The organism is Zhaonella formicivorans (assembly GCF_004353525.1).
In the GTDB taxonomy this organism is placed as follows: Bacteria; Bacillota; DUOV01; order DUOV01; family Zhaonellaceae; genus Zhaonella; species Zhaonella formicivorans.
The window spans coordinates 115,343-346,028 of the sequence record NZ_CP085524.1 but is presented as its reverse complement, the minus strand read 5'-3'; the positions used below and the strand labels follow the sequence as shown (position 1 = coordinate 346,028).

227 protein-coding genes, 2 tRNA genes, 18 pseudogenes and 1 riboswitch (2 of these 248 cut by a window edge) are annotated in these 230,686 nt (G+C 45.1%); of the genes and pseudogenes, 42 read left to right on the top strand and 205 right to left on the bottom strand.

Translation table 11 applies throughout. The features are described from left to right. The 5 genes from ytaF to EYS13_RS01700 all read right to left on the bottom strand — a co-directional run. Positions 1-45, bottom strand: the beginning of a protein-coding gene (ytaF, locus tag EYS13_RS01720) for a sporulation membrane protein YtaF (protein WP_227765341.1). Its footprint begins 615 nt before the window's first position; 45 of the gene's 660 nt are visible here — the first part of the coding sequence; it begins with the start codon at positions 43-45; the stop codon falls past the left edge of the window. Between the two features lie 84 nt (positions 46-129). Continuing rightward, the gene (mutM, locus tag EYS13_RS01715; RefSeq protein ID WP_227765339.1) at positions 130-954 is read right to left on the bottom strand and encodes a DNA-formamidopyrimidine glycosylase; all 825 of its coding nucleotides are present in this window, start codon (positions 952-954) and stop codon (positions 130-132) included. Positions 955-965: 11 nt separating this feature from the next. Continuing rightward, the gene (gene polA, locus EYS13_RS01710) at positions 966-3,602 is read right to left on the bottom strand and encodes a DNA polymerase I (RefSeq protein ID WP_227765337.1); all 2,637 of its coding nucleotides are present in this window, start codon (positions 3,600-3,602) and stop codon (positions 966-968) included. Between the two features lie 119 nt (positions 3,603-3,721). After that, a complete protein-coding gene (locus EYS13_RS01705; RefSeq protein ID WP_227765335.1) occupies positions 3,722-4,972 on the bottom strand; it encodes a zf-HC2 domain-containing protein in 1,251 nt (416 codons plus the stop codon). 16 nt (positions 4,973-4,988) lie between these two features. Then, entirely contained in the window at positions 4,989-5,591 is a 603-nt protein-coding gene (locus tag EYS13_RS01700) for an RNA polymerase sigma factor (protein WP_227765333.1), read from the bottom strand. Positions 5,592-5,882: 291 nt separating this feature from the next. Between EYS13_RS01700 and EYS13_RS01695 the strand changes: the two genes are divergently transcribed. Beyond that, positions 5,883-6,329, top strand: a complete 447-nt coding sequence (locus EYS13_RS01695; RefSeq protein ID WP_227765331.1) for an MgtC/SapB family protein — start codon at positions 5,883-5,885, stop codon at positions 6,327-6,329. A gap of 39 nt (positions 6,330-6,368) precedes the next feature. On the opposite strand, the gene EYS13_RS01690 is transcribed toward EYS13_RS01695, so the two are convergent. The 11 genes from EYS13_RS01690 to EYS13_RS01640 form a co-directional block, all read right to left on the bottom strand. Further along, on the bottom strand, positions 6,369-7,772 hold the full coding sequence (locus tag EYS13_RS01690; protein WP_227765329.1) for an amidohydrolase family protein: 1,404 nt from the start codon (positions 7,770-7,772) through the stop codon (positions 6,369-6,371). Between the two features lie 94 nt (positions 7,773-7,866). Next, the gene (locus EYS13_RS01685; RefSeq protein WP_227765326.1) at positions 7,867-9,324 is read right to left on the bottom strand and encodes an FGGY-family carbohydrate kinase; all 1,458 of its coding nucleotides are present in this window, start codon (positions 9,322-9,324) and stop codon (positions 7,867-7,869) included. 30 nt (positions 9,325-9,354) lie between these two features. Further along, positions 9,355-10,380, bottom strand: coding sequence for a zinc-dependent alcohol dehydrogenase (locus EYS13_RS01680; protein WP_227765325.1), 1,026 nt, complete (start codon positions 10,378-10,380; stop codon positions 9,355-9,357). Between the two features lie 17 nt (positions 10,381-10,397). Next, positions 10,398-11,177 carry a class I fructose-bisphosphate aldolase gene (locus EYS13_RS01675; RefSeq protein WP_227765323.1) on the bottom strand — a complete coding sequence of 260 codons (780 nt, stop codon included), beginning with the start codon at positions 11,175-11,177 and terminating at the stop codon, positions 10,398-10,400. A gap of 23 nt (positions 11,178-11,200) precedes the next feature. Next, positions 11,201-12,145: an ABC transporter permease gene (locus EYS13_RS01670; protein ID WP_227765321.1), complete on the bottom strand. Its 945-nt coding sequence runs from the start codon at positions 12,143-12,145 to the stop codon at positions 11,201-11,203. Beyond that, positions 12,108-13,217, bottom strand: coding sequence for an ABC transporter permease (locus EYS13_RS01665; protein ID WP_227765319.1), 1,110 nt, complete (start codon positions 13,215-13,217; stop codon positions 12,108-12,110). The genes EYS13_RS01670 and EYS13_RS01665 overlap by 38 nt, the downstream gene beginning before the upstream one ends. Before the next feature lie 2 nt (positions 13,218-13,219). Further along, positions 13,220-14,749 carry an ABC transporter ATP-binding protein gene (locus EYS13_RS01660; RefSeq protein WP_227765317.1) on the bottom strand — a complete coding sequence of 510 codons (1,530 nt, stop codon included), beginning with the start codon at positions 14,747-14,749 and terminating at the stop codon, positions 13,220-13,222. Between the two features lie 59 nt (positions 14,750-14,808). Further along, positions 14,809-15,837, bottom strand: coding sequence for a BMP family protein (locus tag EYS13_RS01655; RefSeq protein ID WP_227765315.1), 1,029 nt, complete (start codon positions 15,835-15,837; stop codon positions 14,809-14,811). A gap of 112 nt (positions 15,838-15,949) precedes the next feature. Further along, entirely contained in the window at positions 15,950-16,573 is a 624-nt protein-coding gene (locus tag EYS13_RS01650) for a flavodoxin family protein (RefSeq protein ID WP_227765312.1), read from the bottom strand. Between the two features lie 13 nt (positions 16,574-16,586). Then, positions 16,587-17,168, bottom strand: a complete 582-nt coding sequence (locus tag EYS13_RS01645; RefSeq protein ID WP_227765310.1) for a flavodoxin family protein — start codon at positions 17,166-17,168, stop codon at positions 16,587-16,589. A 14-nt stretch (positions 17,169-17,182) separates the two neighbouring features. Beyond that, positions 17,183-17,929 (bottom strand): GntR family transcriptional regulator, encoded by a 747-nt coding sequence (locus EYS13_RS01640; protein ID WP_227765308.1) that lies wholly within the window; start codon positions 17,927-17,929, stop codon positions 17,183-17,185. Positions 17,930-18,267: 338 nt separating this feature from the next. On the opposite strand from EYS13_RS01640, the gene EYS13_RS01635 reads away from it, so the two are divergent. The 3 genes from EYS13_RS01635 (at position 18,268) to EYS13_RS01625 (ending at position 20,230) form a co-directional block, all read left to right on the top strand. Beyond that, positions 18,268-18,356 (top strand) — tRNA-Leu (locus EYS13_RS01635). A gap of 236 nt (positions 18,357-18,592) precedes the next feature. Beyond that, a complete protein-coding gene (locus tag EYS13_RS01630) occupies positions 18,593-19,153 on the top strand; it encodes a nitroreductase family protein (protein ID WP_227765306.1) in 561 nt (186 codons plus the stop codon). 363 nt (positions 19,154-19,516) lie between these two features. Beyond that, the gene (locus tag EYS13_RS01625) at positions 19,517-20,230 is read left to right on the top strand and encodes a GGDEF domain-containing protein (protein ID WP_227765304.1); all 714 of its coding nucleotides are present in this window, start codon (positions 19,517-19,519) and stop codon (positions 20,228-20,230) included. A gap of 89 nt (positions 20,231-20,319) precedes the next feature. On the opposite strand, the gene ade is transcribed toward EYS13_RS01625, so the two are convergent. The 7 genes from ade to EYS13_RS01595 form a co-directional block, all read right to left on the bottom strand. Then, entirely contained in the window at positions 20,320-22,032 is a 1,713-nt protein-coding gene (ade, locus tag EYS13_RS01620; protein WP_227765302.1) for an adenine deaminase, read from the bottom strand. Positions 22,033-22,046: 14 nt separating this feature from the next. Then, a complete protein-coding gene (locus tag EYS13_RS01615; protein WP_227765301.1) occupies positions 22,047-23,378 on the bottom strand; it encodes a 5'-deoxyadenosine deaminase in 1,332 nt (443 codons plus the stop codon). 75 nt (positions 23,379-23,453) lie between these two features. After that, the gene (locus EYS13_RS01610; RefSeq protein ID WP_227765299.1) at positions 23,454-24,818 is read right to left on the bottom strand and encodes an NCS2 family permease; all 1,365 of its coding nucleotides are present in this window, start codon (positions 24,816-24,818) and stop codon (positions 23,454-23,456) included. An 82-nt stretch (positions 24,819-24,900) separates the two neighbouring features. After that, entirely contained in the window at positions 24,901-25,893 is a 993-nt protein-coding gene (locus EYS13_RS16175) for a xanthine dehydrogenase family protein molybdopterin-binding subunit (protein ID WP_265332404.1), read from the bottom strand. Positions 25,894-25,906: 13 nt separating this feature from the next. After that, positions 25,907-27,169 (bottom strand): xanthine dehydrogenase family protein molybdopterin-binding subunit, encoded by a 1,263-nt coding sequence (locus EYS13_RS16170; protein ID WP_265332403.1) that lies wholly within the window; start codon positions 27,167-27,169, stop codon positions 25,907-25,909. Then, on the bottom strand, positions 27,166-27,645 hold the full coding sequence (locus EYS13_RS01600; protein WP_227765296.1) for a (2Fe-2S)-binding protein: 480 nt from the start codon (positions 27,643-27,645) through the stop codon (positions 27,166-27,168). Before EYS13_RS01600 ends, EYS13_RS16170 begins: the two co-directional genes overlap by 4 nt. Positions 27,646-27,661: 16 nt before the next feature. After that, positions 27,662-28,513: an FAD binding domain-containing protein gene (locus tag EYS13_RS01595; protein ID WP_227765292.1), complete on the bottom strand. Its 852-nt coding sequence runs from the start codon at positions 28,511-28,513 to the stop codon at positions 27,662-27,664. A gap of 228 nt (positions 28,514-28,741) precedes the next feature. Next, positions 28,742-28,843, bottom strand: a riboswitch (purine riboswitch). Between the two features lie 381 nt (positions 28,844-29,224). Here EYS13_RS01595 and EYS13_RS01590 point away from each other — a divergent pair. After that, positions 29,225-29,380, top strand: coding sequence for a hypothetical protein (locus tag EYS13_RS01590; RefSeq protein WP_227765291.1), 156 nt, complete (start codon positions 29,225-29,227; stop codon positions 29,378-29,380). 207 nt (positions 29,381-29,587) lie between these two features. Next, positions 29,588-30,007 carry an EamA family transporter gene (locus EYS13_RS01585; protein ID WP_227765289.1) on the top strand — a complete coding sequence of 140 codons (420 nt, stop codon included), beginning with the start codon at positions 29,588-29,590 and terminating at the stop codon, positions 30,005-30,007. A 43-nt stretch (positions 30,008-30,050) separates the two neighbouring features. Here EYS13_RS01585 and EYS13_RS01580 read toward each other — a convergent pair whose 3' ends face one another. Beyond that, a complete protein-coding gene (locus tag EYS13_RS01580) occupies positions 30,051-30,671 on the bottom strand; it encodes a flavin reductase family protein (RefSeq protein WP_227765287.1) in 621 nt (206 codons plus the stop codon). Positions 30,672-30,931: 260 nt separating this feature from the next. Here EYS13_RS01580 and minC point away from each other — a divergent pair, with 260 nt between their 5' ends. Beyond that, positions 30,932-31,636: a septum site-determining protein MinC gene (gene minC, locus EYS13_RS01575; RefSeq protein ID WP_227765283.1), complete on the top strand. Its 705-nt coding sequence runs from the start codon at positions 30,932-30,934 to the stop codon at positions 31,634-31,636. A gap of 373 nt (positions 31,637-32,009) precedes the next feature. On the opposite strand, the gene pyk is transcribed toward minC, so the two are convergent. From pyk to EYS13_RS01540, 7 genes are all read right to left on the bottom strand, one after another. Further along, positions 32,010-33,761 (bottom strand): pyruvate kinase, encoded by a 1,752-nt coding sequence (gene pyk, locus EYS13_RS01570; protein ID WP_227765281.1) that lies wholly within the window; start codon positions 33,759-33,761, stop codon positions 32,010-32,012. A 10-nt stretch (positions 33,762-33,771) separates the two neighbouring features. After that, a complete protein-coding gene (pfkA, locus tag EYS13_RS01565; protein ID WP_227765280.1) occupies positions 33,772-34,731 on the bottom strand; it encodes a 6-phosphofructokinase in 960 nt (319 codons plus the stop codon). Between the two features lie 11 nt (positions 34,732-34,742). Further along, entirely contained in the window at positions 34,743-34,943 is a 201-nt protein-coding gene (locus EYS13_RS01560; RefSeq protein WP_227765278.1) for a glutamate decarboxylase, read from the bottom strand. 63 nt (positions 34,944-35,006) lie between these two features. Next, entirely contained in the window at positions 35,007-35,234 is a 228-nt protein-coding gene (gene mtrB, locus EYS13_RS01555; RefSeq protein WP_227765276.1) for a trp RNA-binding attenuation protein MtrB, read from the bottom strand. Positions 35,235-35,290: 56 nt separating this feature from the next. Beyond that, positions 35,291-35,773 carry a pantetheine-phosphate adenylyltransferase gene (gene coaD, locus EYS13_RS01550; RefSeq protein ID WP_227765275.1) on the bottom strand — a complete coding sequence of 161 codons (483 nt, stop codon included), beginning with the start codon at positions 35,771-35,773 and terminating at the stop codon, positions 35,291-35,293. Positions 35,774-36,019: 246 nt separating this feature from the next. Further along, positions 36,020-36,550, bottom strand: coding sequence for a phosphatidylglycerophosphatase A family protein (locus EYS13_RS01545; protein ID WP_277998237.1), 531 nt, complete (start codon positions 36,548-36,550; stop codon positions 36,020-36,022). 15 nt (positions 36,551-36,565) lie between these two features. Further along, a complete protein-coding gene (locus EYS13_RS01540; RefSeq protein WP_227765274.1) occupies positions 36,566-40,009 on the bottom strand; it encodes a DNA polymerase III subunit alpha in 3,444 nt (1,147 codons plus the stop codon). A gap of 209 nt (positions 40,010-40,218) precedes the next feature. Between EYS13_RS01540 and dmpI the strand changes: the two genes are divergently transcribed. Continuing rightward, entirely contained in the window at positions 40,219-40,407 is a 189-nt protein-coding gene (gene dmpI, locus EYS13_RS01535) for a 4-oxalocrotonate tautomerase DmpI (protein ID WP_227765273.1), read from the top strand. 55 nt (positions 40,408-40,462) lie between these two features. Here the strand turns inward: dmpI and EYS13_RS01530 are convergent, their stop codons facing one another. The 5 genes from EYS13_RS01530 to EYS13_RS01510 form a co-directional block, all read right to left on the bottom strand. Then, positions 40,463-40,681, bottom strand: a complete 219-nt coding sequence (locus EYS13_RS01530) for a hypothetical protein (protein WP_227765272.1) — start codon at positions 40,679-40,681, stop codon at positions 40,463-40,465. 115 nt (positions 40,682-40,796) lie between these two features. Continuing rightward, positions 40,797-41,003 carry an alpha/beta-type small acid-soluble spore protein gene (locus EYS13_RS01525; RefSeq protein ID WP_227765270.1) on the bottom strand — a complete coding sequence of 69 codons (207 nt, stop codon included), beginning with the start codon at positions 41,001-41,003 and terminating at the stop codon, positions 40,797-40,799. A gap of 66 nt (positions 41,004-41,069) precedes the next feature. Beyond that, positions 41,070-41,753: a pyrroline-5-carboxylate reductase family protein gene (locus tag EYS13_RS01520; RefSeq protein ID WP_227765266.1), complete on the bottom strand. Its 684-nt coding sequence runs from the start codon at positions 41,751-41,753 to the stop codon at positions 41,070-41,072. Between the two features lie 53 nt (positions 41,754-41,806). After that, positions 41,807-42,070: a GNAT family N-acetyltransferase gene (locus EYS13_RS01515; protein WP_227765264.1), complete on the bottom strand. Its 264-nt coding sequence runs from the start codon at positions 42,068-42,070 to the stop codon at positions 41,807-41,809. A gap of 181 nt (positions 42,071-42,251) precedes the next feature. Beyond that, positions 42,252-42,884, bottom strand: coding sequence for a coiled-coil domain-containing protein (locus EYS13_RS01510; RefSeq protein WP_227765262.1), 633 nt, complete (start codon positions 42,882-42,884; stop codon positions 42,252-42,254). 204 nt (positions 42,885-43,088) lie between these two features. Here EYS13_RS01510 and EYS13_RS01505 point away from each other — a divergent pair, with 204 nt between their 5' ends. After that, entirely contained in the window at positions 43,089-44,522 is a 1,434-nt protein-coding gene (locus EYS13_RS01505) for a DDE-type integrase/transposase/recombinase (protein ID WP_227762485.1), read from the top strand. A 357-nt stretch (positions 44,523-44,879) separates the two neighbouring features. Here EYS13_RS01505 and EYS13_RS01500 read toward each other — a convergent pair whose 3' ends face one another. Together EYS13_RS01500 and EYS13_RS01495 are read right to left on the bottom strand one after the other, a co-directional pair. Next, on the bottom strand, positions 44,880-45,077 hold the full coding sequence (locus EYS13_RS01500; RefSeq protein ID WP_227765260.1) for a hypothetical protein: 198 nt from the start codon (positions 45,075-45,077) through the stop codon (positions 44,880-44,882). Positions 45,078-45,672: 595 nt separating this feature from the next. After that, positions 45,673-45,749, bottom strand: a tRNA-Pro gene (locus tag EYS13_RS01495). A 462-nt stretch (positions 45,750-46,211) separates the two neighbouring features. On the opposite strand from EYS13_RS01495, the gene EYS13_RS01490 reads away from it, so the two are divergent. Genes EYS13_RS01490 through EYS13_RS01460 form a run of 7 tightly spaced genes read left to right on the top strand, consistent with a single transcriptional unit; the run spans position 46,212 to position 50,936 of the window. After that, on the top strand, positions 46,212-47,549 hold the full coding sequence (locus EYS13_RS01490; RefSeq protein WP_227765259.1) for a nickel pincer cofactor-dependent isomerase, group 22: 1,338 nt from the start codon (positions 46,212-46,214) through the stop codon (positions 47,547-47,549). Then, entirely contained in the window at positions 47,546-47,926 is a 381-nt protein-coding gene (locus EYS13_RS01485) for a hypothetical protein (protein WP_227765257.1), read from the top strand. Before EYS13_RS01490 ends, EYS13_RS01485 begins: the two co-directional genes overlap by 4 nt. Positions 47,927-47,940: 14 nt before the next feature. Continuing rightward, the gene (locus EYS13_RS01480; protein ID WP_227765255.1) at positions 47,941-48,963 is read left to right on the top strand and encodes a hypothetical protein; all 1,023 of its coding nucleotides are present in this window, start codon (positions 47,941-47,943) and stop codon (positions 48,961-48,963) included. 16 nt (positions 48,964-48,979) lie between these two features. Further along, on the top strand, positions 48,980-49,372 hold the full coding sequence (locus EYS13_RS01475) for a hypothetical protein (RefSeq protein WP_227765254.1): 393 nt from the start codon (positions 48,980-48,982) through the stop codon (positions 49,370-49,372). After that, the gene (locus EYS13_RS01470; RefSeq protein WP_227765252.1) at positions 49,338-49,865 is read left to right on the top strand and encodes a molybdopterin-binding protein; all 528 of its coding nucleotides are present in this window, start codon (positions 49,338-49,340) and stop codon (positions 49,863-49,865) included. The genes EYS13_RS01475 and EYS13_RS01470 overlap by 35 nt, the downstream gene beginning before the upstream one ends. Next, a complete protein-coding gene (locus EYS13_RS01465) occupies positions 49,862-50,368 on the top strand; it encodes a MogA/MoaB family molybdenum cofactor biosynthesis protein (RefSeq protein ID WP_227765250.1) in 507 nt (168 codons plus the stop codon). Before EYS13_RS01470 ends, EYS13_RS01465 begins: the two co-directional genes overlap by 4 nt. After that, positions 50,361-50,936 (top strand): hypothetical protein, encoded by a 576-nt coding sequence (locus tag EYS13_RS01460; protein WP_227765249.1) that lies wholly within the window; start codon positions 50,361-50,363, stop codon positions 50,934-50,936. The genes EYS13_RS01465 and EYS13_RS01460 overlap by 8 nt, the downstream gene beginning before the upstream one ends. Before the next feature lie 87 nt (positions 50,937-51,023). Here EYS13_RS01460 and EYS13_RS01455 read toward each other — a convergent pair whose 3' ends face one another. From EYS13_RS01455 to EYS13_RS01370, 18 genes are all read right to left on the bottom strand, one after another. Then, entirely contained in the window at positions 51,024-52,265 is a 1,242-nt protein-coding gene (locus tag EYS13_RS01455; protein ID WP_227765247.1) for a vWA domain-containing protein, read from the bottom strand. Positions 52,266-52,493: 228 nt separating this feature from the next. Further along, positions 52,494-53,012, bottom strand: coding sequence for a ferredoxin domain-containing protein (locus tag EYS13_RS01450; protein WP_227765245.1), 519 nt, complete (start codon positions 53,010-53,012; stop codon positions 52,494-52,496). Positions 53,013-53,024: 12 nt separating this feature from the next. Continuing rightward, a complete protein-coding gene (gene panB, locus EYS13_RS01445; protein WP_227765242.1) occupies positions 53,025-53,894 on the bottom strand; it encodes a 3-methyl-2-oxobutanoate hydroxymethyltransferase in 870 nt (289 codons plus the stop codon). Positions 53,895-53,998: 104 nt separating this feature from the next. Beyond that, positions 53,999-55,402: a trimethylamine methyltransferase family protein gene (locus EYS13_RS01440; protein ID WP_227765240.1), complete on the bottom strand. Its 1,404-nt coding sequence runs from the start codon at positions 55,400-55,402 to the stop codon at positions 53,999-54,001. After that, positions 55,392-56,909: a glycerol kinase GlpK gene (glpK, locus tag EYS13_RS01435; protein WP_227765239.1), complete on the bottom strand. Its 1,518-nt coding sequence runs from the start codon at positions 56,907-56,909 to the stop codon at positions 55,392-55,394. Before glpK ends, EYS13_RS01440 begins: the two co-directional genes overlap by 11 nt. Before the next feature lie 20 nt (positions 56,910-56,929). Further along, a complete protein-coding gene (locus EYS13_RS01430) occupies positions 56,930-58,123 on the bottom strand; it encodes a trans-sulfuration enzyme family protein (protein ID WP_227765237.1) in 1,194 nt (397 codons plus the stop codon). Between the two features lie 134 nt (positions 58,124-58,257). Further along, on the bottom strand, positions 58,258-59,718 hold the full coding sequence (locus EYS13_RS01425) for a trimethylamine methyltransferase family protein (protein ID WP_227765236.1): 1,461 nt from the start codon (positions 59,716-59,718) through the stop codon (positions 58,258-58,260). Positions 59,719-59,985: 267 nt separating this feature from the next. After that, the gene (locus EYS13_RS01420; RefSeq protein ID WP_227765234.1) at positions 59,986-60,774 is read right to left on the bottom strand and encodes an aspartate/glutamate racemase family protein; all 789 of its coding nucleotides are present in this window, start codon (positions 60,772-60,774) and stop codon (positions 59,986-59,988) included. A 62-nt stretch (positions 60,775-60,836) separates the two neighbouring features. Continuing rightward, positions 60,837-62,273: a trimethylamine methyltransferase family protein gene (locus EYS13_RS01415; RefSeq protein WP_227765232.1), complete on the bottom strand. Its 1,437-nt coding sequence runs from the start codon at positions 62,271-62,273 to the stop codon at positions 60,837-60,839. 186 nt (positions 62,274-62,459) lie between these two features. Then, entirely contained in the window at positions 62,460-64,046 is a 1,587-nt protein-coding gene (locus tag EYS13_RS01410; RefSeq protein WP_227765231.1) for a BCCT family transporter, read from the bottom strand. Positions 64,047-64,448: 402 nt separating this feature from the next. Beyond that, positions 64,449-65,897, bottom strand: a complete 1,449-nt coding sequence (locus EYS13_RS01405) for a sigma-54 interaction domain-containing protein (protein WP_227765228.1) — start codon at positions 65,895-65,897, stop codon at positions 64,449-64,451. A gap of 92 nt (positions 65,898-65,989) precedes the next feature. Next, positions 65,990-67,186: an anaerobic glycerol-3-phosphate dehydrogenase subunit C gene (locus EYS13_RS01400; protein WP_227765226.1), complete on the bottom strand. Its 1,197-nt coding sequence runs from the start codon at positions 67,184-67,186 to the stop codon at positions 65,990-65,992. Continuing rightward, positions 67,131-68,459, bottom strand: coding sequence for an anaerobic glycerol-3-phosphate dehydrogenase subunit GlpB (glpB, locus tag EYS13_RS01395; protein ID WP_227765224.1), 1,329 nt, complete (start codon positions 68,457-68,459; stop codon positions 67,131-67,133). The genes EYS13_RS01400 and glpB overlap by 56 nt, the downstream gene beginning before the upstream one ends. Further along, a complete protein-coding gene (glpA, locus tag EYS13_RS01390) occupies positions 68,446-69,981 on the bottom strand; it encodes an anaerobic glycerol-3-phosphate dehydrogenase subunit GlpA (protein ID WP_227765222.1) in 1,536 nt (511 codons plus the stop codon). Before glpA ends, glpB begins: the two co-directional genes overlap by 14 nt. A 286-nt stretch (positions 69,982-70,267) precedes the next feature. Next, entirely contained in the window at positions 70,268-70,831 is a 564-nt protein-coding gene (locus tag EYS13_RS01385; RefSeq protein ID WP_227765220.1) for a glycerol-3-phosphate responsive antiterminator, read from the bottom strand. A 119-nt stretch (positions 70,832-70,950) separates the two neighbouring features. Then, entirely contained in the window at positions 70,951-71,436 is a 486-nt protein-coding gene (locus tag EYS13_RS01380; protein WP_227765218.1) for a metallophosphoesterase family protein, read from the bottom strand. A 10-nt stretch (positions 71,437-71,446) separates the two neighbouring features. Further along, positions 71,447-71,911, bottom strand: a complete 465-nt coding sequence (gene trmL / locus EYS13_RS01375) for a tRNA (uridine(34)/cytosine(34)/5-carboxymethylaminomethyluridine(34)-2'-O)-methyltransferase TrmL (RefSeq protein WP_227765215.1) — start codon at positions 71,909-71,911, stop codon at positions 71,447-71,449. 10 nt (positions 71,912-71,921) lie between these two features. Further along, positions 71,922-72,302, bottom strand: a complete 381-nt coding sequence (locus EYS13_RS01370) for a DUF503 domain-containing protein (RefSeq protein WP_227765213.1) — start codon at positions 72,300-72,302, stop codon at positions 71,922-71,924. A gap of 92 nt (positions 72,303-72,394) precedes the next feature. Here EYS13_RS01370 and EYS13_RS01365 point away from each other — a divergent pair, with 92 nt between their 5' ends. Beyond that, positions 72,395-74,323, top strand: coding sequence for an aconitate hydratase (locus EYS13_RS01365; protein WP_227765211.1), 1,929 nt, complete (start codon positions 72,395-72,397; stop codon positions 74,321-74,323). A gap of 306 nt (positions 74,324-74,629) precedes the next feature. Next, positions 74,630-76,234 (top strand): glycosyl hydrolase family 18 protein, encoded by a 1,605-nt coding sequence (locus EYS13_RS01360; RefSeq protein ID WP_227765210.1) that lies wholly within the window; start codon positions 74,630-74,632, stop codon positions 76,232-76,234. A gap of 1 nt (position 76,235) precedes the next feature. Here the strand turns inward: EYS13_RS01360 and nth are convergent, their stop codons facing one another. Continuing rightward, complete coding sequence (nth, locus tag EYS13_RS01355) at positions 76,236-76,877, bottom strand: endonuclease III (protein WP_227765208.1); 642 nt, start codon at positions 76,875-76,877, stop codon at positions 76,236-76,238. A gap of 12 nt (positions 76,878-76,889) precedes the next feature. Further along, positions 76,890-77,909: an aldo/keto reductase gene (locus EYS13_RS01350; RefSeq protein ID WP_227765205.1), complete on the bottom strand. Its 1,020-nt coding sequence runs from the start codon at positions 77,907-77,909 to the stop codon at positions 76,890-76,892. 242 nt (positions 77,910-78,151) lie between these two features. On the opposite strand from EYS13_RS01350, the gene EYS13_RS01345 reads away from it, so the two are divergent. Then, the gene (locus EYS13_RS01345) at positions 78,152-78,454 is read left to right on the top strand and encodes a zinc-ribbon domain containing protein (protein ID WP_227765203.1); all 303 of its coding nucleotides are present in this window, start codon (positions 78,152-78,154) and stop codon (positions 78,452-78,454) included. Between the two features lie 129 nt (positions 78,455-78,583). Here the strand turns inward: EYS13_RS01345 and EYS13_RS01340 are convergent, their stop codons facing one another. Next, positions 78,584-79,408, bottom strand: a complete 825-nt coding sequence (locus tag EYS13_RS01340) for a deoxyribonuclease IV (protein WP_227765201.1) — start codon at positions 79,406-79,408, stop codon at positions 78,584-78,586. 435 nt (positions 79,409-79,843) lie between these two features. Between EYS13_RS01340 and EYS13_RS01335 the strand changes: the two genes are divergently transcribed. Continuing rightward, positions 79,844-80,260, top strand: a complete 417-nt coding sequence (locus EYS13_RS01335; protein WP_227765200.1) for an OsmC family protein — start codon at positions 79,844-79,846, stop codon at positions 80,258-80,260. 133 nt (positions 80,261-80,393) lie between these two features. Here the strand turns inward: EYS13_RS01335 and EYS13_RS01330 are convergent, their stop codons facing one another. From EYS13_RS01330 to EYS13_RS01320, 3 genes are all read right to left on the bottom strand, one after another. Continuing rightward, entirely contained in the window at positions 80,394-82,064 is a 1,671-nt protein-coding gene (locus tag EYS13_RS01330) for a nucleoside kinase (RefSeq protein ID WP_423055293.1), read from the bottom strand. Positions 82,065-82,121: 57 nt separating this feature from the next. Beyond that, complete coding sequence (locus tag EYS13_RS01325) at positions 82,122-82,766, bottom strand: nitroreductase family protein (protein ID WP_227765197.1); 645 nt, start codon at positions 82,764-82,766, stop codon at positions 82,122-82,124. 79 nt (positions 82,767-82,845) lie between these two features. Beyond that, positions 82,846-83,415, bottom strand: coding sequence for a class I SAM-dependent methyltransferase (locus EYS13_RS01320; RefSeq protein WP_227765195.1), 570 nt, complete (start codon positions 83,413-83,415; stop codon positions 82,846-82,848). 109 nt (positions 83,416-83,524) lie between these two features. Between EYS13_RS01320 and EYS13_RS01315 the strand changes: the two genes are divergently transcribed. After that, positions 83,525-84,433: a radical SAM protein gene (locus tag EYS13_RS01315; protein ID WP_227765193.1), complete on the top strand. Its 909-nt coding sequence runs from the start codon at positions 83,525-83,527 to the stop codon at positions 84,431-84,433. A gap of 17 nt (positions 84,434-84,450) precedes the next feature. On the opposite strand, the gene EYS13_RS01310 is transcribed toward EYS13_RS01315, so the two are convergent. Beyond that, a complete protein-coding gene (locus tag EYS13_RS01310) occupies positions 84,451-84,765 on the bottom strand; it encodes a DUF6951 family protein (RefSeq protein WP_227765191.1) in 315 nt (104 codons plus the stop codon). Between the two features lie 132 nt (positions 84,766-84,897). Here EYS13_RS01310 and EYS13_RS01305 point away from each other — a divergent pair, with 132 nt between their 5' ends. From EYS13_RS01305 to EYS13_RS01295, 3 genes are all read left to right on the top strand, one after another. Next, positions 84,898-85,842 (top strand): RluA family pseudouridine synthase, encoded by a 945-nt coding sequence (locus EYS13_RS01305; protein WP_227765189.1) that lies wholly within the window; start codon positions 84,898-84,900, stop codon positions 85,840-85,842. Between the two features lie 345 nt (positions 85,843-86,187). Further along, positions 86,188-86,562, top strand: coding sequence for a CidA/LrgA family protein (locus EYS13_RS01300; RefSeq protein WP_227765187.1), 375 nt, complete (start codon positions 86,188-86,190; stop codon positions 86,560-86,562). Then, positions 86,555-87,262 (top strand): LrgB family protein, encoded by a 708-nt coding sequence (locus EYS13_RS01295; protein ID WP_227765185.1) that lies wholly within the window; start codon positions 86,555-86,557, stop codon positions 87,260-87,262. The genes EYS13_RS01300 and EYS13_RS01295 overlap by 8 nt, the downstream gene beginning before the upstream one ends. Before the next feature lie 67 nt (positions 87,263-87,329). Here EYS13_RS01295 and EYS13_RS01290 read toward each other — a convergent pair whose 3' ends face one another. After that, a complete protein-coding gene (locus EYS13_RS01290; RefSeq protein WP_227765184.1) occupies positions 87,330-88,490 on the bottom strand; it encodes a DEAD/DEAH box helicase in 1,161 nt (386 codons plus the stop codon). A gap of 84 nt (positions 88,491-88,574) precedes the next feature. Further along, complete coding sequence (locus EYS13_RS01285; protein WP_227765182.1) at positions 88,575-88,916, bottom strand: hypothetical protein; 342 nt, start codon at positions 88,914-88,916, stop codon at positions 88,575-88,577. Between the two features lie 174 nt (positions 88,917-89,090). Between EYS13_RS01285 and EYS13_RS01280 the strand changes: the two genes are divergently transcribed. Further along, complete coding sequence (locus EYS13_RS01280; RefSeq protein ID WP_423055292.1) at positions 89,091-90,263, top strand: cation diffusion facilitator family transporter; 1,173 nt, start codon at positions 89,091-89,093, stop codon at positions 90,261-90,263. Between the two features lie 412 nt (positions 90,264-90,675). Beyond that, complete coding sequence (locus EYS13_RS01275; protein WP_227765178.1) at positions 90,676-91,884, top strand: DUF763 domain-containing protein; 1,209 nt, start codon at positions 90,676-90,678, stop codon at positions 91,882-91,884. Here EYS13_RS01275 and EYS13_RS01270 read toward each other — a convergent pair. The 7 genes and pseudogenes from EYS13_RS01270 to EYS13_RS01240 form a co-directional block, all read right to left on the bottom strand. Then, positions 91,872-92,132, bottom strand: a pseudogene (locus EYS13_RS01270) (SDR family oxidoreductase); the annotation flags it as partial. The gene EYS13_RS01275 and the pseudogene EYS13_RS01270 sit on opposite strands and share 13 nt — an antisense overlap. Positions 92,133-92,134: 2 nt before the next feature. Continuing rightward, positions 92,135-92,533 (bottom strand): DUF3147 family protein, encoded by a 399-nt coding sequence (locus tag EYS13_RS01265; protein ID WP_227765176.1) that lies wholly within the window; start codon positions 92,531-92,533, stop codon positions 92,135-92,137. Between the two features lies 1 nt (position 92,534). Then, complete coding sequence (locus EYS13_RS01260) at positions 92,535-92,909, bottom strand: DUF3147 family protein (protein WP_227765175.1); 375 nt, start codon at positions 92,907-92,909, stop codon at positions 92,535-92,537. A gap of 390 nt (positions 92,910-93,299) precedes the next feature. Continuing rightward, entirely contained in the window at positions 93,300-93,443 is a 144-nt protein-coding gene (locus tag EYS13_RS01255) for a hypothetical protein (RefSeq protein WP_227765172.1), read from the bottom strand. Between the two features lie 216 nt (positions 93,444-93,659). After that, the gene (locus EYS13_RS01250; protein ID WP_227765170.1) at positions 93,660-95,027 is read right to left on the bottom strand and encodes a SpoVR family protein; all 1,368 of its coding nucleotides are present in this window, start codon (positions 95,025-95,027) and stop codon (positions 93,660-93,662) included. A gap of 4 nt (positions 95,028-95,031) precedes the next feature. Beyond that, entirely contained in the window at positions 95,032-96,198 is a 1,167-nt protein-coding gene (gene yhbH / locus EYS13_RS01245) for a sporulation protein YhbH (protein WP_227765168.1), read from the bottom strand. 5 nt (positions 96,199-96,203) lie between these two features. Further along, positions 96,204-98,126: a PrkA family serine protein kinase gene (locus EYS13_RS01240; RefSeq protein WP_227765166.1), complete on the bottom strand. Its 1,923-nt coding sequence runs from the start codon at positions 98,124-98,126 to the stop codon at positions 96,204-96,206. A gap of 281 nt (positions 98,127-98,407) precedes the next feature. Between EYS13_RS01240 and EYS13_RS01235 the strand changes: the two genes are divergently transcribed. Further along, on the top strand, positions 98,408-99,016 hold the full coding sequence (locus tag EYS13_RS01235; RefSeq protein ID WP_227765164.1) for a DUF3793 family protein: 609 nt from the start codon (positions 98,408-98,410) through the stop codon (positions 99,014-99,016). Positions 99,017-99,184: 168 nt separating this feature from the next. Here EYS13_RS01235 and deoC read toward each other — a convergent pair whose 3' ends face one another. The 9 genes from deoC to EYS13_RS01190 all read right to left on the bottom strand — a co-directional run bounded on the left by deoC (position 99,185) and on the right by EYS13_RS01190 (position 109,006). Continuing rightward, a complete protein-coding gene (deoC, locus tag EYS13_RS01230) occupies positions 99,185-99,868 on the bottom strand; it encodes a deoxyribose-phosphate aldolase (protein ID WP_227767761.1) in 684 nt (227 codons plus the stop codon). A gap of 37 nt (positions 99,869-99,905) precedes the next feature. Next, a complete protein-coding gene (locus EYS13_RS01225) occupies positions 99,906-100,682 on the bottom strand; it encodes a nucleoside phosphorylase (protein WP_227765162.1) in 777 nt (258 codons plus the stop codon). A 60-nt stretch (positions 100,683-100,742) separates the two neighbouring features. Continuing rightward, positions 100,743-102,074 (bottom strand): amidohydrolase family protein, encoded by a 1,332-nt coding sequence (locus EYS13_RS01220; protein ID WP_227765160.1) that lies wholly within the window; start codon positions 102,072-102,074, stop codon positions 100,743-100,745. Then, positions 102,075-102,986: an ABC transporter permease gene (locus EYS13_RS01215; protein WP_227767759.1), complete on the bottom strand. Its 912-nt coding sequence runs from the start codon at positions 102,984-102,986 to the stop codon at positions 102,075-102,077. It abuts the gene before it with no gap. Continuing rightward, positions 102,986-104,050 carry an ABC transporter permease gene (locus EYS13_RS01210; protein ID WP_227765158.1) on the bottom strand — a complete coding sequence of 355 codons (1,065 nt, stop codon included), beginning with the start codon at positions 104,048-104,050 and terminating at the stop codon, positions 102,986-102,988. Before EYS13_RS01210 ends, EYS13_RS01215 begins: the two co-directional genes overlap by 1 nt. Next, positions 104,043-105,551 carry an ABC transporter ATP-binding protein gene (locus EYS13_RS01205; protein ID WP_227765155.1) on the bottom strand — a complete coding sequence of 503 codons (1,509 nt, stop codon included), beginning with the start codon at positions 105,549-105,551 and terminating at the stop codon, positions 104,043-104,045. The genes EYS13_RS01210 and EYS13_RS01205 overlap by 8 nt, the downstream gene beginning before the upstream one ends. A 97-nt stretch (positions 105,552-105,648) precedes the next feature. Further along, positions 105,649-106,728, bottom strand: coding sequence for a BMP family lipoprotein (locus EYS13_RS01200; protein WP_227765153.1), 1,080 nt, complete (start codon positions 106,726-106,728; stop codon positions 105,649-105,651). 74 nt (positions 106,729-106,802) lie between these two features. After that, positions 106,803-107,561 carry a GntR family transcriptional regulator gene (locus tag EYS13_RS01195; RefSeq protein ID WP_227765152.1) on the bottom strand — a complete coding sequence of 253 codons (759 nt, stop codon included), beginning with the start codon at positions 107,559-107,561 and terminating at the stop codon, positions 106,803-106,805. Between the two features lie 233 nt (positions 107,562-107,794). Then, positions 107,795-109,006, bottom strand: coding sequence for an NADP-dependent isocitrate dehydrogenase (locus EYS13_RS01190; RefSeq protein WP_227765149.1), 1,212 nt, complete (start codon positions 109,004-109,006; stop codon positions 107,795-107,797). Positions 109,007-109,193: 187 nt separating this feature from the next. Between EYS13_RS01190 and EYS13_RS01185 the strand changes: the two genes are divergently transcribed. After that, positions 109,194-109,376, top strand: a complete 183-nt coding sequence (locus tag EYS13_RS01185) for a hypothetical protein (RefSeq protein ID WP_227765147.1) — start codon at positions 109,194-109,196, stop codon at positions 109,374-109,376. A gap of 66 nt (positions 109,377-109,442) precedes the next feature. On the opposite strand, the gene EYS13_RS01180 is transcribed toward EYS13_RS01185, so the two are convergent. The 7 genes and pseudogenes from EYS13_RS01180 to EYS13_RS16405 form a co-directional block, all read right to left on the bottom strand. Further along, a complete protein-coding gene (locus tag EYS13_RS01180; protein ID WP_265332402.1) occupies positions 109,443-111,536 on the bottom strand; it encodes a glutamine synthetase III family protein in 2,094 nt (697 codons plus the stop codon). Between the two features lie 278 nt (positions 111,537-111,814). Next, positions 111,815-112,183, bottom strand: a complete 369-nt coding sequence (locus EYS13_RS01175; protein ID WP_227765144.1) for a hypothetical protein — start codon at positions 112,181-112,183, stop codon at positions 111,815-111,817. A gap of 228 nt (positions 112,184-112,411) precedes the next feature. Then, complete coding sequence (locus EYS13_RS01170; RefSeq protein WP_227765141.1) at positions 112,412-112,948, bottom strand: hypothetical protein; 537 nt, start codon at positions 112,946-112,948, stop codon at positions 112,412-112,414. Between the two features lie 2 nt (positions 112,949-112,950). Continuing rightward, positions 112,951-113,133, bottom strand: a complete 183-nt coding sequence (locus EYS13_RS01165) for a hypothetical protein (RefSeq protein ID WP_227765139.1) — start codon at positions 113,131-113,133, stop codon at positions 112,951-112,953. Positions 113,134-113,362: 229 nt separating this feature from the next. After that, positions 113,363-113,545, bottom strand: a pseudogene (locus EYS13_RS01160) (aldo/keto reductase); the annotation flags it as partial. 51 nt (positions 113,546-113,596) lie between these two features. Beyond that, positions 113,597-113,983 (bottom strand): MerR family transcriptional regulator, encoded by a 387-nt coding sequence (locus tag EYS13_RS01155; protein ID WP_227765136.1) that lies wholly within the window; start codon positions 113,981-113,983, stop codon positions 113,597-113,599. A gap of 173 nt (positions 113,984-114,156) precedes the next feature. Further along, a pseudogene (locus EYS13_RS16405) lies at positions 114,157-114,420 on the bottom strand (cupin domain-containing protein); the annotation flags it as partial. A 137-nt stretch (positions 114,421-114,557) separates the two neighbouring features. On the opposite strand from EYS13_RS16405, the gene EYS13_RS01145 reads away from it, so the two are divergent. After that, complete coding sequence (locus EYS13_RS01145) at positions 114,558-116,330, top strand: IS1634 family transposase (RefSeq protein ID WP_227765135.1); 1,773 nt, start codon at positions 114,558-114,560, stop codon at positions 116,328-116,330. A gap of 292 nt (positions 116,331-116,622) precedes the next feature. Here EYS13_RS01145 and EYS13_RS16695 read toward each other — a convergent pair. From EYS13_RS16695 to EYS13_RS01105, 8 genes and pseudogenes are all read right to left on the bottom strand, one after another. Continuing rightward, positions 116,623-116,805 (bottom strand): annotated as a pseudogene (locus EYS13_RS16695) (aldo/keto reductase); the annotation flags it as partial. A 51-nt stretch (positions 116,806-116,856) separates the two neighbouring features. Beyond that, positions 116,857-117,247 (bottom strand): annotated as a pseudogene (locus EYS13_RS01135) (MerR family transcriptional regulator). Positions 117,248-117,420: 173 nt separating this feature from the next. Continuing rightward, positions 117,421-117,837: a cupin domain-containing protein gene (locus tag EYS13_RS01130; RefSeq protein WP_227765129.1), complete on the bottom strand. Its 417-nt coding sequence runs from the start codon at positions 117,835-117,837 to the stop codon at positions 117,421-117,423. Between the two features lie 101 nt (positions 117,838-117,938). Beyond that, a complete protein-coding gene (locus EYS13_RS01125) occupies positions 117,939-119,105 on the bottom strand; it encodes an iron-containing alcohol dehydrogenase (protein ID WP_227765127.1) in 1,167 nt (388 codons plus the stop codon). A gap of 504 nt (positions 119,106-119,609) precedes the next feature. Next, positions 119,610-120,891 (bottom strand): annotated as a pseudogene (locus EYS13_RS01120) (IS110 family RNA-guided transposase). A gap of 241 nt (positions 120,892-121,132) precedes the next feature. Further along, a complete protein-coding gene (locus EYS13_RS01115; RefSeq protein WP_227765124.1) occupies positions 121,133-121,615 on the bottom strand; it encodes a Csac_0668 family 2Fe-2S cluster-binding (seleno)protein in 483 nt (160 codons plus the stop codon). A gap of 14 nt (positions 121,616-121,629) precedes the next feature. Next, positions 121,630-121,884, bottom strand: coding sequence for a plasmid pRiA4b ORF-3 family protein (locus EYS13_RS16450; RefSeq protein ID WP_423055310.1), 255 nt, complete (start codon positions 121,882-121,884; stop codon positions 121,630-121,632). 60 nt (positions 121,885-121,944) lie between these two features. Beyond that, positions 121,945-122,169, bottom strand: coding sequence for a plasmid pRiA4b ORF-3 family protein (locus EYS13_RS01105; protein WP_227767751.1), 225 nt, complete (start codon positions 122,167-122,169; stop codon positions 121,945-121,947). A gap of 94 nt (positions 122,170-122,263) precedes the next feature. Between EYS13_RS01105 and EYS13_RS16345 the strand changes: the two genes are divergently transcribed. Beyond that, on the top strand, positions 122,264-122,527 hold the full coding sequence (locus EYS13_RS16345) for an IS1096 element passenger TnpR family protein (RefSeq protein WP_227765122.1): 264 nt from the start codon (positions 122,264-122,266) through the stop codon (positions 122,525-122,527). Positions 122,528-122,564: 37 nt separating this feature from the next. Here EYS13_RS16345 and EYS13_RS01095 read toward each other — a convergent pair whose 3' ends face one another. From EYS13_RS01095 to EYS13_RS01010, 18 genes and pseudogenes are all read right to left on the bottom strand, one after another. Beyond that, the gene (locus tag EYS13_RS01095; RefSeq protein WP_227765121.1) at positions 122,565-122,921 is read right to left on the bottom strand and encodes a hypothetical protein; all 357 of its coding nucleotides are present in this window, start codon (positions 122,919-122,921) and stop codon (positions 122,565-122,567) included. Next, entirely contained in the window at positions 122,908-123,690 is a 783-nt protein-coding gene (locus EYS13_RS01090; protein WP_227765118.1) for a hypothetical protein, read from the bottom strand. The genes EYS13_RS01095 and EYS13_RS01090 overlap by 14 nt, the downstream gene beginning before the upstream one ends. Positions 123,691-123,697: 7 nt before the next feature. Further along, positions 123,698-123,832 carry a hypothetical protein gene (locus EYS13_RS16165; protein ID WP_265332401.1) on the bottom strand — a complete coding sequence of 45 codons (135 nt, stop codon included), beginning with the start codon at positions 123,830-123,832 and terminating at the stop codon, positions 123,698-123,700. Next, a complete protein-coding gene (locus tag EYS13_RS01085; protein WP_227765116.1) occupies positions 123,829-124,053 on the bottom strand; it encodes a helix-turn-helix domain-containing protein in 225 nt (74 codons plus the stop codon). Before EYS13_RS01085 ends, EYS13_RS16165 begins: the two co-directional genes overlap by 4 nt. 46 nt (positions 124,054-124,099) lie before the next feature. Continuing rightward, a complete protein-coding gene (locus tag EYS13_RS01080) occupies positions 124,100-124,585 on the bottom strand; it encodes a hypothetical protein (RefSeq protein ID WP_227767748.1) in 486 nt (161 codons plus the stop codon). Between the two features lie 49 nt (positions 124,586-124,634). Next, positions 124,635-125,675, bottom strand: a complete 1,041-nt coding sequence (locus tag EYS13_RS01075; RefSeq protein ID WP_227765114.1) for an SH3 domain-containing protein — start codon at positions 125,673-125,675, stop codon at positions 124,635-124,637. Between the two features lie 326 nt (positions 125,676-126,001). Continuing rightward, on the bottom strand, positions 126,002-126,628 hold the full coding sequence (locus EYS13_RS01070) for a JAB domain-containing protein (RefSeq protein WP_227765112.1): 627 nt from the start codon (positions 126,626-126,628) through the stop codon (positions 126,002-126,004). Positions 126,629-126,834: 206 nt separating this feature from the next. Next, positions 126,835-127,101 carry a helix-turn-helix domain-containing protein gene (locus EYS13_RS01065; RefSeq protein WP_227765110.1) on the bottom strand — a complete coding sequence of 89 codons (267 nt, stop codon included), beginning with the start codon at positions 127,099-127,101 and terminating at the stop codon, positions 126,835-126,837. A 10-nt stretch (positions 127,102-127,111) separates the two neighbouring features. Further along, positions 127,112-128,101: pseudogene (locus EYS13_RS01060) on the bottom strand (type IV secretory system conjugative DNA transfer family protein); the annotation flags it as partial. Between the two features lie 349 nt (positions 128,102-128,450). Continuing rightward, positions 128,451-128,708, bottom strand: a complete 258-nt coding sequence (locus tag EYS13_RS01055; RefSeq protein WP_227765106.1) for a DUF6103 family protein — start codon at positions 128,706-128,708, stop codon at positions 128,451-128,453. A gap of 105 nt (positions 128,709-128,813) precedes the next feature. Continuing rightward, positions 128,814-129,104 carry a DUF6103 family protein gene (locus EYS13_RS01050; RefSeq protein ID WP_227765104.1) on the bottom strand — a complete coding sequence of 97 codons (291 nt, stop codon included), beginning with the start codon at positions 129,102-129,104 and terminating at the stop codon, positions 128,814-128,816. A gap of 103 nt (positions 129,105-129,207) precedes the next feature. Then, a complete protein-coding gene (locus EYS13_RS01045) occupies positions 129,208-130,005 on the bottom strand; it encodes a Fic family protein (protein ID WP_227765102.1) in 798 nt (265 codons plus the stop codon). A 153-nt stretch (positions 130,006-130,158) separates the two neighbouring features. Continuing rightward, a pseudogene (locus tag EYS13_RS01040) lies at positions 130,159-130,377 on the bottom strand (M23 family metallopeptidase); the annotation flags it as partial. A gap of 7 nt (positions 130,378-130,384) precedes the next feature. Continuing rightward, positions 130,385-130,696: pseudogene (locus EYS13_RS01035) on the bottom strand (amidoligase family protein); the annotation flags it as partial. Positions 130,697-130,708: 12 nt separating this feature from the next. Then, a pseudogene (locus EYS13_RS01030) lies at positions 130,709-132,155 on the bottom strand (VirB4 family type IV secretion system protein). Between the two features lie 93 nt (positions 132,156-132,248). Then, entirely contained in the window at positions 132,249-133,019 is a 771-nt protein-coding gene (locus tag EYS13_RS01020; RefSeq protein ID WP_227765093.1) for a Fic family protein, read from the bottom strand. A 215-nt stretch (positions 133,020-133,234) separates the two neighbouring features. Further along, positions 133,235-133,372, bottom strand: a pseudogene (locus tag EYS13_RS16445) (conjugal transfer protein TrbL family protein); the annotation flags it as partial. 1 nt (position 133,373) lies between these two features. Further along, a pseudogene (locus EYS13_RS01010) lies at positions 133,374-133,514 on the bottom strand (DUF3852 family protein); the annotation flags it as partial. Here EYS13_RS01010 and EYS13_RS01005 point away from each other — a divergent pair. Beyond that, positions 133,470-133,787: a DUF4320 family protein gene (locus EYS13_RS01005; RefSeq protein WP_227767743.1), complete on the top strand. Its 318-nt coding sequence runs from the start codon at positions 133,470-133,472 to the stop codon at positions 133,785-133,787. The pseudogene EYS13_RS01010 and the gene EYS13_RS01005 sit on opposite strands and share 45 nt — an antisense overlap. Before the next feature lie 96 nt (positions 133,788-133,883). Here EYS13_RS01005 and EYS13_RS16160 read toward each other — a convergent pair whose 3' ends face one another. From EYS13_RS16160 to EYS13_RS00945, 13 genes and pseudogenes are all read right to left on the bottom strand, one after another. Beyond that, complete coding sequence (locus EYS13_RS16160) at positions 133,884-134,006, bottom strand: hypothetical protein (RefSeq protein WP_265332400.1); 123 nt, start codon at positions 134,004-134,006, stop codon at positions 133,884-133,886. Positions 134,007-134,174: 168 nt separating this feature from the next. Further along, positions 134,175-134,450, bottom strand: a complete 276-nt coding sequence (locus EYS13_RS01000) for a type II toxin-antitoxin system death-on-curing family toxin (protein WP_227765091.1) — start codon at positions 134,448-134,450, stop codon at positions 134,175-134,177. Further along, a complete protein-coding gene (locus EYS13_RS00995; protein ID WP_227765089.1) occupies positions 134,447-134,689 on the bottom strand; it encodes a type II toxin-antitoxin system Phd/YefM family antitoxin in 243 nt (80 codons plus the stop codon). The genes EYS13_RS01000 and EYS13_RS00995 overlap by 4 nt, the downstream gene beginning before the upstream one ends. A 59-nt stretch (positions 134,690-134,748) precedes the next feature. Continuing rightward, a pseudogene (locus EYS13_RS00990) lies at positions 134,749-135,620 on the bottom strand (secretion protein F). Positions 135,621-135,714: 94 nt separating this feature from the next. Then, positions 135,715-136,032, bottom strand: a complete 318-nt coding sequence (locus EYS13_RS00985; protein WP_227765085.1) for a type II toxin-antitoxin system RelE/ParE family toxin — start codon at positions 136,030-136,032, stop codon at positions 135,715-135,717. Next, positions 136,016-136,300, bottom strand: coding sequence for a type II toxin-antitoxin system prevent-host-death family antitoxin (locus tag EYS13_RS00980; RefSeq protein WP_227765083.1), 285 nt, complete (start codon positions 136,298-136,300; stop codon positions 136,016-136,018). The genes EYS13_RS00985 and EYS13_RS00980 overlap by 17 nt, the downstream gene beginning before the upstream one ends. A 270-nt stretch (positions 136,301-136,570) precedes the next feature. Then, positions 136,571-137,431 (bottom strand): UPF0236 family transposase-like protein, encoded by an 861-nt coding sequence (locus EYS13_RS00975; protein WP_227765081.1) that lies wholly within the window; start codon positions 137,429-137,431, stop codon positions 136,571-136,573. Between the two features lie 501 nt (positions 137,432-137,932). Next, a complete protein-coding gene (locus EYS13_RS00970; protein ID WP_227765080.1) occupies positions 137,933-138,265 on the bottom strand; it encodes a CGGC domain-containing protein in 333 nt (110 codons plus the stop codon). A 33-nt stretch (positions 138,266-138,298) separates the two neighbouring features. After that, the gene (locus tag EYS13_RS00965) at positions 138,299-139,075 is read right to left on the bottom strand and encodes an ABC transporter permease (protein WP_227765078.1); all 777 of its coding nucleotides are present in this window, start codon (positions 139,073-139,075) and stop codon (positions 138,299-138,301) included. Continuing rightward, positions 139,059-139,712 carry an ABC transporter ATP-binding protein gene (locus tag EYS13_RS00960; RefSeq protein ID WP_077714706.1) on the bottom strand — a complete coding sequence of 218 codons (654 nt, stop codon included), beginning with the start codon at positions 139,710-139,712 and terminating at the stop codon, positions 139,059-139,061. Before EYS13_RS00960 ends, EYS13_RS00965 begins: the two co-directional genes overlap by 17 nt. Beyond that, positions 139,705-140,034: a PadR family transcriptional regulator gene (locus EYS13_RS00955; RefSeq protein WP_227765076.1), complete on the bottom strand. Its 330-nt coding sequence runs from the start codon at positions 140,032-140,034 to the stop codon at positions 139,705-139,707. The genes EYS13_RS00960 and EYS13_RS00955 overlap by 8 nt, the downstream gene beginning before the upstream one ends. 279 nt (positions 140,035-140,313) lie before the next feature. Then, a complete protein-coding gene (locus EYS13_RS00950) occupies positions 140,314-141,816 on the bottom strand; it encodes a recombinase family protein (RefSeq protein ID WP_227765074.1) in 1,503 nt (500 codons plus the stop codon). A 13-nt stretch (positions 141,817-141,829) separates the two neighbouring features. Beyond that, a complete protein-coding gene (locus EYS13_RS00945) occupies positions 141,830-143,182 on the bottom strand; it encodes a recombinase family protein (protein WP_265332435.1) in 1,353 nt (450 codons plus the stop codon). A 141-nt stretch (positions 143,183-143,323) separates the two neighbouring features. Between EYS13_RS00945 and EYS13_RS00940 the strand changes: the two genes are divergently transcribed. From EYS13_RS00940 to EYS13_RS16440, 4 genes and pseudogenes are all read left to right on the top strand, one after another. Beyond that, complete coding sequence (locus EYS13_RS00940) at positions 143,324-143,869, top strand: DUF6431 domain-containing protein (RefSeq protein WP_227761719.1); 546 nt, start codon at positions 143,324-143,326, stop codon at positions 143,867-143,869. Positions 143,870-144,013: 144 nt separating this feature from the next. Beyond that, a pseudogene (locus EYS13_RS00935) lies at positions 144,014-145,300 on the top strand (transposase). Next, positions 145,293-146,093 (top strand): ExeA family protein, encoded by an 801-nt coding sequence (locus EYS13_RS00930; RefSeq protein ID WP_227764570.1) that lies wholly within the window; start codon positions 145,293-145,295, stop codon positions 146,091-146,093. The pseudogene EYS13_RS00935 and the gene EYS13_RS00930 overlap by 8 nt, the downstream one beginning before the upstream one ends. A gap of 153 nt (positions 146,094-146,246) precedes the next feature. Next, entirely contained in the window at positions 146,247-146,474 is a 228-nt protein-coding gene (locus EYS13_RS16440; protein ID WP_227761721.1) for a DUF5348 domain-containing protein, read from the top strand. Between the two features lie 218 nt (positions 146,475-146,692). Here the strand turns inward: EYS13_RS16440 and EYS13_RS00920 are convergent, their stop codons facing one another. The 24 genes and pseudogenes from EYS13_RS00920 to EYS13_RS00810 form a co-directional block, all read right to left on the bottom strand. Then, positions 146,693-146,959 carry a recombinase family protein gene (locus tag EYS13_RS00920; RefSeq protein ID WP_227765072.1) on the bottom strand — a complete coding sequence of 89 codons (267 nt, stop codon included), beginning with the start codon at positions 146,957-146,959 and terminating at the stop codon, positions 146,693-146,695. A gap of 128 nt (positions 146,960-147,087) precedes the next feature. After that, entirely contained in the window at positions 147,088-147,312 is a 225-nt protein-coding gene (locus tag EYS13_RS00915; protein ID WP_227765070.1) for a SymE family type I addiction module toxin, read from the bottom strand. Between the two features lie 66 nt (positions 147,313-147,378). After that, the gene (locus EYS13_RS16155) at positions 147,379-147,510 is read right to left on the bottom strand and encodes an SHOCT domain-containing protein (RefSeq protein ID WP_265332399.1); all 132 of its coding nucleotides are present in this window, start codon (positions 147,508-147,510) and stop codon (positions 147,379-147,381) included. 17 nt (positions 147,511-147,527) lie between these two features. Further along, entirely contained in the window at positions 147,528-147,725 is a 198-nt protein-coding gene (locus EYS13_RS00910) for a hypothetical protein (RefSeq protein WP_227765067.1), read from the bottom strand. A 2-nt stretch (positions 147,726-147,727) separates the two neighbouring features. Continuing rightward, complete coding sequence (locus EYS13_RS00905) at positions 147,728-148,438, bottom strand: N-acetylmuramoyl-L-alanine amidase family protein (protein ID WP_227765065.1); 711 nt, start codon at positions 148,436-148,438, stop codon at positions 147,728-147,730. Positions 148,439-148,456: 18 nt separating this feature from the next. After that, positions 148,457-148,723, bottom strand: a complete 267-nt coding sequence (locus EYS13_RS00900) for a hypothetical protein (protein WP_227765064.1) — start codon at positions 148,721-148,723, stop codon at positions 148,457-148,459. Between the two features lie 35 nt (positions 148,724-148,758). Continuing rightward, positions 148,759-150,900 (bottom strand): hypothetical protein, encoded by a 2,142-nt coding sequence (locus tag EYS13_RS00895; RefSeq protein ID WP_227765062.1) that lies wholly within the window; start codon positions 150,898-150,900, stop codon positions 148,759-148,761. Continuing rightward, positions 150,897-152,387 carry a hypothetical protein gene (locus tag EYS13_RS00890; RefSeq protein WP_227765059.1) on the bottom strand — a complete coding sequence of 497 codons (1,491 nt, stop codon included), beginning with the start codon at positions 152,385-152,387 and terminating at the stop codon, positions 150,897-150,899. Before EYS13_RS00890 ends, EYS13_RS00895 begins: the two co-directional genes overlap by 4 nt. After that, positions 152,384-152,950, bottom strand: coding sequence for a phage tail tape measure protein (locus tag EYS13_RS00885; protein WP_227767739.1), 567 nt, complete (start codon positions 152,948-152,950; stop codon positions 152,384-152,386). The genes EYS13_RS00890 and EYS13_RS00885 overlap by 4 nt, the downstream gene beginning before the upstream one ends. 47 nt (positions 152,951-152,997) lie before the next feature. Continuing rightward, on the bottom strand, positions 152,998-153,336 hold the full coding sequence (locus EYS13_RS00880) for a tail assembly chaperone (RefSeq protein WP_227765057.1): 339 nt from the start codon (positions 153,334-153,336) through the stop codon (positions 152,998-153,000). Positions 153,337-153,401: 65 nt separating this feature from the next. Continuing rightward, the gene (locus tag EYS13_RS00875; RefSeq protein ID WP_227765055.1) at positions 153,402-153,716 is read right to left on the bottom strand and encodes a type II toxin-antitoxin system RelE family toxin; all 315 of its coding nucleotides are present in this window, start codon (positions 153,714-153,716) and stop codon (positions 153,402-153,404) included. 3 nt (positions 153,717-153,719) lie between these two features. Further along, the gene (locus EYS13_RS00870; protein ID WP_227765052.1) at positions 153,720-154,049 is read right to left on the bottom strand and encodes a type II toxin-antitoxin system Phd/YefM family antitoxin; all 330 of its coding nucleotides are present in this window, start codon (positions 154,047-154,049) and stop codon (positions 153,720-153,722) included. Between the two features lie 85 nt (positions 154,050-154,134). Next, positions 154,135-154,749 (bottom strand): phage tail protein, encoded by a 615-nt coding sequence (locus EYS13_RS00865; protein ID WP_227765050.1) that lies wholly within the window; start codon positions 154,747-154,749, stop codon positions 154,135-154,137. Positions 154,750-154,764: 15 nt separating this feature from the next. After that, on the bottom strand, positions 154,765-155,148 hold the full coding sequence (locus EYS13_RS00860) for a phage tail tube protein (RefSeq protein ID WP_227765049.1): 384 nt from the start codon (positions 155,146-155,148) through the stop codon (positions 154,765-154,767). A 15-nt stretch (positions 155,149-155,163) separates the two neighbouring features. Then, a complete protein-coding gene (locus EYS13_RS00855; protein ID WP_227765046.1) occupies positions 155,164-155,568 on the bottom strand; it encodes a DUF3168 domain-containing protein in 405 nt (134 codons plus the stop codon). Beyond that, positions 155,569-155,976 (bottom strand): HK97-gp10 family putative phage morphogenesis protein, encoded by a 408-nt coding sequence (locus tag EYS13_RS00850; RefSeq protein ID WP_227765044.1) that lies wholly within the window; start codon positions 155,974-155,976, stop codon positions 155,569-155,571. Next, positions 155,976-156,293, bottom strand: a complete 318-nt coding sequence (locus EYS13_RS00845) for a phage head closure protein (protein WP_227765041.1) — start codon at positions 156,291-156,293, stop codon at positions 155,976-155,978. Before EYS13_RS00845 ends, EYS13_RS00850 begins: the two co-directional genes overlap by 1 nt. A 5-nt stretch (positions 156,294-156,298) precedes the next feature. After that, complete coding sequence (locus tag EYS13_RS00840; protein ID WP_227765040.1) at positions 156,299-156,892, bottom strand: head-tail connector protein; 594 nt, start codon at positions 156,890-156,892, stop codon at positions 156,299-156,301. A gap of 18 nt (positions 156,893-156,910) precedes the next feature. Further along, on the bottom strand, positions 156,911-157,372 hold the full coding sequence (locus tag EYS13_RS00835; protein WP_227765038.1) for a hypothetical protein: 462 nt from the start codon (positions 157,370-157,372) through the stop codon (positions 156,911-156,913). Positions 157,373-157,443: 71 nt separating this feature from the next. Further along, entirely contained in the window at positions 157,444-158,592 is a 1,149-nt protein-coding gene (locus EYS13_RS00830) for a phage major capsid protein (protein ID WP_423055291.1), read from the bottom strand. A gap of 155 nt (positions 158,593-158,747) precedes the next feature. Beyond that, positions 158,748-159,392 (bottom strand): HK97 family phage prohead protease, encoded by a 645-nt coding sequence (locus EYS13_RS00825; protein ID WP_227765036.1) that lies wholly within the window; start codon positions 159,390-159,392, stop codon positions 158,748-158,750. Between the two features lie 17 nt (positions 159,393-159,409). Further along, positions 159,410-160,575, bottom strand: a pseudogene (locus EYS13_RS00820) (phage portal protein). 81 nt (positions 160,576-160,656) lie between these two features. Beyond that, positions 160,657-160,989, bottom strand: a complete 333-nt coding sequence (locus tag EYS13_RS00815) for a type II toxin-antitoxin system RelE/ParE family toxin (protein WP_227765034.1) — start codon at positions 160,987-160,989, stop codon at positions 160,657-160,659. Next, on the bottom strand, positions 160,982-161,236 hold the full coding sequence (locus EYS13_RS00810; RefSeq protein WP_227765032.1) for a type II toxin-antitoxin system prevent-host-death family antitoxin: 255 nt from the start codon (positions 161,234-161,236) through the stop codon (positions 160,982-160,984). Before EYS13_RS00810 ends, EYS13_RS00815 begins: the two co-directional genes overlap by 8 nt. 329 nt (positions 161,237-161,565) lie before the next feature. Here EYS13_RS00810 and EYS13_RS00805 point away from each other — a divergent pair, with 329 nt between their 5' ends. Further along, complete coding sequence (locus tag EYS13_RS00805; RefSeq protein ID WP_227765030.1) at positions 161,566-161,859, top strand: hypothetical protein; 294 nt, start codon at positions 161,566-161,568, stop codon at positions 161,857-161,859. Between the two features lie 5 nt (positions 161,860-161,864). On the opposite strand, the pseudogene EYS13_RS00800 reads toward EYS13_RS00805, so the two are convergent. The 19 genes and pseudogenes from EYS13_RS00800 to EYS13_RS00710 form a co-directional block, all read right to left on the bottom strand. Continuing rightward, positions 161,865-163,409 (bottom strand): annotated as a pseudogene (locus tag EYS13_RS00800) (terminase large subunit). Next, positions 163,409-163,888, bottom strand: a complete 480-nt coding sequence (locus EYS13_RS00795) for a phage terminase small subunit P27 family (RefSeq protein WP_227765028.1) — start codon at positions 163,886-163,888, stop codon at positions 163,409-163,411. The pseudogene EYS13_RS00800 and the gene EYS13_RS00795 overlap by 1 nt, the downstream one beginning before the upstream one ends. 140 nt (positions 163,889-164,028) lie before the next feature. Next, entirely contained in the window at positions 164,029-164,199 is a 171-nt protein-coding gene (locus EYS13_RS00790) for a hypothetical protein (protein WP_227765026.1), read from the bottom strand. Positions 164,200-164,448: 249 nt separating this feature from the next. Further along, positions 164,449-165,177, bottom strand: a pseudogene (locus EYS13_RS00785) (ParB N-terminal domain-containing protein); the annotation flags it as partial. Then, the gene (locus EYS13_RS00780; RefSeq protein WP_227765022.1) at positions 165,174-166,508 is read right to left on the bottom strand and encodes a site-specific DNA-methyltransferase; all 1,335 of its coding nucleotides are present in this window, start codon (positions 166,506-166,508) and stop codon (positions 165,174-165,176) included. The pseudogene EYS13_RS00785 and the gene EYS13_RS00780, both read right to left, overlap by 4 nt. A 223-nt stretch (positions 166,509-166,731) precedes the next feature. Then, positions 166,732-167,097 carry an HNH endonuclease gene (locus EYS13_RS00775; protein WP_227765020.1) on the bottom strand — a complete coding sequence of 122 codons (366 nt, stop codon included), beginning with the start codon at positions 167,095-167,097 and terminating at the stop codon, positions 166,732-166,734. A 244-nt stretch (positions 167,098-167,341) separates the two neighbouring features. Continuing rightward, a complete protein-coding gene (locus tag EYS13_RS00770; RefSeq protein WP_227765018.1) occupies positions 167,342-168,226 on the bottom strand; it encodes an Abi family protein in 885 nt (294 codons plus the stop codon). Positions 168,227-168,340: 114 nt separating this feature from the next. Continuing rightward, the gene (locus tag EYS13_RS00765; RefSeq protein WP_227765016.1) at positions 168,341-168,823 is read right to left on the bottom strand and encodes a hypothetical protein; all 483 of its coding nucleotides are present in this window, start codon (positions 168,821-168,823) and stop codon (positions 168,341-168,343) included. Continuing rightward, on the bottom strand, positions 168,823-169,116 hold the full coding sequence (locus EYS13_RS00760; RefSeq protein ID WP_227765014.1) for a VRR-NUC domain-containing protein: 294 nt from the start codon (positions 169,114-169,116) through the stop codon (positions 168,823-168,825). The genes EYS13_RS00765 and EYS13_RS00760 overlap by 1 nt, the downstream gene beginning before the upstream one ends. Before the next feature lie 294 nt (positions 169,117-169,410). Beyond that, positions 169,411-171,993: a phage NrS-1 polymerase family protein gene (locus EYS13_RS00755; protein ID WP_227765012.1), complete on the bottom strand. Its 2,583-nt coding sequence runs from the start codon at positions 171,991-171,993 to the stop codon at positions 169,411-169,413. Next, positions 171,990-172,331 carry a DUF7768 domain-containing protein gene (locus EYS13_RS00750; protein WP_227765010.1) on the bottom strand — a complete coding sequence of 114 codons (342 nt, stop codon included), beginning with the start codon at positions 172,329-172,331 and terminating at the stop codon, positions 171,990-171,992. The genes EYS13_RS00755 and EYS13_RS00750 overlap by 4 nt, the downstream gene beginning before the upstream one ends. A gap of 13 nt (positions 172,332-172,344) precedes the next feature. Then, on the bottom strand, positions 172,345-173,142 hold the full coding sequence (locus tag EYS13_RS00745) for a phage antirepressor (RefSeq protein WP_227765008.1): 798 nt from the start codon (positions 173,140-173,142) through the stop codon (positions 172,345-172,347). Positions 173,143-173,145: 3 nt separating this feature from the next. Continuing rightward, positions 173,146-175,089 carry a bifunctional 3'-5' exonuclease/DNA polymerase gene (locus tag EYS13_RS00740; protein WP_227765006.1) on the bottom strand — a complete coding sequence of 648 codons (1,944 nt, stop codon included), beginning with the start codon at positions 175,087-175,089 and terminating at the stop codon, positions 173,146-173,148. 63 nt (positions 175,090-175,152) lie between these two features. Next, entirely contained in the window at positions 175,153-175,905 is a 753-nt protein-coding gene (locus tag EYS13_RS00735) for a hypothetical protein (protein ID WP_227765005.1), read from the bottom strand. Between the two features lie 20 nt (positions 175,906-175,925). Further along, positions 175,926-176,336: a gp33 family protein gene (locus EYS13_RS00730; protein WP_227765003.1), complete on the bottom strand. Its 411-nt coding sequence runs from the start codon at positions 176,334-176,336 to the stop codon at positions 175,926-175,928. Between the two features lie 5 nt (positions 176,337-176,341). Then, positions 176,342-177,682, bottom strand: a complete 1,341-nt coding sequence (locus EYS13_RS00725; RefSeq protein ID WP_227765001.1) for a DEAD/DEAH box helicase — start codon at positions 177,680-177,682, stop codon at positions 176,342-176,344. Further along, positions 177,672-178,016, bottom strand: coding sequence for a hypothetical protein (locus EYS13_RS00720; protein ID WP_227764999.1), 345 nt, complete (start codon positions 178,014-178,016; stop codon positions 177,672-177,674). Before EYS13_RS00720 ends, EYS13_RS00725 begins: the two co-directional genes overlap by 11 nt. Next, a complete protein-coding gene (locus EYS13_RS00715) occupies positions 178,000-178,233 on the bottom strand; it encodes a helix-turn-helix domain-containing protein (RefSeq protein WP_227764997.1) in 234 nt (77 codons plus the stop codon). The genes EYS13_RS00720 and EYS13_RS00715 overlap by 17 nt, the downstream gene beginning before the upstream one ends. 2 nt (positions 178,234-178,235) lie before the next feature. Beyond that, positions 178,236-178,472 carry a hypothetical protein gene (locus EYS13_RS00710; protein ID WP_227764995.1) on the bottom strand — a complete coding sequence of 79 codons (237 nt, stop codon included), beginning with the start codon at positions 178,470-178,472 and terminating at the stop codon, positions 178,236-178,238. A 140-nt stretch (positions 178,473-178,612) separates the two neighbouring features. Here EYS13_RS00710 and EYS13_RS00705 point away from each other — a divergent pair, with 140 nt between their 5' ends. Further along, positions 178,613-179,011: a helix-turn-helix domain-containing protein gene (locus EYS13_RS00705; protein ID WP_227764994.1), complete on the top strand. Its 399-nt coding sequence runs from the start codon at positions 178,613-178,615 to the stop codon at positions 179,009-179,011. A gap of 46 nt (positions 179,012-179,057) precedes the next feature. Here the strand turns inward: EYS13_RS00705 and EYS13_RS00700 are convergent, their stop codons facing one another. From EYS13_RS00700 to rlmD, 7 genes are all read right to left on the bottom strand, one after another. After that, positions 179,058-181,271: a S8 family peptidase gene (locus tag EYS13_RS00700; RefSeq protein ID WP_227764991.1), complete on the bottom strand. Its 2,214-nt coding sequence runs from the start codon at positions 181,269-181,271 to the stop codon at positions 179,058-179,060. Continuing rightward, a complete protein-coding gene (locus EYS13_RS00695; protein WP_227764989.1) occupies positions 181,261-182,436 on the bottom strand; it encodes an AAA family ATPase in 1,176 nt (391 codons plus the stop codon). Before EYS13_RS00695 ends, EYS13_RS00700 begins: the two co-directional genes overlap by 11 nt. A gap of 164 nt (positions 182,437-182,600) precedes the next feature. Then, positions 182,601-185,645 (bottom strand): type I restriction endonuclease subunit R, encoded by a 3,045-nt coding sequence (locus tag EYS13_RS00690; protein WP_227764987.1) that lies wholly within the window; start codon positions 185,643-185,645, stop codon positions 182,601-182,603. Next, on the bottom strand, positions 185,645-187,027 hold the full coding sequence (locus EYS13_RS00685) for a restriction endonuclease subunit S (RefSeq protein WP_227764985.1): 1,383 nt from the start codon (positions 187,025-187,027) through the stop codon (positions 185,645-185,647). The genes EYS13_RS00690 and EYS13_RS00685 overlap by 1 nt, the downstream gene beginning before the upstream one ends. 4 nt (positions 187,028-187,031) lie before the next feature. Then, a complete protein-coding gene (locus tag EYS13_RS00680) occupies positions 187,032-188,858 on the bottom strand; it encodes a type I restriction-modification system subunit M (protein ID WP_227764983.1) in 1,827 nt (608 codons plus the stop codon). A gap of 51 nt (positions 188,859-188,909) precedes the next feature. Then, positions 188,910-189,101 carry a MerR family transcriptional regulator gene (locus EYS13_RS00675; RefSeq protein WP_227764981.1) on the bottom strand — a complete coding sequence of 64 codons (192 nt, stop codon included), beginning with the start codon at positions 189,099-189,101 and terminating at the stop codon, positions 188,910-188,912. A gap of 186 nt (positions 189,102-189,287) precedes the next feature. Next, on the bottom strand, positions 189,288-190,652 hold the full coding sequence (gene rlmD, locus EYS13_RS00670; RefSeq protein ID WP_227764980.1) for a 23S rRNA (uracil(1939)-C(5))-methyltransferase RlmD: 1,365 nt from the start codon (positions 190,650-190,652) through the stop codon (positions 189,288-189,290). Between the two features lie 89 nt (positions 190,653-190,741). Between rlmD and EYS13_RS00665 the strand changes: the two genes are divergently transcribed. After that, on the top strand, positions 190,742-191,350 hold the full coding sequence (locus tag EYS13_RS00665) for a hypothetical protein (protein WP_227764978.1): 609 nt from the start codon (positions 190,742-190,744) through the stop codon (positions 191,348-191,350). A gap of 11 nt (positions 191,351-191,361) precedes the next feature. After that, positions 191,362-192,480, top strand: a complete 1,119-nt coding sequence (locus EYS13_RS00660) for a hypothetical protein (RefSeq protein WP_227764976.1) — start codon at positions 191,362-191,364, stop codon at positions 192,478-192,480. Between the two features lie 59 nt (positions 192,481-192,539). Here EYS13_RS00660 and EYS13_RS00655 read toward each other — a convergent pair whose 3' ends face one another. The 3 genes from EYS13_RS00655 to EYS13_RS00645 all read right to left on the bottom strand — a co-directional run bounded on the left by EYS13_RS00655 (position 192,540) and on the right by EYS13_RS00645 (position 195,909). Further along, complete coding sequence (locus EYS13_RS00655; protein WP_227764974.1) at positions 192,540-192,830, bottom strand: TIGR04076 family protein; 291 nt, start codon at positions 192,828-192,830, stop codon at positions 192,540-192,542. Positions 192,831-193,164: 334 nt separating this feature from the next. Further along, a complete protein-coding gene (locus EYS13_RS00650) occupies positions 193,165-193,875 on the bottom strand; it encodes a CPBP family intramembrane glutamic endopeptidase (RefSeq protein ID WP_227764972.1) in 711 nt (236 codons plus the stop codon). 27 nt (positions 193,876-193,902) lie between these two features. Continuing rightward, the gene (locus tag EYS13_RS00645; protein ID WP_227764970.1) at positions 193,903-195,909 is read right to left on the bottom strand and encodes a glycoside hydrolase family 15 protein; all 2,007 of its coding nucleotides are present in this window, start codon (positions 195,907-195,909) and stop codon (positions 193,903-193,905) included. A gap of 193 nt (positions 195,910-196,102) precedes the next feature. Between EYS13_RS00645 and EYS13_RS00640 the strand changes: the two genes are divergently transcribed. Then, positions 196,103-196,789 (top strand): DUF4912 domain-containing protein, encoded by a 687-nt coding sequence (locus EYS13_RS00640; protein WP_227764967.1) that lies wholly within the window; start codon positions 196,103-196,105, stop codon positions 196,787-196,789. 5 nt (positions 196,790-196,794) lie between these two features. Continuing rightward, a complete protein-coding gene (locus EYS13_RS00635) occupies positions 196,795-198,426 on the top strand; it encodes a glycoside hydrolase family 57 protein (protein ID WP_423055290.1) in 1,632 nt (543 codons plus the stop codon). Positions 198,427-198,497: 71 nt separating this feature from the next. On the opposite strand, the gene trxA is transcribed toward EYS13_RS00635, so the two are convergent. The 18 genes from trxA to EYS13_RS00550 all read right to left on the bottom strand — a co-directional run bounded on the left by trxA (position 198,498) and on the right by EYS13_RS00550 (position 218,367). Further along, positions 198,498-198,818 carry a thioredoxin gene (gene trxA, locus EYS13_RS00630; RefSeq protein ID WP_227764964.1) on the bottom strand — a complete coding sequence of 107 codons (321 nt, stop codon included), beginning with the start codon at positions 198,816-198,818 and terminating at the stop codon, positions 198,498-198,500. A gap of 20 nt (positions 198,819-198,838) precedes the next feature. Then, positions 198,839-200,113 (bottom strand): thioredoxin-disulfide reductase, encoded by a 1,275-nt coding sequence (trxB, locus tag EYS13_RS00625; RefSeq protein WP_227764962.1) that lies wholly within the window; start codon positions 200,111-200,113, stop codon positions 198,839-198,841. Positions 200,114-200,123: 10 nt separating this feature from the next. After that, positions 200,124-201,479, bottom strand: a complete 1,356-nt coding sequence (locus tag EYS13_RS00620) for a radical SAM/SPASM domain-containing protein (RefSeq protein WP_227764960.1) — start codon at positions 201,477-201,479, stop codon at positions 200,124-200,126. A 164-nt stretch (positions 201,480-201,643) separates the two neighbouring features. Next, the gene (locus EYS13_RS16145; protein WP_265332396.1) at positions 201,644-201,769 is read right to left on the bottom strand and encodes a hypothetical protein; all 126 of its coding nucleotides are present in this window, start codon (positions 201,767-201,769) and stop codon (positions 201,644-201,646) included. Positions 201,770-201,814: 45 nt separating this feature from the next. Then, a complete protein-coding gene (locus EYS13_RS00615; protein ID WP_227764959.1) occupies positions 201,815-202,459 on the bottom strand; it encodes a methyltransferase domain-containing protein in 645 nt (214 codons plus the stop codon). Positions 202,460-202,607: 148 nt separating this feature from the next. After that, the gene (locus tag EYS13_RS00610; RefSeq protein WP_227764956.1) at positions 202,608-203,885 is read right to left on the bottom strand and encodes a vWA domain-containing protein; all 1,278 of its coding nucleotides are present in this window, start codon (positions 203,883-203,885) and stop codon (positions 202,608-202,610) included. Between the two features lies 1 nt (position 203,886). Further along, positions 203,887-204,777, bottom strand: coding sequence for an AAA family ATPase (locus EYS13_RS00605; protein WP_227764954.1), 891 nt, complete (start codon positions 204,775-204,777; stop codon positions 203,887-203,889). A 114-nt stretch (positions 204,778-204,891) separates the two neighbouring features. Next, positions 204,892-207,375 (bottom strand): mannose-1-phosphate guanyltransferase, encoded by a 2,484-nt coding sequence (locus EYS13_RS00600; RefSeq protein WP_227764952.1) that lies wholly within the window; start codon positions 207,373-207,375, stop codon positions 204,892-204,894. After that, a complete protein-coding gene (locus EYS13_RS00595; protein WP_227764950.1) occupies positions 207,372-208,685 on the bottom strand; it encodes a glycosyltransferase family 4 protein in 1,314 nt (437 codons plus the stop codon). Before EYS13_RS00595 ends, EYS13_RS00600 begins: the two co-directional genes overlap by 4 nt. 209 nt (positions 208,686-208,894) lie before the next feature. After that, entirely contained in the window at positions 208,895-209,053 is a 159-nt protein-coding gene (locus tag EYS13_RS00590; RefSeq protein ID WP_227764948.1) for a DUF1540 domain-containing protein, read from the bottom strand. An 89-nt stretch (positions 209,054-209,142) separates the two neighbouring features. Continuing rightward, positions 209,143-209,520, bottom strand: a complete 378-nt coding sequence (locus EYS13_RS00585; RefSeq protein WP_227764946.1) for a carbohydrate-binding protein — start codon at positions 209,518-209,520, stop codon at positions 209,143-209,145. Positions 209,521-209,679: 159 nt separating this feature from the next. Further along, a complete protein-coding gene (locus EYS13_RS00580; protein ID WP_227764944.1) occupies positions 209,680-211,104 on the bottom strand; it encodes a glycosyltransferase family 2 protein in 1,425 nt (474 codons plus the stop codon). A 234-nt stretch (positions 211,105-211,338) separates the two neighbouring features. Next, positions 211,339-211,569 carry a hypothetical protein gene (locus EYS13_RS00575; RefSeq protein ID WP_227764942.1) on the bottom strand — a complete coding sequence of 77 codons (231 nt, stop codon included), beginning with the start codon at positions 211,567-211,569 and terminating at the stop codon, positions 211,339-211,341. Between the two features lie 175 nt (positions 211,570-211,744). Then, positions 211,745-212,530 carry a hypothetical protein gene (locus EYS13_RS00570; protein ID WP_227764941.1) on the bottom strand — a complete coding sequence of 262 codons (786 nt, stop codon included), beginning with the start codon at positions 212,528-212,530 and terminating at the stop codon, positions 211,745-211,747. A 139-nt stretch (positions 212,531-212,669) separates the two neighbouring features. Next, positions 212,670-213,707 (bottom strand): low-specificity L-threonine aldolase, encoded by a 1,038-nt coding sequence (gene ltaE / locus EYS13_RS00565; protein ID WP_227764939.1) that lies wholly within the window; start codon positions 213,705-213,707, stop codon positions 212,670-212,672. A 246-nt stretch (positions 213,708-213,953) separates the two neighbouring features. Next, the gene (gene nifV, locus EYS13_RS00560) at positions 213,954-215,084 is read right to left on the bottom strand and encodes a homocitrate synthase (RefSeq protein ID WP_227764937.1); all 1,131 of its coding nucleotides are present in this window, start codon (positions 215,082-215,084) and stop codon (positions 213,954-213,956) included. Positions 215,085-215,343: 259 nt separating this feature from the next. Beyond that, entirely contained in the window at positions 215,344-217,860 is a 2,517-nt protein-coding gene (locus tag EYS13_RS00555) for an FAD-dependent oxidoreductase (protein ID WP_227764936.1), read from the bottom strand. Between the two features lie 15 nt (positions 217,861-217,875). Then, positions 217,876-218,367, bottom strand: coding sequence for a (2Fe-2S)-binding protein (locus EYS13_RS00550; protein WP_227764934.1), 492 nt, complete (start codon positions 218,365-218,367; stop codon positions 217,876-217,878). A gap of 175 nt (positions 218,368-218,542) precedes the next feature. On the opposite strand from EYS13_RS00550, the pseudogene EYS13_RS16435 reads away from it, so the two are divergent. Continuing rightward, positions 218,543-219,975, top strand: a pseudogene (locus tag EYS13_RS16435) (IS6 family transposase). A gap of 236 nt (positions 219,976-220,211) precedes the next feature. On the opposite strand, the gene EYS13_RS00535 reads toward EYS13_RS16435, so the two are convergent. The 7 genes from EYS13_RS00535 to EYS13_RS00505 all read right to left on the bottom strand — a co-directional run. Further along, positions 220,212-221,087: an FAD binding domain-containing protein gene (locus tag EYS13_RS00535; RefSeq protein WP_227764932.1), complete on the bottom strand. Its 876-nt coding sequence runs from the start codon at positions 221,085-221,087 to the stop codon at positions 220,212-220,214. After that, on the bottom strand, positions 221,087-223,441 hold the full coding sequence (locus tag EYS13_RS00530; RefSeq protein ID WP_227764931.1) for a xanthine dehydrogenase family protein molybdopterin-binding subunit: 2,355 nt from the start codon (positions 223,439-223,441) through the stop codon (positions 221,087-221,089). Before EYS13_RS00530 ends, EYS13_RS00535 begins: the two co-directional genes overlap by 1 nt. Positions 223,442-223,569: 128 nt before the next feature. Further along, positions 223,570-224,883 carry an amidohydrolase family protein gene (locus EYS13_RS00525; RefSeq protein WP_227764928.1) on the bottom strand — a complete coding sequence of 438 codons (1,314 nt, stop codon included), beginning with the start codon at positions 224,881-224,883 and terminating at the stop codon, positions 223,570-223,572. 35 nt (positions 224,884-224,918) lie between these two features. Then, on the bottom strand, positions 224,919-226,256 hold the full coding sequence (locus EYS13_RS00520) for a UbiD family decarboxylase (RefSeq protein WP_227764926.1): 1,338 nt from the start codon (positions 226,254-226,256) through the stop codon (positions 224,919-224,921). 257 nt (positions 226,257-226,513) lie between these two features. Beyond that, complete coding sequence (gene arcC / locus EYS13_RS00515) at positions 226,514-227,449, bottom strand: carbamate kinase (protein WP_227764924.1); 936 nt, start codon at positions 227,447-227,449, stop codon at positions 226,514-226,516. 341 nt (positions 227,450-227,790) lie between these two features. Beyond that, the gene (hydA, locus tag EYS13_RS00510; protein WP_227764920.1) at positions 227,791-229,152 is read right to left on the bottom strand and encodes a dihydropyrimidinase; all 1,362 of its coding nucleotides are present in this window, start codon (positions 229,150-229,152) and stop codon (positions 227,791-227,793) included. A gap of 484 nt (positions 229,153-229,636) precedes the next feature. Beyond that, positions 229,637-230,686, bottom strand: partial view of a threonine synthase gene (locus EYS13_RS00505; protein WP_227764919.1) — the 3' portion only. Its footprint extends 204 nt past the window's final position; 1,050 of the gene's 1,254 nt are visible here — the last part of the coding sequence; its start codon lies off the right edge, out of view — the gene reads right to left on this strand; its stop codon occupies positions 229,637-229,639.

The window sequence follows — 230,686 nt, the reverse complement described above, 5'->3', positions numbered from 1 at the left end:
CAAACTGACTGCTAAGGCAAAAATTAGAGCATGCAAAAGTTCCACGGCAGATAAGCCCCCTATCCATATTGTCTTGCGCTAATAACTACAATATGGATAGGATGCTTTTGTGTTACAAATTCTCTGCACCTATTTTTGACAATTAGGACAGTAACAGGAGCTTCTTCCTGCCACCTGCTGTTTAATTAAAGGGCGTCCACATCTATAACAAGGTTCTCCTGCCCTGCCGTAGACTTTGAGCAACTCCTGAAAATTCCCGGAGCGACCGTCGCCATCAACATAATTGCGGACTGTGGTCCCCCTGTTAGCAATCCCTAACTCCAGCATTTTGCGGATACTATAGTAAAGCTGCTCAATTTCTTCCGGAGATAAAGTGTCGGCACCCCTTTCCGGATGCAACCCCGCATCAAAAAGTATTTCATCGGCATAAATATTGCCGATACCCGCCACAAAAGCCTGATTAAGCAAAAGCTGCTTCACTTTTCCCTTTTTACCGGCCAGTTTCTTGTAGAGCTCTTCCAGGGTAAACTCTTCCCCAAGGGGTTCCGGGCCTAATTCCCGCAAACCCCTGACCTTTTTAAACTCATCCGGACGAAGTAAATACATGGTTCCAAACTGCCTAATGTCGACGTAGCGCAGCTGGTGCCCATTATCTAACGTAAATGTCAGATGGGTATGTTTAAGCAGTGGTTCCTCCTGTTTGCTATAAATAAATTGCCCTGTCATCCGCAAATGGGTTACCCAAACATAGCCGGAGGCCAGACAAAAGAGCAGGTACTTTCCACGGCGCTGCAAGTCAACTATAGTCTGTCCCTCCAGGAACCTTGCGAAAAGCTTTGGCTCTGGAATTTTTATTATTTTGGGCATGTAAATATTAACTTGACGGATAGTCCTGCCCACAAGCCTCTTTTCCAAGCTCCTGCGTACTGTTTCCACTTCCGGCAGTTCAGGCATTGGGGTTCACCTCATGCAAGCACTTCCATATCATACCAGTTTGCACCAACTTTCATGTCTACTTTTAAAGGCACTTGGAGCTCATAAGCGTTTTCCATGGCCTGTTGAATAATTGCCTGTGCCTTTTCCAACTCGTTTTTAGGAACTTCAAAAATCAACTCATCGTGTACCTGCAAAAGCATAACCGTTTTTAATCCTGCCTCTGCCAACTGCTGATGTACTTTGAGCATTGCTAATTTAATTATGTCGGCGGCGCTGCCCTGAATAGGAGTATTCATGGCGGCCCGCTCCCCAAAACCGCGGATGTTCCGGTTGGAACTGAAAATGTCTGGCAAATACCTGCGGCGATTTAAAACAGTAGTAACGTAACCCTGTTCCCTGGCATGGAAAATTACTTCTTCAATGTATTTTTTTACCCCTGGATAGCGGCTAAAATAGAGAGCGATGTATTCCTGGGCCTCTTTTCTGGAAATCCCCAAGTCGCGGCTCAAGCCAAAATCACTGATGCCGTACACAATGCCGAAATTTACCGCTTTGGCCCGGCGACGCATATCCTTTGTTACCTCATCCATAGGCACTCCGAAAACTTCGCTAGCCGTCCTGGTGTGGATATCCTGGTCCTTGATAAATGCATCTTTTAAACCCGGATCCCCGGCAATATGAGCCAAGACCCGCAGCTCAATTTGCGAATAATCGGCAGCAAGTAAAAGATGGTCCGGGGTGGAAGGAATAAAAGCTTTACGCAGGCGCCTTCCTGCCTCCAACCGGATGGGAATATTCTGCAAGTTGGGTTCCGTGCTGCTGAGCCTGCCGGTGGCTGTGATTGTTTGGTTAAAAGTTGTATGCACCTTGCCTGTCTCAGGGTTAATTAAAGCAAGCAGCCCATCAATATATGTGCTTTTTAACTTGACTAATTGCCTGTACTCCAAAATTTTAGCTACAACTTCATGCCTTTCCGCCAGTTCCTCCAATACTTCGGCGTTTGTGGAATAACCTGTTTTTGTTTTCTTCAGGGGGGGAAGGCCCAACTTTTCAAAGAGAATAACGCCGAGCTGTTTAGGTGAATTGATGTTAAACTCTTCTCCCGCCAATTCATAAATTTCCGCTGTTAAGGATTCTATCCCTTGAGCCAGTTCCTGACCCATGCTTAAGAGCTGCTCTTTGTCAAGCTTAACCCCCTGAAGCTCCATGAGTGCCAGCACTTCCTCCAAAGGCAGTTCAACATCGGTATAGAGCTTATCCATACCTGTCTCATTCAGCTTTTTATCCAGTATTGTATCTAGCTTAAAAATTACCTGGGCTGCTCTCGCCACTTCTTCTTCCGGCTGCTCAACCGGAACCAAAGGCTTATTAAGATATTCCAAACTTAAGGTCGGCAGTTCATAATTAGGCGCAGAAGGATTGAGGAGATAAGCTGCCAGCATCGTGTCACGTCCTCTTGCTTTAATTTCTACGCCACGCTTTTTGGCCAGCACCAAACAGCTCTTCAAATCATGGGTGACAAGCTGTTGCTGGTGCTTGCCAAATAAGGCAGTTAAAATTTCTCGTATTTCGCTTGCGTGCAGGGAACCACAGTTTAAACCAACGTTTCCGCCAGCCCAAGCTACGCCAATTGCTAAAATTTCAGCTTTTAGATAATCCCTTTGGTCTAAAGCGAGGTAGCAGGAAATTTTTTCGTCCTTAATGTTTTCCAGCAGTCTCAACATCTCCCGGCATTCGGACAAATATGTTACTTTTAGTTCCGCTGCTTTTGCCTCTGGTTCTGCTGCACCTACCTTCATTTCAGCCAGGACATCTTTCAACAGGCTGTTGAATTCCAATTCTTTAAAGATTTCGAGTAATGCGGAATAATCCGGCCCTTGCCAACGGAATAAATCGAATTCGATTTCCAAGGGGACAGCGCAATTAATTGTCCCCAATTCCTTGCTTAAGAGCGCCTGTTCCCGGTAAGGCTGAATTTTTTCAGCCATTTTCCGGTTGGAAAGCCCGTCCAAATTCTTTAGCAAGTTTTCTATACTGCCGAATTCCTGCACCAATTTCACTGCAGTTTTTTCTCCTATTCCCGGAATTCCGGGAATATTGTCGGACGCATCTCCCATCAGCCCTTTCACATCTCTTAGTTGCAGTGGCTCCAATCCATATTTCTCCTGGATTATAGTCCTGTCAAAAACGTCCAGGTTGCTGATGCCTTTGCGGGTGATCAGCGCCTTCGTCCGGGCAGTAACCAACTGTAAAGCATCCCGATCACCGGTCACAATCATGGTCATGAGACCTGCCTGCTCTGCCTTCCTGGCAATAGTGCCAATCAGGTCATCGGCTTCGTAACCTTCGAGTTGCACAGCGGCAATTCGGAGAGCATCAAGGATCTGCCAGATTAAAGGAAACTGAGGTTTTAATTCTTGGGGAGTTGCTTTCCGGTGCCCTTTATAAGCCTCAAACTGCTCATGCCGAAAGGTTTTGCCCTTGTCAAAGGCAACCACCACATACTCCGGTCTTTCAGCTTTTAGTATTTTTAAAAGCATGGTAGTAAAACCATAAGCAGCGTTGGTAAAAACCCCCTTACGGTTAGTTAAAAGGGGCAAGGCATAAAAGGCACGGTGAGCCAAACTATTTCCGTCTAATATGATCAGTTTGTTGTTAGATTTCATAGGCGTACTCCTTAAACCCTTTCGTTCGCAGATATTATGGCCAAAAAAAATTATCCCAACTCTTAAAAAATTCGGTGTGCAGGAAATATTTCCTGCACACCGACCGTTGCCTTAGAAAACTAGTTTTGCAGATAGATTTTTAAAACAACATTACCGCCCAGCAGTTCTTTTAAAGTTGACTGGATGTAATTTAGCTCCTGGCGGAGATTTTTTAATTCCTCTTCAGATTTAGTTTCCGTTTGCTGGTCAGGCATTCTCTGCTCGTTTTCCAGCAGCTTGATTTTTTGGGAGAGGTCCTCTTCCTTGCTCCGAAAATCAGCCACCAGCTCAGAAATATTTCGGCTGTTATTCTCTATCGAAAGCGGATAACCGTATTTTTTTAATAATTCTAGAGTTTCCGCGAGCCTTGCTTGAGGTAAACTAAGGGAAATAGAGTTGGGACCCGTATTCAGCAAGAAACCGCCCTGTGAGTACACCAGTTTTTTCAGCTCGCTCTTAACCCAGGCTGTATCCTGAACTTGTAGCTGCACATTCCAGGTAACTACCAGGCTGTCAGCTGCGCCTACCTCGGCAGTTTTAAATTCGGGAGCAGGAGCTTGTTTTGCTGTTTCCTGTCTTTCCCTGAAACTACCATTTCGGTTATTGAGGTTCTTATTTTCGGCAGGAGCATGAACAGCATTATTTTGTTGTTGAATAGTTGTACCTGGAACAAAGTCTTTGGCCATAATCTTGGCCGACTCCTCTCTGGCAGGGGCAACGGAGGCTGTAACCAGACTAGTTTGTTCCCGTTCGTCACCCGGTTCCCGGAGCTTAGTTTTTTTCACAGCGACCTTCACTTCTTCTTGTTCTTCAACTTTGGGCTCCTCTTTAGAAGTATTTTCAGCGCTGGGAGAACCGTCGGGTACAGCACTATCAAAAACTTCTCTCTCTTGCCCGCCTGGGGGGTGCAGTTCACTTTTGTTTTGTTTATCTGCCTCATCGGCAGCCTGAGTGCCTGCTGCCGATTGGAGCACCATACCGCTGTTGGGCATACTGGTAAACGGTGATAAAACATTTAAAGAAACCACAAACAATAGAATAGCTGCCGCTACGGCTCCCAAAGGAAACCACTGCCTGCTACCCATTTGTTTATACCAAGGGCGCCTGCCCTTGAAACTGCTTAGCCTGGCACAAAGCTTGGCATGAAAGTCGGCTGGAGGGTCGAGCTCCGGCAAATTGCGTATTGAGTTAATTACTTCCTGTAATTCGACCAATTCTTGACGGCATATATTGCACATGCTTAAATGCTTAGTTACGGCTAAAGCTTCAGCAGCAGCCAATTCACCGTCAATATAGGCCGAAAGCATATCTTCAATTTCCCGGCAGTTCATAATTCCACCCCCCCTTTCACCTGATTAGACGAGAGCCTTCTACAAAATGTTCCCGTTTGGCTAACAGTGTTTCTTTCATAGCTTTACGCGCCCGGTTCAGCCTGGACTTAACCGTACCTAGGGAACACTCCAATGTTTCGGCTATTTCTTCATAACTGAAACCTTGAATTTCCCGCATAACTAAAACTTCCTTATATTCCGGCGTCAAGCTGTTTAAAACTTTTTGGATCAGTTCCTGCTTCTCTTTATTTTCATAGACTATTTCCGGAGCATACGTCCAATCTTCTGCCTGCCGGTTTATTTCCCCTTCTTCGGTAAAAATGGGCGCATCCAGGGATACCAGTTGTCCTTTTTTTCTTCTGCGCAACTCATCCCGGCAAACATTAGCTACAATATGATAAATCCAGGTTTTAAATGAAGCTTCGCCCCGAAAACGTTCAATAGATTTATAAGCTTTAATCAAAGCCTCCTGGGCCAAATCACAAGCATCTTCATGACTGCCCATGAAACGGTAGGCAATTGTATATACCTGCTTTTCATATTTTAACGCTAACTTTTCAAAGGCCTCGACACTACCTGCCTGACATTTGGCAATCAACTCCACATCATCTATTTCCAAAGTCAAGGCCTCCCTTCTACGCACAGTTTATCATTAATTATGACGAATATTTTTCCCGTGAAGTTCCATCAAACCGTTTTTTTTAAATTTCGTAACTAGCTGTCGGTTTTCCTGGCAAAAGCAAACATTTTTTGCTGGAATAATCTGTAGCAATTGCTTAGTACGGATTTACAGACTTAACGAATGTCACCGGGTCTTTAAAGCCTTTAAGAAAACTCACAAAAGTGTTACAGCCGGAAAATCTTATGCATACAATAGTTATTAACTCTCACAAAGGAGGGAGCCAAAATAATGATCTCCAATGCCGAAATGACCTTGAGGTTGGTTTTGGCGCTTGTCGTAGGTATTCTGGTCGGTTTTGAAAGAACAAAAAAAAATAAGCCCGCGGGGATTAGAACACACGCCTTAGTATGCATTGGCTCGGCGGTTTTTACTTTAGTTTCGGCTTACGGCTTCCACGATTTTGCTACAATCAGATCAATGGATCCTGCCAGGATTGCAGCCCAGGTAGTAAGTGGTATAGGCTTTTTAGGTGCAGGCATAATTTGGAAAGAAGGATATAACATCCGTGGGCTTACCACTGCAGCAAATATCTGGATTACTGCAGGCTTAGGAATGGCGCTTGGTTCGGGATTGTACTACCCGGTTTTTGTCAGCGTAATCTTGATTTATGTAGCCTTAAAAATTAATGATGTACTGAAGAAATTCGGCATCATTGACTATGATTGCAAGGAATAATTGGCTTAAACACTGCCAAGTTTTTATTTTGGCCAAAGTTTAGTAGGCCAGAGAACGCCATGGCCGGGATTTGTAAACATAAGTTCCGGCTTTTATACTTAATTCATCAGCTACTTTTTGGGCCTTAACCAAGATTTCTTCTTCATTTACATTCAATATCCGGCCCTGTTCCAGCAGAATTTCTCCATTCACTATGACCGTTTCCACATTGTTCTGATTAGAGGAGTAAACCAGAGTGGACACTGGATGGTGCATAGGTACAGCTTTAACGCCGGATAAAGGATTAAAAATGAACATGTCTGCTTTTTTGCCAATTTCCAACGAACCGATTTCCTCTTCCAGTCCCAATGCCCGGGCCCCATCAATCGTAGCCATTTCCAAAACTTTCTCAGCCGTGACGATGGTAGGATCCAGATGATGCACTTTGTGCAGTAAGGCAGCCAGCTTCAATACTTCCAACATATCATTGGAGTTGTTGCTTGCAGCGCCGTCGGTAGCCAGACCTACGGTTACCCCGCTTTCCAGCAGCCGTGGAACCGGAGCCACTCCCGAAGATAAATACATGTTGCTGACAGGGTTATGGGAAACTTTAGCGTCAAAATATTTGGCCATGCGAATGTCATGGGGAGTCAAATGGACGCAATGCACCATCAGTACATTCGGACCTAATACGCCTAATCTTTCCATAACCTCCATATCCCACCTGCCATGAAGCTTCCGGGAAGCGTCCCTGTCAAAAGGCGTTTCTGAAATATGTACCGTGATCCCCACTTTATAGGTTTCAGCTAATCGCTTGCTCATTAAAAGGGATTCTTCAGTGCTCAACCAAACGGCTGCCGGAGCTATCCAAATTTGTATTTTCCCATCGTTGGTATTATGATACTTTTCAATTAAACGGCAGCAGTCTTTTTCAATGAAGGAGGTTTCTTCCATCAAGGCTTCAGGAGTACCGAACTCCAGCCCGTTATCCATATATCCTCTGCCTAATATTCCTCTGATACCGGTAGTTTTAAAGGCTTCAATTACTGCGTCTGATAATTCGGGCATAGGATGGGCATGCATATAATCTAGGACTGTGGTGGTTCCACTGTGGAGGCCTTCCAGGCACCCTAACAGAGCACCATAATAAGCCTCTTCAGGAGTGAGTTTAGCAGCGCTGGGAAACATAACTTGGACCAGCCAATCGGATAAAACCCGGTCATCTCCAAGTCCTTTGAGCAGACTCTGAAACAAGTGGTTATGAGTGTTGATTAGGCCGGGAAAAACTGCTTTCCCTGCTGCGTTAATCGTTTTTTTAACCTGAGGATATTTCTCTTTAATGATGCTGCTTTCCCCGAGATCAATAATTCTTCCATTGTTTATAGCTACAGCGCCTTCTTTAATGATTTCTCTCTTTTTGTTAACAGTTACAATAGTACCACCACAGATTAGCAGCTCAATCATCTAATCACCTCATCAGTATGAAATACAGCCTCTCCCAAACAATAAGTCAGGATTAGGAGAGGCTTTTGTTTCAATTCATACAGCTCCGCTATTCTTAAAGAGACTGCAACTGGCCGTAAAAAGTTTCTAAACTGCGCTCCAGTTCTAAATAAGCTTGGTAATATCGTTGGTAAAGGGCCGCGTTGTCAGGATTAGGCCGGATAATTTCTTGGACCGGTAGCCACTCCTCCTGAATGGTCTGAAAACTGGGAAGCAAACCTAAGGAAAAACCGGCAAAGTAAGCTATACCAAGTGCCGCTCCCCCTTTCGCCTGATACTCCACCGGAAAATCCAAAACATCGCTGATAATTTGCCGCCAGAGGGCGCTCTTAGCACCTCCCCCTGCAATCACGATGCGTTTTGCCTTAGCTCTAACCGGTTCAAAACCTTGCTTTAAACCAAAGGCAATACTCTCCAACAAGGAGCGGTAAAAATGATGGCGGCTGTGGTTGGGGGTGACTCCGCAAATAACACCTTTAGCCAGAGGGTTTGGCGCTGGAGCCCTTCTCCCCATAAAATGGGGAAGAGTGATTAGCTTCCCCGATCCTGGGGGTATAGCCGCCGCTTTCTCGTCTAGAGAAGCATAATCAAACCCCGGGGGAGCCATTTCATTCTTAAACCACTGCAATGCTTGACCGCAAGAAAGTACGTTGGCCCCAAATTCTACGGCTCCACCTTTGTCGCTGATATGAACAGTGGCAGCCAGTTGTTCCAATTCCCGGTTACACATGATCTGCGTACCTGCCGTACCTAAGTAAATCATCATCTCTCCCGGATGAATTACACCATTGCCTAGAAGCGACGTATAAGAATCGCCCGTTCCGGCTATTACTGGGATACCTGCAACCAATCCTGTTTGTTTTGCAGCCTCCGGTGTTACCTCACCGATAATAGCGGTGGCCGGGTAAGCAGGGGGCAATAATTCTTCATTTACACCTAATGAGCGGCATTTTTCTGTCTCCCAGCTGCCTGTTTCGCTTGCAAAAATTCCTCCAAAAATATTAGCCGTATCTACATCACAGCTAAACCGACCGGTTAATTTAAATACTAAATAGCTATGGGGGTTTAAAATGGAAATAGTATCGCGGTAGTTTGCCGGTTCATTTCTTTTATACCAAAGCAGCTTAGGAAGAACTTGTTCCAAAGTAATCGGTTCTTTTAAAAGTTTATTGACTTCCTGCAGCTCGTTAATCGCCCGGTTATCAGAATAAAGAATAGCATTTCTAACCGCTTTTCCATCCTGGCCCACCGGACAGAGGGTAGGCACTAGGCCGGTTATTCCTATCCCCGCTATTTGTTGGGGCGCTATACCGGAAAAGCTGAGCATTTCTTTAACTATCGCCTTAAAATCACCCCACCAGTTATTTTCCGCATCATGTTCTGCGCCGCCGGGGACAGGACACAAGATAATATGCTCACGCTGAGCTTTCGCCGCAATTTTACCATCACAATCCACCAGAATACCTTTGGAACTGAGGGAACCAACATCAAATCCAAGCAAATATTTTTTCATCAACATCACCTGCCTGGGGAACCCAGTTATTTAAAACAGCAAAACAACACGGTAAGTATCAGGTGATAAGGCCCTTTCAAAAGCATATTCCACTTTCTCAAAGGGAATCCGTTCAGAAATCAAATCCTTCACATTTACTAACCCCTGGGATAAAAGGGCAGCTGCTTCCCTAAAGCTTTCTTTAGTATGTTTAATGGCTCCGGTAATCACAATTTCATCGTAATGAACATCGTTAGGGTTAATACTGATAGGAGCGGCAGGGTGGATAGAGCCGTACAGCACGATGGTCCCACCTTTCGCCAACAGCCTGATCCCCTGCTCTACAGCAGAAGTACCTCCGGCAGTAAAAAATACAGCTTCAGCCCCTCTGCCCTGAGTAAGGCTTTTTACTTCTTTTTCCAGCCCTTCATCAAACGGGTTAAATACGTAGTCAGCTCCGCTCTCCAAAGCTTTCTTTCTTCTGGCCGCATCGGGTTCACTTACTATAACCCTGGTTCCCTGTAATTTCGCCAGTTTCACGTGCAATAAACCCATAATACCAGCGCCCAGGACCACAGCTGTATCCCCAAATTTGAGATTGGCCTTTTGAATGCTGCGTATGACACAGGCCAGCGGCTCCGCTACCGTGCCTAAAGCATAATCTAAGTCGGAGGCAACTTTATAAACTTCATAACCCTTAGCTACCATGTATTCGCTAAAACCTCCGGGACCCCAGAAATCCCCTGGTTCTGATTTTTCGCCGGCATTGATGCACAGATGGTCCATGCCCTTACGACAAAAATGGCATTCGCCGCAACGAGTAAGGCTGGCTACAACTACTACATCGCCCGGTTTTACATCATTTGCTACTCGGGCACCAACTTTTTCGATGACGCCGCAGATCTCATGCCCTCCAAGAAAAGGGTATGCCTGCTGAACACCTTTATAAAACCTTTGTTCAAAGGTGCAAATACCGCAAGCTTTTACTTTAACTAAGACCTCATTGGGTTTGATTTCTGGAACTGCTGTTTCCCTAATTTCTATGCTTTTTGGTGCAGTTATTACCGCTTGTTTCATTTACTTTGCCCCCTAGCTTAACCACGTAAAATAGCCATAGCATCATCAACTGTTTTATTTTCGTGAACTATAATAGCCAAAGCTTTAGTCATCTTGGTAGGATCTTCATAGCCCCAGATATTTCTCCCGATAGCTACACCTGCGGCACCTGCGTCTATAGCTTCTTTAATTGAAGCTAAAAATGCTTGATAATCGTTGGTCTTGGAGCCGCCTAAAACCACCACAGGTACGAAGCAGTCTTGAACTACTCTTTCAAAACCCGGCTTGTAAATGGTTTTAATCATGTCAGCACCTAATTCGCAAGCAATCCGGGAGGCTAGGCTGATATTTTCCAAGGTCCTAATTTCCGGGTCACTGTCAAATCCACCGGGGGAAGGTTCGGCAATAACCGGAATGCCCCAACGGCTGCATTCAGCAGCAATTTTAGCTAGGTTAGGGTGAGTGATTTCCTCTACACCTGTTCCAGGACCGGCATTAATAATAACTGCATCAGCAGCGACTTCCAAGGCCTGTTCCACGCCGTAAATAAGAGTGCTGGCGTGGCCTTGCCCCAATAAAGAGGGGGATAAGTCCATTCTTAAAATCAGTCCTAATCCTGCCAATTCCTTAGCAAATTTTTTAGCAACTCCATAGTTGACGATTACCGCATCGGCTCCGCCGGCTTTTACTTTGCTGATTGTTTCGCCGGGATCCACCAGTCCGTGGGGTGCGCCAGCGTTGCTGCCGTGGTCCATGGCTACAATTAGAGTGCGTCCGTCTGCTTTTAATAAGTTATTCATTCTGCGAATCTTAGTCATTTTTACTCCTCCTTATTGTGTCGTTATCTTTCATCTCTTACATAAGGGACGCCTTGGGATCTAGGAGCAATAGAAGGTCCTACGAAGAAAATTAAAGTCAGTAAAGTCACCAGATAAGGCAACATTAAAAACAAATGGTGAGGCAGGGGTGAACCCATTGCCTGCAGCCGAAGTTGAAATGCATCGGCTGTGCCGAAAAGCAAACACGCTAGAAAAGTTCCAATTGGGTTGAATTTGCCGAAAATAATAGCCGCAAAGGCAATAAAACCTCGACCGGCCGTCATATTATCCAGAAAAGAGTTCAACCCGCCGATAGACAAACTGGCCCCGCCCAAAGCTGCCATAATGCCGCTAAAGGTTACGCAGATGTAGCGCACTGCATAAACGTTTACCCCTAAGGTATCAGCAGCCCGTGGATGCTCACCTACTGAACGAATGTTCAGACCCCAATTGGTATAAAACATTATATAATGAGTTACAGGCACCATTAAAAATGCAAGATAGACCAACCAAATGTGCTCAAAGAACACAGAACCTATAACAGGTATTTTGCTTAGTATAGGTATGGCAATTGGCTCCAAGCCCGGGGACTCCAGCTGGCTGGTGGTAACCCCAAATAGGGTCCTGAACAAACTGCTGGTTACCCCTAAGGCGAAGACGTTAATGCCTACAGCCATGACCACTTGGTCACAACGCAGCGTAACGGTCATCAAAGCATGAAACAGCCCCATCAAAGCTCCAATGATGATAGCAGCTATAATACCTGCTGCTGCACTGCCCGAAGAATAACTAATGTAATAACCCGTAAAGGCTCCGACCAGCATCATCCCTTCCAGGCTGATGTTTAAAACGCCGGTTTTTTCGGAGTAAATACCTCCCATGGCGGCCAGTAACAAAGGTGTGGTCATTCTTATACTGGCAATTAGAAAATCAGCCGACCCTACTACTGCTAACAGATCCGAGAGCACGGGAGACCGACCTCCTCTTTCTATTATTTGCCAATGTCTTGATCGCTGCAGTTCCTGCCACGCCCAGAACAGCTAAGGCCTGAATCATATATACAATGGATACCGGAACTCCCAAAGCAATCTGCATAGAATTAGCTCCATTGCGCAAGGCTCCAAAGAAGAAAGCAGCCAACAGAGTGCCAACCGGGTGTAATCCGCCCAGTAATGCAATCGCAATAGCATCAAAGCCATAACCGACCATAAAGTTTTCCAACAGGCGGTGCTGGACTCCCAGTATTTCCGTAGTCCCCGCCAGGCTGGCCAGTGCACCGCTGACTATCATAGTTAAGACCATAGTTTTTTCTACGTTTACTCCACCATTTCTAGCTCCATCGGGATTGGCTCCCACAGCCCTGATTTCGTAACCCCAGGTAGTTCTCCAAAGAACAAAGTATACAAATACAGCAGCAAAGAAGACCAGGATAAAACCGGCGTGAATTCTTGTACCGGGTATGATAAAGGGCAGTTGGGCTGACTCAACTATTTTAGCGCTGCGGGGAAAGGTCTGCCCCGGCTCTTTTAAAAAATTATGCACCGCCAACCCTACAAAAATGGTGGCAATGTAGTTCATTAAAATGGTGTTAATAATCTCGTTAAATTTTCTGGTGGCCTTTAAATAACCCGGAATAGCCGCCCATAAAGCGCCCGCCGCCATCCCAAGGATGATACACAATGGCATTAGAATAAAGCCCGGCATGCCGGAAAAAGTCACGGCAAACCATGTACAGACTAAAGCCCCCATGTACAGTTGTCCTTCGGCCCCAATGTTAAACATGCCACCACGATAAGCAAAAGTAACGGCCAAACCGGCAAAAGCCAAGGGTATAAATTTAATAATAGTAAAGCTCAAACTATATCTATCGCCCAGAGCCCCTAAAAACAGTTCTTTATAGGCAGCCAGGGGATTTACATCCTGCGTCATAATCACTAGCGCGCTGACAATAAAACCGAAGAGCAGGCCAATGACAGGAGCAAAGATTGCATTGACACCCTCTTTGACAAAAGTTTGCATTGTGATTTTATTTTTTTGCATGCTTATACCAGCCCTCCTTTGCCAGACACCAGCTTGTTAGAGCCGGCCATCATCATGCCAATGATCTCTAGATCCACTTCTTCCCGGGATAAAATCCCCATAATTTCACCTTCATAAATAACTGCGATACGATCACTTAAAGAGAGTATCTCTTCCAACTCAGTGGAAATATATAATATTGCCGTTCCTTTTTCCCTTTGCTCCAGCATTTTTTTGTGGACATATTCAGTAGCTCCAATATCCAATCCTCGGGTAGGCTGGACTGCTACAAGCAGTTCCGGCTTGCGCTCCAGCTCTCTTGCCAGGATTATTTTTTGTTGGTTTCCACCAGAAAGAACTCTTGCCTCCACATTGAGGTTTGGGGTCCTAACATCATATTCTCCGGATACTTTAGTGGCGTACTGGGATATATAATTGCGGTCCAGGATATGCCCTTTAGCAAAGGGAGGAGCATAAAATTTACCTAAGATAAGATTTTCGGCTACGGAAAAATTAAGGATAAGTCCAACTTTCTGGCGATCTTCCGGGATATGAGCCACATTAAGCATTTGAATATTCCTGGGTTTGTTATTGGTAATTTCCTTGCCATTAACTAAAATCTTTCCTGCTGTTGCAGGCCGCAGCCCAGTTATAACTTCTGCCAGCTCCGTTTGCCCGTTGCCGTTGACGCCCGCTATACCCAGAATTTCTCCTGCACGCACTGTCAGGCATACATCTTTTAATGCCTTAAGCCCCTTATTATTCAGCGCCTCTACATGAGCTAATTCCAAAACAACTTTTCCTGGCTGCTGTTTTTTCTTATCAAGTTTTAAAAACACTTCCCTCCCTACCATCATGCTGGCGAGAGAGCGTTTGTCACACTTACATGTTTCCTTGGTCGCTACCACTTTACCATCGCGCAGGACCGTAGCCCTGTCGCTGATTTCCATGACCTCATCCAATTTATGAGTGATCAGAATAACCGAGTGTCCTTCAGCTTTCAATTGTTTCAATACTTTAAACAATTCCCTTACTTCATCCGGGGTTAAAACTGCAGTAGGTTCGTCTAAAATGAGCAGTTCAGCCCGACGGTACAACGCCTTAATGATTTCGACCTTTTGCTGCACACCTACTGGCAACTGCCAGATCTGGGCATTTAAATCTATTTTAAATCCATATCCGTTTGCCAATTGAGTTATATCCTGGAACACTTTTTCTTTCTCCAGAAAAATTCCTTTGCGCAAGCCCAACATGACATTTTCCAATACCGTCAAGTTATGGACCAGCATAAAATGTTGGTGGACCATGCCAATGCCTAAATTGATAGCATCCTTGATGGAATTGATCTTTACAGGTTTTCCTTTCCAGAGGATCTCTCCTGCTTCGGGCTGGTACAAACCGTATACACAGTTCATCAGAGTTGTTTTCCCAGCGCCGTTTTCTCCCAGAAGGGCATGGATTTCCCCGGAACTAATTTCTAGATTAACGCGGTCATTAGCCACTACGCCTGGAAAATGCTTGCAAATATTTTTCAACTCTAACAGGGCAGGCATATCATTCCCTCCCGGTGTTTATTAACGAGGGTGGGAGATGGTCCCCCACCCATGAATAATTAGAAACCAGTTTTGATTTGTACTGTTCCGTCGATAATGCCCTGAGCTTCTTTTTCCACTTGTTGCCTTAGCTCTTCCGGTACCTTATCATTGTATGTACCCATGTATTGAACGCCGTCCTTCAGTCCCAAATTGTATATTTTGCCTTCAAAGGTGCCGTTTTTAAGCTCCTGAGCAGCAATCAGCATCATTTTGTCCACCCGCTGCACTGCGCTGGTTAAAACGTTATCGGGAGCTAAATCATGCTGGTCGCCAGTCCAGCCTACTACTTGAATTCCTTTTTCTTTTGCAGCTTGAATGACACCCAGGTTACAAGCGTCACCGTTGGCTACAATGACATCCACACCGCTGGCGATTTGCGCTAAAGCAGCTTCTTTAGCTTTTGGTACATCCTCCCAGCTGTTGGTATAAGCCGTCACTACTTCTGCCTTAGGGTTGATTTTCTTGGTTACCTCGATAATATTATCGAATTCCGCTTTACCGGTAGGAGTATCCATGCCGGCCACGATGCCAATCTTGTTGCTTTTGGTAACCTGGGAAACGACTATGCCTACTAAATGTCCCAATTCGCCCACGTTAAATTGTAATGCAGCTAAGTTCGGAGCTGTAACTTTAGTACCTACACCCACAAATTTCGTGTCAGGAAATTCTTCAGCAATCTGGAGAAGAGTGTCACTGTATTCAAAACCGTGTCCGATAATCAAATCGTAACCTTTTCTGGCATAGTCCCGCATGATATTAGCCTGGTCAGCTTGCTGGACTTTTTCAGTAAATGCAATTTCTGCGCCTAATTCTCTTTCAATTAACTTTAAACCCTCGTAAGCAGATTGGTTCCAACCACCATCATTAACGGGTCCTGAAACTAACATAGCTACGCGCAAAGTTTTTTCCCCTGAAGTTTCGCCGGAACTACTTTGGGAACCTTCACTGCTGCTTGGTTGTTGGGATTGTCCCCCACCGCAGGCGGCCAAACTGAATACAAACACCGCAAGCATCGCTAAAACAAGAATCTTTTTAATTTTGTGCATTTTCTTTTTCTCCTCCCCAATTTAAATTTAGTGGCCAAATGTTAAAACAGACTCCTCTCCACGTTCACCTCCCCAAAAGCTCACAGCTCCACCTAATTCACAAAACGGAAGCCTAGTTCCCGTTCTGTATCCCTTTTTTAATCAGCGATGCGATTTGAGCCACCCTTCTCCCTACCCCTCTGGCAGCTTCCAAACCTATTTCATCAGGGTTAACGTGGCTAATTTTTTTATCATTTGACCAAATACAGGCTCCGGTATTCTGAAACTTCTCCCCACCGACGATAATCATGCCCTCTGTCATGCAAAAGTTGAGAATAGCTCCAATAGTCATTTCCTGCCCGCCGTTACGGGAACCGCCAACAGCCAAAGCTCCCGCTACTTTATACTCCAAAGCCCTTGGTGTTTGGTTGCAGAGTTCGTTAAAACGCATGCGAAAACGGTTAAACAATGCTGCCAGCTGAGAAGAAATATTCATATCGTACACGGGAGAACCGATAATGACCCCGTCCGCTTGAAAAAATTCATCAATTATTTGAGCCGCGTCGTCATCATAGATACACCTACCTTTGGAAAAACATGAATCGCAGTGCAAACAGGGCTTTATTTCTTTTCCCCTCAGACTGATAAATTTAGTTTCTACACCACCAATGCTTTCCGCAGCTTGCAGGGCTTTCTGAACGCAAAATTCTGTACTTCCCCTACGGGGGCTGGCACTTATCCCTAAAATTCTTATCACGTATCCTCCACCCCTATCCCTTGTGTGCTAATCTAATCCCTATTTGAAAAGCCCTCTCTAAAATTTCCCGGTTATCTTTGACAGGGTACCAATCAGTTTTAGGTACCAGAAGTTGATCTAGGTATTCAGCATTAAGATCGTTACAGAGCAGTTTAATAACTTCCACCTGTTTTTCAAAAGTTTCGGGCCCAAAACTGCCGCAAACGCTTACCATAACCAACTTCTTTCTTTCCTTGAACCGGCTGGGAAAAGACATCGTACCGTCGCCATTGTCAATTACTTCTACATAGCGATAGCAGCGATCAATAAATGTCTTGGTTTGAGCCGAAATGTCACCGTAGAAGGTAGGGGTGCCGATAACAACGCCCGCAGCTTCTTCCAATTTTTGATATACAGCTTGCATGTCATCCTCCAAGCGGCAAATTCCTTTTTTCCGGCAGTAATTGCAGTATTGACAAGGCCTGATGTTTAAATCATTTAAATATATCTTTTCTGTTTCTGCTCCTCCTGCAGAAGCACCCTGTAAAATTTGTTCTACCAATAAATCAGTATTGTGCCTTTTCCTTGGACTGCCCACTATGCCGAGAATTTTCATCTCTTTTACGCTCCTTATTTATTCCAATCCCTGAATAAGTCCACCTCAAAAGTATAGCGATCGCCGCGATACCAGATTTCCACAAACTCTACCGGAGTATCGTTCTCTAAAAAAGTAACCCTGGTAACTGATAAAAGGGGGCTATTTTTTTTGATCCCTAAAAGCTCCGCTTGTTCTTTAGAAGCTGACACTGCTTCCATTTTCTGCTTCGCCCGGTAAAGCTTTAAGTGGAACTTTTTATCAAGTATTTCGTAGAGAGAATTGTTTTCCAGATCTTCTTCCAGCAGACCCGGACAGAGCTTGACAGGAAGAAATGCTTGCTGCAATACGATAGGTTCCGCATTAGCGTAGCGGAGTCTCTTTACCCTGTAAACTTCTTCTCCGTTATTTAACTCCAGTATTTCCTGGACTCTACGGGATGGGATCTCCTTCGCATTCAACAAGACCTTAGAGGTGGGCATATAACCGCGAGCCCGCATATCTTCGGCAAAACCTGTGAGGGGAGCAAAGCTTTTTTCTACCCTTGGTTTACTTACAAAAGTACCTCGTCCATGCACACGGTACAAATAGCCTTCATTAACTAACTGGGTGACAGCATGTCTAGCTGTCATGCGGCTGATGCCATATTCTTCTGCCAGTGTGGCTTCGGAAGGAATTCGGTCATTTGGCTTTAAAGCGCCGGAAAAAATTTTATTAAGCAGGTCTTGCTTGACCTGAAAGTAGATTGGTATAGGGATTTCTTCGTTAATAACCTTTTTCATGAGTTCACTCCCCGCGGCAAATGCTTTGTATAATATAGACGTATATACGTCTATACTTAGATTGTACCACTTTTTTACCTACCGTCAATAATTTTTTGAAACTTTTATTTTTTCCTAACCCCATGGAAATCAAACTTCATTTATCTACTTTTACAAAGAAAAGTTGGTTTTATTAATAAAAGGCTACTTGTTTATTATTGAAAACTATCACTGTCAAATGTTTCTTGAAGCCAAAACTTAAAAATTTAATCAGATAGTTGCAATTGCTATATAAATATGCTATTATACTTTATGTCACTGTTTCGAGCTAAAAGAACACGAAATTATTATATTGACATGCCGAAGTGGCGGAATTGGCAGACGCACCAGACTCAAAATCTGGCGGGGCTCACCCCCCGTGTCGGTTCGACCCCGACCTTCGGCACCATAGTGAGATTAAAACTTTGAGCTTACCATGAGTTCAAAGTTTTTTTATTAAGTAGATGAAGCTGTGAATATTAGAGGAATATGTGGGGAAAACTTCCGGATGAATTTTATTTACTTTTTTATGAGTTGTACTAAAAAAATGCGTCTTGTTAAAAATATTTCTTTTATAATACAATATTGGTAGTAACATTATCAGAAATTACCAGTGTATCAAATCAAGGAAAGGATGATGATTTCATGAATGAAACAATAAATACCATTAAAAACAGAAGAAGTATTAGACAATATAAAGCAGAACAATTAACTGATTCTGAATTACAGCATATATTAGACTCCGCTCTTTATGCACCAAATGCTATGAATCAGCAAAAATGGCATTTCACTGTGATCCAAAACAAGGATATGCTTGACAGAATGGTAAAGATCATCAAAGAAAATATAATGAATTCAGGCAATGAATTTTTAATGCAAAGAGCCAGCGCCCCTGATTATCACACGTTTTACAATGCGCCTACCGTTATTTTAATTTCGGGTGACGAAAAGGCTCAATGGATTCAAATAGATTGCGGACTCGCGGCCCAAAATATTACATTAGCTGCAGAGTCATTAAACATAGGCTCATGCGTTATTACTTCCTCAGGTTTCCTATTTGCATCAGAAAAAGGTAACCAGTTTAAAAAGGAATTAGGAATTCCGGAGGGATACAGCCATATTTGCACCGTAGCACTTGGATACAAAACATCTGAAAACCCTGCTGTACCACCTAGAAATAAAGACGTAATAAATTACGTCAGGTAGAGAACAAAAGCATCTTATGCCTCTTGGCATTTAATAGGTAATACTTTTGTTCTTTCCCAGGGAACCCAATGGTTACCTGGGACGCTCCGCTGTGACCCTCCCTAATAACATAAGGGGAAACCCCCCTTAACAACCCCCACGTCCAGGAAATTTATGACAACATTAATGCTGGTATAATTTCCTGAACGAAAAGCGAAAGGTGTTTGAGGGAATTTGCCTCTAACACCTTTTTATATTGCCAAATCAAAGCATTTCCAAAGGTAACACGTTCCGTTTTAAGCCCCTATCAACTGTTACTAGGATGCAGGAAATCAAAGTTCCTGATAGAATATTTAAATAAGAGCGGCAAGGCAGGTGACACAGATGAACTTAACCCAAAGTCGATGGCTATTTTTCATAATGATTGGTACCGGACTAATCACAGGGGCTGTTTTCCCCTTTTTTGTGAGCCTTTTTGCAGTCGTTGAAGGAAATGTCACCCTATTTAAAATTTCCTGCCTTTTTGCCTGCGTAGCGGTTAGCTTGCTGCATTTTCTGCTGATTAGGATGCTAGTTAACCAGTTTAAGGAAATTGAGAAGAAGAACCTCAGTTTGTATAAAGAAATGAGTACAGATGCTTTAACAGGGGTCTTAAACCGCCGTGCCCTGGAGCAACAGTTGCTAAATATTAAAAACAGCTCACGTAAGGAGAACACAGCTATTTTATTTGTCGACATTGACAACTTCAGCGATTTCAACAATCAGTACGGCCATACTCAGGGAGATCTAGTCTTGGCTGAAATCAGCCACCTCATGTCCAGCCACCTCAGAGCAACGGATCTGATCTTCAGATATGGCGGTGAAGAATTTCTCATTCTCCTGCCTTTCACCACAAAAACCGAAGCTTACCATGTGGCAGAAAAGCTGAGAAAGTTAGTGGAAGATTCTTCCCGGGCAACTATTTCAATTGGAGTTGCCAGCTTTCCAGAGGATAGCGCAAATATTTACGAGGCCATTGATTTTGCCGACAAAGCAATGCTGGCAGCAAAAAGGTCTGGCAAAAACAGAACCAGCATTTACCAGTCCACCGGCAGGTAAAGGGATGAAATTTCTTATCTGGCAGCAAACCAGTAACTGAGGTCTGGGTGTCCCCCAGACCTCAGTTTTATTCTGTAAAAAACTTAAATTCATCTATAAGCTACTGGTACAACTTTAAACTGCGCTACATCAACTAAACCCAAATCCGTAAGCTTCAGCTCAGGAATCACAGGCAAACTCATAAATGCCAGAGTCATGAAAGGGTCATGCCCATCTTTCACTCCAAGCTCAGCAGCCAGGTGGTGGAGCTCACCTAACTTATCTCTTACTTCCGCTAAGGTCCGGTCGGACATCAGGCCACCGATGGGTAAGGGGAGAGAGCCTAGAATCATACCTTCGCAGGCTATGGCAATACCACCCTGCATTTTCACAATTTCCTCTGCCGCCAAGATAATATCGGCATCATCTTTGCCAATGGCCACGATATTGTGGGAATCATGAGCTACCGAAGAAGCTATGGCCCCTTTCTTCAGGCCGAAATTTTTAACCAGCGCCACACCCACGTTGCCCTTGCACTTATGTCGCTCCATCACCGCCATCTTCAGAATATCTTTTTCACTGCTGGTCTGATAGTACCCTTCCTGGACCGGCACTTCCTGAAGCGCTGCTCTTGTCACTATTTTGTGGGGGACTAATTCAATTACCCGGGCAGTAGGTGAATCTGCCGGGATTTGCAGTTTATCGGGTGTTAAAGGAGCCAGGTGCACAGTATTCATTACTTCCGGATATTGTTCCCCTCTTACTGCAAACAAGGCATTACCATTTTTAGCAACCAGTTTTCCCTGCTTGTAAACTGCTTCAACCTCCAACGTATCAGTGTCGAGCACCAACAGATCTGCCCGGTAGCCAGGTGCAATAGCCCCCCGACCTTTTAGACCGAAGTACTCGGCAGCATTGAGGGAAGCCATCTGTACGGCAGTTACCAGGTCGATTCCTGCCTGAACACTAAGCCTGACCAGATGGTCGATGTGCCCTTCGGTCAGGAGGTCCTGGGGATGGCGGTCATCGGTAACAAAGAGGAAACGGCGGGAGTTGTTTTTATTTACCAAGGGCAAAAGGTCCAGCAAATTCTTGGTAGCTGAACCTTCCCGCAACATGATGTACATTCCAAGGCGAAGCCTTTCGAGAGCTTCCTCCACGGTAGTACATTCGTGATCTGAAGTGATACCTGCCGCTATATAAGCCGCCAACTCCTTCCCGCTTAAACCAGGGGCATGGCCATCGATGATTTTACCCGCGCATAATCTTAACTTTTCCTGCAGCTCAGGGTCCCCACCCAGAACGCCGGGGTAGTTCATCACTTCTCCCAAACCTAACACCCTAGGATTGTCTAGGAATGGTGCTAGATCCGCAGCCAGAAGCTTGGCGCCCGAGTTTTCCAGAGCAGTGGCAGGAACACAGGAAGGCAGCATCAGGTAGACATCCAGCGGCAATCCTTCACTGGCTTGAAGCATATAGGAAATGCCGGCCGTTCCCGCCACATTGGCAATTTCATGAGGATCAACTATCACAGTGGTAGTGCCATGGGGGACCACCGCCCTGGCAAATTCCCCCGGAGAAACCATGGAGCTTTCGATGTGCACATGGCCGTCAATAAATCCAGGGCTTAAAAGTTTCCCGGCCACGTCGACTTCCTGTTCTCCTTGATAATCGCCAATGCCTACAATATAGTTTCCGGTGATTGCTACGTCAGCTTCATAAATTTCTGCAGAAAATACGTTGATTACCCGGGCATTCTTTAAAACAAGTTCCGGCTTCTTTTTTCCCCGACTGAAAGGCACCAGGTCAATCCTGTCTACCACTAGCAATCCCCCCTTTAGCTTATTACCCCAGCCCTCCTGGCGACTCGCACAATTGCTTCATTGCATTTTTCTTTTACTTCTTCCTCGTCGATCGTGGTCAAAACACGGTTGTCCAGTACGATTTGTCCATCAACAATTGTATAGAGTACATCGCTGCTTTTTGCCTGATAAACCAGCTGGGAGTATATGCTGACCTTACCCATCAGCGGGTTGGTATGGAGTCCGCTTAGATCTACAATAGCTAAGTCAGCTTTCTTGCCCACTTCCAAAGAGCCGATTTCATTTTCAAGACCCATAGCTTTAGCACCGCCGATTGTAGCCAGTTCAAAGACCTGTTCCGCCGGCATAACAGTAGGACCGTAGATAGGCTTCTGAATCAAAGCTGCCAGGCGCATTTCAACGAACTGGTCCAGATTGTTGTTGCACGGCGCACCGTCGGCTCCTATGGAGACATGAGCGCCTTTGGAAATAAGTTCGGGAATCTTAGCAATGCCCGAAGCCAGCTTCAAGTTGCTGGAAGGACAGTGAGCAATCTTAGTTCCGGATTGGACAAGAATCTCCATTTCCTGTTCATCCAACCAAATACAATGCGCCAAAACTAAGTTTGGCCCGGCTAAGCCGATTTTTTCCAGGTAAACCACATTACGCATGCCACGGTCTTGCTGAACCAGCTCAATTTCACCACGGTTTTCCGAAGCATGGGTATGCACCCTCACATTGTACTTCTGAGCCAGATCCCTAACTTCAACTAACAAGCGTTCGGTACAGGAGACTACAAAGCGAGGTGTAAAAGCGTACTGAATCCGTCCGTTACCTTTCCCATGCCATTTTTCCAACAGGTCCACACTCTCTTGAATTGAGCGGTCAGTGTCCTCCATTAAACTCTCAGGAACATCATCCCCGTAATCCATCATGCATTTTCCGGTTACAGCCCGCATGCCATTTTTAAAGATTGCCTCTAAAGCTACCTCGGTATGGTTAACGGTTTCCATATCGATAATTGCCGTTGTACCGCCTTTAAAAAGCTCCCCACACCCCAGCATTGCCGAGTAGTAAAGGGATTCGGGATCATGGCAGCCTTCCAGCGGCCAAATGCGCAGCTTCAACCAATCCAGGAGCTCCAAATCATCGGCCTGGCCTCTGAACAGAGTCTGGCAGAGGTGAACGTGGCTCTGGATTAAACCGGGAATAACCACCTTGCCTGTGGCATCAATAACCCGGTCAGCCTCTTCTCTGGTTTGACCAATCGCAACAATACGGTCACCTTCCAGCAAAATATTGCCTTGAACAATCTCGCGCTCTTGATTCATGGTAACTATAGTGGCGTTTTTGATTAATATGCTCATAATTAGCCTCCTACACGTTCAGATTGCTCCCGGAAATACTTCCCCGGGAGCAATTTTGTTTGGAAACGAATCCTTTTATTCTGCTATGCCAAATACAAAATGCAAGATAAACAATACTGTTAACACATACATTACAGGGTGAATTTCTTTAAACTTTCCGGTCATGGCCTTAATTATGGTATAGGACATGAAGCCGAAAGACAAGCCCTGAGCAATACTGAAAGTCAAAGGCATTAAAACGATAGTCAGAAAAGCGGGTAGAGCTTCAGTAAAATCATCAAATTTAATATGCACTACCTCCGCCATCATCAATACACCGACAATAATCAGAATGGGTGCGGTCGCCTGAGACGGCACCAGGAGCGCCAGGGGTGCAAAGAACAAGGATACCAGGAAGAGCAAACCTACCACTACTGCGGTCAATCCGGTTTTACCACCGGCAGCAACACCGGCAGCGCTCTCTACATACGAGGTAACTGTACTTGTACCTACCAAGGAACCTACGGTGGCACCTACGGAATCGGCTACCAGAGCCCTTTCAATCCCCGGTAAACGACCGTCTTTGTCCAGCAGTCCTGCCTTCCGGGAAACACCGATTAAGGTCCCGATATTATCGAAAAGGTCAACAATAGTTATGGAGAAAATAATGGATACTAAACCATACTTAACGGCTCCCATGATGTCAAGCTTGAGGAAAGTAGCCGCCGGGCTAGGTGGCACTAAAGTCACAATATCGCTTAATCCTGTTGGTACTTTGGTTACTCCCATGAACATGCCGATAATAGTCGTAGAAAGCATTCCGATTAACAAGGCACCTTTAACCTGTCTGGCCATTAAGAAGGCAGTTATAACCAGGCCGATAATTGCCAAGATAACACCCGGGTCCTTCATGTTGCCCAACGTAACATAGGTAGCGGGGCTTGCTACAACTATTGCTGCGTTTTTAAGTCCGATAAAAGCGATGAATAAACCGATACCAACCCCAATGGAATATTTTAAAACAGGGGGAACAGCCTCAATAATCAACTGGCGTGCTTTAGTGACCGTAAGGATAATGAAAACCATACCGGAAACAAAAACTGCTCCTAAAGCGGTCTGCCAGGAAAGGCCCATGGTCAGGACCACGGTGTACGTGAAGAAAGCATTTAAACCCATACCTGGAGCAACGGCAATAGGATAGTTTGCATACAAACCCATGAGCAAGGTGGCAAAAGCAGACACGATAGCGGTGGCCGCTAAGGCTGCGTTAAAGGGTATGCCCGTTTCACTTAAAATCTGGGGGTTTACAAAAAGAATATAGGCCATGGTAATAAAAGTAGTAAATCCGGCTAAAATTTCAGTCTTTGCTGTAGTACCCTTTTCCCTGAGCCTGAATAACCGTTCCAACAAACCTTTCTCAGCATCAGCTGCGACGTTATATGCCAATTGTGGTTTAGCCAATGTAGTCACTCCTTGTAAATTTTATAATAAGATCCTGCTTAATATAGTTGCGGTCACCTTGATACTATTAGAATACCCTTGCTTACAGTCCAGCTTCTTTAATTGCGGCTAAAACTTTCTCCGGAGTGGCAGGCAAATCGTTGATCCTGACACCTATTGCATTGTAAATAGCATTTAACACAGCAGGAGCCGTGGGCAGCATGGCCGGTTCACCAACACCTTTGGCCCCGTAGGGCCCGCTAGGTTCATGGGCTTCTACAATAACCGGCTCAATTTCCGGCATATCCAGGACTGTGGGAATTAAATAGGAACTCATGGATGGGTTGAGAATTTGCCCCTCTTTCAGTTGTACCTCTTCATATAAACTCCAACCAACTCCTTGCCCTACTCCGCCCTGTATTTGGCCCTTGACGTTTTCCGGGTTAATTGCCTTGCCGACATCATGGGCTGCTATCACCTTCAAAATCTCTACTTTTCCTGTTTCCGTATCCACTTCCACTTCTACAATCTGAGTTCCGAATGCATAAGGCCAGTAAGGTGCCCCTTGACCGTTTTCCATGCTGACTTGGGTAGCATGGGTCGTGAAGCTGGCCTCTCCAATCAGCCTTTTGCCGGCAAACCTGGCCTTAGCGCAAATTTCTTCCAAAGGAACGGTTTTTGCCGGATCTCCTTTGACCTCCAACATGCCGTTATTAACCCTTAAGCCTTCGGTTGTATTAACTCCCAGCTCTCTGGCCGCCCATTCAAGGAGCACTTGTTTGGCTTTTTGAGCAGCCAGCCTTACGGCATTGCCGGAGGTATAAGTCTGCCTGGTAGCCGCAGTAGTGCCGGAATCGGGGGTACAATCGGTATCGGCAGTGGTAACTGTAACTTTTTCTACAGGGATACTCAGTTCTTCGGCAGCAATTTGCGCCAGGATGGTGGTGGAACCTTGACCGCAGTCCACTGCTCCGGTAATAACCAAAGCGCTGCCGTCATCGTGTATTTCCACGTAGGCGGTAGATACATCAGGAAAACCGTTGCCATAACCTGTGCCATAAAAGATGCAGCCCATGCCTATTCCTCTTTTTTTCATTCCACTCACCTCCTTACACTAATTGTTCTACGTCCCAGCCAAAAGCTTTGGCTGCGGCCAGTAAGCTTTCCTTTAAACCTACGCTTGTTTCCAGCACCTGACCGGTTGCTGTAACGGAACCTTCCTCAAAAGCGTTGCGCCACCTGATTGTAAAGGGATGCAAGCCAAGTTTTTCAGCCAGCAGATCCATTTGGGCTTCATAGGCTATAGGCGGCTGAGCTGCCCCAAAGCCACGCATGGCCCCAGTAAAGGGGTTATTGGTAAAGACTGCATAGGAATCCACTTTCACGTTGGGCACTTGGTAAGGCCCGGTGGCATGGACTGCCGCTTTGCGTAAGATGTTGGGGGCCCAAGAGGCGTATGCTCCACTGTCGCCTATGATGCGTGCTTCTACGGCTGTGAGCCGGCCGTCTTTTTTCGCCCCTGTTTTATACTCCATATACATGGGGTGCCGTTTGGAGTGGGCGTGAAAGGATTCGTGCCGGTCATAAATCATCTTCACCGGTTTTTTGGTTAACCAGGTTAGCAGGGCGCAGTGGATTTGCACGGTCATATCCTCCCTGCCGCCAAAGGCTCCTCCTACGGCAGTACAAATTATTCTGACCTGGTTGACGCTTAAACCTAAAGCTCTGGCAACTTCCACCCTGTCCCAGTGGACGTACTGGGTGGCAACTCTTAGCACCAAATGGCCTCTCTCATCGATCGTACAAAGAGCCGCTTCCGGCTGGAGAAATGCATGGTCCACCATCTGGGTGGAATAGGTATTTTCTACAATAACATCGGCTTCGGCAAATCCTTTTTCCACATCGCCTTTTCTGATCGGCAGGTGGTAGAGGATGTTGCCCTTCTCCCACACTTTAGGGGCATCTTCTTGCATTGCCTCCCTAGGATCGAAAACCCCTGGCAGTTCTTCGTACTCTACTTTAATCAGTTCCAAAGCTTCGGCAGCAATTTCTTCGGTATCAGCTGCCACCAAGGCAATGGCGTCATTTACGGAACGAATACGGGAGTCTGCTAACACAGGGGCATCAGGGAAAAGCACACCATGTCCGTTATGCCCCGGCACATCTTTGGCGGTTACTACTTTACGCACCCCCGGCAGCGCCTCTGCCTTGGAAGTATCTATGCTGATAATTCGACCGCTTGCTATTTTGGTCCGCAGGGTTTTGCCGTAAAGCATGCCTGGTTCATAATAATCAGCGGGAAACTTTATCATTCCTGTTACTTTTCCCAGTCCTTCCACCCGGCGGGCTGACACACCTACTGCTTTTTTCATTTGGAATTCACCTCTTTTCCGGTAAGGCTCTCAATGGCGTCTACAATCTTGCTGTAACCGGTACAGCGGCATAGGTTTCCTGAGATAGCTGTTTTTATTTCTTCCCGGCTAGGGTTAGGATTCTTATCGAGCAGTGCTTTGGCAGCTAAAAGCATTCCGGGTGTACAAAAACCGCACTGTACAGCTCCGTAATCGAGAAATGCTGTTTGCAGCGGGTGAAGTTGCTCTAAGCTGCCCATACCTTCAATTGTCAAGATTTTTTTGTCCCTGGCCTGCAGAGCGAAAATGAGGCAGGAGTTCACGGGCTCACCGTCAATTATGACTGTGCAAGCGCCGCATTCCCCTTCGCCACAGCCCTCTTTGGTCCCTGTTAAGTGGAGGTAATCCCTGAGCAAATCAATTAGCCTGAGGTTTTGGGGAATAAGAAGGTCAACCTGCTCACCGTTTATTTCTGCGCTGAATCTGACTTTATCCATCTCCTAACCTCCTTCCCTAAACAAGTTTCAGTTTTTGCAAAGCCTGCCGCATCAGGCCTTTGATGGCTTCATTTTTCCATTTGGCAGACGGACGGTTGCCTAGTTTTTCGCTGACAACCTGGCTGGAGGCAGCTATTACTTGCTCCAGCACTTCCTTACTTGGGGACTTGCCGGCAAGCATTTCTTCCAGTCCCGTTGCCCGGAAAGGATTGGGAGCCACTGCACCTAGGGCAATCCTCGCTTCTTTGATTAAATTCTCTTCAAGGGTAATTACTGTTGCTACGCTCATCCTGGCAATAGCCAAGGCGTTTCTGCGGCCAAATTTCACAAAAGAACTTCTTGACTGTTCATCTGGCAGCAGAAACTTGATTTCGGTAATGATCTCGTCAGGAGCCAAGTTATTTTTGCCTGCTCCAGCCAAAATTTCCGGCACCGGCACCTCCCTCTTTACTTGTGCGCTTTCAACTTGTACCACGGCGCCTAAAGCCACCAGCGGCGGTACGATGTCGGCAGCCGGTGAAGCATTGGCAATATTTCCGCCGATTGTCCCCTGATTGCGAATTTGGGGTGATCCGACTACAGAAGCTGCTTCAGCTAGTACGGTAACCCGTTCTTTTAGAAGGGAGGAATTTGCCAGCCGGGTAAAAGTAACCATGCTGCCAATGCGCACCACACCGTCGTCAAAGGTGATCTGCTTTAATTCCTCCAGGCCCGAAAGGTCAACAATCCCTTTGGGTTGATACTTTTTGTTCCTGATGTCAAGCATCAGGTCAGTACCGCCGGCCAGAACTTTTAGCGGTCCTTCTGCTTGGACCAAAATTTCCAATGCTTCCCGAACGGTCTTAGGCATGTAAAAAGTGTACTGCAATGTTAATCCCCCTTTCCCTATGATCCTTTATTTAGTTGAAATAAAAACCCCACAACTAGTTTTTTATACTACTGTGGGGTTCAGGGATGTCGAATGCTGAAATGACCCTTGCTTTTAATTGTTCAAAAATGATTTAATTAAAATTTCAGATTTTCACAACAAAATAAAATAGGTAACCATAAAAATACCGACTAAAAGAATATGTTGCTTCACGAAATTTTCAAGCTACGCGAGGCAAAATATTCTTGTAGTCGGGCAATTTACGGTTACCCGGTAGAAACTCCCGGACCTTATTACCGGGAATATACAAGATGCTTTCGTATTTATTTATCAGCATACTAATAGATTAATTTAATAGTATAATAACCCGATAATTATTGCAAGATGTTAGATCTGGAAACAACTATTAACGTTTACTTGTTATTCAATGTTATTTAACATTTTTGGTTATTCGACATTTGGTTATTCGACATTTTTGTCGAAATTCCTCCATCGGCTACCTAGTTTTTTAAAATAACCTTACCAGAATAAAAAAACTGACTCAATATTTCCCAAAAAATTGCCAGCATTTATACAACTTTCCCACTGGTATATTTTTTTAGGGAGTGCTATAATTTTTATAAACATAAATTTATTATAATGCACATCGAGAACTAATCCATTCATGTGCATAGGCTGATCAATTTGCATAAATAAAAAGGAGGAACGCAAATGGATGTATTAAGGGCAGGCGAGACCGTCCATGCACCGGCAGGCAAGGGTGTTATCAACAGGATTTTACCAGTTGGTAAAGCCCTGGTTTACGAAGTGTTATGCGAAGGTCAGCTGTATTACTACAATGAAACAGAACTGACTTCAATCCAGTAGTAGACGTTCCAAAGCCGTGCAAATGCACGGCTATTTTTATTACGAGCAGCATTGTTAAATGCTTTTTTTATTGCGTAAAGCATATCCATCTAAGAGCATAATAAAACAGACCCCATGCTTTTTTACCAGCGGTACTAGGAAAATTATTATTTACGGTATTTTGGGAATACAGTATAATTTAGAAATAGAATTTCCAAGGAGGTCTCCATGAAATCATTTTTCTTTGCTCTTGTGGGAGCAGCCCTTTGGGGACTGGCCCCTATTTTAGGGAAGCTTGGTCTGGTAGCGGTGGAACCAACCCTGGCTTTATCTTTACGCACTTTCTTGATCAGTATCATCTTATTAATCTGGTTTATTTTTACGGAGCAGTGGACAAATTTAACCAACCTACCGACAAAGTCCCTGCTTTTTCTGGCAGGGGAAGGCATACTTGCGTCCTTACTAGGACATCTGGCTTATTATTACGCCTTAAAATACGGCGAAGCTTCCAGGGTATCGCCTGTCATGGCCAGCTACCCTCTGCTAACGGTTTTTCTGGCAGTATTGCTTTTGGGGGAGAAATTCAGCTGGTACAAAATTGCCGGGGCATTGCTCGTGCTAGGAGGAGTAATTTTATTGAAAAAATAATAACTAAAAAACGTCCTGAGCAAAAGGACGTTTTTTAATCACCCTATTTTGTTTTACGGTAATAATCGTAAGTCATCGGATCCGCATTCTCCAAAAGCTTACCCCCGACCACATCAGCCACAAACAACCAATGGGTCCCGCAGTCCACCACCTTATCTTTCAGCACCTGGCACTCAAGATAACCTAAGCAATCCTGCAGGAGCGGGGCTCCGGTTTTTCCGGCAGTATATTTAATACCTTTAAACTTATCAAATTCCCGTCCCGAGCGGTATCCAAAACGGCGTACCAAAGAATGGGCCTCCATACCCAAAATATTAACCGAAAAAACGCCGCTAGCCTGGATATGCTCCGCTGTGAGATTGCCTTTATTAATACCTATAGCTACCCGCATAGGTTCACTTGTAATTTGGAAAACAGTATTGCAGACTTGAGCATTGATTTTTTCCCCTTTGGGTGAGCCGACAATGTAAAGGCCGTAGGATATTTTATAGATAGCCTGCTTAGCCGCCTCCCTTTCTTCCGGAGCCAATTTATTTTCAGGCTCCGCCTCCCCGCCCGCTATTTCCTCAAAAAATTCAGGGCCTACACCACATTCCGGACATACATCCGGTGGATTATCTCCAACATGAATATAGCTGCAAATTGTACATTTCCATTTTTTCATGGACTATTCCTCCTGTAACTTTTATAGATGTATTTCGTGACAGAGGTAACTTACAACAAAATTCAAGCTCATTTCACTTTATCCTGCTATTTTACTATTTTTTTACCCTGAGCGACATAAAATCCAAGGCAATTATTTTTTTCTTGAATATAATTCTAAAACAGCAAATTCCAGAGGAAAATTTTGTAATAACAGCAGGAAATGGTCGTAACATATCGAATAATGTAGTAAAAGCTAAGACAAGAAGGAAGGGTTTATAGATGAATCAAGATATCATAAATATAAAAGGTACGCGCAACGGGTTGATCATCCTTATTAACCCTGCCTATGATTTTGAGGTGATAAAAGCTAAATTACAGGATAAAATTAGTTCGGCCAAAGGGTTTTTTGCCGGCGCAAAATTCGCCTTGCAGAGCCCTCAACAATACTCTTCTGAAGAAAGAAAACAATTAACAGAAATTTGCTGCCAAAACGGTTTGATACTCGACAAAGTAATTGAATGTAAAACGGACGGAGCAATTTGGACTGGGACAAAACTACCAAAACAAGAACATAATACGACCGACAAAGAGATTTTTTCTTCCCAAGGACTGCTTCCGGGGGAAAAAGAGCAGAACTGCCTGTTAGTTAAGCAAAACCTGCGCAACGGCCAAGTCCTCCATTACTCCGGTCACATTACTGTGTTGGGGGATGTCCATCCCGGTGCTCAAATTACCGCAGTGGGCAATATTCTGGTTATGGGCACTCTAAAAGGTATTGCGCATGCCGGCGCTAGCGGAAATCGCAAGGCAGTCATTATGGCATACAACCTGCTTCCCACCCAGTTGAGAATTGCAGACGTAATCGCCAGAGCACCGGAACAACAAAAGTATGTTGGGACTTACCCGGAAATAGCTTATCTTTCAGGCGGTCAGATAATTATAGAGGAATACAACACCAGCCGGAGCCTTTCACTTACAGGCTAGCTTTTTGCTTATTCTGTAGTCAAGAAAGCTAGTTTTGAGTTTTGAGTTTTGAGTTTTGAGTTTTGAGTGTTGAGGTTGAGTGTTTGAATTTTGCTTTTGATTTTGAAGTGAATGCTGAACCGAAATATGGGAACAGCTGGTCTTTTTGGTGTCCAATTTCGAGCACTGAGGGAGTACTAATCCCGGATTTGCTGGAAATTGCGCCGATGTGCCTATGTGAATAAAGTGAAAAAGTTACCTTTATGGTAACTTTTTGCTTGCTATCAATAAATGCAATTCTTAATTCTTAACTCAAAAATAAGCGTTCTAAACTCTTCATTCTTAACTCTTAACTCTTAACTTTTAACTCTTCACTCTTCACTCTTAACTGTCTTTACATCACTTTAGTGATGCCCTTATACACAAGACCGCGGGAAGCATCTACGGTAACGATCAGCCCCTCTTCCAACAAACGCAAGGCTCCTTCCGCACCCACAATTACCGGTATCCCTAAATTTAATCCGACGATAGCAGCGTGAGAAGTCAGCCCTCCTACCTCCGTTATTACTGCCGCAGCCTTTTCCATGGCGGGCACATAATCCCGGTCAGTGGCTCTGGCTACCATTACGTCCCCTGCATTGATTTTGGCCAGCGCCTCTTTTGCGCTCAGGCAGATCTGCACCTTGCCACTGGCTGAATTACGTCCAATGCCCTGACCTTTTACTACTGCTTCACCAACGATATGTACTTTAAGCAGGTTAGTAGTCCCGGGAATACCCGCGGGAACTCCTGCAGTGACTACAACTAAATCCCCTAATTTAATTTCTCCCTTGTCTATTGCCATCTCAACAGAGGTGTTGATCATTTCGTCGGTACCTACCGTTTGGGGAATCTCCAGCGCAACAACCCCCCAAACAAGGCTTAGCTTGCGCATAACCGCCCTGTTGGAAGCAGTGGCTATAATGGGAGCTTTGGGACGATATTTGGCAACCATTCTAGCTGTTGAACCGGAAGCTGTAGGAGTAATAATGGCTGCTGCTCCCAATTCCATAGCAATGTTTACTGTAGCATGACCTATAGAATCGGTAACTGTTTTCGGGGCTTTAATGTCTTTTCCCCTGGCAAAGCGGCTATAATCCAATGCCTCTTCTGCTCTCTCCGCTATCCGGGCCATGGTTTGAACCGCTTCTACCGGGTATTTCCCCGCCGCAGATTCGCCTGACAGCATCACCGCATCGGAGCCGTCAAAAATGGCGTTAGCTACATCATTAGCCTCCGCCCTGGTAGGCCTTGGATTACGTACCATGGAGTCAAGCATCTGCGTAGCGGTAATCACAGGTTTTCCTGCCTGGTTGCATTTTGCAATAATGCTCTTTTGGACTATAGGTACTTCCTCGGCAGGAATTTCAACCCCTAAGTCCCCCCGGGCAACCATAATACCATCAGAGACCTGCAAAATTTCGTCAATATTATTGACTGCGGCCCTGTTTTCGATTTTGGAGATAATCTGCATGTCCGAACCGTGTTCTTCCAAAATCTTACGGATTTCCAGTACATCGCCGGCAGAACGGATAAACGAAGGCGCAATAAAATCCAAGCCATGTTTGATGCCGAATTTGATGTCTTCCAGATCCTTTTCTGTTAAAACAGCTAAACTTATATTAACTCCCGGTACATTTACTCCTTTCCGGGAAGAGATCTCACCGCTGTTTAAAATTCTGCAGCGAATTGAATCCTCAGTAGATTGTAAAACCTCAAGGGCAATTAGTCCATCATCAATTAGTATGCGGTCGCCTGTTTGCACATCCTTAGGCAAACCGGGATAATTAATGCTAATTATATCCTCATTTCCTAACACCGGACGAATTGTCAGTGTCAATTCCCGGCCTTCCTGTAAATTTAGTTTGGGCTCAGCCAAATCCCCGATTCTTATTTCAGGCCCTTTGGTATCAAGCATTATACCAATATTGTAATTCAGCTCAACAGCAGCTTGCCTGATTGCCTTGATTCTGGCTTCATGTTCCTGATGGTTTCCATGGGAAAAATTAAGACGCGCCACGTTCATTCCTGCTTGCATCATCTTTTTCAGCGTCTCAATACTTTCGCTAGCTGGTCCAATAGTACAAACTATTTTTGTATGTCGCATCTTTTCCCTCCTAAATCGAGAGCATGCCGGCTAATTGGTAAACATCAGCATCAATTGCTTTCTTTAGAGACAAAGCCCATTCAATTTCATGGCTGACTATGGTGTTATTTACAATTCCGACCATATGATTGCTTACACCTTCCAGCAGCAATTCCACTGCTTTGGCTCCCATTCTGCTGGCCAACATCCGGTCAAAAGCAGTAGGTGTTCCGCCTCTCTGGATATGGCCTAAAATGGTTACTCGAGTATCCAGGCCTGTCCGCTCCTCAATTTCTTTACTTACCTCCAGCGCACTGCCTACACCCTCAGCAACCAGGATAATACTGTGTAGTTTACCACGATCTCTACCACGAAGGATCTTTTCGCTAACTTCAGCAAAATTGGGTGCATATTCGGGGATCAAGATTGACTCAGCCCCGCCGGCTATTCCTGCTGCCAGAGCAATTTGCCCTGAATTTCTACCCATAACTTCTACTAAAAATACCCGTTCGTGGGAAGTGGCGGTATCACGCAGCTTATTAATAGCATCTACTACAGTATTTACAGCAGTATCAAAGCCAATGGTAAAATCAGTACAAGGAATGTCATTGTCTATAGTTCCAGGAACTCCCACCACTTTAATTCCGTGCTCATGTAAAGTGACAGCTCCCCGGAATGAACCATCGCCTCCGATTACTACCAAACCGTCAATGCCCCTGTGTTGGAGCATTTTAACCGCTTGGGTGCGCCCTTCAGGCGTCATAAATTCCTGGGATCGGGCTGTAAGCAAAATCGTGCCGCCGCGATGGATAATATCGCCTACTGAACTAATAGATAACTCTTTAAATTCTCCGTAAATAAGGCCTGCATAGCCACGTAATATTCCAACTACCTCCAACCCATGAAAAATGGCGGTTCGAACAACAGCCCGGATAGCTGCATTCATGCCAGGAGCATCCCCGCCGCTGGTGAGAACCCCTATACGTTTCATTATTTTGCCTCCTAACCAGAAAGAGCTTCGCTAATTATTTCGTGGGCTTCCTCCGCCTCTGACTCGGGGACTAAAATCTCAAAAGCACCAGCATCTCCCACCTGCGGTGAACCCGCCGCCCGAATCTGAACAAGTAATCCTTCGGAAGTTAAGGTAGCTTTGAGGTTTTCCGCTATATTACGATTAGAGGCTATGTAAACTACAGTCCACATGTTTCACATGTCCCCCTTTTCACCATATTAGATCTTTCTTTTGAGATCTTTTGACTTCGCTATTTATTCTCCTGCACTAATAACCCCGAGTTTTGTAAAAATTTGCGCCTTGCCACGAATTTTTATGGCTGATGTGTGTTCAGTAAATTGGGCGAGCATAACCTCACCTTTGTCAAGTTTCTCAGAATGATGAAATTTAGTATCCTTTCCGCGGGTCAAACCAATCAAAGTAACTCCGTTTTCCAAAGCCTTTACTACTATGTAATCACCGGATAAAAAAACATTTTCCATATCATTCACTCCCTTAAAATATGCTTCCTATAAAAAATCATGTATTACGCGCTATTTCAACTCTTTTGGAATTTTTGTTTCAAAGCTTTTTCAACTTCAGAAGGAACAAGGCCGGTAACACATCCCCCAAGCGCAGCTACTTGTTTAATTATGCTGGAACTAATGAAAGAATATTCACTGGCAGTTGTCAAAAAAATTGTTTCAGCCTGCGCGTGCAATTTTTTATTCATCATGGAAATTTGAAACTCATATTCAAAATCGGAAACTGCCCTAAGTCCCCTTACTACAGCGCAAGCTCCTTTAGCTTTTACGTAATCCATTAAAAGTCCCGAAAAAGTTTCCACGCGGGCATTAGGTATATTAATAATAACCTGCCGCAGCATGTCCGCCCGTTCCTGCAAAGAAAACAGGTTGGTTTTGTATGTTTCTTCGGCTACTGCCACTATTACCTCATCAAATAAAGTAGCCGCCCTTTCTAAAATATCTAAATGTCCATTTGTGACCGGGTCAAAAGTCCCCGGATAAATTGCAATACGCAAGATAACCATCCCTTTATATACTTATCTGTAAAGCTAATTCAACCTTGGGGAAAATATTCCTGCTGCTTGGTTTAATTTTTTATTGCGCAGAATAAAACATGGCACCTGCAAAGGTACCCCATTTTTTCTTATTCCGCCTTATAGCCTTTTACTGAAATTTCACCCCATTTCACCTACTTTCCTCACGCATATTTTTACCAGTAATTAGCTACTTATCCCGGAAAATATAAAAAAACCGGCCTTGCATCAAGCCGGTCCTGTTGATTTGCGGGAAAGCAGTGAATCAGTAGTGGCGTGGGCCAATTTCGCACATGCGGCAGCTGTGATCCCTGCAACTATATCGTCTAAAAAAGTATTTACCTTATTTACTTTGTTATCATTTAGAATTCCTATCACACCTGGTTTGATTTTATCCAAATAACCAAAGCTGGTAATGCCGATACTGCCGTAAATGTTGGTGATTCCGTAAGCGAGTACTTCATCCAAACCATACAGCGGCTCGTCGGTAGCAATTATAGTCTGCAACGGTTCCGGCAGCAGTCCTTCTTCCGCCATTTTGTCGAGCGCTATGCCGGTTAAAACCGCATATTGTACATCCCGCTTTTTAAATACCTGCTGCACAGCTTCCAAGCAATCGTGTAACTCAAGTTTAGGGTTATATGGTTTTTGCAATTCCAAAACAATTCTAGCTATATCTTGCAGTTCAACACCTCTCAGGCGTAACTCTTCAGCTATTAACTCCATTTCTACCACTCCTTTCAAACGGCGTGTTATCATAGTATGCACCGCCTGCTAGAGTGTTAATCTAACAGCCCCTGTACCGCAAATCTTTTCTATTTTTTGCTTGAGGGTAGGAGTGGGTTCCACCCAGTAACCCTCTTCCAGCTTTAGCATTCTTTTGCTGGCGGGGAAATAAAGGTTGACCGGGGTTTTTCCCGGATTCGCCAGGAGCACCTCTTTCAATTTATTTAAAATCTCTGTCCCTGTTTCCCGGAGAATTATATTTACCGCTTTATAAATCGGCACCCCGGGCTGCAATAAAGTTACGGTTTCAGCAAAAACCTTCCGCTCATCTTCGTTAACACTAAGCCTACCTGAGAGAAAGATAACCTTATCAGCCTCCAGAAAAGACATTACGCGCAAGTAGTTCTTAGGGAAGACCAGTACTTCGATAGAGCCGCTGGTATCCTCCAGGGTAAAATAGGCCATGGCTTCACCTTTTTTGGTTACTGTCCTTTTAAAGGCGGTAATTATTCCCCCTAGCTTAACACTGGCACCGTCTGGAACTTCTGCCAAATCTCCTATCTGGTGGCTGACCAGCCCGGATAACATGGACTGGTATTCCTCTAAAGGGTGACCGCTGACATAAAAGCCCAGAATCTCCTTTTCCATGGCCAGAATATCCTGCTTGGAATATTCTTTTAAATCCGGTTCAACCGCAATTTGCGGTAGTTCAATGCTGCCACAGTCAAAAAGGGAAATTTGTCCAAGCCTCTTGTCTTCCTGCACCCGCTGTCCGTTTTCGATGGCACTGTCCAGCATATACAACAGCCTGGAGCGGTATTTACCCAGCGAACTGAATGCCCCGCAGCGGATCAGGCTTTCTAACACTCTCCTGTTAACATGACGGAGATCAACCCGCTGGCAGAAATCCTCCAGGGAAGTAAATGGTCCGTTCTTTCTGGCCTCTAAAATAGCCTGAATGGCACCGGTCCCTACGTTTTTAACCGCCGCCAAACCAAAGCGTATCTTTCCTTGGGAAGCGGTGAAGTCGATTAAACTTTCGTTGACATCGGGAGGCAATACTTCTATGTTGATTCTCCGGCATTCTTCAATATAGGCCGTGACCTTGTCAGTATTACCCATAACACTTGTAAGCAGAGCTGCCATAAACTCCACTGGATAATGGGCTTTTAAATAGGCAGTCTGGTAAGCCAGTAAGGCATAAGCAGCGCTGTGGGATTTGTTAAAACCATACCCGGCAAAATAAGCCATCAAATCAAAAATCTCCCCGGCCACTTCTGCCTCTACGCCTCTTTGCACCGCACCCCGCAAGAAATTCTCCCTTTGCGCGGCAATAATCTCCGGTTTTTTCTTACCCATTGCCCTGCGCAAAAGATCAGCCTGCCCCAAAGTAAATCCTGCCAGTTCACTGGCAATCCGCATCACCTGCTCCTGGTAGAGAATCACTCCATAAGTATCTTGCAATATTGGTTCTAATTTCGGGTGCAGGTACGTAACCGGAACTTCCCCGTGTTTCCTGGCGATAAAATCCTCTACCATGCCGCTGCCCAAAGGGCCCGGGCGGTATAAAGCCACCAGGGCGATAATATCTTCAAACCTTTCAGGCCTTAAATTCTTTAAAATCGCCTTCATCCCGGAGCTTTCCAACTGGAAAACACCGGTGGAATCCCCCCGACTGAGCATCTCGTAAGTGGCAGGATCATCCAGCGGTAAGTCTTGCATGTTTATCTTCAGCCCATGGTTTTCCTCAATGATTTCCATTGCTTTCCCGATGACTGTAAGTGTTCTTAGTCCCAATACGTCCATTTTCAAAAGGCCGATCTCTTCTACAGTCTGCATTGGAAACTGAGTAACAATGCCATCCTCACCGGCCTTTTGTACCGGCAGGTAATTGACTAATTCCTCTTTGGCAATCACCACGCCGGCGGCATGGGTTGAAGCATGCCTGGGCATTCCCTCAATTGCCTGAGCTATCTGTACAAGGCGGTTATACCTTTCATCGTTGGCACAAATTGCCTTTAAGTCGGGACTAATTTCCAGGGCCCTCTCCAAGGTTATTCCCAATTCACCCGGAACCAGTTTGGCTATTTTATCAACTTCGGCCAAGGGCACATTCATTGCCCTGCCTGCATCGCGCACTGCCGCTTTGGCAGCCATGGTTCCAAAGGTGATGATCTGGGCCACGTGGTCGCTGCCGTATTTGTTGATGAGGTACTCGATCACCTCACCCCTGCGTTCAAAGCAAAAGTCCGTATCTATATCGGGCATGGTAACCCGTTCAGGGTTTAAAAATCTTTCAAAAAGCAGGTCATACTTTAAAGGATCGATATCGGTAATCCCCAAGGTATAAGCTACCAGGCTGCCTGCTGCTGAGCCCCGGCCAGGCCCGACATAAATCCCCTTGCTCCTGGCATAATGGATCATATCCCAGACAATTAAAAAGTAACCGGAGTAACCCATCTGTTTAATAATACCCAGCTCATACTGCAAGCGTTGTATAATCTCCTCAGTGGGTTCCCGATACCTGCGCTTGAGACCTGCCTGGCACAATTCTTCCAAATAACTATCAACCGTATGGCCTTCAGGTACAGTATAATTGGGCAAAATAAGCTCTCCGAAAGAAAACTCCACCTGGCAGCGCCTGGCTATTTGCACCGTGTTCCATAAAGCCTCCGGGACATGTCCAAAAAGCAGGTGCATCTCCGCTGCACTTTTCAGATAAAATTCATTAGTAGGAAAACGCATCCGGTCAGGGTCAGCCAGGGTTTTCCCCGTTTGGATGCACAGCAGGATATCGTGAATTTCAGCTTCGCTCTTTTCTATGTAATGCACATCGTTAGTTGCTACTACCGGTATAGCCAACCGCTTGCTTAACGCCAGCAAATGCTGGTTGACCTCCCTTTGCTCAGGAATTCCGTGGTCCTGCAGCTCCAGATAAAAGTTATCAGGTCCGAAAATATCACGGTAGTCTTGCGCTACCCGGGCAGCTTCTTCAAACTGCCTGTTTAAAACCAGCTCAGGTATCTCCCCGGCCAGGCAGGCGCTTAAAGCGATTATGCCTTGACTATGCATTGCCAAGAGTTCCTTGTCCACCCGAGGTTTATAATAAAAGCCTTCAGTAAAAGCCCGGGAAACCAGTTTTAAAATATTTCGGTAGCCTGTCAAATTTTCGGCCAGCAAAACCAAATGATGCTGGTTATCGTCAACTTGGGGCCTTTTATCAAAACGGCTATGCGGGGCCACGTAGACCTCACAACCGATCAGAGGTTTAATGCCGTTCTTCTGACACGCTTTATAAAAGTCGATGGCGCCGTACATCACGCCATGGTCAGTTATAGCCAGGGCTTCCATACCAAGTCCCTTGGCTTTGGCAGCAATCTTATCTATCCGTCCAGCTCCGTCTAAAAGGCTGTATTCGGTGTGGACATGCAAGTGCACAAAACCGCTGTCATTGCCATGACTGCTTGCTGAATCGACTTGATTTATAGCCATGCGCTATTCTAGAACCCCCTTTCGTTAGCTTCTAAGCTTTGTTAAGGTATTCTTAGCAATTCCTGCTTGATTACTATTGTTCCATTGTTAAAGTATACTTTCATTATACACCAATGTAAAATAACAAGTGTACAGGCAGGATTCCAAAAGAAAACCTTTGCCATCTTGAACTTTTCCATATACTATATTCTTGAAAGGAGGTGGAAATTTTGCCAATCATTACCTTTGACGGTCCAAAACTCACCCGTGAGCAAAAGGCGAATTTAGTAAAAGAATTTACAAAAATAGCAAGTCAAGTTACCCAAATTCCCGAGCAAGCTTTTGTAACCTTAATCAGGGAGATGGAACCGGATAACGTTGGTTCCGGGGGACAGTTGTTATCGGATAAACAAAAATAACAGAAAAGCCGCTCTTATCTTGAGTGTAAAAGATAAAAGCGGCTTTTCAAAAGTTCTAGACCTGGTTGGAATTACGGCTTCTGGAAGCAGGTTCGTCCTGAATTTCTTTTGACCCGTCTTGTGATACAATATCGGCATACTGTTCCAAATGAGGCTGTCCTTCAATCGTGGACATATAACCGGAACCGATTTTTCCTTCTATAAACTGATCCCTTTCCGGGTGGCCCGAATTCCCTGAGGCATCAATTTTTTCATTTTTTTGCCTGGGGGACATATTAACCCTCCTTTCCCTTGAAATTATTTTCCACTGGTTATTACCTATTTTTAGAGAACTTTTTTAAGTTGGCTTTTTTACGTAACTTCTACGCACAAATAGTTGCCAGACAACTTTATTGACCGTAACGCAGCCGTCTGTTCATCAGGCCGCCAATCCTTCCACTTTCAGCAGCGCTAAGTCCCGCCCAGCCAACTGCTTTTACCTTATCCAAAAGACCGATTTCCTCGGCAATTTCTAATTTCAGTTCCTCCAACGGATCGTACTTTTTTTCCTTCTTTTTCGATGGTTTGACGTCTTCTATTTTTTTCACAGCAGACACAAATAACACCTCCCTTGGGTAGTATTACCGAAAAGAGGTGCAGTTATTTAACGACTAAATTTAAAACTAGCTCATTTCAGCAGAGATTTGCTTAACCAGCTCCTGTACAAAAGGGCCCATATCACCGCTGGCATACGCTTTCATGGTACCGGCAGCCACTCCCCGGACAGCGGCGGGATATAATTCTTGAGGCAGGCCTAGTTTTTCCATCTCATTCTTAATCCGTAAGGCTGCCCTGATACCTTCTGTGGCACCAAGCACATTCAATTTAGCCACAATTTCTTCGGAGCCAAAAACCACTTTACCCATAGAACCAAATAATTCTGCAACTTCGGAAGCCAGAGCTTCATTTGGAGCATCAATAACTATGGTAGGATTCTCTCCAGCCAAAATTTCCTTAGCATGACCAACAAATTTAACAGAAACAACCTGCTCCTTGGTCCCCAAAACATCTATTATCACTTCTTTCGGGCAGCTGGTGGCAATATTTATAAGCAGTGTACCCGGTCGAATAAAAGCTTTTAGGTTTGCAGTAGCTTTCGCCATAATTGAAGTAGGTAAAGCCAAAATAACCATTCTAGCTGCACTTAATTCTTCTAATTCAGCCGCACGACCCCCAACCTCTTTAGCCAGTTCTCGGGCCTTTTCCTGTTCCACATCGTTCACTAATATTTCAGCTTTACCGGATAACCGCACCGCCAAAGCCTGTCCCATACGCCCTGCTCCCATGATCCCGATTATTTTTGACATTTTCTCACCCCGTAATGTGTGTGTTTATGACTTTTACTATTATAACCTATCTCCTAGAAAAGCGTATCTATAAAAGCGGGGCTGGATATAGTGTAATAATCCGGGTGGCCCAGTACAATTACTGTTATACACCCTTTGTTCTTACACGCTTTTAATCCTTCTTGAATTAACTGTGACCCAATACATCTCCCTTGATATTCAGGTTTTACAGCTACTGGAGCTAAAGCAATTAATATGTGTTTTTGTTTTTCATTCTCTATAGTGATCTTGCTAAGCATGATCTGACCTGGAATTTGATTGCTCTCGCCTGCTTCCAATTACGGCCCGGTATTTAGTCGTGATTCCCTTATAACTAGTTTACTTTCGTTATTCCTTCCAAAAGCAATTTCATTTGCTTCGTCAATTTCTTTGAAACCTTCTGTTCTTTCTCTTCGTATGAAAGCCATACTAATTAATGTTCCTCAAATAATATAGGTCTGGCTTTAGCTTAGCAAACAGTCAATTGCTGAAATAAAACGGCAATTTTTCAGTGATAAATTCGTGTCCTTCTTTGTCTGTAACAGACGCATATAATAAATATCCTTGATTAAATTTAAAAGTTTCTTGTTCTTTACTTTTAAACAAATTGCCTTCATATTGCCATCCATCTTTTGGATTTTTATCTATGTAGAATACATACGGCTCGCCCTCCGAATAAAGATACATGATCATAAATTTAACTGTTTGCGCATTTGTATAGCCGTTCAACCTTATGCGCAGATTTCCTCTGGCTAAGTAACACCAGTCGTTTTCTATTTCAGGTTCTGGAATTATAGAAAATGTACTTAAAACATCTTTAACATCTCTAAAGAGTAACCTACTTTGAGCCGATGTCATGCGTTTCTCTATGTCCTCTTTTTCTTTATTTATTTTGTTTAGTTGGTTCTGTAGTTCATTATTTCTACTTTCAAGCTCAATAATCTTGCTCTTTAATTTATTAAGCTCGCTATTCAATCTGTCATTTTCGGATAATAGATTATCATTTCTTAATTGAGTGTTTTCATTTTCTCCTTTGTCAAAAGCATATGTGCTACATCCACTAAGTACAAACATAATTATTACTAAAAATATTGCAGTCATCTTTACCTTCATGATAATCTCACTTTCCTTCTAGAATTCATTTTAATGCCCCCCTATTTCATATACGTAGTGTTAATTAATTTACACCAAAATAGATTCTAAAGTCTTATATATCGGGGGTTTCAAGTTTTTTTACAATAAAAAACAATAACACCCCCGTTTTTGGTATAATTGAGTCGTTCAAAACAACAATCCACCAAAAGGAGAGTGTTATTGTTGAACTCAATTATACCATTTTTGATACTATACAATCAATTTTTACTTAAACAAATTCGCCAGTTACTTTTGTTTATCGTTAAAAATATTCCCTTAAAAACTCCTAAACAGGATATCACCAGCCCGAAGTATCGTAAGCTTACTGTGGACAGGCTCCCCATTATTAAACAGCCTGAAAAACTTGACTACAAGCAGCTGCTTAACGATTACAAGTCTAAGCATGGTAAAGAGCTTAAACCTGTTAAGTCCCGTGGGAAAAACCCTGTTTCTCCCGATGTTGTTTGCCACCGTTGCGGCGCCCCTCATACATACCTCTACGACAATACAGGAGGCCGTGGTCAGCTTTTATGCAAAGTCTGCGGGCTAAGGTTCAACAAAGATAAGAAGGACTTTAAAATCGGTGCACTTACTTGCCCTTATTGTGGCAGAATCCTTGAGAAAAAGAAGGAGCGCAAGCAATTTAATATCCACAAGTGTACGAACAAGAAATGTCCTTTTTATCTTCAGTCCCTTAAAAACCTTTCTCCGGAAGACCTGGAAGAATACAAGAAAGATAAGCATAAATTTAAGCTACACTACATCTACCGCGAGTTCACTGTCGACTTTTTTAAGGTCGATTTAAACAGTATGCCTAAAGGATCAGTCAATTTTACTTTTCGTCACTTTTCTCCTCACATTCTTGGTCTTTGCCTGACCTATCTTGTAAACCTTGGGCTGTCCACACGGGCTACTTCCAGGGCCCTTTGGGAGATCCACGGCGTTAAAATCTCTCATGTTATGGTCAGTAAATATGCCAAAACTGCTGCCGCTTTGGTTAAACCTTACGTTGATAATTTTGATTACAAACCCACAAACTACCTGGCTGCTGATGAAACCTACGTTAAGGTCAGAGGCATCAAGCATTATGTCTGGTTTATTATGGATGCACTCAAAAAATCTATCTTGGGCTATTGTGTATCTGATACAAGGGATGTAGGTCCTTGTATCCTGGCTATGCGTATGGCTTTTGCTAAGTTTAAAGATTTCCCCGCTCAAGCCCTAAAGTTTGTTGCTGATGGCTACTCTGCCTACAAGCTTGCACAGCAGCAGTTCATGCTTAAAGACATGGATTTTAACCTTACGCAGGTATTCGGACTCACCAATGATGATCCTGTTTCGGAAGAATATCGCTGGCTTAAGCAAATTATTGAACGCCTTAACAGGACCTTTAAATTCTCCTATCAGGTGACAAACGGCTATGGTAGTGGGGAAGGCTCAAATACCCATGTGTCACTTTTTGTAGCCTATTACAACTTCCTGCGCCCACACTCCTATACTTACTGGCAGCCACTAAACTCTATTCCGGAACTTGAGTCTATCCCAAACATGCCTGCTAAATGGCAGAAGCTTATTGAATTATCACAGCAGCTTATCCTGTCACAGCAAACACCATAGAACAGGCGGTAGCACCCTTAATCCTTCAACCTCTTATCTGCCCTTAAACATGCGGTTCAAAGACTGTCAAATGCCTTTCTTCGAAGGCAATGACCTCTTGACAGGCTTTGAATCCGCATTGTTATGCTCTTCATAGAGGTTGGAGGTGTTTTGTTTTACTGTTCTTCTGGGCTATCTCGTTTTTCAGGTGACATTTTGGGTTTAGTCTGTCCCATATACTCCTTAAACTGCATTTTTCATAAGTTAGTTAACACTATCTTCATATAACGTTTTGGATTGCCGACACCGCTAAGCCTTAAGATGAAACTCGGGCTCTTGATGTATCTTAGCAGGAGCGAAACTGGCGCGCGGCGTTATCTATTTTATACTATCAATAATTATTTTTTCTAAATCGTTAGCTCCCTTTTTAACGAATTTGAGCCAAAATTTCTTTTCATCATTCGGAAAAGTTTTGGCGGAATAAATAATTGAGCGTTTTAACCAAGGGTCTAGAGCCGCATAATTATCTTTGAATGTTCGCAACCAAGCTGATGCTTTGGCTTCAATTGCGGCCATTACTATCTTACGTTTTGCAATAGATTCAACTTTATCAAAACATTGAATGAGAATATCAATATTATTTAAATCCTTAATCCTCGAAAACAAGCTTAGTATAATAACTTGTAAATACTCATTCTTTCAGTAGTTCCTGAATATATCGTAGCATCCTATCGTCGGTCGGAATCTGTTTCATTTTTGCTACTCGTTCCGGTGATGTGAAATCCCTCTAGAACATATGATATATATTTCCTCTTTCTGCATTTTTCGGAAATTTCCTTCCTTATTATGTCGGTTATGGAAATTATGCCCGCTAAGTATTGCCAGCAACAAACATAAACAAACCCCAATAGCAACACTACCGGGGTTAAAAAACATTTTTTTCGTGATGGTAATAAACGCCTAGGGATCCAAACGCCCCATGGTTGCCTCTATAATCATACCATACTATACTCAAAGGAACTGATAATTATTCCTCCACTAAATGTCTTAGGCTTTTGACATTGCCGGAGGAGTAAAAACGGTATTCTGACTAGGCACCTGTTACTCAGTTCAGGTAAATAGCCATTTTTGAGCAAAAAAAAATCAAGGATAATAATCCTTGAAATGTAAATGGTCGGGATGACAGGATTTGAACCTGCGACCTCACGGTCCCGAACCGTGCGCTCTACCAAGCTGAGCCACATCCCGGAAAAATAACTGCATAGTCCATTATAACGACCTACAGTTAAAAAGTCAACAACATCAACCTATTGTGTGAAGGTGTAGGCAGCACCCAACCTACTAAAAAAGGAGCGTTGTTATGTAAAAATCGCTATGCGCAAATCGAAGAAGCGTAACTTACTTTAAGTTTCGTTACGCCCTCTTTACTATTATAATTCTTTATTCTGTATTCTGTGTTTAAATTTTTGCTGCAATCCTTAAAAGAACATCCCCCGGACAAAGCGGAATAGCCACGAACAAACATTTGTAGGGAGTATCGTATCATGTCGATTTTCAGAAAACAACAACCATTAAAGTTATATTTTTCTCCCAGACAGCCGTTCGCAGGGTCGGAGGCAGCAGGGATATTCCAGTCAACCCGCGAATTATAAGTGCCATAAATATAGATCCAAGCGAAGCCATCGCCAAAAAAATCAATTGAGAAACGATTTGTATTATAGATTAACAGTTGTTTCCCTGGAAGTGCCTCCCCTGCGTGAAAGATTAAAAGATTTTCATCAAGAAGAAGGTGTCAACGTGGAATTTCCAAAAATAGTTAAAATAAGACAAAAATTTTCCGGACCGGTAATCGGCGATGTGGCCACTGAACTGGCAAAAATCTCAAGGCCGCTTATCGAGCAGCGGGTCACTCCCGGCATGAAAATTGCAATAGCTGTAGGCAGCAGAGGCATCGCCAATATTGCCCTCATGGTTAAAGCCCTCTGTGCAACACTTTCAGCTGCCCAGGCCTATCCCTTTATTATACCCGCAATGGGAAGTCATGGAGGCGCAACTGCCGACGGCCAAAAAAAAGTTTTGGCAACCCTGGGAATTACTGAAGAATCAATAGGTCATCCCATAGTATCGTCTATGGAAACAGTCATAGCGGGACATACTCCTCAAGGAGTACCTGTCCACTTGGACCGGGAAGCTTCTCAGGCCGATGGCATAGTGTTAATCAACCGCATCAAAGCCCATACCGATTTCAAAGGCGACTGGGAAAGCGGCTTGCTGAAACAGATGACTGTGGGATTGGGAAAACACAAAGGCTGTACCTTAATGCATACCCACGGCCTGCGGGAAACGATTCCTGAGGCTGCCCAAGTCATCTTGCAATCAGGAAAAATACTCTTCGGCATTGCTATCTTAGAAAACGCCAGGGAAGAAACAGCAGAATTAGTTGCTGTGTTGCCGGATGAAATGCTGGAAAAAGAAAAAACGCTGCTGCTTAGAGCCAAACAACTCATGGCCAAACTGCCTTTTAATGAGCTTGATGTATTAGTTGTTGACCAGATTGGCAAATTCTTCAGTGGCACAGGTATGGATACCAACGTGATTGGACGGATAATGGTACCCGGTGAACCCGAACCAGCCTCCCCAAAAATAAAAAGAATAGTAGCTTTGGACTTAGCTCACGATTCCTACGGCAATGCCCTGGGGATTGGTTTAGCAGACCTTACCACAAAAAAATTGGTAGAGAAAATAGATTTTCAGGCCATGTTTGCCAATTTAATCCCCACCGGCTACCTGGAACGGGGAAAAATACCGGTTACTTTGGAAAATGACCGCGAAGCAGTAGCCACAGCCCTTAAAACTATTGGCCCCACTCCCCCAGGCCAGGCCAGGTTGGTGAGAATTAAGAACACCTTGCACTTGGAGGAGATGTATATTTCTGAAGCTTTACTACCGGCAGCAACCCAAAATCCCTCTTTGGAGATTGTGGGGCAACTAGTGCCTATGACTTTTAATGCGTCCGGCGATTGGATTTACGAGGAGGAAAGATCATGAGATTAATGCACACCAGTCTGCCTGAATTTAAATTAAAAATGCAAGGAGCAGTAGTCAAGGAGTCACCCAATAAAAAGCTGGAAATCAAGGGTCTGGAAAACTTAAATGCTGCCAAGATGCAGTCTCTCCGCACCGGGCGCATCGAACATGCTGTTGAAGAATTAGCCGCCCTGAAAGAGGTGGACAAAGTCGAAGTGGTAGTTATGCCCAGGGTGCCCGAAACCATGCATACCGTTATCGTCAAGGGCTATACCAAAGACAAAACACCTGTAAAAGCTATCTTGGAAGTCATAAATATCATTCACCCTACTGAAGAAGTTGAGTTGGAAGGTTTTTCGCAAGTAGATGACCGCCGCCCCAGAATCGGGGGGCATTAAAAGGAGGCTGCGTTGTGGCTAAACTGTTGTTTAGATTTATTAAACAAGGCACCGGAGCCAAGCACGGAGCCCCTATCCATATAGCTCTTGTGAATAAAGATGATGTTGTTAGTTCCGGCCTTAACACGCTGGAAGCAATAGAAGTTATAGCAAGACACATTAACGGACCCGTAGCAATAAATATTTTTGACATGAATGCTGTCACCACTACTTCCGACGGCATTGCCGTTGAAGGTGCTATAATAACCATGGCTGCAGGGGATATAGGCAAAGTCCATCTTGAGTTTGGCGTTTTACACATGGCAGAAATAGAGGTTACACCTGAACTGGTGGAGACAGAGCCTCACCTAAAGCAAATAATTAAATATTATCCCCACAGGAAACTGTTCCGGGGCCCTGACCCGGCAAAAAAACTCATTCCGGTACATAACGCGGTAATGACGGGCAAGGCAATAAACAATAATTCTGCCACTGAAATCATGAACGCGGTTACTATGGAAGAAATGCTATTACCTATTCTTGGTCAATTACAAATAATGAATGACGGAGATGTCTTATTAGGTATTACTGGGGAAGTTGTGTCGGTAGGGATTGGCATGACTGTGGCCGAGAAATTCGGCAGGGTATTTCCCTTCCCTACCTTCTATCCTGGAGAAACTGCCCATAAATCAGGGGAGTACGCTAAGACTTTAAAAGCCCATATTCCCTGCATTGTAGCTCCGAAAGAAGTACTGGCCAAGTACATCATTATGGCCTTGGAGGCCGGTATGGTCCCCGGTTTGCATTTGGGCTGTTCCCCCGCTGTTTTAGCTGTAGCCAGCGCCTTAGGAACTGAAATTGCTTTTGACAACATCACTCCTGAGGCCCGGATAGAGTTAGAAAGTGTCGGGATTGACTTGACAGCACTAACCGCGAAAAATACCCTCCTTACCAGAGAGGAGGTAATAGCAAAAGCTGACCAGATCATACCCGGAGTGGTTAACCCTCAAAGGGTAGCCGCCAGTGAAATTGTTGAAAAAATATCTATAAAACTGTAATTAAATGGTGGTATATATGGCAAATAACCGGATTGTTGCCTTTGTAGACAAAACAATTGTTAAAATAACCGGTATCGAGGTCAAGGGCCTTAAACCACAGGACGTGGAAGCAGCTCTTACCCAATTCTTGGGCAGCCCCGTTCGGCTTATCGGCGTAACCGGTGACTCTTTGCAGATGGATGTTTACGGAATAGATCCGGAAAGAATTCTGCGGGATGAAACCGGAATCATTAAAACTATATCCGCCGTGCCTGGTTTAACTGCTGCTGACGTGGCAGCCATTGTCAGGAATGAAAAAGCCCGTGAAGTATCGCTGGAGGATTTACAGCACGGGTCAGGACTTAGTTGCCCTAAAGAGAGGTGGTTAGCACGGGATGCTAAAGAAAGCAGTAATAATTCCCACCGGTGATGAGATTTTTGAGGGAATAGTAATAGATACAAATTCTCCTGCTTTAATGGGGCTGTTGCTGGAATATTTTCCAGCGATAGAGGTGAAAAGGAAACGGCCTACGCCAGATAGAGCCGGTGCGATCCAAGATGCTGTATCCGAGGCCGTAAAAAGCGATGCAGACCTGGTTTTAATCACCGGGGGTTCTGGCGGCGGTCAAAAATATGACCCTTCCCTGGCCAGGGACTGTACCCACAGCGCCATTTTAAAGATGGTGCCGCAGGCTGCCAGCAAAGAAATATACGGCTTGAATGGCCATTTATGGTCTAAACTGGTTGTAGGGAGAATAAATAACACCCTGATCATCACTTTGCCTGGCCCTACTGTTGAAGCCTTGGCAGGAGGCAGGGCTGCCGTGGAGGCTATTAGACAAAACATGTCAGAAGAACAAATTGTCGCAGCCGTGGCAGAAGCTGTATTAATGCAATTCCCAAAGGGCGGTGAAATCCGATGATGCTGGGCGTATTAACTATCTCCGACAGTGTTCCGCTAAAACAAAGGGAAGATAAATCGGGACAATACATTATTGAAAAGTTGGGGCATTTTTTTCACGGCTACAAATATCTGGTAGCTACAGACGATGTAGAAGATATCCAAGGAAAAGTTGAATTGCTTTTAAAGGAATCTGATTTCATTGTAACCAACGGCGGCACTGGGATTATGCCCAGGGATAATACACCGGAAACATTAGCAGGATATTTAGATAAACGGATAGGCCCCTTGGAAGAGGCAATTAAATTGGCAATGGTTTTAAAAAATGGCCCCCTTTCTGCCCTCTCCCGACCGGTGGCAGGAATAAAAAATGGCAAGTATGTAATTGCCTTGCCGGGAAGAACTGCTGACGTAGCAGCAGCTCTGGAAGAAGTTGTAAAGCCTTTTTTCGTAAATCACCTTTTTATTGATAAAATTAATGTTAAGGGTGCAGTTCAGGAGGTCTTGGGTCAGACTCATGAATAAGTTGCAAGGCGTTATGGTTTCCGGTATCACCGCTCAGGGTTTTAAATGGCTGGCACCAGTAATTTTTTGTGGCAATAGAGATAAGGTAATTTCGGTTGTTCAACATAAAGTCAATCACCTGTTTCTAACAACAAAGGCACAAAAGGATCCTTATGCCATTGACTATAGTCTCGCCCAAACTGTCCAGGGACTGCCCGTAAACATTAGAGCCCTTGGAATTTCTATATCCATACCTGAGGCAGCAGGCCCCTCCGGAGGAATTATTGGCAACCCGCACCTCGCACCCCGGTCAGCAGAAGGTATAAGTGAAAATATTGGCTCTGGCCTCTCCCTGGCAGCCCTTCCAGGCGGTCCGGGTTTAATTATTACAGGTACTGCCAGGCAAGCTGCAAAAGCCTTGTCCGGAATTAAGCCTGGTTCGGGAGGAAAACAGATAATTAAAGAAATTCATAATAGGATAACCGGACTGGATATACCATTAGCAATTGCCGTTACAGATGGCATAGCCACTGCCGGTGGAGCCGGCCTTTTAATAATGGAAAACAATTATTGGATAGAATCCTTATAAATAAAACCCCTTGTTGAAAATTAATGCATTAATTAGCTTCTGGAATTCGTTCAACAGCATTATGGATTATCTTACGGATTTTCAGCATTAATATTCAGCATTTAAAAGGTCTGTCTTAATTGTGCTGTAATAAAGAGCTTTTTGTTGCTCGGCAGATAACCCTCTTGAATTTTTCACACTTTCCAAAATCTCGCCAAAGAGGCTTTCCAGTTCCGTTTTTTCTAGTCCTTTTGCCAACTGTGCAGCATTACCAAGCAGCTTAATTCCTAGGGATATGTTTCCTGCTTTTGTCCTATTTAGTGCCTTTTCCACCAGAGCATGGATGCTTTGCTGTTTAACATAAGCAAGCATTTCGGGATTTATATTTCTTATCAAAGCTTCATTTCTCGAATAGGAAACACGAATACTGCGTAAGGGTGTTTCATTCTTGGAGCCGGTTAGTGGATCCCTGTAGATTAGCTTGTACTTACCCAGCGTGTAAATTACTTCGTAAGTGCGCGGCGGTAAGAGAATTTGAAATAAAAAGCATTCCTTGGAATTGGCTACTAATGAACCTAACTTAAAATTATATGTACCGGATTCATGCTCAACCCTGCAAATATGCGGATAGAACCTGGTAAATTTTTTAATCTCCATCCCTTCTACCAGATTAAATTGCAAAATAACATCCGTAGCGTATGTATTGGACATATCCTCATACTCTTGAACAATTCTTTCAGGTATTAGGTCAATTTCATCGTATGGAATGTAGACAGGGTCATGTTTCCAGTCCAGTTCATCCAGCAAGTGCATATTCCATTTACCGCCCACACCAATGCACCTCATCTGAATTCCGTGCTTGTTAAAAAATTTTCCTAAATCCTTGCATTTATATTCCGGTTCGGTGGATTCGCCCCCGGTAAGTAAAATAATTCGTTTAAGATTTGACCCAAAACTTTGAACTAAAGTATTGTAGGCGGCTTGCATACCTGAAAAGATCACAGTTGTAGGTCCCACATCTATGTAGGAAATTTGTTTAATCTTGTCTTTGATCTGTTTTTTACTTTTAATTTTGGATAGCGCAAAAACTTCTACTGCCTTTGAGCCAAACGCAACTAAGCAAATGCGGTCCTCCGGCTTCAACGCATTGACTGTTTGCTCTACTGCTTTGCGCAATATTTTAACCATATTTTTAGCTATGCCTGTCAAAGAAAGATCGATAACCAGGACAAGATCTATATTTGGTTGCATCCAATTGCTTAAAGGAGGCGTTACAGTTTCCAGCAGGCAATAATTGCTTATCGGTTTAGTCCCTATTGTTACGGTTTCCTTGAGAAACGACAGTTTCACTTTGTTCCCTCATTTCGTTTTTTATAAGACAAAGAAAATGTTTCGTACAAAGTGAATTTTTTCCCTGCTAGAGCACAAAAAATTTAGCATGCTATGAGTATTGAATAAAGAAGTTGCAAAATATTAAAAAGAGGCTTTAACACTTTTATTTTCATGATTAAGCCTCTTTTCACCAACTACATTTTACATGAGCCAATTTAAAATTTAATCTAATCAAAAACTTAAAACTTAGCGGTCAAAATAGATACTTTTGCCAGCTGCCACAATGGGTATACCGGCCACCACATAGCCGTCAATCCAGCCAAGCTGCCTTGCAACCACTCCTACCCTGTACATGATGCGGTTATCGGCGTTTAGTAGGCTGGCCGTTTTAGCTGCAGAACCCAGGGCTATGCCTAAATCCATCAAGCGCCAGGCACAGATTGGCCCCATAAATTCCGGTCCTTCATGGGCCGATAAGTCTGCACAGCGTTCATAACCGCAAGCGCCGCAGTTTAGACCTACATTTTTAGGATTGTTGAGACCGATTAGGAGAACAGCATCTGAGTGGCGAACATTTTCACCATCCCGGTCAAAATTTTTCTTGCCGGATTGTTCCCCATACTTCAGCATAGCATCCGCCAAAGTATTTAAGTCTTCACCCGTAACAATTTTCTGCACTATAAAGTCCTGTCCGGCGGCCTTCGGAGCTGTTCTGGCAGCCAGCGCCATCAATTCCGCCACCGTTTGCATAACATCTTTTTCCATGTTACCCTCCATTTAACCTTCGAGGACGTCACTCTTTTCTAACAACTTGAAGAACTCTTCAACCTCTTCTTCTTTCATTTTATAAGTATGTTCACCGTCTACAGGGAATATGCCCTCCCTTACATCTTTGGCATATTCTTTAAATGCGTTGGTAATTATTTCATTTACATCCGCATATTTCTTGACAAACTTCGGTGTAAAATTATCGTATAGGCCAATCATGTCCGCATAAATTACCAACTGCCCGTGAGTATATGGACCTGCTCCTATACCTAGAATAGGTATATTAGCCCTTTCTGTAATTGCCTTGCCAACTGCGGAAGGTACTGCTTCCACCAAAATACTGAATGCTCCCGCTTCTTCCAGTCTTTTCGCTTCTTTTACTATGTTAACAGCAGCTTGAGAATTTCTGCCCTGCGCTTTGTATCCCCCTTGTTGGGCCATGGACTGCGGTGTTAACCCAATGTGTCCCATCACCAGGATGCCTGACTCATTGATAGCTTTAATTCTACTGGCCGCACGAGGGCCACCGCCTTCAAGCTTAACTGCGTCGGCCCCGCCTTCTCTGATGAATCGTCCCGCATTATAAACAGCTTCTTCATCGGAAACCTGGTAGGACATATAGGGCATATCTCCTACGATAAAAGTGTTAGGGGCTCCTCTTCGCACCGCTTGACAATGACGGATCATATCATCCATAGATACAGGTAACGTGGTTTCATAGCCAAGGGTTACCATGCCCAGTGAGTCTCCTACCAAGATCATGTCTATTCCAGCTTTTTCCACCATTTTAGCAGTTAAGTAGTCATAAGCTGTAAGGTAAACTATCTTTTCACCTTTAACCATCATTTCGTTAAAATCGAGCCTAGTCTTTTTAGCCATGAGATCACCGACCCTCTTATCTTAAGTATATTTCTAAAATTACTTATCATTTTACAACAAAAAACCTCAATGAGGAACTGTCATTACAAAATTTCCGGCAGTTTTTATCCTAATTTAGATTCAATGTACTTTTTCAATTCTGATTCCACCTTTGCAGGTAACTCAGGTTGAATATAGTTTTTTAACCGCTGTCGCCAGATCTCCCGGGCTGTTTGTTGGAAATTTTTCTTCTTTGCTACCCATCCGTCCCAGTTGGAACGGTCTGAGACAGAAGGCCGGAAGAAGTGGCCCTTAAAATTTAAAAGAGTATCAGGTTGATCAAGGAAATGGCCCGATGGCCCGACTCGGCCTATCATATCTACTGCTTGTGCCGGCAGTCCCCCCAACCCTTTGCGCATGCGGAGAATCCGCCCGCAGATCTCCTCATCCATAATCCACTTTTCATAACTGATGCTGAGGAATGATTCCATGACCCCCATGGTATGCAGCACAAAATCTGCATTGTTGGCAAGCGTGAAGAACAGGTTGGTAGCTGCTTCAATGCCCGCCTGCGCATCCAGCTCTTTAGCATCGGTTAAACCTCCGCCGCTGCGGAAGGGAAGGCCATAGTACCTTGCCAGTTGGGCAAAAGCAGTGGAGAGCAAAGCATATTCGGGGGCACCGATACATAAATTCATAGAAAGCATATCTGTTATGGTCGAGGTGTTGCCATATACTACAGGAGTTCCCGGGCTAATTAGCTGGGCCAGAACAATTCCGGCAAGAACCTCAGCATTATTTTGCACCAATGTGGCAGTTAATGTAGTGGGCGAAGTAAACCCTGCCATGGAGCAGCACGTGATAACCAAAGGCTGCTGCTTGAGGGCATACGCCCAGATGGCTTCCAGCATCCTTTCATCCCAGGCCATGGGGGATAGGGTGTTAACAATTCCCAGGATGTAGTGTTCTGCCGCTCCTTGGGTAGCGATGTGCGCCATGGTGATACTATCCTCAGAAACATTTTTCCCCATGGCCAGACCTATAATAGGCTTGTCGCTGAATGTAATTGTTTCTTGCATTTGTACAAGGTGTTTTCCTTGCGGGGGAAGATCGCTGGGCTCCAACATGCCTGCACAGGCAACACCTACATATTCGCTGGACTGGGATAAGGATAAAAAGTTTCTTAAGTCTTCCAAACGGGCAGCCCTTCTGCCTCTTTCCAAATCCATCACGTACACCGTACCTGCGGCAGGTCCTAAAACAGGTTCATTTTCCGCTCCAATGCGAATTGTCCGTTCCGGATTACGTCCTATCACCGCAAAGGAAGCCGGTGCCTTTGCACGGGCCATTTCCACCAGTTCTGCCGGTATTTTTACTATCTCGCCGTTAATGACAGCCCCATGCTGTTCCAGAAGCTTTCGGGAAGGGACATGATGGATGGCAATTCCATATTCCGCCAAGAGTTCCAGCGTGGCTACATGGACCTCTTGCAGTTGTTGTTCTGTTAAAGCTTCTAATTTAAACCGCACTCTCCCCACTCCTTGCATTAACCCATCCTTTGGCTTTTTCTACTGCCTTTTTCCAGTTTCCATACAGCTGTTCCATCGTCTCCCTGTCACCTTGGGGATTATAGCGTCGATCCAATAGCCATCTCTGCGCCATTTCCTCCTTATTTTTCCAAAAACCAACCGCCAAACCGGCCAAAAATGCGGCACCCAATGCAGTTGTCTCCGCTACAACAGGCTTTTCCACTGAAACCCCTAGCAGGTCCGCCTGAAACTGCATTAGGAAATTATTTTGCACCGCGCCGCCGTCCACTTTTAATTTTTCCAGCCTGATACCCGATTCCTTGACCATTAACTCTAATACATCCCTGGTCTGATAAGCAATGGACTCAAGGGTGGCCCGCACGATGTGTTCTTTTGAGGTGCCACGGGTCATCCCTACGATGGTACCCCGGGCGTACATGTCCCAATAAGGTGCGCCGAGACCTGCAAAGGCAGGAACCAGGTAAACACCCCCGGTATCCTCCACTGCAGTAGCCAGTTGTTCACTCTGGGCAGCATTTTCGATAATACCTAGCTGGTCCCTCAGCCACTGTACAGCAGCTCCTGCCATAAAAATGCTTCCTTCCAGGGCATATTCCACTTTCCCGTCAATACCCCACGCTATGGTTGTTAATAAACCATTCTCGGAATTCACTGCATTCTCCCCTGTATTCATCAGCATAAAACACCCAGTGCCATAGGTATTCTTGGCCATTCCTGGATTAAAACAGGTTTGACCAAATAAGGCAGCCTGTTGATCACCTGCATCGCCGGCAATAGGTATTTCCTCCGCAAAAGGCTGCTTCACCGTATAGCCATAGAGTTGGCTTGAGGGCTTGACTACCGGCAATATATTTTCTGGGATATTGAATTTTTCTAAAATCTCTTTATCCCATTTCAGCTCATGAATGTTAAAGAGCATGGTACGAGAAGCATTGGAGTAGTCCGTTACATGCACTTTTCCTCCGGTCAAATTCCAGATCAGCCAGGAGTCCACCGTACCAAACAGTATCCTTCCCCCTTCAGCCTTTTCCCGTACCCCGGGAACATTATCTAAAATCCATTTGATTTTTGTTCCAGAAAAGTAGGCATCTAGCACCAAACCAGTTTTGGCTTTGATTACCTGGAACCACCCCTCCCGGCGCAGGGATTCGCAAAAAGGTGCCGTCCTCCTGCACTGCCAGACAATGGCATTATACACCGGCTGGCCTGTTTCCTTGTCCCAGAGAATAGTAGTTTCCCTTTGATTTGTCACTCCTATAGCCGCCACTTCAGCAGCATGGACGCCGTTCTCGGCCAGAACTTGTTGGGCAACTTGCAACTGACTTTGCCATATTTCCAAAGGATCATGTTCTACCCAACCCGGCTGAGGAAAAATCTGGCGAAATTCCCTGCTGGATACACCTTTTACCTGACCGTCTCGGTCAAAAAGAATGGCCCGTGAACTGGTAGTGCCCTGATCCAGGGCTAACACATACTTCTTTTCCAAGCCATCACCCCCATTGGAAGTTACTCGACTTTACCCAAAGCCTGCTCCAAATCAGCAATTATGTCCTCCACATCTTCAATACCGACCGACATCCTAACCAGTCCGTCGGTTATACCGCTTCTCTCTCTTTCTTCTTTAGCTACATACCAATGGGTCATGGAAGCAGGGTGCTGAATCAGTGTATCCACATCTCCCAGGCTAACAGCCAAACGGCAGAACTTTAAGCTGTTCATAAAAGTTACTCCTGCCTCTAAGCCACCCTTTAATTCAAAGCAGACCATGCCCCCAAAATCATCCATCTGGCGCTTAGCCAATTCATGCTGGGGATGGGAAGGCAGCCCCGGATAATATACCCGGTCTACCTTAGAATGATTTTCTAAATATTTCGCAACAGCCATGGCATTTGCGCAGTGTTTTTTCATCCGTACTTCCAGAGTTTTTAAGCCCCTGAGCAAAAAGTAGGCATCAATAGGCATAATAACTCCGCCCATGTTTTTATACGTATCATCCCTGATAGTATGCATTAATTTACTATTCCCTACCAGAATTCCTCCCATGACATCTCCATGACCGCCGATATACTTGGTAGCACTATGCACAACCACGTCAACCCCGTGTTCCAATGGCCTTTGCAGAATTGGAGAAGCGAAGGTGCTGTCAACAATGGACATAAGGTCATGCTCTTTTGCAATCCGGGCAATTGCCTTCATATCAACAAGTTTCACCGTTGGGTTTGCTGGAGTTTCAAAGTAGATAATCCTCGTGTTAGGGCGTAGGGCTTGCTCCACCTTCCGCACCTCTGAAGCATCAACAAAAGTAACTTCAACACCAAATTTAGGTAAAATCGTATCAAACAAGTAGTGGGTCGCGCTGTAGCATGTGTCAGTAACTATTGCATGGTCACCTTGTTTCAACACTGAAAACAACAGGGCACTGATTGCAGCGACTCCAGTTGTAAAAGCAAGAGCTTCCTCTCCGCCCTCTAGAGCAGCCATTTTTGCTTCCAATACAGACAAAGTTGGGTTGCCAAGCCTGGTATAGCAGTACCCATTGTCGATGCTTTCACACTTTTTAGCACCGTCTTCAACATCGACAAATTGAAAATTACTGGTTTGATAAATCGGAGTAGCAATGGCTCCCGTTATTGGGCATGGTTCCTGCCCTGCCCTGACCGATAAAGTTCCAAGTCGTTTACTTTTCCATTTTTCTGACATAGATATTGGCCTCCTGTAAAAGAAAGTTGCAGCAACAGATTTCGGCTGAGTCACAATTCATCATAGTTCCTAGTCCCCGGTAAGCAGAACCTGCCGGTGACCGGGGACTAGTTGAGATTTTAATTTATAATAGTCTACACTGCTTTTTTGTTGCCAACCCTGCCCTCGGCCCGTTCAAGGATTCTGTCTATAGCTGCATCAACTTCAGAAGTAACTGGCTCAGGTTTATGGTTCTCTAAGATATATTGAATCTTGGCTTTAGCCCGCTGACCCATGGTTGTGCCGCCGTTGGCCAACCATACTTCATATGTGTTTCTGTCAGTAATATCCGGTTTCCAGTTCTCACGGAAGTGGTTGAAAGTATGCTCGTCACCCAAGAAATGTCCACCCGGGCCTACCCTGCGAATGGCATCTACCGCAAGATACTCTTTATCCACACAAATGCCCTGCATCATTCTTTTTACCTGACCGATAACTTCATTGCACATTACCAGCAGGTCAAAGGAGTAGGTTAAGCCAAATTCCAGGTAACCAACATCGTGGGTCAAGTTGGTGCCGCAAAGGGCCGCCATTAAAATGTATTGAGAAGCTTCAAGAATTGCCTGCTCATCAGCAACTTTGGAAGCGCTGCAGCCGGCAAATCCCCAGGACGGCAGTTGATAATAACGGGCCATATCGCAAATGCCGGCTTGTTCCATCATGGCTTCCGGAGAAGAATATGTCGGCTGCATGCTGACCATATCCATCGGAGACATTCCTGCGCCAAAGACGAAGGGTGCACCCGGATTCTTTAATTGATGAATTACTAAACCGGTTAAAATTTCCGCATTAGCCTGGGCAATAGCTCCAGCCATGGTGATGGGGCCGGTTGCTCCTGCCATCATGCCCGGTGCATAGTTAGTTGGCAGCCTGTGTTCAGCCATGTAAAGCAGTTTATCCAAAGCTGTGGTAGAATGCTGCAGCGGTGAACTGGGCTCATCATACAGGACAAAAATGGGCTTCCTGCTTAATACTTCCCGTCCACCTACAGCGGCAGCGGCCATCTCCACGATGTCGTCCAGGGACTGCTTGTCAGCGGCGGTAATGGTCTGAGGCTTGGTGCTGTTGCGCAGCATGACAGCGTACTCATGCTGGTAAGTGACTTCTTTTCTCACATCAGAAATTAAACCCATTGACATTACAAAGTCGATATGGGGTAAATAATCACACAGTTTAACGGCATCCTCTACATCCTTATATAAAAATTTTCGCTTTTCACCGGTAAAGCTATCCAAAATATTAGGGCAGTCGGAACCAGTTCCGTAATAAACCTTATATCCTTCCAAAAACATAGCAGGCTTACCGTTTCTGTCGTAAATTACGACACGGGACGGAGCGGTACGGATAGCCCATTCAACCAGCGAACTGGGAATGTAGACACGGCTACCGTTCTCCACATATGCACCCGCTTTTTTAAGTAAAGCAATTGCTTCATCGTGATGTACTACAGTGCCGATATCTTCCAAGATGGACAGACTGGCAGAATGAATTTCCTGCATCTGTTCCTGGGTCAGGGTTTGAAACTTAGAGGTGTTGAATGTTCTGACATCTAGCATCGTGCTGATTCCTCCTTGGGATAATAGTTGTGGTTCTTTGAGAATCTGCCTTACTTTATAAGCAAATTTCGTGCCAATGTGTCCGGGTTCCGACATTTATTCTTTATTTTAGAATAATCTAGTATTGCCAAGTGTTCACCGCTTGTAACAAATAATAAAGGATTTTTAAAGGCGCGCGTAAATGCAATATTGTATTGCATCCTCTGTTTGTGCTCAGTTTTTAATTTGCGCAATCATTCATTGCACGCAATATTTTCGGACAGTTTACTATACGTGTCCGTAATAATCTCTATGTACTGCAACTGAATATGCATAGTCCAAAAGTGTCCCCCAGCTAAAGATGGGCAGATCCACTTCCCGCTGCACCGCTCGTGCAAATGGCTGCATTCCGGTGCACTCCAGCATAAGTGCACCAATATTAGGATATTTCCGGCAAAAGTCCTTGCACATCCTGATCATGTCTTGTTCAGCTTTATCATAGTAAGCTTCCGGGATTGCAGGACGTTTTGCATGGTCCCACAATGTATCAAATTGAGTACAGCCATACTCATCCTCTGCCCCGGCAATCACAAAGTTGCTATTTAAATCAATACCTGCATTTTCCAAGTGTTTTTCAGTTAAATATTTTTTTTGCGCGCATACAATCCCCACAGATTTTTTTGGTCCTATTACTTGCTGGATCAGGGGCACTTGCAGCAAACTGGACATGAATACCGGCACATCTACGAAACCAGCAACGTCTTTTTGGAAATATGCAAAATAGCCACATTCGGCCGCAATTGCCCTGCAACCCATGCGTTCTAACTTTTTGGCTGCGCGCAGTATAGGTTCAAGACAAGGGCTTTTATCTTCTGCACAGACTAGAGTATAGGTATCTACACCCTCTGCTATCTCGTACTGAATTGGGTATGGAAAGGCACTGGCATTTCTGACATCCCCGGGAAATCCCGGGTAAACATCATCGAGGATCATAATTCCCAGGCCCATCCCATAGCAGGTATGGTTTTTGCGCGCTTTGATGTAATTAATCCCTAAATCCCGTTGGCCGTAAAACATTTTTGTCCCCTACCTTTTTGTAAATTTCACAATAGTCCAATTGGCCCGGCTTCGGACATTCCTTAAACCAGACCCGCATTGCTTTTCCACTTCAGTTCAAGTTGTTCCAACTCCCCAGCTGTATCTTCCGGCACTTTGTTTAAAATATGATTTTCTATGATCTGTATGGTCTTTTCCCGTGCTTTTTCGTTAACTGTCGGTACAGATTCCGCCCTGGATCTGTCCAGCAATTCCGGATACCAGCATTCTTTAAAATGTTCAAATGTATGCTGCTCATTTAAATAGTGGCCTCCAGGTGGTATGCGTCTCATCACATCCAGGGCCAATGTTTCAGTATTCACTTCCACTCCCCGGCGAAAAGGCTTAATCATATTAATGATTTCATTGGTGATTACCATTAACTCGGGGGATATTACCCTGGAATGGTACATAAAACCAACGTCATGAGCCATGGTGGTTTTGCCAAGAGCAGACAGCATACACGACATTGTTGCCTCCATAATAGCCTGGGCATCAATAGATTTGGCATCGGTGGTACCCGCAGTACCATAAAAAGGTAACCCATAGTAACTCGCAATTTCCGCCGAAGCAGCTACCAACATGGCCAACTCCGGAGACCCGTATGTTCCGACAGTAGTTCTCATATCCATAACCGTAGGCATTGCTCCAAAAATAAATGGGGCCCCGGGGCTCTTCAACTGGTGGATGACAAGACAGCTGAGCACCTCAGCAGTGCACTGGGCCAGGGCACCGGCAAACGTTACCGGAGCCGTTCCACCCAGTGTACAATATGGCAAACAGACTACCGGAATTCTTTTTTCTGCACAGGTCAACAGGTGTCCAACGGAAGGTTCAACGTTCATTCTGGGAGAAACAGGATCGCATAAATAGAAAATAAAAGGTTTCGCAGCTAACTCCTCATACCCTCCTGCTACCACGGCTGCAGCTTCAATAATATCTGCAGAAGTCCGGTCATCGCCGCCGATGCAAAAACAAATGGGTTTTTCTGTATGCATTAATGTATTTTTAAAACATATTCTATCGGAGATTTTCGGATCTACGTCGGCGTCTTCGCCTCCGGTTTGAATGAATTCCAAGTTTGACAAATAGTCGAATACCTTAATGATCTTTATTTGGTGTTCAAAGCGGTATCGTTCAGTCTTGCCGGTATAAGGGTCAAGATATTCAAGGCTCTCAAGACAAGTTCCGAAATAAAGCTCTCCCTCTCCCATTTGCATTCGGGGCTTCCCTGACCTGTCGTAAATGATAAAAGATTTGGGTGCTGTGCCAAGAGCCTTCATCACAAGCTGCGGAGGAATCTTCACTATATTACCTTTTCCAACCACCGCTCCGGCGCCATCCAACAGTTCCCGGCCTTCTTGGTGCAAAACTGCTACCCCAATCTCATCTAATATGGTTAAGGCAGCCTCATGTATCTTTGCTATTTTTTGCTCATTAAGCACCCTTACACTGAGGCCGTTACCAAAGTTACCCAACATCAGCCATCACTTCCAATGTTTATTAGAAAATATTACAAAAGCCAATCCATACTCTTTAGTCGGGCCACTAGCGCTGCCATAAACATGTTGTTATAGCAACGAGCTCTCAATCCCTCAATACAGTGCAAAAACCAGAACCTGTTGGTACTGGTTTTTACAATAACTTTCAGACTATGAATTATTTAACTACATATTAAGGTTATTGCCTTGACTAATTACTGCCGGTGCTTCCTTCGTGTTGCTATTGTTGGTACGGTTACTATATACGTTAAGTTTTTCATGCTTGCTGATCAAAATAAACAAGCTTATTACTGCACCGAATACTAAAAATGTTCCAATAAAACCACCTAAATTAGAGAGCATTTTAATGCCATTAATACCAAGAATACTAATCATAATCCAGGCCAATGCACCGACACTGATTCCCCAAATTGCTTTAAGCACAGTAGATGCTTCCGGATTTTCCGGTGTAATCCCTGTTGAACTTAATGCTGCCATTGCGTTTGTAGTTGAGTCAGCGGCAGTAACAAACGTAATGAACACGATAAACAGGAAGAAAGGAATGATCAGACCTGCCAGAGGGAACTGCCGTAAAATTGCATATGCTATACCCTCGGGCCCAACAGTATTTAAGACTTGGACCAGATCAACAACTCCATGTGTATGCATATAGATTGAGGTCCCGCTGAAAATAGTCATCCAAACAGCACTGAAAATTCCAGGCAAGATCAGGTTCATCTGGATTAAATCTCTCACTGTATAACCGTATGAAATCCTGGCCAAGAAAACTGCCGAAACAGGCGCCCAGGCAATCCAGTTCGCCCAGTAGAAGGTTGTCCACCACTGGGGCCATTGATCCCCTGCCGCCGCGCCGGTAAATAAACTCTTTTCAAAAAGATGAGTTAAAAAGCCGCCAAAAGCTTCCGTCCCTAAATTAAGCATGTATGCAGTAGGTCCGAAAATGAACACGATAGCTATAATGACGTAATAAACCTTCATGTTAATGTCGGAGAGCAGTTTAATTCCTTTCATTAAACCGGAGCTAGCGGAAATAACAAACACAGTAACACCCAAAGCAGCCAGAACTAGCCATGTGGTCGGGCCGCTGGGAATACCTGTAATCGAGTTGATGGCTCCGCCCATATTCATGATAGATGTTCCGAAGGAAGCAGCCATGCCTGCACCGATACCCCAAAGACAAATAGCATCGATAACAGTATTTAGCCCATTATTTTCCTTGTTTCCAAGCAGAGGCGCAATTTGTGAGCCTATACTGAAAGACTTTTTCATATTGAAATAAGCGAAAGCAAATGTAAGGGTAAGTATGGTATAAAGAGCATACGGCACAAATGTCCAATGCAAATACATGGTTTCCATTGCAAACTTGATAGCTTCAGGAGAAAAAGGTTCATACCCTAATGACTGCGGAGGGGAAGAAATATGATAGATGGGTTCTGCTGTCCCCCAGAACAGGATACCTGCAGCAAGCGTTGTACAAAGAGTAATCGCAAACCAGTTCTTTTTGTCGAGCATTGGTTTGGCATCGGGACCACCTAATTTTACATTACCAAGCGGTGAAACATAAGCTATGATAACCGTTATTAGAGCCAAAAAAGCTGCCCAGCTAAAACCCCAGCCGAAATTAGCAATTAACCAGTTGTTTGCACCGGTTACTAATTGTACAAACATATCCTTATTGGCAAAATTCAATAATAAAGAAGATAATAATAATAAGAACGCCGGCCAAAACACAAATGTTCTGATATTTTTCACTGAAATTCCCCTTTCATGTAAAGAATCTTTTAAAGCTTTTGTTTCATTATAAGCTCAAAGGGCAGTGAGACCGGTTTACTACAGGTTATTATCCACTTTGATCACCTCTTTCTATGGGAATACTTTCAATCAATTCCTGCTTCTTATAAAAACTGGAACAAACTACCCTGCTTAAATTAATATGCAAAAAACATGCCAGGTTGAGGGCTTTGCTTAAAATTCTGAAATCCTTGAAATTTTAAGGCTATTGTATACTATTCAAAAAATTCACGTCGGAAAAATTTGTAAAAACACATATGGTAACGCAATCTAATATTGCATCAATTATTGCGCCAATAAATAACAGCAATTTATCCAGCAAAATATTATTGCTCCGCAACGGGTAATTGCATTGCGCCTGGGCTACAAAGAAGTACGTTTTAGTGCATCTATCTTAATGTTGTATCTTTTTATCCTATACTGTAATGCTTGTCTAAAAATGCCCAGGTCCTGGGCGGTTTGCGATATATTTCCTCCATTTTTACGCAATGTATCTTCGATGATTTTCTTTTCAACTTCTTGCAGTATTTCGTTGAGTTTGCCGCCCGGTTTTACCTGGGCTTGGTAATTATGAATCTGGCCCGTAAACCTTTTCCTTAAATATAGAGGCAAATGAGAAAGCGTTAGAGTTTTTTCCTCTGAATCAACCATATTCATTGCGCTTTCGATCACATGCTCCAATTCCCTGACGTTTCCAGGCCAAGGGTGCTTCATGAATAGATCCAGCAGTTGCTCTGATATGCTTACAATGGATGTGCCGAATTGTTTATTGTATTTTTGCAAAAAATAGCTGCTCAAAACTGCCACATCTTCAATTCTTTCTCTAAGAGGGGGGAGGTGTAAAGTAACCGCTGATAACCGGTAATAAAGATCCTGCCTGATCTGCCCATCCCTGACAGCCTCCAAGGGATCCTTGTTGGTTGAGCTGATTATCCGGCAATTCACTGTTCTTTGGGTGTTATCGCCAATCCTTCTGATGGATTTGTCCTGAATAACCCTGAGCAGCTTGGCCTGCAGGTGTAACCCCATTGAATTGAGTTCATCTAAAAATAGAGTGCCGTTTTCCGCCTGTTCGAAGAGTCCGGGAGCTTCCACCGCCCCTGTAAAAGCGCCTTTTACTGTTCCAAACAGCAGACTTTCCAGCAAAGTCTCCGGAATAGCAGCACAGTTGATGGCGATAAAAGGACCGTCAGCATATAGACTGGCATTATGAATGCTTTGGGCAAAAAGTTCTTTGCCGGTACCGGTTTCACCATAAATTAAAACAGAAGAATTGTTTCTGGCAATCTTCTGGGCCGCAGCAATGACCTGCTTGATTACATCGCTGTTCCCGATAATATCTGCAAAACTAAACCTGGTGCCGTTGCTTCTACTGTCATTCTTTTTTCCCGCACTTAGATGCCTTTGCAGTTCAATGGTTCTGGCCATGAACTCCTTCATTTTGGTAACATCGCGGTTAATAGAGTAAACCCCTACTATCTCATTTCCTTCGTAATAGGGATATGTGCTGGCAATTACATCAACCCTTTTGCCATCCACGGTATAATACTGGTGATACTGTTCTACTACAGGCACTCCCGTGCGCAACACATTGAGCTGGGTACTGGTTTCTTCTGTCACGTCATATACTTCTGTAATTTTTTTCCCTACCACATCTTCCCTGCGCAAACCTTCAAAACGTTCACAGGCGCGGTTATAAAAAACCGTAACACCCTCCTTGTTGCTAAGCTGTACTCCTTCATGGATAGCATCCAGAACAGTTTTTAGCCACCTATTTTCCTGTTCCAAGGCACGCAACTTTTCCAGTTCCACAATATTACCCCCTAAGCTTTAACGGCGCTGATATCGTTCCAGATGAAAGTTGCTAATATTTTTTCGACGTTGTAAGTCCTATACCTGCTTGTTTATTTCTTGTGAGGTACCATTAGCGCACTATTAAATATTTCCAAAGGATGATATGTTTTTTTGCCAGTACCGTGGTCCAATTGCATTGCGCACATCCCGCATTCCGTAATAATACCGTCAACATTGCTTTCTTTTACCTCCATAAAAAGGCTACGACCGATTGCCTGAGAAATTGGATACTTTTCTTTTTTAAACCCATACGTACCGGCCTGTCCGCAACATTTTTGTTCCCTGATTTCCAGCTTAAGACCGGGAAGCAATCCCAGCAATTCAACTGCAGGCAACCCTATTCCCAAAGCCTTGGCATGGCAGGGTTGGTGGTAAAAATAACGCTTACCGCCACTTTCAAACTCAACTCCTAAACCTGTTTCGCTATCTACTTTGAGCAGATATTCGGCGGCATCGTAGACCTTATTTGCCACGTTGGAAGCTTCAGGCAGGTTGAGATGATGCATGTATTCGTCCCTTAAACTCAAAGCACAGCTGGGACAGGAAGTTACTACTTCATACCCCCGTGCTATAAGCTCCGATAGTACTTTAATATTATAGAAAGCATTTTTCCTGGCTTCTTCCACAAGACCATTTGCTAATAAAGGAACTCCACAGCATTTTTGAGGCGGTACAACTACCTTAATGCCACAGGTTTCGAACACCCGGACAACTGACAGAGCAACGGCTGTACCAATATACCGGCCATAACAGCCGATAAAATAGGCGACTTTACCTTTTGGCTCTTTAATTTCCATCGGCCTATACCTAAAGGGGAAATGATAAACAGGAAACGGTCTGTTTTTTATGCCGGCAACTTTTTCCGCAATACAGCGCAGCACATTGGAGCGTAACGCCAGGTTGGTTAAAGGTGCCACCCGGGAAGCCATCCCGCTCACCCACTGGTTATGGCCTAAAATTCTATCGCGCAAAGGAATGCCTTTTGCTTTTACTGATAATACTTTTGCATCTTGTGCAAGACTCGTAATTTTTACACCGGCCGGACAAGCCAGCTCGCACTGGCGGCACCCGGAGCAATATTCCACTGTAGTACTTTGGACGCTTTTACTTTTGGAAAGCCGTGCCAATTCAGGCCCAACGAATTTAGGTCCCAAGAAACTATTCTCCACTGCATATACCGGGCAGACCGCATTACAAATGCTGCACTTTAAGCACAGGTCCGCCGGAAAATTCTCTCTGCAGTTCATGGTTCATTCCCTCCCCCCTGCACTGCATCCCCGCAGCAAAGCCTGTTGCTATGTCAATACCTCCGCTGCTCTTTTCCGCCAGCGGATCGCTATGGGCCAGAATGTTTCCCGCAGCGTAGAGGTTGGTAAAGCAAACAGTCCCCTGATGATCGACAGGTTGCATTTGCGTATTGACCATTACTCCGAAATGGGCATAAGGCTGTCCTTTGGGGTGAAATAACTTATCCCTGCTCCAGCTTTCTACTCCCGGGATATACGCCACAGGCAACTTGAATATGGTTTCTTGCACCCAGCCGGAGCCGGCAACGAGTCCTCCGCCAACCAGGCCCCCTGTGGCCAGAATATATTTACTCCCTTGATATTCCATATGTCTTCCTGGGCTATGAACGGTAATCTGTTTGATAACCCTATCCCGCGAAACAAAGTCTGCTACCGGATAGCCAGTTACTATTGCTATTCCTTTTTTCTGTAATAAGGTGATAAGGGACCTGTGGAGCCTTATTCCGGGAACACAAGGCGGAAGGGTTGGTATCTCAAACACTTCCCTGCCCAATTCCTGTTCTAGTTGCTTTAAAATAGCGGAATGCTTGGTAAGGCCCAAAACTGCCGGAAAACCTACCCTTTCTGCCGTGCCTAACCTTGGCCGCAGCTGTTCTGCAAGGAAACCTATGTCCCCATGTTGGTCGAACCATAGGGCCAAGTCATAGGCAGAAAGAGGTCGTTTCCTATTGAAAGTCAATTCCAGAGTACAACACTCTACTTTTTGCTCCTTACCCAGCCTTTTTAAATTTTGCTTAAGGTTCTCAGTTGCCAATAACGCATTAAAGTAATGGAAACCTTCTATCCCCGCTATTAATATATCTCCCCCATGGTTTAAATCGCCATTGGCCAAGGCGGTCGGAGCAAGACAAGTTGGCCTGATGCTGCCCAGAGCCGTTGGAAGCAGCATATTAGTTTTACCGCCTTCCAAAGGATAATTAACAAATTTAAGCTGTTCGCTTAAATTTGTTAAAGCTTCTTTAACAGTTTCCAAGCCTAACTTGGAGTAAGGATGCACCTGGTGCAGTTTGTTTATTTCCTGAAACGGCTTAACTATCTTCTTTCCCGGCTTTGCCGCGCTGCTACCCAGCAGGTCTATGACCCCTGGGCCGTGATAAAAACTCCCATATCCTTTGGCTACCAGCAGTACCCTATTACGCTCTGTCTTAGCTGACAGGGCAGCCATTATCCCCGCCAGTCCCCCGCCAATAACGACGGTGTCAAATCTCCTCATAGCTCTCGTCCAACCCCTCTACACATAGTATGTTTGAATAAACATGGCGCATCAGTTCCGCTTCTTGCAGTGTTTGCCCCCATAAAACAGGGATCATACCCTTCCATCTTTCTCCAATAAATTCGTAAAGCAAGTTCTTGACTTCCTCTGCAGGCAGCCTGTGCATTTTGGCAATGATTCCGAGAGCACGGTAAGCGCAGAAAGTACCCTGGCAGGTCCCCATTCCTAACCTGGTCTTTCGCCTTAAATCGTTGAGGTTTATTTGCCTGTTACCGGCAATTACTACTTGCAGCTGGCTTTCCGTAATTTGCTCGCATTCGCACACCACTTGCCCTTCTTGACGCTCAGTAGGTTCGTCAGGGTTTAGCCCGCTGTACCCGGGCAGTGGTTCCAGTGCAGTGCGGCAAGGCACAGAATTGCCTAGTTTGGCGGCTGCCAAGTCTACAGTTTTTTCTGCCATTAAACGGTAAGTAGTAAATTTGCCCCCTACAATGGAAATCAGGCCTTTTAACTCATCCCGGTCCTCATGATCAATCACAAAAAAATTCCTGGTTACCTCTCGCCCCTGATTTTCATACTCTGTATATCCCGGATGGTATAATGGCCTTATTCCGGCAAAAGCTCTGAGAATCCTGGCCTGTTCCATTGCAGGAAGCATTTGCCGACCAATGGTTAAAAGCCTCTCTACCTCCTTGAAGGTAGCCTTATCATCTTCAGGCCCGCTTACATTTTTGGAAGTAGTTCCATAGATGGAAACCGTATGATGGGGTACAAAAATATCGCCATCGCCCGGAGGTTGGCAGCGGTTGATAATGCAGTTGGTCAAACGGTGGTTAAAAACCAATAGAGTCCCCTTGTTGGCAATTATGTCGAGTTTCACTCCTGCAAGAGCAGCCACTTTCCCTGCCCAGGGACCCGCAGCATTGATAACTACCTGGCAGTTTATGATTTTTTCCTGTCCGGACCGCTCCCGTACTTTAACCCCTGTAATCCTGCCACCCGCAGTTACTATCCCCACAGCTTCCGTATAGGTCAAAGCTTTTGCGCCATAGCTTTTAGCGGCTAAGACATTTTCCTCAACCAAACGGAAGCCATCCACCGCCCCATCGGGTACCCGGAAAGCCCTTTTTATCAAGGGACTAAGGCCAGGCTCCGCCCGAAGCAGTTCTGTAGGATCAATTTCTGAAGTTGCAATGCCGCACTGCTTACATGCTTTAAGCCACTGGGCTACAAAGCCAGGGTCATCATCGGCAAGCTGAATGAATACCCCGCCGGTCTCTTCGATACAATGGCCTGCCGTTCTCTTTAAAATAGTGTTTTCCTGAATACACTCCACGGCAGAAGCAGGGTCAGTGACAGCGTACCGAGCACCGCTGTGCAGCAAACCATGAAAACGGGCTGAGGTGCCGTTACATAAATCACCTTTTTCAATCAACACCGCCTCAATCCCCCGCATAGCCAAGTCCCGCAGAATACCTGCTCCGGTAATTCCTCCACCAATCACTACTGCTTGAGTTTCCATCCCAATAACCTCCCGGGTGCAAATTTTGCATTAAGTCACCAGTCCTCAGTCACCAGCAAGCTATCGCCGTCGTTAGCCGTTAGTTTTCAGCTTTCAGCTATCAGCCATCATCTCTCAACAATTACCCATTGGCTATCATAATGACTAATAACTCGGCGTAAGCCGCTGCCAAGGACTAAGGACACGGCTTATGGTCAGCTGGTGACTGGAAAATAAAAACCGCAAGCAGAGGTTATTAAGTAACCTCTTAGCTTGCGGTTCTCCGTTTCTCCACCACATTGTTTATTCAATTAGCCCATAGTTTGGGATTGCCTACAGATACTGCCTGCGCTCCCGCAGCAAGTACCTGCTCTATCTCTTCTTTGTCTTCAATCAGGCCCCCGGCGATCACCGGCTGCGTAATCCTATCTTTGATTTTGGCCACCACTTTGGGCAAAATACCCGGCATGACTTCCACGGCATCAGGCTGGTTTTCCAGCACTGCATGTATACCAGTCTCCACAGCTGTAGAATCAACCAGGAAAAGTCGCTGAATGGTCAGCAGCCCTTGTTTTCTTGCAGCTTTAATCAAATTGCTGCGGGTAGTAATAATGCCATCAGGAGCAACCTCCCTTGCCACATACTCCACTCCTGCTTTATCCCCTGCTATACCAGCCATTAAATCCATATGGGGAAAAACAGCTTTATTATGGCCTTTGGCATAGTCTACATAATCTAACAAAACATTAATGTCCCCGTGCAAGAGAAAAATTGCCGCCACAGGCGAATTCACCGCTTGGCGCAATTGTTCCTCACTGCGTACTGCAGCAATGACTTGGCTTTCCCCAAAGAGTTCAGCAATCCTCTTCATCCATTACACCTTGACGGGATAGATGATACTGACAGTATAAAATATTCTGCAACGGCAACAACGGTGCCTGTTCTAGTATGGACTATTCCACAAGAAATTTAAAAGTCCTGCCGGAAAATTTAAAAACAGATCAACTCAGCCTTGATCTCCTCCTCCAGCCTAATCAGCCCGTAAGAATAATAAGGCATAATTCTTTTATCCGTGGGAGAACCAGGGTTGAAAAAGAGGGTCTTGCCGTGAAAAGCGCAGTAAGGCTGGTGGCTGTGCCCAAAAATAACAATATCCAGATCCGGCCTTTGGAACGCCTGGGCAGCCCGGTCCACCGTCCTTCCGCCAATCCCGTCACCGTGAACCAGACCTACTTTAAACCTTCCCAATTGCAGTACCTTGGTTAAAGGAAGTTTAATTTGCAGTTCGTAAGGGTCAGTGTTGCCTAAGACCGCATGTACAGGTGCTATTAAGCCCAGCTCGTCCAACAAGTCAGGCTGGTTAATGTCGCCGGCATGCAAAATTAAATCCACTCCCTCTAAACCCTTCCAAAGTATAGGGGGCAAACTTTTCGACCGCCGAGGAATATGGGTATCCGACAAAACGCCTATTAGCATATGCTCCTCCTTACTTTAAATTGGGAAAACCTAACTGCCGCAGCGCTTCATATACCACTATAGCCACTGAATTAGAGAGGTTGAGGGACCTGGCTTCATCCCTCATAGGTATTTTTATGCAATAAGGGGCATTGGCTGCTAATAGTTCTTTCGGCAGCCCCCGTGTTTCGGGGCCAAACACCAGAAAATCATCGTTTGTATATTTAACTTCGGAATAAAAACGGCTGCCTTTTGTGGTAGCGTAATAGAAGTTTTTCCCAGGATATTTGGCTCTCAGCTCGGAGAAATTTTCATGGTATTCTATATGGACAAGATGCCAGTAGTCAAGTCCCGCCCGCTTCAAGTAGCGATCATCGGTTGAAAAACCCAGCGGTTTTACTAAATGCAGGTTTACTCCTGTTGCTGCACAGGTGCGGGCGATATTCCCCGTATTTTGCGTAATCTCAGGTTCAACCAAAACAATATGCACAAGCAAGCTCACCTTCCTATAAAATTTCTTTCTCAAAATGGATTAGTTCCACTTGACCAAATGCCTCAACAAAATCAAGCAAACTGTCCAGGGTTTGATGCACATGTACCGTGCTGTTGCTGACAAAAGCCACACCAATAGTAGCAAGCTGCCAGGAGTCCATGTCCTCCACTTCACTGATTGAAACATTATACCTGCTTTTGATTCTGCCAATCAGGCTTTTGATAACCCTTCTCTTGTCTTTCAGGGACTCTGCGCCAGCAATTCTTAACTTTATAGTACAAATTCCGGTAATCACGTTCCAACCCCTTTCAGCAAAACGCTCCTCGTTTAGTCCCCAGTCACCAGTCATCAGTCGCCAGCAGGCTAACGTCGTCCTTACAAATTCTCTGCTCATAGTCTAATTCCTTTCACATCCTTTTAAACCCTTTGACACTCCCGGACCCCTTTGGTATATTTAAAAAATAGAATGTAAAGGAGGAAAAAGCAGTGGGTGACAATCTGGTAAAAAAAATTTTAAAAGAGCATTTGGTGGCCGGCGAACTGATTCCGGGGCAAGAAATTGCCATCAAAATAGATCAAACTCTGACGCAAGACGCCACGGGGACCATGGCTTACCTGCAGTTTGAAGCAATGGGAGTCCCACGGGTAAAGACGAAACTGTCAGTCAGTTACGTCGACCACAATACGCTGCAGTCAGGTTTTGAAAATGCCGATGACCACCGGTTCCTACAAAGCATTGCCTCCAAATACGGCATCTATTTTTCCCGTCCTGGCAACGGTATTTGCCATCAAGTACATTTGGAGCGGTTTGGAGTACCGGGCCAAACTCTTTTAGGTTCAGACAGCCACACCCCTACCGGTGGGGGCATTGGCATGCTGGCTATCGGTGCCGGAGGCCTTGATGTGGCCGTGGCCATGGCCGGAGGACCTTTCTATTTAACCATGCCTAAAGTTGTCAAGGTTCATTTAACCGGTGAACTTAACCCCTGGGTATCAGCCAAAGATGTCATTTTAGAAGTGTTACGCCGTTTAAGTGTTAAAGGCGGAGTAGGCAAAGTAATTGAGTACGGTGGACCGGGTGTGGCGACTTTAAGTGTGCCCGAACGGGCAACCATTACCAATATGGGCGCTGAATTAGGCGCTACTACCTCTGTTTTCCCCAGCGATGAAGTGACAAAGTCATTCCTTAAAGCCCAGGGCAGGGTGGAAAGCTGGGTTGAGCTTCTACCCGATGCAGATGCCGAGTACGATGAAATCATAGAAATCAATTTGTCTGAGCTTGAACCAATGGTGGCCCAGCCCCACAGCCCCGATGCCGTGAAAAAGGTCAGTGAAGTCGGGCCGATTAAAGTGGACCAGGTTGCCATCGGCAGCTGCACCAACTCCTCTTACACTGACCTGATGCGGGTTGCAGGCATCCTGAAAGGAAAGATGGTACACCCCGATGTCAGCCTGTGTATTGCCCCGGGTTCGAGGCAGGTCTACCGCATGCTGGCTGAAAACGGCGCACTGGCAGATTTAATTGCCGCCGGTGCCAGGATTTTGGAATCGGCATGCGGCCCGTGCATTGGTATGGGACAGGCGCCTCCTTCAGGCGGCGTCTCTGTGCGCACTTTTAACCGGAACTTCCAGGGGCGCAGCGGCACAGCCGATGCCCAAGTCTACCTGGCCAGCCCCGAAGTGGCCGCCGCTACCGCTTTAACCGGCGTTTTAACCGATCCGAGAACCCTGGGCCCTGGTATTATTGTAAATCAGCCTGAGCAATTTATCCTGGATGACCGGATGATTTTGCCTCCATCTCCCGAACCGGAAAAAGTGGAAATTATTCGAGGGCCAAATATCAAACCGCTGCCGGTAAATAAACCGTTACCCCGGGAGTTGTCGGGCGAAGTGCTACTGAAAGTAGCCGACAATATAACGACCGACCACATTATGCCGGCGGGAGCAAAAGTATTGCCCCTCCGTTCCAATATTCCCGCCATTGCCCAGCACGTTTTTGCGCCTGTAGACAGTGAGTTTGCCCAAAGGGCCCAGGCCAAAGGCGGAGGCTTTGTTGTAGGGGGCCATAATTACGGACAGGGTTCCAGCCGGGAACATGCGGCCTTGGCTCCAATGTACCTTGGCGTCAAAGCAGTAATCGCCAAGTCCTTTGCCCGTATCCACCGGGCTAACTTGGTGAACTTCGGCATCCTGCCGTTAACTTTCGTGCGGGAAACAGATTATGAGACCATCGAACAAGGTGATGTGTTAAAGTTTACTGACCTGCACAACCAATTGCTGAACGGCAATGTGCTGACCGTACAAAATGAAACCAAGGGTATAACCTTTGAAACAGAGCATAACCTCTCTCCCCGCTTTATTGAAATTATCCTGGCAGGAGGACTCCTCAATTATACAAAGGCAAAAGCTGAATAGCTATCAGCTATCAGCTTTCAGCCGTCAGCTTTTTATCTGGTTTAAAGCTGCTGATTCACGTCAGCAGCTTTTTTGTAAAGATAGCAGTCACCAGTCCGGAGCTTCTCCAAAAAAAGGCAGGCTATTAGGGCAGGAATCCGGGCCCCCGCCGCGAAAAAACTAAATATTGATTATCTGCGCTTTAAGTGCAGAAAGAAAATTGCTGGTTATGAAAGGAAGAATGACTTGGCTGAGCCTCAACTAAACAAAACGTTTAATTATAAAACCTCGATAATAATTGTATTATTGGCGTTAGCAGTTTTAGCTTTGAGCCTGTTACTTTGGTATATGCCCGGCTTTTTTACCTATCAAGATGAAAATGCGGTTTTAATTTGGAACGACAAAGCTTTTGCCAATGGTGAACTCCTGTTTAAACAAAACGAACCTTATCTATCCGTTAATACAATTAAGAGTACATTTGACCCCAATATTCACTGGGACCCGGAAGAGAAGCAGCTTATCATCACAACAGCAGACAAAGTAGTTAGAATGCATACCGAAAAACTGACAGTAAGCGTAAATAATAAACCCTTGCAGCTGGAGTTTCCAGTGCTGCTTGTCCAAGGGGAACCCTATGTCCAGCTAAAACCCCTAAAAAAAATTTATAATTTAAACCTGGCCGTTTGCCCAAAAGAAAACAGGGCAGTACTTTTGACTTCCGGTAAGCCACTGCAGAAAGCTGTGATAACAAAAGAAACAATACTGAGAACAGGACCAGGCCTCCGACATCAGCGTCTGACCAAACTGCCTATCGGTACTGAAGTCACGATTTTTAGTGAAGTTAACGGCTGGTACCATGTACTGTCCAACGGGCAATTGGGTTACGTGCAGGAGGACCCAGTTAATTTACGAAATATTGAGCTGGTTCCGCAGGGCATTGACAACTCATCGTACATTAAACCAAAAATACAAGGAAAAATTAATTTTACCTGGGAGCAAGTTAGCAAAGTCACGCCAGATACGTCCCGCATCACACCGCCGCCCGGCGTAAACGTTGTATCTCCCACCTGGTTTTATTTGAAAGATTCTGAAGGCACGGTGGGCAACAGGGCTGACGGCGCTTACGTCCGCTGGGCCCATTCCAAAGGCTACCAAGTTTGGGCCCTATTTAGCAATGATTTTAACCCGGAAAAAACCCACAATATTTTGAGGAGCGCGGCACTGCGGCAAAAGGTGATTAACCAACTCCTGATGTTTGCAGAGCTCTATGAATTAAATGGCATTAATTTAGATTTTGAAAATGTGTACTTGGAAGATAAAGATCTGCTGGTGCAATTCGTCAGAGAGTTGACGCCCCTGTTTCACGAGCAGGGCCTTACTGTATCCATGGACGTCACTGTTAAATCAAACAGTGCCAACTGGTCCCTTTTTTATAACCGTAAAGCGCTGGGAGAAGCAGTGGATTACATTATGCTGATGGCCTACGATGAGCACTGGTCCACCAGCCCAAAAGCAGGCTCCGTGGCTTCACTGCCCTGGGTGGAAAAAGGAATCCGCGGTCTTCTGGAGGAAGTCCCCAGGGAAAAACTGGTCTTGGGTATTCCTTTTTACACCCGCCTTTGGGAAGAAAAGCGGGACGATACAGGAAAAATAACAGTAAGCTCCCGCATTTTCAATATGGATACAGCTAAAGGTTGGGTAAAACAAAACGGGTTGACACCAAAGATAGATGCTTCCTCGGGACAAAACTTTGCTCAGCTGCAGCAAAATGGCTCCACTTTTAAAATCTGGCTGGAGGATGAACATTCTGTACGGCAACGCCTGGCCTTAGTTGATAAATATGGCTTGGCCGGTGTTGCCTCCTGGCGTCGGGGCTATGAAGAACCTCGCATCTGGGAAATAATCGCAGAGAATTTAAAAAAAACCCGCTAACTTAAAAGCTAGCGGGTTTACTTGTTCCCGTGGGACAATGCTTTTCCAAGGGACAAACGCCACAATCAGGGTTGCGGGCTTTGCATATTTTTCGCCCATGATAAATCAGCCAATGATGGGCCTGGGACCAATACTTTTGAGGAATGGATTGTTGCAACTGTAATTCCGTATTTAGCGGATCCTTAGCATAAGCTAAACCTAGGCGGTTGGCAACCCGGAAAACATGAGTATCTACCGCAATCGCATCTTGGCCGAAGGCGTTGCTCAACACTACATTGGCAGTTTTTCTACCTACCCCGGGTAATTCGGTTAGCTGCTCCAAACTCTCCGGAACTTGGCCGTTATACTTTTCCACAAGTATTTTACAAGTGGCAATGATATTTTTGCTCTTATTCTTATAGAGCCCACAGCCTTTAATGTGCTCCTCCAACTCTTCAGGCTTTAATTGAGCTAGCTCAGCAGGAGTTTTGTACTTTGCAAACAATTTAGCTGTGACTTTGTTAACCTGATTATCGGTGCTTTGAGCTGAAAGCATCGTAGCTATCAGCAGTTCAAAAGGATTGGAATAAATTAAAGCAGGTTTAGCATCCGGATACAATGATCGCAATGTTTCTAAAATCTTTCTATTCCTTTCTGCATGCATGCTGCTCACCATTTATTCCCTGTCAAACCTGCTGCTTGCTTCCTTGAGCATGGATCTAATCGGCAGGTTATAAGGGCAGCGTTCTTCACACAACCCGCATTCGGCACAGTCCTTGGCCTTTCGTTCCATTGCCCGGTACCTTTCCTCAGCCCAGCTTTGCAAACCATAGCGGGTATAGTAGCCATCCAGTAAAAATACCATCGGAATATTAACATTTTGCGGGCAAGGCAAGCAGTATTCACACCTGCGGCAGAAGGTTTTTCCCAAGGATTGAACTTGTTGCTCCAGTACTTCCCTTTCTTTTGGCGTCAGTGGTAATGCCCTTTCTCCCAAACTGCTGTTTTGCGCAACTTCTTCGACTGAAGCCATGCCGGGAATCACGGTAGTCACCGGATGCTCAAAAAGAAAGCGCAGCGCTAAATCCGAGTTAGACAGAGCCCCTCCCGCCAGTGGTTTCATCACAATTACCCCGAGCCCCAGCTCGGCTGCCAGTGGCAAAAGCATTTTAGCAGCTTCTTGCTCTACAGCGCTAAAGGGGAATTGCACCGTAGCAAAAGCGCCGGTTTTTACAGCCTTAACTAAGATTTCGGGCACATGCCCGGTAATGCCAATGTGCCTGATCCATCCTTTTGTCTGTGCTTCCCTTAAACCCTCTACTGCGCCGCCGGGAGCCATGACCGCATCTAAAGTAGCCTCATCCTTTACATTATGCAGCTGGTAGAGATCAATGGTCTTAACTCTTAAATTTTTTAAACTGACCTCCACATCTTTTAATATCTCGCTCTTAGTTTTAGCAGCGCTTTTGGTGGCAATGACCAGCTTACCGGGTGCATGATAGGAGCCAAAAACCCTGCCTAACTTTGCCTCGCTATCAGTATACCCCCTGGCGCTATCAAAGAAATTTATTCCCGCCTGAATGGCGGCAGAAACAACTTGCTCTGCACGAGCCTCATCAATTTTTTGAATGGGAATGCCACCCATGCCGACCAAGGACACGGAAAGCCCTGTCTTACCTAATGTACGGTACTGCATTGAAAGCCTCCTTGATTCATTTGAACGTATTTCTCCTACCATTCTAACTATTTACATTTAGCTTAGTCAAATAGTATAATATGATACTAGGATACCTATAGTAGTGGTAAGGTCTAGATCTAAGTTAGTTAACACGCTCCATTTCATGTCGGAATCAAGACAAGAAACGAAGCCCTAAAAACTTACCTGACCAATACCAAACTTAGGGTCAAATTTTCCGACAGGAAACGGAGGTTTTTTCTATGGTCTATCAAGACAAAGAACTGCAATGTAAGGAATGTGGAAGTACATTTGTATTCTCTGCAGGAGAACAGGAATTTTTTGCGGAAAAGGGTTTTCAAAATGATCCCAGCCGCTGCCCCAGCTGCCGTGCTAACCGTAAAAAGCAAAATTCAGGCGGAAGCGCCGGCAGGCCTCGTCAGAGCAGGGAACTTTTTACAACCACCTGTTCCAGCTGCGGAGCCCAAACCGAGGTTCCATTCAAACCTACCGGCGACCGACCGGTCTACTGCAGAGATTGTTTCCAAGCTAAAAAAAGATTTTAAAGTTGAGTAAGATCAAAGTTAGACCGGAGTTTAGCGCCCGGTCTTTTTACATGCCTTGCATTAACCCGCAGGCATGGCTCATTATAGATAGGTGATGCAACAATTTAAAACAACTCTCTATTTAAATTATTATAACAGCGATTGAAAGAACTGAATTTCCCGCCGGTAATTTTCCAAACCACCTGGAGTCTCAAGCAAAAAAGGCAGATGCTTTAATTTAGGATGCAGCACAACACGGCCTAGGGCCTCGGCCCCAATTAACCCTTCGCCAATATTAGCATGCCTGTCTTTTTTGCTGCCTAATGGCTGTAAGCTGTCGTTGAGATGTACCGCCTTCAGCCTGTCCAACCCTATAACGGCATCAAACTCAGTCAAAACTTGATCTAAATTATCCTTGACATCATACCCCGCACCAAACAAATGACAGGTATCCAAGCAAACTCCTACTTTTTCCTGATGCTCTACACCGGAAATAATTTGAGCTATTTCGGAAAAAGACCGGCCCACTTCTGTCCCCGAACCGGCCATAGTCTCCAAGAGCAGCATTGTAACGTTTTCTCCCTGCAGGATAAGATTTAAGGCATCTGCAATGCGCTTAGTGGCATAGTCCAGTCCTTTTCCTACATGACTGCCCGGATGTACTGCCAAAAAAGGTACCCCGATTGTATCCATCCGTGCCAGGTCCTCTGTCATTACTTTTATGGCCAGTTGCCAAAGATCATCTTTAGGAGAAGCCAGGTTAATAATATACGGGGCATGAGCCACAATAGGTCCGAACTCATAGGCCTGGATCTTATCTTTTGTCATTACCACATCCTTTGGATCCAATGCTTTAACTGCTGCACCCCTGGGATTGCGGCTAAAAAACTGCATGGTATTGCCCCCTATTTCCCGAGCCTGTTCCACTGCAGCGGCAAATCCTTTGCCAATTGAAATGTGAGCTCCGATATACAATGTAAAATCCCCTTCCCTTGCAACTTTAACTCTATAAGTATAGCAAATTAAATGTTGTCAAGAAAATAATTCTGCATAATTATTGTCCGATTGTAAATCTTATTAATGAATTACTAGATCATTAGTTTAATGCAGGGAGGTTAAATAATGAGTACAAAATGCCGCTTTACAGATTGCAAATGGTTTTTAGGCGGAGGGGAAGACGATGACCGTTGGGGCGGCTGAGGCAAATTACCGGTAGCTGAGTTCAGCTCCAACAGCATAAGCGACGGAAACTGCCCTTCCTGTTTTGAAGCAAAGTAGACCTGTGAGGATAACAGTCTGATAAAGCCACTGCAAACCGGTGGCTTTTTACTTAATATTTGCAAGTAGCAGCTGTTTCAGGTATAGTAATAATGATTTTAGCTGCCAAATTTTACAGATGGAGGGATTATAATGCACGTTACTGTCTCCTGGAAGGGTAAAATGGCGTTCGAAGGACTGTCCGGTTCCGGCCACCGGGTCATGGCTGACGCCCGGCCTGAAGTTGGAGGTGAGAATCGAGGACCGTCACCCATGGAACTTGTCCTCATCGGCTTAGGCGGGTGTACTGGTATGGACGTAGTATCAATCTTGGAAAAAATGCGCGTCAGCTATGATGATTTTAAAATCTCCATTTCCGCCGAAAGGAAGGAGGAACACCCCAAGACGTTCTCCCGGGTTTCTCTACTATATGAAATCTGGGGTAAAGATGTGCCTGAAGATAAGTTAAAGAGGGCTGTTGACTTAACCCAGGAAAAATACTGCAGTGTGCTGCACATGGTTAATAAAACTGCAGCCATCGAATATAGCTATAAAATACATCAAAGCTGACAAGAAATGAGTCCCCAGTCACCAGTTATATCTTTAATTACTGATGACTGGCGTACTGGGGATTATTATTACTAACGACTAATGACTAACTACGGCGTAACCTGCTGGTGACCAGGGACTGAACAACCCAGTTTTATTCACGGCAGAAACTGCTATTACCGATAAACTCCCTGATAATTGAATTGTTTGGCACCTCAAAATCTTCCATTGGTAAAAAGAAGGACAAAAACTTGAGCAGTCTTTTAGCCTCCGAGTATTCAGGCTGCTGGGCATCGATAGCCTGGAGCAGGGGCTCGGCATATCTTTTGAGTACCGCCAGTTCATAGACCAAGTGAGAGTTAAACATCACATCGGCATCCTCTTGGAAAGGAAAAATATTCCTTTCCTCACCCCTTCTCACCTTAGGCCAGATTTTAATCGTCTTTAAGGCATCATGGGACCGAAACTGGCTATCCCGTACAATTCTTCTAATAATCCTGGCATCAGTAGTGGGAATCCGGTTATGGCTATCAATGTTCAACTGAGTTAATGCGCTGACGTATATTTTGAATTTGCTGCCTCTGGGAATTGCAGCCGTTAGCTTCTCATTTAAGCCATGGATCCCCTCGATGATAATGGGCTGATCTCTTTTAATTCTGATTTTCCTGCCCCTGTATTCCCGCTGCCCCGTTACAAAATTAAAAGTAGGCAGTTCCACTTCAGCGCCCTGAATGAGTTTTGTCAGGTGCTCGTTAAACAAGTCCAATTCAATTGCCTCCAGCGCCTCGAAATCCGGTTCGCCTTTTTCATCCAGAGGGGTCTTATCCCGAGATACAAAATAGTCATCCAAAGAAATGGAAATGGGCTTTACCCCGTTTACCCTGAGCTGCACGGATAACCGCTGGGCAAAAGTGGTTTTACCCGAAGAAGACGGACCGGCAATCAAAATTATGCGGATTTGGTCCCGCTCTTTAGTGATTAAATCGGCGAAATGGGCAATCTTTTTTTCGTGGAAAGCCTCTGAAACCCTGATCAAATCATCCGCATGCCCTGCCGCAATCTGATCATTCAACGCACCTACATCGGTAACTTCCAGAATACGTGCCCATTTTTCCGCTTCCCGGAAGACGCTGAACAGCTTGGGCTGCTCCTTATACTCCGGGATTGCCTCAGGATTAAATTTGTCGGGGTAACGCAGTATAAAGCCGGGCATGTAATACTTCAATTCAAATTTTTTTAGAAAACCGGTGCTTGGCACCATATAACCATAAAAATAGTCCCTGAGCCAGCCGCAGCTGTAGATGGTAATGGTTGGTTTTTCCCGGTATTTCAAAAGCCTGACCTTATCCATTTGCCCTTCTTTTTCAAATAGTTTAATCGCTTCGTTCAAGGGGACCGTATCTTTGTGGAACGTTATATCCTGTTCCACCAATTCCCGCATGTGGTTTTCAATTTTTCGTACATCTTTTTCGGTAATCGGGTCTTTATTATGCAGCTCACAATATAAACCCTTGCTGATGGAATGTTCTATCGTTACTCTCGCTTCAGGAAAGATCTCACCCACGGCTTTAATGAGCAAAAACGAGAGGCTGCGCTGGTAAATCCGGAAACCGTCATCAGTAGTAAGATCTAAAAATTCCACCAGAGCATCTTCTTTTAGCTCAAAATTCAGATCTTTAACCGCGTTATTAACTTTTGCAGCTACTATGGTTGATTTATAGTTTTGTTGCGCTTCCTTACTTAATTCCAGCAGCGTAGTACCTTCCCCTACTTCCTGAACAGTTCCGTCGCTATAAGTTATCTTGATTTTTCCCAAGCTATTCACCGCCTTCCAGGTACAAATACTAGTTTAAGAGCTATTCAAAGATTAAATACAGTAATCTTACTTTAACAGCTGATAGACCTCATTTAGTCCTTTTTTCGGTCTCGGTCCAGGACGGTTGGCAGGTTTGCCGATAGGAATAAAGGCCATCAAGCGGTGTCCGTCGTCCAACCCCAAAATTTCTCTGATGGGCTCGGCAGCAATTAAAGGGTCACACATCCAGCATGCCCCGTATCCTTTCGCCTCAGCAGCCAAGAGCAGGTTTTGAATGGCTGCTCCGATGGACTGAATATCGGCATGGGCTAAATGATATTTTATCTTTTCTTTGTCGTAACCGTGTCTGCTTAGCATATCAATATAGTCGGGATCATAATATTTGTATTCGGTCATAAACACCGCAATGGTTACCGGCGCCTTGGTATAAAAGTTTATGGCCTTCTTTCTGGCTTCCAACTTGTTTTCAAACCCCTTGGCCTCCGGCCATTCTTTCATCTTATCCAATTCCGCGTTTACCGCCTGTTCGCACTTGCTCAGAATTTCCTTGTTTTTGATGGCTATAAACTTCCACATTTGGTTGTTACATGCACTCGGGGCCTGATTGGCCGCTGCCACGATCTCCTCCAGTACAGAATCGGGCACATCTTCCGATGTGTATTTTCTAATGCTCCTGCGCTGAGCAATTATTTCCCATAAATCGTTAGTCATGTTGCTTACCTCCTAAAAAATGCTGCTAATATTACTTTATTACTTTGCTTTCGGAAACGATTTTCCTGCTAGAAATATATTACTCTTTTTTTGCAAATAAGAGGTAAAAGAAATCCTTAAACCTTTCATATCCTTCTACGCTAAAACCCGATGCTGCAAGAAAGGATTCAGTCTCTTTTTCACTCAAACGCTCCCCTTTAGGTGGTCCTGCTTCCATCTCTTCTTTAACCCATTCTAAAATGGTCAGCCGGCCACCAGGTACCAAGGTCCGCCGCACTTCAGACAAAAACTCCAACGGCTGTTTAACCTCGTGCAGCACCATAGCCATAAAAGCTAAGTCTACCCGACCATTTTCTAGGGGCAGCTTATTTTCTGCCGATTGTAAAAAAGTGATGTTATGCAGCGCCTGTTCCTCTGCTCTCCGCCGGGCTTCAGCCAACATTATCTCACTGATGTCCAGGGCATAAACGTGCCCTTTTTTAGCTGCAACAGCTAAAGGAATGGTGAAATTGCCTATGCCGCAGCCAATATCAGCTATAATTGCGGTTTCATCAATTTTTAACAAAGGGACAAGCTCATGGGGCGGTAGCATTTTTCGCCGCTGTGGGCTGTCTAATTTTTTTAGTTTCTCAGAGCTGAATTTATGCATAATACACTCCTTGCAGTTTCCAGTGAAATTCCTGGACAACTTCAATTTTTGTTGTTATCTTGTTATAAAGCAGAGACTTGCTCATCCATGGATAATAAGGAGTTAAAACATGCTGCATTTGTTAGAAAATTGTACCCTTTGTCCACGCCAATGCGGTGTCAACCGCTTAGCGGGGGAACTGGGCTACTGCCGGTGTGGGGCAAATATTAAAGTAGCCAAAGCATTTCTGCACCAGTGGGAAGAACCATGTATAAGTGGCGTAACTGGTTCAGGCACCGTGTTTTTCTCCCACTGCAACTTGAATTGTGTTTTTTGCCAGAACTACCGGATCAGTCAGGAGCATCTCGGTCGGGAAATTACAATCGAGCAACTGGCGCAAATTTTTCTGAAGTTACAAGCTCAGGGAGCCCATAACATCAATTTGGTTTCCCCTACCCTCTATGTACCGCACATAGCGGAGGCCTTGCTGCTTGCCAAAAAAGCAGGCCTGTCGGTCCCGGTAATTTATAACTCCAATGGTTACGACTCAATGCCCGCTTTACAGGCAATTTCAGGCCTGGTAGATATTTATCTGCCAGACCTAAAATATTATGACGATTTTTTGGCGCAAAAATACTCTAAAGCCCCGCGTTACTTTCATTTTGCCAGCCAAGCGGTGTTGGAAATGCACCGCCAAGTGGGCAACCCTGTTTTTTCTAGCGACGGTTTACTGACGCAGGGCTTGATTATCCGCCACCTGCTTTTGCCGGGTTTCTTGGAACAATCCAAGCAAATTTTATCATGGATTAAACAAAATCTGCCCAGTGATGTATATCTCAGTCTTATGGCCCAGTATACTCCCCTTTATCAAGCGGCCTGTTATCCGGAACTTAATACTAAAGTCACTGCTTCCGAATACGAAACCTTAATCGACTTCTTTTTTGCAATTGGATTGGAAAACGGTTTTGTGCAGGAGCTGGAAGCAGCAAGCGATGAATTTGTTCCCGATTTTGACTTGTCGGGTGTAGATCCGCTTTAACGAATTAGCTTTTCTGTTTATTCTTTCGATATTTTAATTTCCGCATTCTTAGGCAAGGCAAAACCGGCGCTTACTTCCACCGCTTTAATAATACCTGCAGGTACGGGACAACCCGGGTGGGGGCAGTATTTGGAAGCCAATTCATAAACTTTAGTAGAACCTATCTTAGCAAATACTTCTTTCATGGCTTCCAACTCTTTTAGTTCTTCCGCCAACTTTTGAATATTGGGGCACCCGCTGTTAATCTCCAGATTTACCTTCATCATGTCCCCGGAAGCATTGACCTCCGTTTTAAAACCGCAAACCCCGGCATCGATTTCCGCTTTTACCATAATAAAATTCCTCCTCCACTATAATTTTAGTAATAGAAGTTCAACTTTAGATTTGAAATACCTCCTTACTTAAGGGATAATAATTAATTAAGGCATAAAATATTTGCAAAAATAAAAGCGAGGTAAAAAATAGTGGAAGGACCTCATTTATCTTATTTGGTACAAAGTCCGGAGCAAAATGTTACGGTAGCATATATCCTTCGGACCAGGCTGCAGCTTTCCCGTTCACTGGTAACCAAATTAAAACAGCATTCCAAAATCAAAGTAAACGGAATTGCTGTGCTAGCTAATTACCGGGTTCAACCAGGTGACACGGTTACAGTAGATTTGAATCTGCCAGAAAAGAACTGTATCGCCCCGGAGAACCTGCCCCTGGAAATAATTTACGAGGACGCCGATTTCCTGGTAATTAATAAGCCTCCGGGCATGCCCGTTCACCCTTCGCGGCTTCACCAGTCAGGCACTCTGGCTAACGCGGTGGCCTACTACTGGCAACAACAGGATAAACATACCCTTTTCCGGCCTATAAACCGTCTGGACAAGGACACTTCCGGCTTAATCCTGATTGGTCAGAATCATTTTGCACATCAAGGGATAGCCAAACAGCTGGCGCAAAAAACAGTGTTACGGGAATACACTGCTTTAGTAGAAGGGGTAATTACCCAGGATCGGGGTATTATTGATGAACCTATTGCCCGCAAAGAAAACTCCCTAGTCAGGGTTGTTGTTCCCCGTAGCCGGGATGGTGTGTCTGCCAAAGGACAGCGGGCAATCACCCATTTCCGGGTTTTGCAGCGTTTTCAAACTGCCACTTTAGTTGCTTTAAAACTTGAGACCGGGCGCACCCACCAAATCAGGGTACACTTAAGCTTTATCGGCCACCCTGTATGCGGCGATACTCTGTATGGGGGCTCTACCGCTCTGCTGGGCCGACAGGCTTTACATGCAGGGCTCCTTTCCTTTTGGCATCCCCGTACAGGAAAAACATTAACTTTTACTTGCCCCCTGCCAGCTGACGTGCAAAAAGCTATCGCTCTGTTGGAAATAAAGAAAGCTTGGCTTGCGCCCAGCTTATAAGCGCGCCAGAATTTCTAGCGTTGTGTTTACACAATGCGTAGAAATTCCAGTCCTTTAGGGCGCCAGAATTTCTAGCGTTGTGTTTACACAATGCGTAGAAATTCCAGTCCTTTAGGACCGGCGGAAGCCCTAGTTGCACTTACGCAAATCAGAAAAGTCGATCAACTTTCTGATTTGCCAAAGTAAAAGGACTTGAAGAAAAGGCTTCACTTACAGACATACTTTAAAAAACATTGGAATGGAAAACCCGGCCCGCCGGGTTTTTATTTTTGCAGTTTCTTCCGCCTTGACAAGCTGAAGCGTTTTAGTAGACTTATATGTAGTTTAAAGAAAGAAGGACTTAATGTGAACTACTCTAATTTAATAAAGGAATTTGCCATTATCACCGGTACTTATTTCATTGGCGAAGCACTGTCCGGAATCTTGCAGTTGCCTATACCCGGCAATGTCTTAGGCATGATCTTGCTGGCGATCCTGATTTTAAGCGGTTTAATTAAAATGGAGCAAGTGGAAACTGCTTCAGCCATGCTCTTAGATAACCTAGCCTTGTTTTTCATACCGCCCGGAGTTGGGTTAATGCTCTATTTTGAACTTATTTCCAGTGAATTTGTTGCCATCGTGGCCACTGCGACTATTAGCACCTTGTTGGTATTAGGCATAACCGGTAAGATCATGGACTTGGCTTTAAACCATAAACGGAAAGGAACTTTTTATGACTGATCTCTTTGTAGAATTGACCAGACAACCGGTTTTTGGGGTAAGTCTAACTTTGACTGCTTATCAAATAGGGTTACTTATTCAAAAAAAGACTCGCTCTGCTGTCGCTAACCCTATGCTGCTGGCCACCAGCCTGATCATCTTATTCCTGACAACTGCAAAAATTCCCTATGAAACTTATAACGCCGGGGCAAAAATAGTGAGCTTTTTTTTAGGTCCCGCTACCGTAGCTTTAGCTGTTCCTCTCTGCAAACAGATTAAAATCCTGGCGCGCAACTGGCAGGCAGTTCTAATCGGGGTAATAACAGGTTCTTTAACGGGAGTGGCCACCTCCCTGCTTATTGCTCTGCTGTTCAAAGCTTCACCCCAAGTGGCTTTATCTTTGGTACCCAAATCGGTAACAACCCCCATCGCCATGGAAGTCGCCCGCACCCTCGGAGGAATCCCCCCTTTAACCGCAGGGGTGGTTCTTATTGCCGGTTTGATTGGTGCTTTAATCGGGCCAGAAATCCTGTCTCTGTTCGGGGTAAAAAATGAAGTAGCGCGGGGAATCGCCATGGGAGCAGCTTCCCACGCCCTGGGTACTACCCGAGCCATGCAGGAGAGTGAACTGCAGGGAGCCATGAGCGGCGTTGCCATCGCATTGGTAGGAATTACGACCGCCCTCCTGGCACCTTATGCAGCGAAACTTGCAGGATTTTAGCAGCGAAATTATTTCTGGCGCCGCAGAAAACAAAAACTCCTCCATCATGGAGGAGAAATATTGACTGCTATGGTTTTTTACGAGTCCTGTACTGCACGGGAAATACTTCGGAATTAGCAATCCCATACTGTTTGATTTTAATGCCAAGCTTCTTTTCATACTTGGCGATGATGAACTTCTGCTTCTCGGTCACCAAGCTGACGGCTGTTCCCGGCTCACCGGCACGACCGGTCCGACCCACGCGGTGAATGTAGTATTCTTCATTGGGCGGCAGGTCAAAATTGAAAATATAATCTACCCCTGAAACATCCATTCCCCTTGAGAATAAATCGGTGGTAACCAGCACCTTGCTTTGTCCCTGCCGGAAATTTTCCAAAACATTTTTTCTCTCAGCCTGAGGCAGATCGCTGTGCAATCCCTCGGCTGCCAGTCCCAGCTCCCTTAGCCGCCGGGCCAACGGTGCCACGCCTTCGTTCCTAGTAATAAAAACTATGACCTTATTGGGCCGGTAAATGGCCATCAGCTTTTGTAATGTGAGAGCTTTTTTTCTTTCTTCAGCCATGAAGTAAACATGCTCAATACCGGGAGCCGTTCTACCTGCCTGCGTTATCCTAATCTCTACCGGATCTTGCATCACTTCAGCGGCTGCCGCAGCAACTCCCTCCGGAACGGTAGCTGAAAAAAACAGCAGCTGCCGATTTTTTAAAGTAGACTTGATGATTGAAGTAATGTGCAGTTTAAATTCCCTGTCAAACATCTTGTCTACCTCGTCAACCACTACCGTCTTGACAGTATGCGCGCTGAGTTTGCCCATCTTGATCAATTCCAAAATACGGCCCGGAGTGCCAACCACAATCTGCGGCTTTCTTTTTAGGTTTTCAATTTGGCGCTTAAGATTTGCACCCCCTAAAAGTGCAACACAGTATAAATCCTCTCCCCCTAATTCCGCTGCTACTTTGAAAACCTGCATGGCCAGCTCCCTGGTGGGGACTAAAATAATGGCCTGTAACTCCTTGCTGGGGAATTGGACTTTGCTCAAAAGGGGCAAAAGGTAAGCCAGTGTCTTACCGGTTCCCGTAGGAGACTCAGCAATAACATCTCTGCCTTCGAGGATGGGCGGTATAGCCTGAATCTGCACTTCCGTCGGTCTTGTAATCCCGTGTTGGGCCAGTTTGGCAGCTAAAAGTGCCGGAATCTCCAGTTCTTGGAATTCAGGATTTTTTCCCATAAACAAATCTCCCCGGTAGAAAATAGCCTTACCTATAGCATGGCAAATGCTTTTGCAACTATACTTCGCAGCTAAATACAGCGTTTAAATGGAATCGCTGATTTCCTTATCCATTCTATCAATTTCTTCTTGAGTCATGCCGCTCTGCAACAGCTTGTAATTGGCGGCGCCGGCCCAGAGGTTGCATTTTTCCGCCATTTTTTTATATTTTTTGGCATGGACTCCTTTTCTTCTGGCCCTGTCTAAAGCGTTGGACTGAATAATGGAAGTAATATACCTGGCTTTCAAGAGCCCATCCTGGTCTAACCGGTCGTAATTTTCTTTCAGGAAATCAATAACTTGCTGGTAATAGGAAGCAAATTCTTCAAAGGATATTTCCGTATCCATTTTTAAGTAAACCTTAAGTTGTTCAAATAATTTCTCCATCTAAGCCACTCCATTCCGTAACTGATATATCGAATAAATTTTATTAAAATCGCGAGTAAAAGACAAGTTTTTTAGTTTAATTTAAATCTACCTTTATAATTTTGGAAAAATAATCTATAATTTTAGATTGGTAAAACTTTAGTTGAATTAAGTTACATCGCAAAGAAGGTGAATTTGATGACCGGTTTATTAATTAAAACTTTTATCAAGCATTATGACAATACAAGAGACGTTGACGTTAGAAAACAATATGGCACGTTAGCAGGTGCAGTGGGAGTTGCCGTTAATCTACTGCTTTTCGTCATTAAATTATCTATTGGACTGATTGTAAACAGCATAGCGGTAATTGCCGATTCTTTTAACAATTTATCCGATATGGCTTCTTCAGTAGTGACCATAATCGGCTTTCGCTTGGCCAATAAACCCGCAGACCCGGAACATCCCTTTGGGCACAAGCGTATTGAATATATCGCCGGTTTAATCGTGGCCTTTTTAGTGATCCTAATTGGTTTTGAATTTTTTCAAACCTCTTTTCAACGCATCCTTAATCCAGTTGAAATAAATTTTAACCTTACAGCTTTTTTAGTTCTTTTAGTTTCAATATCTTTCAAAGTATGGCTGGCTGTTTTTAATAAAAAACTTGCCCGCATGATAGACTCAAAAACTTTGGAGGCAGCATCAGCAGACAGCATTGGCGATGTTCTATCCTCAAGCTGCATTGCGTTATCCCTGTTAATCTCGCTTTGGACCCCATTTCCCATCGATGGCTATGTAGGGCTAATCGTCGCCGGAATAATATTTTTTGCCGGAATTAATTTGACCAAGGACACAATCAGCCCACTCCTGGGGGAAGCGCCACCGGAAGAACTGGTCAAAAAAATAACCGGCAAAGTGTTGAGTTACGAAGGAATTATCGGAACCCACGACTTAATCGTGCACAGCTACGGCCCGGGAAATTACATGGCCTCCATCCATGCCGAAGTGCCAAGTGATATGGAACTAATGGAAATACATGAAATTATTGATACCGCCGAAAAGGAAATTTCCAAGGAACTGAATATCTTGCTAACCATTCATATGGACCCAGTAAACATGGATTGTGAACTCACTTCTAAAGTACAAAATGATCTCCAGCAAACTTTAGGCGATTTTCCGGAAGTACTCTCCTTCCATGATCTGCGCATCGTGGGAGAAGGCAAAAAACAAAACCTCATTTTCGATGTAGTTGTGGATGCAGGGTTTAGCAAAAAACAGGAAAACGAACTTAAGCAAAAAATTGCCGGGAAGATAAAAAGACAGCACCCCCTCTATGAGTGCATCATCACGGTAGACCGAAAATATGCTTAATATAAGGAAAATCAAGGGAACTATATAAAAGACCTCCGAGCCGCCGGAGGTCTTTGCTGTAGAAAAAATTCAGGCTACTCCTGCCCGTTCAGCAATTTGCCGAGCTTTTTTAAGTGCCTTGCACAAAATTTCCTTCTCATTAATAGCACATATAAATTGTTCTATTTATCCTAATTTCCTATGGTAAGCGTAATTCTTACGCCCGAATATTTAAATAACAAAATAGATCCTAAAAAACGGGGAATTGCAATGAAAGCCTTTATTCTTTGTCTACGGCTTTCTTACACTACCACCTGGCTGTAAAGAGACGTACGGTACTGATGATATTTTCTCGGGGATTGGCGGCTGGTAGCACAGCGACTGATTAATATGTTAGAATTGAATTAGCAGGAAATTGGGAGGAGTTAGGAGAGTGAAAACAGGCATAGCAAATGTACCGCTGCACGGCGGCCACTGTCCACCCTGGCTTTTTGAAAAAATGAAGCAGTTAGGTGCCCTAATAGTAGAAGTTATAGTCATGGAGTACGGCCCGGCGGAAGTGCTTAAAAGGCTGTCCGACCCGGTGTGGTTTCAAGCATTCGGCAGCGTACTCGGCTTTGACTGGCATTCCTCCGGTTTGACTACCGTAGTATGTGGAGCCTTAAAAGAGGGTTTGCAAAACTTGCAAGGCGAGCTGGGATTGTTTTTCGCCGGCGGTAAAGGTAAAGCATCAAGAAAAACACCAACCGAAATAGCGGAGGCAGGGGAAAAATACGGCTTATCCAATGATTTGGCAGGACTGCAAAGGACCAGCCGCTTAGTGGCTAAGGTAGATTCTGCGGCAGTACAAGATGGGTATGAACTATACCACCATTTTTTTATTTTTGACTCCAGCGGCAACTGGGCGGTGGTTCAGCAGGGAATGAACGGGAGCACCCGTTACGCCCGTAGGTACCACTGGCTTAGTGAAACGGTGCAGAGCTTTGTGATTGATCCCCATCAGGCTGTTTGCGGCTTTCCTGAACAAAATGTGCTCAACTTGGTTTATCTAGATAACGAGGCTACAAGAAAAGCTTCCGTAGAGTTGTGCCGGGAGAAGCCCGAGCTGGTCCTGAAAGTTATGAAGTCTGCCTCTCTTAACGCTCCCGGCCCAAAACAAGAGCCCAGCGTACAACAACAACTAAACCTTTTTAGCAACGAACCATTCCATGGCAGCCTTAATGAGCCTGCTTTGCAACCAGGGGGATTAAGTCCAAGCCCTCGCCAAATGACTATGCCCGCCAGCCACCCCATTCCCTCAGTCCGCTACCTGGATAAAATTTTGTACCGGCTATATGAGAAACCTCCGGAGAATTACGAAAAATTGCTGGAGACCCCCGGAGTCGGTCCGAGCACACTGCGGGCGCTGGCAATGGTGGCCGAAGTAACCCACGGTGCTAAACCCAGTTTTCACGACCCAGTCAGATATACCTTTGCCCACGGCGGCAAAGATGGCTATCCGTTTCCAGTGCAGCGCCAGGATTTGACCCACTCCCTGCAGGTTTTGCGGACCGCCATCACCAAAGCTAAAATCGGAGAGATGGAAAAATTAGAAGCCCTGCGCAAATTAGGCAAACAAGAGGAATGGCTTTACTCTTCATAAGTCATTTTCCTGGTCATCCCACCGTCGATCACTAAATGGGCCCCGGTGATAAAATCATTCCCCGGGCTTGTCAGGAAAAGGCAAGCCCGGGCTACATCCTCGCGTTTACCTACCCGTCCCGCGGGATGCTGAAGATGATCATTCTTCCGCAGCGGAGAATAACCCCCTGTTTCAATCCAGCCGGGGCTGATGGCGTTGACCTTGATACCATCCGGAGCAAATGAAACAGCTAAAGCATGGGTCAAAGAGTTCATAATATTGGCCGCTTCCCGCGAACACTGTCCTGGCCTGATTTTTTCATTTTACCGGTCAAGTTGTTGAAAAATACGGCAGCGCCTAACCAGACAAACAGCGACAAGAAGAGGCCAACTGCCCAGTTTTGAAACAATCTGCTCAGCAAAACTGCCCCTACTACACAGAAAGTACACCCCAACATCCCCGCCACTGCCCCGAACGCTACTTCTCCTGCTTGGGCAGAACCTTGTTTACAGCCTGTCAGAATCACTGCTGCAGCCATTACAGCAGGAAAGGCGGCAAAAATCCCGGCAAAAGACTTCCAGGGTACAAAAAGGGAGACTAAATAGCTTGCCACCACTGCGCTGCCGCCAAAAACAAACCGTACGGCTATATCCAACCAATCTAAACTCATCTTAATTCACCCAGCCCATTTCGAAAGCAACATAATAGATCAGTGTAGCTAAAAAAGCCCAAACAACTAATGCCAGCACCAGTCCTTTTTTCCAGCCGTATTTCGGAATATACCAAGCCGCACTGCAAGCGCAGAAAATGTTTGCCAGCATACCCACCAGGGCCCCTTTCGATAGTTCCAGCGTGGCTGCCAGGGCAGCAGTCTTTGGTGAATTTATACCAACCGCAACCACTGCGGAAACATAGACAGCCGGAAAAGCTGCAAAGATGCCTCCCACCCTGCCACCCATGGACCTGGCTATAACAGCGGATAATGCCACGGCGCCACCACCCAAAAAAAAGCGGAGGGCAATTTTAAGACCTAGTTCTGCGGACATCTTTTCCCCTCCCAACACTTCGCTCTACAACTATGATTTTACCACAAACCAACAAAAACCAGTAACATAAGCCGGCGGCAAACCTGCTTTCGTAATTTAGGACTAGGCGATGCTAGGACGCCCGGTCCGTCAACAGCCGCCGTAGATAAAGAAAAAGTATTCTTTCACAAATACTCAATCCCATATTCGCTATCATTGCGGTAAATAAATTTTGGCTAGGCAAAATTACAGCACATATCTGTGGTAATTTTTATCACTACACAAGCTATAATTAAACTGTTAGCTGTAAAAGCAGCTAAAAAATATGACAAAAACCAGATCTATCTAAATGCCAAAAGCCGGGTCTCCCCGGCTTTTGGCCTAACTATTTACTCCTACGGAAAAGGCAACTTAATTAAACGCCCCAAACAATCCGGCAACAACTGCCGCTACCGATATTAATGACATTAAGCCCGCTACAGCAAAAGAAGCTGTCAATACTCCCGAGTAAACAAAGGCAAGCCCGCCGGCCGTTTTTTGCAGTAACTGAGTCATCCTGATTCCTCCTTATTGTGATATTATGTTTATGTTTTCTTAATTTTCAGATAATTGACTTGTTTTCATTATAATGCAGACTTTTTTAATCGTCAATGCTCTTAGTTAATAAAGAAAAAGTATTCTTTCACAATCGTCTTCACCGTTAAAAGCCATAATAAAAAAAGAGTTACTCCCGGTTGAGTAACTCCTTAGAAGTTATACATTAGTGTATCTTTAGATGTATTTAATCTTCTTGTTTTCATCGCAGACAAGGGTAGTGTTTTTCCCATTTAAAGTGGTCCTTAAGAGGACCGGATGCCCCCACAAGTCAACGATATACTTCACTGTTTCTTCCATATAATTTTTTTGCAGTTCCCTCCCGTCAAATACATGCTCTAAGGTCAGCGTTTTATCTTTTCTGGACATATCGCTTACCCGGATTAAAGGAACCATGCCCATGCCCGCTGAATTGCTCAAAGTATTCCTGATCTCTTTCCAGCCTTCTTCATCGGCCACTTCTTCCACAACGTAGTCGTTCCCTTTTTTCACATATTCAAATAAATGCAAGTTAACGCAAAGCTCCTGGGTCAAAAATTTGCGGATAAAGGACTGATCCCTTTCCAGGGAACGCACTTCAAATATTTTTTCCTGCCCGTATTTTTCAGCTAAATCTTTAAAAATTTCAAACCCTAAAAAGTAGGGGTTGATACCTCCCAGCACCGGCCTGACAACCTCATTATGGCGTTTAATAAATTCCAAATAGAAGGAAGAAGGAAGCTCCAGCTTTTGCAGGATTTTATAATGCCAGTAACTGGCCCATCCTTCATTCATGATTTTCGTTTCAATCTGCGGAATAAAATATCTTGTTTCCTCGCGGACTATCTCCAGGAGGTTTTTTTCCCATTCCGCCAATTCACCATACTCCATAATGAACAGCAGCAAATCCTCCTGGGGTTCTAAAGGTACTTTGCTTAAATCCGGTGGTTCAAGGGGTTTATAAGGCTCCAAAATACTATAATTGACATGTTTCTTTTTATAATCTGCAATTAATTTTTGCCTTAGCTCTTCATCAGTTAATATTTTCTCACCAACAGTCCTGGTAATCTGCAGTTTAATGCTATGGGCTGCGTTTAAAATCTTTTCCACGCTTTCATAACCGATGCTGGGGTCATTAATATAGCTTCTAATCATCGCAGCATGATTTTTAAAACTCTCCACCGTATATTTTGCGTCGGTCCCTTCTTTGAAAAGCCTGTTATTTTTGAAGAAATCGTTGTGGGCATATACGTGGGCGATAGTCAGGATCTGCAAGAGCAGCGTATTTTCTTTCAACAAATAGGCAATGCAAGGGTCGGAATTAATCACCATCTCGTAGGGCAGCCCCGATAAATTATATTTATACAGCGTTTTCAGCCTTTCGTATGCTTTGCCAAAACTCCAATGGGGGTACCTGGAAGGCATTCCCACATACGCCTCATAGGCCAGCATATCTTCATAATTGACAATTTCAAATTCCTGGGGAAAAAAATCCAAGCCCAAACCTTTAGCAGTTTCCTCTATTTTGTCGCCCCATTTTTGCAAATCAGCCAGCGTGTAGTCCATGCTCTTAACCTTCTTTCGAGTCTTTTTTCAAAATATTTTTAAGAGCAGGCCATAAGTCTTCTTTTTTATCAATTGTTGTGGTAACAAAATTGTGATCTTTTATTTTTTCAATATATTTGTATTTGATATTGCTTGGTTTGACCCCCGGCAATATCTCCGCATAGCCAAAAAGATTGCACACTTCACAAAGCTTTTTGGCATATTCGATTGCCTTATTGTCATCTTCGCTCCAGTTATCGCCGTCGCTGACGTGGAAAGCGTAGATATTCCAAAAGGCAGGATTGTATGCTTGCTCGATAACCTCCAGCGCCTTTTTATAACCGCTGGAAATATAGGTTCCTCCTGATTCCACCTTGTGGAAGAATTCTTTTTCCGTCACTACCTTTGCCTCGGTAGAATGGGCTATGAAAACGACCTCCACATTGAGGTATTTCATTTTTATGAACTGGTGCAGCAGGAAAAAGAAAGACCTGGCCAGATATTTTTTTGCTTGGTCCATGGAACCTGAAGTGTCCATGATACAGATGACTACTGCGTTTAATTCCCTTTTTCTGGTTTCTTTTACCCGGTGATACCTTAAGTCATCTTCTTTAAAGGGAAACCTGCCTATTTCTTCTTCCAGTTCCGCCTCCCTGAGTGACTTGATGGTTGCTTGTTTTCGCTTAATTTTTTCCACCACTGTACGTTTTTTGGCAAGCCTAGGGGTGATGCCTTTCTTTTGGTAGCCGGACCTCTTGTGGGAACTCTCGGATAAAATCTCGGAGAACTTTTTCCTTTCCAAAAAGGGGAGATTTAAATCTTCGAAAAGGTAGTGGATGATATCCTCTATAGTCACTTCTGTCTCGTAAATATCTTCTCCCGGCTCATTGCCCGCGCCATTATTGCCCTTTCCTTGCCCATTGTCGTCGTGACCGATAACATCCCCTTTTTTCTCCGAACCGTCGCCGCTGCCCACCCCAGGTACATTTTTGCCGTAGATAAACCGGTATTCTTTCAAACCCCGGATGGGGATTTTGATTTTTTTATTTTTGCTCTCGCCAATGATACTTTCCTCGGATAAAATATCGGCCAAGTTTCTTTTGATGGATTCCTCGGTCAGCTGGCGGTGCCTTCTGCGGTCTTCCACAGCCCTATCCCGCTCAATAGGACTGAAGTCTCTAAATATCGCCATCACCATCAATCCTTCCAGAGATTATTGGCAGCGTATTTTAAAATAACATCGCAGCAGTAATCGCAATAGCCGTTAGCCTTCATTTCCTCTACCATAGCGTTGTATTTTTCATCCTGCTCTTTATCTCTGACTTTGCTCTTGGTAACTACCCGGGATAATTCCTTTACCGAGACAGTCAGCTTTTTCTCAATTGCCTCTTTTAATGGCTCGTAAGATGTGTAATCTATCTTTCCGTTGTTGCGCATCAAATAAAACATGTAGGAAGTGACATCCATCCTGAAACCTTTGGCTGAGCTCTCGGTAATTCCAATCTGTTCCTCGATGGAGCGCATGAATTTTTCATCGGGTTCCAGCTGCTCCCCTGTGGCTTTATCTTTTAACTTGTTTTTGTTCACATAAGCTTCGGCATGGTCCAGATAATTATTGAATAAGCTCTCAGCCTGCTCTTTGTAACTATGAATGAATGCCTTTGTAATCTCTTTCTCCAAAACCAGGTTGTATTCTTTTCTGATGGTATCCTGTAAAAATGCCAAATATTTTTTCTTTTCATCCTCTGCTATATCCAGCTCTTTAACTGATTTGATAATGCTTTCCATTACGCTTAACGGGTTAATGCAATTGTATTCCGAATTAGCCAGGGCATTGTCGATAGCCTTGACGATAAACCTGGTGGAAATGCCTGTCATCCCTTCCCTCAGCCCTGCTTCTTCCCGCAATTCGGTAATATCTATCTTTTTGGTCATCCCCTTTTCAACTATTTCTTCGGCGTTGTAGATTTTTAATTTGGTCAAGGGATCTACTTTGCTGGAAGGAGCGAGCCTGGTAAGGATGGCAAACATGGCTGCCACTTCAATGGTATGCGGCGCCATATGGGCCCCAAAATTGCTTTTTCGCAAAATCTTGTTGTAAATCTTAATCTCTTCATTTAACTCCAGACAATAGGGAACTTCGATTTTAACAATTCTGTCCAAAATAGCTTCGTTAGTATGGTCTGATTTAAATTTATTCCACTCAGCTTCGTTGGAGTGGGCCAGGATAATTCCGTCAAAGTAGATCATGGAGCCTTTGCCGGGCGATGGGATTGACTTCTCTTGGGTAGCTGTAATGATGGTATGCAGGTACTCCACGTCGTTTTTAAATACCTCAATAAATTCCACCAAGCCCCTGTTGCCCACATTAAATGCGCCGTTTAGGGAAAAAACGCGAGGATCGTCCTCAGGATAAAGGTCCATTTTCGAGATGTCAACCGAACCGATTAGGACTGAAGTATCTTGATTGTTGGGGTCAACAGGCGGTACAACCCCGATCCCCTTTCTAGCCCTGATGGAAAAATTGCTGGTTACCACGGGGAATTTTTCATACTCTCCATTGTACTCCTCCTTTAACCTGTAGCGGCAAACAGGGCACAAATCTCCTTCAATCTGAACTCCCAGTATTTTTTCAAATTCTTGGCGCAAATGCTTGGGTATAAGGTGCAGGGGTTCTTCTCTCATGGGACAATCTTTCAAAATGTAAATAGGCTCACTGGACTCCAACGCTTTCTTTAAAGCCTCTACCAGAGAAGATTTACCCGAACCTACGGGACCGACCAAATACAATACCTGCCGGGATTCTTCTCCTTTCATTGCTGCAGCATGAAAATAATTGACGATTTTCATCAGAGTTTTGTCAATACCAAAAAAATCTTCTTTAAAAAAGTTAAATCTTTTCACGGTTTCATTGCCATGGATTTTTCTAATGCGCGGATTATCTTCGGGCTTTAAAACTTCATAACCTTTCCCCAGAATAATATCGTACATTCGCTTGTGGGCAAGTTTAACTACATCGGGGTTGTTTTTCACAACTTCCAAGTATTCCAGAAATGTACCTTCAAAGTGCTGACTCTTTCTTAATTCTCTATCCTTTTCAATCAACCGTTTAAACTCCATTTCGAATCCCTCCTATGCTTGTTGGGACTGGCAAAAGGTAAAGGGCCTCCCTTTATACATTTATATGCCGCGGGAGGATTTTGAGGACTGAAGTCAACCTAAAATTAGACTCAAAAAGTTGGTAAAAAAACCTTTGCAGCTTTACTTCGTTCTGCAAAGGCGTTCTTACTAAACTTGCCCCAAGGAAATTATTCAGGATAGTATCTGGAAATTCGGGGAAATATGAAGGTAGTTTGCAAAAACAGTTCAACAATTGATTTTTCGGTTGGGTGGGTAGTATCTTGAGCAATGCAATTACCAAAAAATTCTTGGAATGTCGGCAGCAGATGGACGATAAGGATGATTTTTTCTTCACTGTCGCATTCTTACTTGCACCTACAATCGCAGCCCAAAAAGCCGCGTCTCTGATTTGTTTTAGCCAGGCCAAACGCGACTCCCTAAGCCTGTGGCAAAAATACAGAGGGGAATTGTTAGCAGACACTAAACTCAAATATTTTGAGGTTTCAAAGATTAAAAATAATTTGGTAGTTTTGTTCTATCAGCCCGACGTACTGAAAAAAATTATACGCCAACAGGCGCCTTGTGAATTTTTACAGCAGTTTGGCTATAATACCCCAATTAATTTAAAATCATATCTTGAACACTTAAAACGTCGGTATCACCACGGGTGCCCCCCTGAGATTGGCCTGTTTCTAGGCATTCCTGTGAATGACGTGATTAGTTTTATAAACAACCGCGGCCAAAATTTTATTTTCAGTGGTTACTGGAAAGTCTATCACGATGCTGAAAGAGCAAAAAACATCTTTGCAGCTTATGATCGGGCTCGAGCTAAAGTGCTTGACCTACATGCAGCAGGAGTCAATCCTTGTGAAATTATTAAAGTAATTTAAAATTATACCTGCACACTCCATTTTTTGCAGGGCGTAGCCTTTATGTTGTCCTATTTTGAAGAAATTGCAAAAACCTGCCGCAATTGTAAAGACCCACTGGCTTATAAACAGCGGGTCTTGGTTATCTTTTAATACCACAGCTAAACGATCTGCTAAGGACAAAATCGTTCACCTGGCAGGTAAACCTTTTGTGGCCGGCAATTCCTCCATAATTTTAACCCCGGAGCTGGTCCCAATGCGGTTGGCACCGGCTTCCACCATTTCCAACAGTTGTTTCAAGGTGCGGATGCCACCTGATGCTTTCACGCCTACACTGGGTCCTACAGACTTACGCATCAGGGTAACCGCTTCCACCGTTGCACCTGGACCAAGAAAACCCGTGGAGGTTTTGACAAAATCAGCACCTTCTTCTTCGGCAATGATACAGGCTTGCTCAAGCTCATCAGAGGTGAGCAATGCTGTTTCCAAAATAACTTTCAAAATAACCCCCTTACCGGCTGCCTGCCTTACTGCTGCAAGATCTTTTCTAACTGCTCCCCATTCCCCGCCTTTTAGGGCACCGAGGGCAATAACCATATCAAGCTCATGGGCACCGCTGGCCACAGCTTCCTCTGCCTCCGCCTGTTTCTGGCGCCAAGTGGTGGCCCCCAAAGGAAAACCGATAACCGTGCATACCTTCACTTTGCTGTCCGCAAGAAAGTCAGCCGCCCGTTTTACATAACACGGGTTGATGCAGACGGAATAAAAACCATGTTCTCTGGCTTCCAAGCATAACTTTTCAATGTCCCTGGCAGTCGCCTCCGGCTTGAGCAGGGTATGATCGATTATGCCTGCCAGTTCTTCCCTGTTCATCATAAACGTTGCTCCTTTGTCATATTATTTTCTTATTTTAGCCCCGCATTTTCTTGTCAAAAGTGGCAATTGCCTCCAAGGCTACTTTAATCTCCTTATCCCATCCCTCTGCCAGTTTCACATTTTTCTCTCCGTAAACCACTTCATTGGTTACCAGGTTGGCCGAAGCCGCGCTAATCATGGCCCCTCTTTTCCCTCTGAGGTGACAGATGGTAAAGATTGCTGAGCTTTCCATCTCAATATTTGTAATGTTCAGGTCAGCCAATTTCTTAATCCATTCCTCCGTTTCCCCATAAAAAGCGTCATCAGTGGCGTTAATTCCGTAAAAATAATTATAGTCAAGCTCTTCCTGCATTCTTTCAGCTGTGTCGATCAGGGTTCGGGTCAGTTCAAAATCCGGAACAGCCGGGAAACAATCCGGTACGTAAAAGCGGGATGTACCTTCATTTTTCATAGAACCGGTGGAAATAATCAGGTCGCCGATGTGGATTTCTGGCCGCAAAGCGGCAGTACTCCCAATGCGGATAAAACATTCGGCACCGATATTGATTAATTCCTCTACTGCAATGGCCGTGGAAGGACAGCCCATTCCAGTGGAAGTTACCGAGACCCTCACCCCTTTGTAAAAGCCGGTGAATGTACGGTGTTCCCGGTTATGGCCTACTAGTTTTACATCTTCGAGATATTTTGCCACCATGTCGGAACGAGCAGGGTCACCGGGCAACAAGACATACTTGCCCACATCCCCTTCCTGTAGATCAATGTGATACTGTCTGATCCCTTTCAATTGTTCAGCTTTGTTGGTGATATTCATATCCATTGGTCCTCCTTGACGTAAAACCTTAGATCGTCTTTTTTAAAATAAAATTTATTTTTACAGCAAACCTGCCTTTTGCATCAACTTGGTCGCCATGTGTGCTGATTTTTGCAGGACCTCATTCCTGTTGACCCGCAAAGGGATGCGGTTGTAAAGCAAAAATTCACCATCAACCATCACATGGGCAACATTAGCTCCCATGGCGGAATATGTGACATGGGAATAAAGGTTGGAAAGTAGCCCTTGATGCACCGGCTGCAAATTGCTGCCTGTCAAATCAAGAACTGTCAGATCGGCCAATTTGCCTGGTTCCAGGCTGCCAATCTGGTCAGCCATCCCCAGAGCCCTGGCTCCCTCAATAGTAAGCATGCGGACAGCTTCCCGGGCCGTGCAAAAAGTAGGGTCTTCTTCGTGCTGTTTTTGGAGCAGCACACCTGTTTTTAAGTCCCGGAGCAAATCCAAACTGTTATTGCTCTGGGCGCCATCGGTGCCCAGGCCCACGGGGACCTGGTGCTCCCAGAGGCGTTTTAAGGGCATTACCCCTGAAACCAGCTTCAGGTTACTAACCGGGTTATAGCTTACTCCTACTCCTTTTTCCCGGAAAATGCCCAGGTCTTGATCATCAAGGTGAATACAGTGGGCCGCTAGCACCTGCCGGTCCAACAGACCCGTGCTTTCCAAAAAACGGGTTGGCGAAAGCCCTGTAGCCGCCCTGATTTTTTCGTTTTCTTCCTTAGTTTCCGATATATGAATATGCACTAGCACCCCGTAATGCTCCGCCAACTTGGCCACTTCCCGCAGCGTACTCGCATCGCAGCTGTAAGGAGCATGCGGGCCAAAACAGGGGTAAATGCGAGTCTCTTCCTCTCTGCCCCGGTAACTGGAAACAAAATCAGCAGCAGCCTCTAACGTACGGTCTGTTTCAGGCGATGGATGTGAAAAGACCGTTGCTGCCAGCACTCCCCGCAAGCCGGAACTTTTCACTGCCTCTGCGACAGCGTCGGCAAAAAAATACTGATCAGCAAAAGTCGTAATGCCATTTTCCAAAAATTCCAGGCACGCAAGGGAAGTACCCCAGTATACCGCTTCTGCTGTTAGATGTTTCTCCGCTGGCCAAATCAATGTCTGTAGCCAGTCCATCAATTTCAAATCATCCGCCATTCCCCGGAACAAGGGTGAAGGAGTGTGAGTATGGGTATTGACAAGGCCCGGCATAACCAGTTTCCCCTCAAGGTCATAAATATCGCCCCGCGGGCTAGGACAGCTTCCTTCCCCTAGCTTAGCGATCCGGTTTCCTTCAACAATCAGGTAACCCCTGGGATACCAAGTATCGTTGGCATCCATGGTCAGGATAGTACAGTTGAGCAATGTTTTTACTGCCGTGTGCATTTACATTTCCCCCAATGCTTCCGGTGCTCTCGATTTTCTTCTAAACACAACTAGAACAAAGAGAGTAAAAAGATAGGGCACCATCTGAATAAACTGATTGGGAATGCTTGAGTTATTCATATTAAACCTAACTGCTTGGGCAAAAGCAAAGATAAGGCTGGCCAGCACTGAACCGATGGGATGCCACCCGCCAAAGATATTGGCTGCCATAGCCATGAAACCCCTACCCGCAACCATATCGTTAACAAAGACATGGGTCTGCTCCAGCGAAAGGTATGAACCTCCCAAGGAAGCCAGGACACTGCTCAACAGAACAAAGCCATAGCGGTAACGCTTAATCGGCACTCCGGCCGTTGCCGCTGCCAGTGGATGATCGCCAATTGCCCGCAGTCTTAACCCTATTTTAGTGCGGTACATCAAAATCCATGAAAAGACCATAACCATAATTAAAATAAAGAAATAGATCGATTGCTCCCTGAACAAGCCGCCCACCACCGGAAGCCTGTCTAAGAGAGGCACCGTAAAACCCGGCAAGGGAGGGATTTGCCCGGAAATACCTTCTTTTCCCCAAATTACTTTAATCATCACCGTGGTCAAGCCTAAAGCGAGGATATTTACTCCCACGCCGCAGACCACCTGGTTGGCCCGGTACGTAATGCTTAACAGTGCGAAAAGCAGGCCAACCAGCAGCCCGCTGATCATTGCCAGCAAAATGCCAAACCATGGGTTACCCGTGAAATGAGTGCCCGCCACGGCACTAAAAGCTCCTACCAGCATCATTCCTTCCAGGCCGATATTAATGACCCCACTGCGTTCCGAAAAGGTAGCCCCAATGGCAGTAAGCGCGATGGGAATAGCTAATCTTACTGTTAACGGAAAAAAACTTAAAAGCCAGTTGAAACTGGATTCCATCACGCATGCACCCGCCTTTTCATAAGAAATTTAAAGATTTCCGGAGCCGCCACGAACAAGATAACCAGCCCCTGAATCACCATTACCCATTTGGCGGAAATTGAGGTGGTTCGGTTTAGCTGCAGTGCGCCTGCGTCCAAAGCGCCAAACAGGAGGGCAGTTAACATAATACCAAAAGGGTGGTTGCGGCCCAAAACTGCTACAGCTATACCGGTAAACCCGTAACCAGGCGAAAAGCCATCAATAAAACGGTGGTTGATCCCCAAGACCTGTGAAATGCCTCCCATAGCCGCCAAAGCACCGCTTATACCCATGGCCAGCACCATACTCTTCATGATGGAAACGCCGCCCGCCTCCGCAGCCAGCTGGTTTTCACCCACTGCCCTGATTTGAAAGCCAAGAGTTGTATACCATAGAAGCCAGTAAACAACAGCAGCCAGCAAAACCGCCAGGACAAAAGCTGTAGTCAGTTGGGTCCGGGGCAATAGCTTAAGAAAAGATGCTGCTGCCGGCAGTTCCACTGTTTGGGCAACCGGACCAGGTTCTTTAAAAGGGTAATTGACCAAGTATGAAGTAAGATAAATGGCAACATAGTTAGACATAACAGTAACTATCACTTCATGGGTCCCGAACTTAGCCTTTAAAAAACCTGCCACCGCTCCCCACAAACCCGCTGCCAGCATACCTGCCAGCACAACCAGGGGAAGAAAAATGATCTTGGGCATCAAGGGCAACAGCAAAGCTGCCAGAGCACTAACAAAAGCGCCAATATAAAGCTGCCCTTCAGCGCCGATATTAAATAAGCCACATTGGAAAGCTACCCCTACCGCTAACCCGGTAAAAATCAGAGGAGTTGCCTTAGCAAGAGTATTGGCCAGGCTCCGGGCACTCCCGAAAGAACCTTGCCACAAAGCAGAGTAGGCTTCCAGGGGAGATTCACCAAGGATCAGCACCAACAGCCCTCCTGCCAGCAAAGCTAACATAATAGCAGCGACAGATAGGACTAATTCCCGTAACAGTTCAATTTTCCATAAGTCTTTGAGGCAATTTTGCCACCTATTCATTTTGCGGCACCTCTTTCCCGGCCATCAACAGCCCAAGTTCCTCCATTGTAAATTCCTCCGCCGGCCTAACTGCACGGATTTCACCTTCATACATTACGGCAATCCGGTCACTCAACTTGGTTATCTCCTGCAAATCCGCCGAAATCAGGATGATCCCCTTGCCCTGTTCCCTCAGCTGTAAAAGCAATGAATGAATATATTCAATCGCTCCCACATCTAAACCTCTTGTGGGCTGGGCTGCCACAATCAAGTCCGGATCCGTGCTGACCTCTCTGGCTAAAATCACTTTCTGCTGGTTACCACCCGAAAGCAACTTAATTTTTTGTCCCAAACCGGAAGTTTTGATTTGGAAAGAATCAACCATTTGCCGACCGGCTTTGCGTACTTTTTGGCGCTGAATCACGCCGTTTTTTACCCATTCGGGCCTGAACTGGCGGCCCAGCAAAATATTTTCTTCCAATGTAAAATTGCTCAGCATAGCCCTTTTGTGGCGGTCGGAAGGAATGTGGGCCAGACCCAACTTTTTGCGCTGCCGGACATTTAAAGCGGTTATGTCCCGTCCGCGAAAGACGATGCTGCCTGACTTGCAGGGGCGCAGGCCTGTAATCAGTTCTTCCAGTTCCATCTGGCCGTTTCCTTCTACCCCGGCAATTCCTAATATTTCCCCACCGTAAACCTGTAAACTGACTGTATGCCCTTTTTGTTCAATTAAACGCACATCCTGCAGCTTTAATATTTCTTCCCCGCGGTTTATTTGGGCCTTAGCCAGGTTAAAATCAACTTCCCTGCCCACCATCAGTCTGGCCAGCTCTTGAGGTGAAGTCCCACTTTTGTCGAGAGTTTGCAGATTTTTGCCATTTCGCAAAACAGTAATGCGGTCTGCCGCTTCCATCGTTTCATTTAATTTATGCGTTATGAAAATAATAGTTTTTCCGTCTTTTTTCAATTCCCTGAAAACCTGGAACAGTTCCTCTACTTCCGGGGGTGTGAGGACAGCGGTGGGTTCATCAAAGATGATGATCTCCGCTCCACGGTAAAGGGCTTTGACAATTTCCACCCGCTGCTTTACTCCCACAGGCAAAGTTTCTACTACGGCATCCAGGTCTAGTTGAAAATTGAATTTATCGACCAGTTCCTGAACCCGCTCCCTGCTTTCCCGATAATCGACAAGGACATTGCCCGGTTCATAGCCAAGAATAATGTTTTCCAGGACAGTCAGGCGCTCCACCAGCATAAAATGCTGGTGGACCATTCCCAGCCCTCTTTCCAAGGCTTTTCCGGGGCTGTTCTTCAGCACTTCTTCGCCCTTAACCACGATCTTACCGTCGTCAGGCTCATAAAGCCCGAACAAAATATTCATCAGGGTGCTTTTTCCCGCCCCGTTTTCTCCTAAGAGTACATGCACTTCCTGCCTCCTGACCAGCAAGTCCACACCATCGTTAGCTAAAACGGGGCCAAACCTTTTAGTGATATTTCTCATTTCAATAACCCAGGGTCCCATTGTGCTTCCCCTTCCCGCATTTTTACTCGAAACGGCAGGGGTAAAAATGAAGGAATGGTACAGGCCCACTCCATCATTTTTACCCTGATTTCAGCTTTTACTGCATTTTGTTATTCTGCAAAAAAGCATCTACCTGTTCCATCTCTACGGGAACTTTAAGCGATCCGTCCTTGATCTTTGCCTTTATTGTCTCCACTTTATCGATAATATCCTGGGGGATTTTAACATTAGTGCCGTCCACTGCATACCCAACACCGTCATCTTTAACCCCCAGAGAATATACTCCGCCTTTGAAATTGCCTTCGTAAGCGCTTTTTACTGCTTCAAAAGTAGCGTTGTCTACCCGTTTTAACATGCTGGCCATAATCACATCCGGCGCAATATGGTTTTGGTTGGAGTTGCAGCCAATGGCCAAGAAGTTATTGCTTTTGGCCGCTTCAAACACTCCCAGCCCGGAACCGCCGGCTGCATGATAAATAATATCTGCTCCTTTGCGGTTCAGCGATAAAGCCATTTCTTTAGCTGTGGCCGGATCGCTGAAATCGCCAACAAAATCATAAAGGACTTTCATCTGGGGGTTGACATAACGTGCCCCTGCTTCAAAACCGGCAATAAATTTCCGGATCAATGGAATGTCCAGTCCTCCGATTACGGCAGCCACGTTTTGATCGTTCAGCCTGGAATCCGCTTTTTCGAGCTTCATCAAACCGGCCAGGGCACCTACCAGGAAAGAGCCTTCCTGTTCTTCCGAAAGGTAAGATGCCACATTCGGGGCTTCCACTACAGCGTCAATCAGCGCAAACTTTTGTTCTGGGTATTCGGCTGCCACTTTTTTCAGCGCATCCATCTGGTCAAAACCTACACAAACAATCAAGTCATACTGTCCTGAAGCTGCAAGTTCGTTTTGCTGAATTTCATAATCAGCAACCTCTTTTGGTTCTACATAATCAAAGGTAATGCCTAATTCCTTCTCTGCCCTTTTCATGCCTTCGTACGTTAGATCATTGAAGGATTGGTCACCCAGGCCACCAGTCGCCAAGATCAATGCGTATTTTTTGTTTTCTGCCGCTTTGCTGTTGCCTGCCTGGTCAGACTGTTCTTCAGTTTTTTGGGAACAACCAACAGCCGCCGTCAATAACAACACCATCAACAGTAACAACGAAACACCCTTTTTCATCAAGCATCCTCCCTTTAGTTTATTTTTTTGACCCCTGGGAAACAGAAATTTCCCAGAGGGTAATGCACAACTTCTTAAGACGTAAAAGCCACATTCCTGCAAAGCGTGAAACGGATAAACTTGTCCGTATAGTATTCAGAGTTGTACATAAGTGGGACCCCGTCTTCCGCATATTCTAGAACATCAAGGCGTAATAAAGGGGTTAAAAGAGGCACATTAAAAACCTTAGACAGTTCTTCATCGGACACTACGGGGATAATTTCCAGCACATCATGGGTTATTTGCCGGTTGCAAATATTTTCTATAAAGGTAAACATAGACTTTTCCAAATCTTGTTCGGTAAAATCTTCATGCCTGAAGAGGCTCCTGGGGGTGCGGTCCACATAGAAAGCCGCAACAATTGCATCAGCCATAAAAACTTTTTTGACAACCAAAATATCTTCACCCTCGCTGATCCCCAATTTAGTTGCCTCGTCTTTATCTGCCTGCCGCCAGGCGAAGCCCAACACCCGAGAAGATGTTTTATAGCCATTATCCTGCAAAAAAGTATCAATCTCCCGGCTAGTATCAATCCTGCTTGTCAACCGCGGGACAAACGAATTGATCACCGTGCCTTTACCCTGGGAACGGGCAATTACACCATCGCTCTCTAAAACAGCCAGCGCCTCGCGTACTGTTAGGCGGCTAATGCCCAACTGCTGGGCTAATTCTTCCTCGGAAGGCAAACGGTGTTCATTCCTGGTATCCAATTCGCAAATATATTTCCGAAGACTTTCCAGTGCTTGCTGGACTGCAGAAAACTTTTGGATTTTTTTTACATTGTTACTGTTCATTTGACGCAACTCCTCAGATAAGCTGATAATTTGATAATTAAACATTTATACTCATTTTCCTCCCTGGTTAGCAGAGATACGAAAAAAATTTTAATTTTTTTTATCTAGAGGAATTTTAATTATGGACGCAAATGTTAAAACGCCCATATCTTTAGATACTTGATTTAAAATACAAAAAGCCTATATAGTTTCATCCACTACATAGGCTAACGTTTGATGCAACCCTTCAAAAATTACATCATTTCAACTAAGCGCTTATTTATCTCTTTCAGAAACTCTTCCGTATTAACAATGCGTTTATTTTCAGCTACTGACAGTTCCGCTAGATCTTTGGTCATTACCCCGTCTTCAATGGTTTTGATAGATGCACCCTCTAGCTTATCGGCAAATCCCATAAGCTCATTAATCCCATCCAGTTCGCCCCGCTTCCTGAGGGCACCGGTCCAGGCAAAAATAGTAGCCATGGGGTTGGTGGAAGTTTCCTCCCCTTTTAGGTATCTATAATAATGCCTGGTCACTGTGCCGTGGGCAGCTTCAAACTCGTAATTGCCCTCCGGCGATACCAGCACGGAGGTCATCATTGCCAGGCTGCCAAAAGCGGTAGCAACCATGTCAGACATGACATCCCCGTCATAATTCTTGCAGGCCCAGATCATGCCACCTTCCGATCTGATTACCCGGGCCACGGCGTCATCAATGAGAGTATAGAAATACTCTATGCCGGCAGCTGCAAATTTCTCTTTATATTCGTTGTCATAAATTTCCTGGAAAATATCTTTAAACCTATGATCATATTTTTTAGAAATGGTATCTTTGGTGGCAAACCACAGGTCCTGCTTTTGGTCTAAAGCGTAGTTGAAACATGCCCTGGCAAAACTCTCAATGGACTTGTCCAAGTTATGCATTCCCAAGATAATTCCGGCATCCCTAAACTCATGTATTGTCTGCCTCGATACATCGCCGCTTTCAGAAGTGAAAACCAGCTCCGCTTTGCCAGGCCCTTCCACCCGGAACTCAACATCCTTATAAACATCCCCGTAAGCATGCCTGGCTATGGTAATGGGTTTTTTCCAGGTCCTGACGAATGGTTTGATGCTATCGACAATAATGGGTGCCCGGAAAACTGTGCCATCCAAAATAGCCCTGATGGTGCCGTTGGGGCTTTTCCACATTTGTTTCAGATTGTACTCTTCAACCCGCTGGGCGTTGGGTGTAATAGTGGCGCATTTAACCGCCACACCATACTTTTTGGTAGCCAGAGCGGCGTCAATTGTTATCTGGTCTTCGGTTTCATCCCTTTTTTTCAGACCGAGATCGTAATACTCGGTTTTCAGGTCTATGTATGGTGTAAGTAAAATGTCCTTGATCATTTGCCAGATGACCCTGGTCATCTCGTCGCCGTCCATTTCCACCAGCGGTGTGTTCATTCTGATTTTTTCGACCATGAACCTTCTCCTTCTTTTTAGTGATTAACATTCGTTTACTCTTGTTATTATACACTATATTTATTGCAAAAAACACCTTGGACCAATTCAGCCAGTTCAAAAATTGACGGTATATGCATCCCAATTTGCTAAAAGGGATACACTAAATAAGTAAGTAAGTAGGTATTTCCTAAAGGAGGTAAGTAGAATGGTGCGGAAAGCCGGTGCCACAGATAAAAAGTCCAAGGGAAGTCAAAAAAATGAAACATATATGGCAGGTATAACTGAATCTGCCGATTTTGTGCAAAAATTTAGTGACCCCAGAGGAAGTAAATTAGACCATGATGTGGCGAAAGCTGTCAACAAACCTGTTAAAGAAGTTGTGGAGTAACTCCTTTGGCGCATTTAAAAGGCCTGAGTAGCCGGTTTCCCGGCAGCTCAGGTCTTTTGTTATTTGTTAGAGCATAAATAACATTTGAGCATAGGTGGGTATTGGCCAAAGTTCTGCGTCGACCAGTGTTTCCAATTTATCAGCGTCAGCACGTAGAGAATTCATTGCTTTAAAGACAACATCGCGATAAAAAACGCCTTTTTTGTAAAGGTCTTCTTCCATAGCTTTGGCTTCCTCTGCTAACGCCTCAAGGTTATATACTTTTTGCTTAAACGAAGCAAGTAATGCTGATACTTCGTTTAAAATATCCTCTTGAGCCGAAACATCGGCTTGGGCAGAAGCATTTTTAATAGTATTAATAGAAGCGGCCAAATTCGTTGCATACTTAACCACAGCAGGCAGAATTTGCCTTTTTGCCATATGAATCATGGTTTGGGCCTCAATATTAATTTGCTTGCAGTATTGTTCCATTAAAATCTCATAGCGGGAGTGCAACTCAACTTCGCTGAATACGTTATGCTTCTCAAAAAGTTTAACCGATTTTTCCGTAATCAGGTGCGGTACTGCATCTACCATGGACTTGATATTTGGCAAGCCACGTTTTTCCGCTTCCGCAACCCATTCTTCAGAATAACCGTTGCCGTCAAAGATAATTCGCTTGTGGTTGCGGGCAATTTCCCCTAGAATCTTTTGTAATTCTGTATTAAAGTCAGTGGCCTGTTCTAAACGGTCTGCGATTTGGCTAAGCACTTCTGCCACAATGGTATTTAGTACCACGTTAGGTCCCGCGATTGACAGCGAAGAAGGGACCATCCGGAATTCGAACTTATTGCCGGTAAATGCGAAGGGTGAAGTCCTGTTTCTGTCTGTCACATCTTTAACTAAAGTTGGTAAAGTAGATACCCCCACAGTAATGGTACCGCCTTGTTTGGAGCTTTTAACTCCACCGTTGGCCAATTGCTCAAGAATATCGGACATTTGCTCTCCCAAGAAGATAGAAATAATTGCAGGTGGAGCCTCATTAGCGCCAAGACGATGATCATTGCCGGGATTAGCTGCCGATAGTCTCAGTAATTCAGCATAATCATCCACAGCCTTAATGACTGCGCACAGGAATGTTAAGAACTGGGCATTTTCATGAGGAGTATTTCCCGGTTCAAGCAGGTTTTGCCCGTCATCCGTAGCCAGTGACCAGTTGTTATGTTTCCCGGAACCGTTAACCCCGGCAAAAGGTTTTTCATGCAGCAGACATACCAGGTCGTGTCTAATTGCTACTTTTTTCATAACATCCATTACTAGTTGGTTATGGTCCGTGGCAATATTGGTTGAGGCAAAAATGGGAGCAATTTCAAACTGACCCGGTGCCACTTCATTATGCTGCGTTTTGGCCAAAATGCCAAGTTTCCACAATTCTATATTCAATTCTTTCATAAAGGCAGCAACTCGTTCTTTAATACTACCAAAGTAATGGTCTTCTAATTCCTGGCCTTTGGGAGGCATTGCTCCAAAAAGGGTGCGACCGGTTAACATTAAATCCATCCGGTTGTCATAAAATTTTTTGTCTATTAAGAAATATTCTTGTTCCGGACCAACAGTAGTGATTACCCTGGTGCTGGTCTCATTGCCAAAAAGGCGTAAGACACGGATGGCTTGTTTTGAAAGCGCTTCCATTGAACGTAACAGTGGTGTTTTCTTGTCTAAAGCTTCTCCGGTATAAGAGCAAAAGGCAGTTGGAATACATAAGATCTTGGCCCCACCGTCTTCCTTAATGAACGCTGGCGACGTGCAATCCCAGGCAGTATAACCTCTGGCCTCGAAAGTGGCCCGCAGCCCTCCGCTGGGGAAAGAAGAGGCATCAGGTTCACCTTTAATTAATTCTTTACCTGAAAACTCCATTATGACTTTACCATCCGATGTAGGCGAAATAAAGGAATCATGTTTCTCAGCAGTAAAGCCGGTCATAGGTTGAAACCAATGGGTAAAGTGGGTGGCCCCTTTCTCAATGGCCCAGTCTTTCATAGCATTGGCTACAACTTCGGCCACAGAAGGGTCAAGTGGTAAACCCTTGTCTATAGTATTGCTCAACGATTTGTAAACGTTCTTAGGTAACCTCTCACGCATTACAGCATCATTAAAAACATTTGCACCAAAAATCTCCATTTTCATTCCCCTTCCCAGTCTTGAAAAATTTGTAATAAAAAATAAAAAGCGCCCTTAAAAGATTAATAATCTTTTAAGAGCGCCGTTGCTCTTTCTAATCTAACTATTAATTTAACATATCTCCGGTGATACGGCAATAGCTTTTTTTGTCTGGTGTTTTTTTTGTTTGATCTTTTTGTGGCACGGCTAAAAATCTCAAAAGGTCTTTTCCTCAAGGTGTTATTAACTATATGCCCGGGCAATTGAAAAGCGGCGCCCCATCCCGAAGGCTTTGGTAGTTAGGATTTACTCTGATTTAGAACATAATGGGTCGCATACATTTTTTCTACGTAAGGATTGCCAGACTTGGAAAATCGCAAACGTTGCTTAGGACCTTTTCCCCATGAAGCATATACTGTTACAGATGGTTTCAACTCCGCCGACCCGGCAAAATACCGAAGTGCAAGTAAAATGGTATTCATTTTGGACAAATTCCCGATAATGGCCCGCTCCAAATAAGGGATGCGTTTAAATCGCCACTCTTCAACTTGCTCAGGTCTCAACCGGCCCATTTTGATGAGCAGTTCAACCGGGCTCACGTAACCTTTTTCGGCAATCAATTCGCCGGCGTATTTCCATACTTTCTTATAGATATCCTGTCGGCTCATGTTATTTCATCTCTCTCTTTTCAAAATTTTACCCGGCCTACCTCAATACCTTTTTCATTGCAGAAAGCAGTTGTTTCAGCAATTGCCTTTCTGAATACTTGAAAGCTTAAGCTTGGAATTGGATCGCAGCCGGTCTGCGGCAGTCCAAACCCAGTTTAAATTTTAACACTAAAAAACGACATGTCACTGGCACCTTACTGTACTTTCACTGTACTATACGTGATTTTTTCACTTAAGCAAACGCACCATTTGAATTAACTTGTCCTCAGGGTCCTGGCGAAATACTCTGAAACCGTTTCTAGAATAAAAGTCAATAAGCCTAGGCTTGTCCTGACATTCTACAAAAACAACCCTGCCTCCGATTAACTCCTGCACCCTGAAAATAACGGAAATCGCATAATCCATTACCGCGTCTCCGGTTATTTTGTCAGCATATAAACTGTTCTTTCCAAGCTGACCAATTAAAAAGGCTGGTATTTCAGTAATCATTCCGTCGCCTTTTCTTGAATAAAGCCCATCAAGTCTACGTATTTGAGACGGGCTTGTACCTTCTGGGATTTTAAGCGTCTGCATGGCTATCGCAAAATATGTGAGAAGCTTGAATTCTCCTGCCAGCATTGCCTCTTCATCAAATACCAGGTATGTACGGCTCTTGGCTTTCCGTTCATAGATAATGGCCTTTTCCTTTAAAAAGTTTTCTATATCCGGGTCTTTTTCGCATTTAAAAACAGAAATGACTTCCGATACCTTTTCCTCGGAAGCCATCTCTAAGAATTTTTCGAGAGCGATAAGCAGCGTCTTAATATCTCTTCACCCCTTGCCATCGCCTCTGCGGAAGTCAGTTTTTGGTTGACAGGCTTCACGTCTAAAGATGAAAGCACCTCTACCAACTTCTCAACCGCTTCCGGTTCCCTGATAATAATGTTCTTATCAAAGGAAACAGTTGCCATTGGGTCCACCTTCTTTTCAAAGCACATCTTTTACTATTATTATATGCCGTATCGCTTTAAAATTCAAAGAAAATTTGCCATCTCACAGTTTCAGGATCGTTATGTGATAAGAAGAAGCTCTTTTTCGTATCCAATGTTGAAATTCTTTCCATATCCTTCTGGCTTAATTCAAAATCGAAGATATTGAAGTTTTCTATTATTCTTTCTTTGTGAACAGACTTCGGAATCGCCGTTTGATTGCTCTGCCAACCGCTTCTTCGTTTAAATAAGCAGCAGCGGTATCAATCAAACGATAGCCTGCCATGAGCGCGTCAAAAACACACTGCTCGCATTCCTTCGCATCACTAATCTGATAAACTCCAAAGCCCAAAATAGGCATCTCGACACCATTGTTTAAAATTATATTTTCCATAATAAATCCTCCTTTGATTTTGCGTGCCAATACATTTTGGCGCCCATATAATTAATTCTCCGATCTCTTTAGCTCTTTTTCTTTTTCAACTACCACCTGTTCATATACTGCAATTTTATAATTCAGGCGTTCCAGTGTTTTCTGCATATCTTCCATTCTTGCAATTAACTGCTTACGCTGCTCGATTAAAAGTTCTTTTCTGGCCTCAATGGTCGCATCACCTTGTTGGAACAGTGTAACATACTCAATCAATACTTCAATCGGAAGACCTGCACTCCGCATACATTTGATAAATTCAACCCACTTACAATCTTCTTCCGTATAGTCCCTGATTCCGCTTTTATTGCGGTTCACACGAGGAATCAATCCGATGCGTTCATAATAGCGAAGTGTATCCTGTGGAATATCAAATTTTTCACTTACTTCTGCAATCGTCATGTGGTTTCAACTCCTGATATCCGATATCATAACACTTGGAGTTAACTCCAAGTCAACTCCTTTGAGAAAGAGAAATTCTTTTCTCACTTTCCAGAGTAACTTCATTGACCTGTAAGAAAAGCTGAATGACAAACCACCTTGCAAGTCATCCAGCTTTTTGTCCAAAATTAATGTTATTTTAAATTGCTATACTCTTCATCCGTTACGGGTTCCAGCCATTCGGCATCCCCTTTTTGAGGATTAGTGCTTATTCCGACATGCACAAACCAACTATCTGGCGTAGCACCATGCCAATGTTTCACATTTGGTTGAATTTTTACAACGTCGCCTTCCTTGATTACCTGTACAGGCTTGCCTTCTTCCTGATAATATCCTTTTCCTCCCGTAACAAGCAGAATCTGTCCGCCCGGATGTTTATGCCAATTGTTTCTTGCACCACCGTTGTTTTACAGCACCTAAATATCAAAATTAACTTTAATGCCCGAGAATTCGGGCGTTTTTTATGTCAATCTTTATGCATAATTATGTTGTGTATTGTCGTGTATTGCAATATAATGGGATTAGAGGTGAATTTATGTATCTAAAGATAAGCATGAGTAATGGTAAACCCTATTTGTCTTTTGTCCAAGGTTACAGACAGAATGGAAAGGTAAAACAAAAAACTGTTGAGAAACTTGGCTATCTAGAAGATCTGGAAAAGAAATATTCTGATCCTATCGCTCATTTCAAGCAGGTCGCAAAGGAACGTTCCAAGAGTGAAACTTGTCAGAAAACATTAGAACTTAACCTGTCAGCCAAGCTGCCGGATCAAGCAGCATTGCGCAAAAATCTTGGTTATGTTGTGCCAAAGTCAGTGTACTCCCTACTTGGTCTTAGGGAATATTTTCAGAAAAAGCAAAGGTTTTTGAACGTGGATTACAACCTAAACAGTATATTCAGCCTGCTTATTTTTAATCGCTTTTTATTTCCTTCATCAAAAAAGAACGCCTTTGAAACCAAAAATTTCTTCTTTGAATCCTTTGACTTTTCATTGGCTGACATTTACCGCGCCCTGGATTACTTTGCCGCATATTCAAACGAAATCCAACGGCATCTTCATAGCCGGGTATGCGACCTTATAGGAAGAAATAACCAACTTGGATACTATGATGTCACCAATTACTACTTTGAGATCCCCTATGAGGATGAAGATGAATACGATGAAGACGGGAACATGATTAAAAAGGGGCAAAAAAAGCGTGGTCCATCCAAAGAGCACCGTAAAGATCCAATTATTCAGATGGGACTCCTTATGGATTCAAATGGAATCCCCATAGCCTTCAATACTTTTTCCGGTGGTGAAAGTGAAAAGCTCTCTCTCCTTCCAACAATTCGCCGTGTAAAGAAAGATTTTGCCTTGGAACGTATTATCGTTGTGGCAGACAGGGGACTCAACACTAGTGATAATACTGCATTTCTTTCTGGAAAGAACCATGATGACATGGCAGGGAATGACGGTTATGTTTATGGACAGAGTGTTCTCGGTGCTGACAAACAATTCAAAGAATGGGTATTAAATCAGGAAGATTACTTAATTGACACAGAAGAAGATAAGGATGGAAATACCGTCTCTTTTAAGCACAAATCCCGGATTTATGCAAAAAAAATCCAATTAAAGGGGACGGATGGTAAACGTGACCGAACAATGGAAATATATCAGAAACAGATGGTTTACTATTCCGAAAAATACGCCTTAAAACAGAAAAAAGATAGGGATAAGGCTATTGCCAAGGCAAAAGAGCTGATTGCCAATCCCGGCAAATATACAAGAGCTACCAGCATTGGAGCCGCCGGCTATGTAAACAATATCAAATTTTCAAAAGAAACAGGCGAAATACCTGACGGACTCATTCTTTCCCTGAACGAAGCAAAGATTAAGGAAGAAGAAAAATATGACGGATACTATTCCATTGTTACTAGTGAAAAACATTTATCTGATACAGAAATTCGGGATATTTACAAGGGGCTTTGGGAAATCGAGGAATCCTTCAAAATAATCAAGAGTGAATTCAAGGCAAGACCTGTGTATGTTAAAAAAGATGAACATGTAGAAGCACATTTTCTGGTATGTTTTGTAGCACTTGTAATCATGAGGGTTCTTGAACAGATGTTAGAGAAAAAACATACTGTGAAGCAGATTCGTAATTCCTTGATTAGCTATTCCTGCTCCTATTTGGAACAAAATTATTATCTGTTTGATTATCGAGATGATGTAATAAAATCCATTGAGTCTGTCTTTGGTTTTGACTTAAGTAAAAAAATTATGTCTCAAGCCGAGATCAAAAAAATTTTGCAATACAAAAAATAAGCGTAAATACACTACAATTTTATGACAAAACACAAAACCCGCTAACCCATGAAAACACTGGGCTAACGGGTTTTTTTAATCATTTTTCCTGTAAAACTCAGGTTATATGCCGTATCGCTTTAAAATTCAAAGAAAATTTGCCATCTCACAGTTTCAGGATCGTTATGTGATAAGAAGAAGCTCTTTTTCGTATCCAATGTTGAAATTCTTTCCATATCCTTCTGGCTTAATTCAAAATCGAAGATATTGAAGTTTTCTATTATTCTTTCTTTGTGAACAGACTTCGGAATCGCCGTTTGATTGCTCTGCCAACCGCTTCTTCGTTTAAATAAGCAGCAGCGGTATCAATCAAACGATAGCCTGCCATGAGCGCGTCAAAAACACACTGCTCGCATTCCTTCGCATCACTAATCTGATAAACTCCAAAGCCCAAAATAGGCATCTCGACACCATTGTTTAAAATTATATTTTCCATAATAAATCCTCCTTTGATTTTGCGTGCCAATACATTTTGGCGCCCATATAATTAATTCTCCGATCTCTTTAGCTCTTTTTCTTTTTCAACTACCACCTGTTCATATACTGCAATTTTATAATTCAGGCGTTCCAGTGTTTTCTGCATATCTTCATTCCATTCTTGCAATTAACTGCTTACGCTGCTCGATTAAAAGTTCTTTTCTGGCCTCAATGGTCGCATCACCTTGTTGGAACAGTGTAACATACTCAATCAATACTTCAATCGGAAGACCTGCACTCCGCATACATTTGATAAATTCAACCCACTTACAATCTTCTTCCGTATAGTCCCTGATTCCGCTTTTATTGCGGTTCACACGAGGAATCAATCCGATGCGTTCATAATAGCGAAGTGTATCCTGTGGAATATCAAATTTTTCACTTACTTCTGCAATCGTCATGTGGTTTCAACTCCTGATATCCGATATCATAACACTTGGAGTTAACTCCAAGTCAACTCCTTTGAGAAAGAGAAATTCTTTTCTCACTTTCCAGAGTAACTTCATTGACCTGTAAGAAAAGCTGAATGACAAACCACCTTGCAAGTCATCCAGCTTTTTGTCCAAAATTAATGTTATTTTAAATTGCTATACTCTTCATCCGTTACGGGTTCCAGCCATTCGGCATCCCCTTTTTGAGGATTAGTGCTTATTCCGACATGCACAAACCAACTATCTGGCGTAGCACCATGCCAATGTTTCACATTTGGTTGAATTTTTACAACGTCGCCTTCCTTGATTACCTGTACAGGCTTGCCTTCTTCCTGATAATATCCTTTTCCTCCCGTAACAAGCAGAATCTGTCCGCCCGGATGTTTATGCCAATTGTTTCTTGCACCAGGCTCAAAAGTTACATTATAGATTGGGCAATTAAAAATGCTGTCATTAGAAACCAGCATTTCCAGCCATGCTGTACCTATGAAATAGTCATTCGTAATTTTTTCACCTTTCGGGAAAATTACACTTTCACTTAAATTATTTGGTCTATCCACATTTTATTCTCCTTTTTAAATTTTAAAAGAGCTCGACGGCAAATTGTTTGGTAAGTTTAAAATACCTTTCTGGCAAACAGGGCATAAGTTATGGAAGAAAATCACAGTGCTCTCTCAAGAATCTTTTGGCTTATATCCAATGTAAGATCCTGAGTTTCCGAGAGTGCTGTCCACCCATGAGCCTTCAGCTGTTCAATAATAACCGGTATTTTATCAGCTCCAACTCCATATTGGGACAGACGAGTTTTTACACCAAGGCTTTCAAAGAATTCTCTGGTTTTCCGGATTGCCAAGTCTATCTTTTCCTCTTCGCTGCCACTCTCTATATGCCATACACGTTCTGCATATTGCAGAAGTTTTGCACGTTTTTGTTCGCGTCTAACCTGAAGTAATGATGGCAATACAATCGCCAAAGTCTGTCCATGATCAATACCAAATAACGCTGTGAGTTCATGTCCAATCATATGAACCGACCAATCCTGCGGAACGCCAGCACCTACTAAGCCTTGTAATGCAAGCGTAGCACACCACATATGATTTGCCCGGGCATCATAATTTTCGGGTTCATTAACTGTAGTTTCACCTATTTCAATCAATGTTTGTAATATTCCCTCAGCCATTCTATCTTGCACCTTGGCATCAACAGGATATGTAATATATTGCTCAGTTACATGCACAAATGCGTCAATCACTCCATTTGCAACCTGAATCCTGGGAAGCGTAAAAGTAATGGTCGGATCTAATATTGAAAACTTAGGAAAAACTAATGGGCTCATAACAGGAAATTTTCCATGTTCATAGCTTATTACAGCTCCGCTGTTTGCTTCAGAACCAGTAGCTGGTAATGTAAGAACTGTTCCAATTGGAACTACTTCACCCACTATCTCAGAAGTAATAGGAGTAAAGCCGTACTTCAGCAGATCACGAGAATCACCTTTGTAAAAAGAAGCAAGTGCTATAAATTTAGTTCCGTCAATAACAGACCCTCCGCCGACGGCAAGCAAGAAATCAATATTTTTTTCCCGTACAGTTTCTACGGCCCTTACTAATGTTTCGTAACGGGGATTCGGCTCAATACCGCCGAACTCATGAACTTTTCTGTTCCCAAGTACGGTTTTAACCTTGTCGATAAGGCCACTCCTTTTGGCGCTGCCGCCTCCATAGGTTATTAAAACAGTAGCATCAGCTGGAATATGCTTGTTTAGTTCCTCTAGTCTACTCTTACCAAAAATAATATGTGTTGGATTGTAAAAATTAAAGTTTAGCATAATAAACCTCCCTCTATAATCTTTAATTTTCTTTGAAAATCTCGCTTAATCTTAGATTTTCATTTGTACAAAGTCAATCCTCTTGGACAATATGCCTATTTTTGTATATATCTGGATTAACAAGTGTATACCGACAGAATATGCGTCTTTTAAACGTATTTCGGCCATGTAATCCACTTGTTCTCCGGTGGCAAACCTCCCATGTCTCACAGGGTCTGTGCCCCTAAATTCCTTCGTACTGCCTGCCCATGAGGTGGATGTCAGCCTTGCTCCTTTGCTGGGTCAAATGCCCTTATGGATAAATTTCAACCTGACTATTCCGGCTCGCTTTGTCAATGAACGTAATCTTTAATTAAGCAAGGTTTTTTTACATTTCCAGCACCGCTTGATTGCTTGTTACATTGCAGGAGTTTGACTGTCAAGGGGCCGCGATAGCGGCGACGCAGTCTTTACCCTTGACTGGCAAACGGATGAAATGTAACATTGTCAGTTGCGGTGCGCTTTTTAGGCGGCTTCCTGTAATTCTTGCCTTCTTATATCACTCATCATTTTTTGTGGGTCATAAGCTACGCCTTTTCTCAGTAAGGTGTAAAATATCCTTATGAGCTTACAGCATAAGAGTACTAGCGACTGTTTCTTTTTGAGCGGGTTCTGTGGCCTTGTTGTGTAGTACTGGTGTAGTTCTTTAAATTCGTTGTTCTTAGCCACTATGGGCATAATCCCTTGAAATAACAACGATCTTAGCCTTTTTCGCCCTCGTTTGCTAATAGTTGTTTGGCCCTTATGCTTTCCTGAGCTATTTTCTTTCAGGCTTAGTCCCGCCAGCTTCTGTACCTGCTTTGGATGTTCAAACCTTGTAATATCCCTACTTCAGCTATAAACCCTGCTGCTGCTATGAGGCCTACTCCCTTGATTTTTAGCATTTCTTCAATACCGGGAATCTGCATGGCTAATTCTTCTATTAGAGCCATTGTCCTTTCATATTGCCTCTGCAGCATTTCATATTCTTCTAGTAGTGTGGCAAGTTCATTTTGAGCTGCTCTTAATCCTTCTCGTACTCCTACTGATATCTTTGCTGCCTCAACTAGTTGGCTGGCTCGTCTAACTCCAACAGCTCTGCTGATTTCTTTTCTCCAGCTGGCAACTATGCCTTCGACGCCTTTTTCAAGTACTTTATCCGGTGTTGGAAACTCTTTTAGCGTTACTATTGCTGCTTTGCCTTCCCAATCCCCAAAGACTCTGTTGAACTCCGGGAAATATATGCTTATCCAGCGTTTAACTCTGTTTCGGATGCTGTTAAGCTGCTTCACTAATCTTAAGCGGGTTTCCATTGCATTTCGTAAATCGCTGTAAATTCCTTCGGGAATGTACGGTTCCATGTATCGACCGTCTTTTACCAGCATGGCAATGGTTTTGGGTCCTTTCGGTCATTTTTGGTCGGATTATTATCATCCAATTCTTTGCTTCGCTTTACGTGAAACGGATTCACTAGTACTATTTTCAGCTGGTGATCCTTAAGATGCTGGGCAAAGGTAAACCAATAGTGTCCCGTAGGCTCCATCCCAACCATTACCTGCTGCTTCTGCTGTTGTTTTGCCACACTTTTTACCCACTCAGAAAATGTCTTGAAGCCGTTGTTGTCATTATTGAATTTTAGTAGCTTAGCTAGTTCTACGCCTCTGTAATCGAAAGCTCTGGCGTAATTTGTCTCGCTAGCTACATCTACACCAATGATTAAAGTCTTTTCTGTTATTTGCAAAATTCTTGAGTTCTGGTTATACTTCATATTGAGTACCTCCTCTGTTATTTAAGGGTCGCTAGTTAATCGACACCTCGACACCTCGTATGTTAACAGGAGGTACTTCTTTTTTCAAAGCTCATTTTAATTCATTACAGGAATGCTCCTTTAATATTTTTGTAGTATTAGTTTAATACTTGGAGTTAACTCCAAGTCAAGCACTTTTAAAAAGGAGTGCAATTTTATTTAACTGCACTCCTTATTTCTAAATTTTAAGCACAGTAAAAAATCATTTCATTGCTAATCCTTTATTTATTGCTTCCTGAATGATCTTATGGCAGCAAACGCCCATTGGATTATTCTCTTTGCAATTGGAATTTTTCATTGCACCGGTAATAACATTCACTTCTTGTACCGTTTTCGCTCCATGCTTAAGTACGGCCTCTATAACTTGTTCTTCTGTAACTTTGCTGCAGTAGCACGCGTATTTGGGGTTCGCATCTTTCTTAAACCAGATAGGAACTTTAATTTGATTCTTCAGGAATTTTACGCCGTTATCTACGTTATAGTAGACAACATCACATTCCTCATTTAAACAGATCCTATATTGGTCTCCCTCTACGGCTTTTCGATTGTCATCGGTCACTAAATGCTCAACGGTAACCTTTCCTACTGCTTCACCTTTATTATTGCAGACAGGGCAATTCCCCCTGTTTTGAGCCAAATCCTGCGAACAGCATCCGTAGCTGCATGTAATATTGCCTTTTACCATGATAATATCCCCCGCTACTTTACTTTTTTGATTTTCAAGCATGTCTTGAACAAATCATTCCTAAAGTCAATGTCAAATTCTCTGTAATGCTGGCCTTCTCCCCATTGCCGCATTGATTCATGTTCCGGGTGCTTAGGGTCATTCCATGCTTCAAGGAATTCTTTATAACCGCCAAGGCCACCTACATCTTCCGGCGGACAAGCGCCCTCGCCCGCAAGTATTGTAGGGTAACCAAACTCATAATCTTCTATGGTTTTTTCCAGTTCAATTTTATGTCTTCAGTAGTCGCCAAAGTCGTAAATGTACTCAAAGGTCTTATATTTTTCCAGTTACTTGTCAATTTTGATCGTTTGAGGCTGCCTGATGGTTGTTTCAATTATCCTGGCTATAATGCCATGAGGATCTTCGTTATTAGTTGGCTTCTTGCTTTTATACTTGGCAGAATAAAATTTGAATTCCTCATAGGATTCTTCGTCATTTGTAATTCTGAGTTTCTCCTGCGGAAACTCAAATTCATAAAGATGATAATCCCGCCAACCCATTGAAAATTGTATTGTGTCATGCCGGCAACAATAAGTTTCCGGAAGAATGGAAGCAATTCTGCAAGATGATTAAAAGAATAACCGGAAAGGAATTCAGGTGAAGCTTATGAAAGCCTATCAAATAAAAATCGAATTGATTGATTCCGAACCGCTAATATGGAGAAGGGTAGTTATCCCGGCGGATGTTACCTTCAGACGCCGCTTTTCCGGCTTCAGCTTCCTGAAAAAGCTTAAAACTCGGCATGCCATATACAATTTTAACCGAATTACAGGATCCACATTTAGGGCACTTCCTATAATTAACAGCCACTTTTCCGCACCTCTTTGCTACGATAAACTCATCACGCTCCACATTACAAACCTCGTTTAGCTCATTTAGCCCCATGCCTCTCCATGCTCGCCGGTTCTTAGCATTCCAGACATATCTTGCACATCATCTTCTCTATACAATCATCATCCTCCAGAAAAATCACATTCCTGCTTTCAAACTCAGGTCTCTTAACTCCAAAATGGGAGCTGGCATCTGCAGCCGGTGTGCCGGACATGATGAAGGAATTCAAAATAATCTGTTTTTCGGTGCAGGTCGGCTGTAACTGGGCTTCCTTTTCCTTTATAGTCTTGTAAAATTGTATTTTGGGGTTATTAATATTCTTTTCCAGCATCATAATGCCTTTTGGGTCAATAAAGGTAATATACTGCTTGTCATCTTCGGCAATCCACATAATAAAGTCCGGGTAAAAATTTCCTGCTTCAAAAAAAGCCAATACCAACTTTGCTCTTATTGCGGAGCAAATACAACCTCTTTTCTATAAAAGCAGATGGATTATCATCGCAATATTTCTTCAGCCTGTCAATAAACAGCTTTTCATCGCTGTTGAGGCTTACAGGCGAAACCTCGATACGGATTCCTTTATCTATAGAGATAAGGGGAGTGTAAAGGTGGTTGTAAAAGTCAAAGTAGCGGAAATTCAAATGCTTATCATCGTACTTGCCCAAACGCCTGTTTTTTCCCAAGGCCTCCTTGATTCCCTCAATCAGCTCTGCAAATTCGTCAAATCTCTCTTTGTTAAACAGGGTAATATAAATAAGGTATTCCTTGCCATAGCCGTCGTTATAGAAGTACTTATAGGAATAGTCAAATATAATGGCCTTGCCGTACTGATGAGCAAGAGCCTCAGCTTCCGATTTTGTTTTTTCCTCCTTGATAGCCTGCTTAAAAGTCGCCGAATACTCAAAGGAAAACCCGTTTTCCGACAACCGGCTCCGAAAATCGTACCACACATTCCCGGAGAGACCTTTATGCCCTTCATCAACCAGGACAAGGTTGTTCTGCTCAAAACTGTCCACAGAAACAGTCTTCACCTTCCCCTGCTCTTCCAGCTTGTTAATGTCGATAACCAGCACTTCATTTTTTTCCTGCAGAGTATCCTTTTCAAAGAGGCGGCAGCGAATGCCTGAAAGCTTCATTTCCTCAATGTGCTGGTGCGATAAACCTTCATTAGGCGTAAGAAGAATGATTTTATTTAGTGTCAAGCTTTTGTTATATTCCCATGAAGTTATTGATCTCATTTTTTCGGATATTCATGATGCGGTATATGCCAAAGTCAAGATCTGATTTCTCCAACTCAAACATGTCCCTTAAAAGTTTGGTAAAGCGTTGCAGTTTTTCGCTCATTGCCTAACCCCTCCTGTCCTAGCATCTATCTTCTTTTCATTAGTCCTGGTTTCTTCTCTTTTAAACCTTGCATCTGCTGGTTTTGGGGCATCTTTAGGAATTGCCCATACCCAGCCAAAGCGCTTGGCTCCATCAACTCTGCCCTGTTCACACAGAACCTGCACCCGCCGTTGGGATATGCCCCATTTTTCAGCAGCTTCTTTCGCAGTAATATATTCCATTTCTCATCCCTCATCGAAATTTAGTTTTCTAGGCTCCAGCAATTTCTTAATCCTCAATCCCATAAAATAATGGTTTATCTTTAATCAGCTCTTCCATCCTTTTAACCACACTGTCTATTTCGGCACTTTCTTTAAAATCATTTGAATTCAATGCTTCTATATAAGATTCCAATATTTCAGCAGGTTCTATAAAACTTATATTTTCCGCCTTATTGCTGAGCATGACTTGTGCGTCTATAAATGCACCCATACTGTTGATCACAATATTAAGTAATTTCCCCGCACGCTCACAATTTCCTTGTCTCATCTCATTCCTTGCCTTCAAAGTTAAACTGCGGATATCTTCTCCCCATATGGCATAACGTGAATATGTAGCTTTAGCCTCTTTATCACAATCATTAAAGATGGCCCGCCCCAACCTGTCCATTATCCATTCCTCGCTATTGCCCTCTTTCATACGTTCAAGAACTGCTGGATTTTCCATTCTTTGGAGATTATAAAAATCCAGTATGCATCTTATTAAAGAATTCACTTGTTTCAAATAAACACCCCTTCTTTCTTGCCATCCAAAACTTTTCTACTTATTCCAAACCATCATCTTCAGCAGTGCCGATAGACTTGGTTTCAATAGTTTTTTCTGTTGTCCGTTTAGCAATATATCCCTTGTAGACAATTTTTTTATCTTCATCCTCATCTTTTAGAGTCACATATTCGACCTGGTACCAGTACCGTTCTTCGCTAATTATAGTGACGATTTCATTTTTTGTAACGGTATATACTATTGGAGCTGCTTTAGAAGGTTCTTTTCTTATTGCTGCTTTATCTGAAACGACGGTAGCCTGATGCACAAAACCGGCTATCGTCACTATTGCACTTATTATGGTAATTATCGTAACAATTGCTTGTAAAACCCGCATAACTATAGGATTTTTTTCCTGCCATTTTATTATTGCTGCATTTAGCCGTTGCTGCCAGTTTGGAGAAGAATAAATCTCTGTAATATCATTTGCAAGCTCTTCCTCTTCGATAGAGGTTAAAGATACCTCGTCAATTTCACTATCAAAATTGTTGAATATCTGAGAATACTCGTCTTCAGGAAATAAGTTCCCTAACAAATTGTTATAAGCAGTGGTATTTATTATGTTTTGGAAAAGGTTTTGATAAGTATTTAATGAATCTATAATGGACGACAGCCTGCTGTTATTAAAATTAATCCTCTCAAGGATTGCTATAGAATTCTCAAACATACTGCCTAAACGCTTAGGCATAATACCTTCAATCCTATTTGCATAAAGAATTGCCTCTCTGATTGCAGGCGTATTGACAATATCTAAAGCTCTTTGTACTTCAGAAAAAACCGCAGCATTAGGCAATACAAGCTTTTCAATACGCGGAAAGAGTTTGTCCATTTTCTCTGCATATGAAAATGCAGAAGTAAATTCTGTGCTTTTAAAAAGATTGGCAATATAGTCTTGCTGTTGTAGCAACCGACTAATAGGCGTCTCAAACATGGTTGCTATATTAAGCCTTGATGCTATTGCTGTCAGGCTACTGATTCTATCCATTTGTTCCATATATCTATTCATCGTCCTGAACGGCTTTTCTAACTTATTTTTTGACATTTCTACCGAAGGCCCCCCACCTAATCGCAAACCGTTCTGATTTAACTTACAGCAAGGCATTTGCATTCTGTTTTAACTGATATAACCCATTGACATATCTCTTAAAAGTTATAATCATACAAAATATATTATATTCGAAACTACGAATAATGGCAAGTATTCCCTTCATAATTGAAGAAAATTTTCAATTGGTTTCTTTCCATCAATGGAAATATATCTAACTATAACTATGCCCGTAAGCTCATAAAGCCTTGCATAGCAAGACTTTATGATCTCAAAATAGATATACTGAACTAGCTGCAATCGTTTTTCCCCTTCTCTTCGGCCTAAAATGAATGAGTATACTGACAACTATCCTGGTTTTCTTCCACCGCCGATTCACTTAATGCAATCACTTCATAATTTGCTTTACTTACACACTGATGAGGAATTTCTCCTTGTTCCGCCATGGAAGAATAGCGTGTTCCGCCTACAACAATATGGTCTAAAACTTTGATTTCAAGAGGATGAAAAATATCAACAAATCTCTGTGTCAATGCTTTATCTTCCGGAGAAAAATTTGTGGAGCCGCCGGGATGATTATGGGCCAAGATTATTGCCCTGCAATCACAGGCAATAGCATATTTCAATACCTCTCTGGGATAAACAACTGCTTGTCCGACACTTCCTTCAGACATGGTCTTTGTTTCAATCAGGTTATTACCGTTATCCAGAAATGCAACCATGAACCTTTCTTTATCCTTCATTCCACCTAAAAGAGCCAAAAAATACTGACCAGATACGGTTGATGAATTAAGCGTAATCTTCTTCTCACTTTCGTAGATTTTCAGGAGGTTATAAGAAGCTATGAATTCATTGAGCAGCCCTATCTTTTCAAGCTGTTTTTCATTTGGTTCCATGATATGAGGGTGTTCCAAGACAATCCAACCAACAGAGACAATAAAGCTGCACACTTCTTGTACTCCGCATTCCTTGATTTTTCTAAATTCATCTCATCTTCCACCTTTCATGCTATTTATCAATAAATCTATTTTGTTTCTTTGTCTGATGTTGAATATTTCTTAGAGTGGGCAGTTCACTGCATAGCTCACGGTGAACCGTACCACAGTTCACCAAATAAACAGACTGCCCCCTTGGTGTAAAGTAAAGTTTTTCAGAGTTACCCCATCCCTGATTTTAAAAAATACATGTTGCTGCTCTTGCCCCCGTTCTCACGCCACCTCTGCTCTTTGCGAAGATAACCGCTCTTTTCAAGGTCCGCGATGGCTCTTTTTACAGTGCTCCGTGACAGCTTCAGTTCCGCGGCGATGGTACCGATCGCCGGATAGCATTTGCCGTCCCTGTCGGCCCTGTCACGAAGGTACATGTAGACGGCTACAGCCCTATGGGGAAGCTCTGATGCATAAAGCGATTCAAAATAGCCCATCAGGCACCTCCTAATCTGTACGCAGCGGCGGCTCCATTTGCCGCTGTGTTTTTGTCTTTGTTTGTAGCCTGGACTTCAATGCTTTTTCCTGAATCTCTTCAGCAGGTGCAAGGGATATGCCGCCTTGAGCTGATGTGAAGTATGGTTCCTGTTCTACTATATCTTCATATGATATGTGCCGCTTGACGATCTCCTCTTCCAGCTCTTTTTTGTCAGCATAGGCAACCTTGCGGGCGGATTTTTCCTGCAGCTCATACACCTTTTCAAACCGGATGCCCCATTCAATGAACAGCTTTAAACTGGTTTTCATAGGACAGGCGCCGGTCTTTGCGACAATGAAGCTGCCTTTGGGCAGGGTCTTCAATTCATCGGGAGTCATCAAGGGACGCTGGATCATTTGCAGGGATTGGGACGGATCATGCTTCCCCCGGGTGACCGAACCTGATAAAACCGTCTTATTGCCAAGGCTTCTGGAAAGTATCTGCGCTGATTCCGAGTTTGGAGCAAAACCCCCGAAGATGGTATCCTGGCAGTTGTCAATGATGATGGCGGCTCCTTCCTTGCCGTAGTTCTTTTCAAGCTGCGCAAAGCTCTGTATGATGGCCACGATGGAAACACGGCGGGAACGGGAAGCGGAAAACATCATCTCTGCACTTTCAATTTTAGGTATAGTGCCGATCTCATCCAGGTACATCATGACACGGTTTTGAAGCCTGCCGCCCTGTTCATCGGCCACCGACAGTATCTCCCGGTAGAGCTGCTGGACAATAAGGGAGATTAGAAAGTATTTTGTATTGTCTTCTTCCGGCATGACAAGGAAGATGGCAGACTTTCTTTTGCAAAAACGCTCTGCATCGATGGCAGTGTCAAAACACAGTATCTGCTCCAGTTCTGAGTCCAGGAATGCATTCAACCGGGAAAGGGCTGTTGAGAGAACACTTTGCATCGCCTGCTCCGCAGTGTTTAATGCCGCTCCCGCAAACCATCTTGCCTTATGCTCTGACACACATGGCTTTCTTCAAATATGCAGTCATAATATTGCTAAATACCAGGCTGCAAAAATTCTTCGCAAACAGCCTGCATATAATCGACTCTCTCTTCATTCTGCTTTTGCAGAGCTTCTATTTTTTGTTGCTGACTTTCGAGACATATAGTAATTTGAGCCTTGACACAGTTCAGTGCAAGGCTCATATATGATGCGATCAATTTTTGCTTTTCCTCAAGGGTACGGATTCCGGATGTTTTGAACTGATCATTAATGGCATTAACATCCTGCTGGATATCCTCTGCTTTGGTTTTCAGCTTTCCCCGGTCCTGGTGCGGATGATAGCTGCGACAGAGTTCGTCGGTCAGTTGTAGTCCTCATTCCAATCCTTGCATGCGGGCTGTAAATATGAAATGCAGGCGTATCTTTTCGGCTTTTCCTGCACCCTGGAATCCCGGCTTTCAATGTACTCACGAACTGGTGCGGGGACATGCTTTTCATAGAGCTTTTGCATCACATCGTCCAGCTCCGTCTGAAGGTCGGCATCCTTTTTGCCCATGTACTGCTTGATAGCATTCAACTTTTCTTCATCAAATTTAATTTGCAGGGTTGCTTGTTTCATTGTTAATCTCTCCTTTCGAATTTACATACTCATGCTCATGCCCTGGGATTCTTCATGTTCTTCCGGCAGCTCCGGCTGTCTGGCCTGCGGAGATAACGCCGCTGATTAAGCCACCGCCTGCTCACGCTGGCGGCGGGTTTGCCTTGACTGGCGTTCCCTCTGTGGCTCCGGCTGCTGCTCCTGAGCTCTCTGTTCAGGCGTTTCCTCCTGCGGCGATGCTTGGTCAAGCCTGCTTTCCACATATTCTCGGACGTGTGCCGGAACAACTTTTTCATAGGTTTTATCAAGGTAGTCCTTCAGCTCCTGCTCAACAGTCAGCTCCTTTTTGCCCATAAAAAAACGGAGTGCATCCAGCTTCTCCGTAGGGAACATTATTTTCAGTTCGGTTTCTCTCATGGCTTATTGCCTCCTTTTTATTACTGATTCCTATAAGCTCATCTTGGCAAACAAAAAAGCCATCCCTTTCGAGATGACTTATGTTTCAATATAATTCTGTTGGCTACATACTCTGGGTAAAATCTGACAAACCTTTGCGTTCCGGCTTCCTGCCTTCGGCAAGAGCCAGCGCCTTTTCCCATGTTTTTTCCGTTTCATACTTGAAAAACTCATAGAGAGGATTTAAATCCTCGGCTTCATCATACTTTTGCAGGCACTCGTAATAAACCCGCTTATCCTCGTTATAGACGATTAGAGGCGGGTGGTTACGTGTCATGAGATAGTAATTCATCAGCGTCCTGCCAACACGCCCGTTGCCGTCTGCGAAGGGATGGATGTATTCAAACCTGGCGTGAAGATAGGCGGCGGCTTTTAAGACATCTTTGCCCTCATAGGCGTTGACTTCGGCAATCAGTTCCGTCAGGTCGTTTTCAACATCTTCCGCAGCGGAGCCCACCTCATGGACGCCGGTTACATAATCGTGCTTTTTAAATTCGCCTGGCCGTTCCTCATTTTCAATATACCTGCGCTCATCGTATGTCCCGCCGGTGAGAACCTTGTGTATTTCCTTAACCAACTCTATGCTGAGAGGCTCTTTTTTCACGATTTTTTCTTTCAATAACTCATAGCACAGCTTTTGATTTTGCTGCTCGAACAGGGCGCGCACGTCTCCAGTATAGTCTACAACCCTGCCGTTTTCAAAGATTTCCCTTGTATCGTGATAGGTGATTTCCTCGTTTTCTATCTTCCCGGAATGAAACGCAAACAGGATGCGGAAGCTGTCAAGGTATTTATCTAAATCAGCGGCAGACGCAATTTTGTATGACTGCCACAGTTCAACAGCCTTATTGTATAGCTCCAAACACACCCCTCCTTTTTTACATTATTTGTTTCATTATACCACACTTTTAATAAGCTTAGACAGAATTACGAAGGTTATAGGTTTATTCTAACAGGAAGACTCGCCATCGGAGCCACTCATTTTTCTAATCCACGGCATCGTTTTTCACCTTGCTTACGGCAGATAGTCTCTTGGGTTTTGCTTTTCACCGTTCACTCGTACCTCAAAGTGCAAGTGCTCTCCGGTACTCCGGCCAGTGGAACCGACCTGTGCGATGATGTCGCCCGCCTTCACGGTCTGCCCCTCAGTGACAAAGATTTTGGAGCAATGGGCGTATATGGTGACGAAACCGCCGCCGTGGTCGATGGCCAAATGATAGCCGTAGCCTGTGTTCTTATTTGGCAATGGCTCCGGCAGCCCGGAGTTTCCGCACAATCTCCTGGATGGTTTCAATATCCTCATATTTACAAATGGGACTGACCAGTTCCACACGGTAAGTGGAATCGGCGCTGCCTCGTTTGCATTCTACAGAAATACTGGCATCGCTCATGATTTTCCATCTGCGGTTTTGGCTGTCCAGCACGGAATATGTGTCATAAGCACCTCCGTCATGGGACAGCCGTGTGCCGAAATACTCCGACAGAACCTGTGCGGCCCTATGCCTTGAGAGTCCTGTCATTTCAATTTCGATTCCAAAGCGTTGGGTTTTCATCGGCCAGCCTCCTTACCGGCCGCCAGCACTTCCGAACAGTCGTGCTTTATGCTCTGGAGCCTGCACCATGAGGTTATACCGCTCGTTGCCGCATTTGTAGAGACACACCCCGCGCTGCGGGTAGCGGATCAGGTTATATTCGCTCTGCTCCAGCTGCAGGGTATCGATGTAGAATTTGGCATCAATGTTTCCGGCATTAAAGAGGAAGGCATGAGTCGGTATGGAAAATAAAGGCTTGGTATACTCCCGGATGCCGTCAATATTGAAATCCTCCAGGTTCTGGCTGGCAAGGATCACGGCGCTGTCCTTTTTGCGGACACGCTTCATAAAGTTGCGGATATACTCAACCGCTGTGAGGTTGGTAAGAAACAGATAAAACTCATCGATGCTTGCTACCGTATTGCCCTTGGTTAAAAGCTCGTTGGACATGAAGGACAGCACGTTAAACAGCAGGGCGCTGCGGATATTTTTGCTTGCCTGCAGCAGTCCTTTCACACCAAAGGTGATGAAATGGCTGCTGGTGATGTTGGTGTGCCCGTTAAAAAATTTAGACTCCGCACCCTTGCATAGGGAGTGGAGTCCTAGGCAGATTTGCTGCAGGATTTCTGCAGTATAGAGCTGGCGTTTGCTTTCATCAAAGGTTTTGTATTCGTTTTCAATCAGCTCATAAAGGTTGGACAGAATGGGGTAATCGGTGGATTTAAGCCGGTCAAAGCTGCTGTGGTCCGTGATGCCCCATTGCTCATACAGCTTCCCCAGCATGATTTCAATGGTGTCGATCTGCCGGTCGTCAAAATCCTTGTAGGTTCTGAAAAAGTCCTTGAGAAAGCTGATGTGCTGGCTGAGTTTTGAAGTCTGCCGGAACGCCTGGGGCGCTTCAGCATCCCTGGGATCGCCGTTTTCATCCCATGTTTTCGGTTCCAGCACATTGATGATATATTCGCCGGACATGAGGTCAATAAAGCAGCCGCCAAGGTTATTGGTTAGTTCCTCGTACTCCATCTCCGGATCAAGGGCCAGGACATGCATACCTGACTGCCGCATGTTGCAGAGAATGAGCTTCAGGAGGTAGGACTTTCCTTGTCCTGAGTTGCCAAGAATGAGAATGTTGGCATTGGTCTTGTCATCAGCACGTTTGTTAAAATCCACAAGAATGTTGCTGCCGAACTTGTCCCTGCCCAGGTAGAAGCCTTTGGCATCGGTCTTGCCGGACAGAAGTGACGTGACGGGCGTAAATCTTTAAAGTAACGCCGTCCTTTTCCCCAAGGTGGCGCAGGATTGCCTGTTCCTCCGTGGCTGTGGGGTACTCGCGAAGCGCCCACACGCAGCGGTAGGTATTGCCGCAGATGAAGTGGTCGGTGTTGAATTTGATGACCGAGGGTGCGATCATATCGAGGAATTCCTGTATGCGGACGTCCTCCTGCGCCACGGCAGTACTCATTCGATTTGCTTTTGGCATTGCATCATCTGTTGCTGCCCTGCTGTTTTTTCTTGCTGGTCTTTTTGTCCATCGTCATCCGGTGGAATTTCCTCATAATTTGATATATCTATGCTATAGCTGCATACCCATGCCGCTGTCCAGCTTTGGAATTGGTATGTGCAAAAGCCGCATGATTTCCTTTTGGGATTCAATAACCCGCTCTGCAATAAACTGTACAAAGGGTTTGTCATCTCTATGGGCTTTTTCAAGAAGTTCAATGTATTCATGTCTAAGCACCGGAGGAATTACAGCCAAAAGATATCCATCCTGTATCAGTGCGGTGTTCATAATGAGCCTGGCAATTCTGCCATTTCCGTCTTTAAACGGATGAATGAAGACAAATCTTTTATGGAGCTGTGCTGCAAACACTACCGGATGAAACTTCTCTCTTTCGGTTGCAATCCACTGAAAAAGTCCATTCATTTCTTCCTGTATGCGTTTTGTTTCTGCCACAGGATATCTGGAGCCGCTGATGAAAACATCCATGTCACGGTATCTTCCGGCATATTCTTTCTCTATATTCTCATAAAACATTTGATGCATTGTCAGAACATCTCTTTCCGTGATGGTTCTATTTTTAAGCAGGGTGAACATGAAATCATAGGCTTTGGCATGACCGATTGCCTCAAAGGTATAACGCAAGGGTTTACCGCCAACAGTCAATCCATCCTCAAGCAGCACTTTGGTTTCACTTTCCGTAAGGGTATTTCCCTCAAGAGCATTGGATGACCAAGTGAGTCCGATACGATAGTATTCTTTAAGTTGTGTCAGCACCTCACCCTCGAAGGGTCTGCGCTCGTCTATAGCAGCCTTATATAAGTCAAGTAATCTGTATATGTCCATCTTTATTCACCTGTTTTCATTGTATTTATCATTTAATTATACCACAAAAACTTCCATTTAGTCACCAAAAATCACCCATCTCTCCCCATCGAAGTCCTCAAATTTTTCGGTAGTCACATTCTGCTCAAAGTACACGGCGAGGATTCTTTTGATGTCCTCTTTTTCGGCCCTTTTAACGGAAAAGCCCTGCTCTCGCAGAGTTTTTTCAATACGGTGCCGCATTCAAAGGCAGAAACCACAAGCACTGTCCCATAAAGCGCCCATGCAAGATAGGAAAAGAACAGCATAATAGCCTGCACCCAGCTCATCTCGAACAGCTCGGCTCCCATGTTGCCCATCATCGCGAAGAATTCACAGAATCAGGTCGATCGCAGGGAAAACGACCTTGTTGACCACGGTTTTAATCTGCGCAGATGCGTCCTTCCTTGTGCTTTCTATGGCTCCCACAACATCGCCGGTAGGAGCGGCATAGACGGTCATACAGAAAACGCTGATAAGGACAAGGGTGACGCAAAAAAGGTGAACACCTTTGCCTCAGAACTTTGCAGAGAAGCGGAGATTGCAGACAGGGTCGGCAGCGAAACCAGCATGCGGGCGCAGGTGCTGCGGGAAAAAACAGGACTTGATCCCGCCATTTCCTGGTCAAAGACCGGCAAAATCCAGCTCAATGAAGAGTTCACGGTGACCGTCAGCCATTTCTTTGTCTTGTCAGTTATATTCTTCATAAGAGATTACCTCCTTGTCGTAGTCAATGCTGCCCTCCCATGAGGAACCGCTTGGCTTATACCCTCCTGCATAGCCCTCCCGAACGCCGTGGTAAACATCATCATAGTTGTCGTACGCATCCCTTGTGTCGGCAAGTGTTCAGAGAACATGCCCCCTTTCCTCGTGCAAAGCAGTGCCCTGCTCGTTCAGCCACTGGTCCCTCACCACCTCCGGCGGGTTTTGAAAGCGCAGCAGCTTTTGTTTCAAATCCTGTTCGTTCATCAGAAGACCTCCTTTCAGCGCAACAAAAAAAGAACGGAGGTTATCCGCTCTTTTTCGCCATGCCCATTCTTTAATTATGCCGTAGAATCCATTCCAAGAGTTGCTTATCATCCATCTCGCCGGCAGCAAGCTTTAAGCCGGTTTCGATAATATCCTGATCCAAACATGTTAGCTCGATGCCATTGATTTCCAGAAAACCAGCATGGCAAGCATTCCGATTCTCTTGTTGTCATCAACAAAGGGATGATTTTTTACTAAAGAATACCCCAAACGCGCCTCCTTCGCCTCCAGTGTTTTATATACATATTCACCGCCAAAGGTCTGAAATGGAGCGTTGACCGCCGAGTCCAGCAGGTTCTCGTCACGAATCCCGTCCAATCCTCCGGTTTCCTTGATCAACGCGCTGTGCATCATCACGATTTGCGGGATGCTTAATCTTTTCATTTAGCCAGTTCCTCAAACGCCGTCCGGTGTTTTGTGATCAGGCGGCGAGCTATACTTTTCACATCCTCGTCAACCGCCATTTCCTCAGCCTGACATTCATTGAACTCTATGATAATATAACGCGGCACATTGTTTTTCAAAATGACCGCAACACCATTCTCATCAACCAAGCGCGCCACCTTGGAAAAATTCTGATTGGCCTCGGTAATGGAAACAAGGCTGTTTGTGTTAATATTCATTCAAAACACCTCCTATTTCTATTATACACAGAAATAGGATAAATTTAACCTATTTCATTTCAAAACATCCCGCCGAGGGACTTGATGATCTCATAGCCGATGATGGCGAGATAGGTAAACAGGAAGCATATCAGCATAATGAAGGAGAAAATCCGGATTTTGGGCGGTATCTTCTGCGCCTCACCCTTGAGTCTTTGTAGCTCCAGCACCTTAAAATCGTGGGCGAGCATCTGAAAATAGATTGCGCCGTCATCGCCGCGCAGCACACCAATGAGTCCGCGCACTACATCAGAGAGTTGTGGTGAATTGAGCCTTGCCTCGAACCGGGTGAGCGCCGCCTCGTAGCTGGATGAGCGCATGTCCGCAGTTACGATGTCCAGTTCACTTGCAAAAGCAGTGCCTGCATTTTTCTTAAAGTTCTCCAGAATGGACAACACATCACGGCTGCTTTTTAGCGACTGTTCGATGGTCGCCACGAACCTTGGCAGCTCGCTTTCGATCTGCTCCCGTTTGACCTTCAGCTGCTCATCCGCTTTTCTGGTTTCCTTGAAATAGACCAGCACGGCGAGCAGCACCATCACCGGGGAAAGCAGCGGGAACAAGAACAGGCAGGGTATCACGCCAAGGAGGATCGCTCCTGCTTTGACGAAGGCATACGCAAGGTAAACCTCCGGTGTCATACTGATGCCCGCCGCTTTGAGGACGTTGGACATGCGGCTTTTGCGGTACTCATCCAGGCGAATAAATCTTGACAGCCTGACAGCGCCGGACATGAAATACGCATCCACGGTTTTGCAGCCTTTTTGTCCTGCTTACCGGCACTGAGCATGGCCTTGGCTGCTCCCATGGTCGGCAGCTTGAGCACATCCGCGAGAATAAAAAACAGCCCTGCCACAAGCAGGACTACAAATAAAAATAACAGGGATATCAAATGGTTTCACCTCCGTAAAATGCAGAAAAGCCGCCACATTTCTGTGACGGCATATGATCTTGCGCTAATTTCCGATTTGGTTTTAATATGCTTCTTACAACAGCCAGCCGTAATCCTGCCTGCAGTCCACCACATAATCCACATAAACGGTATCGCCCTTTATCTGGTAAATGAGCAGATACTGCTTGCCTATAAGGAGTTTTCTGTACTTACCGGCAGGAATGTAAGGATCGGAGAGCCAAGGGTTTCGCTCCGGAAATTTCTCCAGAGATTTTGCTTTCGCGCTGAACTCGGCTACGAGATCTAATGCGGCTTTTTCACTGACCTGGGCCAGAAAGCGGGAGTGAGATACCAGCATCTGCGCCGCCTCATCGGAGATAATCACTTTGTATATTTTACCCTCGCTGTCCATCCAGTACCTCCTTGATGGCTGCTTTCATCATGGAAGATACCTCGTCAATGGAATAACCGCTTTTGCCGCTTAACCGGCTTTCCTCGGCTGCAACCAGATTTTCTCTGAGGCGCAGCATGCTTTCGCGTCGGGCAAAGGCTTCAATATCCATCACCACCAAATCTCCCTCACCGTTTTTGGTCAGGTACACAGGCTGTCCGGACTTCTTGCACAGCTCGGAAATCTCGTTGTAGTTTTTTCGAATTGCAGCCGATGGCTTTATAATCACTTGACCACTCCCTTTAGCGTAGCATTATTTTATCCTTATTATATTCTTATTATACTACATTAAAGTGGCCTTGTAAATTAATGATGACTTGCTGATAGTGTCAAGTAACTGTAGGATTTTTTACGAGAAAAATTCACCTATCCGGTTCAGAGCGGTAGCCTCGTTGTAAATTTGCCTGATATTTTTTGATTAATTCTTGAATTATGTGGTTGTATTGCTAATATTTTACTATGAAGATACATATTATTTCTGGTTGCCCTTAGCACAGGTCTATGCAGTAGCGGCTAGTGCCCTGAGGACCTTGGTCAATGGACTCTGGGGTCCTTTCAGGATGGGCATATTCCGAATCATTTCTATTGCCACGTTCCTTTGGATTGTTCTCTTGGCCCTTTTTAGTTTTTCTGCGTCTACCTGTAATGCTTTTACCGGTTGTTTTTGCTGGGCCAGGTATATTTCCTTTATATTTAACCCGTTGGCTTTGGCTGCCCGAAGGCTGGCCATTTGTTCGGCTCCTGCTTTGCTCCATCCCCCTGGCCGCTTGCTTAATCTGGCAGATAGTATATGGCTTACGTGTCCTTCTGCGCTGCATCCCTGCACTTCTTCACGGTATCGGTTACGCGCTTCTATCCCATCCCACTGCCCCCGAATGTACCGCTTCGTTTTTGTAATCGCTTTCTGGCGCTCTGGACGGAGTTTCTGGGCTTTATCCAATACAACCATTACTTTTTCCAAGTCACTGCGCTTTATATGTTCCCAAAGGGCTGCTTGTAGTTTGGGCTCAGGGCCTACAGCGCTATATCCGGCATAGTCGTCAACTAAATGAGCGTAGGATTGGGTTTCTTTATGGTAAAAGTAGGTACGATGATAGCTCATTTCTCCAAAGACTGTGACCACATGTTTCTCTTCTTGACGCCGCTCAACCACCCAACCGGGACGTTCTTCCCGGTGCTCAACCAGATAAGCATCCTGGGTTTCCAGGACCATCTTCAGTATGTCTTTTCCCAATTGGTTAAGGATCTCTTTAACCTTGATTTCCAACTCCGGATATGTGATTTTTCTCTCTAAAGCCTCAATTACGTTTTCCCCAACCAGCAGGAATTTATCCCATAAGTGTTGAATTATCTTTTCCATAAGACCTCACCTCTCGAGCCTTTTTGCCTTAGGGCTTAAGGCTCCGTCTTTCGCCAGACGGTGAGGTCTTATTTCTTTCCCCTGCCCTTTTTTTCCTGCAGGGTATCCTACAGTAATTTTACACTAACATTTTTTGACTAATTTTTCAGAATATCATTTATGCTTTCCCTGGCGAGCTATACCCCCATATTTATCAAAGAAAATCCAGTGAGGCAATTAATGCTTTTCTGGTTGTTTATCTTATAAAAGTAAAAACCCGATCATTTTAAAAATAACCGAGTTTTTATTATTAATTATCATCGTTTTTTCCCTTCAAAAGATGTCCTTCAAAATCGCCGAAAACCCTTACGCCATGCGGGTTTCGGCACGTTTTATCTGAACTATGCACTCAACGTGCTTTGAGCGGCGAAAAGCGATTAAAAGAAAACACTTGATATGTTTTCATATTGAGCTTTGCAACTTTAAAGATGGCGATAAAAAAGCATATCTGCATTAAAAGTATCAGTGTGTATAGTCAATGACCCTTATACAATCACCCAGTTTCTTTGAAATTGCATCCTTCATTGCCTGTGAATGTGGACAAGCAAATCCTATTGGATTACCCCTTGTAATGCAAGAAGCCAATACAATTGTGTCTGCTCCTCTTTTAACCATTTCTACGGCCCTTGTTACAGCTCTTTTACCAGGGCAGCCACCACATGTATTAACACCGATTACTTCAATATCACCTTCAACGCCTTCAAATGCACATTTCTTTTCCTTCATTACTTTAAAATCTGTTGTTGCAGGACACATATCCTCTGTTTGCATACATCTTATCAATCCAACCTTCATACTAACAACTCCTTGTATTGTTATAGCTACACTTTAATATAGTTGTTCTTCCTTATTGAAGAATGTACGATAGCCCAACTGCAGCATAATGATAACAGTAAGTGCGACAGCGCCAAGAATTCCAAGCATTATGGCAATTTGATAAGCAATAGCTGTTGTCGGTGAAGTGCCGGAAAGAATTTGACCTGTCATCATCCCCGGCAAAAAAACTATACCCATTCCAACCATTGAATTGATGGTTGGCATAATAGCTGCATCAAAAGTACTGTTGATTATGCTTCTTGTTGCAGCCTGTGGTGTTGCTCCAAGTATCAGTGTTTCTTCCACCAGAGCTTTCTGTGTTGTCATTCCTTCGAGCAGGGATTTAACGCCAAGTGATATCCCCGTCATTGAATTGCCAATAAGCATTCCGGCTATTGGCACAAAATATTGCGGATCATACCATGGGGAAATCCGCACTACGACAAATAGAAAATATAAAAGACACGATAGAGTACCTATGCTCATGGAAAAAGCAATAACTTTTTTTAAAGGGTTTGATAGTCTTCCTTTGAATTTTTTAAATACAGTATAAACTGCAAAGGCCTCCATGAGCAAAATGATTCCTCCGGTAATGAACGGGCTGGGATTGTTAAATATATACACCAGTATATATCCGGTCAAAACAAGCTGCAAAGTCATTCTGACAGAGGATATAACGATTTCTTTTTCTCTCTTTATTCCCCGTATTCTTACAATTGCAAGCACGATTAAAACAAACAGATACGCAAACGCAACCTGCCAGACTGTTAAATCAATGATTCCGTTCATTATTGCACCTCCTGCTCGAGCATCTGCCTTCCGATATTTCAATTATTGTGTCGGAGTATTTTTCAGCAATTGCTTTTGAATGGGTTACCATTACAAGAGTTTTATTTTCTCTTCTAACATGCTCTGTTACCATATGAATTATAATTTCTTCCGTCTCATCATCCAGCGCAGATGATGGTTCGTCAAGAAGATAAACATCTGGGTTAAGTATCAGCACCCGGCCTAAAGCAAGCCTTTGTTTTTCTCCTCCTGAAAGAGTATTTGCTGAACTTTCAAGCGACTTTTTTAACTTAACCTGCTCTAAAACCTGATAAAGCACTTCATCGCTTGGAATTTCTCTTTGCTGAAACCTTAGCCCTGCAATTAAATTGTCCCTGATACTTCCTTCAAACATGGCAGGACTTTGAGAAAGCATGGTAACGCGTCTACGGTGAGCAACAGAATTTATCTCTTTCAAATCCACACCATTAAATAAAATCCTGCCCTGCGTGGGAGAAATCATTTTATTCAACATTTTCAAAATTGTTGTTTTACCGCTGCCGCTTGCACCAACTAGGGTTGTTATTTTCTCCTTTTCTATATAAAGCGTCGGCAGGTCTAATACACCCTTGTATCTTACATCAATAAATTTAAACATTGTCATCCTCCTTTGCAATTCCAATCTCACCAACCAACTCAGCCAGATATTTCTTGGCTTCAATAAGCTCTTTCTTCCCTGCTTCTGTAATAACATAGTATTTACGGATTTTGCCGCCAACGTTTTCATCATAATGCTCAATCAAACCTTCTTTTTCAAGGTTATGGAGAATAGGATACAACGTCCCTGGGCTCAATTTATATCCATGTTCGGATAATTCCTCAATCATCCAGCTTCCATAAACAGGCTCTTTGTCCGCATGGTGCAAAATATGCAAGCAGATAAAACCTTGAAACAACCGCTTGTTAACAAAACCAGTCATTGTTTTCACCTCATTATCGATTCTATTATCTATTTCCGCTATCGAATTTCGTTATCGTATTTAGTTATTATTATAGTACAGCTAAAATGCAGTTGTCAATCGTTTCTAATTTTCAAAATAAAAAAAACCGGTCAAGGTAGCTGTTCACCTTAACCGGTAATCTTTCAAATCCTTCACTTATCCCAATATCTCCCTTACCTCAACCCCCGCCTTCAATACAAACACCACTTCCACCAGCGACTTTACCCGTATTTGCTCTACCAGCGCTGTAAATAACTCCTAGTCAAACTCCTTCACAATTTCCTTTCCCCGAAGCATTTTTTCAATCTCCCGAACCCTCAAAAGAGCATCTTTCCGCTTAAACTCTGCCTGAGTAAAAGCCGAACGTTGCTGCCTGAGCTCCTCCATCTCGTTGGTTATCCTGGCATATTCCTCGCCGTAAATATCCGCGTCAAGACTGGCCTTTACATTAAGCTTCACCAGCCGCTCCATTTCCTCCCTAAGTTCATCCAGCCGCTTGTCAATGGCAGCAACATTGACGGAATTGGCCTTCTCGGCAAAAACTTTTTCAATATTCCCAAGCATTCTTGAAATGAACTTGTCAGTATCCTTTATCTGCCGGTTGACCATCCTGACAAAGGCTTTCTTCAGCTTTTCCTCATCCACCGCCTTCATGCTGCAGCCTTGCGGCCCCTTTTCATCCCTGTTCCTGCAAATCCACATATATTTTTTATATTTCTCTCCCTGCCCCCAGCGGACTCTTCTAAAAAGCGAACCACAATCACCGCAAATAATCTTTCCTGAAAAGGCATATTTATTGCTGTGCCTACTGCGGTTTTCATCGGTAACGCCTTTCAGTTTGCGCCTCCGCTCCATTTCCTGCTGTGTCATTTCAAAGGTTTCCTTTGATATAATCGGCGGATGGCTGTTTTCCACATAATACTGCTGGACATGCCCCTTGTTAATAACTCGCTTATGGGTGAGGAAATCTACTGTTATCGTTTTCTGCAATAGTGCATCACCGGCATATTTCTCGTTTTGGAGCATCTTCTTGATAACCGATTCATGCCACTTCCTTCCGCCTGTCGCTGTAAGAATGCCATCTGCTTCAAGGCCTTCTGCAATTTTATAGCAGCTTTTACCCTTCAGGTATTCTTCAAAAACCCGCCGGACAATTTCCGCTTCCTTCTCATTTATCACCAACTCTCCATTTTCATCCTTGTTATAGCCCATGAATTTTTTGTGATTAACCCTGACCTTGCCCTGCTGGAACCTGCGCACAATTCCCCATCTGGAATTTTCGCTGATTGACCTGGACTCATCCTGCGCAAGGGAACTCAAAATAGTTAACAAGACTTCTCCCTTGGCATCCAGGGTATCAATGTTTTCCTTTTCAAAATATACCGCTATACCCTTCTCCTTTAAGAGCCGCACATATTTAAGGCAATCCAGAGTGTTTCTCGCAAACCTTGAAATTGACTTTGTAATAATCAGGTCAATCCTGCCGGCCATGCAGTCGTCTATCATTCTTTTAAATTCCACCCGGTTTTTTGTGTTTGTCCCTGTGATTCCTTCATCGGCATATATCCCTGCAAACTCCCAATCCGGGCGCTTTTTGATATAGTCTTCGTAATAGGTAACCTGCGCCTCGTAGCTGGAAAGCTGTTCTTCCGTATCGGTACTCACGCGGCAATAGGCACAAACCCGCTTTTTCGCTTGAGCAGGCAGCCCCTTTATAACCTGCATGGGTTTTGCAGGAATCACCGAAACCACCTTGCGCATAACTTCGACCTCCTTACCTTAGACCATGAATTCCTTTTTTCTTTATAAACTTCTCCTCAAGGACAAGTCCGTTTTTAAGTTCAAATTTAAGATGAGTGGGCGATATAACCAAAATACGCTCCACCAATGCTTTAAAACAAAAGTCATCAAATTCCGTCAGCATATCCTCCATCCCCTGAAGATATTCATAAAGCTTTTCTGTCCGTTTCAGGAGCTCCTCGCGCCTGTCATCCAGTGAGCCGATGCTATTTCTTTCTTCCCTTAATTTATCAAGCTCGGCTTTCAGTTTCCCGTATTCATTCTGAAATACCTCGGGGTAAATCTTCTCTTTAATTTGCAGGCGGATAAGCTGTTTCATCCGCCCTGTTATATGCTCAATCCTTGCATCAATAGCTTTTACAGGCTCGCTCTTTAGCTCATCAAGCAGCACCTTTTGCACATTCTCCATAAAGGGCTTTAAAATAGCCTCTTTATTTCTGTAAAGCCGGTTAAAAACCCGAAGGAATACCTTCTTCAGTGTAATGTTATCCAGCGCTTTCATGCCGCATTGATTTTTTCCTTCCTTTATATAGGTGCTGCACTGCCAGACGATTTGTTTGGCTTTCGATTTACTGTTCCATGTCCGGCGCTTAAAAGTTGCCCCGCAATTGCCACAAATAAGCCGGCCGCTGAAAACATACTGGCTAGCGTATCTCTCCCGGTTCTCCGGCAGGTTTCCGTACTTGGCAGCACGCTTAAGCCTAAGCTTTTGCACAAGGTCAAATTCTTCTTTAGATATGATTGGCTCATGATTGCCCATCACATGGTACAGGGGCACCTCACCCCTGTTCTTTTTCTTTTTATGGGTCAAATAATCCACTGTGTAGGTTTTTTGAAGGACAGCATCGCCATAATACTTTTCATTTGTTAAAACACCCCGTATGGTTCCTTCCGGCCACTTGTCAAGTCCTGTAACCGTCTTGATACCGTCACCTTCAAGCCCTCTTTTAATCTCCCGGATACTTTTACCGGCGATATATTCCTTGAAAATCCTTCTTACAATTTCAGCTTCAGCAGGATTTACCACTAATTCTCCGCTTTCACTGGTATCATAGCCAAGAAAGCGTTTTGTAGTTACCGTAACTTTTCCCTGCCTGAACTTTTTCTGTAGCGACCAGCGGATGTTTTCCGATATGCTGCGGCTCTCCTCCTGTGCAATACTTGAAAGTACGCTTAAAACAAGCTCGCTTTCGCTATCCTGTGTATTGATGTTTTCCCTTTCAAAATACACTGCCACACCAAGGCTTTTAAGAAAGCGCACTGCCTCCAAGCAGTCCGCCGTATTTCTGGCAAACCTGGAAATGGATTTGGTAACAATAAGGTCTATCTTGCCGTTTTGTTAGTTGTAAACTTTTAATTTATCTACTCCAAAACCGGAGTAGATTTTTCATTTTCTATTTACCTTTAAGGCTAAGCATCCCTAATTTTATTTGATATAATTTTGTCAAAGTGAATTAGGGTGAGCATCTTGCAAATACTTTACGACTTTAAAATCAGTATGACCAAATACATTAAACTAGGCATAGAGAATCATTTCCCGGCATTTGAAGTATGCCCTAGCTGCAAAGCTAAAGTAAAACTAAAAAGGCATGGCTTTTACTGGAGATATATACACCTCATAAAGAAGGCAGTAAAAGTACCGGTTTGCAGGTATTTCTGCCCCTCCTGCTGTAAAACTATTTCCCTGTTGCCGATCTTCCTATTACCCTACTATCAGCTACCTCTAAGAGTGATTATGAAATTAATCCAATGCGCTGCATCAGGTAAACAGGTTCTTCTAAACCTGAAACGCCAGCATCTACAGTTCATTAAAAAAAGATTTATGAATAACTTAAACTGGATAGAGGCCTTTTTTAGGGATAAGGGTTACGGCGGTTATATTATGCAGGATAAAAAAGAAAAAGCCATGAAGCTCATGGATTTGATTAACACTGCAGCCACAGTGGAAACCTTCAGCCAAAGGTTTCATAATCACTTCCTAAGAGCGTTCATGGCCCAACCAAATGCAAATTAATTTTACTACAAAAAGCGTTAAAAATTAAGTTAAATCTTGAACCACATAACTTTTGCGTGGAGCCACGGTCTTTCTTCCTCTAAAATGTTTTTGAGAGTTTCTAGCCGGCTAGCTACAAAAAAACATTATGAGGAGTAAGAAAAAATGGATGAAAAAGAAAGAGAAGCAGTTGCCCTATTTCGTTACGGCCTAATTGCGCCCATTTTAAATGGACAGGTTACCAGTCAAAAAGACTATCTAGCTCAAATTGCTAGTCACCCCCATGATGTGCCCCACTACGGCGTAAAAGAATTTGCCCCTAAAACGATAGAATTTTGGGTTAAAGCATATCGTAGATGTGGTTTTGAGGGATTAAAGCCTAAGGGTCGGTCTGATAAAGGTTCTGTAAGAAACATCCCGAAGAATTGAAAGAAAAAATTTTGGCTTTGCGTAGCGAACATCGGGAACTGAATGTAACGTTGTTTTATGAAAAACTGGTTAAAGATGCACTCTTTTTGCCTCAAAATATCTCATACTCGACCCTATATAGGTTTCTAAAAAATGAAGGGCTGGTAGGGAAAGTAGAAACTAAATCTCCCGACAGAAAAAGATTCAGTTATGAAGAAGTGAACATACTTTGGCAAGGCGATATGGCAGTAGGCCCCTATATTATTGTTTCCGGTAAAAAGGTTAGGACAAATCTATTTGCTTTTATTGATGATTGTTCAAGGCTTGTTCCCTATGCTGAGTTCGTTTTATCCGAGAAATTTGATTCCCTAAAGCATGTGTTTAAAGAAGCATTAATACGTAGAGGCATTCCTAAGATGATCTATGTGGATAACGGTAAAGTATACAAATCGGACCAGTTTAGCATAGCATGTGCTTCGTTAGGTATCACCTTAATTCATACCAAACCCTATGATGCGGCAAGTAAAGGGAAAATCGAACGTTTTTTCGGTACCGTACGCCAGAGGTTCTTGCCTACTTTAACTAAAGATGCTCTTACTTCAATCGAGACCTTAAACCAAGCCTTTTGGCGTTGGCTGGAGGAAGATTATCATCGAAAGGTTCATTCCGCTCTTGAGATGAGCCCACTAGACATGTTTATGTCTCAGTTTAGCCGGGTAAAAATGATAGATAACCCCAAAGCTTTGGACGCCCTTTTCTAAAAGAGAAAAGCGTAAGGTTAAGCATGATGGCACTATCTCAATTAATTCCTTGCTTTTTGAAGTGCCTCCCCAGTTTATTGGGCAACAAATCGAGGTTCGTTTTGATCCTGAAAAACTAGAACAGGTGTTTATCTATGTAGAGGGGAAAGAAGTGGCCAAAGCTTTGCCTGTAATTTACAGTGATAACGCCAGAATTAAAAGGGAAAAAAGGCAAAAGGAAAAAGAAGAAGCCGCGCTATCCTTTCAGGAAATGTATGAATCCAGGAGGGAACATAATGTATAGAGCATTTTACTCTCTAAGCAGAAAACCATTTACCAAAGAAATTGAGACAAAGCACCTTTTTCCCTCTAAAAGCTTTACTGAATTAATGGCACGGCTTAATTACCTTAAAGATTCAAGGGGCATTGGGGTGGTAGTGGGTGAGCCTGGTGCCGGTAAAACTTCTGTCCTCAGAAACTTTGCTTTAAGCTTAAATCCCTCACTTTACAAAGTTATTTATTTTCCTTTGTCTACAGGTACGGTGATGGATTTTTACCGGGGACTGTGCTATGGGCTAGGTGAAGAACCTACCTTTAGAAAAGTTGATCTATTTAAGCAAATTCAAGAGGGAGTAACCAGCCTATTTTATGAAAAAAAGATAACTCCTGTATTTATTCTAGATGAAATGCAGTTATCTAACAACAAGTTTCTAAATGACTTAAGCATCCTGTTTAATTTTACAATGGATTCGGATAATCCGTTTATTTTGGTATTGGCGGGATTGCCTTATCTACTGGATCGTTTAGCTTTATCCCATAATCAGTCGTTAAATCAGCGTATTATCATGCGTTACAAGGTCACACCCTTAGATAAAGAAGAGGTGAAAAACTATATCTTACATCACCTGGAGTTAGCAGGTGCTAAATTTGAAATATTTTCTCCACAAGCAGTGGAGGCTATTGCCACCCGTTCTAGGGGATGGCCAAGACTCATCAACAATTTAGCTACTAACTGCCTGCTTTATGGGTGCCAGAAAAGACTTGAATGTATTGATGAAGAGGCGGTAATTAAATCTGCTCAGGAAGCAGGTCTTTAAACTTAAGAACTACGGCTGCTTAAAAAAACTGGGCAGATTGATAGATTAATTCGCCCTGCTGCTAAAGAAAATGGTATGTGAGGCTTATGATATGACAAAGCCACATATCCTTCACTGTTAGGCATCTGCCCGAGGAGGGAGGCTTAAATTAAAATGCTAAAACAAGGTAAACTATTATACTCTAGCCAAAAGGACCGTTGGGAGATCCATGGAATAGACGACGAACCTTTCTCTCTACACTGTGGGGAATGCTTTGAGATTAAGGTTGGGGAAACATTCTTGCCTTGTCGTATTGAAATAGATAGGGATTGGGTATTGTACTTTGCTAACTCTATGTTTTATCTGCATCCGGCATCAAGGTACAGTGTAAGAGGGGTTTAGAAAGAGTGATTCTTGGCAGAGGAATATATGTCAGAATGCGGTTAGGGGCATCCTAGCTGCATTTTTTTTTTGGCAAAAATCTTAACTAAAATACTGTGACTATGTGAAAAAATTTTGCCCATTTGGCTAATTTATTTCGCAAAAACCGATAAATTCAAGCTAATTTTAATCCATTTTATTTTGCAAAATGTCATCCCTTTTAATTTGCAAATTCACAGTTAGTCTTTTAGCATCCTGTTAAACTCTGTGCGCTGCTCCCTGCCTGTCCCGGAAATGCCACCATCCGCATAAACATTAGCAAACTCCCACTCCGGCCTGCTGTTAATGTATTTAGTGTAATAATTCACCTGTGTTTCGAAGGATTCCATTTGCTCATTGGAATTTGAGCTGACCCTGCAGTAGGCGCAAACCCTAAGCCTTGCTTCTTGCGGCCTGCCTTGTATTTCTTCCCTCGTTTTGGCCGCTATTGTTGTAACCTTCTTCATTTGCTTTTCCCTCCCTTCCAAGGTCAGTGTCACATGTTACCTCTTCGACTCTCTCAAAGCAAGTTAATCCCTTGCGGGAACATATTTTTACGGACAAAAAAAGATGGCCTGGGTGCTCCCCCAAGCCATTACGTTTTCTTCCGTTTAATAATCTTGTTTGGTACATATCTGGCAGTATCCCCGGCAACCTTTAATAATTCAATGACGAGCCGCCCTCCCTCTTCGCTAACGTCTATGCTGTCTCCGACCTTAAACCCCAAGTTTTCCAGCCATCTCCCCTGCAGTCTGATGCAGGGAATATTCCTTGCTGTACAGCCCGGAGCCTCATAAACCTTCAGCTTCCTTCTTTTCAATGCTTTGACCTCCCTTCAGGTCAGGCAGGTTAACTCTGTTTGATCCGGAAGGCAAGCTTAAGATTATCATTTGGCAAAAGTTTTTCTATTTTCAGCATCAATCTTGATGAATTCTTCTTCCGTAATAAACCCTTCTGCCAGCAGCTTTTTCAATAGCTCTTTGCTTAAAAGGTATTCAACGCTCTGGTTTTCCGTCATATTCACCGCCTCCCGGCCTAAAAGCTGTCCCTGCTGGTAGGATTGTTAAAAATCCCAAAGGAAGTCAAAGCCGCAAAAAGCAAAGCCGTCAGCTCCTTAAAGCTGTCCTCGGTGAGCCCAATGGGCGCTAAAAGCCCATAGGTTTTAAGTATGAATAACACCAAGGCCGCAAGCGCCGACCATGCCACCGGGCTTCTCCATCTTGACTGCTGCATAGTTAAATTCCTCCCTTCAATAATAAAGCCGCTACCCTTTGAATCAGGATGGCGGCGTATTCACCTGCTACTGTTCTTCCTTTTACTGCATTCTGCCTCCAGTACTCCGGCGACTCAAGGATGCCGAATTCCTGAAGCAGTTTTAGCTCTCTGTCCAAATTTGGACTGCCCTCCATGTAAGGTATGCCAAAGTATTTCAATATCCCTTTTGCCAGGGCAGTACCAATTGCCTCGATGCAGGATATAAGCCACTCGGCATCGTCAGGGTTGTCATGAAAGGCTACCTCGACAAGCGCTGCTGGCGCATCTGTTTCAGCAAGTTCGTACATATGCTTTCCAGGCCCGAAGAAGTTATAGCCCTCTTTGACGCCTCGGTCGCCCGTCGGGGTCAAAGGCGATAATTCCTCGTAAACTGCTCTTGCTAATCTTTCACCGCTGCCTCCGAACCTGTGGCAATAAACCTCACAGCCCCGGCCTCCCCCGGCATTGCTGTGAATCGCGAAATGAACATCCGGTCTCTTTGCATTGCTGTCAGCCACAACCTGGGCAAGCGACCAGTCCGGCTTGTTCCTGTAAACCGTTACCCCATGCCTTTTTAACTCTGCTTGAACGACATCCGTTATCTGATTCATTCTGAAACATTCGCTGCCATAGCTGCCTGCCCCAATATTCTTTCCCTGGGTGGACGGACTCAAATACACCGATTTCTTCATAATGTATATGTCCTCCCTTCATTTGCCCATCAACTTAATGGCTCCAACAATTGCCCCTAAAATGGCAATACAAAGGCCTGCCAACTTGATGAGTTCAATCATCACAGTCTGCCAGGCCTTCATCGTTGTTTCGTTTTGTTTTTCCGGTGAACCATGTATTTCTTTTATGGAGGCTTTAATTTCATGGATGTCCTCTTTAATCATCTTGACATATACCCAAGTTTCAGTCATCCCAGTCTCCAAATCCCGGATGCGTTGCTCCTGGATACATCTGTGCTGCTCCATCCGGCGCTCCTCCTTTCTAAAACCAGCCAATCTATCTAAAATACTGGCAGGTTAACCTGGAAGGTATAAGTAATTTTCATGGTGTTGGTGTTGGTTTTGGTAATTGGTGACGCAAGCAAGGTTTGTGCACCAGGATACCACATGGGCTGTAAGCAATATAATCGGTAATTACCGGAATATGAATACCGGCTCCAGAAGAGGTTATGCTTCCGGTCATACATAAGAGGCCCATAAAGACTGCCAAAAGAGTATGCTGAAACAGTATGTTTTAATGTATTTCCATAAGAGTCCAACATAGCAACCCTTGAAAGGTTTGAACTGTGAAATAGGATGCACTTTGCTTCCCCCACAATATAAGTGCTGCCCGGATCGGAAACTCCTGTGGCACCATAGAGATTTAACTCACTCTCCAAGATGCCTTCATGATTGTAACGCCTAAAGGACCAGTTATTGTTCGCCTCATAGGTATAACTGAAAAACTTTCCGTTAAAGGTGGTAATATTCTGTCTCGTAGACCTGCTGTAAGCTGCCGGGGACGCATCGAATTCGCAGAGAACCGCAAAGCTTTCATCACACTTATAATACCTGCCATTGGTATCTCCATACAGCCAAAAATACATTCCATCCCAGTGAATGGCCTGAATTTTTGTATCGATATAGCTTAAATCTAAAGTATCAGACGAAAGCGAACTACTATAGTAGTCTGGGTAGCTCATGTCATTGTAAGACATCTTTCTTACTAGAATAACCCCTGTGTTTTGCGGAATATATATGGCAAAACCAGGTCCGATGCATGCTCTGTAGCTTGTTTGAATAGATCCGCTTACGCTGTACTCATATAGGCTATAAAAATCTATAGTTGGCATGTAGGAGTTATACTGTCCTGTCCACCAGATAGTCCTGAATGTCCCATTACCGGCATGGGTTGGCCAGTCAAATACAAACTTAAATTGCCCATAATCCCTTACAGACTCTGCAATATTTATCGTTCCGCGCTTTGTATCAGCTCCTACATAAGGCCCCTGCTTTCTTGCCCAGCCAACTATGTCCCCCGCCACATAGAAATTATCTGCACTTTCGGCCCCTGTGTAATTGGTGAGTACAATATCCTGAAAATATGACCTTCGAGCGGAACTTCCTAACGCGTCCCATCCAATAAGGCTGTCAAAGGTGGTCAAAAATGCCTCTTTTGCCAGCACTGTATTGATAACGTTTTCTGTTTCAGCCTCGAGGGTTTTTGCCCCGGTAGGTAGGATATAGTCTGTGACCATCTTGAGAAGCTTGGGCTTTGGTACAACCTTTTCTATCAAAAACCTTGCCCTGCCGCTTAAATCGTCTGTCCAACAATGAAGGACCGGGTTTGTCATAATGAGCCCCGTCCGGGAAGCAGGAACTGTCTTCATGCCTTGCTCTAAAAACATGGCCTTTGTTGGGGGTGCCTGTCCAATACTAACATATTGGGATAACCCCTCATCCCACCTTTTGACCTCCGTCCCATCAACAACAAGGTACTTTATAATATTGTCTCTTTCAAAGCTCTGGATAATAAAATCCTGCACCGCCTGAACAGTTGTATATCCCCATTGAATAAACACAAGGCAACCATGGGACATGGCTACCGTCAAGCCCGTTTCGTTGTCTCCGCTCCTGCTGGAAGTGGCCGGTGGCACATCAGCAGCTGTCAACCCCGGGTCATATGGCACTACGGTCCACGTAACCTGAGGGTCTCCCCCTGTCGCATCCTTGCCTCCATCGTTATTCCAGAAGGTAGTCAGGTAAACCTCCCCATATTGGGTTGTAACCCTTCCATACTGAGAGGAACTATCACTCCCATAATTTCCGCTTAATTTGAACTTGAAGGGTTTATCCTCTCCGGTAATTTGCAAAATTTGCATAGCAAAGATACCGGAAGCCACCCAGCCTTGCTTTAACTCCCAGGTTTCTCCGTCATGCTGAAACTCCTCCGTATATATCGTCCCATCTAGTCCATTGCGCTGTGTAAATGGCAGGTTCGTTACGACTGTGCCTCCTGCATTTGTTATTTGAAAATATCCCCAGCTGTCAAAGGCATCGTTTCCACCATCGGAGAAATACGCGGGGGTGCCTTGCATATCTTTGGTTACCGTAAAGTTATTTTGGAAGTTAGGAAAATTTTGCTTCAGTATATATCCACTCACAACCTGACCACCACGCTTTCAATAACTGGGAAATTATTGGTATCCGCCATGATCGCAGTGTACAGTTTCCCACCCTCAAGGTCCTGTTGGTTCATTTCGGTCACCTTCTCATTGACAGGCTTCATCATCCCATCAAATATTGTGGTTACACTATCCTCCTCAAACAGCACTGCTTCTTCCGATGTAAAATTGCACTGTACCGCTACCTGCGTAAGAGAAATATCGCAAGCAGGCGTTACATTCCCGGCAGACAGTTCTGTGCTTTCAACAGTTTCTACAACCTGAGAGCCGACATCCTCTGTAATAGTAACCAAATCAATAATCAACACCCTGCCGCTGCCTACATCAAAGTAGGATAAGGGCTCAACCACATTGGCCTCTGGCGGTGCTGTTCCTATGCCTGCCATACCAACAGCCCGGATACACCCTTCATGGCCGCCCTCGCCTACGCTTAAGGTCCCGCTGCTAACACTGGCCAAAAGCTTTACCGAATGTCCTCCGGCCTTGACTGAGGCAATAATGGTAGACACCGAAAAGGTGTTGTAGCCCACTAGAAGGGTGTGTTTATAGGTTCTAAGCACGTTTCCGTAATATTGAAGGTCTATTGTCAATTGCGAGGTCACATTGGCTGTCCCGGTTATGGTAAAAGCCAGATAAAGGTGGGTCATTTCTGAAACACTGGGGGATAAGTTTAAAGTAACCTGGGGTGTCGAGGTTATTGTCAAGGCTGAACTGCTGTAAACAAGGGCTCCTTCATTTCCTGAAGAACTTCTCTTGGCTGTTTTCACTTCCTTGATAATATTGTGAAAATAATCCACCCAGTTTTCCTTGCGCTTACTCGATTTTTCAAAATTCTTCTTAACGGAGTCTATACTAAACTTGAAAGTCCCATTCCCCATGTCGGTAATGTCCAACTGTTCAATAAGATAACTACCTGAAGCCCCGAAGGACGGAAGATCCACATGTAACCGCTGCCCCGCATCAAAGCCCCAGGTGAAGGTGGAAAAGGAGAGGGTAGCAGGGATATGCTGTCCATAGCGGCTTAGAAGTTCGTCGGCAAGGGCTAGTGCATCAGCATTGCTTTGGACAGTAGTGTTCTCCATTACCTCGCCGTATACACCAGTACCGCCTTCCACTGTCGCCCTTGCCTGAATCTCATTCTTGTTCTCAACAACAACCACCATGTCGCCGCTTTTAACAAACTGTTTGTTGCGGTAGCCTTCAAGGGTGTCGGTAACTTCCACCTCTCCAAAATCAGTGAATGCCCCGCCTTCTATCAAAGAATATGGTGCCTCGATTACCTCCTCCTCACGGAGAAAGTGAAGGGCCTTATGGTCGTCTATATACCATTTAAAGCCGCAGGCTTCTGCAAGATCGTCTAAGATATCCCGGATGGGTTTACAATTGGCATCGTAGTTATACAGAGTGATGCCATCCTCTATAACCCCCTCGGTAATCCCTTCCTCTGAAAGCACATTTTCTATCATATACCGTACAGCCTGCCCTGCAGAAATGTTGTCAGGATTATATTGGATAGTCCGGCGTCTAGGGCCTGTTCTCCCTGAAAGCCCGCGTTATATAAAAGCCCCAGGGCTGCTGTGGTTTGTTCAATAGAATAGCCCAGGCTGTTGGCTACCGGGCCCACATAACGCATGGAATAGCTCAGTTTGTCCAAGGTCGCCTGCGAATTGCCAATGGCCGCCGCAAATACGTTTGTCACCCTACCTGCGTCCTGCGCCCCAAGCCCGAACTGGTTTAGGGTGGCGATAACCGTATCGGTACTGAAGGCAACGTCACTCTGGGTCGCAGCGGCAAGGTCAAGGATTGGTTTTAAAGCCTCGCCCATCTGTTCGGCCTTATACCCGGCAGATGCCATGTAGTACATGGCATCAGCAGCTTCACTGGCAGAAAACACCGTAGATTTGCCCATTTCCCGGGCGACTTCCTTCATTCTTTCGAATTCCTCTGCCGTCGCACCGGAAACGCTAGCTGCATTGGCCATGGATTGTTCAAAATCGGCTGCTGTTTTTAGGGCAACCGCCCCCGTCAGTTCCCAGAACTCCCAGGGCTTTAAGCCCAGAGGGCCGACAGCTGTGCTTAAGAGCCTGTCCCAGTCCCAGTCTTCTCCGCCTTTGCTGCCGCCCTCTTGACGTTTTTTGTCCCAAAAGCCTCTGTCATGGCTTCACCCAGCTTCTCAGCTACAGTGTTGATATCCGAAAACTCGTCAATCAGTTCTCCTACCTTTTCAGGAGACAGGTTTTTGCCCTCGTGAAACAGACCGGCATAAATGATGGTACGCAGGTCCTTGATGCTGATGTTCTCTAAATCAAGTTTGCTGATGGGCCTGCCAACCATTTCCTCAATTTTTACAAGCGCGTTCATCCCGTATCTTAAGTTTCTCGGCCTGTCCAGCTCAATCGTTACGTTCTGCTTCATAAAAGTCCTCCTTTCAAAGCGAAAACGCCCGGTTTTCCGGACGTTTCATCATTTACTTCCTGATATTAATCTGTTCTCCTCTGTGCCAACAGGTAAACCTCATCATCTGCTCTTGCAGATACTACAATAACCTTCATGACATCCTTTTCCCTGATTAGCTTGTATACCACCCTCAAACCAAGGCTTTTCAGCTTGATTTTAAGGTACCCCGCCAGTCTTGTGCTGTTTCTGTTTCCCAGAGGCTTGCCATATCCCCCTTCGTTCAGCGGCAAGGGGTTGCTTGAAACCTTATTTATGGCTTTGAGCACCTGCAGCCGCTGGCTATGGTCAAGACGCTTCAAGTCTTCAACCGCTTCCTTTAAATATTCCACCTGCCACATAAGCTACTCCAGCTCCACATCTGAGCTGTCCAAATCCGCTTTATTTATGCCAAGCTCAGCTAAAACTTTTTCCTGAGGGATAAAGTCTTCCGGTTTTGCATTTTCCATGCGTCTTTCGGCTTCCAACAGCAAACGGTACTCCTCAATGGTTTCAAGCATTTGCTCGTACATCTCAGGTTTTAGCAGCACGCATGCCGGCGTGTTGTTTTTGAGCACAATCTTAAAGCCTGCTTCCTTGACTTCTTCAAAAATTTTATTCGCCTCCCCCTTATTGAACCGGGAAATTGGCACAAGAGAATTCAAAACCCTGCTCACGGTGATTTTTTCAGGCATATTATCATACCCTCTCTTTTTTAATGAGTCTCTGATAATATTATATGCCTTATCGATAAATTTATCAATATTTTCGCTAATATTTTTATCCCTCCCTGTAATGCAGCGGGCCTGTGCCCTGAAGCTCAATTGTCTCATTCACGATGTCATCCACTGCTGTCTCGATACCGTCTGAGGAAATGATGCCAAAACCCTCATACCTCTGCTTGGAAGCTGTCGCATCGGTATACAGGGCAATGACCACCTCTTTACCCAGCCCTGCAAAAAACTCCTCATCGCCCCAATATCTCTCTGCGCTAGCTGTAAACCCTTTGACTGTCGCCAGGTTTTCCTTCCAGCCTGCGCTTTGAAAGGTGGTTATGTCCGAGGTTTCCAGCTCCAGCTCAGCCGACCAGTTGAAGAAGCCGCCATGCTGTGCAACCGTCAAATACTTCCCGCTGACCGTTACCTCATCGTCCAGTTCAAGAGGAGCTTCAAACACCACCACGCCGCCGCAATGCTCAAGGGTAAAACCAGCAGAAACCACAACAGAGTTTACCTTGACGGTTACAGGTGTATCCTTATCCCAGTACCTCTTGGCCGCATCTGAAATGGTAAACCTTCTGCGGTCAAGGCTGCCGGTGGTAGCTTCCTCAGAAAATGAAACAGGAGCGTCTGCCGTTTGCACAAACACCGCTCCCACTTTACCGCTTAAAGGCATTTTCCATCACCGCCTTTAGTTATATGACAGCGCGCGTGTCCCCTGGAATTCAAAGGACACGTTCACCGTATCGTCTACCGGATCCTCCACGCTCAAGGAAGAAATAAATGCCTCACCGCTGTAGTAGTGCGCCGCATCCACATAAAGCTTGAGGCTTACTGTCGCACCGCTCAAATAGGCATCCTGAAGCGCCTTTTGTCCTTGTGCATCCGCAGCAACATTCCAGCTGCCTTCTGCGCTGGCCGACCACTCCTTAAGTCCCGCGATGAAGTTTTTCCATTCATCACCCAACGCTGTGGTTTCTATTGTGTCCAGTCCCAGGTCCAGCGACCAGTTCTTAATCTCAGTTACATTATTGGTTCCAACCATAAGCTTTCCACTCTTTCCTGCCAATGCCATCGCTATCAACCTCCTTTAAACCTGCTCTGAATAATAAAACTGAAAGTCCATATTAATGTAGAACGTGCCTGTGTCAGACTCATAGCCCTCCAACTCACCCTCCAGCAGCACTGCGCCAACAGCGACACCTTCGGTGCCGCCCATAAGTCCCGAATGGTTCTGCAGGCAAAGCCTGACCTGTTCAGCAACAGCCTTGCACTGAGCGTAGTTTTCCGCCCAGCAGGACAGCTGATATACCGGCCTCGTAAAGCCTGTATCCCCCTGCAGTTTATGCAGCCTTTCTCCTGAAATTTTCTGATAGGTTACAGCCGGAAGAACAGCCTTCTGCCGCAGGACAAGCGGGTAAATCCTTTCATCCACAAGGCTCTTCAAGCCTGTAAAAGCCTTAAGGTGAGCGAATAATGCCTCCTCAAACCGCATTTATCTCACCCTCCCCACCGCTCTTCCGATTTCCTCTGTTACCGCCTCGGATATCTGCTTCTTATTTTCATCTACTGCTGGCCTTAAAAAGGGTTTGGCAGGCTGCTTTTTTGTACCAAGCTCCACAAACTTGCCGTAGTATTCCTTTTTTCCATGCTCAATGCGGACATTGGCCTTAGTAGGTGTTTTCTTACCCTGCGTAAGTGTAAGGCTTGCACGAAGCCTGCCTGTTTTCACCGGACACCGTCTTCTTGCCTCCGAAAGCGCAACCCTGCCTCCGGCCTCTGCCGCCCTTGCCAGCACCTCCTCGGCCTTCTGTCCTATTTCCTCCAGCAGCTTGATGACTTCCTCCGCCCCCTCAACCTCTACCTTAAGCTTTTTTGCCCTTGCGGTATAAGACCTCGCCATCAGACCACCTCCTTGCACATGAGCTGCAGCTCCTTTTTTCGTTCCGCCATATGGATCACAGAGAGAATCTCAAAGTACCTGTCCTTAAAATTAACCCTCATGGTGGGTTCAACGCCCTTTAAATATCTGATGACGATTTTTGTCGATACTTCTGCGTTTATCTGTTGTGCTGCGAAATATTCACGACCACCCAGCGGATAAATCGCAGCCCACACCCTTGCGAAATCGACCCACTGAAGCTGTTCGCCGCCGAAACTATCCCGTATCCTTTCCACCTTCTGCAGGGTTATTCTGTGCCGCAAGTCCCCGATTCTCATGGAAATCACCACCTTGGCACCCAAAAGGGCCGGAGCAGTGAGGATACCGCAAGCGGAAGCTCCTTTATTTCGCCGCCTCCGACCGTACCACCGCCTATGTTGACCGCTTCCCTGTGCTCATAAAAATGGCCGACTAATAGCAGCATGGCCTGTTTTATGCTTTTTGGTATCTCGCTATAGCCTGCCTTGAAGCGTATTTTTACTGCGTCCGGCCTATAGCTTAAGTCCAACGGCCAACCTGTAGCAAGCATAGGACATAAAACAGCAGGCTCTAGGCTTTTAACCGCATAGAACCCGCTGTCCTCTATCAGCGTTATCTCTTCTCCATTGGTGTTGAGGTACTTGAAGTAAACAAGTTCGACGAGTGGCGGCATTGGCAGCTTGATAATACCGTAGTTTGAAAAAAAGGGCCCGGAAACATATTCAAAGGTCTGCAGGGCAAGGCTTCTGCCGGTAAAGCTCTCACAAAATTCCCGGGCAGTTGAAATGAGGGCGGATATGAGTGCATCCTCCTCTGTCCCATCCACCCTCAAGTGCAACTTAGCTTCCTCTAAAGATACAGGCTCAAGCTCAGGCCCTTCTATCAATATTAAATTCATTTGCCCTCACCGCCTGTATTAAACTAAAACCGAGTCGCTGACCTCCTGCACATACCTTCCTCCGGTCAGAAGGGCAATAATCCCACCGGCTACCGGATCATCGATAACCTCCACCGCTTTTAGGCGCACATAGCTGCAGCCTGATTTTGCAAGAGCCTGGGCATCCACCTCGATTTTGTACACCTTATTTACCGCTGCAGCAGTGGTAAAACCGGAAGCGTCGGCCTGCTTCACCTCACTGAAGGTGTCACCTGAGACACATTCCTGATATGTGAAGGGAATAGCTTCTGTGTTGGTGGGTGTCGTATCGTCGCAGGCCTCCACAGTAATGGTAGAGGTTCCAACCGCGCCTGCGCCGCATTGAACAAGGAAGCTGACATGCTCCCAGTTTTTGAGGTTTATAACGTCGGTTGTTACCGTACCGGCAAAAACATCTGCCGCCGGGGGCAGGGCATTGACTACATGATATGGTTTATACATTGAAATCTCCTCCTTTGCTTATGAGAAATCCGCTTATCAATGTGACAAGCGGATTTCTCTACTCACTACTGTTATTTTCTGCTGGCAAGCGCCACAAAGGGTGATACTGACGCGCTGCCCTTATATGGCTGCAAGGGCTTGTTCCAGATGGGCTGGCCGTCTACCCTGTAAATGAACCTGTAAACGTTCTCGTCATACAGGAACCTTACATGGATGGAGGAAGCCGCGTTGATGCCGCCCTTGTCTATAAGCAGGTACTGGGACATATCCGCCAGGATGATGTCTCCCACCTCACCTGCTGCCGAGCACTGTTCAAGAGGCACTACCGGTCTTCCGAAAAGTGTCGCATAAGGTGCTTCCGAAAGTCCACCTGCCGGGATATATACCGGCACATCACCGATTTTCATGGTAAAAAGAAGAGGCTCAATCTCCTGGTTGATATACCACACGGCATTTGTCCTGCTTCTACCCCATAGTCTTGACCACATGTTGAAGAGGTTTTCCACCCTGATCAGCTCGGTCTGGCCGTTTTCCTTAGACACCTTCACCAAGGCATCGCTATTCAGAATGCCAAGGGGCTGCCCGGTACCAGTGCCTGTCAGGATGGCATCGTCAATCTTAAAGCCGAATTCCTCCGCAAAGCCCTGACGGAGCACACTCTCCAAGGCTGCCGCATCCTGCAGAAGCTCGTCTGTTGCGTAGCAAAGGCCGGTCAATTTCTTCAGGGACAAATCCATCACCCTGAATTTGGGCTTGGAGGCGATAAGCTGGTCAGCCTCGTTCTCCCAGTAGGTCTGAATGCCGCCCCAGCGAGCGCCGTTCGCCCTGCTGGATTCGTCCACGCCATTGATTTTCAGCCCGTTAGCATTGGTGGAAAGCGGAATCTTGCTGACTCTTGAAGCGAGAACCCCTGTCTCATAGGTGCGCTTTAAAAGGTCTGTGACAAAGTCCTGCTGCACCAGAAAACCGCCGTCAGAGGGTACGCTCTCGCTTAGACCGCTGGCGGCTCTTGTGGTAAGCCTCGGGTCAATACGGCCATCCGGCGCCGCCGCCCGGTACACAGCCAACATCTGCTCGCCGAAGCTGGCAAAGCGTTGCTCTCCTAAAGCTACCGCCGCCTTGGGATTGGGCCTTGCAGGCTCCATGTCCCTTTCCTCCGGCTGCTCCTCTTCCTCCATCAGCGCCCTGGTGCGGGCAATTGTATCGTCCCATCTTTTCATTTCCTCCTCAAGCTGCTTGACCAACTTTTCCTCTTCCTCAGTCAGAAATCGGCCTTCAGCCTGAGCCTTCTAAAGGATGGCAAGGGCCCTAAGCCTTGCATCCTTTTTACGTGCTTCCATTTCTTTAATTTTGTTCATGTTTAGAATACCTCCTGTCAAAGTAGTTCTATTTTCCGTTTTATCAGTGCCAACCGCTGCCTTGCGCGCGACTCTTCCGCCTCGGACAATTCCTTTAAATGCCTCTCATAGCTTAAAAGGGCGCCTCTTACGCCGACATCGGTCTGGGGGTATGCCGGAAAGGTTACCGGAGAAACATCAAAAAGCTTTACCTTTTGAAGCTCCCTGATATCACCGCCGTCCTCGGTGCCCCAACGGTCCTCAATAACTAAAAAACCGAAGGACATTTGCGAAATGTCTCCTCGGTCTATGCTGACTAAAAGGTCTCGGGCCCATTGCGTTTCCGGAGGTGTTATCCTTACCAGCAGCCCCTTTTGCGTTTCCTTGAGTTCAAGGGTGCCTGAACGGTTCCTGCCCAGCACATAGTTTGGATCATGGTTGAACAGCGCCCGTATGTCATCCACCTGGATAGTCTCCTTAAAGGCGCCGGGCATTACCTTTTCCCGGAAGGGAAAACTCCACCCAAGCTCCTCCGACCACTGGTTGAAAACAGCGGCATGGCCCTCAATGATGGGCTTTGTCGCTTCTTCATCACCCTCGCTAAGTACCCTGAGCTCCGTCATGGATACCGTTCTTCTCTCCAGCTGCGCTGGCTCAGCCTGTCTTCTTTTCTGTTTGTCCATTTAAGTTCTCACCTCCCTTAAGTTTTACTGCCCACCAGAGAGACTGGCAGCATATTGCCGTTCACAAGGTAAAGGTCGCCGCCTGCTTCCTCAGGGATAGGGTTCATATCCTCCAACTCGCGGATGTCGTTGGCGCTGTACCAGCCGTTCTGGCGGCCAATGGCATAGCCTTCCATCCTTGTTTTGAAGTCGCCTCTTAAAAGCCCGTCAACGTTGAATTTGGGGAAATACAGCTTCCTTTCCTCGGGCAGCAGCAAATCTTTTATAATAGCCTGCTCCCAGCGCACCAGCCATGGCCTGATGGTATGCACCACAAAGTCGATGCTCTGATGCTCGATATTTGAGAAGGTGGCCCTCTCCAAGTCTCCTACAAGGTGGGGTGGTACCCTAAAAAGCCTGCAAATTTCGTTAAGCTGGAATTTGCGGGTTTCAAGAAACTGTGCATCCTCCGGCGGTATGCCGATTTCATGGTATTTCATGCCCTCCTCAAGAACTGCTATCTTGTGGGAGTTCTGAAGCCCTTTATATACCTCCTCCCAGGATTTTCTCAGCTTCTCCGGGTCCTTTACCACCCCTGGATGCTCAAGGATTCCTCCCGGGCGCGCCCCGTTGCCGAAAAACCTCGCGCCGAATTCTTCAGTTGCCAGCGCCAGCCCGATAGCTTCTCTCGCCATGGCAATTGGAGATAAACCTTTCACCCCGTCAAAGCCTAAACCCGGAATATGGAATATTTGTTCAGGCTTGTACTCAGTGGTTTTCACACCTTCTGTATGCCTGTAAACCAGCTGCTTGGTTTTCTCATCCCGGATGATCTCCATGCCTGCAGGTGAAAGCGGCCACAGCTCCAGCACCTGTCCACCCTTGCCCCGTACTATCTGCGCATAAGCATTTCCCCACAACAGAAGTTGGGTCATTAGCACCTCCCGGAAGGTAAAGCTGGTCATCTCCGGATTGGGCATATCGTGAAGTATGGAATATAAAGGGTGGGCTTAACACAGGCATAAACAGCAGTTACGCGCATTGCGGTTTCCTCATCTACCCTGACACCTGCAGTAGAAGCCAAGCCTAAGCCGACATCCTCTCCCAGCAGGAAGGCCTTAAGCCTGCTGCTTATGGGACTGTCCCGCCTGTCGTTAGGACCTGCTCTGGGTTGAAAAAATCTTGATAATATCGATAGTTTCATGCTCGATCCTCCTGAAAAAAAGGCATGAAAAAAGCACCGTCTAAGCGATGCTCTTACCAATCAAAATCTTATATTTGATAATCAGTTGTCTTCTTCCTCTGCAACATCCCCAAAGAGGATTCGCATAAAATCTCGTTTGCCATATAGCACTCTGTCCACATATACAGTATCATTTTCATAACGGTAAAAAGCTGTATATTGCCCACACACAAGGTAACGATAGCTTGTTTCAATTTTAATAACAGAGGACAAGGGCGTTCCAATCAACGGGAATTCCATAAGATCTCTGAATCGTTTGGTGATTTTGGCCAGCACATTCGTTGCTGCTGTAGGATTACCTAATTCCTCGGAGATATATTCTTTTATCTCCAGCATATCCTTTTGCGCTTTGGGCGAGATTTTAAGATTAACCATTCGTTACCCCCAGGGATGCTTCTAGTTCATCAATGGTTAGCCATCCATTTTCCTGCCCCGCCTTTTCACCTTTAGCAAGTTCAATAAGCAATTTTAATTTCGCCTGCATTTTTTCATATTCCTGTATATCCATTATCACATAGCGGCCGCGGCCATTTTTTGTTAAAAAGACCGGTGAACCCTCCTCTATGCTGCGCAACACTTCATTGTAATTCCTTAAATCAGAAATCGGCTTAATGTTAGGCATAATAAATCTCCTTTCCCTTTTTGCTGTTATTATTATAGCAATATTCTTCGTAAAATACAACAGCAACAATGAAGGGACTTAGAATATTTATACCTGAAGCCCTCAAATCTTCAATAAAAAATAAATTAAAGTTTTTCTATAGTGTTGACATTTATTTTTACATATGTGATAATACATATGTAAAAATCTTTTTTTAGGAGGGATAACCTACGAAAGCATCATTTAGGGATTTTATTGCCCAAAACCCAAACTGTAAAAAATTTGACGGCAATCCGGAAGCGATCCATATTTTTGAAAACATCCTGTCAAAGGACGATAACATTATCGCAATGATAGACGCAACCGAAGCAGATAAACCTGCTTTATCTGCCTGCATTCAAGAAGTAGAAAATTATTATAAAAATCTCCCATCACCTACTTTTGATTTAACTGATAATTTCACAAAACAAGCACTGGGACGGATGGTAAAAACTATTTTAGAACCTTTTGGCTATCAGCCCGATACACAAAAAGACATGCCAAAATCCTGCTCTGCTGAATTTGTAACATCAGCCACTGTTTACAAATATGTTGGAAATGCTACCATGAGGGTTGTTCGAAAAATAGAGGAAATTAACAAATAAAAATTCTATAGCACAAGAATCCCTCTGTTGTCATACACAGACCCTCTATTCTGATGTCTAACTGCTCTATCGAGAGCCATTATAAGCGCAACAGCACCGTCAATCCGCTCGGTGCTTTTTTCTTTGTCCGGCTTGATATTGCCTGCCGGGTCGGTTTTAACATAGATATTGTCCATCATCCAGCGCAGCACCAGGTTTCCTCCATGGGCGATTTTCCCTTCCAGTACCAGCTTCATAAGTTCCTTGGTGGGCGGTGACATATCCTTATACCCTTGCCCGAAGGGCACTACCGTAAAGCCCATGCCCTCAAGGTTTTGCACCATCTGGACCGCCCCCCAGCGGTCAAAGACAATTTCTTTGATGTTATATTTGGTGCCCAGTTCTTCAATAAAGGCTTCGATAAAGCCATAGTGCACAACATTTCCCTCAGTGGTTTTAAGATATCCTTATCTTTCCCATACATCATAGGGCACATGGTCACGCCGCACCCGAATCTGAAGGTTCTCCTCCGGAATCCAGAAAAAGGGTAGCACCTGATACTTGTCCTCCTCGTCTTGCGGTGGAAATACCAGCACGAAAGCAGTTATGTCTGTCGTAGAGGATAAGTCTAAGCCTCCATAGCAAATTCGCCCTCGGAGTTCCTCCGCATTAACGGGAAAGGTGCAGGCATCCCATTTGTCCATCTGCATCCACCTGACCGACTGCTTCACCCATTGGTTTAACCGAAGCTGCCGGAATAGATTTTCCTCCGCTGGATTATCTTTGGCGCTGTTAAAGGCATCCCTCATCTTATCTATATCCACCGTCACACCCAAGGACGGGTTAGCTTTGTACCAGTTTCTTTCATCTGTCCAGTCGTCATCATCATCAATGCCGTAGATGACAGGATAAAAAGTAGGGTCGATTTTCCGCCCCTTTAAAATATCCTCAGCCTTTTGGTGGATCTCCCAGCAGATGCTGTTGCGGTCAGTCCCTGCAGTCGTTATGAGGAAAAACAATGGCTGCATCCGGGCATCACCGGAACCTTTGGTCATAACATCGTACAGTTCCCTTGTTGGCTGGGCATGCAGTTCATCAAATACTACACCATGCACATTCAATCCATGCTTGGTATAGGCTTCAGCCGAGAGTACCTGATAAAAGCTGTTGAGCGGTGTATATACTAGCCGTTTCTGAGAGAGCACCGGTTTGATTCTCTTTTTCAGGGCCGGACACTGCTCCACCATATCCACCGCAACATCAAAAACAATGGAGGCCTGCTGCCTGTCAGAAGCACAACCGTAAACTTCCGCACCCCATTCACCATCAGCGCAGGTGAGGTAGAGAGCCACCGCTGCAGCCATCTCACTTTTACCTTGCTTTTTCGGTATTTCCACATACGCGGTGTTATATTGCCTGTACCCGTTTTCCTTGACCGTTCCAAAAATATCCCGGATGATTTTGTCCTGCCAGGGGAGGAGTTCAAAGGGCACCCCATACCAGATGCCCTTGGTGTGCTTCAGATTTTGGATAAAGTCCACCGCATGCTGCGCTTTCCTATCGTCATACATTACCCGTTATGCCTCCTCATAAGCAGCTTTTCCATGGGGTCGGCGCTATCTTTTACGGCATTATCAACAGCAATTCTGGAGCGGCTGGAAGGCGTAAGTCCAAATTCCGAACAGAAATCCCTCATTATCTTAAGGTAGGTCTGGGCGATGGATACCTGCGGCACCTGCTGGATATATCCCGACGGTGTCTTAAAAATGGTACCGTGCTTGGAGAGAAATTCCTCCGCCTCTTTCCAGCGTGCATAGGCCTGGCAATAGCCTGCAAAGGCTGCGGCATCCACCTGTGTCAGCACCCCCAGTTCCTCAAGCTGCTTGGACATTCTGCGCCACTCCTTCTTTGCCTCCGGCTCAAGCCAGGAAGGGCACTTCGGCTCCTTTTTCTCTGGTTTTGGCTCATTCATGTTAAGTGGACGCTTACCGGGATTTCCCTCGAGTACCTTAAGGGCTGTTGGCTTTGGTTTTCTTCCTCTGGTCGCCATCGTCTTTCACCTCCCTCTTCATAAAAACAACATGAAAAAAGGAAGCCTTTACTTGGGCTTCCCTCGATTTTTCTCTTCAGCCAGTGTGTGCTCCTTCAGTTCCTCAAGTGTTGAGATTTTTCTAAAAAAATGGGCCTGTTTCATACTGCAGCCGCCACCTCTACACCTTCTGCTTCTTTTTTCCGATTGGCCCTCTGCATTGCCACCTTTTGTGCGGCCTCCTCTGTACGGAAGGCGCTGTTTCCGGAAAGCCTTTCAAGCAGAAGTTTACGGCTGGTCTTATACGCATCACCGACAAAACCTATCCTCAAAAGCCACACCCTGATAGCATACTTTTCATTTTCGTTCTTTGTTAGCTTAGGCGTGGAATGTTTCTGTGTTAGAGCCTGTTTATTTACGGCCTGTACGAGCTGAATGTAGGCCTAAATTTATTGATAATACCTCCCTTGTGCTTTTTGTAAGTAGAATTAACGCTCTTTAAGCACAGGAAGTCAAGTATCTTTAAGCCTGTACCGGCTGCTTTTGAACCTCAGATATATGTTTTTGTTCCCCAAAACTGCACACCCGTCGTCCAATACCTCAAATATGTTTTTAAAAGCATGAAATAGAAACTCATAAAACTTCCCGCTGGCCATTTTATCGTTGATGATTTTCAGTTTGTCCTGGGTTGCGCCTTCATAGTTCACGTTGTAGGGTGGGTCGGTGATGCACATGTTGGCCTTCTTTCCATCCATCAGGGTCAAAATGTCGGAAAGGCAAGTGGCGTCCCCGCACATCAGCCGATGCCTGCCGAGAAGCCAGATGTCCCCATATTTTGAAACCGGCTCCTTGATTTCCGCGATAGCTTTTTCTGCGTCGAAATCGTCCTCTTTGACCTCCTTATCGTGCACCTTGGAAAGAAGCTCATCCACTTCTGCCGCGTCAAAGCCGGTAAGGGAAACGTCGAACATCGCCTTGTCCAATTCTTGAAGTAAATCTTTAAGGAGCGGCAGGTCCCAATCCCCCCGCACTTTGTTCAGGGCGACATTAAGGGCCTTTTCCCGCTGTTCGTCCATGTCCACAACAACGCAGTCCACTTCTTTAAGCCCTTGTTCTTTTAAAATTTTTAATCTCTGGTGGCCTCCCACTACATTCCCTGTATGGCTGTTCCAGACTATTGGCTCCACATAACCAAACTCCAGAATCGACCGTTTGAGTTTTTCATATTCCGGATCGCCGGGCTTAAGGTCTTTTCTCGGGTTGTATTTGGCAAGCTTAAGTTTATCTATCGCGATTTTCTGTAGGTTCATCCGTTGCCACCGCCTTCCTCATATGCATTGCATATCCTCTCTGCCTTCTGTCCGGTAAATTCCTCCCACCGCCTGATGGCAAGGTCGCAGTATACGGGGCTTATCTCCATACCAAAGCAGCTTCTTTCAAGCTGCTCCGTTGCAATGATGGTTGTTCCAGAACCTGTAAAAGGTTCAAGTATAATGCCGTCCCTGTCGGAGTGCATCTTGATACAACGCCAGGGAAGCTCTACCGGGAACATGGCCGGGTGCTCCTTGTTGGCCCGGACAGTATTGATGCGCCAGATGCCCTTGTAGCCCCAGTTTTTCCTCTCCTCTTTGGTAAGGCGCCTGACAAATTTATAGTTATGCCGTGCCATGCCCACCAGAAAGTTGTATTCGTCTGGTATGTCCTCTTCGGTCTGCTTTTGCAGTTCCACATCCGCCAGAGCCGAGATGTATTCGTACTGCTGCACCGGCTTATTGGAAACCAGGTGGTAGGGCCCTACGCCGAAGTTCATCCCCTGCTTCTCCCAGATGCGGATCCATATGGGGCGAAAACCCTGCTCCCGGAACATATCCAGAGAATACATGGTGGTGGGCTCGATAAATTGCGAGCCTGTGGCGTAAAGGTCGCCCAGGTTCCAGCACACAATTTCAGAGAACCTACAGACGTTCTTGATAACCGGGCGCATCGTTTCAAACCACGGCTCAATACCCTTCTTTTCATAGTCCTTACCCACGCCATAGGGCGGCGATGTAACGCAAAGCTGGGCTTTTCGCCCGTCCATCAGCGCAATAAAATCCTCGTGCTTAGTGCTGTCGCCACACATCAAGCGGTGCCTACCCAGTCTCCAGATGTCTCCTTTTTGTGTCAAGGTTTCCTTTTGCGAAATATCGTCATAGGCTTTATCCACATCAAACTCATCCTGCTTGCAGGTGGTAGAGTGGAAGCTCTCCATCAATTCATCAATCTCCGCAGCATCAAAACCGGTAAGCGTTATATCAAACATAGATTTGTCTAATTCAGCAATGAGTTCTGAGAGTTTCAGCACATCCCATTCACCTTGGATTTTATTAAGGGCAACATTCAATGCCTTTTCTCTGTCCTCCGGCAAGTCGATAACCACACAGTCGATCTCCGTCTGCCCCATTTCCTGCAATACTTTAAGCCGCTGGTGGCCACCGACAACATTTCCGGTCTGCTTATTCCAAATAATCGGCTCTACATAGCCAAACTCGGTTATAGAGCGCTTCAACTTTTCGTATTCCTTATCACCCGGCTTCAAATCTTTTCTTGGGTTGAATTTTGCAGGGTTCAGTTTGTCTATCGAAACCTTCTGAATATCCAAAAACGCCACCTTCCTTTTGTTTCCAAATGCCCTAATTAAAAAATATAAAAAATGCCTGAAAATAGCCGGTGTTTTGCGGCTTTTTCAAGCATGCCCATTCTTCGTTAATCCGCCTTCTGTATGGGGTTTGGTATTTTGCAACCGTCTTAACCCCCCGCCTTGAATTTCGCGACTTTTCGCGCATGACCGCGCGCCCGCTCTCGGTGCCCGCCTTGGGAGGATTTCAGCCCCCCTTGCCCCAACGTCCGTCCTCTCGGGCAGTCTTTGAGTCATGACAAATCTTACAGAGGGCCTGCCAATTGCTCTCATCCCAAAACAACCGCTGGTCGCCCTTGTGGGGTACAATATGGTCAACCACAGTAGCCGGTATCAGCTTCCCCTGTTTTAAACACTGGGCACAAAGAGGATGCTCCGCAAGGTAACGCTTCCTCGCCGCACGCCAACGGGCATTATATCCCTGCTGCGTTGACGACCCACGCTGCCGGTTATATGCCATGTCCGACTTTTTCTTGTGTTCTAGGCAATACCTGTCCTCCGTTAATGCTGGGCACCCGGGATAAGAGCAAGGACGTTTTGGTTTCCTTGGCATTTTCTATCCCTCGTTTCCTCTGTTCCTTAAAACAAATAGGGAACATGCAGTACACCTTTTTTCGTGTAAGCCATGTTCCCCAGATACAGCCTTTGCATTTAATTATATATATCTCTCCGTTTTTCAGGCAATAAAAAAACTCCCGGCGGCAAAACCGAGAGTAATATCTATACTTCTTCAGCTTAAATTTTAGCATAGGAAAAATGACATGTCACTGGCACTTTACTGTACTTTTACTGTACTTTTACTGTACCTGTCTTAATAATGTTTCCCATTTTGCTGGGAAACCCATCAGCTTTATATCTGCATTTTCATATTCTTCGATTAATGACTTAATGTTAGTTACAAAAGAATCCCACGCAGGCTTGTTTAAATAGACCTTTCCCATTACATATAGAACTGAAAAAAAACTATTATTGTCAATGCCTTTCATTTTATCTTTTTTGTCTAAACGAGGTGTAATTGTCAGTTTACGATTATAAAGTCTACCATAATGGGCACAAATATTTCTAATAGTAGAAAAGACATATAGCCAGCTTTCAATATACTTATAGGGAATATGATAATAATTTTCGGCTATTTCTTTTTTGTCTTCACTTTTCATATTTGAAAAAATCTTTGATAATAACCCAAAGGATGTAACTTCAATTGCAACCCATATAGGAAATATTCCTTTATACTTATCCTTATAGTGCTTGATAAACAATTCATCACTTCTGTCTATTTCTTTGTTAATTTGTAAAATCATGTCATTGTGAAATTGATCATTTTGGAAATTGTTTTTGTCTAGATATCCTATAGGTCCATATTTATGCGCAAGTAAATATGCTATATGAGTCCTGAAAGTTATTTCTATGCTTTCGAGCATACCCAACAGCAAATTTCTTAATTTCTTATCAAATTCGTAAAGGTTATAAACATCTTCAAGAGAAATACCGTCATAAAACCTGTCATTTTCTTTTAGTGTCAGCATATATGCACTTAAGCGATAATAGCTTATTCTTTTTAAGATATTTTTTGCCTTCTCCACATCTGAAATAACCATGTTTCGCGCTTTTAATATTTCAATTTGTTCCTCAAATGTGGTAGGTTTTTTTATATTATTATTTGCTGACAAATCAGTCACCATAAAAAACCCTCACAAAATAAAAAGTCTCACCTTGGTACGCATTGTTAAGAGGCGTGGTGAGCTCTGTTAATATTATAATACTCCAGCTATAAAATTTTGTCAATCACAATTTTGTTACCAAACAACATCTCTCTTGCCGTCAAACACCATTACAAGCTCATCAACAGCAATTTTTCTATACCTATTGAGTGTCCGCTCACTTATTACATATTTATCGCAAATTTTGCTCCATGTCATTTCGTTAAAATATAAATCCTTTATTACATCCCTAACCTTCCTGTCAAGCCTGTCCACACAGTGCTCAAGCCTCATGATTTCAAATTCAGCCGCCCTGATTTCCTTCACAATTTCCGCCCTCGCATTATTGTTCATTCTCTGCATATACTGTCGGAAAATCAAGGCAATACGGGCGGTTTTGTCGGATATGCCGCCAGTATTTACTTTTTCTCCTTCCGGCTGCTTAAAACAGAGAGCCTCTATTGTCTCGTCCTCGGTGATATTTTGAAGATGCTCAAGTTCAAATTTCAGATATTCAATGTCCTTTTTTATCCTGTTGTAATTTTTGAGAAGGTATTCCACATATTCCTTTGTCTCCATTAAAGGCCCCCTCCCTGTAAAGCATTTAATAGTTCGATAACTTCTTTCAGCGAGCTTACCTTATCTGCCACACCGCCAGCCCGCTCTATATCCCGAAGAGTTATCTCCTGAAGCTTCGTCAATTTGCCTCCGGGCTTTTTTACTTCGATTCCAACAAACCTGCCTTTATAGCAACAGATAATGTCCGGCAATCCGGCAGTACCATACATGCCGCCATGCTCCTTCCAGGCAAAGCAGCCTTCCAGCCCCTGCAAATATGCAATAATTGCATTAACTACAGCCTTTTCAGACATTTTTATTTCCACTCCTTTTTGTGCCTTTTTCCTTTTTCATTTGTGGCCTATTGTTAAACACACTCAAAGCATTGATATTACTGGGTTTTAAGGCTTTGTGACTTTGTGCCTTGATTTTCTGGACATATATAAGACGCTTATATATACACGCGTATATACACACGCGCGAAAGGCATTTTTCGTGTAGAGCATCTATATTTAAATTTTTAAGTCACAAAGGCACAAAGCTCAAAAGCCTTGCAATTACTGTGTTTAAGACGTGCCTTATTTCCCTTTTTGAAACAAGGCACAAGCTTACGAACTCACTTTTCCCTTGAAAAACAGTTTGTCCCTCAAGGCTTCAAGGTTGCCCATATCGCAGCACTTTGCCAGCAAATCAAAGTTGATTACATAAGCCTTGCGACTTTCCCCATCAAACCTCACATTGCGGTAGTTCACAAAATATTCCTTGTGCTTGAGCTGTTTTATAAACTGCCCGTATTCCAGGCATTCATTACCAATTACATGCTCTCTTCGGTACTTTGTGTAACGATCATAGAAACGCTTAATATCGAAGCCAACCTCGGTACCGCCGTTTATGAAGTTGAAATCATGCTCGTGTTCAAGCCCCATCCTGTCAAAAATCTCAAAGGTCAAATCAACCACGCTTTTGTTGTAGGTGCCTCCATCCAGGAGATACTCCTTTGCTCCAAACTCAAGAGCCTGTTCAGCCTGCACCATGGTCATGCCCGAAACCTCCTCAAAGGTCAGCCCCAGTTCCCGGCAAACCTCCTCAAACAGCCTTAAACCCACAACACAGCAAGCGAGATTGTTTGCAACCCTAGACGGGTAATCCTCCTCAAGCCTCCGGCTTGCCTCCTCATGCACCGCCTTGATTTTTGCCATATCAAATTTAAGCGCCTGGGTTAATAAGCTCCTCCCAAGACGGTCAAGAGCACTGCTGCTTTTGGCAAGGAGTGAAAACGCCCTGCGTCTTGCCGCGTCCTTCAAGTCCTTTTTATTAAATAAAAGCTCAATGCAGCGTTCCCTGATGGCAGGCTCCGTCGGAGCGCCTTCTCCCACCAGCACGATGGGCGCCGACAATTTATACTGCATTACCGACAAATCCGGCCGGCCACGCTGGCCGTCATGCCCGTCATAAGCATCCCGCAGGTGGTTGTACAGGGTCTCTAGCCTGTATTTGTCCATGGTGGAAGGCTTGAATTCGTCAAAAAGCTGCGGGATCAGGTTGCTGCTGGCTGAAGCCTTCATAACAGTAAAGGGTGTTACTTTGGAAGCACCTGAAGCAATGCCTGTAGAGAATATGGGGATAATAACTCTCTCCAGCGTATTGCTTTTACCGCTGCCCTGTTCACCGGTAAGCACAAGATGAGGGAATTTGATCTGCAGTGTTCTAAGTTTTTCCTTCAGAAAACAGCCCGCACAGAAGCCGATAATCGAAACCGTCTTTGCCGGTTCGTTATATTCAAACAACGCTGTGCCAATTTTCTGCAGGTCATGCTTGTCTGCAGACGGAAAGTCCAAAAGCTGTGTTTTGATTTCCCTCGTTTTCTTCAAGGATACGATGCCTTGAACCTCATTTCCGGCAGCATCAACGCTTCGATCCTCTCCGACAAACACCCACCTACCCTCAAATAGAAAGCTGCCTATTCCCTTGACACCCTTCTTCTGCTGGCAATCCTGTTTTGAAATATGATTTTTCAAGAGCTCCAGATCACCCTCGGTGCCGGTATAACAAAGGGACAGGGTGTTCTGGTTCAATACGTTTTTGAATTTCTGCAGGTTGCCGAACTCAGTAGTCAGGTAAGTCCTCCTGAAGCTTTCACCCCGGTCGTTGATAACCTCAGCCGATACTTGCGCTTCCTCTTCAGCCTCAATAATTTCAATGGGCCTGATGATAAAGTTTGAAATGGCAAGCACGCTGCCGTCGCCTTTCAGCTTCAGGTACCTGCCATCCTTTTCAACAATGCTGCCCTTATCCTCAACGGGAGAGTAACAGTCAGCAGTGTTTTCCGCCGCCTTGGCCAGCACCTCTTCTCCGTAGGTCCTGCCATCGGCATAGTGCGCCTTGTCCCATTTCTCCCGGTAAAGCTTTGACTGCCTGAAAAGCCTGTCCATCTGCTCCTTGTTCCGTCCTGTCCAGAAGGCCAGGTGCATGCATAAGGCCAAATCGGCCTCCGACTGGGAGGCATACCTCTCCTGCCAGTTGCCCTCCCAGAGCAAGGCAAATTCCTCGCCATTCTGTGCCGTCTTCGCCTTCTGCAGCACCGCCTCATCGGACAGCGGCACTGATACACGCTTTTTATCCCTTGCTTTTGAATTCTTTTTACGCTTACCAAGAATGTACTTGCTGTGCACCTCCTGCAGGGCTTCTGTCCGCTCAGCCACTTCAGAAGGCGTACCGGGTAGCCGGTTGCCCGTCATTGTAAAATACCTGCCGCTTTCATACATCTCAACGCCGGTCCTGCTGTTTTTCCGGCCCGACTTGGGAAGTTCGCCTTTTACGATTATATGGATACCTCTTCCCGAGGGGCTGATTTCCGTATAAGACGAAAGGATATCGACGATCTCCTGTGCTTCGGCTGTCAGTTCCCCTGTTTCGGGATTGCGGCAGTTGTCGATGTCCACTCCCACATAAGCATTAGCCTTGCTGAACACAAAACCGATGCCGGAAAACCCGTACTTCTCCAATGCCTTGACCGCCTGCTGGAAGCTGCCCCAGGTGGCCGGATTATTGGACATGGCCTTCCTGCCGGTTATCGGATTGTATGGAATCTTGTCAGGCTTTTCCCCTTCACCCTTCGGCTCCAGCCTCCAGCAGATCCAGCACTTCTGCTCTTTAAGCTCCTGCGGAAGCCTCTCCAGTTCCAGCTTCATGCGCCCACCTCCAAGGGCTCACAGCGGTCATTGAAGCGCCGGACTTTTAATCCTAAGGTTTTAGCTGCCGCCATCTCAACCGCCATGCCTGTGCTTAGCTTTGAGCCAAAGGCCCACAGCTCATCACACCGCCTTAATAGCTGCAGGCCCAGTTCAATTCCGGCTTCCCGCTCCTTTGGTATGTTGTCATCAAGAAACTGAGTGAAGATAGCATGGGGGGCAAGGGGAATGCCTCCCTCGCTGTAAACAAACCTGCTATATCCAATAGCACGCTGAATATTTCTTTCGATATCTCCCCGAAGAGGGGAGCAGACGTATATTAAAGGTTTTTGCCCCATCCCAACTCCCCCTTTAGGCAGTTTTTTGCGAACGTTCAATCAACGGCAAAAGCCTTTTTTTGTTTTTTAGAAGGTCATACAGAAACAAGCGGCCCTTCTGGGTCCAGTAGGTGTGCATCACGCTTCTTTCTGCGTCGATAGCATGGGTCTTGGATTGAGTATAGCCCATATCAGCATATTTCTGATAAAGGAGCCAGGTATCCCCCAGTTTATACTGGACACCCAGTTCATGAAGGAGTTTGTTCATCGCCCTTGCTGACATACCGTAGTCTTTCGCAATAACGCTGATGGGGACAAGAGATTTGTTTTGGAGGATTAAATCGTAATAGGAAGCTTTTGGCTTGAGTTCTCCTATAAGTTGTTTATTTTGAGCGTTTTCAAGTTCCAATTGCTTTCTACGCTCACGTTCCAATTTCAATTCCGTCAGCAGCCTAATGCCGTAATCCGGATTAACTAATATTTCGTCCATAACCTTTTCCGTTGCATAAATACCATACTTTCTGATAGTAGGTAATACTTCATCAAAAACCCAGCGCTCAAAGCGCTCTGCTGCAGGCAGCTTGGATTTCACAATGAGCCGGTAAAGGTCGCCTTCTGGGATAAAATTCATTTCCAGCATAGTGTTCGGATTTTGTGGATGTGGTACCTCACGTTTCGTTAGGTACCTACAATGATCATGAATTGCTTTATGGGGATTGCTATAACCGAGCATCTTTGCACATTCAGTTGCAGGAAAATATTCCCTACCATCCAGTAACAAAATTCTCAATTCACCAAATTCTGTATTGTGAAATACTTGCATGTTCTGCATGTTTTAACCCTCCATTTCTTCTAATTCTCCAAACCTTACTCCTACTGCGCCTTCTGCCTTTATCGGCACATCAAACTCCGGAAAAGGAACTGCCTCCATACAGGCCTTAATGAAATCAGCCGTCTCTGATACCTTATCCTCCTCCACCTCAAACAAAAGCTCATCATGAATCTGTAGCAAGGGTTTGATGTATGTCCTCTCAGGCAAACCCTCAAGTATCCTGCGAAGCGCCAGCTTCAGAATATCTGCAGCTGTTCCCTGAATTGGAGTGTTCAGTGCGCATCTTTCCCAATAGCTTTTTACACCCCAGTCCTCAGAGTCGATGCCTTTCAAGTACCTGCGCCTTCCTAGAGCCGTTTCCGCATATTTCCTGATTGCCGCTCTGCGTTTGGTTTCTGCCTGCCAGCGCATAAGGCCCGGGTAGCCGTTTTTCAGGTTTCTGATTATCTGTTCACATTCCTCAAGGGAAGCCTCCAAGCCAGCCTTAAACTTCAATGTCCGCTGCAGCCCCCTGGGGAAAAGCCCGAAGAATACGCCAAAATTGCAGTTCTTTGCGATGGTTCGCCGCTCCTTATACTGTGTAGCTGCCTTATCCACTGCCTGCTCAAAGGGTATTTTGTAGATGACTGAGGTAGTCTGCGCATGGATGTCCCCGCCCTTTTGATAAACCTCCAGCATCCTTTTGTCCCTGCAAAAGTATGCTCCCACGCGAAGCTCAATCTGTGAAAAGTCAAAGTCCAGGAACTTATACCCCGGTCGTGCTACAAAGAAGTTCCTCACCCCTATCGGGTCATTGTCCTTTCTGGGTGCATTCTGAAGGTTGGGTTTCCTTGAAGCAAAACGTCCTGTATCGGTACCCAGCGGGAATAAATCAGGATGAATCCGTCCTGTTGTCTCGTTTATATACTGCAGGTAGCCATCAAAATATGTAGACTTGATTTTGCCCCACTTGCGGTATTCCTGAATAAGCTCAAAGAACCTCACCAGCACAGGGTTATGCACAGCGCACCATTCCTTCAAAAGCACCATGGTTTCATCATCTGCCGCCTCTGCAAACTTGGCAGTGGTTTTTACTACCGGCAGCTTCAGTTCCTCGTAAAGAAACCGCTTAAACTCGTCCGTTGCCGCATTGGCACCAATCTCAAGCTCCCTGCCCGCCGCTTCACAGATCTGTCTCTTAAGCTCTGCAAGCTTCTGTTCTGCTTCCTGCTTTTTCTGCTCCATCAGCTCCCGGTCAACAGCAATCCCGTTATATTTCATGATGCCGGTATAAACTGCGGTGGGGCTTTCGATTTCCTCACACACAAAGCGGTGCTTGGGAAGGAACCGGTCAAACCACTCATTAAACCGGTAATACAGCTGGAGAGCAAAATCCGAGTCTGCGCACGCATAACGCACTGTCTCATCATCCTCAGGATCCAACTCGTCAAAGTGCTTTCCTTCAGTAACCTCGATGTATGTGGGAAGTTCCACATTAAAAAGCACGGGTACCAGTGTTTTCAAGCCGCAGTCCTTAAGCTCCCTGAAGCCCATTTCCTCCTTCAGGGTAAGCTGCGCAGCCGCAATGGTATCATAGACCGGCGGCAATACCACAACGCCGTATTTATACAGGAACATCGCCTCGAAGCTCAGGTTTTGCGCCACCTTGATTATGTGCTTGTTTTGGACTATTTCTTTTGACAGGAAAAGCATAATGCCGCCTATATCCTCTGCATTTTTGCCCGTCTGATGCCTAATCGGAACATATATGCCTGTTCTGGGCGCAATACTTAAAGAAACACCAGTAATATCTGCCTTGTGCGGGTCCAGGGCGGCATCCTTATCTCCACGCCATTCATCTATGGGCGAAGTCTCAAAGTCGAAGGCCACCACCTTTGTTTCGCCTTCCAATAATGGCTTCAGATATTCTTTCAAGGCAGCCAAGGTTGTTACAAGCTCATACGCCATTTACTGACCTCCTTTGCCTGAGGCCTCCGGGAGCAGGCAGCCTGCCCCCGGCGACCCTTTTATCTAAAGAGGAAGTACCTCTTCCTCTGCTTCTTTGACCTCTTCTACCGTATCCACCTCAGTAATGGCAAGCTTTCTTGTAACCGGCTTAATTCTTTCAGAGAATTCCTTCATAATCTTTACTGCTTCAGGCTCAAGGCTTGCCGCCACCGAAAACTGCGCCTGGCTGTATTGGATGCCTGTGCTGCTGACTGCCTTTTTAAGCGCCACCCTGGTCAGCACGCCATAGGAGCGTTTGCCCTTTGAAACCACGCGCTTGCCGAGATAATCCGCAAAGGCCTTGATACTGGTTGGAGGCAGCGTCAGAAGGATTGGAATAAGCTCACCGCTCCTTAAGAGGTAGACGCGATGCATATTCTTGCAGGCCTTACCTGAACCATCATCCCCGCTGCCAAACTGGTTATATGGACAGGAGGCGCATTTGCCGCCCGGGCTGCCCTCTCCGTTCTTTCCATCCATGGAGGAGCAATCCGGTGGGTTGTTCTGGCCGTTGAACTTTTCCTGCCAGTAAGCATTGACCGGATGGTGGTCTACAATCACGCCGACAAGCTCCTTGAGCATATCCGGCGAGTCCGGGTCCTCTCCCGGCACCTCGAAGGCAAGCCCACCGCCTGCAGGAATCTTCGCCCTGTCAAAGGTGATTGGAAGGCCCTCCATTTCACTGTCCATCGCTTCTGCGATTTCCCCCTCCAGGTTGGGAAGCACAAAGCCACCGTTTATTACCGTCATAGCCTTTTCCTGTTCATTACTTTTCATAGTTCTCAAGCCCCTTTCCCTTATTTCGCCTTTCTCAAGGCAACTGTTGTTTTTTCAAACACATTGACCAAGCCTTTGAGCCATTCCGGCAATTCACCGTCGTTGGCTTCTATCTGTTCCTTTGTAAAGGCAGACAGGCTGTTTGCATTGACCGTCTCGTAAATCAATGAACCGTACCCGTTCTGTTTTAATGCCTCATGCAGCTGTTCCTTGCTGTCCCCCACAGCCGAAGCGTAGGTTTTGGTGGTCAGGTAAAACAGGGTACCTGACCGGTTGAAGGATTGCGTCTCTTCATTAACCATCTGCTCCGCCAGCTTTAGCTCCACCTGCTCAAGTTCCGCATTGATGGCCTTGAGGGCATCCTCAGCTTCCTTCTTGCTCTCTTTGAGATTCTTCAGCCTGTCCGCCAGTTCAAACATCTCATTTTGCATATCTCTTACCTCCTGAAAAAAGTGCGCCAGTTATCGACCAGCAGCTTTGCCACGTCTTCCTTGCGCTGCAGGGCTTTTAAAACCTTTTCATCAATCGTGCCCTTAGCGACCAGATGAATATATGTACAGATGTTGCGCTGTCCGATTCTGTGGATGCGGGCTCGGGCCTGGGAGTAGTTTGCATAGTTGAAGTCCAGGCTGTAAAACACCGCCGTACTTGCCGCTGTTAGTGTCAAGCCAAGCCCAGTTGTCTGTATCTGTCCCACAAACACCCTAACTTCCGGATTTGTCTGAAAATGCTGCACCTGCTCTGACCGGTTCTTAACCTCGCCGGATATCACCGAATGCTTGATGCCCTTTCCTTCAAGAAGCTTGCATATAGCCTCGATCTCCGGCACGAACCTTGCAAAAATGACCAGCTTGTTGCCCTCACCCAGCACATCCTCGATGATTTCCTCGAGAGCCATAAGCTTTGCCTTTGACACCTGCTGCACCGGGCCGCCTTCATCATCCCGGATAAAGCCGCCCGTCACCTGCTGCAAGCGTAATAGTTGCGTGAGGATGTTCCTAACAACCACCTCGCCCTTCAGCAGTTCTGCATAACAGGCTGCCTCTAAGCTTTCGTAAATTTTCATGCCCTGCGGGTCAAGGGTCACATACCTTGTTTCATCCACCATCTCCGGCAAATCCAGCGCTTCTTCCTTGGTTACCCGGTAAGCCACCGAGTGCGCCTTCTGTACCAGTTCCGGCAGGTTTTTATACCCGACAATCTGATGGTTGCCATAGCCGCCCATGGTGGCATACCTGGAACGAAAAGCATAATAGCTTGGGCCAAAAATGCTCTCATCCAGCACCTTGTACTGGCTGAAGAAGTCCAGCGGGTTATTCTGAATTGGAGTCCCCGTCAAAATTAGCCGGTACTTGGCCTGCTTAGCTAACCGGTGCAGAGCTTTTGACTGCTTGGCGTTGGGGTTTTTGATGCGACTGGATTCATCGCACACTATTACGTCCGGCTTCCATTTCCGCAATTCCTCCTCCAGCCGCCAGGTGCTTTCGTAGTTCAGCACCACTACCTGCAGCCCTGTTCCCGTCATGTGTCTTATGGTATCAGCCTTTTTGCCGCTGTCACCCTCCAGCACAGCCAGCACATAGTCGAAGGCTGCAAACTTCTCGAATTCTTCCGCCCACACACTGGCCACCGATAGCGGCGCTGCAATAAGCACCCGGCGTATAAGGCCGTTAAGAAATGCCCTGCCAAGCAAAGCGATTGTGGTAAGGGTTTTGCCTGTACCTAACCCATCTCCATAAGGAGTGCTGCTCCTCGTATGGAGTTTTTCATGCTGCATCACCCCTTTCAAACCAACCAAGAAGGTTTCCTATAAAGTTGTAGGCCTGTACCTGATGCTGATAAGGCTTTACCCTGATGGGCATTGGCTCCACAGGTTTAACAGAAATTTCTGCTTTGTCCCCGCTCTTTGTAAGACTTATAACCATATCAACCAGTACACCCTTGAACTCGCAGCCGATAACTTTAAGCGTTGATATGTTTTCTGGCTTAAAGGGTACAGTCCAAACCTTGCGCTCCGGATCCCAATATCGTCCTTGCATTTCTTTGATGACCTCCCGGTAAAGGTAAGCATCATAAATTGCTATCCTGCCATTTTCATAAATTGCATGCATGTTGTTCCTTCCGCCCTTCCATATAGACAAGGTCTTCTAGCCTTTCCTCCGGAAACACCCGAAGCAGTCCTGAAATGACTTTTCGGCCTGCACCACGCCTGCCTAAGAGGACATTACTGAGAGTCCCCTTTGGCAGTTGCATGCGTCTGGCAAGTTCGTTCTGTGACCAGCCAATAATCATAATTTTTTCTTTGACTTTCTTATCATTTATAAACAAAACTACCTCACCTCACTTGAACCTTTAGGTTCCACTTGAGGCAAAATAAAAAGCCTTTCAATAGGTTCATCAGGAAATGCTTTCATCAATCCAGCAATTATTTTCTTTCCGCCAACCCGCGTCCCATTTAATAACCGGTTTGCCTCTGCTCTTGATATTCCCATACGCCTACCAAGTTCCCCACCAGACCAGTCATTTTTTCTAACTAGTTCTAAAATGTACTCTCGATTAGGTTGCATATTATTACCTCCGATCACAATGTTGAACCTTTAAGTTCCAATATCATTGTATTATTTCTGAAACTTTTTGTCAACACTAATAACAATAATGTTGCTTTTTGGTTCCATATGTGCTAAACTTATTTTATGAGGTGAATGCTATGAACAAATTAGGTGATTATATAAAAGCAAAAAGAGAATCAAAAGGACTTTCAAAGCGTGCCTTAGCTGATGCTGCAAATATTAGTCATACTGAAATCCATAGAATTGAGAAAGGCCAACGAAAAAATCCTTCTGTTCCCGTATTAAAATCAATTGCTGCAGCACTAAATATTCCAAGCGAAGAACTTTTGCAGATGGCCGGATATATTGAAAATTTAGATATTAGCTCTCAACAACTGGAATTTGGCTTAAAACAGCTGACTAGCAAAAAACAAAAAGATGCCGCACTCAAAATTATAAAAGATATATCTGAAAATGATGATCTATCTGAAGATGATTTTCAAGACATTATCCGCCAAGTTGAAATATGTATAGAGCTTGCCAGAAGAAAAAAATGAGAGGTGTATAGCGTTCGTCATACTCCTCTCTTTTTTGCTTAATCTTTTAAAAAGAAATTGGAATTCTTACGTTGCTGAGTGGCATAAACCTTCCAGCAACTTCGTTCCTGATTTCAGTATATATGTCAATCTTACCACTCAGCTCTTCGACGGTAACAGCAAGGCCATATGGGATGTTCATTTCTTCATCTATTTCCCAGCGAGTATGTAAAACAAGCCAGACTTCCCAATCTCCCGCTGAAAAGTTTGAAAAAATCTTCTCAAAATGATAACAAGTATCCCATTTCATCCGGCCTTCCTTTATATTGGGGTTTGCGCTAGGCTTTTTCCCTTTAGTATCAATTTTATGAAGTGAAGCCTCTATATACGCACTAAGATAATTTTCCCCTTTACTTTTATCAACAGGCGGCTTAGTTACACATGTTACCGCTACCCTAACAATGTTACGTCCTTTTATATTTTCTAATATCGATGGCATATGAAATTTAACTATTTGCTTAGTTTTCTTATTCAGTTCACCCGTTCGGACAAATGTCACCCTATTATCTGACGAAAACTTACTAATATCCGGATTGACTAAGCCTCTACCATAAAGATTTGCTATATATGTAGCCTCTTCACTTGTTATTTTGTTATTATCCCATACAGGCTGTGCCCCATGATATAATAAGGCCTTTGCCAATAAGACATCCTTATTCGGTACGATTGATAAGATATCTGCCAAGGCTCCAGAAACATCGGGGGCAGTAAAGCTTGTCCCTGCATCATCACAAAATATGCCATTTGGACCAATTAATACTGAATACTGATCTCTAGCGACTCTTCCCCCGGGGAGAAGTGTGGCACCATATGCAACTAAATCAGGCTTCCTTAAACCAGCAAAACCAGGACCCTTCCTAGAATAAGGGGCAATCATGTTCGTATTACTGATACTACCGCCATGATCAACCCCCACAATAGATCCTACAGTAATTCCGAGCATTGAATCCGCAGGAGAAGCTATTTGTGTATCATCATCATCCAAAATATCATCAAGGGTTGATGCTGTCCTCCAAACATAATGATTACCAGCCGAAATAACAAATTGCACACCATATTTAAGCATTAAGTTGTCCAATTCATATCCAGTAATACTAATCTCATCACCATCTATAGGCTTGTCTGCATTTGCAGAAAAATTAAAAATTGAAGCTATGTCTTTATATCTTTCAACAGCATCTTGCAAACGCTTAATCATTACATTTTCTGGAACTTTTCCATCTATCACACAGCAATCAATAACCCTTGCTCTAGGAGTAAAAACTTTGCTAGCTAGTTGATAACCTAGATTCCCAAATACCACTTTACTGGCTACTTTGGTTCCATGGTCACCACTACCCATAGTAACACCTTTAGGAGCCCAGTGTTCTATAACAAGATCTTCCAATTCGGGCGGAAATTTAATTCCCGTGTCAAGGATTGCAACAATAGGCAAGCCATTTACATCTACGTTTGAATTCCTTTTTAAAACTTCTTTGAAAGGATTAAAACCACTAGTATCTAAATCTGAAAAAAAGCGGGTTTCTTCAACACGGTAAATAGCCAAGTCATCAGCAATGATACTTACCATATTCATAGGCATCATTGCACGAATTACTGCTGTTCCATCCGAAAGTTCGTATGCTTCATCAATAACTTTGCCTTCCAACTGTATAATTTTTTTCATCAGAGTACCTACTGCTTTTTCTTGGCTGATATGATCCATTTTAGGAAGCAACATCATTTGAATATCAATTTGAATATTTTCACCCAACTCAATTAAATGTCTCCGTAGAGTTGCGGCCTGCTTTTCTTCTGAAGTATAAGGCTCAAATCCCTCAATATACTGAAAGTTCTTTAGCCTACCACTGTTTTTGTATGTGTTAACTCGATTTGTCAATCGTTCAAACATGGACTTTTTCGTGGAAACAATTACTTGACGGCTATCTTTAACAGCATTTATTTTAAGGCCTTCTCCTTCTAAAAATTTCTGTCGCATTGCATTATCAATTTTTTGTCCTTCCGGCAAAAGTACTTTAAAAACCATTATATCGTCTGCGCCAAGTGAGTCGTTGCTCCTAATACGTTCAAAGGTTGATAGAATGTTTTGAAGACCAAGTGAAAGTTTACTTCCATGTTCCGCAGGTTCAAGTCCCATGTCTTTATCTCTCCCCTGAGGTTCATAAGGTAAATTTACAACCTCGCCATCCGGTATCCATAAATGCTCATGTCTATTCGGCATTATTTTCACTCTCCTTTGTATTCTTTGATTTGTTGCCCACACGATATTGGATAGTTGAATGTTTTATTCCTGTAGCTTTTTCAAGACTTCTTAAAGATACACCACGTTGATGCATATCCTTAAGTACTGCCCAATATGAATCCTTATTTTCAGTAAACATAGTCAATTGCTGTATAAGAATCTTTACTACATCCTCGTTTTCAAGGTTATTGTTATTTGTAATATAATGCTTTGTTGCAGCGACCATCAGCTCTCTTATTTGTGCACCGTTTAATCCTTCTGTAATTTTGGAAATCAATTGAACATCAATTTTTGCGCCAATTTTGAATTCTATAATCCACTTCTTTATCAGTTCAGTACGCTGCTCTTCATTTGGTAATTCCAGAATAATTGATAAATTAAACCTTCTCCATATTGCTGGATCAAGAAGATGATGATGATTTGTTGCCGCAATTAAAAAAACATGTTCTGGCATATTATCAAAATTTTGCAGTAATGTTGTGACTACTCTTTTTAATTCTCCAAGCTCATTAGAATCATCACGTTTTTTTGCTATTGTATCAAACTCATCTAAAAACAAAACGATTCTTTGATTTTTTACCGAATCAAAAATCTTTCGTAGATTCGTACTCGTTTGTCCAAGGTATGAAGAAACTAATCCATCCAAACGAACATACGCCATCGGTAATCCCATTTCTTTAGCTAATGCTTTTGCTGTTAGCGTTTTCCCACAACCTGGAGGCCCACAAAGTAATAGACGATTTGAAGGCATAATATTATGCTTGTGAAGCATTTTTATATTTTTTTGTTCCTCGATTATCCTTTGCAATGCTTCTTTTTGTGCTTTTGGAAGAACAACATCTTCTAATCCAACTTCTGGATTAATCAGTTCATATAATTCCAGCATACTATCCTTATCGCGCGGCGCAATCGTCGACATGGTCGCAGCTTGTGGCATAAATGTAGAACTTATAGGTGTAAAATCAGTCTTCTTGACAGTCCCTACCTTGCTTCTATTCTTATATGTGTTGCGTATCTGATTTGCTAATGGCACATTTCCCTTTTTTTCTTCATCAGACGCAAGTGCTTCTAAAGCATGTGCAAATTCATTTTCATCACCACTGTTGTGAGCCGCGATTAAATTAATAATAAGTGACGCTTTCATGCTTTCACCTCTCATATTCGTTCATATTCATACAGATTATATTTTAATTATATATTCTATTGGGTATTTCGTCAATGTGATTATCGTATCTTTTCGTACACAATCGTACAAAAGCGACCAGCATTTTACTGGTCGCCTAGAAATAAATTTAATAATATCCCCGATTAATTAACCTTCTCTTCCGCAACATTGGCAAGGCCGAAAGCCGTATTTGTCTTGTAAATATTTTCCGATGTCGCCCGAATACTATCCTGCTTCCCTGGCAATTCAAATGGTTTGCCTTCAGGGTTATATGTCAGGTTGAATACAAGATCGGAAAGCCACTTTTTGAAAGACATATTGTCATTAAACTGCTTGAATAATTCCATATTGTCAGCCATTATGCTGAAAATAACTGATTGCAGTGCACGCTCGCTTTCCATGCGGGCATTCTGCTTATCAGAGTTTTTCATCGCATTCCGATACTTCTCGTCTTTGGAAACCATGGCAGGAATCTCCATAATCTGGCGGCGAACATTGTCTGCGTCATTCCATTCAATGTTTCCGAATAGGTCGTTAAATTCGGTGAGTATTCTGGAAAGCAGATCCATCTCTGGTTCCGGTGTGCCTATGACTTTGCCTGCAGGCACAGGCCCGACTTCTGCGTCTGAATCTTCCAGCACAATCGACATAGACGCACGAGCTTCGACGCGGTAACTGTCAAGATCTATTGCGTCAAGAATACCTTTTGAAAGGTCGTCTTCCTGCGGAGAGGGCAGTTTTGGAATCAGCAGATTAAGGAATATGGACAGCTTTTCCCAATCAGCATTTCCGTACGGCAATATTGCACCGAGAAACCCGTATGTGCGCACAAAAGACTTGGCTGCACTTTTGAATTCGATTTTAGCATCATTATCCAATGCTTTATAAAGAGCTGCACAGGCATCAAGAATCGGGTCAAGCCTGTCGCGCTCCGCGCCATTAAGATATAACTCCACAAGAGTATCCACATGTTCATCGGTGTATACCTGATGGGATTCCAGTATTGCAATAAGGTCATACAGTTTATTGGGGTCAGTTTCGGAGGACAGGATTGTTGTCCGGTAATATCTTGAAAATGCTGCTGCAATAACTTCTGTTTTATTGGCAAAGTCAAGCACAAAGGTGTCGTGTTTTTGCGGGTGGGAACGGTTCAAACGGGAAAGCGTCTGTACCGCCTTGATATCGGACAGCATTTTGTCCACATACATTGTATGAAGCAATGGTTCGTCATAGCCGGTCTGGAACATATCAGCCACAACAAGGAAGCGGTAGGGATCATTGCGGAAAACCTTTTCTATTGTATTATCCGGAAAACCGTTAATGGAAGCAGCGGTAAGGGTCTTGCCTCCGTATTCTTTTTCGCCTGAAAACGCTATGATTGCCTTGTACGGGCTGCGCCTGTCCGCAAGACACTTGCAAATGGCATAATAGTATTCAATGCATCGTTCTATGCTGCTGGTAACAACCATAGCACGTGCCTTGCCGCCAATCTTGCCTTTTGATATTACCTGTTCATGGAAGTGGTTGACCATGATTTCAGCTTTCTGCGCGATGGCAAACTGATTGCTCTCAACAAAATAGCGCAGTTTCTTTTGGGCCTTTTTCTTGTCAAACATAGGGTCATCTTCGATGGCTTTAACCAGCCTGTAATAGCTGTCAATCGGCGTGTAATTTTTAAGCACGTCGAGAATAAAACCTTCCTGAATTGCCTGTTTCATTGTGTATACATGGAACGGGCGATGTTTAATTTCATCTCCTTCTTGATAAGGTACCCCGAACATTTCCAGCGTCTTGTTTTTCGGAGTGGCGGTAAAGGCAAAATAGCTGGCATTTGTCAGCATTTTGCGTCCTTCAATAAGGCGGTTGATTTTATCCTCAATGCTGTCATCTTCAGCGGAATACTCACCGGAAAGCACAATATTCATTTTAGCGGACATGCTTCCGCTTTGGGAAGAATGGGCTTCATCTATAATGATGGCGAATGAGCGCCCTTTATGTTCGCTGCCTATGCTGTCCAGAATTACAGGGAATTTATGTACGGTGGTAATGATGATTTTCTTGCCGCCGCTGATTGCCTTTCTCAGATCATCGGAATGCTCAGCCCACGCGACGGTATTGGATACCTGCATAAACTGCTTTATGGTATCCCTTATCTGCTTATCAAGGATAACGCGGTCGGTAACCACAACCACAGAATCTATAATTGGTTTGCCGTCTTTTTCAAGGCCGATAAGCTGGTGGGCAAGCCATGCAATGGAATTTGACTTTCCGCTGCCGGCGCTGTGCTGAATAAGATATTTCTGCCCGACACCTTTTTCCCGCACATCAGCCAGCAGGCTTTCCACAACAGAAAGCTGGTGGTAACGCGGGAATATTTGCTTGTACTTTTTGCGCCCGGTTTCCGGGTCGGTTTCTTCGACTACCTGTGCATAGTTTTCAATAATGCGGGCGAGCATGTACTTCTCAAAGATTGTTTTCCAGAGGTAATCAGTCTTGAGGCCGTCTGGATTCGGCGGGTTTCCCGCACCGTCGTTGTATCCCTTGTCGAAGGGCAGGAACCATGAAGCTTTGCCATCAAGCCTTGAGCAGAATTTTACTCTCTCGTCATCAACAGCAAAATGAACCATGCAGCGCTTAAACTGAAAAAGCAGCTCCTTCGGGTCTCGGTCGGTCTGGTATTGGTATACGGCATCGTCAACATTCTGTTTTGTAAGCTGGTTTTTTAGCTCACAGGTTATTACTGGCAGGCCGTTGATAAAGATACAAAGGTCAAGCGCCAGTCTTGTTGCGTCTTTGGAATACTGCAACTGACGTGTAACGCTGAAAATATTCTGCTCAAAGAGGGCTTTCGCCTTTACGTTTCTTTCCGTAGGGGTCATGTAGAACATGACAAGGTCGGTGGGGTAGACTTTGATGCCGTTGCGAAGAACGTCGATAATCCCGCGCTTTGCTATTTCTCCGCGCAGGCGGTTGAGAAACTGCGCCTTTTTCAAGTCGTTTTTGAACACGCCGAGTTTTTCCATCTCGTCCGGCTGTGTCGCCGAAAGAAAACGGAACAAGCGCGTTTCGTCAATAGCGTAGTCGCAGTTATAGTCGGCATTGGTGCCCTGCTCATAACCGTTGTGATTTACGAGCCAGTTCACAATCAAAGATTCAAGTCCGCTTTCTCTTGTGTTGGTCGCAGTCATTATTCCACCTCCGCTTCTTCGGCTTCATCATCCATGGCATTTTCGCCGTCAAACTCGTCTTCGGTGACGTCATCGGGAACGGCTTCATATTCCGGGATTTCGATACCGCGCACATCCACCTTGCCGGTGACAACATCGGAAATAAGGCGGGCGCGGTATTCTTGAAACAGTAATATTTCACGTTCAATTTTTGAAACCATTATATCGATTTTTGAGCATTCTTCGTCAAGAAAAGATACAATCTTTCTTTGCTCATCGTACGGTGGAAATGGTATTCGAATATTGTTTAGTATAGATGTTGTTAATTGGTTTATGGTTGAGGTTGAGAATAATCCCATTATATTTTTAAGAATATATGAATTCAAAACATAATATATAAATTCTGGATATTGTGTTCGAAAAACAGTTGTAAAAGCGCCAAAACTGTAGCCTTTGCTCTTTTCATCAATTAGTGCACATTTTCCGACCAACTCTCTACTTCCGTTACGAGAGCATATTAGAATATCACCAATTCTCGTTATTAATTTTTCAGGAATTTTGCAATTAACGTAAACATTATCACCAAATACAATTTTACCGTTCTTTATATTTGAAGAACGGAATACCAGCATACCATCATTTTCATCGGTCAAATCAGCAGGCGAATATGTGAGTCCAATGATTGCTTCACCAACTGTTTTAAGCCTTCTAATATTCCAGCCTTCAGGTATATTTCCTATCCATTTGATCCCACTATCTTTTGTGTATGAATTCTTGTCTAAACCTTTTGTGACAGCGTTGTTGATAATTACCTGTTTCTGTTCATTCAACAGTTCAATCTGCTTTTTCTTTACCCGGATAAGTTTATTTATTTTTGCAAGCTTCCAGTCGAGAAAGCGTACTATTTGGTCTTGTTCCTTGCGGGGAGGAATAGGGATCAAATGGTTTTTTAGTTTAGTATAGTCAATGTTTTGTCCTTCTCTAATACCAGTTACACACATTTGTAATAATTCAATAAACATGCGGGATTTTGCTAAATGTCTAAAGTATCCTGAATTGATTTCTTCTTTAGGTGCCATCACTGTATAGGCAGGGCTAATAATTCCCTGGTAATAGGAATATTCTATTCCGCCTTGAAATGAACGTAAACTGATGACGAAGTCGCCAACTTTCACAAGCTTAAGAAGATGTAAATCTTTTTGTGCCTCAACAGTTCTATTACCATATACATCTTTAGGAACAACCCCCATGTTTTGTGAAGCAACAAGTAAAGGTTCTTGAGGATAACCCTTTTCACATCTCTCGTTAAATAAATACTTTATTTTGCGATAAGACCAATTATCTGGAATTTGTGTAATCCACAATTCTGGTATAGATTTATATTTGGCATAGGGCTTCAACATATTCTCACCCCCCTATAATCTCATCGAGCAACCCTTTGGTCTCAGCTTCAAGCGCGCGGAGATCCGCTGTTATTTCTTCCAGGGAGCGAAGCTGAATGGGCTTGTAGAAATATTTCGTAAAGCTTATCTCATAACCGATTTTTGTCTGCTTTTCGTCTATCCATGCATCCGGCGCAAAGGGCTTTACTTCCTTCTCAAAGAAAGCTTCAATGCCACCTTTATAGGTGAAGGGTATCTGCTCGGCATCGGTCAGTTCTTTATCAGCAACAGGATTGCCTTTTTTATCCCGCTTAATCGAGCCGTCCTCGTTGTATGCAGGGCGCAGGACGGTTACTTTCCAATAACCGAATTCGTTATTGTTGAATATCTTGCTGTATTCGTTTTCCTCGAACGCCATGTAAAGATCTACAATTTGCCGGCGGATTTCAGGGGTGAGTTCACAGTTCTTATTCCCAAGGTTCTTTCGGAGCGGTGACTTCAGTGAAGTTGCATCAATAAGCTGGATTTTGCCTTTTCTGTGTTCAGCTTTGTTGTTTGAAAGAACCCAGATATAGGTGCCTATGCCTGTGTTGTAGAACATGTTTTCCGGCAAAGCGATGATCGCTTCCACAAGGTCATTCTCAATTAAATAGCGGCGGGCATTGCTTTCCCCGGAACCGGCGTCGCCGGTAAACAGGGAAGAACCGTTATGTACTTCAGCAATGCGGCTGCCCAGTTCTGTGGTTTTCTTCATTTTTGATACGTTATTCAGAAGGAAAAGCAATTGGCCGTCGCTTGTCCTCGGAATCATGCTGAATTCAGGGTCATCATCGAAATATGTTACAAAACGGCTGTCCATAATGTCCTTTTTGCCGCCCAGCTTCTCGGCATCAACCTTCCACGATTTTCCGTACGGCGGATTACTTAGCATGAAGTCAAACTGGTAAGAAGGAAACTGGTCGTTCGAGAGCGTAGAACCAAAAGCGATATGGTCGGCCTGATCCCCCTGCCCCTGTAGCAAAAGGTCGGATTTCGCGATTGCATATGTTTCAGGGTTTATTTCCTGCCCAAACAGGTGAATGGATACTTTTTTGCCTGTTTTTTCGGCGAGCTCCAAAAGGCGATCCTGCGCAACAGTCAGCATACCGCCGGTACCACAGGCTCCGTCATAGCAGGAATATGTGGCATCCTTGATTTTGTCGGCAATGGGAATAAAAATAAGGTCGGCCATCAACTCCACGACATCGCGCGGTGTGAAGTGCTCTCCGGCTTCTTCGTTGTTTTCTTCATTGAAACGGCGGATCAGCTCCTCAAAAATCAATCCCATCGTATGGTTGTCAAGCCCGGGCAGCCGTATTTCCTTCTTTTCATCGTCCTTATATACCGGGTTCGGACTCAGGTTAATAGTGGGAGACACAAACTTCTCAATAACGGCTCCAAGAATATCTGCATCCACCATTGTGTCTATTTGATTGCGGAACTTGAATTTGTCCAGGATCTCCTGAACATTAGGCGAAAACCCGTCAAGATAAGCTATAAAATCCGCCTTCAGGGTTTGTTTTTTTGCCCTTGAAGTAAGGTCGCGCAGGCAAAAAGGGGAACTGTTGCAGAAAGACTGCCCTGCGGCGTTGCATAAGGCGGCAGTCTGATTTGTGATGCCTGCTTCATCAAGTTTCTTTTTCATTTCAAGCACAGCCGGCTTTGTTTCTTCGAGAACCGCGTCAAGTCTGCGGATTACTGTCATTGGAAGGATGACATCACGATACTTTCCGCGCACATATACATCGCGCAGGCAGTCGTCTGCGATGCTCCATATAAAGCTGACAATTGAATTGTAGGTCTGGCTGTCCATATTCTCATCGCTCCTTACCAAAATTCTATATAAATAACGGCAGGAAATATCCTAACTCCGATTTTGGTGCATTTTCTCAGACTTTATCCGCAAATCAGCGGGCTTGTCCGCATCTTTTGGTATCGCCCAGGCCCAGCCCAGGCGCACAGCGCCTTTTACTCGTCCCTGCTCACATAGAACCTGAACTCTGCGCTGAGATATGTTCCATTTCTCTGCCGCCTGTTTTGCCGTAATGTATTCCATCTTCTGATGCCTCCAAGGAAAAATAATCCAATTAAAATTATATGCGAAGAAACGAATAAAAACAATATACTAGCAGAAGATTTCTGATATTTTATCACATCTATAAAACCCCCTGTTTTCTCCGCCCGTCTGCGGGAACATACCCAAATTATCCCAAATACCTATAAAGCCTTGCGCGGCAAGGCTTTACTCACTGTGTTTTCTTTTGAGCGATACCACACACTCCACGTGATAAGTCTGCGGAAACATATCCACCGGCTGCACTTCAGTGGTCTGATAGTCCAAATTGCTCAATATGCCAAGGTCCCTGGCCAGGGTGCCGGGGTCGCAGGAGACGTAGACCATGCGGCGGGGTTTTAAAGAAGATGCTGCTTCCAGCACAGTTCGGTCACACCCCTGCCGCGGCGGATCCAGTACAATAACCTCTGGTTTTATCCCTTTGGCTGCCAGCCTGGGAAGCACAGTCTCAACTGTACCCGCTTGAAACTCCACGTTTGTTATGCCGTTTTGTTCTGCGTTCTGCCTGGCATCCTCAATCGCTGGTTCCACTTCCTCAATACCATAAACCATCCTGGCTTTGCGGGCCAAAAAGAGAGAAATTGTGCCAGTGCCGCAATAGAGATCCAGCACTGTTTCCGTACCGCTCAGCTCGGCATACTCCAGAGCCTTGTTATACAACACTTCTGTTTGTTCCGGGTTGACCTGGAAAAATGAGGCTGCGGAAATTAAAAACTCCAGGTTCCCCAAACTCTCTTTTATTCGCTCAGCACCGACTAAGAGTCTAAAATCCGTACCCAGGACCTGTTTATAGCCTGGATTAATATTTTGCACTACTGAAACGATTTGCGGAAAACCTTTTAAGATTTCCTGGGCCATAGCCTCTCCGTCAGGCAGCACTGTGCCGGCAGTCACCAGTATTACCATAACTTCACCGGTTGCGCGGCTTCTTTTTAAAATAACATGCTTTAAAGTGCCCTCCCCCGTTTTTCGGTTAAACGGTACCAGCCTCCATTGGTTAAATAACTTTTCCAGTCCTGAAATTAAGGCTACAAACACTGGCGGCAAAAGGCTGCATTCCTGGAGAGGCACCAGCTCATGAGTACCCGGGCTGTAATAGCCAAGTTTCAGCTTGCCCTCTACCAACCCAGCATGAAGTTGAGCTTTGTTCCTGTAGTACCAGGGCTCCGACATGCCTAAAGTCTCATGGAGCTTAAAGTCTTGCAATTTACCGATGCGGATTAAAGTCTCCCGGACCCGCCGGGTTTTCTGTTTTAACTGCTCCGGGTATTCCAAATGCTGTAATTGGCAGCCGCCGCATCCAGCGTAATGGGAACAAGCAGGCTCAACCCTGGACGCAGAAGGTTTCAAAACTTTAAGTAACTCTGCTGAGGCAAACTTGCTTTTCAGCCTGGTCAATTTCGCTTCCACCAATTCCCCCGGCAAAGCCCCGGGAATAAAAACAGCCAGTCCTTCCAGCCTGCCTACTCCGGCGCCTTCATGGGATAGACCGGCTATTTCAATCTGATATGTGCCGCCAACTTGCGGTTTCACCTTTTCATCGCCTCCTGCTTTGCTGCGCATAGAAAAGCAAAGGTAGTGGTAAAAATAGAGGTATGCAATCCAAAAGCGGGGGAAAACAGATGACTGACATTCAAACTTGTGCTGACTTTGTAGCCAACCTCCAACGTATTCTAAAAATCCCCAGCGAATCTAGCCAAGAAAAATATTTCGACTTAAGCACGGTGAACACTATTGACAAAGAAGAACTTTTCCGAACGCCGGACCTGCCGGTCAATGACCCGGTTGAGCTGGCTTTTGAACTGCTACTGGTGGAAATAGAGAAAGAACACTTAGATAAAGTAATCTTTGGTTTCAACGAACTCTTTAAATCCTATCTTAGAAACTTGACTCCTGGTAACCAAAAGGAGCTCACCGACCATTATTGTAAAAGGATATTATATCTATTTCGCAGAAGCCTGAATACCTTCTGCTACAGCGAAGAAGTGTGGATATACTTGGGCAATTGTTTTTGCCCCATTAGCCTCTACCTTCTGGAGCAACAACTCTTGGCGGCCTGCGCTACTTTCTGGGAATACGCCTCCAAGATGGGGAAACTGGCTTTGAAACACGGATTGCACACCGATCGTCTCCAGCGCAGTTTACGCATTTTTGAAGTTGAGGCAGACGAACAAGGCTATAGCCAATTAGCTGCCCTAGTGAAAAATTTACGGCATAACCTGGAGAATTAGGAGGATTACTTTTGTTTGACACTTCAGCCTATAATCTTGTCATCCTCTCCTTGGCCGGAGGTTTAATCAGCCTGCTGGGCTCAGTAGGTATTTTTGTCTCATTAATAATCCAGCGCCGGGTGGAAAGGCTGCAGGAAATCCTGGAAGAACTGGTGGACCTCTCCTACCAGACCGAGCAAAATTTAACCAGCAACATCTACCGGCTCATCCAGAAATACCAGATGTACTATATTCTGCCCCACGGACCCAGTAAAACCATCATGCGTTACCTGGATTTTACCATGGCTCTGGTAATTATCAGCTGGTTAGGGCTTCTAATTTTAACATTCAAACCACCTTTCCAATACAGGGTTCTGCTCCACGTGCTGCCCATATTGGGGAGCTTGAGCCTGATGATCTACTACCGCAAGCTTTTGCAAAATGCCATTAATCCCTTGGAAAACCAGATGCTTAACGCCATTATTCCCCCACCTGTCCAACTGCGCAGTGTTTCTTTTCTTTCCAGGTACGTGAACGTTTCAGTCCGCTCTTTGCTGCAGCAAGCGCGGCTCAGAGTTGTTTTTCGCAAAGTAAAGCGGGGAAAAAGCTCCGGCCAGACCTGTTATGATGCGGAAATTGTCTTAAAAGAAGAGCTGTCCTTCGATGATTTTTTTTACTATTTTTCGTTTCCTTTACAAAAAAAGCCGCATACGCTTAAGCATTTTGTGGCTTTCGGCCACCTGCAGTTGCTTTTTCCTCCTGACCCGGTTACAGGCAAACCGGTTCCGGTAGGACGCAATGTAAATATCACCCTGGGCTGGTGCAACTGGGGGGATTTGCCTCCGGTGGAAGTAGAAGCCCGCCTTTTAATTTTTCCTTTAGGGGAGAAACACCCGATTGCTTACCGGTTTAAGCTGTTGGAGGAAAAAAGCTATTATGCCCCTCAAACTGATTATACCATGGCAGTTGACCGGGGAATAATGTTTACTGTAGATGACGGGCATATTGTAATCATCGAAGGAGAAGAGAGATTGCCTGCCTACGAACTGGCTAAAGACTGGTTTCAACTTAACCTGGGCCGAAGATATTTTGATCCGGAAATATCACAAAAAGAGCCGGTTGAATGCACAACAGAAGTTTATATTAAATGAAAGCGCTTTTGAAAATAGCACTTTCACATGAAGAGCCCGGCTTTTCCGCCGGGCTCTTATTATTCAGCAAGTATTTTAAAAATTACCGGCTTGTTGGGATCGGGGCAGCAAACCCGGGTTTCACCGGCATTTTTATCCCAGGGGTGCCTGCCTCCCAGTTCCAGAACTCTGAGGTGGGGCCACAGGCTGTGAAAGGCAGCAGCACAGAAATTGGCGGGACAGCGTTCAAAATCCACTTCAAAAACCTGCCCTTCCGTATGGCAGCTGCAAGGACCTATTTCGTCATGAGGCACTTTTTCTACTATGATTTTCACTTTTTTGGGCTGGTTGTATTTAACCCTGCAAGGCATTCGCGAATTCCCTCCCTGTTGTATCTAAATAATGATTCGCCCTTGGTTTCCTTTTTCCTTTTGATAAAGCTAAATAATTTTACACATAAAAAAACTAACCTGCCGGTTAGTTTCAGCTTGTAGACAAAGCCCGCATGTATTATTTTGTGCAGCGGTCAGGGGACACGCCTCTTATGCATGTTGTTCACTTTTGCTGAGGAATGTCCACAATTAATAAGCTCCTACGCCGTTGACCTTTGGCAAAGCCGCCAGCCTAGAGGAAACCAGTCCCGCTCCATAATACATGCGGGCTGAAAATAGTTTGTCGAGGGTCTGAAACTAACCTGCGGTTAGTTTAAATAAAATTTGGATTTTTCGCGGCCAAGAGGGCCAACATTACAAAGTTCCATAAACCATGGGCTGCTATGGAAGTGTAAAGCGAACCGGTACGTTCATACAACCAGGCCAGCCCGGCCCCGCCTAAAGCCAGCGGCAAAAAACGCAGCAGGTCAAAATGGAGCAGCCCGAAAAATCCTCCCGACAAAAGAACGGCTGCCGGTACTCCCAAATAGCTGCGCAGTACAGGGTAGAGGAAACCGCGGAAATACAACTCTTCCCCCAAAGGGGCCAGCACAACGCCCAACACAAAAAGCACAGCCAGTTGAGGCCAGGTGTTGGCATTAAGAACCAGTTGGGCGAAAGGCTGCAGTTCTGCCGTCACCGGATAAAACCGCTGCACAAAAATGCCGCTGAGCATTACCACAAGAAAAATCAGGACTCCTCCTGCCAAACCGGTAAATATATACCTGCCTAAATCTCGGGCACTAAGACCTAATGCCCTGCCTCCCGTATGATATCTTACCAATGCATAGTAAAACACTACGCCAATTATTCCCGCAGTTTGCAGGACGCTGGCGAAGGTGAAAAACCCCAGCGTAGACCACCTTATGCCCAGCGCCTTGGCGATAAACCCCATAGAATTGTTGATTATAAACACCAAAACCAGGGCAAGCATCGCATCGACCAAGCCCCAAGGCGGGCCGGGCCACCGGCGTTTAAGTGCCAAGCATATTCACACCTTTCTTAAGCGCTCTTATTCACATATTATAATCTTATTATGCACTTCTGGAAAAGAGTACTTGTTGATTTCCCTGTATTTATCGAGGTAATCCAGCACTGCCAAAATTAAAGTTGAATGGGACCAGGTCAAAGGAGCCACTGAGAGAGGTTCCCCTGTATAAGGATGTAATTGCTCGGGTAGGACACCGCTTTCCAAGGAATGGTCGGCAACCCAATCGAGAATGGTTTTAGCCACGTTCAATTCCTTTTCACTCTTAGCTATAGCTATATACCATTGGGCTAGCCATAAAGTGCAGATAAACCAAGGGTTGCCTGGCACTGTTTCAACGTCATGGCTTTTTTGGAAGTAGTAGTCATTGGTGTAGCGGGCGATGCCCCCTATTTCCGTCTTTACCCATAAACCATCCTGAATGGCCCGCATGGTTTGCACCACCCTGGGATCATCGGCAGGAAGGACTCCGAAGGCAAAGACCCCGAACAAACTGCTTTCCAAGGTCAAATCCGGCTTTAAAGTTCCATCCGGAGATACATAAACTCCACGGAGGAAACGCCCCAGTTCCGGGCTGTAGAGATGTTTTAAAATCGCGCCTCTCATTTCTTCCGCTGCTTGCTCATATTTATCCGAAAGGTAAAAATCTCCGAAAAGCTTGGCGAAATTGGCCGCTGCCATCAACCCTCCGTAAACGGCGGAAGCAGTAAAGGTAAACACTCCCCGCCGTTCCTCCCACAGGTCATAGCTTTCCTTGGGCAGCCCTGTGGCAGGCTCCCGGTAATCAACCATAAATTCAGCGGCTTTCCTGATTAATGGCTTGTAGAGAGTATCAATAAATTCAAAATCCTTATACCAGACATAGTAGTGCCACAGGGAAATGAGTACCAGGGCAGTCTCATCTTCCTGAATAGGCAGCTGGGCTTTGCCCTGATTATACCAGGGATGCCAGCTGGACCCGAGAGAACCGTCCGGGTTATATTTATGCAATAAGTATCCTTCCTCAGTCAGGACTTTTCGGCAAAACCTGTAGAAGGAAGTAGTGACTTCCGGGTAACCGGCTTTATCCAGAGCATGAGCTACCAGCGCCCCATCCCGGGGCCACATGTAACTGTAGTGGTCCCTGGCCCATTTTAGGATATCGCTGTCGTTGGCAGCGATTATGGCTCCTCCGCTGTCCACCTGGGTGCGCACAATCAGCAGGCTTTTTTTATAAAGATCAACTACCCGCTGCGGCAAGTCGGCAAATTCCCGCTCGGTTTTATTTACCCAGGTCCTCCAGTAATCAGTAATTTTACGCAGCAGTTTCGCAGGGGTGTTTTTCAAAACGTAGTTGTTCCCTTCCCGGACTTCGTTATAACTCCTGCCTACTGCTATCCAGTAATATAAATCCTGGCTGGCTTCAGGTTCCAAGTAGAGGCGAAAGCTGATGGTACTATCTACAGACCCCTGGGCAATAGGATTGCCTTCCAGCCTGCCGTCTTCTGCGTCCCGCCAAGTACCCTCTGCCCCGCCAAAGCGTTTAGTGCCCACGGCATATTGGTAAATGCCATCCTCCCCGACCTGCCCGTTTGTCAAAAAATAGCGGTTTCTTTTGTAATGATAGATCGCCTTTAACGCCGGATCATAGGCAGCTGTATCTCCCACTTCTGTGCCATCAATGCAAAAGTCGTGGGTAAAGAAGATCCTAATTTCCCGGGCCGAATTTCCGAGGTTAGTTACCCTTACTTTTTTTAAAAACAGGTCATGCCGGAAGTGGACAGCATCATTGATGGTGAGCTTTACACCCATTCCCTCATTAAATGCCGAACAGCTGGATACCAGGGTCTCGTCCAAATAACCAATATGACGCAGCCAGCTTTTCTCGTCTATCCAGGAAAATTTCCCCTCAACCCACACTCCAGTGCTGTTTCTGTTGCCTCCGATATGGTTTTCCCAGCCAATGTATGGAAAGTATAAATCCCTCATATTTAAACCTGCATCGAAATTAACCAGCATGTGCCCGTTGCCCAACACGATCTCCCTTGGCAAAGTCTCCTCTCCTTTCAGAGTATTTATGCTAACGGATCAAATAAACCTTTGTTTTCTGGACATAATAAATTTTAGCCAAACTCTCTTTACCATTATTCCACTTAACTTCGATTATTATAAAAAGCCTTTCTATAGTGCTTTTTCCAATTTACTGTAAGCGATTATAAACCAATTGCAAAAGGAGAATGAGAGTATGCTGACTTTATTAACCTTCATAATTATCCTGCTGTTCGTGGTTGTTGCAAGTTTCACCATCTACAGCATTCGCAACCAAGCTCAACCGGTCATCCAAAAAAAACCTTTGCTCGGCACTCAAGGCCATGGTTATGCCGATACCGAATTTGCCGAGGAAATTGATTTTCACCGGAGCAAAGAGGAAAGTGATTTTACTTGGGATGAACCGGATTATTTTTTGCCGACTTTGTATGGAGAAAGCAAAGCGGTGCTGTTAGTAAAGGATCCTTATTGGATTTACGCCTACTGGGATATCGGCGAGGAAGCTAAAAAGGAATTCGTTGAAACAACTAAAGACCCTGAGGTTTGGTCTAAATCCAGTCCTGTGCTCAGGGTATATAACGTGACCAATGAGCCACTCCACCGGGCGCCTTATTTCGATATCCCAATCCATGATGAAGCTGCCAACTGGTACATTAAAGTAGGAAAACCTAAAAACAGCTTTATAGTCGAGGTAGGTAGAACATTTGAGGGTAGTTTTTACCCCCTGGTTCGCTCCAACCAGGTTTCCACGCCAGCAGATGGAGTATCGGAAATCATCGACCCTGAATGGCCGCCGCATGAAATTGTCTGGCAGAGTTTACACTCTGCCTTGGGCCCTTCGGTTTGGCCCTCCGGTTCAACTCAAATGGAGCAGAAACATTAGAAAGGATGAGTTTTTTGGCTAAAGGCTACATGGCATTGGTTTTACATGCCCACTTACCCTATGTACGTCACCCGGAAAAAGAAGGATACCTGGAGGAGCGATGGCTGTATGAGGCTATCACCGAAACATATCTGCCCCTGCTCCATGTCTTGGAAAGGTTAAGTGAGGAAGGAGTACCTTACCGCTTAACCATTTCCTTCAGCCCAACTCTGCTGTCTATGCTAACCGATGAATTTCTGCAAGATAAATATCAAAAGCATTTAGAGATGTGCCTGGAATTAGCGGAGCGGGAAGTGGCCCGTACAAAACACGAGCCTCATTTTCATAATCTGGCCAAAATGTACCAAGAACTCTTGCAAAAAGCAAGCAATACTTATTTAGAACGCTATAAACGCAATATCTTGCAAGGCTTTAAGAAATTGCAGGATAACGGTAATTTGGAAATCATCACCTGTGCCGGTACTCATGGATATTTCCCCTTATTAAACCTTCAGCCCCAAGTCATTACAGCCCAGGTAAAACTAGCCATGCAAACATACCGGCAGCATTTTGGCAAAGTTCCGCAAGGAATCTGGTTGCCGGAATGCGGTTATGCCCCTGGCATAGATGATATTTTAGCCAAAGAAGGATTAGGCTATTTCTTTGTAGATTCCCATGGTTTGCTTTTTGCAACACCTCGTCCCCGTTATGGCATTTACATGCCCGTTCGCTGTCCATCCGGAACAGCAGTTTTTGGCAGGGATGTGGAATCATCGGTGCAGGTTTGGAGCGCCTCGGAAGGCTATCCCGGTGACTACGATTACCGCGAGTTCTACAGGGATATAGGCTATGATTTAGATTATGAGTACATTAAAGATTATATTCACCCAGACGGAATTCGCATCGACACAGGTTTTAAATATTACCGGATTACAGGCAAGGGGGATTGGAAAGAGCCTTACAAACCGGAATGGGCGCGGGAAAAAGCAGCCATTCACGCCGGCAACTTCATGTTCAACCGGCAAAAACAGCTGGAATTCCTGGCCTGCCACATGGAGCATGATCCTATTGTTGTTTCGCCTTACGATGCCGAACTTTTCGGCCACTGGTGGTTTGAGGGACCCCTATGGCTTGATTTCCTGTTACGGAAGGTGGCCTACGATCAGGAAACCTTCCGGCTTGCTACGCCTTCGGACTACCTGGCTGAGCACCCGAAACTTCAGCCCTCCACCCCCTGCCTTTCCAGTTGGGGCAATAACGGGTATAACGAAGTCTGGCTGGAAGGCTCCAACGACTGGATCTACCGCCACCTGCATCGGGCAGGTGAAAAAATGGTCCAGCTAGCTGATACGTTTATACAACCCGATCCTGTACAGAAACGGGCTCTAAACCAGGCTGCCCGGGAACTGCTGCTCGCCCAAAGCAGTGATTGGGCCTTCATCATGAAAACCGGCACGATGGTTGACTATGCCAAAAAGCGTACCGTAGAGCATATCGGGCGGTTTAACAGGCTTTATGAAAGCCTGCAGCGGGGAGAAATCGACAGGGCTTGGCTGAGAAAAATTGAATTAAAGGATAACATCTTTCCGGAAATGGACTATCGGGTTTACCGCTCTCACCAGGCGGAAGTGGGTAGCTTACAGCCATCAGCTATTTAGCAAAAAAGGTGCAGCACAAAACTGCACCTTTAATTCTGTGTTTTTTAGCTGATAGTTACAAGCACTGCAGATTATATCGTTTGATCGATGGACTGCTTCAGCTTCTCTTTTGGCATATACCCTACCATGCGGTTGGCAATTTCGCCGTCCTTGAAGATGAACAAGGAGGGAATGCTCATAATTCCATACTGGCTGGCGGTAAGCGGGTTTTCATCCACATTTAATTTGGCGACTTTCAGCCTATCTCCGTACTCCTGGGCCACTGCCTCCACTACAGGGGCCACCATCCGGCAAGGACCGCACCACTCAGCCCAAAAGTCAACTAATACAGGCTTTTCGGATTCCAGTACCTCTGTTTTAAAATTGCTGTCAGTTACTTTTACAATGCTCATCTTGAATTACCTCACTTTCATCATTGTGCTAAATATTTTTCCGCGCTGAGGGCGGCTATGCAGCCATCTCCGCAGGCGGTTATTACCTGCCGTACTCCTTTAACCCGGACATCGCCGGCCGCAAACACACCTGGAATAGCTGTCTGCATTTCTTCATCAGTTTTAATATACCCATATTGGTTCAAATCTAGTTGTTCTTTAAACAAGCCGGTGCGGGGCTGAGTACCGATGTAAACAAAAACACCGTCTGCTGCCAGCTCATGCATCTCTCCGCTGGCCAGGTCCTGATAGACAACGCCTTGCAAGTGGCCTTCTCCCAGAACTTTTTTAACATGGGCCCCCCAGATTATATCGATTTTCGGGTTCTTAAAAGCTTCTTCCTGAGCCGTTTTGGAAGCCTGGAAGTGATCAAATTCATGAATAATGGTAATTTTGTCGGCAAAGCGGGTTAGGTAGACCGCTTCTTCCACAGCGCTGTTGCCACCGCCTACCACAACCACGTGTTTCCCTTCGTACATGATCCCGTCGCAGGTGGCGCAGTAGTGGACACCCCGACCCCTGAATAGGTCTTCCCCTTCCGCCGGCAGCTTCCTTGGTTCTGCCCCGGTAGCGATAATCACGCTCTTAGCATAATATACTACGTCTTCAGTCTGAATCCTTTTCACCGGGCCATTTAAATCAACTTCCGAGACTTCTTTCAACTCTTCAATCCGTACTCCAAAACTCCTGGCCTGTTCAGCCATTTTGGCCATCAGCTCATTGCCGCGCACAACCTCACCGGTGCCGGGGTAATTGGCAATATGGTAGGTAGTTGCCGCCTGACCTCCTGCCAGACCTTCGTCAACAATGATGGTCTTAAGCTTAGCCCTGCCTGTATAAATACCGGCAGTTAATCCGGCCGGACCTCCACCCAGGATCAAGACATCACACTCTTCCACTGTCATATCCCTGTTTGTTTCATCGATCCCCAGGATCTTTTCCACAGCTTGCCGTAATTCCGCTTTCTTGATATAGCCGGTAAACCGGCTGCCGATCTCCTTACCGTTCTGGAAAAACAAAACTGTCGGGCTGCTCTTTACACCTAATTGCAATGCCAGTTCCCGGTTAGCCTGGCGCAAGATCTTTACAAATTTCATCTTGCTGCCGTATTTTTGGGCCAGTTTTTCATAAATGGGCGCCAGCTGGGCGCAAGGAGGGCAATCCTCCGAGTAAAAATCAACTGCCACCGGCAAGCTTGATTCTAAAACCTCTTGTTGAAAATCTGCAGCACTAATATAACTGATTAAATCACTCATTTTATCACCTCTATCCTAACTTGAGAAGTTCTTCCCGATAATACTCCATGCCCAGTTCCAGCAATTCCTTGATAGGCCGACAGTCAGGGCTCAAGATTATGCCATTCTTCTCTTTGGCCACCACACCGCAGCCGCCACCGCAGATCAGGCTGGTCGGGCAATCACGGCACTCTTCCATCTGCAGCACATTCCGGCCGGTCCACTGCTCAACCTGCTTCATGTCCAGCTGCTCTGCAGGATAAAAGGTACCCAACTTATATTCTTCCCGGCCACAGCTGGCGGTACAACCGTATATATCTCCGTACAAGTCGTAAACCCACTCTCCCTTGCATGCCGGACAGGTGTCAAAGCTGGGCAGAGAAGTTTCGCCTGTTAATACCAGATATTTCATGCCTTTAAACTGCGGCTGGTGAAATTTGCGCAAAAGCGGGTAATTTTCGCTCAACTTAACAACATTTTGCCAAAGCTCCAGCTGGGAAAGCAGTCCCTCGGAACAGTTAGCATCAATCAGTTCATAGTTTCTCCCGATTTGGGTCTTAAACCTCTCCTGGGGTAAATCAAGCCAACCCTTAGCATCCAATAGTTCAGCCAATTTGACCAGTCCCATCAGGTTGGATTTGTCTACCACAGTGCGCAAATTAATCGGAAAACCCCGCTCTACAGCTCCTGACAGACTTTCCAAGATTTTGTCAAAAGTTCCTTCTCGGCCCTTAGTAAACCTCCTGGCATCATGGGTTTCGCGGTCACCGTCCAAAGTAACTTGAATTTCCTTGATTGCCGCCTGACCAAGCAGATCCAGATATTCTTTAAGATCATACCCGTTAGTGACCACAGCCAGTTCATATCCCCGTTCATTGCAGCCGGCAATGATTTGCCTTATTGCCTCCCGGTGGTTGGGAGTATCAATTAATGGCTCGCCACCAAACAATGTAACGAATGGCTTAACCGGAGCCGAACCAAACTTTTTATCCACACTGGTGAAAAAAGCTTCAATAGTTGCGGAATCAATCAGCGCTTTTTTCTTTTTAATACCTTCCTGGAAGCAGTAAGTGCAAGCCAAATTACAGCCATAAGTCGGTATCAGAAACAGCTGTACCGGCGACTGAGCCATGGCCTCCTGAAACTCTTTATATTTGAAAGCTATAAGCTCATCTTCTTCTTCTTTGGAATCGAATACATAACCTCTGGACCTGAGGTATTCTATAAATTCCCTTTCCGGTTCACTGCCACTTACAATGTCCTCCAAGGCCCTTATTTCCGAAGCATCAGCCAAATCTACAGCGCCGGAAAGCGGATTGTAGAGCAAGTATTCCCCTGCTCTTACCCTATTCTCCAGAACCAGATTATATTTACTAACATAACTCACTTTCACTAACCTCCCTGCCGGAAGGAGGAAGCAAGGAGACAGAAGCTGCCCCCTTGGAGCTTACCCCTTGACAATCCCCCTTGTATAGGAAACTATCCACAGATTTTATGCAAGCAAAGTTTCCTATACAGCAAAAAGTGCTGCCGAACTGTACCCCAATCTTATCAGTCGTGGCACCCGGCAATAATTTTGGATGATTTGGAACAACACTGGGCTACTGTAAACTCATTTTTGCCGCAGCAGCAGCTTTGCTCTTTTTTACCTAGTTTGACCTGGGTTAGAGCTTTCATAGTCACACCTCCTTTCAGTTCCCTAAAATAACCGTCGCTCCTCTGCTACTCTCCCGGCTTAAATGCATGCAACGTACGGCTTGTCATTTTATGCCCGTTTTTTAGATAGGATCTGCTTTTTAAGGTATAAATATGTAGAAAACCTGCCATTTTAATTAGATCATAGTATGCTGCTGCCGGTAAAGCGCCGCCGTAACATTCCGCCCAGGCTTGGGGATCTTGCACTACTTCCGGAGGAAGGGGCTCTTCCGCCATTACATCGGAAATCACAAATCTCCCCCCTGGCTTTAAAACCCGGTAAATTTCCCGATAGGCTTGAAGCTTATTTAAACTGTGGTTAATGGTACAGTTGCTGATGACTAAGTCAATGCTTGCGTCCGGCAAAGGAATTTCCTCCAGAGCCGCCTGGATAAATTCCACATTCGCTACCGACTCTTTCCGGGCATTTGCTCTGGCTGCCTCCAGCATGGCTGGGGTTAAATCCAAGCCGTATACTTTTCCTTCCTCACCGGTTAACCGGGCCGCATTGATCACATCATACCCTTTACCGCACCCCAGGTCCAGCACTGTCTCCCCAGACTTGACCAGAGCATCATTTAAAACTGTGCCGCAGCTTAAGCAACCCTCAAGCCCCGCTTCCGCGGTATACCTGGCAATAATTGCTTCTCTGATTGCCTGTTCTGACACCATGTTAAACACTCCAAAATACCCCTTACGGGTATTATTTATGTATAATTATACTTATATTATATTACGCTTGCAATTGTTTTGGTAAAATTTTTGCTTCGATTTTATAATTTTTTTCTTTTACGTCAGCAAACCTGCCAGGCACTGGCGACTAAATTAATGCTTTGCGCATGGCGCTGTCTAACTGGGCCAAGGTGCTGCATTCCTCCATGCGGCAGTACTTGCGCAGCATTTTAACAGCGTTGTACCGCTCCCATTCGCTTTTTGCCAATGGATTCAGCCAAATGATGTCCTTGGCCTTGCCGGCCAACTTTTTAAGCTCTGCTGCGGCCAACTGAGATTCCATAGTTTTGGCATCGCTGACTACCACGATCACTCTATTTTTGCCCAAAAACCTGTGAAAGTTTTGCTGCAGTTCCTGTAAACTCCGGCCCACGTTGGTACCTCGACCGCATTCCTGTTTGGCCAACTGCAATTCTTTTTCCATGGTTTCGCTGTTTTTCAGCCCTGGACCTCCCAAAGCCAGCTTTTCGGCAAAAACAAAAGTGTCCATTTTTTGGAATACACGGTTTAAGCAGTAGCAGAACTGCAGTACAAAAGAGCTATACCTTTCCATGGAGCCGGAGATATCACATAAAAGCATTAAATCGGGTTTGCGTTGTCTTTTTTGGCGATATTTGATTTTAAATATAGTGCCGCCATGTTGAATGCTATGGCGGATGCTGTTGCGCAGATCCAGCATCCCGGCCCGGTTGGACTGCCGCTTCCTGCGGTTAAAGCCGTGGGAGAGCTTACGGGTTAATTTGTTAATAACCCTTTTTACCCTGGTCAAATCATCCTGGGAAAATAAGCCCATGTCCCTGCTTAACAGTTCCTCGTATTCCGGTAATTGTTGGCTGATATTAAGAAGTATGCTGTCCAGCTTCTCGTCGCCGGTAAACTCTACTGGAAGAACTTCCCCCATATGCCGTCTGTAATAGTCAAGCTGTCCCTTGACCAGCCCTTCAATCACCGGCAAAAAACGGGGAGAGACATTTTTGCCTTCCGAACTCCGGGCTAAAAACTCCTGTAAACCCTGCCGCTGTTCCCGGGTCAGCCGGCTGTACACAGCCTGCTCTTCCCGGGTTAAGTTCAACGGCTGATCTTGAAAAGACAATTCCGCATTACCTTTCCCTTGTTCAGAAACCTCACCCAAAGCAGCAAAGTAATCCTCAAAAGCTTGTTTAAAAAGCTTTTCCCCCCGCTGCTCCTTGACCAAGGTATAACGCAGGGCTTGATACACCTCACTTTGGTCGGCAAAATTGACCAGCAGCAATGCCTCCAGGGCGTCCGCCACTTCCGCAGCACTAACTTTTAAACCCAGCCCCCTAAGGACCAAGACGAACCTTAAAAGATTTTCCAACAAACCTTTTTGCTGACCCTGTTCCATCTTAAGCTAGCCCCCGCTCCCGTGCCATGCTGCAAAGCTCTTCGGGACCCAATTGGGTCAAAAAAGTATCCAAATCAGCTTTTTCTTTTAAAAGCAAATTGCAGGTTTTGTCCACCAGCTCAGGCGTTAAACCCCCCGCACCCAAAAGCAGCAATGCTTTGGCCCAATCCAGAGTTTCCGCGATGGAAGGCTTTTTTTCCAGCTCCAAACTCCTAATCCGGTTGACCGCTTTAGCAATTTCCAATGCCAAGCGCGCTTCAATACCGGACACCTTGGCCCGGATAATGGCCACCTCTTTTTCCACCTCGGGGTAATCCATATATAAAAAAATGCAGCGTCTTTTGAGGCCATCGGAAAGCTCCCTTTCCCCGTTGCTGGTCAATACCACTATGGGAACCTGTTTGGCTTGCAGAGTGCCTAGCTCAGGGATAGAAACCTGAAAATCGGAAAGCACCTCAAACAGAAAGGCCTCAAACTCTTCATCGGTTTTATCAACTTCATCGATTAAAAGTACCGGTTTTTTAGGGGCCAGCAGAGCTTTTAAAAGGGGCCTGGGTAAAAGGTAGTCCTCCGAGAACAAATCTTGCTCCTTCCCTCCGGCCAATCCATGCTCCTTTGCCAGTTGAATAGCCAAAAGCTGCTTTTGATAATTCCATTCGTAGAGCGCCTTGTTTTCATCAAGCCCTTCGTAACACTGCAGCCTGATTAATTCCGTCTGGAAAATGGCGCTTAAGACCTTAGCCAGTTCCGTTTTACCCACACCAGGGGCGCCGGTAACTAGGAGCGGCTTTTCCAAATGGAGCGCCAGGTACACAGCCATTACAATATCGTCTCCGCAAATATATCCTGCCCCTTTCAATGCTTCTTTTAACCACGGCAACGTAATTTGCATCTATTTACCCCCTTCAATGATTATTAGCCTTTAGCTGTTAGATCCAATATATTCGCCGTTCAAACACCAAATCTTCTTTAAAACAAAAAAAAGAGCGCCGGTGCGCTCTTTGGATTACTGCTTTTGGCTCTTCACCATTTCCTGGATCTTTTTAGCATAAAAGTTAGTCAATTCTTCAGCAACCTCCTGACTCATGCCTTCCCCATATACCTGGTAAACGGGTTCCTCCACATGAGGCAGCACCAATGCCCAACCATTTTCCCGCTGGATTTTAATGCCGTCAATTAAATCGATATTATCACCCTGATGCTCGCTGATGAGGCTCCGCATCACTTTACCTTTGGCTTCCCATGGGCAAGGCGTCGTCTGCACATGCGTAAAATATTCGGGGATTGAGGTAGACAATTCCGACAGCCGGGTATGTTCCTGGGCCAAAAAATCAAGAAGTTTAACCAGCGACTGAACAGCATCAAACTGGAAAGCTGCCTGTTGGTATTTGCCCTGTTGTTCCATAATTTCGGGGCTAAAGACTTTTTCCAAAAGAAAGTTGTGGGCCGTCTTAGTTCTAAGCACCTTCCCGTTATAACGGGCAGCCAGCTTATCGATGACTGAAGGGGCGGTCACTGGAACAGCTACAGTAGCTCCCGGTTTCGACCTGAAAATAACCAGGGACATTAAAACCATCAGCCGCTCTTCATCTACCGGTTTACCTTCATCATCGATGAGGAAGAGCCTCTCCCCGTTATTATCCATAATTACTCCCAGGTCAGCCCGCTGGTGAATCACTTCAGCGGCAAGAAAAGAATGCAAGTCCTTGACCCGTTCAAAAGTCTTCAGTTCATGGTCAAAGCTGGTATCGAAGGGTATGCTTTTTATACCCAATTGTTCCAGCAAATTAGGCAGCATCAAACGCAAGTTGGGCAGCTCATAATCGATAACAATTTTAAAGCGGGCGCCGCGAATAGCTGCCCCGTCTACGGCACTGACCACATAATCCCGGTAGGATTCTTTGAAGCGGGGAAAATAGTTGATAACTCCGATCTTACCTTCAGCAGCCCGGCGATACTCCTCCCGCCAGAAAGCATTTTCCACTTTGCGCTCCGCCCCACGGTTAAAATCTATGCCGCGGTCGTCAACAAATTGCATCCATACTTTTTCAGGATCCCGGGTATCCAATTTTACATGCATACCTCCCGCCGCCCCCAAAGAGCGAACTGCAAAGCGGTGCACCGGCATGGTTACCGGGCCCAGATCGCACACCTCTACCCCGGCACTTACTATACCGGCAATAAGTGCAGTCTTCAGCATCTGGGTAGCGGCATAGCCGTCAGAGCTGACAGCTACCTTTTGTTCAGTGCTCAGGGTACTGCCATAGGCAGCACCTAGCTTTGCGGCAAATTCAGGGGTAATATCCCAGTTGGCAGTACCGGATATCCCTTCTACCCCGAAAAGGTTTCTATTTCCTTTTGTTCCCCAGACCAGGCTGGAGTTCAAAGTAATCCCCTGATTAAGCTGTTTGTGGGGCCAGACTTTAACCTCGGGTTTAATCACGCTGTTTTCAGCAACGCTTGTTTCATCCCCGATAACTGCTCCTTCGTATACCTGGGATTTTGCTTTTAGAATTACCCGGTTGCAAAGCACGGCTCCTCTTACTTCCGTAAAATTTGCCAAGTAGACACCATCCCAGAGAACCGCTTTTTTAAGGCTTGCCCCCTCGCCGACTTTGCAGTTATTACCGATTACCGTATAAGAGTCAATAGTAGCCCCAGGACCAACTTTAACATAATCGCCTAGAATCAGCGGGCCCCGCAGCCTGGCACCCGGACTTAAGTCCACCCCTTTTCCCAGCCAAATGCCATCGCCTTGGTAGGTGGCTTTCAAATCCACCGCCACCCGGCCATCCAGGATATCATAATGGGCCTGTTGATACTGCTGGAGATTGCCGATATCACACCAATACCCAGGCAGAACACAGCCATATAATGGTCTGTTTTCCCGTAAAAGCTTGGGAAACAGGTCCTTGCTAAAGTCATACATGGTGCCTTCCGGGATATACCCTAAAACCTCAGGCTCCAACACGTATATGCCGGTATTCACCTGATCGCTGAATACCTCGCCCCAACCCGGCTTCTCCAGAAATTTCTCAATTCGCCCGTCGGGGAAAGTCAACACCACACCGTACTCCAGTGGGGTGTCCACAGCAGTCAATACTAAAGTTGCCAGCGCCCCTCTATCCCGGTGAAATTTAACCGCTTCCAACAGGTTGAGATCGGTTAGAGCATCGCCGCTGACGACCAGGAAAGTTTCATCCAAAAACTCCTGGGCATTTTTTACGCTGCCGGCCGTTCCCAGCGGCTTTTCTTCCACAAAGTAACGGAGCTCGACTCCAAACTGACTGCCGTCTCCAAACCAGTCCTGTATAGCTTCGGGCAGGTATTGGAGAGTAACTCCGATTTCCGTGATACCGCACCTTTTTAAAAGCTCAACTGCATACTCCATTACCGGACGGTTAGCCACCGGCACCAAAGGTTTCGGCCTGCCGCAGGTTAAAGGCCGTAAGCGGGAGCCTTCACCCCCGGCCATAATAATGGCTTTCACTGCCAATTCCTCCTTTCCGGCCTGCTAAAAGAGCCGGCCCGTCTTTCCACCAGGCTATAGCGCTCTGGGGCCGTATAATTTTGTTCTTGTTCCCCAGGCTCCGGCCTATCGCCAGGTGCCACGTTGTTCTCCTTGTACCAAGGGCTCTGCAAATATTCATCCCGTACCTGGCGGTAGACTTGGATAGTACGTTCGGCGATTTTGTCCCAGCTGTAAACTTCCTCTATCAGCCGTTTGCCGTTCTTTTTCAATTCCTGACGCAGCACTTCATTTTGCAATGCATGAAGAATATTGTAGGCCAATGATTCCGCATTGCCGGGATAGGCCTTTAAGCCGTTTACTCCATGGGTAACAATTTCACCCATGCCGCCTGTATCCGACACTACCACAGGTACTCCGGCAGCCATTGCTTCCAGAGCCACAATGCCAAATGGTTCATATAAACTGGGAAAAACAGCTACACTGGCCTGTTGGTAAAGAGCGCCCTTGGTTGCATCATCGATATAGCCTAGGAATTCGACCTTATGTTCTAAACCCATCAACCTAGCTTGATATTTAAGCTGATCTTCCATTGGACCCGTGCCGGCAATAACAAAACGAGCTGCCGGTTCCCTGGCCAGGATGGCGGGAGCAGCATCCAACAGCACCTGTACCCCTTTTTCTCTTACTAAACGCCCCACAAAAAAAATAATCTTGCCATCCCCAAAGCTGATATTGTACAGGCCTGCTTTAAACTTCTTCCAGTCTACCCCGTTAGGTATAACTTGTATTTTGTCATCGGGCAGTCCAAAAAGTCCTTTGACTTCGCGGCGCATATGCTCGCTGCAGGCAATAACTTTCCAAGACTCATATGTCAGCCACCACTCAATACTATTGATGTAGCGCTGGTCATCATTATGCAGTCCCTGGTTACGCCCGGCTTCGGTAGCATGAATGGTGGCCACCAGCGGTGTAACATAAGCATGTTTTAATACCCGTCCCGCATAACCTACCAACCAATCATGGGCGTGGAGCAAATCGTAAGTTTTATACTGTTTAAACAGTTTTATAGCTTCTTCAACCATCCTGAAATTGAGCTGGTGTACCCAGGATAAAAAATTGGGAGCGGAAATATTGTAAGGCTCTATCCGGTAGACAAATACTCCGTTTCTCTTCTCCATCCGGGAACCATCCGGTGAACCGACGGATAAAACATGAATTTCCAGTTCTTTGGCAACTAGAGCTTCCGACAATTCTTCCACGTGCTTAGCCAGACCGCCTACACTGTGTGGCGGGTACTCCCATGACAACATCAATACCCGGATATTCACCACTTCCTTCCGTAATCCGAAATTACCACAGTTATTAGTTTTTCAATCCGGGACTGCTTTTATTCCATCTCTGCCCAAACAACTTTTTTGAAGCCAAGTATGTTTGCTAATATAAGGAAATTAAAAAGCAGACCTTCTACAGTCTGCCCTGAGCTTGTATTAAAGCATAAAAAATTTACCACAGTCCAGTCGAACCTGCTACGGTCTGCTTACTTTTGTTCAAATGTATGGCATTGAGTATATTTTTTCCCTTGAGCCGATATCCCGCCACCATCTACATTTACTTCGATTGCTGAAGCATCACAATGCTCATCATGCCAGTACCTGCAGTTAGAAACAGTGCATTTGATGTTGCTGTTATGCGGCAACTTTATCACCTCCATCACTATTGTTCGAAAAACAACTATCATTTATGCATGAAAAAACAAAAAAACGCAGCTACGCAAGCTGCGCAATGTTAAATTTGCTGACCGTTGTGAACCTCAAAGCTCCAGTTTAATCCATTATTGTTATCCCAGTTGTTGGCACTGTCTTTGAAACAAAAGTTAAAACGGCTGCCATCATTGATCTTAATTTTTTTGGCAAAACCTCTTTCTGTCCACTCCATTTTGATATCCTGCACATTATGCCAGTTGTTGGCGTCGCCATACCCGCAGTGCATCCATACTTGATCAGCCCCGCTTTGCGGCAATAAACCGTAGTAAAGAACAGTAATCTCTTCCCCCAAGGTAATAGGTATAGGATCGACTACTACTCCACCTGGGTAATTGGCCTCCCGCATTCCCAACAGCCGCATATCACCGTCATCAAAATTGCTGCGTCTATGGTCAGTCATCAAGAAATACCTCCTCAATTTCTAAAGTGGACTATAGTTAGTATTTAAAAATTGCGGAGGTATTATGTTTTAACGCAATAAGGCTTTTTTGGAGTTTTTTGTAGTATTATGTAATAGATCCACTTTTTGTTATTTCATAGGCGACGCTGCTATTTATGTCTAAGATGCTTTAGCCCGCATTTCCTGAGTACGGGGTGTTTTTACCCACACCTGAGGCTGGCGATTCATGGCCCTGAGTACCAGCGCGGTGGTAAAGGGCAGGGCGATGAAGAACCCTACTATTGGTAGTACACACAACTGCAGCACCGCCAGGTATTTCCCAATGCCTTTCGGGGCAACAGCAAAATTAATATAGCTACGATACCTGTAGAAAAGGTAAAAAGTAAAACTATAGTAAATCGGTGCCATCCAGCCTAAAACTAATTTCACTTGTTTGGGAATAATAGAGGGGTCCAATTGGCCTTGCAAGGCCAAAACCAAAAATACCAAAGGTGCCACTACCAGAGCCTGGTAGAAATACCACTGGGCATGACCTTTCCAAAAAAGGGTCTTTAACAGCGGTAAACGTATTTCGTCAGAATACTGGACAGCTCCCTGCAACTTGTCAAAAACCTGCAGGTGCCCGCTGCCCCAGCGCAACCGCTGCCGGAAATAGGCTTTGTATCTGGCCGGGGTTTGTTCGGTACTGACTACCGGCAGGTATTCAGGCCACTCCCCTGTTTCCAAGTAGGCTCTTACCCCCAATTCCAGGTCTTCGGAAAGAACCTTGGGGTCATATCCTCCTATTTTGATGAGCAGATCACGTTCCACATGTAAATTAGTCCCCCCCAGGAAAGGCAGGTGCTGCATTAAAATCGGATAATACCATTCGTGGGCCAAGGCCTGGTATAAAGCAATAATCTTATTCATAGGTCCCAGTTGGTAAAAATTGCGTACCTGAAAAACCGGGCCCTGCCACAGCTTCTGGCGTCCTCCGGTAGCAACATAACGGGCAGCAACGTAAAGCAGAGCGTCTTGTTCCGGCCTGCTTTCCGCATCATAAAAACTGCAAATTGTCGTTCCCTTGTCAATATACCCCAGACCGTAATTCAGGGCTCTTGCTTTGGTTGAAGTAACTTCCCTGCCTAAACAAACCCCGCCTACCCGTCCGTCAAAATCATAGGGCACAACGGCATGCTTTAACGCCGGAACATTTTGCCTTGCGGCAAATTCCTTGATTTTTTCTTCTACTACATCCTGAGTGGTGATTTTGCCCGGTTCATGTCTTTTGGTCCGCAGTTCCTTGCCATCAGTGATAATCACTACTTCGTAGCGGTCTTTGGGGTAATTAAGGGTAGCCAAATGATCGATGGTAAGTGCAATTACATCCGCCTCATCCCTGGCAGGAACCAGAATGGAAAAGTAAGGCAGCTGCATGCCCTTTTCCCTGGCATCCACCTGTACTTGTTCAATAGACAAGTTAGGAATCTTTTTCCAGTAAGTTAACCTGGCTTTAACGCCCCAATAAAGGTAACGGAAAAAGAGAAAAGCAACAAGCAATCCAAAAGCTATACTGACCAGATATAAAAACTCAGAAGTTTCCATCCTACCTCATCTCCTCAAAAGTCACATAAAAATCCCCCTCATTCGGGGAGGAGGTTTGTGCTCAAAAGTTCTTATTTATTGTATTAACTAGGTAAATATTCGCTATACTTTGTCATATTCCTGCTGCAAAAAAATTTTTAGTTGTTAGTTGCTAAAACTGACTTTCTTCAGGATATATCTACAGAATAGACGTAAAAATTTTCAATATTATTCCCAAAAGGTTTTTATACAATATTATCTTACTTTGCCTGTTTTCTCAAACTTATGCAGTACCAGGAAGTCCAGCAGGTCCTGCAGCCTAAACCGGATTTTATGCAGCGTTTTAACATCCAGCTGCTTTAGGTTGGTATTTTTACCCATCTCCACAATAAGATCATTTAAGTACATTTCTCCGACTCCTTGTTCCACCAATTGTTTTTTTATTCCCTTGATGTCCATAATAATTTGAGCCTTATTGTCATCCATAGTTTATACCCCTCTTTTAACCTTAGGCTTTTTTGTATTTTATGCAATTTTTGAAATTTTTCCCTATCCGTTATAATTATTTTAGTCATTTTATGAAAATTTTTATGTTTAGGTAAAACTGCCTAAAAAAAAAAGTTAAAAATCAAAGAGCAGCCAAGGCTGCCTTTTTTGCATTCTAGTTTACTTTGACCAGCTGCTCAATGCCAAGCTGCATTTTCCCGTCACTGAAGAAAAAAGGTGCCAGGATGACAGCATCGGCATAGATATAAAGAATATCGTCTAGAACCCTGTAAAAAGCTACGGCTCTGGTTGCATTCTCTGCCCCGCCGTAATCACCGGAACCGTAAAATGTAAAAGAAGTTGCTTCATAGTATTCCAAAGTGCCATCGGGGTGAAAGGCCCATGATTTACTTACCCCGAACGAATTATGGACATAAAGCCCTTGGGAATACTGGCCCCAATCGGCTGTCCATTGGCCTAAAAGGTAAGAGTTGCCGTTAGTCGGATCGGCTCCCAGTTTATGCCTGGTATGAATGGAGCCCGCTATGGTTTCCGCTAATTTTTTCAGCTTCTCTAAATCCATCTCCCAGTTATTATAAACGTCTATCCCAAAAGTTATATCCCCATGCCTGATAAATGCCGTAACTACCGTATTCCCATTAATATCCACTCCGGCATAATAAAGCTTATTTCCTGCAAGGTTCTCCACCTGCCAGTCGAACAATAGCCCTGCAGCCATGAGCGGCCCTGCCAGGGCTCTTTTTAAAACTTCATCAGGTAAACCATTGGAAGGATAGTGCTGAACTTGTGCCTTGTAGCCTTCTGTTTCAGCCACAAATCTAATTATGGTAGAAGGACCTGCCCCTTGGCTGGCCTCGGCAAAAATAACAGGGTTAACTTCCCAATTTGTCCCCAAATTTACAGAGTAATATCCTGCCGGATGCCTCCAAGTTCCACCCACAACCTTCTTCCCCTTTCCGCTTTTCATGATGCACAAAAGTAATACCGCATTACTTTTTCTACTATTATATAGGTATTCGGAGAAAAGGCAATTGATAAAAAAAAAGAGCAGCTTGCTGCTCTTTCCTCAAAGATCATACTTATTTGCACAAAACTTGAGCAAATATTTCCAGGGCATAATCTATATCCTGCTCATTTACATCCTTATGGGTTACCAGTCTAACCATATTATCAGATACCAGGTTCATTTTAATTCCCCTGGCCGCACATTGTTGCACAAATGCTTCGGCGCCCAAAGATTTGCAATCAATTTCAACCACTACTATATTAGTCTGCACAGAATCGGGATTAATGCTGACTCCTGGCAGCTTAGCCAAGCCCTCAGCCAGTTTTTTGGCTAAGCCGTGATCCTCTTTCAAGCGTTCGATCATGGTTTGCAGCGCCACCAGTCCGGCGGCTGCCATTACTCCGGCCTGGCGCATGCCGCCTCCTACCATCTTCCGCCATTTGCGGGCCCTGGCAATAAACTGGCGGGAGCCCACCAGAACCGAGCCTACAGGAGCTGCAAGGCCCTTGGACAGACAAAGCTGTACGGAATCAACATGCTTAGCAATCTCTTTTGCTTCGACCCCTAAGGCAACAGCTGCGTTGAAAATTCGGGCCCCATCCAGGTGGGTCATTAAACCATGCTCTTTTGCGCATTCAACCGCTGCTTCCATCTCTTCTACTGTCGTCACCGTGCCCCCGCCCCGATTGTGGGTGTTTTCCAGACAAAGCAGGGTTGGGTTAGGGAAATGCATGCTTTTGGGACGAAGGGCTGCTCTAATATCCTCCGGCAAAATCTTGCCATCCCGGTGGGGTAAAAGACAGGGCAGTGCACCAACCAATGCAGAAACCCCACCAACTTCGTAATAATAGATGTGGGATTCTGCACCTAACAACACTTCATCCCCTTTTTTCAAATGAGTTAAGAGGGCAACCAAATTACCCATGGTGCCGCTGGTCACAAATAATCCCGCTTCCTTGCCAAGCAGAGCAGCTGTATATTCTTCCAGCTCATTTACAGTAGGGTCCTCCCCGTAAACGTCATCCCCCACTTTTGCCCTATACATGGCCTCTCGCATAGCTTCCGTAGGCTGAGTTACAGTATCGCTGCGCAAATCAACTATTCTTCCCATAACACTCACTCCATTGCTCTTACATTAGACTCTGTATAACATTATACCAGCTTGGCAACAATAGTTGGCAAAAATAGTTGTACGGTTATAGAAAAGTTGGGAAAAACTTTTATGTTGGATTGATAAATGGATTGTTGTTGAGCGCTGTGCTCTGGGCATTGTTATATTTTGCTGTCAAGATTATGCTCAGTGCTTTGTAAGATATAATTGGCACAGTGAAAAAGCCGGTGTTAAACCGGCTCATCTTTATCCGCGTTTCTTATATTCCTCATAAATATACATGAGCTCTTTGTCAAACAGGGATCTTTTTAGCTCTACCGCATGAGCCCGGACCATGGCCAGTATATCAGCAGCTTCTTTTTCATCCAGCTCAATGCCGTATTCCTTGCTAAACTTAGCCTTAATGGCAGCTGTTCCGGAATGCTTGCCAATTACAATTTGGCGTTCCAGCCCAACTTCCTCTGGCTTAAATACTTCATATGTCAACGGGTTCTTCAAAGCTCCGTCGGCATGAATACCCGACTCATGGGCAAACATATTGGAACCGACAATGGATTTCCAAGCAGGCAATTGCCGGCCAGAAGCCCGAGCCACATATTCGGAAACCTCTCTGAACCTTTCGGTCTTGAAGTTCAAATCTGTATCATCCAGGTACTTGAGAGCCATTACAACTTCTTCCAGAGCAGCGTTACCGGCCCGCTCACCCAAACCATTGACAGTTACACCGGCATGGGTGGCCCCGGCCCTAATTCCGGCAAAGGTGTTGGCCGTGGCCATACCGAAGTCGTTATGCATGTGCATCTCGATGTCGATACCTACTTCATCCCTGATTGTCTTAATTTTCTCGTAAGTGGAAAAGGGCTCCATAATACCTACGGTATCGCAGAAACGCAGACGGTCTGCGCCGGCCTCCCTGGCCTCTTTAGCAAAGCGAAGCAAAAATTCCATGTCCGAACGGGAAGCATCTTCGGCATTAACGGAAACATACAGGTTGTGCTTTTTGGCAAATTCGCAGGCAGCCACCATGCTGGACAGCACCTTGTCCCTGGTGCTGTGCAGCTTATATTCGATGTGGATATCGGAGGTGGAAATGGAAATAGCTACTGCATCCACACCGCAGTCAATGGAATGTTGAATGTCGGATATGACAGCCCTATTCCAGCCCATAATGCTTGCCTTAAGACCCGCATTAACAATTTCCTTGATAACCGCCTTTTCATCGCCGCCCATAACGGGAATTCCTGCTTCGATCTGGTGAACGCCAATCTCATCCAACAGCTTGGCAATGCGCAACTTTTCCTGGTTAGCGAAAACCACTCCCGCAGTTTGTTCTCCATCACGTAAAGTGGTATCCACTATAGTGATATGTTTAGTCATTACAAACACCCCTCTCACAATTTTTACGTCTTATTTTGAGACTTATGTCTAAGTTTTCGACACTTTTTGGTAACAAAAAAAAGCATTTTAATGCCCCTAAAAATACCTACATATATACTTTTATTTTTATTCTATATCTACCCTAAAATCTCCTGCTAAAGTCAAAAAAGTTTTAAAGAAATTACGTAGACGAAATTAAATTGGAGGAGACCGCAAAAGTCCCCTCCTATAATATCCCGCTAACTTATTAATTTAGCTCCTAGTGCCCGTCGCCCTGGGTACCGATCCTGGGGTTAACAACTGTAGCAGTCAAGGCACCTGTGGGGCACACGGATACACAAGCACCGCAGTGACGGCATAGCTCTTTGTCTACAGTCATAATCGGGAATTCCAGCTTACGGGCTTTGTACGAGCAAGCAGCCACACAGCGCATGCAGTTGGTGCATCCGCAGTGCAAGCAACGGTTGGCTTCCTCTTTTGCATCTTTTTCTGCCAGACCGAGCTCCACTTCCGCAAAGCCGGGAATGCTCTTTTCAACCGAGAGGAATTGTGCTTTTGCCCTTCTGGTGCCGTCGTCGGCCACGATAATATCAACTGCGCGGCTGCGCTCTACGCCGTAGGTCTCCATAACGCTTCCGTCGCCGCCCAGATACTTATCGATGGTAGCAGCAGCTTCCCTGCCGGCAGCAATGGCCTTAATTACGGAGGCAGGACCGGTAGCACAGTCACCGGCTACAAATACACCTGCGGCTTCGGTTAATCCTTTAGCCCTGTCAGTGACGGCAGGCATGAACGGCGCGTCCACAACTTGTCCCACTGCGGCAATAACTACGTCTGCCTCAAGTGCAACCGCCGGTTCGCCGGTCTTCACAGGCTTCCTTCTGCCTGAGCTGTCCACGTCGCCCAGTTTCATCGGATCATAATAGAATTTCTCTACTTTGCCTGTTCCCTCAATCTTGCTGGGACCGGCCAGGAAGATGAACTTGACTCCCTCCTGTTTAGCGTGGGCTACTTCCTCAGCATAGGCCGGCATTTCTTCTTCCGTCCTGCGGTATGCCACAGTGACTTCGGCTGCGCCCATTCTGAGGGCGGAACGGGCTGCGTCAATGGCCACGTTGCCACCGCCCACTACAACCACTTTCTTGCCATGGAGGCCTCCGGCCCTGCCTAAATTCACATCGCGGAGGAAAGTAACTCCTGAAATTACGCCTGCCAAATCCTCACCGGGGATGCCCAGCTTGCTGTCACCGTGGGCGCCAACAGCAATTAATACGCTGTCGTAGTTTTGCCTCAGTTCCTCCAGCGTAATATCGCTCCCCACTCTAACACCGGTGCGGATTTCCACGCCCATCTTTTCTAAGCGGCCAATTTCCCTGTTCATGGGCTCTTTGGGCAGCCTGTAATCGGGAATACCTACGGCCAGCATGCCTCCCGCGATGGGCAGTGCTTCCAATACTTTAACTCCGTAACCTTTTCTGGCCAGGTAGTAGGCAGCGCTAAGTCCTGCAGGCCCGGCACCCACAACAGCCACTTTTTTGCCGTTGTTGGGAAGCATTGAAGGCAGCGGCAGGCTGTCCCCACAGCTTTCAAAGGTCTTATCGGCCGCCATGCGCTTCAGCAAGCGGATTTGAACAGCATCATCTAAAGTAGCCCTGCGGCATTTGCCTTCACAAGGATGGTCGCACACCCTGCCGCAGATGGCCGGGAACGGGTTGGCAATGCTGACTGTCTTGTATGCCTCCACATATTGTCCTTTTCTGATCTGATCGATATATAGCGGAGCATCCACACCGGCAGGGCAAGCTTGCTGGCATGGAGCATAGTTGGGTTCATAATGGAACTCCAGTTCGGCAACAATTTCATCTTTGGGGAAGTTGGGGAGAGCAACCCCTCTGACACTGGGGATATCCTTATAGCCAAGCTGCTCCAGCAGTCTTGCCAAATCATAATTTAATTTTTCAAAGTACTCCACGCCTTTTAAGACAGCGATGGAGTGGACACCGATGGCATTACACCCTACCATTAAATACTCAACTGCGTCTTCAGCACAGGTCACGCCGCCGGTTCCTACCAGGTTCGGACAGCCGTTTCTCGCTATCTCTGAGTTTATCCGCAAGGCGATAGGCCTGATTGCACCGCCGGACAACCAGCCGTAACCGTTTTTACCCATCATTTCCGGTTTAGCTTTTTTGATATCGATCTTCAGGGTTGGACCGATGGAGTCAATGGCGGTAATACCCGATGCTCCCATTTCCAAAGCTTTCTTGGCAGTGGTTACAGGGTCGGGCCAGTTGCCGCTAAGCTTGCAGAGCACCGGAATTTTTACTCTCTTTAAAGTTGCCTCCAGCATGGGCAGCAGGGTATCTTCAGTGTAGGATACAAGCTCAATCATATCAGCACCGGCATCTTCGCAAGGCTTAACTAAATCTTCAGCCTCCGGCAGGGTATGGCCGACGCTGGCAATTACCACTACGCCGGCTTTTTTGGCCATAGGAATTTCTCTTTCAAACCACACCTCCGGCGGTGAGTCTGCCCATTTTTCGCAGTTAATCAAAGAATCCTTGCCAATTTTTCCGATGTGGTGTACCGGGTTAATGGCCGCATGGTGCCTGATGGTCTTGGTAACCACCGCACCGCAGCCTGCCTGGTGAGCCCTGATCATGCCTTCGGCAGCATAGGTCAGCGGGCCGGAAGAGAGGATGAACGGGCTTTGCAATTTAATGCCGCATAGTTCTGTTGTGAGATCTGCACCTTTCAGACTTTTGAGATCGATCATAGTCACACCCTCCACTTATTTTTTTAAGCTTTTTTCAGACTTCAGTTGCCCGGCTACCTCCGCAATCGCATCGACTACCTGCTCGTAGCCGGTGCAGCGGCAGAGATTGCCGGAAATAGCAACTTTGATTTCCTGGCGGGTCGGCGCGGGGTTAGCATCGAGCAGCGCCTTGGCGCTCATGATTAAGCCGGGAGTGCAAAAACCGCATTGCAGCGCATTGTGCTTGATAAATGCTTCCTGAATCGGATGCAGTTTTTCATTTTCCATTAACCCTTCAATAGTGGTAATGTGCTTGCCTTCCATGGAGAGAGCCAATGTCAAACAGGTGTTAACAGTCTCTCCGTCCACGATGACGGTACATGCGCCGCATTCACCCACGCCGCAGCCTTCTTTTGTCCCGGTAAGGCCCAAGTCTTCCCGCAGCACATCCAATAGCCTGGCATAGGGCTTTACCTCAAGGCTCTCCGGTTTGCCGTTAACAACCATATTCAATTTGACTTTTTCCATTTATTCCACCCCCAGTGCTTGCTGCGTAGTGTTAATTAATTTACACCAAAATAGATTCTAAAGTCTTATATATCGGGGGTTTCAAGTTTTTTTACAATAAAAAACAATAACACCCCCGTTTTTGGTATAATTGAGTCGTTCAAAACAACAATCCACCAAAAGGAGAGTGTTATTGTTGAACTCAATTATACCATTTTTGATACTATACAATCAATTTTTACTTAAACAAATTCGCCAGTTACTTTTGTTTATCGTTAAAAATATTCCCTTAAAAACTCCTAAACAGGATATCACCAGCCCGAAGTATCGTAAGCTTACTGTGGACAGGCTCCCCATTATTAAACAGCCTGAAAAACTTGACTACAAGCAGCTGCTTAACGATTACAAGTCTAAGCATGGTAAAGAGCTTAAACCTGTTAAGTCCCGTGGGAAAAACCCTGTTTCTCCCGATGTTGTTTGCCACCGTTGCGGCGCCCCTCATACATACCTCTACGACAATACAGGAGGCCGTGGTCAGCTTTTATGCAAAGTCTGCGGGCTAAGGTTCAACAAAGATAAGAAGGACTTTAAAATCGGTGCACTTACTTGCCCTTATTGTGGCAGAATCCTTGAGAAAAAGAAGGAGCGCAAGCAATTTAATATCCACAAGTGTACGAACAAGAAATGTCCTTTTTATCTTCAGTCCCTTAAAAACCTTTCTCCGGAAGACCTGGAAGAATACAAGAAAGATAAGCATAAATTTAAGCTACACTACATCTACCGCGAGTTCACTGTCGACTTTTTAAGGTCGATTTAAACAGTATGCCTAAAGGATCAGTCAATTTTACTTTTCGTCACTTTTCTCCTCACATTCTTGGTCTTTGCCTGACCTATCTTGTAAACCTTGGGCTGTCCACACGGGCTACTTCCAGGGCCCTTTGGGAGATCCACGGCGTTAAAATCTCTCATGTTATGGTCAGTAAATATGCCAAAACTGCTGCCGCTTTGGTTAAACCTTACGTTGATAATTTTGATTACAAACCCACAAACTACCTGGCTGCTGATGAAACCTACGTTAAGGTCAGAGGCATCAAGCATTATGTCTGGTTTATTATGGATGCACTCAAAAAATCTATCTTGGGCTATTGTGTATCTGATACAAGGGATGTAGGTCCTTGTATCCTGGCTATGCGTATGGCTTTTGCTAAGTTTAAAGATTTCCCCGCTCAAGCCCTAAAGTTTGTTGCTGATGGCTACTCTGCCTACAAGCTTGCACAGCAGCAGTTCATGCTTAAAGACATGGATTTTAACCTTACGCAGGTATTCGGACTCACCAATGATGATCCTGTTTCGGAAGAATATCGCTGGCTTAAGCAAATTATTGAACGCCTTAACAGGACCTTTAAATTCTCCTATCAGGTGACAAACGGCTATGGTAGTGGGGAAGGCTCAAATACCCATGTGTCACTTTTTGTAGCCTATTACAACTTCCTGCGCCCACACTCCTATACTTACTGGCAGCCACTAAACTCTATTCCGGAACTTGAGTCTATCCCAAACATGCCTGCTAAATGGCAGAAGCTTATTGAATTATCACAGCAGCTTATCCTGTCACAGCAAACACCATAGAACAGGCGGTAGCACCCTTAATCCTTCAACCTCTTATCTGCCCTTAAACATGCGGTTCAAAGACTGTCAAATGCCTTTCTTCGAAGGCAATGACCTCTTGACAGGCTTTGAATCCGCATTGTTATGCTCTTCATAGAGGTTGGAGGTGTTTTGTTTTACTGTTCTTCTGGGCTATCTCGTTTTTCAGGTGACATTTTGGGTTTAGTCTGTCCCATATACTCCTTAAACTGCATTTTTCATAAGTTAGTTAACACTATCGCTTGCTGCAGCGCCCTGCGGGTCAAAACCGCAATCACAGGCTCTTTATATGGAGTAGACCACCTGATTCCCGATTGTTTGACCATTTCTTCCGCCACTTTCTTACCGGCCTCTTCCAAAAGCTCAGCAGTTGGCACCTTACCTACCAGCACTTCCTCTGCAGCAGCTACCCGGCCGGGCTTCGGCAGGACGGAACCGGGAGCAATACGGGCCTCGGCCACTTTCCCCTCTCCGTCCAAAACCAGGCAGACAGCCACATTCATTCTGGCAATGGCCAGCGCTTTTCTCCTGCCCAGCTTCAGGAAAGCTGTTTTGGCTCCTGCCGGCAGCCGCTTAAAGCTGATTTCCGTCAACAGCTCATCAGCAGCGATATTCGTACGGTAGGGTTTTTCAAAAACACTTGTAACCGGCACTACCCTGACCCCCCGCACGCTTTCCAGCTTTAAGCTGGCATCCAGTGCCACCAGCGCCGGTACCGGGTCCGCCGCCGGGGAAGCGTTGCAGACACTTCCCCCGATGGTGCCACGGTGCCTGATCTGGGGTGAGCCGACAGTGTTACAGGCTGCGGGGAGAAAAGGCGCTGCTGTCCTGAGCATGGGCGAATTATAAATCTGGTCATGGGTAACCAGGGCGCCAATGCGGACCACGTCCTCGTCTCCCTGGATGTAGCGCAGGCCGTTCAATTGGCTGATATCCACCACGTATTTCAGTCCCGCCAATTTTTTATCCTCATCGCGGATTTGGACCATCAGGTCGGTGCCGCCGGCTATGACTTTAGCCGCGCCGCCGTATTTATTCAGCAACTCACATGCTTCCTGAACCGAAGCAGGTCTTAAGTATGCAAAGCGCATCATCAGGAATTACCTCCTGCCCTTAAGGATTTACCTAACAGCACACGTTCCAGGTCGAAGGGCAGCCTTCTGAGACGTTCACCTCTGGCTTCTTTCAGCACGCTGTTCACTGCGCTGGCAATTGCCGCTCCCACAGCTTCCGTCGCAGGCTCGCCTAAACTTTTTGCCCCGTAAGTCCCCTCGGGATCGTCGCATTCAAACAATACCGGTTCCATTTCAGGTACATCCATGGCTGTGGGGAAAATATAGGAATCGAAGTTTACCGTCCCTACTTTTCCTTGCTCCACTTCCACTTCTTCAGTAAGCGCAAACCCCATTCCCATGGCTATACCGCCGTAGATCTGGCCTTTGGCCAAAGCGGGGTTGATTACTGTGCCGCAGTCATGGCCGGAAGACACTTTCAGCACATCCACATAGCCTGTTTCCAGATCAACCTCCACTTCCGCCACTACGCAGGCGTAGGAATAGGTGGGGAACACATCCCCCTGGCCGGTATGGTGATCAAAATGCAGCGGTTTGGGTTCAAACCATTCGTAGACGCTCAGCTGTTTACCGGACCAGAGCCGGGCAGCACATACTTTGCTTAGCGGTATCTTTGTGTTGGGATCGCTTTTGGCATAACACATGCTGTCTTCGATTACCACTTCATCCAGCGGGGAAAGGTTCAACATATCCGCAGCAGTTTCCTCAAGGAGTTTTCTCAGCTTCAATGCTGCTTTTCTCATGGACTGGGCACCCATTACCGTTCCCCGGGAAGCAACAGTCATACCGCTGTCGGCGATAGCATGGGTATCCACACCGATATGGTGGATATCCTCCACCCGCACCCCCAAAGCTTCAGCTGCAATCTGCGTATAGGCGGTCTTTAAACCCTGCCCGTTTTCGGCAGTACCGGAATTAATGATGATTGTCCCGTCTTCCAGGGCAGTTACTTGGGCACCGGAGGCATCGGGCGATTCGGCTCCGAGGCCGCAGCCCCGGTAACAGGTCACAAAGCCAATGCCGCGCCTCTTTGGTCCGGTTTGCTGCTTATATTGCTCCCGTTTGGCCACAAAGTCCGTTTTTTCCAACATGTATTCCATGATTTCCCGGATAAGCGTAGGTTGGACCAGCTTTTGGCCGGTTGCAGTTAAGTCGTACTGTTTTAACAAGTTCTTTCTTCTTAATTCAATGACATCCATGTTCAGCGCCTCAGCCAATTCCTCAATTAAGGATTCCTGGGCAAAGATAACCTGCGGTGAGCTGTACCCGCGGAATGCCCCTCCATGGATATTGTTGGTGAAGACGCCGAAAGTGTCGGTTTTGACGTTGGGTATATTATAAACGCCGGCAGAATGGATAGCCGCCCTGCAGTTCATATACTGGGTCTGGTTGTTATAGGCACCGCTGTTGTCAATCAGCTGACCTTCCAAAGCCAAAATCCTGCCGTCTTTAGTCGCCCCGATTTTGTAACGGAACCTGAAGGGATGGCGCTTGGAGCTCTCCAGGAAAGACTCTTCCCGGCTCACCACCATTTTCACCGGTCGACCGGTGGCTTTGGCAAGTAAAGCTGCCCTGCCTACCGTGAGCCCTACCAGTTCCTCTTTACCCCCGAAAGATCCGCCCAGCGTCTGCTGTACTAGACGGGCCTTATTCATTGGAATTTGCAAAGCATCGGCAATATACCTTCTGCCAAAAAAGGGGTTCTGGGAAGATGAATAAACCGTCATGGTGCCGTCAACCGGGTTGGAAACCGCCACACAAGCTTCCGGTTCAATATAGGAATGCTCCACAAATTGGGTCCTGTACTCCCGTTCAATAATCACGTCACACTGCTTGAAGGCTTCTTCCACATTTCCCTTGCGTATTGGGTAATATGACTCTAAGAAAACGTTTCCTTTAGTCCCGGGTGTGGGGATACCGTCCACCAAGCCTACACCCTTTTCCCTGACCTGGATTGCGTCGGGTTTTAAGGCGTCGTCAATGGTATATACACCCTCCAGCTCTTCGTATTCAACCTCAATTGCTTTTAAAGCCTCTTCGAGGGTTTCTTTGTCCTCGGCAGCCGCTATGGCCACAACATCGCCCACATACCTGACTTTATCGGTGATGTACATGTAGTCGGCCCAGCTTTGCGGTTTGGGAATATCCGCTGCAGTTAAGACAGCTTTTACACCGGGAATAGCTTTTGCCTTGGAAGTATCGATTTTGACAATGTTAGCATGGCTTAACCCGCTTCTCAGGCATCCGCCCACCAGCATATTGGGAAATTTCAGATCAGCAGCATATTGAGCACGGCCCGTAACCTTGTCAACCGCATCAACCCGGGGTACCGCCCTATTCAGAACCCTGAAGCTCTTGCTCCCCATCAGTGGCATAAAGTCACCTCCACATTTATCAGCCGTCAGCTGTCAGCCTTCAGCTATCAGCCATCAGCTGTTAGCCAATAGATTCAAACCTGTAATTATACTAGTTAAATGTCTAGAAAAGCATTAAAAACTTATCACTATTTGTTGCCCTTCCAAAACTTATCGGCTGCCGCCCTGGTTTCAGCCTTAGCCTTTTCTTCATCAACAGTCAGAAGCCTGCCGCTCTCCATGACAAACTTGCCGTCAACCATTACGTCAACTACGTCGGAAGGGTTGCGGAAGAGCACCAGCTGGTCATAGACGTTGTGCTCATTGATTGGGGTCGGCGTATCTATTTTAATTGTAATGATGTCAGCCAGACAGCCTTCTTCCAGCTTCCCTAAATCCTTATAACCCAATGCTTCTGCCCCAAGGCTGGTTGCCATCTTGTAAACGTCTTTCGCCGGCATTACCTGGGGGTCCTGGCGGTATGCTTTATGAATCAGGAAAGCGCCCCGCATCACTTCAAAGAAACTGTTTACATAGCCATCGGTACCAAGGCCTACCTTAATCCCTTTTGCCAGGAGATCCGGCACGGGTGCCACACCGCCGCCCACTTCGCAGTTGGAGAGGGGCATGTGCACCAGTCTGGCTCCCCGCTTGGCGATAATGTCGATCTCATGGGGTTCAAGCTGCACGCCTTGGGAGGCAACCACATTGGGTCCCATATATCCCAACTCATCATAGATCTCCACAGGCCGCTTACCATATCTTTTTAAAGTCCAGTTGGGCTCATAAACGCTTTCAGAAAGGTGCATATGGATATCGCAGCCCAATTCCTTGGCCATTTCCCTGGCCTGAACCACATAGTCCTGGTCAGCGGTGAAGAGGGTGTGGATGCTCATCATGCCCTGTACTAAATTGCCCGGCTTGTTGTATTTCCTGACAAAGTCGGCGTTTTCTTTCAGTCCGAGCTGTCCGTTCTCTTTGCCCATGCGCTCACAGGCCTCAAAAGTGAGAATGCCCCTTAGACCTGCCGCGTTGACAACTTTTGCTTCTACCTCCAAAGCTCCGGGAATGGAATTAGGACCCTCCAGCACGTCCATAAAGGTGGTAATGCCGCTTTTAATCATCTCCACACAGGCCCACCTGGTGGTTATCTCTACTAATTGGTGATCGAGGCGGTCTTCAACGTAGGGCCACCAGAAATCTTCCAAAAAGCTGGAGAACTCCGTGACCAGCGCTTCCACTGTAATGCCGTGGGATAAAACCCCGTACATATGCATGTGCCCGTTGATAAAACCAGGAGCTACCAGCCTGTCAGTGGCATCCAGCACTTTGTCACCGGAATCCACTCGCAGTCCTCCGTTAGGACCCACTTGGACAATCCTGTTGCCCTCCACTCTTACTCCCCAGTCTTTTTTGATGCCCTCTTCGGTCATTAAAAAACCGCCTTTAATTACAGTTGCCATTGTTGTCCCTCCCTGAATTTTCGTGATCTGTCTCCCTATTTCAGGTATTCGCTCAAGTCCACATCAGGATAAACCACACGCTCCAAGCCTTTGCTGTCTTCAGCCAAAGTAGCGTCAATTCCCATCTTTGTTTGTACACCCCTGTTGTCAGAGCAAGGATCCAGTTCATGGCCCTGGGCGTTGGGAATGTAGAAAATGTCCCGTTCAGGCACTACCCTGTTGGACACAGCCCACATCACATCGGACGGGTTGTAGATATCTACATCCTCGTCTACCACAATCACATTCTTAATGTTGACATAAGTCATCATGGCTGCCAAAGCCACATTCTTGGGTTCACCCGGGTTTTTCTTTCTGAGCTGCACCAGTGCCAGGAAGCCGCTGCCGTAAGGAGGAATGTGAACGTTGATTACTCCTTTGGAAACATAAGTGGTAAACTTCTTCAGGAGCGGCTCCCGGGGCAGCACATTGCCTAAATTGATATGCTCGAAAGAAGCACCGGCAATAGTCTGGTAAATGGGGTTATTTCTATATGTGATCGCATTGACCTTCAGCGTGGGGCTGGGCCAGGGATCGCTGTAATGCCCTGTAAATTCACCCAGCGGCCCTTCCTCTTCCCTGTAATTGGGGACAACTTCCGCCTCAATGATAATTTCAGCCCTGGCAGGCACATAAACATCCGAGGTGATACACTTAACAACCTCGATGGGTTCCCCCCTCAAAGCGCCGGCCAGTTCCATTTCATCACCGTCGTAGCGCAAGCCGGCCCCGATGTAAATCACCGGGTCTACGCCAATGGCAATTGCGATGGGCAGAGCTTTACCCTCGGCTTCCGCCTCATCGTAGAATTCCTTCAGATGCCGCCACTCGTTGATCATGATGCCGAGCTTATCCCTGCCTTTGACCTGCATCCTTTGGAAGGACAGGTTCTGGCGAGTGCCATGCAGTTCTTTGGAAACTATTACCCCGCCGGTGATAAATGGCCCGCCGTCTTTCGGGGCGTGCTGGGGAATAGGCAGTTTGCCCAAGTCCACCTGGTCGCCGGTCAAAATATTTTCCTGGCAGGGAGCATTGGCTACCTTTACAGGCTTAATGGGGTTGTCCAGGGCTTGGCCTGTAACTTCCACTATTTTATCCTTGCTGCACCCCAGGGCTAAGGCGATCCTTTCCATAGAACCAAGAACGCCGCCAATTACCGGGATATCCCGGTCCTTGACATTTTTAAAAAAGCCTGCCCCCAGGTTCTTTTTCTCCAGATTGGCCAAAACGGTGCCGATTTCATATTGGAGGCTGACTTCTTTTTCAATTTCGGCTAGCTGGTTGTTAGTTCTGAGCACCTCAATAAAAGACCGTAAGTCGTTAACTTGTGACACAAGTTTCCCTCCCCTTTTAGTATTAAGACTATTTAGATATAACTCTGCACCCGGTCACCAGTCATCAATCACCAGCATCGTCTTGCAGTAGTGTCCTTAGTCCTTGGTCGTTAGTTCTTAGCTGGATGTAGTCTTTTGTGGCTTATGTACCAATTAGCCACTAATCATTACTAATTATGAACCCACCGCTAATTGTTGGAAGCTTATGGCTGACAGCTGAAAGCTGAAAACTAACGACTGACCCGAGACATTACCTGTTAGCTATTTACTACCTTAGTGCCGGCATCGCCCACCACCGCTTCCCGCAAAGTGTCCAGCGAAGTAATGATGCCTTGGCCGCCTGCCTCCACAAAGTTAAGCACAGCCTGCACTTTAGGTCCCATGCTGCCTTTACCGAACTGGCCTTCTTCCAGGTATTTTTTAGCCTCTGCTACGGTCATGCTTTTTAAATTCTTTTGGTCAGGCTTACCGTAATTTATAGCTACATAGGGAACATCAGTCGCAATTGCCAGGATATCCGCTCCTAAATTTTTAGCTAACAAACTGCTGGCCAAATCTTTATCAATAACCGCCTCAACTCCTACAAGCTTATCGCCCTCCTTAACAACAGGAATCCCTCCGCCGCCGACGGCGATTACCACCGCACCGGTCTCCACCAGGGTACGGACTGCCTCTAATTCCACCACTTCCTGTGGTTTAGGGGATGGTACGACTTTTCTCCAGCCGCGCCCGCTGTCTTCAATCCAGGTTTCTCCTTTTTCTTTCATGTTTTTCTCCGCTTCTTCCTTGCTGTAGAAAGCACCAACCGGCTTTGTAGGGTTTTGAAAAGCGGGGTCATGACGGTCCACAACCACTTGGGTTAAGATAGTAACCACCGGTTTATCAATTCCGGCTTTTTTCAGCTCGTTCCGGATATTTTGCTGAATCATGTAGCCAATCAGTCCCTGGCTTTCTGCACCGCAAACATCCAGCGGCATAGCCGGAACCTGTTCCCGGGCAGCAGCGTTTTGCAAGAGGATGTTGCCCACCTGGGGGCCGTTGCCATGAGCCACAACAACCCGGTAACCTTCCTGAATCAGCTTAACGATGTTTTTGGCACTGGCGTTGACGTTAGCCATTTGTTCTTCGATAGTCCCCTTTTGCTTAGGCTGCAAAATTGCATTGCCTCCGAGGGCCACAACTACTGTCTTCATTACTTCTAATCCTCCTCACATATACTGATAAGAAAGCATTTAACAATGCTCCGCTAAGGAAGCTTTTTAGTTACTCGTAAGAAAAAGCAGCAAACCGAGGAAGAATATACCCTTCTGCCCGTAATAAAAAAAGCGCCAATCCTGCCGGATAAGCGCTTTCCCTCGTTTCAGGGCAACCGTACGGACTTCAGTTCCCGGTACCAAAGCCGCCGGTTATTGATATGTGTGAAATTAGGTTATGGCGGTTAATAAGATAAGAGAAATTCAGAAATTTTATCTGCAGTAATATTATACACTATAATCAAAGTTTTGGGGAGTGCTTTTAATAAAAAATTTATAACTTATTTGCTTACAGCTTTTACAAATCTTCCCTCGGGGGCTTCTGCCACAAATTTTCCATCCTGATACAAGACCTTTCCCCGCAGGATGGTTAAAATGGGATATCCCTTGACCCGCATACCTTCAAAGGGAGTATAGCCGGAAGCCGAGTGTAACGCTTCACCTGTCAAAGTTACCTCTTTTTCAGGATCCAGTAAAGTCAGATCAGCATCGCTTCCCTCTGCAATCACACCTTTTTGTGGGTATAGGCCAAAAATTTTAGCAGGGTTCGTAGCTAACAAGCTTACCATTTGCTCTAATGTAATCCTGCCTTTCGCCACTCCTTCACTGTATACCAAGGGAAGCAGCGTCTCGGTTCCAGGGATACCGGCTAGAGAATTAAAACAGGAATCCGATGCCAATTTCTGTTCCAATGAAAAAGCACAATGGTCAGTAGTGATACACTGGAAAGTACCATTAGCCAGGCCCTCCCACAATAAGTCCTGGTCTTCTTTTTTACGTAAAGGAGGTGTCATAATATACTTTTGAGCTTGAGGCCTTTCATAGCACTCATCGGTTAAAACCAGATAATGGGGGCAGGTTTCGCCGTAGACAACTTGTCCTTCTTCCTGCGCCTTCTTAATTTTCCGGGCTCCTTCCCCGGTTGAAACATGAACAAAATACACCGGTGCTTCAGCCTCTCTGGCATATGCGATCATTTTCTCAATGCAATTAGTTTCAACAATATGGGGCCTGCTGGCAGCATGATAAGCAGGGGAGGTTTTTCCCTTGGCCAGAAACTCTTCTTTCATGGCAAGCACAATATCATTATCTTCAGCATGAATCGTAACCAGCATGCCCAGCTTTCCGGCTTTCTTCAACAGTTCTTTAATCTTGGCATCGGGAAGCTGCATGGCATAAGTAGTGTAAACTTTTAAACTTTTAACACCATATGCTTTAATTTCCTCTAACTCGTCGAGCAGAGAAAAATCGCATTGACCGGGTATTTCTAAATGTAAGTTATAATCTATGAAGCTATGCCCAATTGCTTGCGCTTCACGAATTTTCAGAGACTCAAGCAGTGTTTTTCCTTCTACCAGTTCAGCATAATCAATAAAGGTAGTAACCCCTCCGCAAGCGGCAGAGGTGGTTCCGCTCTCAAAATTATCGGCTGTCACCGTATTTCCCGCAGGCATATTAAAGTGAACGTGAGCATCGATTACCCCAGGCAAGACCAATTTGCCCCTGGCATCGATCACCTCATCAGAAACGCTTGCCTCAATGTTGTCTGCAATGACAGCGATCTTTTCATTTTCCACCTTTAGGTCCTTGTTGACCACACCTTGTTCCGTTACTACCGAGCCGTTTTTAATAATCAGGGCCATTTCCTTCCCCCCGTACATGCATGTTATATGAATTTTAGCCTTCAGCCCGCAGCCACCAGCTTTCAGCCTAACATTGCGGCAAACAGTTCCGAAAACAGTGAATAGGAACCCATGCTGCTCTCGCAGTGCCATCATAAGTATGAAAAATTATAACCCATTGTGTGTAGCTGCGACATATGACAAGCCATAGAGCGCTCTGCGAAGAGTATTAATTGGGGACATTCCCCGAACACATATAAATCTTGCATTGGGGTGTGTCCCCTGACCTCTGTTCGGCCGAGCAGCATGGACGCAGCGAGAGCGCTGGAGCGGCACGGACAAAGCGAGGGCCGCGTGCCGCTGAAAGTCAAACGCTTAAGCAGCAAGCGCTCTTGGCGAAGGCATCCCGGAGCAGCGGACACAAGGGTTACATTTTCGAGATAGCTAAAAGCTGATGGCTGACAGCTGATAGCTGAAAGCTGAATGCTGAGGGCTGATAGCTAAATTAAGATACCAGCCCCGGGATGCCTTCGAGCACGGAGAACAATTCGTCCAGATCGGGCTTGACTTTAATTGGCTCTCCCGCAGCTTTAATGGCATTATTTACGTCTTTCAAGCCGTTACCGGTGACCGCGCAGACTACAGTCTCATGTTTGCCGATAGTTCCGTTAGCAACCAGTTTCTTCAAGCCTGCCAGACCTGCAACACCGGCAGGTTCACCGAAAATGCCGGAGGTATTGCCCAAAAGCCGCATTGCAGCCAAAATTTCCTCGTCCGAAACATTAATGAAAGTGCCTTTAGACTCCCTTACAGCCCGCAGCGCCTTCTCAGCGTTTCTGGGCACACCTACTGCAATGCTGTCAGCTATGGTGTTCTCCTCTGTAGGCTCAAATTTCTTGCCGCTGTGGAACGCTTTGGTAAGCGGTGCACATCCTTCGGCCTGAACACCTGCCACTTTCGGCAAGCGATCTATAAAGCCTGCTTTGTATAAGTCGACATAGCCTTTCCAAGCGCCGGCAATGGTGCAGCCGTCGCCCACGGAGAATACAATCCAGTCGGGTACCTGCCAATTCATCTGTTCGCAGATCTCCAGGGTAACAGTCTTCTTACCTTCTACCAGGTATGGGTTGATGGCTGCGTTCCGGTTGTACCAGCCATACCTTTCAATGGCAGCTGCCGATAACTTAAAAGCATCCTCGTAAGAACCCTGAACACTGATTACATTGGCGCCGAAGATCCTGAGCTGTGCCACTTTTCCCTGAGGTGCCCGACCGGGTACGAAAATGCAGGTCTTAATGCCGATAGAAGCAGCATTGCCTGCCAGGGAAGAGGCAGCATTGCCGGTAGAAGAGCAGGCGATAATAGGCGCCTTTTCCTCAGCCGCTTTGGCAACCGCAATGGCCGAAGCCCTGTCTTTCAAAGAAGCGGTGGGGTTTTGCCCGTCGTCTTTCATATATAAATTTTCTAAACCGATAGCTTCCGCTAATGCCTTAGTGCGGTAAAGCGGCGACCAGCCTACCCGCAGTGTGGGCTTGGGTCCGTCGGGTTGGACAGG

What these genes read in the sequence shown, in the direction of transcription:
- EYS13_RS01540 (WP_227765274.1), bottom strand. Translation starts at nt 40,009, where the DNA reads ATGGCTATAAATCAAGTCGATTCAGCAAGCAGTCATGGCAATGACAGC.
- EYS13_RS00675 (WP_227764981.1), bottom strand. Translation starts at nt 189,101, where the DNA reads ATGGAATACATTACGGCAAAACAGGCGGCAGAGAAATGGAACATATCT.
- EYS13_RS00525 (WP_227764928.1), bottom strand. Translation starts at nt 224,883, where the DNA reads ATGGCAACTGTAATTAAAGGCGGTTTTTTAATGACCGAAGAGGGCATC.
- EYS13_RS01255 (WP_227765172.1), bottom strand. Translation starts at nt 93,443, where the DNA reads ATGACTCAGTTACTGCAAAAAACGGCCGGCGGGCTTGCCTTTGTTTAC.
- EYS13_RS01485 (WP_227765257.1), top strand. Translation starts at nt 47,546, where the DNA reads ATGAGATTAATGCACACCAGTCTGCCTGAATTTAAATTAAAAATGCAA.
- EYS13_RS00760 (WP_227765014.1), bottom strand. Translation starts at nt 169,116, where the DNA reads ATGTCTGAAAAGGCTGTAGTTAATGCAATTATTGCATATTTGCAGGGG.
- arcC (WP_227764924.1), bottom strand. Translation starts at nt 227,449, where the DNA reads ATGAAGACAGTAGTTGTGGCCCTCGGAGGCAATGCAATTTTGCAGCCT.
- EYS13_RS01465 (WP_227765250.1), top strand. Translation starts at nt 49,862, where the DNA reads ATGATGCTGGGCGTATTAACTATCTCCGACAGTGTTCCGCTAAAACAA.
- EYS13_RS00535 (WP_227764932.1), bottom strand. Translation starts at nt 221,087, where the DNA reads ATGATGCGCTTTGCATACTTAAGACCTGCTTCGGTTCAGGAAGCATGT.
- panB (WP_227765242.1), bottom strand. Translation starts at nt 53,894, where the DNA reads ATGGCTAAAAAGACTAGGCTCGATTTTAACGAAATGATGGTTAAAGGT.
- EYS13_RS01240 (WP_227765166.1), bottom strand. Translation starts at nt 98,126, where the DNA reads ATGGAGTTTAAACGGTTGATTGAAAAGGATAGAGAATTAAGAAAGAGT.
- polA (WP_227765337.1), bottom strand. Translation starts at nt 3,602, where the DNA reads ATGAAATCTAACAACAAACTGATCATATTAGACGGAAATAGTTTGGCT.
- EYS13_RS01655 (WP_227765315.1), bottom strand. Translation starts at nt 15,837, where the DNA reads ATGCACAAAATTAAAAAGATTCTTGTTTTAGCGATGCTTGCGGTGTTT.
- EYS13_RS00665 (WP_227764978.1), top strand. Translation starts at nt 190,742, where the DNA reads ATGACTGACATTCAAACTTGTGCTGACTTTGTAGCCAACCTCCAACGT.
- EYS13_RS01630 (WP_227765306.1), top strand. Translation starts at nt 18,593, where the DNA reads ATGAATGAAACAATAAATACCATTAAAAACAGAAGAAGTATTAGACAA.
- EYS13_RS00900 (WP_227765064.1), bottom strand. Translation starts at nt 148,723, where the DNA reads ATGGAGCAGCACAGATGTATCCAGGAGCAACGCATCCGGGATTTGGAG.
- EYS13_RS00995 (WP_227765089.1), bottom strand. Translation starts at nt 134,689, where the DNA reads ATGAATATTAACACAAACAGCCTTGTTTCCATTACCGAGGCCAATCAG.
- EYS13_RS00910 (WP_227765067.1), bottom strand. Translation starts at nt 147,725, where the DNA reads ATGCAGCAGTCAAGATGGAGAAGCCCGGTGGCATGGTCGGCGCTTGCG.
- EYS13_RS00805 (WP_227765030.1), top strand. Translation starts at nt 161,566, where the DNA reads ATGATAGACGCAACCGAAGCAGATAAACCTGCTTTATCTGCCTGCATT.
- ltaE (WP_227764939.1), bottom strand. Translation starts at nt 213,707, where the DNA reads ATGGGAAGAATAGTTGATTTGCGCAGCGATACTGTAACTCAGCCTACG.
- EYS13_RS16145 (WP_265332396.1), bottom strand. Translation starts at nt 201,769, where the DNA reads ATGAAAGCTCTAACCCAGGTCAAACTAGGTAAAAAAGAGCAAAGCTGC.
- EYS13_RS01175 (WP_227765144.1), bottom strand. Translation starts at nt 112,183, where the DNA reads ATGAGCCGACAGGATATCTATAAGAAAGTATGGAAATACGCCGGCGAA.
- EYS13_RS00860 (WP_227765049.1), bottom strand. Translation starts at nt 155,148, where the DNA reads ATGGCATTGGCAGGAAAGAGTGGAAAGCTTATGGTTGGAACCAATAAT.
- EYS13_RS01645 (WP_227765310.1), bottom strand. Translation starts at nt 17,168, where the DNA reads ATGAAAATTCTCGGCATAGTGGGCAGTCCAAGGAAAAGGCACAATACT.
- EYS13_RS00880 (WP_227765057.1), bottom strand. Translation starts at nt 153,336, where the DNA reads ATGAAGCAGAACGTAACGATTGAGCTGGACAGGCCGAGAAACTTAAGA.
- EYS13_RS01420 (WP_227765234.1), bottom strand. Translation starts at nt 60,774, where the DNA reads ATGTTTTACGGCCAACGGGATTTAGGGATTAATTACATCAAAGCGCGC.
- glpB (WP_227765224.1), bottom strand. Translation starts at nt 68,459, where the DNA reads ATGAGGAGATTTGACACCGTCGTTATTGGCGGGGGACTGGCGGGGATA.
- EYS13_RS00950 (WP_227765074.1), bottom strand. Translation starts at nt 141,816, where the DNA reads ATGCGCAAGGTGGTTTCGGTGATTCCTGCAAAACCCATGCAGGTTATA.
- EYS13_RS01115 (WP_227765124.1), bottom strand. Translation starts at nt 121,615, where the DNA reads ATGGTAAAAGGCAATATTACATGCAGCTACGGATGCTGTTCGCAGGAT.
- EYS13_RS00635 (WP_423055290.1), top strand. Translation starts at nt 196,795, where the DNA reads ATGAGTTTTTTGGCTAAAGGCTACATGGCATTGGTTTTACATGCCCAC.
- EYS13_RS01660 (WP_227765317.1), bottom strand. Translation starts at nt 14,749, where the DNA reads ATGCCTGCCCTGTTAGAGTTGAAAAATATTTGCAAGCATTTTCCAGGC.
- EYS13_RS01580 (WP_227765287.1), bottom strand. Translation starts at nt 30,671, where the DNA reads ATGAAAAAATGGAAATGTACAATTTGCAGCTATATTCATGTTGGAGAT.
- EYS13_RS01400 (WP_227765226.1), bottom strand. Translation starts at nt 67,186, where the DNA reads ATGAACTGCAGAGAGAATTTTCCGGCGGACCTGTGCTTAAAGTGCAGC.
- EYS13_RS00580 (WP_227764944.1), bottom strand. Translation starts at nt 211,104, where the DNA reads ATGGAAACTTCTGAGTTTTTATATCTGGTCAGTATAGCTTTTGGATTG.
- EYS13_RS00575 (WP_227764942.1), bottom strand. Translation starts at nt 211,569, where the DNA reads ATGGATGACAATAAGGCTCAAATTATTATGGACATCAAGGGAATAAAA.
- trxB (WP_227764962.1), bottom strand. Translation starts at nt 200,113, where the DNA reads ATGAGTGATTTAATCAGTTATATTAGTGCTGCAGATTTTCAACAAGAG.
- EYS13_RS00710 (WP_227764995.1), bottom strand. Translation starts at nt 178,472, where the DNA reads ATGCAACCTAATCGAGAGTACATTTTAGAACTAGTTAGAAAAAATGAC.
- nth (WP_227765208.1), bottom strand. Translation starts at nt 76,877, where the DNA reads ATGCATGCAGAAAGGAATAGAAAGATTTTAGAAACATTGCGATCATTG.
- EYS13_RS01415 (WP_227765232.1), bottom strand. Translation starts at nt 62,273, where the DNA reads ATGTTGGGTAACTTTGGTAACGGCCTCAGTGTAAGGGTGCTTAATGAG.
- EYS13_RS01425 (WP_227765236.1), bottom strand. Translation starts at nt 59,718, where the DNA reads ATGCTAGATGTCAGAACATTCAACACCTCTAAGTTTCAAACCCTGACC.
- EYS13_RS00890 (WP_227765059.1), bottom strand. Translation starts at nt 152,387, where the DNA reads ATGATAGAAAATGTGCTTTCAGAGGAAGGGATTACCGAGGGGGTTATA.
- EYS13_RS01295 (WP_227765185.1), top strand. Translation starts at nt 86,555, where the DNA reads ATGACTGATCTCTTTGTAGAATTGACCAGACAACCGGTTTTTGGGGTA.
- EYS13_RS01250 (WP_227765170.1), bottom strand. Translation starts at nt 95,027, where the DNA reads ATGGACTACACGCTGGCTGATTTGCAAAAATGGGGCGACAAAATAGAG.
- pfkA (WP_227765280.1), bottom strand. Translation starts at nt 34,731, where the DNA reads ATGAAACGTATAGGGGTTCTCACCAGCGGCGGGGATGCTCCTGGCATG.
- EYS13_RS00730 (WP_227765003.1), bottom strand. Translation starts at nt 176,336, where the DNA reads ATGCAAAATGAGATGTTTGAACTGGCGGACAGGCTGAAGAATCTCAAA.
- EYS13_RS00770 (WP_227765018.1), bottom strand. Translation starts at nt 168,226, where the DNA reads ATGGTGACTGATTTGTCAGCAAATAATAATATAAAAAAACCTACCACA.
- trxA (WP_227764964.1), bottom strand. Translation starts at nt 198,818, where the DNA reads ATGAGCATTGTAAAAGTAACTGACAGCAATTTTAAAACAGAGGTACTG.
- EYS13_RS01475 (WP_227765254.1), top strand. Translation starts at nt 48,980, where the DNA reads ATGGCAAATAACCGGATTGTTGCCTTTGTAGACAAAACAATTGTTAAA.
- EYS13_RS00530 (WP_227764931.1), bottom strand. Translation starts at nt 223,441, where the DNA reads ATGCCACTGATGGGGAGCAAGAGCTTCAGGGTTCTGAATAGGGCGGTA.
- EYS13_RS01430 (WP_227765237.1), bottom strand. Translation starts at nt 58,123, where the DNA reads ATGTCAGAAAAATGGAAAAGTAAACGACTTGGAACTTTATCGGTCAGG.
- EYS13_RS00825 (WP_227765036.1), bottom strand. Translation starts at nt 159,392, where the DNA reads ATGGACAAACAGAAAAGAAGACAGGCTGAGCCAGCGCAGCTGGAGAGA.
- EYS13_RS01615 (WP_227765301.1), bottom strand. Translation starts at nt 23,378, where the DNA reads ATGAGCATATTAATCAAAAACGCCACTATAGTTACCATGAATCAAGAG.
- EYS13_RS00845 (WP_227765041.1), bottom strand. Translation starts at nt 156,293, where the DNA reads ATGAGAATCGGGGACTTGCGGCACAGAATAACCCTGCAGAAGGTGGAA.
- EYS13_RS01450 (WP_227765245.1), bottom strand. Translation starts at nt 53,012, where the DNA reads ATGGAAAAAGATGTTATGCAAACGGTGGCGGAATTGATGGCGCTGGCT.
- EYS13_RS01530 (WP_227765272.1), bottom strand. Translation starts at nt 40,681, where the DNA reads ATGTCCCCCAGGCAAAAAAATGAAAAAATTGATGCCTCAGGGAATTCG.
- EYS13_RS01220 (WP_227765160.1), bottom strand. Translation starts at nt 102,074, where the DNA reads ATGCACACGGCAGTAAAAACATTGCTCAACTGTACTATCCTGACCATG.
- EYS13_RS00615 (WP_227764959.1), bottom strand. Translation starts at nt 202,459, where the DNA reads ATGGTGTCAGAACAGGCAATCAGAGAAGCAATTATTGCCAGGTATACC.
- EYS13_RS01155 (WP_227765136.1), bottom strand. Translation starts at nt 113,983, where the DNA reads ATGACGATTGCAGAAGTAAGTGAAAAATTTGATATTCCACAGGATACA.
- EYS13_RS01625 (WP_227765304.1), top strand. Translation starts at nt 19,517, where the DNA reads ATGAACTTAACCCAAAGTCGATGGCTATTTTTCATAATGATTGGTACC.
- EYS13_RS01520 (WP_227765266.1), bottom strand. Translation starts at nt 41,753, where the DNA reads ATGTCAAAAATAATCGGGATCATGGGAGCAGGGCGTATGGGACAGGCT.
- EYS13_RS01680 (WP_227765325.1), bottom strand. Translation starts at nt 10,380, where the DNA reads ATGAAACAAGCGGTAATAACTGCACCAAAAAGCATAGAAATTAGGGAA.
- EYS13_RS01020 (WP_227765093.1), bottom strand. Translation starts at nt 133,019, where the DNA reads ATGGACATATACAGATTACTTGACTTATATAAGGCTGCTATAGACGAG.
- EYS13_RS01500 (WP_227765260.1), bottom strand. Translation starts at nt 45,077, where the DNA reads ATGGCCGCAATTGAAGCCAAAGCATCAGCTTGGTTGCGAACATTCAAA.
- EYS13_RS00840 (WP_227765040.1), bottom strand. Translation starts at nt 156,892, where the DNA reads ATGAATTTAATATTGATAGAAGGGCCTGAGCTTGAGCCTGTATCTTTA.
- EYS13_RS01335 (WP_227765200.1), top strand. Translation starts at nt 79,844, where the DNA reads ATGCACGTTACTGTCTCCTGGAAGGGTAAAATGGCGTTCGAAGGACTG.
- EYS13_RS00930 (WP_227764570.1), top strand. Translation starts at nt 145,293, where the DNA reads ATGTATAGAGCATTTTACTCTCTAAGCAGAAAACCATTTACCAAAGAA.
- EYS13_RS01705 (WP_227765335.1), bottom strand. Translation starts at nt 4,972, where the DNA reads ATGAACTGCCGGGAAATTGAAGATATGCTTTCGGCCTATATTGACGGT.
- nifV (WP_227764937.1), bottom strand. Translation starts at nt 215,084, where the DNA reads ATGACTAAACATATCACTATAGTGGATACCACTTTACGTGATGGAGAA.
- EYS13_RS01585 (WP_227765289.1), top strand. Translation starts at nt 29,588, where the DNA reads ATGAAATCATTTTTCTTTGCTCTTGTGGGAGCAGCCCTTTGGGGACTG.
- EYS13_RS01600 (WP_227765296.1), bottom strand. Translation starts at nt 27,645, where the DNA reads ATGGATAAAGTCAGATTCAGCGCAGAAATAAACGGTGAGCAGGTTGAC.
- EYS13_RS01370 (WP_227765213.1), bottom strand. Translation starts at nt 72,302, where the DNA reads ATGAGCAGAGAATTTGTAAGGACGACGTTAGCCTGCTGGCGACTGATG.
- EYS13_RS00585 (WP_227764946.1), bottom strand. Translation starts at nt 209,520, where the DNA reads ATGACTGACCATAGACGCAGCAATTTTGATGACGGTGATATGCGGCTG.
- EYS13_RS16170 (WP_265332403.1), bottom strand. Translation starts at nt 27,169, where the DNA reads ATGAAAAAAGCAGTAGGTGTGTCAGCCCGCCGGGTGGAAGGACTGGGA.
- EYS13_RS01065 (WP_227765110.1), bottom strand. Translation starts at nt 127,101, where the DNA reads ATGGGCTATTTTGAATCGCTTTATGCATCAGAGCTTCCCCATAGGGCT.
- EYS13_RS00745 (WP_227765008.1), bottom strand. Translation starts at nt 173,142, where the DNA reads ATGCAGAACATGCAAGTATTTCACAATACAGAATTTGGTGAATTGAGA.
- EYS13_RS00695 (WP_227764989.1), bottom strand. Translation starts at nt 182,436, where the DNA reads ATGAAAGCGTCACTTATTATTAATTTAATCGCGGCTCACAACAGTGGT.
- EYS13_RS01310 (WP_227765191.1), bottom strand. Translation starts at nt 84,765, where the DNA reads ATGGTAAAAGCGGAAATCGATGCCGGGGTTTGCGGTTTTAAAACGGAG.
- EYS13_RS16160 (WP_265332400.1), bottom strand. Translation starts at nt 134,006, where the DNA reads ATGAACGAACAGGATTTGAAACAAAAGCTGCTGCGCTTTCAAAACCCG.
- EYS13_RS01545 (WP_277998237.1), bottom strand. Translation starts at nt 36,550, where the DNA reads ATGATAACACGCCGTTTGAAAGGAGTGGTAGAAATGGAGTTAATAGCT.
- EYS13_RS01380 (WP_227765218.1), bottom strand. Translation starts at nt 71,436, where the DNA reads ATGCTAATAGGCGTTTTGTCGGATACCCATATTCCTCGGCGGTCGAAA.
- EYS13_RS01325 (WP_227765197.1), bottom strand. Translation starts at nt 82,766, where the DNA reads ATGACTAACGATTTATGGGAAATAATTGCTCAGCGCAGGAGCATTAGA.
- EYS13_RS00690 (WP_227764987.1), bottom strand. Translation starts at nt 185,645, where the DNA reads ATGACTGCGACCAACACAAGAGAAAGCGGACTTGAATCTTTGATTGTG.
- mutM (WP_227765339.1), bottom strand. Translation starts at nt 954, where the DNA reads ATGCCTGAACTGCCGGAAGTGGAAACAGTACGCAGGAGCTTGGAAAAG.
- mtrB (WP_227765276.1), bottom strand. Translation starts at nt 35,234, where the DNA reads ATGGAAAATGTTTTTTTATCCGGTGATTACATAGTAGTAAAGGCTTTG.
- EYS13_RS00855 (WP_227765046.1), bottom strand. Translation starts at nt 155,568, where the DNA reads ATGCGGTTTGAGGAGGCATTATTCGCTCACCTTAAGGCTTTTACAGGC.
- EYS13_RS00605 (WP_227764954.1), bottom strand. Translation starts at nt 204,777, where the DNA reads ATGCAAATTACGTTGCCGTGGTTAAAAGAAGCATTGAAAGGGGCAGGA.
- EYS13_RS01350 (WP_227765205.1), bottom strand. Translation starts at nt 77,909, where the DNA reads ATGCAGTACCGTACATTAGGTAAGACAGGGCTTTCCGTGTCCTTGGTC.
- EYS13_RS01510 (WP_227765262.1), bottom strand. Translation starts at nt 42,884, where the DNA reads ATGAAGGTAAAGATGACTGCAATATTTTTAGTAATAATTATGTTTGTA.
- EYS13_RS01470 (WP_227765252.1), top strand. Translation starts at nt 49,338, where the DNA reads ATGCTAAAGAAAGCAGTAATAATTCCCACCGGTGATGAGATTTTTGAG.
- EYS13_RS01170 (WP_227765141.1), bottom strand. Translation starts at nt 112,948, where the DNA reads ATGGCTTCCGAGGAAAAGGTATCGGAAGTCATTTCTGTTTTTAAATGC.
- EYS13_RS01050 (WP_227765104.1), bottom strand. Translation starts at nt 129,104, where the DNA reads ATGAGAGAAACCGAACTGAAAATAATGTTCCCTACGGAGAAGCTGGAT.
- EYS13_RS00610 (WP_227764956.1), bottom strand. Translation starts at nt 203,885, where the DNA reads ATGGAACAGGGTCAGCAAAAAGGTTTGTTGGAAAATCTTTTAAGGTTC.
- EYS13_RS01320 (WP_227765195.1), bottom strand. Translation starts at nt 83,415, where the DNA reads ATGCATAAATTCAGCTCTGAGAAACTAAAAAAATTAGACAGCCCACAG.
- EYS13_RS01085 (WP_227765116.1), bottom strand. Translation starts at nt 124,053, where the DNA reads ATGGAATATATTACTGCGAAAGAAGCTGCTGAAAAATGGGGCATATCC.
- EYS13_RS01285 (WP_227765182.1), bottom strand. Translation starts at nt 88,916, where the DNA reads ATGGAGAAATTATTTGAACAACTTAAGGTTTACTTAAAAATGGATACG.
- EYS13_RS01200 (WP_227765153.1), bottom strand. Translation starts at nt 106,728, where the DNA reads ATGAAAAAGGGTGTTTCGTTGTTACTGTTGATGGTGTTGTTATTGACG.
- EYS13_RS01210 (WP_227765158.1), bottom strand. Translation starts at nt 104,050, where the DNA reads ATGAATAGGTGGCAAAATTGCCTCAAAGACTTATGGAAAATTGAACTG.
- EYS13_RS00875 (WP_227765055.1), bottom strand. Translation starts at nt 153,716, where the DNA reads ATGTGGCAGGTGGAATATTTAAAGGAAGCGGTTGAAGACTTGAAGCGT.
- EYS13_RS00870 (WP_227765052.1), bottom strand. Translation starts at nt 154,049, where the DNA reads ATGCCTGAAAAAATCACCGTGAGCAGGGTTTTGAATTCTCTTGTGCCA.
- EYS13_RS01290 (WP_227765184.1), bottom strand. Translation starts at nt 88,490, where the DNA reads ATGGGAAAAAATCCTGAATTCCAAGAACTGGAGATTCCGGCACTTTTA.
- EYS13_RS00965 (WP_227765078.1), bottom strand. Translation starts at nt 139,075, where the DNA reads ATGAACGGAATCATTGATTTAACAGTCTGGCAGGTTGCGTTTGCGTAT.
- EYS13_RS00740 (WP_227765006.1), bottom strand. Translation starts at nt 175,089, where the DNA reads ATGGCGTATGAGCTTGTAACAACCTTGGCTGCCTTGAAAGAATATCTG.
- minC (WP_227765283.1), top strand. Translation starts at nt 30,932, where the DNA reads ATGAATCAAGATATCATAAATATAAAAGGTACGCGCAACGGGTTGATC.
- EYS13_RS01690 (WP_227765329.1), bottom strand. Translation starts at nt 7,772, where the DNA reads ATGATTGAGCTGCTAATCTGTGGTGGTACTATTGTAACTGTTAACAAA.
- EYS13_RS00955 (WP_227765076.1), bottom strand. Translation starts at nt 140,034, where the DNA reads ATGACTGGTTTTGTTAACAAGCGGTTGTTTCAAGGTTTTATCTGCTTG.
- EYS13_RS01685 (WP_227765326.1), bottom strand. Translation starts at nt 9,324, where the DNA reads ATGAAAAAATATTTGCTTGGATTTGATGTTGGTTCCCTCAGTTCCAAA.
- EYS13_RS00725 (WP_227765001.1), bottom strand. Translation starts at nt 177,682, where the DNA reads ATGCAGCATGAAAAACTCCATACGAGGAGCAGCACTCCTTATGGAGAT.
- glpA (WP_227765222.1), bottom strand. Translation starts at nt 69,981, where the DNA reads ATGGAAACTCAAGCAGTAGTGATTGGTGGAGGAATTACCGGAGCAGGT.
- EYS13_RS01345 (WP_227765203.1), top strand. Translation starts at nt 78,152, where the DNA reads ATGGTCTATCAAGACAAAGAACTGCAATGTAAGGAATGTGGAAGTACA.
- EYS13_RS01185 (WP_227765147.1), top strand. Translation starts at nt 109,194, where the DNA reads ATGGTGCGGAAAGCCGGTGCCACAGATAAAAAGTCCAAGGGAAGTCAA.
- EYS13_RS01640 (WP_227765308.1), bottom strand. Translation starts at nt 17,929, where the DNA reads ATGAAAAAGGTTATTAACGAAGAAATCCCTATACCAATCTACTTTCAG.
- EYS13_RS00975 (WP_227765081.1), bottom strand. Translation starts at nt 137,431, where the DNA reads ATGGAAAAGATAATTCAACACTTATGGGATAAATTCCTGCTGGTTGGG.
- EYS13_RS00550 (WP_227764934.1), bottom strand. Translation starts at nt 218,367, where the DNA reads ATGGAAAAAGTCAAATTGAATATGGTTGTTAACGGCAAACCGGAGAGC.
- EYS13_RS00850 (WP_227765044.1), bottom strand. Translation starts at nt 155,976, where the DNA reads ATGGCGAGGTCTTATACCGCAAGGGCAAAAAAGCTTAAGGTAGAGGTT.
- EYS13_RS00555 (WP_227764936.1), bottom strand. Translation starts at nt 217,860, where the DNA reads ATGATCGATCTCAAAAGTCTGAAAGGTGCAGATCTCACAACAGAACTA.
- EYS13_RS00830 (WP_423055291.1), bottom strand. Translation starts at nt 158,592, where the DNA reads ATGAAAAGATGGGACGATACAATTGCCCGCACCAGGGCGCTGATGGAG.
- EYS13_RS00920 (WP_227765072.1), bottom strand. Translation starts at nt 146,959, where the DNA reads ATGAAGAAGGTTACAACAATAGCGGCCAAAACGAGGGAAGAAATACAA.
- EYS13_RS01195 (WP_227765152.1), bottom strand. Translation starts at nt 107,561, where the DNA reads ATGAACAGTAACAATGTAAAAAAAATCCAAAAGTTTTCTGCAGTCCAG.
- EYS13_RS01675 (WP_227765323.1), bottom strand. Translation starts at nt 11,177, where the DNA reads ATGACTAAGATTCGCAGAATGAATAACTTATTAAAAGCAGACGGACGC.
- EYS13_RS00960 (WP_077714706.1), bottom strand. Translation starts at nt 139,712, where the DNA reads ATGTTTAAATTTATTGATGTAAGATACAAGGGTGTATTAGACCTGCCG.
- EYS13_RS00905 (WP_227765065.1), bottom strand. Translation starts at nt 148,438, where the DNA reads ATGAAGAAATCGGTGTATTTGAGTCCGTCCACCCAGGGAAAGAATATT.
- EYS13_RS00765 (WP_227765016.1), bottom strand. Translation starts at nt 168,823, where the DNA reads ATGGAGACAAAGGAATATGTGGAATACCTTCTCAAAAATTACAACAGG.
- EYS13_RS00735 (WP_227765005.1), bottom strand. Translation starts at nt 175,905, where the DNA reads ATGAAAAGTAATGAACAGGAAAAGGCTATGACGGTAATAAACGGTGGC.
- EYS13_RS01590 (WP_227765291.1), top strand. Translation starts at nt 29,225, where the DNA reads ATGGATGTATTAAGGGCAGGCGAGACCGTCCATGCACCGGCAGGCAAG.
- deoC (WP_227767761.1), bottom strand. Translation starts at nt 99,868, where the DNA reads ATGAACAGGGAAGAACTGGCAGGCATAATCGATCATACCCTGCTCAAG.
- EYS13_RS00655 (WP_227764974.1), bottom strand. Translation starts at nt 192,830, where the DNA reads ATGCCTTGCAGGGTTAAATACAACCAGCCCAAAAAAGTGAAAATCATA.
- EYS13_RS01695 (WP_227765331.1), top strand. Translation starts at nt 5,883, where the DNA reads ATGATCTCCAATGCCGAAATGACCTTGAGGTTGGTTTTGGCGCTTGTC.
- hydA (WP_227764920.1), bottom strand. Translation starts at nt 229,152, where the DNA reads ATGGCCCTGATTATTAAAAACGGCTCGGTAGTAACGGAACAAGGTGTG.
- EYS13_RS00680 (WP_227764983.1), bottom strand. Translation starts at nt 188,858, where the DNA reads ATGGACAGCCAGACCTACAATTCAATTGTCAGCTTTATATGGAGCATC.
- EYS13_RS01145 (WP_227765135.1), top strand. Translation starts at nt 114,558, where the DNA reads ATGTATCTAAAGATAAGCATGAGTAATGGTAAACCCTATTTGTCTTTT.
- EYS13_RS00970 (WP_227765080.1), bottom strand. Translation starts at nt 138,265, where the DNA reads ATGAAGGTTGGATTGATAAGATGTATGCAAACAGAGGATATGTGTCCT.
- EYS13_RS00810 (WP_227765032.1), bottom strand. Translation starts at nt 161,236, where the DNA reads ATGCCTAACATTAAGCCGATTTCTGATTTAAGGAATTACAATGAAGTG.
- EYS13_RS00705 (WP_227764994.1), top strand. Translation starts at nt 178,613, where the DNA reads ATGAACAAATTAGGTGATTATATAAAAGCAAAAAGAGAATCAAAAGGA.
- EYS13_RS16345 (WP_227765122.1), top strand. Translation starts at nt 122,264, where the DNA reads ATGAAAGCCTATCAAATAAAAATCGAATTGATTGATTCCGAACCGCTA.
- EYS13_RS01225 (WP_227765162.1), bottom strand. Translation starts at nt 100,682, where the DNA reads ATGAATATCACCAACAAAGCTGAACAATTGAAAGGGATCAGACAGTAT.
- EYS13_RS01315 (WP_227765193.1), top strand. Translation starts at nt 83,525, where the DNA reads ATGCTGCATTTGTTAGAAAATTGTACCCTTTGTCCACGCCAATGCGGT.
- EYS13_RS01265 (WP_227765176.1), bottom strand. Translation starts at nt 92,533, where the DNA reads ATGAGTTTAGATTGGTTGGATATAGCCGTACGGTTTGTTTTTGGCGGC.
- EYS13_RS00750 (WP_227765010.1), bottom strand. Translation starts at nt 172,331, where the DNA reads ATGGGGCAAAAACCTTTAATATACGTCTGCTCCCCTCTTCGGGGAGAT.
- EYS13_RS16175 (WP_265332404.1), bottom strand. Translation starts at nt 25,893, where the DNA reads ATGAAAAAAAGAGGAATAGGCATGGGCTGCATCTTTTATGGCACAGGT.
- EYS13_RS01260 (WP_227765175.1), bottom strand. Translation starts at nt 92,909, where the DNA reads ATGTCCGCAGAACTAGGTCTTAAAATTGCCCTCCGCTTTTTTTTGGGT.
- EYS13_RS01075 (WP_227765114.1), bottom strand. Translation starts at nt 125,675, where the DNA reads ATGTCAAAAAATAAGTTAGAAAAGCCGTTCAGGACGATGAATAGATAT.
- EYS13_RS01560 (WP_227765278.1), bottom strand. Translation starts at nt 34,943, where the DNA reads ATGTGGACTGTAGTTTACATAGCCTCTAATCGTAATATAGCGGAAAAC.
- pyk (WP_227765281.1), bottom strand. Translation starts at nt 33,761, where the DNA reads ATGCGACATACAAAAATAGTTTGTACTATTGGACCAGCTAGCGAAAGT.
- EYS13_RS00795 (WP_227765028.1), bottom strand. Translation starts at nt 163,888, where the DNA reads ATGGCGACCAGAGGAAGAAAACCAAAGCCAACAGCCCTTAAGGTACTC.
- EYS13_RS01665 (WP_227765319.1), bottom strand. Translation starts at nt 13,217, where the DNA reads ATGCAAAAAAATAAAATCACAATGCAAACTTTTGTCAAAGAGGGTGTC.
- EYS13_RS01205 (WP_227765155.1), bottom strand. Translation starts at nt 105,551, where the DNA reads ATGGGACCCTGGGTTATTGAAATGAGAAATATCACTAAAAGGTTTGGC.
- EYS13_RS01125 (WP_227765127.1), bottom strand. Translation starts at nt 119,105, where the DNA reads ATGCTAAACTTTAATTTTTACAATCCAACACATATTATTTTTGGTAAG.
- EYS13_RS01190 (WP_227765149.1), bottom strand. Translation starts at nt 109,006, where the DNA reads ATGGTCGAAAAAATCAGAATGAACACACCGCTGGTGGAAATGGACGGC.
- EYS13_RS00775 (WP_227765020.1), bottom strand. Translation starts at nt 167,097, where the DNA reads ATGCCAAGGAAACCAAAACGTCCTTGCTCTTATCCCGGGTGCCCAGCA.
- EYS13_RS00720 (WP_227764999.1), bottom strand. Translation starts at nt 178,016, where the DNA reads ATGCATGCAATTTATGAAAATGGCAGGATAGCAATTTATGATGCTTAC.
- EYS13_RS16155 (WP_265332399.1), bottom strand. Translation starts at nt 147,510, where the DNA reads ATGACGGAAAACCAGAGCGTTGAATACCTTTTAAGCAAAGAGCTATTG.
- EYS13_RS00685 (WP_227764985.1), bottom strand. Translation starts at nt 187,027, where the DNA reads ATGTTGAAGCCCTATGCCAAATATAAATCTATACCAGAATTGTGGATT.
- EYS13_RS01165 (WP_227765139.1), bottom strand. Translation starts at nt 113,133, where the DNA reads ATGGCAACTGTTTCCTTTGATAAGAACATTATTATCAGGGAACCGGAA.
- EYS13_RS01460 (WP_227765249.1), top strand. Translation starts at nt 50,361, where the DNA reads ATGAATAAGTTGCAAGGCGTTATGGTTTCCGGTATCACCGCTCAGGGT.
- EYS13_RS01180 (WP_265332402.1), bottom strand. Translation starts at nt 111,536, where the DNA reads ATGGAGATTTTTGGTGCAAATGTTTTTAATGATGCTGTAATGCGTGAG.
- EYS13_RS01385 (WP_227765220.1), bottom strand. Translation starts at nt 70,831, where the DNA reads ATGAAGAGGATTGCTGAACTCTTTGGGGAAAGCCAAGTCATTGCTGCA.
- EYS13_RS00835 (WP_227765038.1), bottom strand. Translation starts at nt 157,372, where the DNA reads ATGTATAAACCATATCATGTAGTCAATGCCCTGCCCCCGGCGGCAGAT.
- EYS13_RS01000 (WP_227765091.1), bottom strand. Translation starts at nt 134,450, where the DNA reads ATGAAAAGATTAAGCATCCCGCAAATCGTGATGATGCACAGCGCGTTG.
- EYS13_RS01215 (WP_227767759.1), bottom strand. Translation starts at nt 102,986, where the DNA reads ATGGAATCCAGTTTCAACTGGCTTTTAAGTTTTTTTCCGTTAACAGTA.
- EYS13_RS00700 (WP_227764991.1), bottom strand. Translation starts at nt 181,271, where the DNA reads ATGCCGAATAGACATGAGCATTTATGGATACCGGATGGCGAGGTTGTA.
- EYS13_RS01055 (WP_227765106.1), bottom strand. Translation starts at nt 128,708, where the DNA reads ATGAAACAAGCAACCCTGCAAATTAAATTTGATGAAGAAAAGTTGAAT.
- EYS13_RS16165 (WP_265332401.1), bottom strand. Translation starts at nt 123,832, where the DNA reads ATGAGCGAAAAACTGCAACGCTTTACCAAACTTTTAAGGGACATGTTT.
- EYS13_RS00985 (WP_227765085.1), bottom strand. Translation starts at nt 136,032, where the DNA reads ATGGACAGCGAGGGTAAAATATACAAAGTGATTATCTCCGATGAGGCG.
- EYS13_RS16440 (WP_227761721.1), top strand. Translation starts at nt 146,247, where the DNA reads ATGCTAAAACAAGGTAAACTATTATACTCTAGCCAAAAGGACCGTTGG.
- EYS13_RS00865 (WP_227765050.1), bottom strand. Translation starts at nt 154,749, where the DNA reads ATGCCTTTAAGCGGTAAAGTGGGAGCGGTGTTTGTGCAAACGGCAGAC.
- EYS13_RS00755 (WP_227765012.1), bottom strand. Translation starts at nt 171,993, where the DNA reads ATGAAGCTGGAACTGGAGAGGCTTCCGCAGGAGCTTAAAGAGCAGAAG.
- yhbH (WP_227765168.1), bottom strand. Translation starts at nt 96,198, where the DNA reads ATGGCGATATTTAGAGACTTCAGTCCTATTGAGCGGGATAGGGCTGTG.
- EYS13_RS00640 (WP_227764967.1), top strand. Translation starts at nt 196,103, where the DNA reads ATGCTGACTTTATTAACCTTCATAATTATCCTGCTGTTCGTGGTTGTT.
- EYS13_RS00815 (WP_227765034.1), bottom strand. Translation starts at nt 160,989, where the DNA reads ATGGTTAATCTTAAAATCTCGCCCAAAGCGCAAAAGGATATGCTGGAG.